The following is a 192,321-nucleotide window of genomic DNA, read 5'->3' as shown; positions in this document are numbered from 1 at the left end:
TACCTTGTACAGATACCGGGTGTCCGTTCTTTATCCAGTTGGCAATATCGATATTGTGAACGTGCTGCTCTACAATATGATCGCCACAAAGCCAGTTAAAATAATACCAGTTTCTCATTTGGTATTCCATCTCTGTTTGGTTTGGCTTACGCGGGCGAACCCAAACGCCACCGCTGTTCCAATATACCTGGCCCGACATAATATCGCCAATTGCACCATCGTTAATCCGTTTCATCGATTCGCGGTAATTGGTTTGATAGCGGCGTTGTAAACCAACCACAACATTTAATTTTTTCTTCTTAGCTTCTTCAGCCGCTGCAAGTACCCTTCTTATTCCAGGTGCATCAACAGCAACAGGTTTTTCCATAAAAATCTGTTTGTTCTGCTTTACCGCTTCTTCAAAATGAATAGGACGGAAACCCGGAGGAGTGGTTAACAGCACCACATCGGCCAAAGGAATTGCTTTTAGATAAGCATCAAAACCTACAAACTGGCGTTCTTTTGGAACATCTATTTTAGCTGCAAATTTCGAACTTAAAGATTGATAGCTGCTATCTAACCGATCCTGAAAAGCATCGGCCATGGCTACCAGTTTAATATTAAATTTAGTGCTTAAAGCCTGGAAAGCCGCTCCTGTGCCACGATCGCCACAGCCAATTAAGGCAATTTTAATGGTGTCTGAGCCCGAAGCATATGCGCCCGCTAATGGTATGCTGCTTATCATTGCCCCGCCTGCAAGCATGGCAGTTGCCTTTAAAAAATCGCGGCGATCTTGTTGGTTTATTGGTTTTTTCATGTGTAAAGGTTTTTATTTTGGTTAGGTTTTATTTTTTAAAAATCTTTTATAGGTTGTTTATTGTAATAAGCATCTATATCTGCCTTTGATGGCGTTTTAACAGGGCGTACCAATCGCATACCCACAAATGGCGCCTCAGGAAACCACCAATTGCTTTTAGGAATCTGAGGATCCAGTTGTTTCCATGATGGATCGGAAGCTAACCTGGCCGTAGAAGTTAAATTGCCAGGGGTTTCATCATACGAGCCACCCCGCACAACATTTGGGTAAAGTTTTTCTGGTACGGCAACTGGGTTTTCAACTGTTTTATCTTTGCTCTGTCCGTAGAAATCGGCAATGTACTGGTCGTAGGTCCATTCGCTAACATTCCCGTACATATCAAACAAACCCCATTGATTTGGTTTTTTCAACCCTACCTGGTGCGTTTTATTGTCGCTGTTATCTTTGTACCAGGCATAATCGCCGAGTTTAGTGGCATCATCACCAAAAGAATAACCGGTTTCAGTTCCGGCTTTGCAGGCATATTCCCATTCTGCTTCGGTTGGCAAACGGTAAAAAATGCCTGTTCGTACATAAAGCCATTTGCAAAACTGAATGGCATTATACTGGGTCATGGCTACTGCAGGCTGGTGTTCTTTGCCCATGCCAAAAGTCATGTCGAGATAAGGTTTTGTAGGTCTGGTTACGGCATCAACTTCGGGAGGAACGGCACCTTCACTGGCTTTTTTTTCGTAATCGCGGTATAAGAAAGGCTCGAAAATATCCCAGGTTACCTCATGTTTACCGATCCAGAAAGCATCGAGTTTAACCTCATGCACAGGCTGCTCATCGGCTTTTCCGGTTTTGCTTCCCATTTTAAATTTTCCGGCAGGGATGGCCTGCATATCGAATTTTAGTTTTGTTCCGTTGATGGATTGGGTATAGGAACTGTTAGGGCCTTGCGCAAAAAGCTGTACGCAGGGATTGATTATTAATGCAGCGGCAATTAATTTTTTGAACATAGTTTTCGGTTAGAAACACTAATCATCTGTGTTTATCTGGTTACTTACTGAATTACTAATGTAAATAACCACATTTTAAACAAAGAAAATTAATGTAACAATAAAGGTAAGTAATACAATATTAAAAGTCAAGTTGACAATTAAAACTCTCTTTATTTTGAGGGTTAAGATGACAGGATATGTTTATCGTTATTTCCAACTTGTAGTTAAGCGTATTACAGGTGGATGTTTTTGCCGCATAAGGATGATCACTTTATTTCGATAGAATAGCTAAGGATTTACCTGTAAGAACAGCTTTAGTTAATGCTATTTACCTTCTATCTGTAACCTTATTACTTAGGTTGGTATAGCCAATTAATGTATCCCAGCGGGCACCAGGACGGCGATAATAAACAAAAATCTGGTAGCTATTTTCAGTTTGGAAGAAAGCACCTTCAAAAGCCCTGGTTTCCATTACATTGGTATCCTTATTAAACCAGGCAAACTCATAATCGTATAAGCCTTGTTTAAGCATAATGTTGCCATAAAACTGTTTTCTATTGGCATCATACAGCAATTTATTTTCATTGCTCATGGTGTAATTGTTAAAGCGGCCAACCACGTAAGCATCACCATTTGCGCTTGGGGCAGAGGCATTCAGTGTAAATAAAACCCCCATGTATTCTGATTCTGTTCTGTCGTCACGGCCATCTGTATTTCGGATAAAAAAGTTGCCGTTTTCATCGTATTGATTGGCAAAAGCACCAACTGTACGGGGAGCATCCTGAAAGAGCATTACATTTACCGATTCATTATCGCGATAAATATCCTTAACATTATCCGCTTTGTACCGCAAACTCCTGGTATCGAATTTTCTAAATTCATTGTCGCCCCAAAAATCATTGGTATTAAGGTCGTTATAAACCAGTTGATTTGGCCTTACAAATGAAGGCTTGGTGTTAATTTGGACGGTATTCGGGTTAAAATTCTGCATCACCACGGCTTTTACATCCTGATAAGGGTTTGTAATTGGAAAAGTGTGGTTAATTGTGAAGTTGATCTTTTGTTTGTAGTTCCGGTTCTCTACCTGTAGTGAGTTGGTTACCTCTGCCACTACAGCCACCTGACTATCCAGAACATAAAAACGCTGCGAAATAACAGGTTTATTTTTGTCGCCATCTAAATACACTTTTAACACATAATTGCCGCCAATTTTAGGCTGAATTTGGGTGTTGGGCAGGCTGATTTCGTAATGGGTATATTTACGTGTGGTATTAGATGAATAACGGTAATTGATGATGCGGTCGTCGTTAAAACTTCCTAAATAATCGATGCTCGAAATCTGAGAAGGTTGCCATTCTGCTGTGCAATGCTCAATGGTGTACCAATAGTTTTTAGTGCCTGCTAACAGATCATCGAATGAAAAATTAATGGTTTCTGAAGAGTTGAGCATAATTACTGGCAAACTTTGTTCTTTATTGCTATTGTAGCAAAGTACAGTTTTAATATTCGGTAGATAAATTTTGTTCTCGTTGGTAAACTTTTTATCGTTTTGTGCAAAAGCCAAACTAGAGATGAAACATAAAACCGTAATTAATATTTTCTGCATGGTTAAAAGTAAAGTTTTATTGGGAAGTGGCCAAACACAAGGTTGAAATTAGCTGCGGATTACACGGAATACTCTTTTATATGATGCCACGGAGACACGGAGGATTATTTGAGGTTCAATTGATTTATTAAGAGTTGTGAACTTGAATGGCAAGGTGGGGAGAAAGTTGACAACTCTCCGGTTTTAAATCATTTTAACAGGGAATTTTTAGCGCGCTTGCGGCAACCCTAAACGTGCTTCGTGCTTCAGCATCACAATAAAGATTACCTTCCGTGTTTCTGTGCTTCAGTGGCGAAACAAACAAAAAAGCCGTCCTGATGTGAATCAGAACGGCTCTATAGCTATTGATGGTTAAAACTAACCCTCCAGCTCCATAATTTCAGCAGCTAAAGTTTCCCATTTAGTCTGGCTGTTATCTAAATCCTGTTTGACCGCCAAATAACGTTTGTTGGCTTCAGCTAATTTATCGGCTTTACCATAAACATTTTCATCTGCCAGTTCTGCTTCAATATTTTTAACGTTTTGCTCTAAATCAGCAATCAGTTTTTCTATTTTTTGCAGCTCATCGTTCAGCTTTTTTAATTGATTAGCAGTATTCGGCGAAACTGGTTTTGGTGCTTCCTTTTGTTTTTCAGGCATTTTAACCGGAATCGGCTTTGCTACCGGAATCACCCTTTTACTGTTCCATTCTTCATATTCGGCATAAGTGCCGGGGTATTGTTTAATCTTTTCGCCTTCGATAAACCAGATTTTGTTAGCCACATTATCTAAGAAATACCTATCATGGGATACTGCGATAAAAGTACCTTCAAACTGCTCTAAGGCCTGGATTAGAATATTTACCGATTGAATATCCAAGTGGTTGGTAGGCTCATCTAGAATAAGGAAATTCGAATCAGTTGTTAATGATTTAGCCAATGCCACGCGTGATTTTTCACCTCCTGAAAGTACTTTAATCTTTTTGAAAACATCATCGCCCGTAAATAGGAAACAACCTAAAATACTACGCAACTCAGTATCGCTGTGTTTTGGTGCAAAGGCTTGCAGCTCTTCTAAAATAGAATTATCAAGGTGCAGTGATTCTAACTGGTGCTGAGCAAAAAAAGTAGTGGTTACATTATGACCGGTTTCACAAAAACCTTCAAATTTTTCTGTTCCGGCAATCATTCTCAATAAAGTAGATTTACCCTTACCGTTGGCACCAATCAGGGCAATTTTATCCCCTTTTTCAATCACACCTTCGGCATCGTCCAAAATATGCACATTTGGATAGCTTTTGTTGGCGTGTTCTATGCGTACCACATGCCTGCCCGATGGTTTAGTAAATTTGAAAGCAAAATTTACCGTCGGGTTATCATCATCCACATCATCAATACGCTCCATTTTATCTAAAGCTTTCATGCGTGATTGTGCCATCTTGGCTTTACTTGCTTTGGCTTTAAAGCGCTCAATTAAACGCTCTTCCTGTTTAATTTTGGCCTGTTGATTTTTAAACTCGCCTTTTTGAATCTCACCACGTAAAGCCTTTTCTTCTACATAGAAACTGTAATTGCCGGCATATACCGTTAATTTCCCTTTACGTGATTCGACCGTGCGGTTTACAATTTTATCCAGGAAATACCTATCGTGAGAAACAATTACAATTGCTCCTTCGAAGCCCATTAAATAGTTTTCCAACCATTTAATAGAGGGTAAATCCATGTGGTTGGTAGGCTCATCCAGTAACAGGATATCGGGAGTTTGCAACAGTATTTTAGCAAGCATTACACGCATACGCCAACCTCCTGAAAAGGTATTTAGCGGGCGGAGTTGATCTGCAGTACTAAAACCCAAACCAGCTAAAATTTCGTTTGCCCTATATTCGATATTGTATCCGTCTAAAGCTTCAAATTCTTGCTGTTTATCGCTAAGTTTAAATAAAACCTCCTCGCTGTAATCCGTTTCGATTTTCTTTAGAAGTTCTTCAATCTCATCATGCAACTGGTTTTGGCGTTCAAAGGCCTCCATGGCTACATGTAAAATACTATGGTGCGAATCGTAAGAAAGTAAATCCTGGTTTAGGTAACCAATTTTCAAATCTTTCGACATGGAAACTGTACCTGAACTAGGTGCATATTCGCCTACAATTATTTTTAGCAGTGTTGATTTTCCTGTTCCGTTGGCGCCAATTAAACCAGCCCTGTCGCCAGGTTTAATATGCCAGTTTGCGTCATCGTACAAGGCCCTCGAGCCAATCAGGAATGTTAAATTATTTATTGAAATCATTTCGGCTGCAAAAGTACAAAATTTAAAGGCTTTTTTCAGTTTGAAAGTCAAATAGGAGTAACCAGCAATTTTAAGTTGTATTTAGTTTTTCAGAAAACCCACTAAAAAAACAGTTTTAACGAAACAAAAACTTTTTTCATTCTGTTTATTAGGAAGTGCCGTTTAATTGATGCTCGATATTTCGCTTTTTCTGCGCTTTATAACTTCAAAAATTTATTGTAGAACGGTTAGGTCATTTGTCAGGATAGGGTTAAATGATGTTAATTTTTTAAAACGGGTAAAAATTATCATAACTTTGTTCTGTAATAAAAATAATTACAGTATGAACAGCAGTCACTTTTCTATTTCGCTTCACATTCTTACCCTCCTTGATCAGGTAAAAGGACAGCTATTGAACTCTGAATATATTGCGGGTAGTATCAATTGTAATCCTGTTTTAGTGAGAAAAGAATTAGCCAATTTGCATAAACACGGTTTTGTGCAAAGTAAAGAAGGGAAGGGTGGAGGTTCTACATTAGCTAAAAATCCTGAAGACATTAACCTGGGCGATGTTTATAAAGCAGTAAAGCAGAAAAGTTTATTGGGCGAAAGTAAAAATGAACCAAATCCTGATTGTCCGGTAGGTAAACAGATTACCAAGCATTTAAATAATTTATATGCTGAGGCAGAAAACGCTTTGGTTAAGAATTTGGCAGCAAAATCATTAAAAGAGTTTAGTGCCGGTTTTAAATAAAAAATTTTAACTATAACTGTAATAAATAATATTACAATTTAACATTTAATACTAATTTAAAATTAAAAGAGCATGAAAGTAGCACTAATTGGAGCCTCAGGATTTGTAGGCAAAGCCATTTTAAATGAGCTGGTAAACCGTGGTAATGAAGTAATCGCCATTGCACGCGATACCACTAAAATTGAAAACACGGATGATAAAGTTCAAAAGGTAACAGTTGATGTTTTGGATACCGAGCAATTAACGGAAGCATTAAAAGGGGCTGATGCCGTGGTAAGTGCTTTTAATGCAGGGTGGACCAATCCAAATTTATATAATGATACCGTAGAAGGCGCAAAAGCTATACAGGCTGCTGTAAAAGCATCGGGCGTTAAACGTTATATTTTTATCGGTGGTGCAGGTACCTTGCAGATTGAAGGCCACCAGATTGTAGACGGACCAGACTTTCCGGCAGACTATAAACCAGGAGCAACCGCTGTAAGAGATTATTTTAATATCCTGAAAGAAGAAAAAGAATTGGATTGGTTGTTTTTTAGTCCGGCTATTGAAATGCACCAGGGAATTACCACAGGTAGAACTGGTAAATACCGTTTGGGTAAAACAAGTCCGGTTTTTAATGAGGAAGGTCGTTCTATTTTATCAGTAGAAGATTTAGCCATTGTTATTGCTGATGAATTGGAGAACAATGCACATCACCAGGAGCAGTTTACCGCAGCTTATTAGTCATTGGTAAATGGGCCATTGCCTAAAGTTGATGGTTTATAGTCTAATAGTTATTGGCCAGGTTGCTTATCTGGCATGGTTATGAAACTATTGACCATCAACTTTGAACCAAGGTTGTACTCAGGATTGGATTTGGCCGTATAGACTAATGAAAGAAAGAGCCAATTAACCTTTTTTCCATTTTTTATATTAAGTTCTTATCTTCGTGGCATGTATCGCTTAATTAAACCACTATTCTTCAAATTTGACCCTGAGAACGTACATTATTTTGTAGTTAAGCGGTTAAAATGGTTTAATGATAAATTTCCTTTAGGTAAAACCATTATCCGTAGTAGTTTCGATGTTCATATTAAAGGTTTGGAACGCGAAGTTTTTGGGATAAAATTCAGAAACCCTGTTGGTTTGGCTGCTGGATTTGATAAAAATGGCGAATATGTAGAATCGCTTAGTAATTTAGGTTTCGGATTTATAGAGGTAGGTACGGTTACGCCAATGCCTCAGCCCGGAAACGATAAACCACGGATGTTCCGCTTACCTAATGATGAAGCGTTAATTAACCGGATGGGTTTTAATAATAAAGGGGTAGATGTAATGGCTGAGCGTTTACGCTTGCTAAAAGATAAACATCCTGATATTGTTGTTGGCGGAAACATTGGCAAAAACAAAGCCACACCAAATGAAGATGCAGTAAGCGACTATATAAAATGTTTCGATCGTTTGTTCGATGTGGTAGATTATTTTGTTGTGAATGTAAGTTCACCTAATACACCTGGTTTACGCGAACTCCAGGAAAAAGAACCCTTAAAAAAGATTTTAAATACCTTACAGCAGCGCAACCGTAAAAATGATATCTCACGTCCGATTTTATTAAAAATTGCACCCGATTTAACCAACGCCCAATTGGATGATATTATCGAAATTGTTGCTGAAACCAAAATTGCAGGCATTATTGCTACCAATACAACCATAAGCCGAGAAAACCTGGCCACTGAAAAGGATTTAACAGCCGAAACAGGTGGCTTAAGTGGTAAACCGGTTAAAGAAAGGTCTACAGAGGTTATCCGTTATCTTGCAGAAAAATCAAATAAAGCATTTCCGATTATTGGTGTTGGTGGAATTCATTCGGCAGATGATGCAAAAGAAAAATTAGCGGCTGGTGCTTGTCTTGTTCAGCTGTATACCGGCTTCATTTACGAGGGGCCAGGGTTGATCAAAAATATTTGTAAGGCACTGGTTTAGTGTAATTGGTAAAAGCTATTTTTCTAATTAGCTGAGATCTAAATTGGTTTATTTTAGGTAACCATAAAAAGTTCTAGTAATTCTTTTTGTTAGGCTTTAATATTTTGCTTTTTATCTTTTGTTAGGAAAAATAATGGCACAAAAAAAGCATCCTTTGATCAGAAGGATGCTTTAAATTTTTTAAGAAGAATTCCTAAAAACTATTTTGCTAAACCAGCTAAAACAGCATTGTTTTTAGCCAATTGATCGTTTTTAGGTTGAGTAGAGCGGCTTCCTAACTCAATGTTAGTTGCTCTTTTTAAAAATGCTACCTCTTGGTGAGCTGTATTTTTATTCCTTCTGTCTTTTCTTTTTAATCTGGTAACTGCCATGGTAATAACCTTTTAATTATTTTATTTGTACAAATGGAGGTCGAGAGCGGATTCGAACCGCTGTAGAAGGTTTTGCAGACCTCTGCCTAGCCACTCGGCCACTCGACCTTTTAAATTCAAGGCTGCAAAAATAGCAATTATTAGTTAGCCCGCAAATAATATCTCAATAAAAATCGTTTTAATTTCGAACTCTCACTAACTCAGCGCAAAAGATTGCAGCACTTACAGCCACATTTAACGATTCTGCTTCTCCAATTCTCGGAATGGTTACCGGCTTATTTATTTTTTTGATTACCTCTGACGATATTCCTTTCCCTTCGTTACCCAAAATTACCAATCCTTCTTTTCCCCATTGGGTTTTGTAAATCGATTCGCCATCTAACAAAGCCCCGAAAACAGGTATCGAGTTTTTAGCCAACAGCACCGGTAAATCTGCTTCATAAATATTTACCCTTGCCAATGAGCCCATAGTGGCCTGTACTGTTTTTGGATTAAATACTTCAACACAATCTAAAGAGCAGATTATATTTTTAAAACCAAACCAATCTGCAGTTCTGATAATGGTACCCATGTTGCCTGGATCCTGAACACCATCCAAAACTAAAGTAAACTGATTTTTTAATACATTGAGGTCTATTTCCTCGTTTTTAGGGATGTGAACCAATGCTAAAAAACCTTGCGGGGTTTGTAACGCACTAATCTTGTCTAATTCAGCGTTCTTTACTTCAAATAAGTTTATATTTGCAGGCAATTTGGGTAACAAATTGTATTGTTCGCTGTTGTAAAATAGCGTATGGATCTGGAAGCTTGACTGAATAAATTCTTTTATGGATTTAATACCTTCAACTATAAATAACCCATGTTCTTTACGGTGTTTTTTTTGATGTAACGACTTTATAAAACTAATCTGTGATTTTGAAAGCATACCAAAACTCAATAAATATTAAACTGAAAAGCACTGCAATATTACTATTTATTATTGTTTTAATTCAGGCCTGTTCATCAACTAAATACATTGCCGACTATCAATCGATCGTGAAAAAGGTTACTATTGATAGCATAGATGCGAAATTTGAGGAGCAAGCTTATAATTACGTACAGAAAGATCTCCGGCCAGCCTCCAAGCTAAGTATTCAGGTACCGTTATATAACCTTTTCAATACGAAAGATGGCAGGTATAAAACCAACGATATTAAGCCTTTTGGTACGCCACCCGCTATTCTGGATAGTACTTTGGTAGAAATTTCGAGAACCCAGATCCAGAAATTTTTAAAAAGTAAAGGTTACCGGCAGGCAGAAGTAGCTGCAGCCATAAAAGTAGCAGATAAAAAAGCAGAAGTTATATTCAGTGCTAAACCAGGGCCTGCTTATTTTATAGATAAGCTTACAGATTCGATCCCAAATGCGAATATTAAAAATCTCTACGAATCGAATAAGGCGTTGGTGAGCCATTTACACAAAGGCATGCAATACGATGAGGATTCATTAACTTATGAAAGGGAACAGATTTACCGTATTATGAAAGAAAACGGCTATTTCTATTTTTTAAGGCCTTATGTAAATTTTGATGTTTATGGTGCCGAACCCAGCTCTAAAACCAATAAAATTGATTTAAACTTAAATGTTACCGATCCCGCAGATGGACCGCATAAACAGTTCAATATCGGTTATACACATATGATTATTGCACCAAATCCGGATGGTTTTCCGGATTCTGTTCGTTATAAATTGAGCAAGGATACGTTAAACGGAATAGTATTCACCGATTTCTCTAAGCGATATAGAAGAAATCCGATTGTGAGATACGATTTTTTAAAGCAAGGTGAACTTTACGACATTCGCAATGAGAACTTAACATACGATCGCTTATATGAGCTAAATATTTTCAAAAATGTTAAAATCGATTATTTTAGAAGAGATAGCACCTCGAATAAGGTAAATGCCGTAATTCAGCTTATCCCTCAAAAAGTGATGAGCAACCGGGTAGAAGGTGAGGTGCCTTTTAATGGCGGTACGGTGGGGTTTAACATTAGTAATACTTACACAAATAACAACCTGTTTAGAGGGGCCGAAAGGTTTGAATTACAACTTAAAGGTGGGTTGCAATCCAGAATTGGGAACGGAGCAAAGGTTTTCAGCGATATTTATCAGCGCGATTTTTCGATCAGCGCCAGCATTACCGTGCCCAGGTTGATGATTCCTTTCTATAATCCTACGCTTGGGGGTAACGGAATGCCACATACCACATTTTCAAGTAGTTATATTTATGCTTTGCAAAAAGATGTTTCGGTAAGAAGGATTTTTATCAATTCCATTACTTACGATTGGGTGGAAACTAAATCTAAATTACACTCTTTTACCCCTTTAAATTTCGAATACCGCTTTGGAAACTTAGATCCTAATGTAGATGCGCAAACTGTTTTAAATAACCTTTATTATTCTACTTTGCTTGGCCGTAAGGATTTAACATTGGGGATGAAGTATACCTATACTTTAAATGCTAATAAGTTGAACGAATTCAGGTCTTTCGTTTATTTAAGGGCAGGAATGGATATTGCAGGTAATATGCTGCAAGGTATTTCCAAGCTTACCGGAGCCAAAAATGATCCTGCCAATAACGATCCGGCTAAAATTTTGGGTTTGCCATTTAACCAGTATATGCGCCCTGAAGTTGATATCAGGTGGTATAAACACTTAGGTGGCGAACGGCAGTTTATTGCCCGCTTAAATGCAGGTGTTGCCTATGCTTATGGCAATTCAGTGCAAACAGGTATTCCTTTTGAGAAACAGTTTTTTGCAGGAGGATCAAGTGGGATCAGGGCATGGCAGGCGAGAACCATAGGGCCGGGAAACTATGATAGAGGACTTTTAAGAAGTGATACTTTAAGGAGAGCTTTTTATGGCCTTGATCAGTTAGGTACCATGCGGATTGAAACAAACTTTGAGTACCGGTTTACTGTAGCCAAGAATTTTTTTGGCGCCACCTTAAAAGGTGCTGCATTTGTAGATGCTGGTAATGTATGGAATCTCCGTAAAGGCGAATCAATTTTGGTTGGAACCCCAACACTTGATGAGCAGACAGTGTTTAAATTTAACAAATTTGTACAGCAATTGGCTATTGGTACAGGTTTGGGGTTGAGGTATGACGTGCAGTATTTTGTATTCAGGTTTGATGTGGGCTTAAAGCTGAAAGATCCGCAATTTGTTGGATCAGATCAATGGGTGATCAGTAAATTCTTATCCGGAGCGAGAGATTTTAAAGACAATTATAACTCAACACATGGTCCTGATACTTATCGTTTTTTACAATATAACTTCGGGATCGGGATGCCGTTTTAATTAATCAAACAGGCTTAGTGGTCTGGCTTTTAAATCCGGATTTTTCAACGCAAATTCTTTAAAAGGTTGCCATCTTTTGTCTTGATGTTTGTAAACTGAAAATGATGAAACCTGAAATTCACGCTTGAATTTTCTGTCTTTAAATTCGGCTAAAAGCTGTTGAAAAACGGGTAGTTTTACATCCCTGAAAGCCAAAGTTACATGCGGATTAAACTTTTCCTTATTCTCTATCAGTTTTAGAGGTTGTAATTCTTTAGTAATCTGTTTTTCCAGCTTCATTAAACCCTCATTTTGTTCTACATCAAGGTAAAATGTTTTTTCGTGGAATGAACTAAAGTTTCGCAGTACCTGCGCAAAAGGAATGCTAAAAGCGGCATCTTCAAGTGCTTTAAAAAATCTTTTCTCGGCTTCTAGTGATGATAATTTAACAGGAGGATATAAAGTTATGTGTGCAGGGCGTTTTAACGATTCGTATACTTTGAATTTCTCCGAAATATAAATCCTCATTTCGTCTATATCCTCCACTATTGAAGCTGGTGGTATTAAACAAACTAAATATAGGTTTTCCATAACTCAAATTTACTAAAAAAATTAGTAAATCGAAATTAATTATCGTTTGCTCTAACAACATTTCTTTTGTGGGAAGCAGTTACAAAAGCTTTTATTTAACAGCAAGTTTAAAAGACCTAATAAGTGCTACAATTGAGGATAAAATCATCTTATTGCAGTGGGTTCAAGTTTCCACGAACCACTTATTGATCTGCTAATGATTTTACGCTGTTCAATAAACCCGACCGACAGCGTTATCCTGATGTTTAAATGAATTTTAATAATAATAGATTAGTTTTATCGGGATTAAGCAAAGGGCGGGACGGGTATATCCGAAGCACCACAAGCATTGCTTTTCTAAAAAATGATTAAGATTACTGTCTGTCGGTGTGAGAATTAACGAAAATTCCGTTTAATATTGCCCTTTTCCTCGTTTTGTGTGACGTATCGTTATAAACGAGCTTGAACGTAACTGAGCCTGAGCTTTCGGATTCATCTAAAGTTGTCAAGTTTCTATTTATTAGAAGTTTGACAACTCTTTCTCAGACGAGGTTCTTTAAGCCATCAAAAATACTTTCAAAAAACGTAGAAAGGTTTAATCCGTTGCTGTGGTTAAAATATACAAATACCAAAAACACAATCACCACAAATATGATGAGTTTACGGAAAGCAAAAGCAATGATAATAAGTGCAATCGGAATGATAAAAAGCCATAAGCTATTGATGGCGTAAGGAGTTAAATCTGTATCTTTCTTATATACATAAACCAGTTTGCTGTGTGTTCCTGTATCGTTCTGGTGTTTAATGTAAACAAAAGTAGATTTATCAATAGGTAACGGAAGCACGGCGATACCATCGTTAAACTTCAATATCTGCGTAAATCCACTCACACTAAAGGTGTAAGTGCCATTTATATTTTCGTTTGGATTGTTCAGTGAATCTGCTGCTATAATGGCCAGTTTATTGTTTTTAAGCAAATTCTCTTTTATCAGAAAATTATTAATGGCTGCGGTTTGCGCTGATCCCAGGAAACCGATTAAACACAGTGTACATAAAAGTAAGATTCGTTTCATTCGATAGAACGTTTATTGTAAATTAAATAACCGATATGCAATAATACACCATTTCTTTTAACAGCGTCATTATATAAATTATAACTTAAACTAACAGGGCCGAGCGGTGAATGGTAAACCAAGCCTGCAGTGCCTGCATAACGTATTTTTGTGATGGCCCTGGCATAATCTACATCCTGGAAATTATTCAGTTCAAATTCCTTGTGAGGCAAAAATAAATAACCTTCCAATCTAAAATCAAGATTTTTTTTAACATTATAAATGTTTTTTATTCCACCGGCAGCATAAGTAGTGGCCCTAAATTTATCAAGGAAGAGGGATCTGCTATCTTGTAACGGATAAAACGCCGGAGCGGTAAGAAGTGTTGCGTAATAATTGCTGAACAAAGGCTGATTGGAAATTACCCCTTCTACAATATAACCCAAAGTGTATTTTTTAAGGTGCAGAAAATAATTTTCCTGTGTGAGTTTAATACTTCCCCATTGGCGCAAATGACTGCTGCCCGGTATTTTTACAAAACCTGGTGTAGAACGGAAAATATTGCCCGGGTTATAGTTTTCGCGACCTGTGGTGTAATTTAAGCTTAACGAAAAGCTTTGGCCTCTTGTGGCATATTGTTTCCTGTTAAGGGAATTTTTTTCGAGATTAAAGGAACCTCTAAAGCCATTAAAGACTGTTTCATCCAATACATCGCCAACACCGAATGTACTGTTTGGACTATAATTATCGCTATTGTTAATAAATGTAGAATGGAGTACAATTTTGGTATTATAATTTAAAGGCATCCCTACCATGAGATCAATTTTTCGATCGGATTGCTCGATGTAGATGGGGTGGGGGTTCTCTATAAAAATCTGACTGGTGTTGTAAAAATTCCAGTGGTTATAGGTTAATTCGGCTGCTAAAAACAAGGGCAATTTCGTTGGATAATCTATGCGCCCGTTCAATTGTACTGATTCGTAGAAACGGCCCGAATAAAAACTGGTTCCGAAGGTGTATGATTTTCTATCGAGGTAATTGTACTGGGCACCCAGAAATACATTGCTGATCGGCCGGGTTGAAATATTTCCGCCAAGATCCAATTTAAAGCTTTTTTTAGGCTGTGCCACCACCTCAAAGGTATAACTATCGGTTGCGGCCTGGTAGGATATTTTGGGGTAAACAGTTTCAAAGGTTTGATCGGCAACCAGTTTATAATAACCCCGCCTGATATCCTTTAGGTCGAATGTGCTTTTATCGCTTTTAAAAAGCCGCTCTACATACTTTTTTTGCTGTGCATTAACACCCGATACGGTAACATTACTGAACTTAAGTTCTGGTTTTCTGGCATTAAACATTTCCCTTCTTTTGGCCAGTTCTTCATCGCTAACCCTTTTGCTAGTTAAAGCCTTAATTCTGGGCATGTCGGCCATTGTAGCATCGTAACCTTTTTTAATTAATTCTTCTACAGGAGCAAAATTGGTAACGCTGTACGCTGCAAGATTTGGCTGAATATAAACGCCGTTTTTCCCGATCATGGTAGAATCTGATTTGGAAAGAAACATGTACACCAAAAAGCGGTTCATTAGTCGATCATCAATGTTTTTTGGGTATTCGTTGTATGTTTTGGAAGAAACATTGGCACCGATCACATAATCGGGTTTAAAATCTCTTTCCATTACATCAGCAGGAAAATTATTGTATAAACCGCCGTCGAACACGTATTTGCCATCCAGTTTAATCGGGCGGTAAATAATCGGAACCGTCATGGTTGCCCTTACAGCTTCGGCTAAACTGCCTTTGCTTACCGTAATACTTTTTTGCGAAAGTACATCAGCCACCATGCAGCGGTAAGGCACAAAAAGGTTATCGAAATTATCTTTAGAAACCGCAGATGCCTGCGAGAAAAGTTCCAAAAAGGCGAAATTTAAAGGGATGTCGTTGATGAGGTTGGAGCGGAAACTAAAATGAAAACCGGTATCTATAGCCACTTTTGCCGTCAGCATTGAAGCGTTTGGAGCATTTTTTTGGAAATAATAGGTGTAATCGCTCGTATAACGGCCATTTATCCAATTCTGAAAATCGCTGCTCAAAGCTATTTTTTCTATCTGTGCCGGACTGTAACCTGCAGCATACATGGCACCAACAATACCACCCATTGATGTTCCGGTGATATAATCAATCGGGATGTGATTTTCTTCGAGGGCTTTTAAGGTACCGATGTGCGATAAACCTTTGGCGCCACCTCCACTAAATACAAGGCCTACTTTTTGCGCTTGTAATTGGTTACAGCACAGAACGAAAAGTATCAGCAAAAATCTTTTAAAAGTTACCACTCCCTAAAAATAGGTGTTTTCTTTCTAAAATCAGTTCAAAATGAAAATGTTATAATTTAAAATAGTGGCAAAACTTACCCATAGTAAATATGGAATAAAAATCAGCCCTGCCCATTTATCTATTTTAAAGAAAACCAATCCGTTAATCACAATCATAATCAACAATAGCATAATTTCGGCTAAGGCAAATCCTACCTCGTGCAGGTAGAAGAAAATAAATGACCAGGCTAAATTTAAAATTAACTGGATAAAATAGATCGCAACGGTACGGGGAAAATGAACAATTTTATCGCGTTTTATCCAAACCAGGTAAGCAGCTATACCGATAAGAATATATAATGTTGTCCAAACTGGCCCAAAAAGCTTGTCTGGCGGATTAAAAGAAGGTTTATTTAACGTCGGGTACCATGTTTTAACAGATTGAAAAGTTGCCCATCCGCCTAAAGCGCCAATGCTCAAAGTAATGGCGATATTAACAATAAAAGCCAGTGGTTTAAATTTCATGCCGTAAATTTGAGTTTAAACAATGGTAAAACCTAAAAGTTTTATTATCTGCCAATCCCAGGTACTACAGGCAGGCTTTCATTATCTTCATTTCCAACGCTTTGTACGGCAAATAAATAATTGTCTTTACTATAAGGTAATTTCATTTCTGTAGCGGCGGTAAAAAATTTCTTTTCCCATATTGCACTGCTGGTTTCGCGCATTAATACATAATAACCTTTAACATTGCCATTAACAGGTGCTTTCCAATATAAAAAGGTAGAATTACTCAGGTTTTTAACATCCACTTTTACTTCGGTGGGTGCGGTGGTGCTTTTGCCAGATTGGCCAGTACTGCAATATTTACCCGTGTTTTTACGGAGGTATTCGAAATCCATAAATTCCTGTAAATCGCCGTATTTTACACCTTTTTCTGTTCGCAGATCCTGGTGCTGGTGATCAAAATTTTCGTTCATTTCAGTAATGCGTACGGCGGTAAATCCATTTTCTATAAAGGGTGTATGATCGCCTCCACGTAAAAACCTATCGTTTCTATAAATTAACTTAACTTCTAACTGATCAACGTAGCGTTCGCCAATTTCTTTAACATATCGGGCTAACTGACGGCTTTTCCCATCATTTTCTAAACCGAACTGACGGATGCTTTTCGCGTTTTTATCCAATTCGTAGCTGGGTAAACCTTCACTAAATACGCGCAGTTTAGTATTGTCGATAATTTGGGTTTCGCTGCTGTTGTTACTGCCAATCATATCATTGTTCAGCATGGCATCAATATTCCAGTTTTCTTTTTTTGCTTTTGCAGCCATAAATCCTGAACCCAATAGCGATTGTTCTTCTCCGCTTACGGCAACAAAAATTATGGTTGCAGCAAATTTGTACTGGCTCATAATCCGTGCGGCCTCAATTACGCCTGCTACGCCACTGCCATCATCGTTGGCACCGGGTGCATTGCTGGTTCTGTTCATTACATCGGTAACACGGCTATCGAGGTGCCCGCTTACTACATACACGCGTTTATCATTTTTATCGGTGCCTTTTAATACGGCAACTGCATTGCCGAGTAACGTTGGCTGATCTACTCTTTTGCCATCTGGCTTAAAGGTTGTGGTATCTAAATAAGCGGTAAGCCGTCCATCGCTTTGTTTGGCAAACTGGTTAAACTTGCTTACAACCCAGTTTCTAGATGCACCAATTCCATTCGATTTACTTTTAATGTCGCTCAGCGTATTTCTTGTTCCAAAAGCAACCATTTTGCTGATATATGATTTTAAGGAATCCTGATTTACAGATTTTACCATTTTATCAATATCTGTATTGCGGTTTACCACGGTTTGTGCTGATGCAGATAGACTTGTAAAGGCAATTAATAGGAAAGTATGGCGTTTTTTCATCAAAATAATATTCAGAAGGCTAATATATTGAATGATACAGCAAAAAAATCGCGATATATGAGGTTTTTTGTAACATTTTGGGCATAAAAAAGCCCTTTGAGACTAATCAAAGGGCTAATAGACGACATTATAATACTATTTTGAAATAGCCGAAGCTACAATTTCTGATTTGTTCCAGTTGCCAAAAGCTTTTTTAGCAGATGATTTTGCTGTGCTTAATTCTACATCACCAGCAATTGTTAGAAAAGTTTTTTCTGGAGTAATTTGTTTATAAAAATCCTGAACATCAGCAAGTGTTAATGCGTTGATAGATTTTTCGTTTACAGTTTGATCGTAATCATAATCCTGCAATTTTAAGCTGGCAATCAATTTTGCTTTTGCAGTATTGAAAGTACTTCTATCTATAGTCGCGTTTTCAATTAAATTTGCCATTGCGGTTAAATCTTTTTCAAGATCTGCATTTGAGGTAGCCAATTTACCGCTATTATCTTTAAAACTGATGTTTGAGTTTTTATTTACATTTTCGTTTAATACCGCATTTAACAACTCAACAACTCCGTCTTTTTTATCAGTGAAAGCTTTATTATCAAGTGTGAAGCTCGAATACGCTTTTGGTGAACGGTCATTTTCCGAAATAATGATGTTCATGCCATTTTTAAGTTTATAGCCAACAGGTTCTTTAAAAGATTGTGCTTTAGCAGTATAAATAGACAGGATGCTTAGTGATGCAATGGCGATAGTTTTAATTTTGTTCATTTTATTCTTTCGATTTTTGTGTATAATGGTTTTTTTGTGTGTTAATTGAAATCAAGCTTTAATTCATTTTTTGGGCTATATCTGAGGGTTTGACAAGCAAATTTCCTAGATGAACGGGCGTATATACGTGCTGAAAATGCGAATGGTTTTCTGCAAATATAGATTTTATTCATTTTGTTCATTAGATTTTAGGCAAAATATTCCTGCTGGTTTTATTTTGTCATTTTTGTGATATTAATCTGGTAATTGTACTGTGTATCACAAACTTGACTTCTCAAATTTTATATCGAGGATGCAATGATTTGAATGCTTGATTTTTAATATTAATTGAGCAGATTAATATAATTTGATAGAAAAAATGAAGCATTACTATAATAAGAGATAAAGCTGGCAGGAGTTTTTAATTCTCCCTCAACTTTAACCTAGAAGAATCAGGCTTAAGAAGTGCAGCTTATGAATAGAAAATAGGAAAGTTGATCTAGCAGCTTAAATTAAATTGATGGTTGGGGTAAAGAAAATATAACGATCCAGTAACAGTTGTTAATCATTTGGAACATGCTAAAGCGTTACCGCAAATATTGCAGGTCTTTTACCCTTTTGATATTTAATATGATTGTTAAGAGGCGTATAGGTGATCGGATGCTGATTTTAAGCTAATTTCTTCGATAAAATCTTTAATTTCTTTGATTGTTTCCTCAGGTTCACTGATGTGAGGAAAATGACCGGTAGCTTTCATTACCACCAAAAAATTATCTGGCGTATTTTTATGGATAAACTCTCCTGCAGAAAGGGGAGCAATTATATCGTTTGAACTTTGTAGCGTTAGGCTTGGTATTTCAAGGTTTTTTAGCTTATCTCTATAATCGGCTTTAAAAGTGGCCATTGCAAAAGCAAGTGCAACGCTTGGGTCAGTTGCTTCGAAACATTCCTGTAAAAAGTCTGATAGCTCCGGTTTCGATGGATTATCCATTACCACTGGCGCAAGTTGTTTACTCCAGCCAACATAATCTTCGGCAATGTGTTCAAATATGGTTTCAATATCGCTGGTATTAAAACCACCAATATAATCTCCATCGTTCAGGTACCTTGGTGATGGACCGATGAAAATTAGTTTTTTAAAGGCTTCAGGGATCTGTAAAGCGGCAATCATTCCAATCATACTGCTTACTGAGTGCCCAACAAAAATAATATCCGTTAGGTTTAGTGCTTCAATAATGTCGATTACGTCGCATGCGTAACCTTCTAAAGTTGCATACTTTTGCTTGTCGTATTGGCTCATGTCTGAATCTCCAGAACCCACATAATCAAATAAAATTACTTTATAATCTGCAAGAAAAGCATCCGTAATAAATTTCCATGAGCTTTGGGCACAGCCGAAGCCGTGTGCAAACAACATTACCTGGGTGCCTTCACCCAAAATTTTTACATTATTTCTTTCAAGTATGTGATTCAATTTGCTCAGCTTTAAATTAATATCAAGATAAGGAATGTTATCAACTATTTTAAAAAAAAGAAATAATGAACAAGAAGCACTGATTTTTAATGAACAATAGATATTTTGCTCATAATCATTATCTTTCCCTTCATCCGCTAACCAATAAAAACCTTATTTTCCCTATGAAAGTTGCTGTTTTCTCCTTTTTAATGTTTTTTTTCTGCGTAATAAATGCACAAAGTCAGGTTAATTTAAAATCTTTTAAACAAAATGGAACCCTGGTTTGCTCGAATAAAAAAGAACTCATGCTTACCTGGCCAGTGGGTAACGGTAACTTTGGAAAGATGATTTTAGATCTCGACCCTTCAAAACCATTATTTAAACGTTTGCTGCTGGGTAAAAAGAATGCTTTTAAAGAAATTGCTGCTAATCTCGATCCTGCCTTTATTTTACGTGTAGGTAAACGTACATTAAGTTCTTCGAGCGGTGGATGGGATGTGTTTTTCGATCGTGTGCCAACCAGGCCGTATACCACAAATGCTGTTGAGTTTAATAAAGGACTTACCAGTGTGGCTACCCATGGTGCGCAAACTGTGGTAAAAATAGCCGGTATTTATAGTGAGCCATTTAAGGGCGATTTAGAAATTACTTTTTACAACGGAAGTCCTTTATTTAATGTTGCTGCGGTGGTATCTACCGAAAAGGATTCAACAGCTATTTTATATGATGCAGGTTTAACGAGTAAAAAGGAAGTATGGGCAAATGTAGCCTGGAGTGATGTGAAGGGGAACCTTCAACATGAAAAAGGAATTAAAACCGATCAAAGTAAAAACCTGGAGGTAAAATACCGTACGGTAATTGGCGAAAATAATGGCGGTAGTTTGGCCTTGTTCCTGGCGCCACATCAATATTTTTATCCCTTGGATGAGGCTTTTAACTTAAAATTTACCTGGAAAGGCAGTAATTATTTAAATTTAATAGCTGATTATGGGATAGGAATCCGTCAAGATCCGTTGGGCGATAAACGTTATGTGCCATGGTTTAACGCACCGCCAAATACGAAACAGCGACTTAATTTTTTCTGTTTATTAAGCACAGGCAAGGCAGCTGAAACTTTAGCTGAGGTTAAAAAATTTACCCATAATGATACTTACGCACCTTTAGCAGGCTATAAAACAATGGCGAGCCACTTTCATAATGAATTTATTTCGGATGTGGTGCTAAGTGGGAAACCCATTCCTGAAAAACCCGAATTTGTTGAGGTACTTAAGAAAACAGGTTTAAATATTGTAAAGCTGGCTGAATTTCATGGCCCTGGTCATCCAAAAGGACCAGATTCTATAAGGTTAAAAGAATTGGATGCGTTGTTTAAGGAAACGAAAAGGTTATCTGATCCTAATTTTTTATTGCTGCCTGGCGAAGAAGCAAATAATTTTTATGGTGGCCATTGGCTGGCATTTTTTCCTAAACCGATTTACTGGATTATGTCGAGGAAAACTGATCAGCCTTTCGAAAGTAACGATCCAAAATATGGTAAAGTTTACCGCATTAATGATAAAGCAGAAATGCTTAAATTATTGGAGCAGGAACATGGTTTAGCCTGGACTGCCCACGCGCGAACCAAAGCATCTACCGGTTATCCGGACAAATACAAAGAAGAAGATTTTTTTAAATCAGAAACTTTTCTGGGTGCTGCATGGAAGGCTATTCCCGGCGATTTGTCGTTACCCACTTTAAGTAAAAGGGTATTGAACCTGATGGATGATATGGCCAATTGGGGTTTAAAAAAACATGTAATCTCTGAGGCGGATATCTTTACCATTACCGGGCAAAATGAAATGTACGCGCACTTAAATGTAAATTATTTACAGTTGGATAAAGTGCCTAATTATACCGACGGATGGCAGCCAGTTTTAGATGTAATGCAAAAGGGAAAGTTTTTTGTATCAACTGGCGAAGTATTGATTCCGAGCTTTAATATTAACGGAAAAGGTGCTGGAGAAACTTTGAAGATTGATAATAGCAGTAAAGCAACAATAAACATGCAACTCAACTGGACATTTCCTTTAAGTTTTGTAGAAATTGTTTCGGGTGATGGGGTAAAGGTATACCGCGATCGCATTAATTTGAACAATACCCAGGCTTTTGGTAAAAAGGACTTTAGTTGGTCGGTAAATTTGAAAGGCCGTAAATGGGCTAGGGTAGAGGCTTGGGATATTGCAACCAATGGTGCGTTTACACAAATGGTTTGGTTGGAATAATGGTTTTTATTTGATAACATAGTTTAATGATCTCTTTACTTCGCAATGCTCTGGTAGAGAGGATGATTTTTCTATTGAATTATAGTAACCTGAAATCGTAATAAGCTTTAAGATTCCCGCCTGTACGGGAATGATGAATGAAGTGAGCAGATTTTTTAATAATCTCCTTTTATTTTAAATGAACTTTTGAACAAAATTCGTATTAATAATTTCCAAATGCTGCTTTATTTGAGAGGATTATGAACATTTAAAATTAAATTTTTAAATGTTCCGCGCACTTAGGGTTTAAATGGGAATTGTTTTTATATATTCGTTAATAAATGTCTGATAGACGTTTATTTAACCAAATTTATAAGAAAGCAATCGGGATTATCTCATTCCAAAACAGATTGAATAAAAACAAACCATATGAGCATTCAAAAGTTTATTAAACCATTTATTTTTCTTGGTTTAATGGCCAATTTAGTACAGGCACAGCAAAAAACAGGTTATAAATTTGATTTCGGACCTGGAAAGGTTGCCAAGGGATATACGCAAGTTTTACCTACCGATGCTTACACCAAAGAAAAAGGCTATGGTTTTGATTTTGACTCGAAAGTGGAGGGGATTGACCGCGGGGGAAAGAATTCTTTAACATCGGATTTGGTAAAAAGTAATCAGCCATTTTATTTCTCGGTAGCAGTTCCCGAAGGCAATTATAAAATCACGGTTACTTTTGGCGATCCAAAAACAGGTGCATTAAGCACGGTAAAGGCCGAATCAAGAAGATTAATGCTAGAGGATGTAACAACCGCTGCTGGCCAATCGGTAACAAAAACTTTTATTGTAAACGTTAAAGATAAACACATTAACGACGGGCAAGTGGTTTCGCTAAAACCTCGTGAACTTAGTAAACTCGACTGGGATGATAAACTTACACTGGAATTTGATCATCAAACTGCATTACAAGCACTCGATATTACAAAAGTTGAAGATCAGGTTACTGTTTTTCTGGCCGGAAATTCGACTGTGGTAAACCAGGATGATGAACCCTGGGCATCGTGGGGGCAAATGATTCCACGTTTTTTTAAACCTGGAGTTGCCATCGCCAACCATGCCGAATCGGGCTTAACACTCGGTTCGTTTTTGGGGAGCAAACGCTTAGCAAAGATTTTAAGTGTAATGAAGCCTGGAGATTACCTTTTTATAGAATTCGGGCATAACGATCAAAAGGATAAAGGTCCAAATGATGGTGCTTACAAATCGTATACAGAAAGGTTAAAAACCTATATTTCAGAAGTGAAGAAAAAGGGTGGAATCCCGGTTGTGGTTACTTCAACAAGCAGAAGATCGTTCGGTGCTGACGGGAAAATTGGAAATTCTTTAGGGGATTTTCCTGAGGCAGCGCGCAAGGTAGCCGCTGAAGAGAAAGTTGCGCTTATTGATCTGAACGCCATGACATCGACACTTTTTAATGCTTTAGGCGAAGAACCATCAAAAAAAGCATTTGTTCACTATCCAGCCAACAGTTATCCAGGCCAGGATAAGGCATTGGCCGACAATACGCATTTTAATCCTTACGGTGCCTATGAAATCGCTCAATGCATCATTTTAGGCATTAAGGAGCAAAAGTTGGGCATTGCAAAATATTTGGTAGATGATCTGCCGAAATTTGATCCTGCAAAACCTGATAACCCTTCCAACTGGCATTGGCCGGAGAGCCCTAAAAGTAGTGTAGTAAAACCTGATGGGAATTAGCATAAGCATAATGCTAAACTTACCTGGTAATACTAGGTTTTATGGAGGATTTCCAATTTCAAATTTAGTATACAAAACTTCGGCTTTGCTGTTAAATAATGATTGAATGGTGGTTTAGTTGCAACTAAAGTTAATAACTTAACTTTAACCAATAAAATCTGATTAAATACTTAAGGTAAAAGTTAATAATGGAAGAAACCAAAATTATTATATATCAAACAGAAGACGGAACAACAAAAATAGAAACCCGATTAGAAGATGAAACGGTTTGGTTAACTATTGAGGCAGATGTCTACATTATTTCAAAAGTCGCGCTCTACCATAAATGAGCATATATTAAATATCTATAATGAGAATGAGCTAAAAATCGACGAATCTATGAGAAAAATCGGAATTTCCGATTTTTCTACGAATTAATAGAATGGTTACGGCCTATTTAAAGCTTGCAGAATTACAGGCATTGAATCGAAGACCTATGTATATGAATGACTGGATTGAGCGCTTAGATGACTTTATTAGAATGACAGGAAACGATGTTTTAAAAAATAAAGGGACAGTAAGTCACCAGCAAGCTCTAAAAAAAGCAAATGATGAATATGAGAAATACAAAGAAAAAACAAGCTTTAGGTGGTAGAAAAGGATTTTCTAAAGCAGATAGAAGTAACGGCAAAAAAACTTAGTCATAAAAAATCTAACAAGTAGTTTATGGCTAACTATCCTGTTTACCAGAAATAACACATTTAGCATTCAAAAAACATAAATTCTATAGTACCCGTTTTTATTGCCAATTAAATTAGATGAAAAAAATAATTACTGCTGTCGTATTTATCGCTTTTTACTCAACGGCCTTTGCACAAAACAGCCTGCAACCATTTAATTTAACAGAGATAAGGCTGCTCGATGGGCCATTTAAGCAGGCTCAGGAAACGGATAAAAAATACATACTTACTTTAAATCCGGATCGGCTTTTAGCTCCTTATTTAAGAGAAGCAGGGCTTCAGCCGAAAGCCACATCTTATGGCAATTGGGAAAATACCGGGTTGGATGGACACATTGGCGGGCACTATTTATCGGCTTTGGCTTTAATGTATGCTTCAACTGGCGATGCCAGGGTGAAGGAACGGTTAGCGTATATGATAGCTGAACTGGATAAGTGTCAACTAAAAAATGGCGATGGTTATTTAGCGGGCATTCCAGGTGGGAAAGAAATGTGGAAGGAGATCAAAGCTGGAAATATAAAATCATCAAGTTTCTCTTTAAATGGAAAATGGGTTCCTTTGTACAACATCCATAAAATTTACGCTGGCCTTTACGATGCTTATGCGGTTGCGGGCAATGCAAAGGCAAAGCAGATGCTCATTAAATTAACAGATTGGTGTTTAGATCTGGTTTCAAACTTATCTGATAAGCAAGTACAGGAATTATTAAAAAGCGAGCATGGAGGCTTAAATGAAACTTTTGCACATGTTTATGCGATAACGGGTGATCAAAAATATCTTAAACTAGCAAAACAGTTTTCGGATCAATCTATCCTAAATCCGTTGCTAAAAAATACTGATGCCTTAAATGGCTTGCATGCAAATACACAAATTCCTAAGGTAATTGGTTTTGAGGAAATTGCTTTGCAAAGTAAAAATACCGACTGGGCGGACGCTGCAGCTTTCTTTTGGAAAACCGTAGTAGAGCACCGTACAGTTGCCATTGGTGGAAACAGTGTGAGGGAACATTTTCACCCGGCCAATAACTTTTCTTCGATGATTGAATCGCGTGAGGGCCCGGAGACCTGCAATTCTTACAATATGCTGAAGCTAACCAAACAGTTGTTTTTGGCTGATCCTTCTAACGCCTATCTCGATTATTACGAACGTACACTTTATAATCATATCCTTTCATCGCAAAGGCCTGAAGGTGGTTTTGTATATTTTACGCCCATGCGTCCGGGGCATTACCGAACCTATTCAAGTCCGCAGGAAAGTTTTTGGTGTTGTGTTGGCTCGGGATTGGAAAATCATGGCAAATATGGAGAATTGATTTACGCACACAATAAAAACGATTTATATATAAACCTTTTTATCCCTTCAACCTTAAATTGGACAGAAAAAAGCATCAAACTTACACAGCAAACACTTTTTCCAGATGCTGAGAATAGTACGGTTAAACTTCAGTTGAAAAAAAAGCAGCGTTTTGCGCTGCATATCCGCCAGCCTGGCTGGCTAGCGCAAGGAAAAATGACATTTTTGGTGAACGGTAAAAAAGTAAAAGCTAAATGTGAAGCAAATGGATATGCTAGTATCGACCGTGTTTGGGCTACAGGCGATGTGGTAAATATTTCGCTACCGATGCATACCACTACCGAGTTTATGCCCGATGGCTCTGATTGGGTGGCCTTTCTCCACGGACCGATTGTACTTGCGGCTTCTATAGATACTTTAAATCAGCCCAATTTAACAGCCGACGGCAGTAGAATGGGGCATATTGCTTCTGGTGCTTTATACCCAATCAGCGATGCGCCACTGGTTACCGGAACTAAAAATGCCTTGGCAAGCGAAATAACCCTAACCGATAAAAAGAGTTTAACTTTCAACGCTCAAAATGCGATTTATCAACCAAAATACAAATCTTTAAAGTTAGTTCCTTTTTACACTTTGTATGATAAGCGCTATGTGGTTTATTTTCCGTATAGCAGCGTTGAAGCATTGTCAGAGCGCGCAAATGCGATTAAAATTGCTGAAGAAAAACAATTAAAGATTGAACAACAAACAGTAGATATGGTTAACCCAGGCGAGCAGCAACCTGAATCTGATCATAATTTTAAGGGCGAACAAACCGATAACGGAACCTACCGGGAGAGGTATTTTAGAAATGGTAAAGCATGGTTTAGTTATGGACTTAAAAATAATGATTTATCTGCAAATAAGCTAAGTATAACTTATTACGGAAAGGAAAAGAATAGGAGTTTTTCTATTTTGATCAACGGTACTATAATAGGGAATGTAAAATTAGATGGAAGTAAGGGAGATGATTTTTACACTCAAGAATATCAAATTTCAAAAGAATTTTTAACTACTGATTTGGAAGTGAAATTTATAGCCGATCAGGGATCGGCAATTGCAAACATATACGAGGTGAGGTTGGTGAGATAAGCTAATTGTGTGGGTGAATAAAGTATTGTTATTGGTGCTAAGGATGCTGAAACGATTTCAGCAAGAAGTGTTTAAGTTATTTGCATGGTGGTCTGTGAGGACACAGACCACGGGATTGCATTAACGTATATTCGTCCTCCTGAACTTGTTTCAGGATCTATTTGATAAGGTATTGTTATTGGTACTGAAGATGCTGAAACAAGTTCAGCAAGAGGTGTTTAGGTTATTTGTTTGGTGGTCTGTGAGGACACAGACCACGGAGTTATATATGTTTTTCCGTCCTCCTGAACTTGTTTCAGGATCTATTTGATAAGGTATTGTTATTGGTACTGAAGATGCTGAAACAAGTTCAGCAAGACGTACGACTGAGATTAGTGGTCTGTGAGGACACAGACCACGGATATAATAAATAGCATATTACTTTGCTTTTTTAACCCCTTCAGACGTCATTACTACACGTTTCATCGTTCCATCTGCATTGTAATTTAAGTAATCGATGCAAACTGAACGCCTATAACTTCCACCATCGTTGTTAATTGCGCCATTGTGGTAAATAAAATACGATTTACCTTTAAAATCAATAATCGATTGGTGGTTGGTATTTGAATTTCCGGCAATTTCATTCAAAATACCTTTATATTCCCAAGGGCCGTTAATATTTTTGCTCATGGCATATACAATCTTCTCTGGAAATTGCGAGGCATAGGATAGATAATACCAACCTTTCCGTTTATGTATCCAGGGAGCTTCTGTAAATTCAGGTAGATTCACCTTTTGAATCGGACCATCCAGTTCGATCATGTTTTTTTTCAACCTGGCATAATAACATTGTTGATTTCCCCAAAATAAATAAGCCTGTCCATCATCATCGATAATAACCGTCGGGTCAATGTCATCCCAGGTTATCTTCACATCTGTAGTCATATTATTGGTAATCAAAGCTTTTCCTAGAGCATCTTTAAATGGTCCCCTTGGGTTATCTGCTACCGCCACACCAATAGATTTGCCATGGATACTTCCATGCGTAATGGCCACATACCAATAAAATTTACCATCCCTTTCAATCACCTGCGAAGCCCATGCATCATCTTTTGCCCAGCTAAAATCTTTTGCATTCAGTGGCGATTTATGTTCTTTCCAGGTAATCATATCTGCTGAAGCGTAACACAGCCACTCGTGCATTTCGTAGTTATTTTTTGGTGCCGGTGCCACATCGTGTCCGGTATATAAATAAACCGAATCGCCATAAACGTAGGCGGCAGGATCAGCCGTGTATTTATCGGTAATAATGGGATTGCCTTTTGAAACAATTATTTTCTCTTGTGCTTTTGCCACAAGCTGGGCAACAGAAAGCACTAAAACCGATCCGTATAATTTGAAATTTTTGAACATATTATTGACTTAGCAAGGTTTTAAGTTCTTTTTCTTTAATTTTTAAAATGGTACCGTGTCTTAAACCTTTGGGTAATGAGATTTTATCAGAAACATCACTCCAGCTTTTTAAATCTGAAGATTCTATCGCACCATATTTATGGTCTCGGTATTTATCAAAATATACCAACCAAATGTTACCTACTTTTAATGTGGTTGGTCCTTCGGCCCAGTAATTTCCGGTAATTGGGTTCCCTGCTTTGCTATATGGACCAATTAACTGATCGGCATAGGCCATTTTTATGTTCTTTTGTGCTGGCTCGCGGGTTTCATCTTTTAAAAACATGATAAACTGTTTACCCTCTTTTACAATCGTGGCATCAATTACATTAAAGCCCGGATCGTAAAGTAATTTTGTTTCCGAAAAGGTTTTAAAATCTTTTGTGGTAACATAATACATCCGGTGATTGTATCCACTTTCTTCAGTTGAAGCCGTTTCATTAAATTTATCTTTAATGGTTGTGGCCCAATAAATCATATAGGTTTTACTACTGTTATCGTAGGTAATTTCAGGAGCCCAGGTATTTCTGGCACCATCTTCTTTCGCCATCACAGGTAAAAACTGCTGTTCGCTCCAATGGATTAAATCCGTTGAGCTGGCGTAACCGATCCCTTTATCTTTCCAGCTAACCGTCCACACCATGTGAAACAAGCCATCGGCCCCGCGGATAATACATGGATCTCGCATCAGTTTATCATTGCTTACGGTAGGGGTAAGAAAGGATTGATCATTTTTAAGGGCTGCCCATTTATAGGCATCGGTACTATAGGCAAGGTGCAAACCATCTTCTCCATTACCTTTAAAATAGGCAAAAAGATAAATTTCTTTTTTTGATTGTGCCTGCGTATTTAAGATTACTGACAGTAATAATAAGGACAGGTATATTAGTTTTTTCATATTATTTATTGTTCTACAACAATTACAAAGCCGCCAAAAGCTTTTATATTAAACGCCTGATTTTTACTGCTGATTTCTTTTTGACTGAATGAAAAATCTGCTTCCCCATCAGTGATCATTTTAGCTTTTTTACCGTTAAATTTAGATAAATCAATCTGAACCGTTTTGCCACTACCTTCACCATTTATCCCTGCTATATACCATTTAGAGCCTGCCTTGCGCGCCATTACAACAAATTTACCTGGGTATCCGTCAATAAGTTGGGTATCGTCCCAGCTGGAAGGAAAGTTTTGCAAATAGGATTTTACATACCCAGGTACAGTAGCCATTCCATCAGGAGATTCGGCCAAATGCTGGACACCTGACTGAAAAATTACTGGCAGTGCCAATTCGAATGCATGGGTTGTTTTCCGTTTAATTTTTGGGATTACAGATAAATTCATTGGTGTGAAATCCATCGGATCGAAGATATTCCTCGTAAATGGAATGGTTGTAGCATGTAATGGCTCCTCATTGGCATTATTCTGATCGAAAGTGATAAATTCCATGCCTTTTATTGATTCCATCGTAACCAAATTTGGGTAGGTACGTTGCCATCCGCGGGGCAAGGTTGCACCATGACAGTTTACACTTAAACCAAATTTTGCCGCATCTTCGAAAATCTCAAGGTAATAACGGATCATCGATTGTCCATCACCTCCAAAAAAATCGACTTTGATCCCTTTAATGCCCATTTTTTGCAATAAAGCAAATTCTGTTAAGCGGTTTTCGCGGGTGGTTAATTTATTCTTTGGCGTGTATTTTACAGTATTCCAATCTCCGGCCGAGTTGTACCAAAGCAATAAACCTACATTTTTTGATTTTGCATAGTCGGCCAGTTGCTGCATCTTTTCGTATCCGATTTTGGTGTCCCAATCCACATCAATCAAGCAGTACTCCCATTTCATGTCTGCTGCAAAGTCGATGTATTTCTTCTGGATATCGTAAGTTATTGAATTGTCTTTTAACATAATCCAGCTCCACGAAGCTTTACCCAATTGATAAAGATCTGGATTGATATCTGCTTTTGCAGGAGCAGCTAAATCAGTACCTAAAGTAGATTCGGTTACTTTTTTAAGACTACCTACTGCAATTACACGCCAAGGCGTATACCATGGTAAGGCCGATTGTGGATTTACATTTTGATTGGTAAAAGCTTCTCTGGCATCTGGAAAACCGACCTGATAATTTCCTCCTGCTGAATTTTGCTGTATTCGGGTTGCACAGTAACTGCCATCTAAACCCACTTCGGTAAGCAATAGCCAGGTATTTTTATAGTTAAATAATGCCGGATAAACCCATCCTGCTGCTGTTGGTGCAGGTCTGCCCACGCTGATTTCTTTTTGATAATATTCTTCATAAGATGGGTTGGTACTTTCCCAGCCGGTTTTAGCTACAGACATGGGTTGCATCCACGCTTTGGTACTTGGAAAAAAATGGAAGGCTGTTTTTTCTTCCGTAATTTTTTTGAGCTGCGTATCTGTTTCGGGGAAATAGTAACGAAAAGCAATACCATCATTTGAGACTTGAAAAATCACATCCATTTTTTTTGAGTTTGCATTTTTCAGGTGAAAAACCCTTTTATTGGCCAAGTATTCATTTTTAAGCCTCTTGCCATTTTTTAAGGTATAGTTATCTGTTATTACCTCGTTTTTTGAAACAGATACTACAGATAAATTGTTAGCAAAATCTGCATCCTCACGTATTAAACCTATTGCAGAATTTGCCAAAACAGGTTCATTTTTTCTATTTATGGTGTAAAAAACCTGTTTATCTTTTAAAAAGACAGAAACACTCAATTCTTTATCCGGACTTTGAATGTCGTATTTTGTTTGCCCTTTTAATACCTGGGTAGCTGAAAGTAAAAAAAGGATAACACTGGTGATTTTGTATTTCATGAGGCTATTTTAATTCGAGAACAACAACAGATTGAGCGGGTAATTCTACTCTTAGTGCATTACCTGATTTTTTTGCACCGTTAAATTTTGCATTGTGTACTTTGTTCAAATCGTTGAATGTGTTTACATCAGTAAGTTTAGCTGAAGTTAAAATCTGTCCGGTAACCGAAGTCCATTTTAAGCCCTCTAAAACGGTGCTTAAGGCAATTTTTTTGTTAGGATCCAGATTTACCAATGAAATGTGAATTGCACCCGTAGCATCCTGTGAAGCGGATACATTTAAGGCCGGGATTTTTTGATCGCCCACCACATAATCAGGACTGGTGAAAGTTATCGGTAAATATTTGGCATCCTGGTGCACTTTATACAGGTCGAAAACATGATAAGTAGGGGTAAGGATCATTTTATCTTTTTCGGTCAAGATTAATGCCTGCAAAACATTAACGGTTTGTGCCAAATTGGCCATTTTAACACGATCGGAGTGGTTGTTGAAAATATTCAAGGTGGTACCTGCAATTAAAGCATCGCGCAAACTGTTTTGCTGGTATAAAAAACCCGGGTTTGTGCCTGGTTCCACATCCGTCCAGATTCCCCATTCATCAACCACTAAAGCCACCTTCTTTTTAGGGTCGTATTTATCCATAATTGCGGCGTGTTTGCTAACCAGTTCTTCCATTTTTAAACAGTTTTTCATGGTCGAAAAGTATTGTGCTTCATCAAATTTCGTTGCAGATCCCTTTGAACCCCAATTTCCGGTAGGGATAGTATAATAGTGAAGCGTTAATCCCCACATCTGGTTACCAATGTTTTTCATACAGGTTTCCGTCCAGTTGTAATCGAAAGAGTTTGCGCCACTGGCAATCCTTTTTAACGGTGCACCAGGGTAGTTTCGGGCATATGTGGCATATCTACGGTACAAATCAGAATAATAAGCAGGTGTCATATTTCCTCCGCAACCCCAACTTTCATTACCAACACCCCAGAAAGACACTTTCCATGGTTTTTCTCTTCCATTTTGGCTGCGGATAGCCGTCATGGGGCTTACCCCATCAAAATTCAGGTATTCTACCCATTTAGCCATTTCTTCAACAGTTCCGCTGCCCACATTGCCCGCTATATAAGGCTCACAATCAAGCATCTGGCATAAATCCAAAAATTCGTGTGTACCAAAGCTATTGTCTTCCGTTACGCCGCCCCAATTGGTATTTACCATTTTCGGCCGTTGGTTTCTCGGCCCTATGCCATCCCGCCAATGGTATTCATCGGCAAAGCAACCTCCCGGCCAGCGGAGGTTCGGCACTTTAATTTTTTTTAAAGCTTCTACAATATCCAACCTTATTCTTCCTTTATTGGGGATAGTCGAATTTTCGCCCACCCAAAAACCATCATAAATACAACGGCCCAAATGCTCAGAAAAGTGACCATAAATGTGTTTGCTCACAATTTGATCGCCCGCAGGTTTAATGGTTAATTGCGTTTCGTTTTGTGCGTGCACTAAAATAGAACTGCAGAACAAAGCGGCAGATAATAGCAGTTTTTTCATCATGATTTCGTTAAATCTATTGGTTAAATGGAATTTTGATAACGTTAAAGGAATAAGGCTTTAAAGCAATGCTCAGTTTTTTGCCTTTTAGGTTAATGGAGCTTTTTCTGCGGGCTTACTGCTTCAGGATTTTCGAAAGAATTAAGCTGGTTAAGGTTATTGCTGGCAATTTCCTCCGTTATGGCTTTACTTTTTAGTTTTATTTTCCCTTCAAGATCAAAATCTATGTTTTGCACCTGATCGGCATTATTGGCAATTTTAATAATGAGTTCTTTTTTGTGCTGATCAGTTACTGCAGAAGCATAAAGTCCATTTTGGCCGATAATATTTTTTTCATCAAGTGTAATTGGTACCACATCGGTTCCTTTATTTGTAGAAAATTGTTTCTGTACATAATAATCCGGTGTGCCATACGATTTCAGGTTATCAACCCAAATCATATCCGGTGCCCATTGCCAGGCATCAATATGGGCAAAAAGAGGGGCGTATGAGGCCATTTGTACTACATCGGCATTGCGCTCCAAGCCTGTCATTAATGAGGCCGAAGCCAGGGCACTTTGCCAGTTGTTCCTATTGCTGCCAACAAAATTTTTATCTGCATGTACGGCATATTCACCAACAAAAATCTTGGTTCCATTTCTTGGATAGTTATCGTAGCGGCCGGCATTTTTTAAAAACCAATCAGCTGGGCGGTAATAATGCTCATCAATAAAATCGGCGTTGTTATTTCTCAAAGTGGTGTTTAATAAATTAAAACGATCACCTTCAGGATCGGTACCTGAACTGTTGATGAGTTTAAAATTGGGATATTTGGCCTTTATTGCTTTAGTAAAAATGGCTACTCTTTCCAGGTATTGTGGCCCCCAGTTTTCGTTGCCAACACCCATCATTTTTAAATTAAAGGGTTTGGGATGGCCTAAATCTGCACGCATTTTTCCCCATTTCGTTGTTATATCGCCATTGGCAAATTCAATCAGATCTAAAGCATCCTGTACGTATGGATCAAGTTCATCAAGCGAGGCTACTTCAGCCGAATTAAACTGGCAGGCCATACCGCAATTTAATATCGGTAAAGCATCCGAACCAATATCTTCTGCAAGTTGAAAGTATTCAAAAAAGCCCAAACCGAAACTCTGGTAATAATCTGGCGCAGGGCGGTGCGCAAATTCGGTATTCCAGCGGTTCATAATCAACTGCCTGTTTTCAATTGGGCCAATGGTTTTTTTCCATTGGTAGCGGTTGGCCAAATCGGTTCCTTCTACAATACAGCCGCCAGGGAAACGGATAAAACCAGGTTTCATGTCGGCCAGTAACTGCACCATATCGGCCCTTAATCCTTGCGGACGATTTTTCCAGGTATCGCCAGGAAAAAGTGAAATCATATCCAGATCGATGTTTCCATTGCCTTGAAATAATATGGAGAATTTCGCTTTTGGATCGGTTTCAGTTGCTGTAAAACTGGCTGATTGCTTTTTCCAGTCGCTACCCGTTTGGTCGGGTGTTAAATTTCCTTTTCCGATGATTTTATTATTGCCATCCTTTAACAACAGCACAAATTTCACTCCGGGCTGAGATTGGCGGTACATAATCGAAAAATCGTAGCGCAAACCTTTTTTTACGCCTATGCCTTTAAAGCCTTCGTTGATGAGTTCGAAGTCGTCAGTTTGTTTTTTTACCTGTAAATATCTGGGGTTGGCAGTATTTACCTCTTTACGGTTTACCACCAATACTTCGCCTTCCTGTGGTTTTTTACGTTGAATTGTCCAGCCCATTAAAGGTTTCGCAAATTCGAATGATCGGTTTTTGATTAATTCAGCATAAATACCGCCATCTGCACCAAAGTTAATGTCTTCAAAAAAAACACCCCACATGTTGGGTTGTACTTTGGCAATAACCTGGTCTGTTTTAACTTTAATCACCTTTGTGGCCTGGGCCTGCACTTCAGATGTATATCCGATACCAGCTAAAAAACATGTTGCACAGGCATAGAACACACTTTTTACAGGGTAATTTAATTTCATACGGTTTAATATTTGGAAGATTCTATTGGTAAAAGTAAAATATTTAAAATAATAAACGTCATGTAAACATTTATTTTTTTTATCAATCTTTTAGTTTGTTGGTAAATTCTACAATCTTAGCATGGCAGGAAATGGTATAAATGGGCTTAAGTTTTACTTAGGTAGTAAAAGGGTTTAGTAAAGTAACTTTTTAGTTGCTGTTTAAAATTAATTTTTACTAAACCTTTAAAATCTTTCTTGTAACATATTGTCATCATAAAAAAGCAGGATACTACAGGATGCCCATTAAAAATATACTCTTTACATTCGACATGAATCAATTAATTATTGCTATCTGGCCAATAATTGAGATTTGCTAACCAATTACACATAATGAGCCTCTTTTACGCCAACCTGGTATTGACTATGTTTTTTGTAGATCATTTGTGGGCAAAATTTCTGTTTACATGATTGATAAAAACATATGAACCTAAAAAAATATACTTTGCTGGGTATTTTAAGTGCAATAACATTTTGCAGTTTGGCTCAGCAAAAAGCGGAACCGGTTAGTGGCAGTCAGAAATCAATTAAGCTTTTTTTTGAAAAGTCGTACCTGCAGGTAGATCGCGGCTATTACAGTACCGGTGAGGATATTTGGTTCAGTGCGTACCTTGTAAACGGAAAAAGCAGCAGTTTAACAGCTACCAGCAATAATTTATATGTGGAGTTGCTTTCTCCAAAATCAGAAATTATAGATCGAAAAATGATCCGTTTAAATGGCGGGCTTGGCAAGGGCGATTTTAAATTAGAAGATTCAATTCCATCGGGCTGGTATGCCATTCGGGCTTATACCAACTGGATGCGGAATTTTGGAGGTGATTTTGTGTTTCAAAAACGGATCCACATCAGCAACAACATCATCGAAAATGCTTCGTACTTTACCCGTAATCCTGCAAATAAAACTGATGGCAATGCGCTTAAAAAGTCGATTGCTTTTTTTCCTGAGGGAGGCTCTTTAGTTGAAGGTTTATCCAGTATTGTTGCCTTTAAAACAAATGATGATGCCGGTAATGGTGTAAAAGCCATGGGGAGTATCATTTCATCAAAAGGAGATACGGTAACCACTTTTCAGAGTACTGAAGCAGGTATGGGCATTTTTGCTTTTACCCCTAAGGCTGGCGAAAAATATCGGGTTGAAGGCACTTATGGCAAAGAAAAATTCTCTTCAAATATGCCTTTAATTCTTCAAAAAGGACTATCGCTTCATGTAACGTCAGATTCTCTGACCATTAAAGCTACAATTGCAGCGAATGAACCAAGTTTTAACGAATTGAAAGATAAAACCATTTCGGTGGTGATTAAACATGCGGGCGACAATATTTACTCTGGTGCTGTAAAGCTAAGTAAAGCTTTAGTATCGGTTTCTATACCCACAAAGGGCTTCCCGAGTGGTATTTCTATCATTACACTGCTGGATGAGGCTGGAAGGCCAAACTGCGAAAGATTGATTTTTATACAGGATGAAAACAAAGTAAATCTTCTGCTCATACCCGGTAAAGCAGTTTATAAACCACGCGAAAAAGTTGTAATCCAGGTAAAAGCAACAAATTTTTTAGGGCAACCAGCCAAAACATCATTTTCACTGGCTGCTGTAGATGGGCTTGTGCCTGATGACGGAAATGATATCATTTCCTACCTCATGTTGCAATCAGAAATAAAAGGAGAAATCAAAAATGCTGCACAGTATTTCGATCCTAAAAATCCATCGCGCTTAAAGCAGCTTGATCTGTTGTTACTTACCCAGGGCTGGAGAGATTACCTATGGAAAAAGCTGGCCGATTCAACAATAAAAATCAGTTATCTGCCAGAGCCGGGTATAACCATAAAAGGCTTGGTGCGTGAAAAATTAGGTAATAAACCGCTTCCGAAAATGAATATTACCCTATTTGGATCTAATTTTATGGGAAATAAACTCTATACCACAAAAACTGATCAGGAAGGCCACTATTTTTTAGATGGGTTAAGCTGGTATGGCAACCAGGCGGTAAAAATATCTTCTAAAGATGATAAAGGCAAAAAAGGGGGCTGGTTGCAGATTGATACCTTAATTAAACCCTTAAATATTAGTTTGCTAAAGGAGATTGACACCGGGATTCCCAATACGTTAAATGCTGAAATTGGTAAACGTATGGATTACAACCGTAAGTTTAAGTTTGGTGATTCAATTTCTTTAAATGATATTGAAATAAAGGCAAATGCAGGCAAAAAATTATTGTTATTTAACGAAACCTTATCAACTTTCGGCTATCCCGACCAGGTTTTTAACATTACAGCTGCAGATTATTCTTACAAAGGGTTGGAACATTTTTTATTAACAAAAGCCAACGGAGCGCAAACTATAGATGATTTGGACAGTACAGGTGGTGAAGGGGTTGCTTTTTTATCGAACGGTAAAAAAGTAAGACCGCGCATTTTGATCAATAACAGGGAAGACCTTTTTGAGCGACTTGATTATTACAGTTTAACTATGGATCAAATCAACCAGGTTACTGTAAGGCATTTGGTTAACAGCGAAGCGAAAGATGTTTATGTGATCAGCCTAAACTTAAAAGATGAAGCACTCCGCGGATCAAATTTAGATTTGCTTAACATTAATTTAAATGGTTACTACACGGCCAGAACTTTTTATGCGCCTAATTACAATAGTCCGGCTACACAGAATAAAGATTTGCGTACCACGGTTTTTTGGTCGCCATCGGTTAAAACCAACGAGAATGGCATGGCAACCATCACCTATTTTAATGGCGACAATAAAACCAATATTTTAATAAAAGCTGATGGAATTACCGATAAAGGAGTGGCTGTATCGGCCAAAGCTGCATATAAAGTACAATAATCACCCGAATGATAAATCACAATATTACTTAATTAAGAGGCGATATAAGTTATGAAAACCAAAACCATCGTCATTTTATGTTTTATCGTAAGCCTGTTTGTGTCGGCTCCACTTTTTGCCCAACGGCAAATGGAAAAGTTGGGCAGGGGCCTGGTTGCCATACGGCAAAATACCGATTCTGTTTATATAGGATGGCGTATGCTGGGTACCGATCCTGATGATATTGCCTTTAACCTGTACCGCAAAACCGGAAATGGAGCTGCGGTTAAACTCAATCGCGAGCCGATTTCGGAAAGCACCAATTTTATAGATAGAGGGGTTAAATTTGATCTTCAGAACAGTTATTTTGTAAAACCAATTTTAAACGGCCACGAATTAGAAGCCAGTAATAGCTTTACATTGGCTGCCAAATCGCCAATTGAGCAATATTTAACCATTCCTTTAAAAACTCCTACAGGTTATACCCCTAATGATGCTTCTGTGGGTGATTTGGATGGCGATGGTGAATATGAGATTGTATTGCACCAAACCGGGCGCGGGAGAGATAACTCCTCAAACGGATTAACCGACCCCCCGATTTTTCAGGCCTATAAACTGGACGGAACTTTTTTATGGGAAATTAATTTAGGCAAAAACATTCGCGAAGGGGCACATTATACCCAGTTTATGGTGTACGATCTGGATGGCGATGGCATAGCCGAAATGGTTTGCAAAACCGCTGATGGAACTGTAGATGGTAAGGGGAAAGTAATTGGTGATTCGACTAAAGACTGGCGCAACCAGAACGGTAAAGTATTAGATGGCCCTGAATTTTTAACCGTATTCAGCGGTAAAACCGGTGAGGCTTTGGCTACTGCCGATTATATTCCGGCCCGTGGCGATATTGGGGCATGGGGTGGCAAAGGTGGTAATGGTAAAAACGACAATACAGGTAACCGGGTTGATCGATTTAATGCCTGTGTAGCTTATTTAGATGGTGTACACCCAAGTGTGGTGATGTGCAGGGGTTATTATGGCAGAACGGTTTTAGCGGCCTGGGATTGGCGGAAGGGTAAATTAACTTCGCGTTGGGTATTTGATAGTAAAGATGGTAAAAACCCATTTTCTGGTCAGGGAAATCATAACCTCACCGTTGCAGATGTAGATGAGGATGGTAAGGATGAAATTATTTACGGATCGATGTGTGTAGATGATAATGGAAAGGGGTTGTATACCACAGGCTTACGCCATGGCGATGCCATTCATGTTTCCGATCTCGACCCTGAACACCCTGGTTTGGAGGTTTTTGGTGTACATGAAATAGAAGAAGGAACTAAAGGCCCAGGTGCAGCTGTTTACGATGCCAGAACAGGAGAAATATTATGGAAAGGATCGCAGGATGAAGATGTTGGCAGGGGAGTGGCCGATAACATTGATAATACCCGCTTTGGCGCACAAATGTGGTGGTCGGGATCGAACGGATTATATGATATTAAAGGGAACAGGATCGGCAATCAACCACGATCGACTAATTTCTTAATCTACTGGGATGGCGATTTATCAAGAGAACTTTTAGATGGCAACCATATTGACAAGTATAATGGCGGACGGCTATTTACAGCAGATGGTGCAGTTTCTAACAATGGAACCAAATCTACGCCGGCCTTAAGTGCTGATATTTTTGGCGATTGGCGCGAAGAGTTGATTTTAAGATCGTATGATAACCAAAACTTGAGGATTTATACCACAACCATCCCCACAACGCACCGCAATTATACCTTAATGCACGATCCGCAGTACCGTTTAAGCATTGCCTGGCAAAATGATGGCTATAACCAACCGCCACATACTGGCTTTTATTTCGGTTTTGGGATGAAAAAGGCCCCTAAACCACACATTATATTGGTAGAGCCTAAAAAATAAATGATTCTATAGCACATTATGAAAATATACCGGTTTTATATCCTTTCTTTTATCATATTACTCAACGTTATTGTTGTATTTGCACAAACAGTAAAAGAACAGGCAAGAATAATTAAGCCTTTCGATCAGGATTGGGCTTTTAATCTTGGAGATGCCCAGGGTGCAGAAAAGTCTGACTTCGATCAGTCAAAATGGAGAAAATTGAATGTTCCACACGATTGGAGCATAGAAGGTGCTTACGATAAAGCAAATTTAACGGCACGTGGTGGAGGCTATTTACCTTCGGGAATTGGTTGGTACCGTAAAAGTTTCAATCTTGATGAAAGTTTTGCCAAAAAGAAAGTAACGATAGAATTTGATGGCGTAATGGCCAATAGCGAAGTATGGATTAATGGTTTTTATTTGGGCAAACGGCCTTACGGTTATATCAGTTTCAGCTATGATTTGAGCAAGCATTTAAATTTTGGTAAAGGTAAAACAAATGTAATTGCGGTTAAGGCTGATAATACGGTACAACCAGCATCGCGTTATTATACTGGCGCAGGAATTTACAGGCATGTGCGTTTAGTGGCAACAGATGCCGTTCATATTGCAGATTGGGGAGTTTACATTACCACGCCAGATGCTACTGCTCAAAAAGCTACAGTTAAGGTAAAAACAAATGTGCTGAATGAATCTGGTCAAAGTGCGCAGGTTATGGTAGAAACATCTGTTTTGGATGCCACAGGGAAGGTTGTTAAAACGGCTCAAAGCAAACAAACAATAGCTGCTGGAAAAAATGCCAGTGTAGAAGAAAGTATTGTAGTTACAAACCCAAAACTTTGGAACCTCGAAACGCCAGATCTGTATCAAACTTTAACGAAAGTAACCCTTAACGGAAAAGTTGTAGATGATCAATTGAACAGTTTTGGCATCAGGGCTTTCAGGTTTGATGCGGCGACTGGTTTTTGGTTAAATGGCAAAAATTTTAAGTTAAAAGGTGCATGTTTACATCATGATGGTGGTGCTGTGGGCGCAGCAGTGCCTTTAAGTATATGGAAATTCCGCTTAGCACGTTTAAAGGAAGTTGGCGTTAATGCCATCAGAACGGCACATAATCCTGTTGCCCCTGAGTTTTTGGAGCTGTGCGACCAGATGGGCTTTTTAGTGATGGATGAAACCTTTGATACCTGGAATTCGTCAAAAAATAATGGAGAAAAAGGCTACAACAGATTTTTTACCGAATGGTGGGAACGCGATACCCGCGATATGGTAATGCGCGATCGTAACCACCCGTCTATTGTAATTTATAGTGTTGGAAACGAAATTCACGACGATTTAAACAGTGCCGAAGGGTTTAAAAAATATAAAGATCAGCAAGATCTGGTTCATCAGCTTCATCGAAGCCGTCCGGTTACAATGGCACTTTTCCGTCCGGCCAATTCGAAGGTTTATACCAATGGTTTTGCCGAAATAATGGATGTTGTCGGCCAAAATTATCGCGAAAATGAGTTGGTGGCCCTGCACAATCAAAAACCGAATTTAAAAGTAATCGGTACAGAAAATACACATGTAATACAACAATATTTGGCATTGCGCGATAATCCTTTTATGGCAGGCCAGTTCCTGGTGGACGGGTTTTGATTACCTTGGAGAAGCCGATTGGCCTCAAATTACTAATGGACAGGGATTATTTGACAGGATTGGCAGTTGGAAACAGCAAAGTTTGCAACGCCAAAGCTGGTGGTCAGATCAACCTGTGGTACACATTGTGCGCAAAGAAGATAATGCAGGTGCTGGTGACTGGATTAACAACTGGACACCTACCGATTTTGATACATATGATGATGCAAAAGTTGCCGTTTATAGCAATTGCGAAGAGGTAGAACTCTTTTTAAACGGAAAATCGTTAGGGAGTAAACCAAAGCCAGCTGATGATTCGCCACGTTTGTGGGATGTAACTTTCGAAAAAGGCAGTATAAAAGCAGTTGGTAAAAATAAAGGTAAGGTAGTTACAACAGATGAACTTAAAACTGCTGGTGCACCAGCCAAAATTGTACTCTCAGTTGATAAAAACAAAATCGGTAATAACTGGGATGACGTGGCTTTTGTAACTGCAAAAATTTACGATGCAAATGGCAATATCTGCCCAAATGCCGATCAATTGATCAAATTCACGATCACAGGTAGTGGAGTTATTGATGCTGTTGATAATGGAAATATTAACAGTCATGAAATGTATAAAGCTACACAACGCCATGCTTATAAAGGCGTTTGTATGGCTTTTATTAAGGGCAATGCGCCTGGCAACATCGAGGTTAAGGCTTTGGCAGATGGACTTGATGGTGCTGCGGTAAAATTAGAAGTGATCAGTAAATAACGTTGATCGTCACCCTGAATTTATTTTAGGGTCTATCTTGCAAAGATGCTGAACTAAATTCAGCATGACGATAGGTCGCTTCAAGATCGAATAAATTAAAGCTGTTAAATCAGAAAATAATATTCAGAAATAATTAACATTAATAATAATGAAATTAACACCCATAAAACTACTTGCAGCGTTTACCATAATATTTTTGGCTTCTGCATTTATTAAAACCGATAAACCCGCCCTGCACACCATTGGCGATTCTACCGTTCGCAATTCCAATAAAGAAACCTGGGGCTGGGGAACGCCGATCGCTTCACTGTTCGATACCACAAAAATCCATGTAGAAAATAATGCCATGGCCGGAAGAAGCACGCGGACTTTCCTATCAGAGGGCAGATGGGATAAAGTATTGGAAACCTTAAAACCGGGCGATTTTGTTACCATGCAATTCGGGCACAATGATGGTAGTGTTCCTGATACTACAAAAGCGGGCAGAAGGGGTGTATTGAAAGGCACTGGTGAAGAAACCAAAGTATTAACCTGGCCAGATGGAAAAGTAGAAACTGTACACACCTATGGCTGGTATATCCGCAAATTTGTGCGCGAAACCAAAGCAAAAGGAGCTACGCCGATTGTACTGTCGATGATTCCGAGAAATATTTTTAAAGATGGTAAAGTGGAACGTGCCGATAAAGATTTTGGTAAATGGGCCGCTGAAGTTGCCAAACAAGAAGATACATTTTTTATAGACCTGAATAAAATAACAGCCGATAAATACGATGCCCTGGGCCCTGAAAAGGTTAAACTTTATTTCCCTAGCGACCATACCCACACCAATTTAGAAGGTGCAAAAGTTAATGCGACCTCTGTAGTACAAGGAATTAAAGAACTGAAAAACTGTAATTTAAAAAAATATCTAAAAGACTAGAAGTCGGAGGTCAGAATTCCGATGTCAGGAGAAACTTCGTAGGTTTTAAAAACCTGCGAGGTTTGAATAAACTAAAATATGTGTAACCACTTAATAACATGAAATCAACTCAATCATACCTACACCTAATTCTCTTAACCACATTCATTATTTTTTCTTCCTGCATCATTTTAAAACAGCAGGCGAAACCTACCTTATTCCTAATCGGCGATTCGACCGTTAAAAATGGAAAGGGCAAAGGCGATGGTGCTTTATGGGGCTGGGGGAGTTTTATCGGAGACTTATTTAATAACGAAAAAATCAATATTGAAAATGATGCACTCGGTGGTACCAGCAGTCGTACCTTTCAAACCAATGGCTTATGGGATGCTGTTTTAGCAAAGGTAAAAAAAGGCGATTTTGTGATGATGCAATTTGGGCATAACGATAGCAGTCCGCTTGATGATACTTCCCGTGCCCGTGGTACGATAAAAGGTATTGGTACAGAGAGCAAAGAAACTTATAACCCGATTAAGAAACAGAAGGAGGTGGTTTATACCTATGGCTGGTACCTGCGTAAATTTATTAACGATATTAAAGCCAAAGGTGCAACAGCGATTGTATGTTCGTCTATTCCACGAAATCCGGTTAAAGATAATGCGGTTGTTTTAGCTACAGATAGTTATGCTGCATGGGCAGCTGAAGTTGCAAAAGCAGAAAAAGTAGATTTTATTCCATTAAACCAGATTATTAAAGATAAATATGCCACTTTAAGTGCAACTGAGGTAAAAACATTTTTTACTGAAAAAGACCATACCCATACCAACGAAGCAGGCGCAAAGTTAAATGCTGCTGCTGTTGTAGAAGGCCTTAAAAAATTAAAAAACAATAAGCTGAATAACTATTTAAAATAAAGCGGAGCAGGATGCTACAGGATGCTTTCGTGCCAATATTTTTTTATTTTAACAGCCTAACCAAATACCAACGGTATTAAACCGTAAAATTTTATGCAGATACAGGTTAACCAAATTTTTAAAGTGCTGATAGGCATTGCTTTTATATTTTTGAGCATCATACAAACACATGCCCAAAGCATTTCACTTGCAGGCAAATGGCGATTTAAAATTGATGCTAAAGATGAAGGCATAAAAGGAAAATGGTATTCAACTATTCTTCCCGAATCTGTGAATCTGCCAGGCTCAATGGCCGAAAATTTAAAAGGCGATGATATTACCCTTAAAACAAAATGGACCGGAAGCATTTACGATAGTTCGTACTTTTTTCATCCCCGGTTAGAAAAATACCGTAAGCCAGGTAACCTGAAAATACCTTTCTGGCTTACACCTGCCAAACATTACACTGGTGCGGCATGGTACCAAAAAGATATTCAAATTCCGGCAAACTGGAATGGTAAAAGGCTGGTATTATCTTTAGAATATCCCCATTCAGAAACAAAAGTTTGGATAGATGATGTCGAAATCGGAACCCAATATACCTTTGTGGTTGCGCAAAATTTTGAACTTCCGGCAAATTTAAAAGCCGGTAAACATACCATAACTTTGCTAATCGATAACCGCATTAAAGCGATAAATGTTGGGCAGGATTCGCATAGTTTAACGGATCATACACAAGGAAACTGGAATGGTGTGGTGGGTAAAATGGAACTGTTGGCAGGTTCGCCGGTGTATTTTGAAGATCTTCAGGTTTATCCGGATTTAAAACACAAAACTGCAAAGGTTAAAATCCATTTAAAGGCAAATGCCAATCAATCTTCTGCAGGGAAAATTATACTTTCGGCAGCAAGTTTTAACACGAAAAATATTTTGCAGGTTAAGCCCGTAACAGCCGCTTATCAACTTACAAATGGCGAAGGAAATTTAGAAATTAATTTGCCCATGGGTGATAAAATAGCCACCTGGGATGAATTCGATCCGGCATTGTACCGTTTAACAGCTACTTTACTATCAAAAGATGGCAAAAAAGATCAAAAAAAGGTGCAATTCGGGATGCGTGAGTTTAAAGCTGTAGGCAGAACTTTTGAAATTAATGGTCGGCCGGTTTTTTTACGCGGTACGGTTAACAATTGTGAATTTCCGTTAACAGGTTATCCATCAATGGATGTTGCAGCATGGGTACGCATTTTTAAAATTTCGAAAGCCCATGGATTAAACCACATGCGTTTCCATTCTTTTTGCCCACCAGAAGCTGCTTTTATTGCGGCAGATCAGGTAGGTTTTTATCTTCAGCCAGAAGGCCCTAGTTGGGCCAACCACGGTACATCTATCGGGGATGGTAAACCGATCGACCAGTTTATCTACGATGAAACCAACCGCATGACTAAGAGCTATGGTAACTATGCATCTTTTTGTATGATGGCCTACGGAAATGAACCACGTGGCAAACAGGTAGAATACCTCACCAAATTTAACAATTATTGGAAAGCTAAAGATTCGAGGCGATTGTATACTGGGGCATCGGTTGGTGGCAGCTGGCCGGTAATTCCGAACAACGAATATATGGTACGTGCAGGGGCACGAGGTTTAGATTGGGGCAGGAAACCAGAAAGTATTTCTACTTATGCCAAACAGATTGAACAGTTTACAGTCCCTTTTGTAGCGCATGAGATGGGACAGTATTGTGCTTTCCCGAATTTTGATGAAATAAAAAAATACACAGGTGTGTATCGTGCTAAAAACTTTGAGATGTTTCAGGAAGATCTTAAAGACCACGATATGGCCGATCAGGGCCACGATTTTTTAATGGCTTCGGGTAAATTGCAGGCACTTTGTTACAAAAATGAAATCGAAAAAGCATTGCGCACACCAAATTATAACGGTTACCAGTTATTGTCGTTAAATGATTATCCAGGTCAGGGAACGGCACTTGTAGGTGTTTTGGATGCCTTTTGGGATGAAAAAGGTTATATTACGGCCAAAGAATTCAAGCGTTTTTCTAACAGCACTGTGCCTCTGTTAAAAGTTTCGAAATTTGTTTTTACCAATAACGAAACCTTGGAAGCTGCGGTAGAGGTATCACATTTTGGTAAAGCACCGATTGAAAATGCAACACTATCCTGGACATTGAAAGATGCGAACGGAACCAATGTAGCTAAAGGTAATTTCCCTGCAATTAGGTTAGCCATCACCAATTGCATTGCCATCGGCAGCATTAAAGTGCCTTTAAATAACATTACAAAAGCAACTAAACTGAAACTGGAGGTTGCCATTGATGGAACTGAGTTTGCTAACGATTGGAACTTTTGGGTTTACCCCGTACAACTGCCTGAGGTTAAAAGCAATGTATATTATTGCACCAGTTTAGATGAAAAAGCCCAGGCGGTTTTGGCCGATGGAGGAAATGTTTTTCTTAATGCAGCTGGCAAAGTAGTAAAAGGAAAAGAAGTGGTGCAAACTTTTTTGCCTGTTTTTTGGAATACCTCGTGGTTTAAAATGCGCCCGCCACATACTTTAGGCATTTTATGCGATCCAAAACATGCAGCATTTAACAACTTCCCGACTGATTTCCATAGCGATATGCAGTGGTGGGAAATTGTAAACAAATCGCAGGTAATGAACCTCGAAGATTTTCCTTCAGGATTTAAGCCCATTATTCAGCCAATAGATACCTGGTTTTTAAACCGCCGTTTGGCAATGGTTTTCGAAGCAAAAGTGGGCAAGGGGAAGTTGGTGGTTTCGAGTACCAACCTCTCTCCTGAACTAAAAGATGCTCCTGCGGCTCAACAACTTTACTTTAGTTTGCTGCAATACATGAATTCTGCCCAATTTAACCCAAAATACGAGGTAGCCTTTAATACCATCAAAGATATCTTAGAAAGTCCGTCGAAAATTCAGTTCGATACCTTTACAAAAGATAGTCCGGATGAGTTAAAACCTAAATCCAATTAATTAATAAGCGAAATACCATGAAGAAATTTATATTCAGCTCCGCGATAATTTTCAGTATATCTGTTCAGTTGCTTTTTGCGCAGAAAATTCCAAATAAAAAGGAGGTTTTAAAAGTGCTAAAACTTACGAATGCTTATTTCATGAACAAATGGCCTGATGCCGGGAAATCAATTATTACCAATAGAGAACGGCCAAGCAACATCTGGACGAGGGCTGTGTATTACGAAGGGTTGATGAATCTTTATAAAATCCATCCCGAAAAAGAATATTACGATTATGCCGTTCAATGGGGCCAAAAACATAATTGGGGCTTAAGGAATGGCATTGCCACCAAAAATGCCGACGACCAGGCCTGTGGACAAACTTACATCGACCTATACCTGATTGATAAACAACCAGAACGCATTAAAGACATTAAAGCTTCGATCGATTTGGTAATAAAATCGGGCCGGGTAAACGATTGGACCTGGATTGATGCCATCCAAATGGGTATGCCTGTTTTTGCTAAACTTGGTAAATTATACAACGATACTGCCTATTACAATTACATGTACAAAATGTATATGCATTCTAAAAATACCGAAGGTGGTGGTTTGTATAATGCGAAAGATGGCCTTTGGTGGCGCGATAAAGATTTTGTGCCTCCTTATAAAGAACCAAATGGCGAAGATTGTTATTGGGCCAGGGGCAATGGATGGGTTGTGGCCGCATTGGTACGTGTGCTCGAAAGTATCCCTGAAAATGAGGCCCACCGGAGTGAATATTTAAAAACCTACAATGAAATGATTAAAGCCTTAGTGCCCATACAACGCGCTGATGGTTTTTGGAACGTAAGTTTACACGATTCTACTCATTTTGGTGGTAAAGAAACATCAGGCACAGCGTTATTTGTATATGGCATGGCCTGGGGCGTAAATCAGGGAATTTTAGATAAAGCCACATACCTGCCGATTATTACCAAAGCATGGAATGCCATGACGAAAGATGCCGTTCAAAAAAATGGTTTTATAGGTTTTATGCAAGGAACAGGTAAAGAACCGAAAGATGGGCAGCCGGTAAGTTACACCAGCGTACCCGATTTTGAAGATTATGGTTTGGGTTGTTTTCTATTGGCCGGAACTGAAGTTTATAAGCTTAAGAAATAATGATAATGAATTTCAGAAATTTAGCTGGCCGATCGGTATTGATGTTGTTGTTTTTGCTGCCCAAACTAAATATGGCGCAAAATGCAGGCATTGCAGTTTCTGAAATTAACAAAGTTTCCTCTTTCCCGATTGTGGAAGGAGGAAAAGCAGCTCCAATTTATATCGATAATAGTGATGCTGAAGTTGTAGGTATTGCTGCCGAAGCCTTTAAAGATGATATTCATTTGTTATCTGGTTCAACCAGCCAGATCGTTAAAAATAATGCTGTTTTAAGTGCTTATCCCATCATTATTGGTACTGTGGGTCAATCGCGCTATATCAATCAATTGCTTAAATCAGCAAAAATCAATCGCGCTACATTATCCGGCAAATGGGAAACATTTTCTATTTCAGTGATCGAAAATCCTTTAAAGGGAGTAAAAAGGGCTTTGGTTATTGCTGGCAGCGATAGGCGTGGCACTGCTTACGGCGTTTTTCAACTGTCGAGGATGCTTGGCGTATCGCCGTTATGTTGGTGGGCTGATGTGAAACCTGCAACAAAAAAATCGTTATATATTCAGGCAGGTCGGCCTTTGGTAGAGTCGCCATCGGTTAAATACCGGGGTATTTTTATTAATGATGAAGATTGGGGTATCCAACCCTGGGCAGCCAAAATGATGGATACTGACGTTAAAGATATTGGTCCGAAAACGTACACTAAAATCTTCGAACTGCTGCTCAGGTTAAAAGCAAATTACATCTGGCCGGGCATGCACCCTTCAACCAAAGCATTTTATTATTATGCCAATAACCCGGTAATGGCCGATAAATATGCAATTGTTTTAGGATCAAGCCATTGCGAACCGATGCTACGAAATAATGTTTTTGAATGGGCAGAAAATTTTGAACACGAATACGGCAAAAAACCGGGCGAATGGCGTTACGATCTGAATAAAAACGAAATTGCAAATTACTGGACGGACCGCGTAAAACAAGCCAAAAATTACGAATCGGTTTATACTGTGGGCATGCGTGGCATTCATGATGGCAGTATGCCCGGCCCGAAAGATAAAAATGAAAAAGTTAAATTATTGGGAGAGGTAATTGCCGATCAACGAACGATTTTGAGCAAAAATATAACTAAACCCATCAATTCCATCCCACAAATTTTTTGTCCGTACAAAGAAGTGCTTTCATTGTATCAGGCCGGTTTAAAACTGCCTGATGATGTAACCATTGTTTGGGCTGATGATAATCACGGTTACATCCGTCAGCTTTCCAACCCCGAGGAGCAAAAACGATCGGGGGGAAGTGGGGTATATTACCATATTTCTTATTGGGGTGCGCCGCAAGATTACCTCTGGCTTTCATCTATTTCTCCATCATTAATTTCGTATGAGTTAAGCAAAGCTTACCAGTATAAGGCAGATCGGCTTTGGGTGATAAATGTTGGCGATATAAAACCTGCAGAAATGGAAACGCAATTTGCGATGGATCTGGCCTGGAATGTTAACCAGTGGAAACCCGAAAAGGCAGATCAATATGCCGATAGCTGGGCTGCTGAAACTTTCGGTAATGAATTCGCAAAACCCATCGCCGAAATTAAGGAAGTATATTACCGTTTGGCACAAGCTGCTAAGCCCGAACATATGGCCAATGTAAATTTTACGGAAGAACAGGCTGAAGAACGTTTAGCCGCTTACCAAAGAATTTATGATCAGGCTAAGAGCCTAAATGGTAAAATGCCATCCCGATTAAAAGATGCTTTTTTCGAATTGGTTTTGTATCCTGTCGAAGGTGCGATGCTGATGAACCAAAAGATTTTATACGCAAAGAAAAGTTTGGTTTTAGCGGCAAATGGCAATCAATCTGCTTTAACTTATTCGAAAAAATCAAAAGCAGCTTTTGATCAGATTCAGTTGATTACTAAAAAATACAATGAAGAAATTGCCGGTGGCAAATGGAACGGAATAATGAGCTGGAAACCCCGTGATTTAGCCGTTTTTAAAATGCCAAAAGTTGCCGATTCCATAGCTTTGAAACCGTTAGATCATAACACGGAACCTGAAAATAAAATCATTATTCGGGCTGCTTCATTCACAGAAAAATCAGTTCCAAAGGGATTAACCCTGCAAACTTTAAAAGGCCTTGGTTTAGGGGGTAATGGCATTTCGCTTTATCCTTTTACTTTTGCACCTATTAGTGAAACCGCACTACCAAATGCCGCATTCGTTGTTTATAATGTTGATTTTAAAACAAAAGGTTTACACCAAATTGAAGTGAAATGTTTACCCACACAAGGCGTAAATAATGGCATAAAAGTGCGTTATGCTATTTCTGTAGACAATGATAAGCCGCAGATCATCAACATTTCTCCGGTTTCAGAAAACAACATCTGGAAACAGAATGTATTGCAAGGTTATGCTTCGGGTATAACCAAACACGAAATTAATAAAACAGGTAAATCGACTGTGAAAATTTATATGCTTGATCCGGGCTTAGTAATTAACCAGTTGGAAATACAATAAATATGATGAAGAAACTTTTAGCTTTTGCCCTTTCCTTAATTTTTATGTTTGCCATTGCCAGGGCACAAAGCATCGGCGATTATAAATCTGGTTTTAAGAAAACAGGTAATACCATTTCATTTTTAACCACAAAAGGAGAGGTGAAATTGGAGTTCTGTACGGCAGAAATATTTAGGGTTAGAAGCAGTTGGAACGGTAAATTCGAAGCCAATGAAAACCTGATGGTGATAAATTACAACTGGGCCAATGTAGCTGTTAAAATTTCGGATAAAAAAGATCATTTCTTACTTGCCACGTCAAAATTGGTGCTTAAATTATATAAAAATCCGTTCAGGATTGATGTTTTTGATGCAAAAGGAAAATTATTGAGCAGCGAAATTAATGGGGCCTTAGCCAAAGAAAATACAAAAGTAGGGGTAACCAAAAAACTGGAGGCCGATGAGCATTTCTTTGGTTTTGGGGAGCGTATGGATTTTATGGACCGCCGATTTAAAAAACTAACCTTAAATGTTGGTCGTGGTAAAGGTTTGCCTCATGCCGTTGGTGCTTATAATATATTAGAGGCCAATTATTGCCCGGTTCCGTTTTTTATGAGCACAAAAGGTTACGGCATTTTCTTCCACAATTCTTTTGCCACCGAATGGGATATGGGGGCTACTAAAAGGATCAGTACAGTTTTAAAGCTGTAGATGGCGAGTTGGATTACTATTTTATGTACGGGCCAACTTTTCCGGCTATTTTAGATCATTATACCAACATTACAGGCAAATCGCCAATGTTGCCACAGTTTGCCTTAGGGTTACATGCCGGCACATACAGTGGAGGTACCTGGGGTTATGAGGCACAAACATCCGATCATTATGTGGTTGAGCTGGCAAAAAAATATCGGTCATTAGGCATTCCTGTTGATCTGCTTTGGTTAGATTCTACCTGGCGACTTTTTGGTGAAATTGGCGGCAAAGGAGCAACTTCTTTCGAATGGAGAGAAACTTTTAAAGATCCAAAGTCGATGTTCGACAGCATTTATGCCATGAACTATAAAATGGTTGGCTTGCACCTTCGTCCACGTTTTGATAATGCCAAAAAGTTAAACCTGTTAGATCAGGCCCGGGAAAAGGGGTATACCTATCCTGAAAATGGCAAACCAGGCGAATTTGTAAACTTTTTTGATGAGAAAGCCACACAATGGTGGTGGGATAATGGCGTAATGCGTGTGGCAAAATTAGGTGCCAAATTTTTAAAAACTGATGAAGGAAGTGCTTTTGGATCTCTGGCCAACGAAAGTGAAAAAGTTGGTCCTACCGGAAAAGATGCAGAACGTTTACACAATCTTTTTCCAATTGCATATGCCAAAGCCCCGTTTTTGGAATTCGAAAAGTTTAATGGTTTTAGGGGGTTAAATCAAACCAGAGAAGGTTACTCAGGCATTCAACGTTATCCATATATTTTTGCAGGCGATTGGCCAAGCGAGTGGCAATATTTTGCCCCGGTAATTAAAGCCGGATTAAATGTTGGTCTTTCAGGTGTAGGCTCATGGGCGCATTGTATGGGTGGTTTCGAGCATCAGGCCGATCCCGAATTGTATATCCGCTGGGTACAGTTTGGAATGCTTAGCCCGATTGCACTTGTTTTTGGAATGGACCACCCAGGTTATAAAGAGCCCTGGAAATATGGTGAAGATGCCTTGCGGAATTTCAAAAAATACGATTTATTGCGCTACCGTTTATTCCCTTATATGTACACCAGCATGCACCAGCAATACGAAACAGGTTTGCCAATAATGCGGGCTTTGGTGCTCAACCATCAAAACGATGAAAATGTGTACGAAATAGGCGATCAGTACATGTTTGGCGATAATTTAATGGTAGCTCCGGTAACCATTAAAGGAGCCATTACCCGCTCGGTTTATCTGCCTGAAGGTACTTGGTTTAACTATTGGACGAGCCAAAAATATGAAGGTAAAAGTTATCACCATGTGGTAGCACCTTTAGATACCATTCCCTTATTTGTTAAGGCGGGCAGCATTATTCCGATGCAACCAGAAATGGCCTATAGTGGAGAAAAACCTGTTGACGTAATTACCCTGGATGTTTTTCCTTATGGAACATCAGAATACAATATGTACGAAGATGATAATTTAAGTGCTGCTTATAAAACAGGAAACTTTGCTTTAACGAAAATCACTTCTGCTTTAACAACATCAGGTTTAACGTTAAAAGTGGCAAAACCAACAGGTGTTTTCAAGCCAACTAAGCATAAATATTTAACTAAAATACATTGGACAGGCAAAGCAGATCCAAATGGGGTTTCAGAAAATGGCACTAACTTGAAAAATTTGAAAACACCAGATCGTCTGGATAAAACCGAAGGTTGGTTTTATGATGCAAAAAATAAAATTCTTTGGATCAAATCAGCTGGAGATAACAGTGCTGATTTAAGTTTTGTAGTGAATTAAAGTGGGTGGGCCATGGTGATACGGATTATGGCGATGCGTTAGTCAAACTCCTCGGTCTGTGTCCTCACAGCCTGAAACTGAAGGGTAAATAATAAATTGTCTGTGGGGACACAGACCATGGTGGTTAATCATGGCGGGTGAGTAATAAGGTTAAATAAAAATAGTTTGTGAGGACACGGACCATAGCAATACCTTAGTCGGTTTCGACATTCCCAACTTGATTGGGAATCGTAATGCTTTGGCACGGTTTATAGGTTGCATTAAGATTCCCTCCTGCGCGGGAATGACGGTAACTTAAATGGTTGAGGGCCTTATAAAAAGTTCCTCGGTCTGTGTCCTCACAGACCGAAACAAATGATTTAATAAAAAAAATGTCCGTGCGGTCATGGATCATGGCACACACTAACTAATAAAATTGAAAAAATGAAAATTGCATTTAAGATGAAACTTAAACCCGGTTTTGAAACAGAATACAAAAAGCGTCATGATGAGATCTGGCCAGAACTATCCACCTTGTTAAAGCAGAATGGAATCAGCGATTATTCTATCTTTTTAGATGAAGAAACCAATACACTTTTTGCTGTGCAACAACAAAACGGAAGCTCTTCACAAGATTTAGGCAGTACCCAGATTGTACAAAAATGGTGGGCATACATGGCCGATATTATGGAAACCAATGCCGATAATTCTCCAAAAACATTCCCTTTAGAAATGGTATTCCATTTAGATTAAAACTATGCAATTACAACGATTCTGCTCTATTTTGCTGCTAAGTATATTAACTTTTAGTTTGGTTAAAGCACAAAAGCCTGTTAAAAGTACAAGTAGCTGGCCTGTTATCGAAAAGCAAATGAAGCCCTGGACCCGCTGGTGGTGGATGGGAAATGCGGTAGACGAGCAGAATTTGAACCTGGTTTTAAAGAAATATGCAGATGCAGGTCTCGGTGGAGTAGAAATTACACCCATTTACGGTGCAAAGGGTTACGAAAAGCAATATTTACAGTTTTTATCACCAGAATGGATAAATATTTTACATGCTACAGTAAACAAAGCCAATACCCTGGGGTTTAGGGGTTGATATGAATACAGGTACAGGCTGGCCGTTTGGCGGTCCGCAGATTAAGCCCGATCAAGCTGCCACAAAACTCATCACGCAACAATACTCACTAAAAGCTGGCGAAAAGTTAACTGAAGCCATTAAAGTTAAGGAGGCTAAACAGGATTTTGCGCAGTTACAAGCTTTAACTGCTTATGGAAACAATGGCGAGGTAATCGACCTGCTTGGTAAAGTTCAGTCTGACGGATTTCTAAATTGGTCGCCAGCGAGCGGTAATTGGGATATTTATGCTGCTTTTGCAGGTAAAACCAGGCAAATGGTTAAGCGCGCAGCACCTGGCGGAGAAGGTTTTACTTTAGATCACCTTGATAAAAATGCGGTAAACATTTACCTGAAAAGATTTTCGGATGCTTTTGGTGGCAAACCACAAGGTATCCGCTCGTTTTTTAACGACAGTTATGAAGTGTATGGCGCAACCTGGACGCCAACTTTCTTTCAGGAATTTAAGAAAAACAGGGGCTACGATCTGGCCGCTCACCTTAAAGATTTAAACGGTAAAGATTCTACAGATACAAATATAGCCCGCCTAAAATCTGATTACCGCGAAACCATGGATGAACTCTTACTCCATAATTTTACGCAAAACTGGACCAATTGGGCACATCAGCTAAAATCGGTTACCAAAAACCAGTCGCATGGTTCACCAGGCAACCTGCTTGATCTTTATGGCGCAGTCGATATTCCTGAAACGGAAACATTTGGTTCGAGTTATTTTCCAATCAAAGGCATCAGACGCGATGCAGGAGATGTCCGTAATGTGGATCCAGATCCCATAATGAGTAAATTTGCCTCTTCTGCGGCACATACGGGCGGTAAAAAACTAACTTCTTCCGAAACCTTTACCTGGTTAACCGAGCATTTTAAAACATCCTTTTCACAATGTAAGCCAGAGGCCGAGCAATTGTTCCTCTCAGGCATTAACCATATTTTTTATCATGGCACTACCAACTCGCCCGCAAATGTACCCTGGCCCGGATGGCTGTTTTATGCTTCGGTAGAAATGAACCCGAACAACAGTTTGTGGCCGCAAGCGCAGGGCTTAAACAATTATATCGCCCGTTGTCAATCCATTCTGCAATCAGGAAAACCAGATAATGAAATTTTAATCTACTGGCCGGTTTACGATGTTTGGAATAAGGCTAATGGTTTGGATATGGCCCTAAAAGTACACGATGTTGATGAGTGGTTACATCCAACGGCATTTTATAAATTATCGAAAGCGTTATCCAAATCAGGTTATTCATTTGATTTTGCATCCGATAGGTTGTTAAAACAATCAACGGTTAGCCAGGCTTTGATCAGTACCAATGCCGCTGCAGCACCCTATCAGGTGTTAATTGTTCCGCAGTGCGAAATGATCAATTTAGAAACACTTAATCAAATTATAAAACTCGCCAATAATGGTGCAAAAGTAATTTTTCAGGCATTACCTAAAGATGTTCCCGGTTTAAATAATCTCGAAGCACGTAGAGCACAGTTTAAAGCCGTTTTGGCTAAATTAATTTTTACAGCAGGAGCTGATGGTATTAAACAGTTTAAAGTTGGTAAAGGAGTGGTTTTATTGGCTGATGATGTGCAAAAGGCATTAAATAGCGTTTCCATTAAAAGAGAAACTTTAACCGATACCGGGCTTGAGTTTATCAGACGAAAAACAACAACAGGCAAGTATTATTACCTGGTAAACCACACAGCGCAAGATATTGATACCGAACTTGCTTTAAATGAGCGTGGACAGGTTTTAATTATGGATCCGCAAAGTTCGAATGTTGGTTTGGCAGCTGCAAGGGATAAAAAAGTTCGGGTACAGCTTAAATCTGGCGAGAGTCTGTTTTTAAAGGTTGATAAAAATCCTACAACAAATACGCCTTGGGTTTATTTAAATAAAGCTGCAAATACGATTAACCTTAATCAAGCCTGGAAATTACATTTTACTGAAGGCGGACCGGAACTTCCTGCAGATCAGAATTTAAGTAAGCTGGTAAGCTGGACAACCCTGACCGATCCAAAATTACAGGCTTTTTCTGGTACTGGGGTTTACACTTCGAGTTTTAACCTGAGTTCAAAAGCTGCTAAAGAATATGTTTTAAACCTGAATGAGGTAGATGAAAGCGCGCGTGTATGGATTAATGGCAAGGAGGTTGGCATTTTATGGAGCATCCCTTTTCAGGCCCGTGTTGGCAAATATTTAAAAGCAGGCCAAAATACCATCAAAATTGAAGTGGTTAATTTAATGGCAAACCGGATCCGTGATATGGATATTAAAAAAATCCAATGGCGTAATTACCACGAAATTAACTTTGTAAATATTAACTATAAAGATTTTGATGCCTCAAAATGGGAGGTAATGCCTTCTGGTTTAATCGGGCCGGTAACCATTACAGCTTTTAATTGAGCTTTCCTGAACCATCATTCCATTATTGATATTAAAGCTTTTGCTTATTCTTCCCTGTGAAAAAACATAATATTATGGTATATATTGCTATTTTGAATAGTTTATACCGCCATTGGGATAGGATTTATGATGATAATATTCGCTAATTAAAAGCTAAAATCATTTAATTATTACTCCTTTTTCGTAAAATTAAGTATGATTAAATCTACTAATAATGAAGTCAAATTATAATTTTAGGAGACATTAATCGATTTAGGATGTACTTGAACGCTTGTACGTTATTTATGGCAATATTTTATAAGAAAAAGACAGGATAGTACAGGATGGAAATTTTCTGGCACCTATTTATATTTAAGAAATAATTCTAACCAGATAACCTTTTAACCAAACTTAATTAACGAACGTTAATACAATTCTATGCAATAAAACTCTACGCATTCTTTCCGATCAATTTTTCTCCCTAAACTTCTAATTGATTTAGATTCATAGCCTTTTATTGCCCGTATTTTTTGACTCTCGTTATCCAATAAATTTGCTATGAGTAAAATTTTACCCAAATTTTTAATCGTCGTTTTGACAGTTGTTTTTTTCCTGAGCAGTTGCCGGAAAAAAGAATTCGATGACTTTTATGGCCGTCCAGAAAACCTGGGTGAACCCATCTACCAGCAACTTCAGGCAAAAGGTAATTTTTCCAAATTCCTGGATTGTATCGATAAGGCAGGTTACAAAGAAACCCTAAGTTCAGCTGGTTCCTGGACGATTTTTGCACCAACTGATGAAGCCTTCGCTGCTTATTTAAAAGAGAATAACTTAACAGAAGTTAACATAGATCTTGCTTCAAAAATTGTTCGTTACTCAATGGTTTACGATGGCGAAAAGTTGGAGCGTTTAAGCGATTTTTTCTCCGTTAAAGGTTTTGTGAAAAATACCGCTTTTAGGAGAAGAACGGTTTATTACGATTTTGTTTACGATGGTAAAGACAATAATGGAAATGCCATTAAAGTAATTGCGGCCAACCGTAACGGCTCTTATCTGGCAACCGATTTTAACAATAAAAATATCAGTTATTTCTTATCACCATACATGGCCTTTAATGGTTTATCTGCGGCTGATTATAACTTTTTTTACCCAAATACTGCTTACAATGGCAACAATATAGGGCCGGCAAGGTTAATTGATGGGCAGCAGAATATTGTTGCCGAAAATGGCGTAATCCATGTAATCGATAACGTGTTAAGTCCGCCTCAAAGTATCGATCAATATATTAATGAAAAGCCTGATTACAGTGTTTTTAAAGGCCTTTTGGATAAGTTTGTTACTTATTCGTTAAATACCGACATTTCTCACCGCTACGAGGTATTAAGTGGTAAAACAGCCAATGTTTATGCCAAAACTTACAGTACTTTACTGGCTTTTTCGCCAAACAACGAAAATTATTTAAAAGTTGATGCAAATGATGCTCAACAAGGTTCTTATAGCATTTTTGCACCCACAAATGCTGCTGTTAATGCCTATGCACAAACTGTATTATTAAAATACTGGAAGAAAAAAGGCGTAAACAACCTTAACGATTTATATGTATCCGCACCTGATGTTATTAAGGATTTTGTAAACTCACACCTGTTTACCACAACGGTTTGGCCAAGCAAATTTGCCACAACACCAAACGCCTTAAACGATTTTACAACCCGTGTAGCAGCTGATGTGGTAGATAAGCAAGCGCTGAGCAATGGCTTTTTATACGGTATTAACAAAGCACAAAATGCAAATGTATTTTCGACAGTTTATGGCAATGTAAACCTGGATCCTGATTACAATGTAATGAAGCAGGCGCTGATTTATTTTGGACTTACTGCTCCTCTAAAAACACCAACATTGCGATATCTGGTGGTAATGATTCCTGATGTAACGCTAAGGAAAATGGGTTTCAATTACGATCCGTTTTTTGCATCTGCCCCGATCAGAGGCGATTTAGTAGCCCTTAAACGAATTCTGCAAACACATATTATTGCCCTTGGCGATAGGGCAGTGCCTAATTTTGCTACAGGCTCTGGAATTTTGGAAGCTTCTAACGGCGAGTACGTAAAATATGCTAGCGGTAAACTGATTTCATCAGGTACACAGGATAGCGTATCGGTTGCCAAACAAAGTATCCCGATCGATTCCATTAGTACCACACCAGTGAACGGAGCAGCGGTTTATGGAAAAGAAGCACTTACGTATACTGTGCTTAATATTGGTAAACACATCGAAAAATATGGAACCCTAACCACTGATCCCTATTATTACTTTTTTCAACTGTTAAACAACAACATTATATATACCAAGGCAACCGGGGTTATACAAGGTACGGTAGAAGGTGTAAATTATACTGTTTTCATTCCTACCAATGCGGCCATAATGCAGGCGGTGAAAGATGGTGTTTTACCAGGAAATGTAACTACGGGCATACCCACCACTGCGCCTACAGATGGTTCGGATGTTACCAGAGTGAGTAAATTCTTACTATATCATATCATCAATAAAAACACCGTTGTAAGCGATGGACAAAAGATCGGGCAGTTTGAAACCCTGATGAAAAACGATGGTGGCGATGCGGCAAAAATTACCATAGCATTAAATACAACCACTACACTAATGCTTAGGGATGTAATCGGCAGAACAGCCAATGTGCTTTTGGGGCCAACAGATAGAAGTAATGTTTTATCAAACCGCACAGTAATCCATCAGATCAATAATTACTTAAAATATCAATTCTAACCGATATGACTAAAAAATATACTTTACGTTTATTAGCCTTGCTGTGCTTTTTATTTGCGTCTGCAATTGCCAGTGCGCAGCAAATTAACTACGTGCGGGGAAAGATTATTGATAAAAAAGATAAACAGCCCATTATCGGTGCTTCGGTTGTAATTGTTGATAAAGACCGCAGGGTTATAAAAGGCGTATCATCAGATATTGATGGTAACTATACTTTGCCCGTAGCAGATAAAACCTATAGAATTTCAGTTTCTTACATTGGCTATAAATCAACCGCACCAATTGCCATTGATAAGGCAACAATTAACTTTCAGCTGGAGTCGGCTGATAACCAGATGGATGAGGTTCAGATTGTTTCGAAAGCCAAAGCCGATAACGGTAGCGGAATGAACATTGATAAGCGTGATCAAACTTCTGCTATTGGTACCATTAACGCCAAAGAGCTTGAAGATATGCAGGCCGCCTCTATCGATCAGGCTTTGCAGGGCCGTTTGGCAGGTTTGGATATTGCAGCAAGCAGTGGCGATCCAGGTGCACCCATGCAGATCCGCATCCGTGGTACATCTTCTATAAATGGTGCTGTAGATCCTTTAATCGTGGTAGATGGTATGCCTTACGACATTACTATTCCATCTGATTTTAACTTTGCAACTTCTGATGAAACCAATTACGGCCAGTTATTAAACATTGCGCCATCAGATATTAAAGATATTAGTGTGTTAAAAGATGCTGCGGCAACAGCCATCTGGGGTTCGAGGGCAGCAAATGGTGTTTTGGTTATCAATACCAAAAGAGGAACTATGGGGCCGCCAACTATTTCTTATAATTTTAAAGGTTCATACTCTAAACAGCCAAGTCCGGTACCCATGTTAAATGGTAACCAATATTCTACCCTAGTGCTGGAAGAATTTTACAACGCCGGCCGTCAGTTTTCTACTTCTGAGTTTGCCAAAGAGTTTCAATACGATCCGAACGACCCTTATAACTATTTTAATTACAGCAACAACACCGATTGGTTAAAAGCCATCACCAGGATTGGGTATCTTCAGGATCATAACCTTTCTATTTCCGGTGGGGGCGAAAAGGCCAAATACCGTGCATCATTAAATTATTTTAACCAGGAAGGTACAACCAGGGGTACAAGTTTGGGCCGTTTAAGTGCCCGTGTAAATTTAGATTACCAGGTATCTACAAAAATTAGGTTCAGTGCAGATATCGTGTACACACATATCGATAACGAAAATCTTTACAGCACCAAAGTCAGGGATATTGCTTATCAAAAAATGCCCAACCAATCTGTTTACGAGTACGATGAATATGGCAACCTTACTTCAAATTATTTTAGTCCGCTGGCTACCGCCCAGGGCACTTACCCAGGTACATATAATCCATTGGCTATGGCAAATGCAGCCAGTAACCATCAGCTTGGCGAAAGGGTAATTCCGAAGTTTTCATTACAGTACCAAATAGTACCCGACCGTTTAAGGTTAAATGCAAACTTTCAGGTAGATATTAACAATTCAAAAACCAAAACCTTTTTGCCTCAAATTGCAACGGGTAAGCTGTTTACCGATGCTGTGGTAAACTCTACAGGTGATGTTGACGGTGATGGATTTACAATGGCATCCAACATTACTTTGGCTTATACGCCAGAGTTAGGTAAAAAACATGATCTGATTGCCTTTGCAAGATTTGATAGCAACGATAGCCGCAGAACAGGGCAGGGGATGTTTGCAACCAATACCGCATCATCTTACCTTGCCGATCCATCTATCGATGGACGAACAAATGCCGTTGGCTCTGTATATTCATCATATGCCCAAAGTCGTTCGGTGGGTTTGCTGTTAAATGCGCAGTACAAATTTTTAGACCGTTATATTTTTAATGCAGGGATAAGGGGCGACGGTAACTCTAAGTTCGGGCCAAACAACCGTTATGGTGTTTTCCCATCAGCATCGTTAAGGTGGAGGGTATCTGGCGAACCTTTTATGAAAAGAACTGAAAAGTTTATCGACGATTTTAGTTTCAGGGCAAGTTATGGTATTGTAGGTAATGCACCACGTGGAGATTATACCTATTTAAACACTTATCAAAATTACGGTTTCAGTTACCTGGGCATGTCTGGCGTGTATTCAAGCAATCTCGAATTATCAGATTTAAGATGGGAAAAAGTAGCCCAATCCAACCTTGGCCTTACCCTTAACATGTTCAAAAATGCCATTAATATGGATTTTGATGTTTACCGTAAACGAACTACCGATTTATTTTATCCTGGCATTGCCATACCAACCTATAATGGTTATTCGGGTGTAGATCTTAACGTGGGTACGATGGATAACCAGGGCTGGGAATTTAACCTGAATGCTACACTGATCAGAAAGAAAAATTTTAGATGGGATTTTAGTTTCAATATCTCGCACAATGAGAATATCATCCGCGAAATTGATCCGCTTTACCCTCGAGAAAATAAAGGAAAAATTACTTCCAATAATGTATTTAAGGTTTACATCCAGGAAAACAACCCGTTTGGCTCTTTTTACGGGTTCAAGTTTAAAGGAGTTTACAAAGATTTAAATTCAACCATTGCCCTTGATGATAGCGGCAACCAGATTGTTGGTCCAAACGGACAAAAAGTGTACATGCGTTTCGCTTATCCATCTGTTGATTACGTTTTTCAGCCCGGCGATGCGATGTATGAAGACATTAACCATGATGGAAATATCGACTATAAGGATATTGTGTATTTAGGTAACAGTAATCCAAACTTAACAGGTGGTTTTGGTACCGGAATTACCATTAATGGCAACATCCGTTTTGGTGCCAACTTTAGCTACCGTACAGGTTACCAGATTATTAACGGAACAAAAATTACCACCACCAATATGAATGGTTTTAGCAACCAAAGTACTGCGGTACTAAGGCGGTGGAGAGCCGAAGGCGACGTTACCGATATGCCAAGAGCAGTATATGCCACCGGATATAACTTTTTAGGCTCTGATAGGTATGTAGAAGATGGCTCTTACCTGCGTTTGCGCAGTGTAACCCTGAAATACGATTTCAGTAAAAACTTTATGAAAAGACTGGGTATGAAAAGTTTAAGCGCAAATTTAATGGTAGAGAATATTTTAACCTTTACCAAATATACAGGCCAGGATCCGGAAGTGCCGGTAAAGCTCACGGCATTTTCTACCGTGGTTGATAACTCCACCACCCCGCCAATAAAAACAGTTACTCTTGGTTTAACAGCAAATTTTTAATCAGCAACAGGATGAAAAAGATTATATATAGTACAGGCATAATCATGATGCTGATCATGAGCAGCTCATGCAAAAAATGGTTGGATTTACAGCCCAGGGATGGCATTACACGTCAGGGCTTTTGGAAAACCAAAGAAGATATACAAGCTGCGGTTGCAGGTTGTTATGCTTCCTTACTGGCACCTCCTCCAGGGATTAATGATAAGGCTTTAACCGAGTATATGTTTATATATGGCGAAATACGTGCCGATATGATTGATGCCGGGCCGAGTGGAACAACAGAGGAGAAAGATATTTTTGATAACAACATTGTGCAAAGCAATACCTTAACCAGTTGGGCTGCTTTTTACCGCACCATTAACTTTTGCAATACCGTATTGGATTTTGCGCCCGCCGTAAAAGAAAACGACCCTACTTTAACCGATGCACAATTAAATGCCTACCTGAGTGAAGCTTTGGCTTTAAGGAGCATGATGTATTTCTACCTGGTTAAAACGTTTAGAGATGTGCCATTAAAATTAACTTCCTCATCAAAAGATACCGATTTGCAGGAGCTTGTTAAAACACCAGGTGCAGATGTTTTAAATCAGGTTGTGGCCGATTTAAAAAAGGCCGAAGCAGGCGCGGTAAGCACCTACGGAAATACCGTATCAGACAAAGGCAGAATTACAAAGTTTACAGTAAATGCTTTGCTGGCCGATGTGTATTTATGGATGGATAATTTTGCAGCCTGCATTACCGAATGCAACAAAATTATGGATTCGCAGAAATTTGCCGTTCAGGGTGCAGGTTCGGGTTGGTACAACAATGTGTTTTTTAATGGCAGTTCAACAGAAACCATTTTCGAATTTTCAAATAAAAATTCGGTAAACAACGTATTCTATAACTTACTGATACAATCTAAAAAACGCTTTATAGCTTCAGGTATTTTAACCTCCGATATATTTACGCCTGATGATGTAGACCCAGACCGGATTTACGATATCCGCGCCGCTAATTTTTACAGCGGAGACAACAGCATAATAAAATTTGGTAGCGAAAACCCTTCATATGTAAATTGGCAGGCTTACCGCTTATCCGATATCTGGATGCTAAAGGCCGAGGCTTTGGCCTATACCGGTGGTGGAGCAGATGCCATTACCCTCATTAAAGATTTAAGGTTAAAAAGAAATGCGGTTAAAACAACAGAAGAAACTCCCGATGAAAATGATAAGGATGCCATATGCGATTATATTTTGGCTGAACGATCGCGGGAATTTGCTTTTGAAGGCAAACGCTGGTATGATTTATTGCGCATAGCAAAACATGAAAATTATCGCCGTTTAAACGTACTGCTCGAAATGGTCGCCCGAACGGTATCACCAGCTGTACAGCAATCGGCAATAGCCAAGTTCAGGGATGTAAACAGCCATTATTTACCGATTAACGAGAACGAGCTTTTTGCCGATTCAAAACTTGTCCAAAATCCATTTTACACCAAATAAATTTTAGCATGATGAAAAATAATCAAAATGTACGCAGCCTAGCCAAATTGGCGATGATCTGTGTTATTGCTTTTATATTTATAAATGCATGTAAAAGAGAATCGTACACTTTAGCCACTACAGATGATGTAAACATTACCGGCTATTTAGATAAATACCCAGACAGGTTCTCTTTAATGAGGCAGATAGTAGAGCGTTCGGGCACGGCTGGCTATTTAGGTGCTTATGGCAGGTACACCTTATTTACACCGACCAACGATGCCGTAACCGCCTGGCTTAAAGGTATTGGCAAAGCGAACGTAGCCGATTTAAGTGTAGAGCAATCGAAAGATATGGTTAAATTCCATTTATTGCCCGATACTGTTGCAACCAACCGCTTTACAGATGGAAAATTGCCACAAATAACTTTATATGGCCAGTACCTGCAAACAGGTGGCGTAAACGAAGGCGGGGTAAGCAGCATTATTGTAAACAAACAGGCAAAAATAAGCCAGTCGAATGTAAGGTTGGGTAATGGCATTATCCATGTAATCGATCATGTATTAATCCCTGCAACATTAACAACTGCACAAACCATCGAGGCCAGCGGGCGTTACAAGTATTTTACCCAGGCCTTAAAAGAAACTGGTTTTTTCGATTCCTTAAATGTAGCTTCATCAACCGTTACAGATACCACCAGAAGATTGCAAACGGCTATTATCGAATCAGATTCTGCATTGGTAAAAGCCGGCTACAGCAGTTATGAAGCCTTTAAAGCCAAATTTTCAAAAACAGGCAATCCTAAAAGCCATACCGATAGTTTATGGTTATATGTAGCCTATCACATTTCGGCAGGTGCAGCTTATACGCCCGATATCATCTCATCAACTACCATTAATACCCTTGCACCAAAAGAGGTAGTAACCACCAAATATGTTAACCAGCGGATTTTATTAAATGATGATGAATTTAACGGTGTATTGGAGCCTGGAGTGGAATTAAACAGAACCTTCAGCAATATCACCACTGCAAATGGCGTAATTCATGAGTCTAAAAACCTTTACTCCATTAAGGTGCGTTATCCAACAGGCGTATTTTTTGATGTTTGCGACCAACCAGAACTAAAAGCAAATCCCATCTGGCGTGGCAGAAATGGTGCAACCAGCGGTACAATCCCATTGTTTGCAAATGGAGCCTCTATTTTGTCAGGAATGAGAGTAAATAATGCTGCAAAGGCAACCCTTCCTCAGAATTACGATTATTTCGTCTCTATTTTCGGTGCTACAAGAAGAATTGCTTACGACGATAAATTGAACCTTTCAATGGGTTTAACAAATGCAAATCGCGCAATTTGGGTAGAGTTAAAAACGCCAATGTTGGTTAAGGGTAAATACAAGGTTTGGATCTGTTATAGCCAGTTTGGCAGCGGTCCACTTTGCCAGATAGGTATGGATATTGGCACGCCTGATGCTCAGATTTTACCAAATCTTGTTGATTTCAGGCAATCGCTCACTTCATCGGGTATGACTGATGCAGGAGCTGCTTTACCAAGTTCAGACCCTTTGATGTTGGCACAGGGCTTTAAACGCTATCTGGCTACTACAAACGATAAAGATAAAAATGGCAATGCTGGCCTGATTCAGCCTGCTGTTAAAAATAACTGGCCAACTGCAACCGGCAGATTAGCGGGAACAGTAAACATTACGACTACTGATAGGCACTGGATTAGGTTAACCATGGTTGGCGGTGCAGAAACAAGCAGCAATACCTGGTTGGATATGATTCAATTTATACCGGAAAACGATGACCAGAATTATCCAAGGTTTTCACCAGGTAAAGACGGTCTGATTTTTCAAAAACCCTAAACCATTAATAATCAGGTTGCACCATTAAATTGGTGGTGCAACCTCATTTAGAAATAAAATAAACGCTTGTAATAGGGAGATAACCGAAATAACTAATGAGAAAAAATATACTACATACCATATTGTTACTGGGCATTGTGCTTTGGCTGGGGGGATGCAAAAATGCAATGGAGGAGCATACAGCGATTGTAAATGTGGATAATACCACCGATCTTTTACAAAAAATTGCCGGCCAGCCCAACCTGAGTAAGTTTACTGAATATGTGAGGAGCACAGGTTATGATAAACTGTTAAGCTCATCGCAAACATATACGGTTTGGGCACCCACCAATGATGCATTGGCAACGCTTGATGCAGCAATTGTGAGTGATCCTTTAAAATTGAAAGATTTTGTGGCCAATCATATTGGCTTAACTGCCACCACTGCACCAAAAGGCATTGCCGATACTGTAAGAGTGTTGCTGCAAAACAAAAAATATGCTACCATGATTGGTGCTACATTCGAAGAAGCCGCTGTTGTAGGCACTCCTGCCTTTGTTAAAAACGGTGCTTTATATGTAATTGATAAGGCGGTGCCAACCAAGTTAAATGTTTGGGATTTTATGCTCAGCAGTACCGATGCACCCACCCAAACCAATTACATCGCCAACTTATCTACCCAGGTAATTGATACCGCTAATGCCACAATTATTGGTTACAATGCATTAGGCAACCCGATATTTGCGCCAAACCCGCCAATGGTATCAAGAAATACCTATTGGAACAGTGTTGCCGATTTACGTACGGAAAACCAGCAATACACTTTTTTCATGTTGCAGGATGCAACTTTTACTACAGAACGTAACCGTTTAGAACCTTTTTACCCAAATGGAGGCGCATTTATATTGGTGCGCGATCTGGTGGCAAAAGGATTGTATACCCTTGATAAATTACCAGATACGCTGATTTCTACCAGAGGGGTTAAAATTCCAATTAAAAAATCGGCTATTGTAAAATCATACCGCGCCAGTAACGGAATTGTATATGTAATGAATGCCATGCCTTTCAGAACCAAAGATAAAGTGCCAACCTTTAAAATTGAGGGCGAACTGCCTTCTGGTTTTAGATCAGACAGATCGGGTAATACGCTTTACCGGCTTAAACTGGATGATAAGGGCTTGCCATATAAGGATATTGAAGTGTACAACCATGGTATTGCCGAATATTATGTTCAATACCTATCAACCGTTGCAAATGTGAAATACAAAGTTTACGCAAGAGCCATTTCAGGTGGCCCTGGTGATGCACAGGTGGCCAACTTTACCCAGCGCTATTTTATATTTAACCCAACAACCCTGGTTTACGATGTGTTTGCCACGCAAACAGTAACGCCTTTAAATTATACAGAAGTTTACCTAGGCGATTATACACCACAACAATATGGGCTGTTGCAACTGCGCTTAATATCGGCAAACGTAACTTCGGTTAACCAAAATACGCTCATTCTAGATTACCTGAGATTTGAACCTATTCTTCCTTAATTAAGTAATCTGACTCAATAAAAGACTATGCATAATTTTACCATCATACGAAAAGGAATTTTAATTGCGCTGTTTGCCCTCGTGTGCCCCGCCTTGGCTTTTGCACAGCAAACCGATACCGGCAAAACAGATTCGAGCCAGTACAGTACCGATACCACAACGGTAAAAGTGAAGCAAAAACGGTTGGTTGGCCAAAGAATAACAGGCGTTGTGGTAGATGGTTATACCAATAAGCCCGTAACCGGAGCCAAACTTACCGTAACCGATTTTTCGGGTGCTTTAACCGATAACAATGGAAAGTTCAGCATTGTAGTACCCGATTATAATGCCACAATTTTAATCAGCTTTACCAATTACCACACCAAATTATTACCTGTACATAAAGGTAAACTGGCTACCATTAAAATTTATCCCAACAGCTACAACTCTTTGTTTACTGAGGTAACATTGCCTGCAGGTACACAAAACCTGGCCAGATCAGAGTCTGCCATAAGCTACCTGAGTCCTCAGGGCGGGTGGACAGTTAATTCTGAAACCCCAGATAGTTATTTGCAAGGCCGTATGGCGGGTGTAAATGCAATCAGGAGATCGGGTACACCGGGTATTGGTGCCGATGTGTTTGTACGGGGTTTTACTTCATTGTATGCCACAAACCAACCGTTGTATGTAGTAGATGGTATGGTTTACGATGCAAATTCTTACGGTACATCGTTAACAACAGGCCATAAAAATAATCCATTGCAATTTATTGATGTTCGTGATATCGAAAACATCAGCCTCATTAAAGATGCTTCTGCCGCTGCTGTTTACGGCAGTAAGGCTGCAAATGGGGTAATGATCATTACTACAAACCACGCCAAAGATTTGGCCACAACGATCGATTTTTCTGCCTATACAGGGATCAACCTAAAACCTAAAAGCATTAAGGTAATGGGGGTAGATGATTACCGGAGTTATTTGTCTGATGTTTTAAAAAGCCAGGGTTTAAGTGCCACTGCTATTGCCGCCAAACCTTATATGAACGATGATCCGAACCCGGCAACCAATCCAACTTACTCCATGTACCATCAAAATACCGATTGGCAGAACGAGGTTTTCAAAAACAGTATCGATCAAAGCTATTTTTTAAAAGTAAGCGGGGGCGATAACATTGCAAAATATGCACTATCTGCAGGTTATTCATCCGATAAGGGCGTAATTGATTCTACCAGCAACAATAAATACTCCATGCGTTTTAACAGTGATCTAAACCTCACCAAAAAACTTACCGGAAACACCAATTTATCTTTTACTTATACCGAACAGCGGTTAAAAGATCAGGGCTTGTCTGCCCGTACGAATCCTATTTTTCTATCGCTTGTAAAAGCACCGTTTTTAGCGGTAAATGAAATCAGTGCATCAGGAGCAGTTTCGCCAAACCTGGCCGAATATGATACCCTGGGGGTAAGTAACCCTAGGGCACTGATTGAAAAGGGACTGAACCAGAAGAAAGCTTACCGCTTTTTTGGTAACATTAATTTTGATTACGCATTCAGCAAAACATTTAAACTTTCTAACCTAACTGGTTTAACCTATGATAAAACGCAGGAAACTTTGTTTATTCCACGTAAAGGCGTAACCAACGAAATTTTACCAACCACCATTGGCGATAGTAAGCTGGGTACCCAGGTAATCCGTTACTTTAGTGTTTTTGATGATTTACATTTAAGTTTCGACCGGAGGTTTGGCAAGGGCCATACCCTGCATGCCGCATTGGGTACGCGTTTTACCTCGAGCCAGAGCGAACAGGATTTTGCCATTGGTTACAACTCCGCAACTGATGTTTTAATCAGCATTGGCAACAGTAATGCCGCATTACGCTCTTTTGGTGGCGATATTGGCAAATGGAGTAACCTGAACAGTTATTTTACTGCCAACTACAATTATAAGGATAAGTATTATTTAAGTTTAAATGCCGCTGTTGATCAATCATCAAGGTTTGGCCGTAAAGATATTTCTTCATCGGTACGTTATATCGGCGGTTATGGTTTGGATATCCTGGGCAATAAATCGGCTATTTTACCGGCTTTAAGTGGGGCATGGTTAATCTCTTCTGAAGATTTTATGCACAATTATAAATACATCGATTTGTTGAAACTGAGATTAAGCTATGGCCTGGTTGGTAACGATGATATTGGCAATTATAACAACAGGCAGTATTATGTATCGCAAAACCTGTTGGGTTTACAAGGCCTTGTGCGTGGCAACATTGCCAACCCTGGCATCCAATGGGAGCAGGTAGCCAAATTCAACACCGGTATAGATGCTTCATTTTTTAATGAACGTTTAAGTCTGAGCCTCGATTATTATATCCATACCACCAGCAAAATGCTGGCTTATGTTCCTGTAGCATCAGTAGGAGGGATCAATTCTTATATCGATAATCAGGGCGGTATGCGTACCTCAGGATTGGATTTTGGTTTAAACAGCCGCATTTTAAATAAAACATTCAAATGGGATTTAGGCATCACCCTGGGTACCTATAAAAATAAAATAAACAGCCTGCCCGGCAGTACCGATATTTTAACCAGCTATGCCAATGGTACCTATTTAACAAGAGTTGGCCAAACAGCTAATTTATTTTACGGTCAGCGCACCAATGGAGTATATGCCACCACAGCCGAAGCTAGTGCCGCTGGTTTATCGATTAGAAACAGTGCAGGTGCGTTGGTGCCATTTACCGGTGGAGATACCAGGTTTATTGATACCAATGGTGATAAAATTATCAATGATGCCGACCGTGTGGTAATCGGCGATCCTAACCCTGATGTTTATGGAAGTATTAACAATACCTTCAGCTATAAAAACTGGAGTTTGGATGTGTTGTTCTCATTTGTGGCCGGTAACGATATTTACAACTATACCCGTTCGGTACTCGAATCTGGAAACAGCTATTACAACCAAACTGATCTAGTGCGCAACCGTTGGCGTGGAGAAGGCCAGGTTACCAATGTGCCGAAAGCGAGTTATGGCGACCCGATGGGCAATGCACAATTTTCTGACAGGTGGATAGAAGACGGATCTTATTTCCGCCTGCGCACCTTGAATTTAACCTATAATGTGCCGCTAAAAGCAAAAGCAATTAAGTATGCAAAGCTTTATGCAACGGCTAATAATGTATTCACTTTAACCAATTACCTGGGGTTACGACCCTGAGTTTAGTGCCTCTGGGAGCATATTTACGCAGGGTGTAGATACCACACTAGAACCCCAGTTCAGGTCGTTCCAACTTGGTGTTAGAATTGGTTTATAATTGATAATGTATAAAAAGATGAAGATGGATTTTAATAAAAAAGTTATTGCCCTTTTAGCAGTAGCCCTGCTTGCAACAGGTTCATGGTCGTGCAAAAAACTTACAGATGAAGTACCTGAAGATAAATTGGATATTACCAATGCCTACCGGAACGTAGGTGATGCCGATGCAGCTGTAATTGGTGCTTACGGACAGTTTTTGGGCCTTGAAAAGTTATACATTTTACAAAACGAACTTCGTGGCGATCTGGTAGATGTTACCGGAAATGCCGATGTATATTTAAAGCAGCTATCCAACCACACCACGAGTAAAGATAATCCTTATATCGATCCAAGGCCATATTACAACGTGATTTTGAACATTAACGATGCGCTTAAAAACTTCAATTTAATGCTTGCCGATCACCGGATGAGTGTTGATGATTATAATAAACATTACTCCGATCTGGGTGCTTTGCGCAGTTTTATCTATTTACAATTGGGTGCGCAGTATGGTAGCATTCCATACATCACCGATCCTGTTGAAAAGGTAGAGGATGTTAAAAATTTAAGCCTTTATCCGCGCATATCTTTCGATGAGCTTTTAACCCGACTGATTGATTTTACTGAAAAGCTGCCTTACAAGGAAGTTTACTCGTACCCAACAGGCAATGCATTAAATGTGGCCATTGATGGGCAGAACACGCAAAAAATATTCATCTGTAAACCCTTTATATTGGGCGATTTATATTTATGGAAGGGCAATTATTTAAAGGCAGCAGAAAATTATGCCAAGGTGATGAATGTTGAGAATTCCAATACCAACATCAATATTCAGTTTGATGCCTATAAAGTTGTTTATGCTCTCGGTGGCGCATATAACGACCTAATAGTACGTTACACAAGGGCACAGGATGAGGGTGCTTTGGTAACTGATGGTGGTTGGCGCAATATGTTTATACAGCCTACCAATAATATTACCTGGAATTCGGAGTTTTCTTGGGGCATTCCCTATAACCCAAGTTATAAACCGGGCAATCCAATGGTTGATGTTTGTTCATCTCTGTATGGCAAGTACCTGATCAAACCATCGAAAGTTGCAATTGATAACTGGAATGCGCAAAGGCAATACAGCGGTATACCTTATGATGCAAGGGGTAGATTATCTTACGAAACTTCTGCGGCTGGTCCGGTAATTACCAAGTTAACGGATAATAATACTGTATTGAGCAGTTTTAATAAAGGTGGTAAATGGGGAATTTATAGAGCGGGCTTGTTACACTTGCGTTTCGCTGAAGCGGCAAACCGTGATGGGCAGAGCAAACTAGGCTGGGCGTTTTTGAATATTGGTATTCAGGATACCTACTACACCGGTACTTATTTAAGTGGAGCAAAATCTCCGGTTTCTACTGCCGAGATCAATACCATGCAAACACCATATCCTACCACTTCGCCTTATTATTTTGATGCCAGAAGCAATTCAGATTATAAATCGCCATGGTACAGAAATACAGGCATCAGAAATAGGGCAAATGTGCGTGCAATTGATGTAAGCTTTCAAACCGATATGTTAGGCTTGGAAGGTAAATTGATTGATGAGGATGCACTCGAACTGGCATTTGAGGGCAACCGCTGGCCAGATTTAGTTCGTGTTGCCCGCAGGCAGAACAATCCAGCTTTTTTAGCAGAAAAGGTTTATCAAAAACTGTTAAAGGCTGGTGATCCCAATGCTACTGCAACCCGTGCAAAGTTGATGGATCCAGCCAATTGGTATTTGCCGTTTGATTGGAAATAGAGCTGCATGAAACACCGTGCCGAATCGTAATGCCCTAATAGTTTTCATAGGTTGCATTAAGGTTCCCGCCTGCGCGGGAATGACGGCAATAGCGAAACACCGTGCCGAATCGTATGACGTCCCTGATTTCTACGCTCATTTATTTATATTTACCCATGTTCATGATCAAAAAACTAATATTCGTCACTTTTCTTGCCATAATCAGCTTAAATTCTATAGCCCAGGAATACGTAATAACCAAGTTTGGGGTAAGTAGCGATAGTACAAAACTGAATACCAAAGCGATTCAAAGTGTAATCGATAAGGCTTTTAAAAAAGGAGGTGGTACAATTGTAATTCCTAAAGGTACGTACCTAACCGGGGCATTATTTTTTAAGCCCAAAACCAATTTACTGTTGCAAGAAGGAGCGGTACTTAAAGGATCAGATAACATTAAGGATTATCCATTTATCCCCTCAAGAATGGAAGGCAGAAGTTTAAAATATTTTGCAGCCCTGATTAATGCCACCAAAGTAGCCGGTTTTAATATTTCTGGTCCCGGTACTATCGATGGCAACGGACTAAAATACTGGAAAACGTTTTGGTTTTACCGCGATTCGGTGAAGAAAACAGGTAGAGATGCTACAAATCTCGAAGTAAGCCGGCCACGTTTATTGTTTATCTGGGGCTGTAATAATGTGAATATTAAAGGTGTAAAATTGCGTAATTCCGGTTTCTGGACTACCCATTTGTATCAGTGCAACAATGTATTAATCGAGGATTGTGATATCCTCTCACCATTCAGACCTGTAAAAGCACCCAGCACCGATGGTATCGACATCGACGTTTGCAAAAAAGTAACCATTAGAAATTGTTACATTTCTGTTAATGATGATGCCATTTGCATTAAAGGTGGTAAAGGGGTTGATGCTCAAAACCTACCCGAAAATGGAATTGTGGAGGATATATTGATCGAAAACTGCACCATCGGCGAATCGCATGCCACCCTAACCATGGGCAGCGAATGCATCCACGCCCGCAACATCACCATGCGCAATTGTAAAGTAAATAATAACTGCCCGATATTGAGAATGAAAATGAGGGGAGATACCTTTCAGCTTTATGAAAATATTACTGTAGAAAACATTACTGGAACTTGTGGATCGATTATCGACTTAAACCCATGGAAACAATTTTTTGATCTGCAAGGCAGTACAGCAAAACCTTTTGGTACAATTAGAAACATCAAATTATCGAACATTAAAGTTGAAGCCACTAAATTTGGTGAAATGGATGGGAATCCAGATGATAAAGTATCGAACTTTCTTTTTAAGGATTTGGAGGTAACTACTAAAACGCCTTTCTTGAAGAATAAATATCAGGATGTTAAAATTGATAATGTTGTGGTAAATGGAGCACCTTGGTGGTGAAACCTTAGTTGTATAATTTCGGATTTTACTTATTGTTTTAAGAAACTAAAAGGGTACATTGTAACGTCATTTCGACCGTAGTGGAGAAATCTTTGGATTTGCCATCATAACATCCGTCATTCTCGCGCATGCGGGAATCGTAATGCTTTCGCTATGTTTTTACATACATATTTGCCCGTAGGTCTAAGACGATCGTCATGCTGAATTTATTTCAGCACCTTTTTTACTGTTAAAACCTTGAAGGCAACATACATCCGTCATTCTCGTGCATGCGGGAATCGTAATGCTTTCGCTCCGCTCGGGCTTGCCTCGGTTAGCCACCGAAGGGCTCTTACTTTTGGCTTGGCCCAAAAGTAACAAAAGTCCAAGGCTTGGAACTGATGTCGGATAAATTCGTTAAAGCTTTTTGGTCGTCAGCACAAGTTCCGCCGAAGGGGGCGGAAAGTGTGTGCTGCCTCAATGCAACGATGGAAGGAAAGGTAATGATTAAGCTTTAACGTTTTCTCCTTCCATCATTTCCTATGCCGGATAGCATGGAGCATATATTGAGGTGCATATAGCGAGGTTCAGATTAAGACCGTCGTCATTCTCGCGTAGGCGGGAATCGTATGCGATCGCTATGCTTTTACAATCTTAATCTTATTCTTTTTAAGAAACTGGAGGGGTACATAGTAACGTCATTTCGACCGTAGTGGAGAAATCTTTGAATTTGCCATCGTAATACATCCGTCATTCTCGCGCATGCGGGAATCGTAATGCGATAGCTATGCTTTTACATACATGTTTGCCCGTAGGTCTAAGACGATCGTCATGCTGAATTTATTTCAGCACCTTTCTTGCTGTTAAAGCCTTGAAGGCAACATACATCCGTCATTCTCGCGCATGCGGGAATCGTAATGCTTTCGCTCCGCTCGGGCTTGCCTCGGTTACCGATATGAAATCGGTACAGGTCAGCCACCGAAGGGCTCTTACTTTTGGCTTGGCCCAAAAGTAACAAAAGTCCAAGGCTTGGAACTGATGTCGGATAAATTCGTTAAAGCTTTTTGGTCGTCAGCACAAGTTCCGCCGAAGGGGGCGGAAAGTGCGTGCTGCCTCAAATTCAACGATGGAAGGAAAGGTAATGATAAAGCTTTAACGTTTTCTCCTTCCATCATTTCCTATGCCGGATAGCATGGAGCATATATCGAGGTGCAGATAGCTTATCTCTTTTAAGAAACTGAAGGGGTACATAGTATCGTCATTTCGACCGTAGTGGAGAAATCTTTGGATTTGCCATCATAACATCCGTCATTCTCGCGCATGCGGGAATCGTAATGCTTTCGCTATGTTTTTACATACATATTTGCCCGTAGGTCTAAGACGATCGTCATGCTGAATTTATTTCAGCACCTTTTTTACTGTTAAAACCTTGAAGGCAACATACATCCGTCATTCTCGTGCATGCGGGAATCGTAACGCTCTTCGCTCCGCTCGGGCTTGCCTCGGTTAGCCACCGAAGGGCTCTTACTTTTGGCTTGGCCCAAAAGTAACAAACCTGAGCGCAGCGAAAGCATGACTACCTATAAAAACAACAAAGAATAAGGCATAACTGAAAGGCTTGGAACTGATGTCGGATAAATTCGTTAAAGCTTTTTGGTCGTCAGCACAAGTTCCGCCGAAGGGGGCGGAAAGTGTGTGCTGCCTCAATGCAACGATGGAAGGAAAGGTAATGATTAAGCTTTAACGTTTTCTCCTTCCATCATTTCCTATGCCGGATAGCATGGAGCATATATTGAGGTGCATATAGCGAGGTTCAGATTAAGACCGTCGTCATTCTCGCGTAGGCGTGGAATCGTAATGCGATCGCTATGCTTTTAAAATCTTAATCTCTAGCTTATCTCTTTTAAGAAACTGAAAGGGTACATAGTATCGTCATTTCGACCGTAGTGGAGAAATCTTTGGATTTGCCATCGTAATAAATCCGTCATTCCCACGCAGGCGGGAATTGTAATGCAATCGCTATACTTTTACATACATGTTTGCCCGTAGGTCTAAGACGATCGTCATGCTGAATTTATTTCAGCACCTTTCTTGCTGTTAAAACCTTGAAGGCAACATACATCCGTCATTCCCGAGCATGCGGGAATCGTAATGCGATCGCTATGTTTTTTCAAACATGTTTGCCCGTAGGTCTAAGACGATCGTCATGCTGAATTTATTTCAGCACCTTTCTTGCTGTTAAAGCCTTGAAGGCAACATACATCCGTCCTCCTCGCGCATGCGGGAATCGTAATGCGATCGCTATTTTCTATAATCTTAATCTCTAGCTTATTACTTTTAAAAAAACTGAACTTTACTAATATCTTCATTGCCTAGGCCAGGTCTGCACCAGCCGAAGCAATCTTATCAAATAAGCAGTTCTTTTTAAACAGCTGCTTATTTACAATGATTTTTAGCAGCGCATGGCAGCGAGCTTATGATACTCATAATTTGCCGCTGCCGTAAGCAGGAAGGTTTCATGATACTCATGATTTGTCGCTGCCGTGAGCAGGAAGCTTTCATGATACTCATGATTTGCCGCTGCCATGAGCAGGAAGGTTTCCTTGTAAAACTGATAATTTATGTCATGCAATGAATAGATTATGATTTTCGTTACAAACAATAATCTATTTAACACTCGTTCTGAAACGCGCTTTAGCTTAAACAGTTTGCAAAATCCGCTTTACCAATCCAATTTTAAAAGTGCCACACCCTGCCTGGCCAATTCAATTTTAAAAGCACCGTTGTCAGTATTAAATTTCTTTGGTTTACCGATCATTTTAAGCTGACCTGCTTTTTCTAAAATTGCAACCTGTTTTGCATCTGGCTTCTGTGGCGAACCCATTTTTTTCCATACCGAATAGGAGTTGCTATTTTCAGTATCTATAAGATACTCGGTTAGGGTTACCGTTTTAACGGGTAGTTTATTTAACAAAATTGAAACCGTTTCTTTAGCATCTGTTTTATCTTCGTCATGATAATTCCACAGCATTACGGAAGCCGATTTCTCGGCTTTTGTGGCTAAAACACCGATATCGGTTTGTGCTTTTCTAATGCTCGAATCGAGGATGGTGTTTAAGTTGTACATGCGGTTGCTTTTGGCTTCAACACGGTTTCCTTTCATCAAGCCAAACATCCTGAAAACATTTAATACAGGTTTATCAACACCATTGGTAGCCAAATCGCGAAAGCCAGCAAACCAGGGCTGGTTTTCAAACTCGAACGACCATGTAACTGCACCTAATAAATTGATGTTATATTGATCGGTGAGCGCATAAAGCCTGGCGAAAGATGCTGCGGTATAACTCGAATACATGGTGCCGTTACGGTAGGCATTTTCCGGGTTGGTACTCATGCCACAAGCAGCACAACCTTCAGGATCGGATTCGCCAATAATAACAGGAATGTTTTTAAGCTGGGGATATTTACTGATTACCTTATAATTGCCATCGATATTGCGCAGCTGGTTTCTAACATTCATTACCACTGTTCCATCAAACACCCTTGGCGAGCCTTTAGCATGGAAAAGCACTGCATCCAGCGGCGAGCCGATTTTGCCCGTTACATAATTGGTATCGTTTAAGCAGTGCCTGATGAAGGCATCTAAATATTTAGAGCCACCACCTGTAACGTTGGCCCCACCAATTTTCGCCGTAGGTAAAGCACGCTTCAATCCATCTGCGGCATAATCGTAAAGCTTAAAGAACTCTTTCTGTGTTCCTTTCCAATACGCACCATCGGGTTCATTCCATACTTCCCAATACCAGCTTTCTACCTCAGCTTTGCCGTAACGGGCTACGCTATGTTTCACCCACTCATAAACGAGGTTGCCCCATTTCTTATAATCTTTAGGAGGATAAGCCCAGCCGGTTAAAATTTCATCATATTTGGCACCAGGTTTCCATTTGTGCTGGTAGGGTTGAGGTTTGGTAGAAAGTGCCTCGGGCATAAAGCCAATCTGGGCTAAAGGTTTCATGCCCCGCTTTACATAGGTATCAAAGATCTGATCAACAATTTTCCAGTTGTAAACAGGATTGCCCTGTGCATCTTCGGTATAGGCATTGGTTGAGCCCCATTTTAAAGCAGGGGTACCATCGCCAGAGGTAAGTAAATTATGCGCCCGTACGTATACCGGAACCGGACTTAACTTTGAAATCTCTGTAAGCAGTTTCTGCCCGTCTTTCATATACGTATAATTTGGCTCGTCGTAACCAAACCAGGCCCAAATGGGCTTCATAGGCGCAATATTTTTATCGAAATTAACTTCAATGCTGGCTTTTTCTTGCGCCTTTACTGTAGGGATAAAAACGGTTAAGCTAAAGAATAGGAGGTAAATTTTGCTTGGTCTTTTCATCGCTTTTGTTTTTATAATTTGTCAATATGAGGGTTTAATTTATTGTATAAAAATCAAATAAATAACAGCAGCACTTAAAAGATTAATCTCCTCAGGTTATCGTCATTGCGAAGAGGCTTTTTCAGCCGACGAAGCAATCTTTACGGCAAAGGATCACTGAAATGAAAGATTGCTTCGTCGTTCCTCCTCGCAATGACGACTTTTTTTAATAGTTGTTTTTATAATATGTCAATATGAGGGTCAATTAATTGTATAAATATCAAAATAAGTAACAGGAGCACTTAAAAGATTAATTTCCTCAGGTTATCGTCATTGCGAGAAGGCTTTTTCAGCCGACGTAGCAATCTTTATAGCAAAGGATCATTGGCATGAAAGATTGCTTCGTCGTTCCTCCTCGCAATGACGACCTTTTAACAGATCGCCTAAGGTTGCTCGTAAATTTCGGCCTCAATAATACTTAAACCTCCTTTTAACTTTGTTTCTGCACGTTCTACACCATCATCGAGCTTTTTACCGTTTACCTCTACACCAATATTCGAATTTTCTTTCTCTTTTCCTGCTTCAACCAGTTGTATGGTAACTGTTTTACCTTTTGTTGCTTTACACTTTGCGGTAAAATAACCCAAACTCGGTTTGCTATTGCCCTCAAAAACCACTTTACCGTCAACCAGAATTTTTAATGGATAAATTTTGGTTCTAAAACCGTTCAGTTTTAAAGATACTGCTGTTACAATGCTTTCTTTTGCCAGGGTATATTTTATCCACGCGGTATTAAGCTTCCCGTCGTTTACCCAATCGCTCAGTTCGTTATCGTCGAAACTTAAACTGGCTTTATCGCTATTGGCACCAGCTTCGGCTGCTATAATTTTGATCGATTTTCGCGAAACGGTGTAAGATGGATCAAGGGGCGTTGGCCCTTTGCTTAAGTTTGGTTTCAAACCATTGCTTGGTAACTGGGCAGATATGCCGTTAACAATTTTAACCGCTGTAGTTTCGAAAGAAAGGTTTGCTGGTTTTAAGCCTTCAGCTGTTGCCGTTAAATTAATTTTTCCGGCGGTGGTTGCCGATCGGATGAGTACCCTGTTTATACCATTTTCTAACGGCAGGTTTTTAGCCAGAATATAATTATCCGGTCCTTGCGCTAAACCACCACGCCATTCGGCAGGACCATCTAAATTAAAGCTGACCATATTTGAGGCTGTAGGACAACGGTTTCCATTTTCATCAATAACTTCAACCTGCACCAATATTACATCGGCACCATCGGCTTTAAAACCACTCGGATTTTTTATTGCAGTAAGTTTTAAAGCAAGGGCCTTACCTGCTGTTATTAATTGGGTTTCTGCCAGTTTTTTGCCTGCTGAAGAATATGAAACGGCTTTGATTGTGCCAGGCTGGTAGTTAATGTTTTTAAAGGTGAAAAGAAAGCCGTTACTTTTTTCGCCAAAACCAAGCGATTTGTTGTTTACAAATAGTGCTGTTTTATCGCCACTGGCCACTACATATATATTCTTTTTTACGCCGCTTTTATAATTCCAATGCCCAATTATATGAATGCCGGTTTTTTGGGCATCAACCCAGCCATCCCACATCACTTTGTGCGCAAAAAAGGCATCTTTTGGAATTCGCATGGCATCTACCTCGCCACTTCTGCGGTAATTTTCTTCACCCCGGTGGTGGGTATTCGAATCTGAAAATATGATGTTTACCCCACCAGCGCTTACCCTGGTGCCCGTTCCGGGGCGTTCTTCGTAATATTCGTTCCAGCGGATTACATCTTCAATGGCAAAAGAATCCTGGTTGCGGTTATAATCGCTGGCATCGGCATCTTTATATTTAGGGCCGGCACCATTTACGTGGAAAGGTGGCGAATATTCATCCCAGTACTTTCTTAAAGCCTCATCTCTAGAGTATTCCATAGACCATACGGGCTTGGTTGCGCTTTTATTGATGTACAACATTTCGCCACCGTATTCGGCTTCCGGGATGTCTAGCATTTCTCTGGATCCGATGGCTCTGCCGCCGTTTGGATCGTAAAGGTTTCTGATGTCTTTCATTTCCTGCATATGTGCCGCACTGATTGATTCGTTTCCACACTCATAAAAAACGATGCTTGGGTTGTTGCGGTTATAAATAATGGCATCCGTCATTACCGCTTTGCGTTGGTCCCAGCGGGTTCCTGTTACATCTTTTTCCGAATCGCCGGCAGGCATGGCCTGAATTAAACCCACCCTGTCGCACGATTCTATATCCTGTTTCCATGGGGTGATGTGCATCCAACGCACTAAATTGGCATTGCTTTCTACCATAAGTTGGTTGCTGTAATCGCTTAGCCAGGGCGGCACCGATAAACCAATTGCAGGCCACTCGTTACTGCTGCGCTGGGCATAACCCTTCATCATCAATACACGATCATTTAGGTAAACCATTCCGTTTTTAAATTCAGTTTTCCTGAAACCAGTTTTGGTGCTGAGTTCATCAATAATTTTATCTGCTGATTTTAATCTCGAAGTAACCGTATATAAATAACCGTAACCCCAGCTCCAAAACTTCAAGTCATTTACCAATGCCTCGGCTTTTAAAGTTATGGTATCGCCAGCTTTAATAGTGGTTTCGGCTGATTTAAAAGTTTTAACAACTTGCCCGTCAAGATCTTTTAGCTCCACTTCGTAAATGAGTTTCCGATCGGTAGTACTTTCGTTTTTTACCTGAGATTCAGAAACAATTACCGCTGATTTGCCTTTAATATTAAAGTCTTTAGCGTAACAATAGTTGCCCGTTGTTTTTAAGGTAGAATATAGTGGAAGTGTTTGGTAAATATTGCCTGTTACATGCAAGCGAACGTTTTTGGATATTCCGCCATAATTGGCGTTAAAATTTTTATCATTCCATTGGTAGCCAGAATTGGTGGCTTTTTCTTTATAGTTCCAGGCGTTATCGATTTTAACGGCGATTACATTTTCTTTGTTTGGAATAATTAGGCTGCTAATGTCGAAACCAAAAGCCATTACCCCGTTTTCATGTCTGCCGATAAACTTTCCGTTCAGGTAAAATTCTCCCGCCTGCCTAATGCCTTCAAACTCGAGGAATACTTTACTGTTTTGATCGGTAGCTGGAATGGTAAAATGTTTCCGGTACCATGAAATTCCTGTAGAAAGGTTTTCTATCGACTTTTTAAAGGCTTCATCTTCATTCCATGCATGGGGCAGGGTGATTGATTTCCACGTTTTATCATCAAAATCAGTGCTTTCTGCATTAGGTAAATCTCCTACATACAGTTTCCAGTCTGGATTAAAATTATAGGTTTTCCGTGGATTTGATGATTGTTGTGCTGATGCAATAAAGGGCAGGAGTACAGCCATTAAAAAAAGGTAAATATGCTTCATTATAAGTGGTTAGTGGGTTAATTTAATGGATAATGGTTTATCGCGGTTGCAAATAATTTCGCCATTCTGGTATTCTAATTCTGCCAGTTGGATTACGCTCCTTCGTGTTGTTTCATTGTCGATACCTTTGTTTTCGGGTGTTCGACCAGGATGGGTAAAATAATAGATATAGGCTTTATCTCCGTTTACCACAACATCGGCATGACCCCCCATTACACCATCGTCGGTTCCCTTTCCGGGTTCCTGCAAAATATTTTTAGGCTGCCGTTTCCAGTTCAGCAGGTCGTTAGAAGAATATATTCCTAAGCCGTTCCAATTATCCACCACCATCCAGTAGGTGTTTTTCCAAAAGAAAACTTTCGGACCTTCGCAGCCTTTATCGCCGATCAGTTTTTTGCCGCTATCTTCCCAATGGTATAAATCTTTACTATCGGCATAATAGATCGATTTGCCTGCCATCTCGTTGTTGTAATACATTCGCCAGCCTTTGTTATCGGGCAATTTAAACACACATGCATCAATACAGCGTTCGGAAGCAAGGTTTAATTTTGATTCGAATTTCCAATTTATAAGGTTTTTGCTAGTGAGGTGCACAATGTAGCGCGGGTGACGCCAATCTTTAAAAACGCCAGGCACATAGGTTAAGTACATGTGGTAAATCCCTTTATTTTCGATTACTTCTGGTGCCCAATGTGTATAATCAGTTAACCGGTATTGGATATCACAGGTATCGCGGTATTTCCATTTCACACCATCTTTGGATTCGGCAATGCCGATTCTTGTACCATGAACCCAGCTTACGCCATCAAGATTTTTAGCCTTAGCCCTTCGGTTGGTGTAAAACATAAACCACTTTTTTTCGCCTTTATTCCAAATCACCACCGGGTCGGCAGCTCCATCGTAAACAGGGTCGCTATACAATGGCTTAGGAACGGGTTGTATCTTCTTGCTGTTTTGGGCAAAAGTATAGGTGCAAAATAGCATTAAAATGGCCAGTAGGATTTTATTCATCTCAAATTGGGTCAATATAGGAGTGTTTCAGTTTTCAATGGATTGAAAAACTCATTATAATAGGAAATATTTGGTTAAATGGTTAAACGAGTTTAACGTTTAAAATTTAGAGGGCCATCCTGCTCTATCCTGTAGAACTCGTGCTTTAGTTGCGATGATTGACTTTAAAGACTTTTCAAACGATTGAAATGCCAACTTAAAATTGGTTTATAGAAGTAACAATTGCAATACGTAAAAATTATCTGCAGGATGGAATTGCAATATAGCTTAGTGGGAGGTTGATGTTGATTAAGCGGCTTATTTATTTGTATATGTTAACGTACCTTTGATTATACATTAACCATAATATGAAAGTAGTAACAATTTCTTCACTCAGAACCAACATGAAAAGCTATTTCGATGAAATAAGTGCTACAGAAGACATTTTGATTGTGCCAAGAAATAACAATGAAGAGGATGCTGTTGTAGTAATTTCTATTAAAGGATACAATGCACTTACCGAAACGGCACATCTCATGTCAACAGGAGCAAATCGTAAAAGGCTGGAAAATTCGATTGAGAGTTTGAAAGCCCTTTCATGATTTAGGAAAACCTGAAGCTTTAAGCATAATTTAAAGGGATTTTGGTCGAGGCGGATTACAGGAGAGCACCGCTTGGTTTATCAAATATCAGGCACCAAAGGTAAAGATCAGCAGTGTGCGATTATTCAATGTCGTTTTCATTATGATAAATAAAAAGTCATTAACAAAAAGAGCGGTTACCAAAAGGTAAACCGCTCTTCTTGTTAATGGTTAAATCCGGTTACCAACCAGGATTTTGCATGGCTTGTTTTTGTGCAGGTGTTAAAGGTTCGCCACTAATTTTAAGTACATCAAGGAAATTTTGAGGAATTGGCCTTAAGTAATGTTTGTTTTCTAATGGTTTGGCTTCAACATTAAAAGCTGCTGTGCGGGTAACAAGTGTTTTAGTACGGGCCAAATCTTCCCAACGCATTAACTCACCCATCAATTCTCTCGAGCGCTCATCTAAAATGAAAGCTTTAAATTTATCTTCATTCGAGGTGGCACCTACTTTATCGTAAAAATCTCTACTCGAGTTAAAAATATCGGCTTCGCTATTTAAGTGCATCGGTGTTAATGTACTTGCAGTAGTAACCGGAAGATTGTTAGATTCGAAATAAGTATTTTTATCCGAGTAGGATACAAATCCTGAACTGTTAACAGCTGCATTGGTTTTGTAAGCAATACCACCATCAACATAAGCAGAGCGGTCTTCGCCATCTTTATAAGCGGCACGATCTCTTACCTTGTTTAAATATGGTATGGCCTGTGCATATTGCCCTAATCTTCCGTAAGCCTCTGCAGCAATTAGGTAGGTTTCGGCTAAGCGGGCTAAAATACCATCACGCTGGCCGAATTGTGAAGCAATTAAATTCCTCGAACCATCCATAAATTTAGAAAGGGCAGGGTATTGGCTTACACCATAATTTCCATGTGCATTTAAATAACTTTGCGGCTGCCCTGCAAAATACCTCACATACATACTTGGTGCCCTTAATGTAATGTTTGTGCTCGTATAACGCGTATCGTTGGCATCGTTTATTATGTAAAGAATCGATTCCTGTCCGCCGGTAAATTTAACCTGGTTAACAAGCGCAGGTGTAGGTGCTGTAGCTGCTGTCCATTTTGGTGCACCGGCAGGGTTATTGCATAAGTAACGTGTTTTAAAACTTTTCCAGAATCTCGAATCGTTTACCCGATCAAAAACATCGATAGCATAATCGGTTGATCTCATCCTTTGAAACTCACGGTCGCCCGGGATATCGCGTTGCATGCCAGGAAGATTTTGATAAACAGATGGATAATATAAATGTACCTGGTTTCCGTAGCGGCCTTGCGTTGCAGTGTTGTTAGAAAACTGTGCTGCCAGAATTACTTCTTTATTGGCTTCATTCGGACCATCTACAGCTGTAAAATTCCATAAATCGCTAAAGTTTGTAGCCAAAGTATGCTGGCCGCTGTTAATTACCAAATCAGCATATTTAACGGCATTCTGTAAATCGGCAGTTTTGGTATCAGCATTCCAGTCGTTATTCATTTCACTTGCACGGAATAAATATGCTTTGGCCAAAAAGTGTGCTGCGGCCCATTTGGTTAGTCTTCCGGTTTCGCCTGGAGTAGCAGGAAGCAGGTTATAGGCTTGAATAAAATCCTGAATAACCTGCTCATATACTTCTTTGGCAGTGTTTCTGGTAAATTCTTCTTTAATGACTTCTAATGATTCGAGTTGTAAAGGTACACCGCCAAATTGTTTCACCAGTTTAAAATAATCGAAAGCACGCATAAAGTAACCTTCACCTAAACGGGTATTTTTATTGGCTCCGGTATAATATACAGGTACATTTTTTATTACAATGTTGGCCGAATTGATGTTGGTATACATGTTGTCGAAAACGGCCTGTACATCAGAGTTAAATGAATTTAAGTTGCCATCATAAGAATTCCACATCTGCTCGGTTCTGTCGCCGCCCACTGTAAATTCATCAACGCCATAATTGGTACTGGTATAAGCCCAGGTGTAATTGAAATGGAATTTTAAGCTTTGGTACATCCCGATCACCAACCCGTCCAAACCTTCTGTTTTTTGAAAATCAGCTGTGTTACGGGCATTGATCACTTCTTCATCCAAAAAGCTCTTTTTGCATGAGGTTGGTAAAATAATTGCCACACCAAGCAAGGCAACTGCCGTTATTAAATTTTTAATCTTTTTCATAATCAAATTCTTATGCTTTATTAAAAGCTTGCGTTAATTCCAAATACTACACCTCTGTTAAAAGTAGAACCACCCAAATCCGGATCGATCCATTTAACGTTTGAGTAAATTAGGCCAGGGTTAATGGCTTGCGCATAAACCCTTAAGCGCGATAAAGTGAGTTTCTTCGCCAGGTCTGAAGCGAAATTATAACCCAGGGATAAAGTTCTGATTTTGATAAAAGAACCATCCTGGTAGTTCATTGAGCTTTTGTACTGATCGCCTGCGGCACTGGCATAATTTGGTGCAGGGTAACTATTTGTTGGGTTTGTAGGCGTCCAGTAATCGAGTACACGTTGTGCAAAACGACCTTGTAAGGATTCTGCACCGGTTTCGATCAGGAAGTTATAGCGGGCAACAATAAATACGGTTAAATCGAAACCTTTGTAACCAAAAGTATTGGTTAAACCACCTGTCCAGCTTGGGTTGTAATGGCCTAATATCTGGCGATCGTTATTGGCATCAATTTTATAATCGCCATTTAAATCTTTAACCTTGATGTTTCCAGGACTGAAAGTAAAGCCGTTTGTTTTGTATTTAGCAATTTCAGCCAGATCTTCTGGTGTGTTCTGCCAAATGCCTTCTTTAACAAAATCGTAAGCTACGCCATTGCGCTGACCGATAAAAAAGCGATCAAGAACCATGTTTCCGCCATTTAGCTTTACTATTTCATCTTTGCTTGTAGAGAAACTTAAGGTAGATTCCCAGCTAAAATCGCTTGTTTTAACGTTAACTGTATTTAAAGTCAAATCCAATCCTTTATTTTTAGTCGAACCGATGTTATCAAATGAATTAGGATAGCCATTAATGATTGGGATATTTTTAAGCAGGATTAAATCTGTTGTTTTCGATTTGTAAAGATCCAGTGATCCGCTGATTCTTCCTTTTAATATGTCGAAATCCAAACCGAGGTTATACTGTAAGGTTTTTTCCCAACTTAACAATTTGTTAGGAAAAGTGATCGGGTTGGACGATGAAGCATCAGATGCCACATAACCTATCTGCGCTGAACTGCCAAAGGTATAAGTGAGCGGTTGTAAAAGGCCGAGTGTGCTGCCAATCTCTACCGATGAGTTGCCTGTGCTACCCACGCCGATTCTAAGCTTTAACTGATCAACCCATTTGATGTTTTTCATGAAATCTTCCTGTTCCAATCGCCAGGCCAAAGCTGCCGAAGGGAAAAAATCCCATTTGTTGCCGGCGGCAAGCTGCGAGGCACCGTCCCAACGGGTTGATGCCGTTAACAGGTATTTGCTGTTAAAGCTATAATTTACCCTTGCCATATACGAGGCCAGTGTCGATTTTCTTAAATCAGTATCAAAGCCATCTAATGCGGTAATGCTTGCAGCCCTCAATCCGTACCAAAGTGGTGCAATCAGGTTTATTTTACTGCCTGTTAATGATGATGATTCATCTTTAAAGGCCGATGAACTTTGCAATAAGGTTACCCCAAAATTATGCTTGCCGAGCGTTTTATCATAATACAATAAATGATCAAGGGTATAGGCAAATTTATTGCTTTGGTTTAACTGCGCATAGTTGTTTACCGAGCCAGGGATACCTGCATCGCGGTTAACTGATTTCGCATCCTGGTACCTGCCGTTGTAATAATTAGAAAAATCTGGTCCGAAATTAATACGGTATTTTAGCCCTTTCAAAATATTAACCTCTGCATATACAGATCCTAAGGTTCTTAAGGTTTTACGCAGATTGATGTTATAATCTGCTTCCAAAACCGGGTTTTGAATATTGATATCACCACCCGGCAGGTTAATTCTATTGCCGCTTGCATCAAAAGGAACAGCTAAAGGAAGCATTCCACGCGCTGCAGCATAAATATTACCTGCACCTGAAGCACTTGCAGCAACGAAGCCGTAATTCTGCAAGCCATAAGTAGCGGTTAAGTTAAGGCCCATTTTAAACCACTTAACGGGTGTAAGTTCTACACTTAATTTGCCGCTATATCGCTCAAAATCCTGGCCCAACTGTGTACCTGTTTGGTTTAAGTACCCAAACGATCCATATGCTTTTATCTTATCTGTACCACCACTTACACTCAATACATGATCTTGCGTAATACCGGTTCGGGTAACAAGGTCGCCCCAATCTGTGGTAGGAACCAAACTGCCATCATAAACACCATTTTGCCAGCCCTGTGCAATGTTTGCAGTTACATAACTATCGTTAGGGAAAATACGGTTATCATCTGCCAGGGTAGGTACTGCCGGATAAGTGGAATTGGCATTGGCTAAAGGATTTAAATAGCCGACACGGCGATAGGCATCACGACGGAATTCGATGTACTGCGCCGAATTCATCATTTCCATTCTATCATTCAAAGTTTCGATGGTTGCTGTACCTACATAATCCATCGTTATTCTGCCGATTTTACCTTTTTTAGTGGTAACCAGAACAACACCATTTGCACCGCGCGAACCGTAGATGGCTGTTGCAGATGCATCTTTTAATATATCAATGGTTTCAATATCATTTGGGTTAATCGCATCTATACCACCAGCTTGCAATGGGATTCCATCTACCACATAAAGCGGAGAATTGCTGGCTTTTAAAGATCTTACCCCTCTAATTAAGATGCTTCCCAACTGCCCGGGGCGCTCGTTAGAAGTAATATCGACCCCGGCAGCCTTACCTTGTATGGCCTGTAATGCGTTTTGCACCGGTCTTGATCTAATCTCTTCTGCACCCACACTTACAACTGCTCCCGTTAAATCACTTTTTTTAACGGTGTTATAACCCACTACCACAACTTCATCCAAATCATTGCTTGCGCTTTTTAACTGGATACTAATGGTTGTTTTGCCACTAACTGGAACTTCCTGACTTGTGTAACCAATGTACGATACCTCCAAAACCGGGTTGCTCACCGTTGATGGAATGGTAATTGAAAATGCGCCATTCGCGTCAGTAGAAGTTACAATGGTAGTGCCCTTTACTTTAATGCTAACGCCAACCAGTGTTTCGCCTTTTTCGTCAACAATTTTTCCTTTTAAGGTAACATCCCGTTTGCTCATTGGGTTGTTTGCTTCTACCGTTAAAAGTGCTGTTTTTCGAATGCTAGCATCAGCATTTGCGGTGTTTGCGACGCATAATATGCACAATGCAGACATGCCTGTGATCAGGATTCTTTTGTAAGAAGAGCCCTTCCGTCGCTTTAAGTTTTCTGGATAAAAATTAAGATCCATAGTGTTATTGGTTTTATAAATATTTGGTTATTTGGCCAAATAGCGTATTAGATGTGATATGCTATTTGTTTTTGAGGGCATATAATGATGTAATTTCCTCCACTTTTTGATGGATGGATTACAATGTTTAATGATGAAGAATGAGTTAGTTTATTGTTGTTATGGCTTGCTTAGCCTTTGCTTAATTGCTGTAGTGTAATGCTTTAAAGGTTAAATCGGATGGCCTTTACTGCAAACGGTTGCATGATGGTAGTTTTGTTTTTGTTGCCCATAATTGAAATGTTTTATTAAGAAACCTCTGTTTGATTTATACTTGGTTATACGAGATTAAAACATTTATTCGGGTAATCCGTCCTGCTCCATCCTGTAGCGCGATATTACCAGGGTTTGATGGGCTTAGAATTTGGCTTAATTTAAAGAGCTGTTTTAGGGTGTTAAACAGAAAAAGGCAAACCATACGGGTACTGCCTGTGCATGATTAAATAAAATTACTATGGATTTATAACTCTGGATTACATTGTTTACCGTTCGACCCCGCTACCATTGACATACGCTAATAAAAAGCGTCGTCATCTCGACTGGAAACGCAGTGGATTGGGGGAGATTAGATCTATCTGGTTAGATTTTCTCGACTACGTTTACTCCGCCCGAAATGACGCCCCTCAGAGGAAATCTACTTACCTGAAATTCTTCTGTCTATTATAAATAAATTAACCCTCATGATAACGCACAATTTGAACTCCCAAATAGAATTATAACTGAAAACTGATTGTTTGCCCTTCAACTACATTTAGGGTAACAAATGATTTGAATTCCTAATTAGAACTAAAGATGAAAAACTAGTTATTGTGTACGCTCAATACTAAATGCACGGTCTTCTTTGTTAAAGCCCACCTTAGGGTAATACTCAAAGGCGGTAGGTACCGATAGCAGCAAGAGGCATGACATTTCGGGCCGATTTTTTCGCGGGTAATGGCAATCATTTCTTTACCAATTCCTGAACTTTTATATCCTGTAAATACTGCAATATCTGCCAGGTAAGCACACCAGGCCCAATCTGTAATGGTTCTGCAAATGCCAACAAGCTTATCCTCCTGCCAGGCCGTAACCAGTAAATCAGCATTTTTTAACATTAAAGCAATTCTTTCAGGTTCGGTTGGTCTTTTAAGTCCAGCTTGAATGAATAATTCAATCACTTCTTCAGGACTTGGAATTACGTCTAATTTATAGGTAATGATCATACACGCTAAAATAAAGAATGAGTAGTTCAACTAAGAATAAAAAGCTACTAATTAAAATAAGTTAATATGATGTGCTCACGAGTAGTAGGGTAAAAAGCCGAAAATTAAGTAATCTTTTGATTGCTGAAACTGGTTTTTCAAAAGCACAGATCAATGAACTTATTAGCCGTAATTTCTAGCCAATCCTTAAATATTTCTCAATTACATTTAATCTCTTAATCTTTTATTGTTCAAAAGTAGAATGATGATATTAATTATGTCTTTATAAAAGGATTATTAGTTTAATAAATCATTAATATAATATTATGTACCATAATTCAGGCACATTTAAATCATCCATATATAGCAATATGATAATTTAATTATCTGATAATTAATTATTTATCTGTCCATTATTTTGTAAAAACTTTGATTGGCAAATTCGTGCTATTCCCTTTTTACTGCACATAACTTTATCCAAAGCAAACAGAAATTATATGCTTTGATTATGGCCGAGCAAATACAGAGATAATATCCCTATGAAAATACATTGTTAAATAAATGAAAGTTATGCCAGTTAAAATCCGGTTATAATCAGTTAATAATAAGCTATTTAGATGTTTAGTATAACTTAACTTTGTTTACTTTATTTCCTTTTCTAACAACCAAATAACCAAACCAATTAAAACTTTAATTATGATGAAATTTTACATTTCCAATCTTCCATTTACAGCTGAGCGATTAACTGATTTAAGTATCAGACAACATTTGTTGATGATGAACATAAAATTTTGTTAAGGGTGATCTTAATCAAGAATTGTGGATTATGAAATTATGAGCTCAGGCAATAATTTTTAATCTTAATCACACACCTCTAAATTTTTAAAACTAAATTTTTTATAAAATGGTCAAAATTTCCACAAGCGTGATGAATGTCTTGTTTGTATCTGTTTTTGGTATTTCCATGGCTTTTGCAGGTCCGGCTAAAATGCCTGTAATGGGTAAAAGCCAACTGTATCAACCTCAGGATACCACGAAGAAGACCCATAAAACCGATACCATCGGGGAGATGATGAAATCGCTTCTCAAATTTAATAGATTAAGGGACACAATTGATGTACTTAGATCAAGAAATGTTCCCAATATCTCACTTCAACAGATTGTTAAGGGCAATTTGGCTGGTGTTTACGTTCAGGAAACATCAGGCGAGCCAGGCACAGAACAAAGCATGATTGTGCAAGGGCCATCTGCGCTTTTATTTAGTAAAAAAGACATGTATGCCTTGCAGCCGGCTGTATATTTAAATGGTGTGCCACTTGCCCAAGACCATCCTTTTGCTTACGACGTGCAAAAATATGATTACACCCGTATAGGCCCGGCAAATAATCTGTTATCGCAAATTAATATAGACAATATCAGTTCAATCGTAGTAATTAAAGATCCATATGAATTGGCGAAATTAGGTCCAAACGCGGCTAATGGTGCAATTTATATTACTACGAAACGTGCCAGAAGCGGAACGAGAGAAATTAGCTTCAATTCTTATTACGGATATGCCATGCAAGCGGGCGTTGCACCCACCAATGGTGTATATGATAATATTTTCAGAAAACCTTTTTATCAAAAATATGCCAATACTGCAAATTACAATAATTATGCGGGCTATCTGAGCGACTCTACAAACCCCGATTACTTTGGCCCCTCTAACTGGGACCAGCAATATTACCAAACCATACCAAATTACAATGCCAACTTAGGGATAACTGGTGGCTCTGAACGTGCAAACTTTCGGTTTTATGGTTCTGCTACCCAGGATGCGGGTGGCTTCGACCAAACTAAACTTGGCAGATACAACCTTGGGGTTGGGATAAACATGGCACCGTTTAAATGGTTAACAATATCAAGTGCATTAAATGCAACGAGATTAGACCGCCATCGCAATCGCAGTTTGCGTGATCGTTTTGCCGAAACCCAGTACATTCCTGATACTGCCAACCCCTTATCTCCAAATACCAATAGTTATGGTTCATATTTGGATATTGTAAATGGAGCTACAGATTTAAATAGAACTACAGGGGTAAATGGCAACCTTGTTTTAAATGCAAAATTAAATCGTTTAACCCTAACCACTTCATTAATGGGCGATTACAATGAAGGCATTAGAGATGTATTTTTACCCTCAACATTATTGGCAGGAATCAGTTACGTATCTAATTATTTTGGTTATAACCAGCGCTTAATTATTGATAACCATGCCTCTTATGAATTCGATTTAAGTAATGCCAATCATCAGGTTAAAATTGATGTTGGACAAACATTTCAATCTGATACTTATAAATATAATTACACCCGTGGTTACAATGGCCCTAACGATTTTATAAAAATTATTCAGGTTAATGGTGACGCTAATGCTGGAGATTATTTAAATGCCTACGGAGATTTTTATGTATTTAGGTTTTTAGATAAAGAACGGAGTAGTTTATTTTCGGTTTATGCAAGTGGCGAATATAAATATAAGAACATAATTAGCTTTGATGCAATTTTACGTCGTGATGGTTCATCAAACGGCCAGCCAGATAGCCGATGGTCTTTTGCTCCGTCATTTAGTGCCACCTGGAGTCTTAAAAATCAATTTTTAGCAAAAAATAATTTCATAAATGCACTCGATTTAAACGCTGCATGGGGCCGCACTTTACGCCCGTTTGTAGATGATAGGTTTGCTGCAGGCCCTCAATACACAACAGTAAACGGCTGGGCAGATGAACCAACTTTACCCGGTTATGGAACCTTTATTGGAGTAGCTCGTCCGTATGCTACCGGATATGTAGGCTATAATATTCCTTTACCTGTTTCTGATCGTACCAACATCACTCTTTCTGCTACGATGTTAAGAGGCCGTTTAAGTGCTGCTGTTAGCGTATATAACCGTGATGATAAGCGACAAGTGATTAACTTACCTGTACCACAAGAGTTGGGTTATTTTACTGAATATAAATCAGGTTTGAGCATCAATAATAGAGGCGCAGAAATTTTAATCAGTGGTACACCCATTCAAAGTAAAAATGGTTTCAACTGGTCAACAGGCTTCAATATTAATTATAACAAAAACAAAATAGGTGCATTGCCCAATGGTTTGGATGAGCTGATTTATCAGAACAATAAACTAAAAGTTGGTGAATCATCCAGTGCATATTGGTTATACACCAATAGTGGCATCTATAATACAGATGCTGAGATACCAACCAATCCAACAACTGGTCAGAAAATGACTTTTAACGGCATTCCGCTAAAGGCAGGTGATCCGAAATGGGTTGATTATAACCAAGATTACCGTATTGATATAAATGATAAAGTTATAACAGGCGATAGGTTGCCAAAGGTAATTGGTGGCTGGAACAATACATTCAGTTATAAAAATATCGATATTAATTTCAATGTGTATTTTTCTCTTGGTCAAAAAGCGATTAACCAGTATGATGCTGCTCGTTATGATTTTATCAACCGGGAATCTGCCAATAATATTAATTCGGTGAGGGAAATCACATCTTGGCAGGTTTTTGATAATGCCAAAACTTATCCTATATATAATCCTTTCAGTTCTGTAGTTCCTTATCGCGAAGATCAGGATCTTTTTCTCGAAAACGCTTCGTATGCGAAACTCAGATCAGTAACTATAGGCTATAATTTTAGCAATGTAATTGGTAAAAAATCCACTGTAAAAAGGGCTTATCTATATGCTACCGGAACAAACCTGCTTACCCTTACCAAGTTTTCGGGAGTTGATCCTGAACTGGTAAATTTTAATGGGATGTATGATGGGGCCAATATTACTATTCCTAAAACATTTGTATTGGGCGTTAAACTTGATTTACAATTCATATAAAGAAATCATGACATTTAATTTAAAACAGAATAGAACATACCTTAAAAGTGTTATTGCTTTAGCATTGATGTTGGTATTGCTTGGCGGTTCTTGCAAAAAGATAGATGAAACCCAATCTACCAGGTTGCAAAAAGAAACAGATTCATGGAAAACCATTGATGATGCCAAAGCCAATTTAATTGGTATGTATGCATTGATGAGGAATGCACTGGCCTCTGATAACGGGCACTGGTTAATGGGTGATTTGAGAAATGGTGATTTCCTGTCGACCAACCGGGCAGATTTGCAAGCCATTATAGATGGGAGGTTAAATGCTTCTTATCCGGTAATTAACAGCATTACCAATTGGAGAAGGTTTTATGCTGTAGTAAATGCTACAACAATATTTATAGCACGATCGCCGCAAATTGTTAAAGCCGATAATAGGTATACCTCTGCCAACAACACTGTAGATATTGCTCAGGCCAGAGCATTACGTGCATTTGCATATTTTTATATGGTTCGGATTTGGGGTGATGTGCCTTTGCTTACTTCAACCCACGATGGAGATTTTATCAAAGCGCCAAGAACCTCTAAAGAGAAAGTTTTGTCGTTCTGTAAAACCGAATTGCTGGCCGCAGCGCAGGTGGTGCCTTTTAGGTATGGAGGTACCGATCAGATTTTACCTGGAGCATATTATGGCTTAACAGTAAGTACAGATCCTAACTGGGATGGTACCCTCTTTACCAGAATATCTGTTTATTGCTTGTTGGCGCATGTTGCAGCCTGGCAACAAAATTACTTGGAAACGGATATCTACACGAAGTTTGTGCTTGATAACTATACCCAGCTAAAAGAACCAGGATCAACTTCTTTAATCAGGTATCTGGATATTAATGAACTTACATTAAACGTAAAAACTAATGCTACTCAAGATGTAAATCCGTTCGCTTATAAAAGGGTTACTCAATTGGTTGGCTTTGCATTCGAATATGGTTATGGTTACTCTTCGGCAAATGGGCACATTGAACAGTTAACCCTTGCCACACCTTTTGTGCCTAAAGCCCAGCCTGAAATTTATGTTCCCAAAGATAGTATTAGAAAAATTTTTACCGATCCAAACGATTTAAGGTTTAGCATTGATCCGCAAACAGGTTTATACCGCGAAAATTACTTTACACAATATGGCACCCAACGGCCGATGTTCAGTAAGATAAAAATTATTGAAGCTGTAGCACCTACGAGTGATTTTGCGGTGTTTTCTTCTGCTGTATTATTTACCAGGCTTGAAGAAATTACCTTATTAAGGGCTGAGGCACTGGCTGTAATGGGCCAGCGCGACAACGCTATAGTAGCCTTAAATAAGGCCGCAGCCTTAAGGGGTTACATTCCTTATCCTGATGGATCTACTAAAGATTTAATTAACGAAATCTTTGCAGAAAGAAGAAGGGAATTAATGGGCGAGGGTTGGAGATGGTACGATTTAATCCGCTACAACAGAATAAAGCGAACAAATGCAACTTTCATTACCAAAAACGGGCAACCTTTAACTTTTATACAGGCAGAAAGTGCCGGAGCAATTTATTGGCCGGTTTCTCAGGATGTAATCAACGCCAATCCAAACATTACACAAAATAATTTCTGGCAATAAATAAGCATAACTATGAAATTAAATATAAAATACTTGTTAATAGTGTCGCTTACCTGCATGGTTTTGTCTTCATGTAAAAAAGATTCTCCCTACCGAGACTATCAGAATGAGGTTCAGGAATTTAATGGGAATGTTGTTCAATACCTCGAAACGCAACCAGCTACTTTTAGCTCATTGTTAACGGTATTAAACAGAACTACAGACTTGAAAAATGCGCTTACTGAAAGTAAGGTTACGCTTTTTGCACCCACTAACGAAAATTTTGCCTCGGCACTTTATGAACTCAACCAGATTAGAGTGGCACAAAATAAACCTCTGGTAAGTTTAGAAAATGCAGATCTTACTGAGCTTGAAATCATGATGGATAAGTATATCATAAGCGGTATGCACCCGACAGATTTTTATAAGCCTTTCCTTGATGGATCTTATGCAAGTTCAATTAAGCTCAAATATCAAATGCATATACAATACCAAAAGCAAAATGCATCTGGTTATGAAGGTGGTGGCCCCATAAGTATTGTTTTTTCAGATCCTAAAAACCTAACAGTTAAAACCAATTGGCAAAGAAGTATAACAAATGCGGTTAACATCAAAACCAGTAACGGTATTATTAATATTCTAAGCCCTACACACATTTTCGGCTTTGGCAACTTTACCACCAAATTAAACAAATAAGACAATGAAATTAGTTATACATACATCCAAGTTTTATTTTCTCTTATCGTGCTTGCTGTTATTAATGGCTGGCTGCAAGAAAAACCTGCCTGATGATTCGTTATCACTAAGTAAGGATACCCAGTTTACCCAAACGCTGTATCAACCGGTTTTAGGGCGTAACAACTTGTTCAGTGGAAACTTTAATCCAGGTACCTCATCTCTCCCGCTCGATTTCAAAATAGTAAATATGAGAAGGTTTAATGGAGAATCTGCTCCAGAATTAAACGATTATTTTCCGGTTAAAATCTGGAAAATGGCTTATGATGGAACCGAGAAATCACTTGAGGAGATAGAAGCCAAAAGAGCTATTGAAAATCATAAGCTTTTTGAAATCAGAGCACATTCCGGTCAATTTTTAATGTGGGATGCTGCAAAGTCGGATTTTGTGAAAACACAACCAGATTCAGGCTATGTATTTGATGTCGAAATGTCGAATTCTGGAGGTAAACGTTATTTTCAGAAAATGAGACTTAGGCCTTTCCGTGAGCGACCTTACGAACCCTCTAATTTCGATGCCGTTACCGGGCAGGAAGTACGAACATCAGTAAGCCCATCAATCATAAATAATATCCGTGGTGAACGTACAAACCGTTTTTTAGGTACTTCTGATATCCAGGTTTTATTTAATAAAGTAAGCGGTGGGCCAGGCAATACCATCTCATTTAAGTTTGTGGATACGCTTTTTAGAACAATTGATCCAAACAAATTTGCCACCACACAGTGGGACAATGTAGTGCATGGTTTTAATATGGTAAAAACAGCTGAAAAGGTAACATATAAGGTTGCCTATCCTATACCACTTAATGATTACCCCACTAAATACACTACAACTTCAGGTACACAGGCAAGCTCCTTGTTCAGGTTCGAACGTATTGCTTTTGGCAATGTGCTACAAAAATCTGTAATCGGGTTAAACTATAATATTTACGAGAAGGGCGATTGGGAAATTATCTTTTGGTTTAAAACCGAGAGACCAAGATTTGCGAACGACTAATGGAGACAGGATTAAAAACTAAGCAAAATATATTCATGATTAAATATTTTTATGCGATAGCGGTATTGCTGCTAATCGGGTTATTTAACCAGGCTCAGGCCCAAGAAAAAATTGCAGTTACAGGAAAGGTGATCGATGCCAGTTCTGTAAAAAAAGAAACTATACCAGGTGTAACCATCATACTGCTTTCAACAAACCAGGTAATTGGTCAAACAGACAATGATGGCAATTTTCGGCTAACAGTGGCCAATAATGCAGAGCTTAAATTTAGCTATGTAGGTATGGCGCCGATAACCATAAAAGTAAACAACAGGCGTAATTTCAATATCACACTAGAACCACTAAACAGCACTTTAAAAACAGTAGAAGTTGTTTCAGCTGGCTATGTTACTAAAACCAGAACCCTTTCAACCGGTTCGATAATGAAAATTTCTGGTAGCGAAATTCAAGGGCAGCCTGCTGGCGATGTAATCTCACTTTTACAAGGTAAGGTGGCGGGTTTAAATATTCAAAATAGTACGGGTGCCCCAGGTTTTAGAGGTTCAGTTCAGGTACGTGGTTTATCAAACATTAATGTAAGCGGGTCCGGAAACAATGCTTACCTTACACCAACTTCGCCTTTATATGTAATAGACGGTGTGCCTGTTGATGACAATTCTACATTTTCTTATGGCTTTCAGCAAGCAGGGCCAGGTACTTCTCCAGCTTCGCAAATTCCGGCAGAAGATATTGAAGAGATACAGGTTTTAAAAGATGCTGCCGCAACTGCATTGTATGGCTCGCGTGGTGCCTATGGCGTAATTTTAATCACCACAAAAAGAGGAAATTCCAAAGTGCCGGTGGTTCGTTACCAAGGCTCTGCATTTTTGAGTACCGTACCACAACTAAGGTCGGTAATTGGTGGGGTAGAAGAACGCAACCTGCGTTTAAAGCAAATAATGGATTATGATTCTACCTATTATCATGCTTTAGGAACGATCAATGCAGTAGATTTTCTTTCTGATAGCTTAAATGCCTATTACAATAATTCAACCAATTGGCAGTCTTACTTTTACAGGCCTACCTATAATCAAAACCACAATTTATCAATTTCTGGAGGAGATGTTGCTTTTAACTACAAGGTAGCTTTGGGCCTCTATGATGAAGATGGGGTACAGCAAAATACAGGCTATTCGAGATATATTTTAAATACCACCATGACTTACAATCCGAGCCGTAAGTTTAAAATTCTTGGTCAGTTGAACAATTCAGTTCAGCGACAGCAAACAGGAAGCGGAAATGGTATATTTAATACGGGAGTAGCAACCGGCGGAAGTTCATCTTCCCTATTGCCACCTCCATCACTCTATTCGTCTGTAAACCAAGTGCAGGGTGCAACCGAAAGCGATAACGATAATAAAACACTCAATACTTTTGCGGTAGTACAGTTGGATTACGAAATACTGAAAAATTTTAAGGCCAGTACAGTAATTAATTATACAAATATAACCGGCACCAGAGATAACTTCGTACCAGCCTCACTAAATGGTGGCTTTGCAAGCTATTATTCTTATAACGATCGTTCTACCAAATTGTATAATAGAAGCAGCTTAAGTTATGTTTATACCATTAACGATAAAAGCAATGAGCCAGCACACAATTTTAGTGTTTTTGCGTTCACTGAAATCAACAGCTCCAACTTTAAAGCTGATGCAATCCTTAACGATCGTACTGTAAACGGTTTCATTCGCGGGCCTGTTACCCATAATTCTGCTTACGATCAAACTTTAGGCGGAACGCTAAATAACTTCACCGATTTTCGATCAGTTGGTTTTGCAGGCCAGTTTTCTTATAACTACAAACAAAAATATGTAATCGATTTTAATTACCGTGTTGATGGAACTTCAACCAATGGGCCATTGGCAGGTTATGTGAAAAATCCATCTGTATCTGTTAAATGGAATTTTGACAAAGAAAACTTTTTAGCAGGAAATCATTGGCTTGATTACGGTGATATCAGGCTGAGTTATGGAAGTAACATTCAGCCCAATGGAAGCATTTATGATGTTTATGGGAGATATTTTGGCGGCGGGGCTTATAACAATAACCAATCGGTTGTTATAGATCTTAACCGCTTACCTAATCTCAGTTTGCAACCTACGAAAAACACCACCTTAAATGCTGGTATTGATTTTAGCATTTTTAAAAATAAACTTAACTTCAGCTTCGATACCTATTATAAACAAGTTGATAATATCTTTCGTGATAAGGGCATTGCTAACATCAACTCTTTCACTAACGTAACCACAGTAGAAACCAGTAATGTTAACTATGGATGGGAATTTCAGGTTAACTCAAGGCCTTTAAACCCCAACAGTCCTTTTAAACTTAATGTTTATGCCAACCTGGCCATTAACAAAGAGGTTTTAGCCGCCTTGCCAGATGGTGCAAGACAGTTGATCGCATTGGATCCTGAATTTGCACAAGATATTTATTATAGACTTGGAATAAATTCATTATCAAACTTTTTGTACAATACCAAAGGCGTTTACAGCACCACAGCAGATGTGCCAATCGACCCGATGACAGGTAAGCGATATAGTACCGGAGGAACAGGTGTACGTAACTATTTCAGGGCCGGCGACCCAATCTACACAGATTTAAATGGTGATTACATTTTGGATGCTAACGACAGGGTAGTAGCAGGTAATTCTCAACCTCAAATTACTGGCGGTATAGGTGCGCTATTAAATTACAAAAACTGGAGTGTAGAAGTAAATGGTTCTTTTACGTTGGTAAGAGACATATTGAACAATGCATTAGCAGCACAATTCAGAAATTTTAACAATCCTACTAAGCTTGGAAATTTAGTGCCATTATCACAATATAGCTACTGGACAGGAGCTGGGAACAATGGTACTTACCCAAACCCGCTTGATTACACAAGGGCTTCAATTGTAGATCCATTCCGTTATGGGCAAACGCTTTTTCAGGAAGATGGAACTTACTTTAAACTTAACTCAATTAAACTTTACTATACCCTTAACAAGGCATTTTCAAGCAAGTTTGGAATCAACCGTGCTAACGTTTACATAACTGCACAAAACCTTGGCTTTTTAACCAACTATTCTGGCCCTAATCCAGAAGCGGTAACAGCACTTGGGCGCGATAGCTCAGGCGGTTACCCACTGAGTAAACAATATGTTTTAGGTATGAACCTGGAGTTTTAACCGGATAATAGATATGAAAAAAATTACTTATATAATTTTGTTGGCCATTATCAGTGCAGGTGTGCTGGGCTGCAAAAAGTTCTTAAATGTAACCCCGATTGATAATTTATCAGGCAACAATTATTGGCAAAATCAAGCTGATGTAGAAAAATTTGTAAACGGTATATACATAAAATTAAGGAGCAGAATACTAAATAATGGAAGTACATTTTACACCTTTGCCGATCTTAGGTGCGCTCCTGTAGTTAATTCTGCAAATATTGCAGGTTTCACTAATTTAATTAATAACGATTTAAAAGGCGCAATAGCATCAGCAAATGGCGACTATTACTTTTACAATTTCAAAGCGGCAACCGAATGGCAATCTTACTACAATGTTATAGGTAGTGCAAACATCCTTGTAAAGGAAGTGGCTGATATGCCAAGTACAGCAATTACGGAAGAAACCCGTAAACGATATATTGCTGAAGGTATTTTCTTAAGAAATCTTTGCTACTTCCTCCTGGTTAGAATGTATGGCGACGTACCTTATTATACAAATGCCTACAATGATCAGCCCCTCGGCAGAACAGACCAAGTTGCGGTTATGAAAAAGTGTATTGCTGACATGGAAGCCGTAAAAGATGATTTACCAATCACTTATATAGATGCCAGCCAGGTTGGAACAAGAGCAATGCGTGGGGCTGCCTTGATTTTGATGATGCACATGAATATGTGGGCCGCCGGATTTGATAATGGCGACAAGACAGCCTATTACCAACAAGTGGTTAAATATGGCCAGGAACTGATTTCCTATGCAGATTATGGTCTTCTAGACTATACAAACGATAACAACAAAAAAATTTTTAAAGGAAATACCAAAGAAAGTCTGTTCGAAATCGTATCCAATGCAAATTATGGCGAAGTAATTTCTCAATACGATAACCCATCTATATTTTTTTCAAAATATCCTTTTCGCGGTACAACTACTACTACAACCTCACAAATGTATTACACCGTAAAATTTATGCAAAAAATATTCCCGCAGGAACCGGAGATCTGCGTAGAACATTGTGGTTTGAGAATGCTGATTTGGGCAACAACACTTTCCAGTTGAAGAAGTTTGCCAACACCTATCCAAGTGGAACCAATAATGCCATCTCTCATGATGATAGCCGGATTATTTTCCGTTTGCCAGATGCTTTGCTCTTAACAGCAGAGGCAGCAGCAAACTTAGAAGATAATGCCACAGCGCAAACCTTTGTAAATAAGGTTAGGGCAAGAGCCCAGGCTACTCCTTTTAGTTCAACCGGAGATCAGCTAAAAGACGATATCTATTACGAGCGTGTGCGCGAGTTATTTTGTGAGGGGCAGTATTTCTATGATCTGGTGCGAACCAAAAGGATTCTAAATTCAGAATATTCTGATCACCCGATCGGAGTTGCAGATTTTAACGCAGGAGCCTGGACATGGCCAATCAGTGTATCTGCTTTGGTAAATAACCCAAATATGACATTAAATAACTTTTGGAGATAAACAATTAAAGTGATGAAAAATAAAATTATGCCATTTATTTGGCTGGCTATTGTGCTTTTAATGGCCTCAGCTTGCAACAAAGAGTATTATTTCGATTCTGGTGTATTAAAGCCAAACTATAATGGTACAGTACTTCAATACCTAAAATCCAAACCTGCAATGTTCGATTCAACAGTAAGAGTAATCACACTCGCAGGCATGGAGGATGTGCTTGATAAGGAGAATGTTACATTTTTCGCCCCAACTAGTTCTTCCATATATAAATCAGTTAAAGCATTGAATGCTTTCCTGATACAAAATGGTAGAGACACCGTAAAAGAACTATCTCAAATCAAAAAAGAAGTGTGGCGTAAAACCTTATCGCAATATATTTTTAAAGGTACAAACCTGCTTAAAGATTATCCTCAATTAGATACCCTCGCTTATACCGCATTTCCAGGGCAATCTTATGCCTCTTACGGAGAAAATGGCAGGATCATGAGCATAGGCGTAATATTTAATGATGCAGCTAGCGGTACCACAAGCATTAAGTATGCAGGTTACAGACAGCTTTATCTCTCCTATATTAAAGATTTTACCAAACCACAGCAGAGTTTGGTGAATATTCCTGTGGCTACATCAGATATCATGCCCACAAACGGGGTAATACATGTTTTGCGGCAAGCAACGCTATTAGGAAGTACCCTGGTGAACAAGCATAATTTCGGTTTTGTGAATAATATTTTTATTAACGATGTATTAGCCAGCGGCATAACGCCACCTACGCCATAATTTTTTTAATGATTAGCAATATAAAAGATGATATCTCTTTATACTAAATATACCACAACGGTCTTACTAACCGCATGTCTGATGATAACAATTCTATCTGGCTGTAAGAAAAAAGAAGTAGAACTGAAAGATCCTTACGCAAATGGTAAGGAAAGCCTTGGTATTCAATTCAAATCGAAGGTGCCCAGTCCGGCAATAGCTTCATCAGGAGATGAGGTTGATGTCAATATAAGAGGGCTTTTAAAATATACCGGCAAGTTTAAATTATACGTAAACGAAATAGAAGCAGATGTATTAAAATTTACAGATAGCACCCTAAAGTTTCGGGTGCCTTTAAATGCGAGTACAGGAGGCATCTGGGTAACAGTTAATGACCCTACGCTTGATAATCAGACATTTTTCGGGCCAACCATGCAAATTTCAGGTAAAGTAAGCTTTGATACTGGTTTTCAAGTGGTAAATGGTTCTAATTATCCGATTTATGATATTTTGCGACTCCCGGCTGGTGGTTATTTCTTAGCGGGGGCGTTTACCGATTATGAAAACAGGGCAACTAAAAATTTACCGATAGGTAATGTTGCACAAATAAATGCTGCTGGCGCGGTTGATGCGACATTAAAGTTTGGTATTGGAGCCAATTATCTGGTAAATGCTGTTACTCGGATTACCAGTGGTACCCAAAATGGCAAGTTTTTAATTGCAGGCAATTTCTCTTCTTTCAATACCAAGCGGTTAAATAGGGCAAATATCAGTAACATTACCAGATTAAATGTAGATGGTTCATTAGATTCCACAATAGTTGATGTGGTAAATGCTACACCCAACGATCCATCAAAAAATCGTGATACCGTGCCAGGTTTTAATGGAGGCGTTCAGGGAAGCATCAAGAAAATTTTCACTTTTAACGATCAGATTTACGCAATTGGAAATTTTGATTATTACCTGAGGGTTTTTTATGAAAGGTCTACATACGATTCTAAAGTATACGATCGTGTATTGATGAGGCAGATGGTACGGATGAATATGGATGGCTCTATGGATCAGTCATTTCATTACAACCCTGGAACGAAACAAAGCCCAAATGCAGGTAATGGTAGCATTAATGATGCAATTCAAATGCCTGACGGCAAATTGATAATAGTTGGCAATTTTACCACTTTCAACGGAATAAACAGTAACCGTGTAGTAAGAATCAACTTGGATGGATCTGTAGATAATACTTTCTCCATCGGCACCGGTGCAGATGATGAAATTTCGTCGGTTACCTATAATGCAAATACCAATAAATTATTAGTAGCCGGAACGTTTAAAAATTTTAACGGCCAGCCTCGTACTGGTGTAGCCATGTTAAACAGCGATGGCACGCTAACAGAAAATTTTACTTTTCCGGCCTTGAGTGGTGGGATAGTGAATTTTGCTGCACAGTTAAATAACGGTAAAGTTGTGGTTACAGGAAGTTTCAGCTTATACAGAAATGTGCTTAGGCAGGGCTTTATGATTTTAAATGCAGATGGCACACTGGCAAATGGCTATAACAATACGGGTGTTTTTCAGGGTTCTGTAGAAAAAATGATCGAAACTACTTCAACAGCCGGTAACCCTGCAATTATCCTTGTAGGAAATATCTTTCGTTTCGATAATATACCTGCAAAAAATATTTTAAGGGTAGAACTGCTCAACTAATTAAATATCCATCATTATTATGATACATAAACAACCAGCATTATCAAATCTTTACACTTTTTGTGTTTCGGTTTGTTTAATAACACTAGTACTACTAGGTAGTGCTTGTAACAAAAATTTCGACAATGCACTGCAGAGTGTAAGCAGAAACGACACTGCTGGAGTTAGTTCTGGCAAACCAAAAGTATTATACATCATTCTTGATGGGGTAAAAGGAACCGCCGTAGCGGCAATTAAACCACCTAAGCTTACAGAAATCAATAAGAATTCAATTTATTCTTTTGTTGGTTTAACAGATAGTACATTTTTACCTGTAACAAATGCAGGTGCCTGGGCAAGTTTAACAACTGGTGTTGATCCCAAATTTCACAAAGTTACAAACGATAACTTTGCTGGTAACAATTTAACAGCCTTTCCTTCATTATTTACCCGCATTAAACAGGAGAAGCCAAAATTTTCAACAGTGTGTTATGCTGCCAGTAGTTCTTTTGCCCAAAACTTAGCCGGCGATGCTACTGAAAAACAAGTTTTTGCTACCGATGCTGATGTGAAAACAGCAACAGTTGCGAAGATAAAGGATACTACTCCCGATTTAATTGTTGCACAATTTCATGAAGCAGAAACCATTGGTTCCGCAAATGGATATAACGAAAATAGTGCAGCTTACCGCGCCGTAATTTTATCACTAGATTCTTATATAGGTGAGATGGTTGCCGCTTTAAAAGAACGACCGACTTTTCGTGATGAAAATTGGCTCGTAGTAATCGCATCAAATAAAGGTGGTGCAACAACTAATCCCCGTACAGATTTAAGCCTCTTTGGCGATGATACTAGGAACACTTACGTGGCTTTGTATAATCCTAAATTTGCCTCAAAATTCTTAGGTAAACCAAATACATCTGACATACCTTATGCAGGGAGTGCTCCAAGGTTTCAATCAAATGATGCCAGCAAAGTAACCGCTTCATTGTCAACAACTACAGTTGGAAATTTTGGTACTACCGCTGATTATGTTTTAATGTTTAAAATCCGTAACGATGCAGGAACAAATACCACATGGCCGCCATTTTTTGGCAAAAGGTCAAGTTTTGCTGGCGTTGGAGCAAATGGTTATTTATTCGCATTTTCTAATACATCCTTTCAGTTCGATTTTGCCGACTCAGCGCGTCCTGATGTTAGTACAGTAAGAGATGGGGTATGGCATACTATAGCAATCCGCCTATCAATGGAAGGGGGAAAAAGGTTTTTAAGGCTATACACTGATGGTGTAAGAAGCACCAACTCCACATATCCACTTGATGTAACAGGCAAAATCACTGATAATACCTCCGCCTTAAGAATAGGGGCAGAAGCCACTGTTGGCAAACCCACCAACTTCCTGTTGAGAGATCTGGCCATTTTTAAAGCTACAATGACCGATGCAGAAGTAGTTACTTTTATGAAAAGAGAAGTAACAGTCAATCACCCATATTTTGCCAGTTTGGAAGGCTGGTGGCCTTGTAAAGAAGGAAACGGCTATCTGTTGAAAGACCGTTCGGGTAAAAAAAATGACTTCATTTTATCCAGTAATGCTACCTGGGCAACATTCAACGATTTGTCTGCTAACATCAATCCTGAACTTGAAGGTGTTGCTTATAGAACAGTGCCAAACAATGTAGATCTGCCTTTTCAGATTTATAATTGGTTGGGTATTCTGCCTAGAGTAGAATGGAATTTATCGGGCAAGGCTTGGCCTCCGACATTTACAGATGTGGTATCGAATTAATTTTTGCATTAAATGAAATTTCAAATGAAGATAATATTCAAACTAACGATATTAATAAGCGTGGTGGCCCTATCATCATGTAAAAAATACGGTTACGAGGTAGAAGACGGTTATGATGACAACTCCGGAAACGTAAAAAGTATTACGGTAGATACCAACAGATTATTTGTTGATCGTTCTGCCTTCGCCAAAGCCAGGGTTTTCCCGGGTTTGGTTGGCGATGGCGAAGCAAGGGTAACAGATGCAAAGTTTACATTAAATTTAAACTTTAGCGCACAAACAGCCGATATTTTAAGAATTTCAGTTGCACCGCAACCTCAATTTGGAACAGGTTATTACGCCCCGCCAGGCGAATTGATTAAAATCGTAGTGCCCGCTGGTGCTGATGGATTAAGCGTACAGGTTGGTGGGCACACCGATAATTTAACAGGTGTAAGTCCTTTATTGAGAGACCCGATTATTGTAGTTAAAAAACAATTGTTTGCCGGGGTTAATTATGTGCGTAATCTTTATGGCGGTTATCTCTACATCAACGCCACTTTTTCGTACCCTAGCCCTATCGAATTCACCATTTCCGGAGCATGTGTAACACCCGATTTCGAACTTGGTAAATCCAACGATGCAGCTTGGATTGCACAGGTAAAAGCATCGCAGGTACCCTGGTTAGAACTTCGCTGTAGAAGTGTGGTTTATTTGGTACCAAGAGACTTAATTGTAGAAAAATTCACCTCTGCAAGAGATCCGTTAACCAATCCTACCGCTTTAATGACTAAATGGAATGAAATTTTCGATCAACACTACAATGCATGGATGGGCTTATCGCCGAATGCATCCGATGTTCGCGATAGGAGTCCGCAAGGGCCTTGGCGAGGCACTGTTGATATCCAAATTAGTGGTTTTCCAACAGCAGCAGGCCACTCAGGTTTTCCTTTTATGGGTTTATTAAACTACAATGGTAGTGAATGGTTTCAAACTTGGGTAAGTTTAAATCAGTTAACCACAAATCAACCACAGCCAAACTGGGGAACATACCACGAATTTGGGCACAATTGCCAGCAAAATACCACATGGAACTGGGCTGCACTGGGCGAATCAACAAATAATCTTTTCTCCTACAAAGTGGCAAAAGCTTACGGCCAGGATTTTAGAATTTTGCATGCACCAAACGAGTGGAACGATGTTGCACTTGCTTACGCAGCTTCACCTGCTACAGCTTCAAAAAATTTCGATATTGACCTAAATGGGGGAAGGGAAAATGGTTCTTTCGCACGTACCGTTCCATTTGTACAGCTTTTAGAAAAATTTGATTATGGCTTGCTGACCTATTTATACACCGAGGCAAGGCATGCTTCCCGCTTATCAAATAACGATCAGGACAAAAAAGACTTTTTTTATGAACGTGTTTGCGAATACACCAAAACCGATTTATTGCCATTCTTTAATGCATGGGGTATATCAGTTAGTAATATTTCGCAAGCCAAAATTAAAGCAGCAAATTATCCGTTACTTACAAAAGCCATTTGGACTTATAATATTATGACTAAAACCGGGGGAGATGGACCTGTACCAATTACTGCCACACCTATTCCTACCACAGTTATATCTGCAAGTTCACCAGCACAAGAAGGTTCACTTGCCAATTTAGTCGATAATAATACTTCAACCATTTATCACTCTAAATATTCATCTCCAACGGCAGCAGAAAGTTTTCCATTTACCATTATCGAAAGTACCGGATCCAGTGCAGCTTCGGTAAAAGGTATCAGTTTTGTGCAAAGAATTGGGGAGGCTAACGGCTATGTAAGAAACGTAGAAATTTACACCAGTCCAGATAATGTTACGTATACCCTAGTAGGAACAACAACAGTCTCACAAAATGAAACCCAGTATAACTATGCATTTCCGGAGGAGGCAATTACTACCAGGTTTGTAAAAGTAATTGTAAGAACAGGGGCAAGCACGGTATTTATGTCTTTGTCAGAACTTGGTTTATTTAAATAAGTGCTTAAATATATGAACATGATTTATTCAATAAATAAAAAGCAGGTGCTACTAGCACTTTCATTAGCCATTACTGTGCTTGCCGGTTGCAAAAAATATCCCAATCCTCCAGTATTTAATGAAGTACTCGATAATTCTGTCACCGCATCAAGAAAAGTTATTGTAATTAGTATTGATGGTGTAACAGGTTCAGAATTAAGAACAATTGCCCCACCAACTATTACAGCAATGCTGCCAACCAGTAAATATTCCTTTGCTACCTTTAAATCTGCTGTGGCTACAGATGCTGCCACATGGACATCGATGGTTACTGGAGTACCGTATACAAAACACTTGGTATCAACAGATGATTTTCAGCCAACTACTGATCCAAATTCTGGAGAACATGACGCGGTGCCGTTAAGAAGAAATGTTCTTGATTACATTATGAGTGCAACAGGTACTAAAACAGCTTTTATCAGCCCTTGGCCCAACTTAAGAAATTATGTGAAAGTGGCCGACTATCGGCCAATTGTAAATACCGACCAGGCGGCCAAAGATTCGACCATTGCGTTGTTGAGTAAATATGAAGGAATTGCTGCTACAGTTGTAAATTTTAGAGAAGTTGAAGTTGCCGGTAAAAACGGGGGTTATAAAGCTGCCAATAGTGCCTACAAAGATGCCATAAATAAAGCAGATGGATATGTAGATGAGATTATTAAAGCCGTTAAAGCCCGTAAAACCTATGCTAACGAAGAGTGGTTGTTTATTATCACTACTAACCATGGTGGCAGTAGTGAAAATCCCGAAAGCGGCTTTATCGTGGTCAATCAACCCCTTTTAAAATCACAGGAACTAAAAAAAGTTGGTTTTAATTTAATTAAATACAATAATAATGGCATTGGAGCAAAAATTACAACTGATAACGGACTTTATGATAGTGGTACCATAGGTAACTTTACAGTTCAAATGCAAACAAAATTCAATAATACAACCACATACTATCCCATTTTCCTTTCTAAAAGTACGGTTATTGCTGGGGCAGTCCAAACGGGTTGGGCATGGTTTCAACAAGATAACAGTAGATGGGCAGTTTCCATTGGAGGTTCCGCAAATGGATCTGGTGTTGGTAGACAACAGATTATTGGTGGGTCTATCGCAGACGGAAAATGGCACACCCTTACAATGACTGTAAAATATGTTAATTCAACTACAAGAACAGTAAGTACTTATACCGATGGGGAGTTAAATAATACAGGCAATATCATAACACATAAAAGTCTGTCTACGATCGAGCCATTTTCTATAGGTTATAAAACCTTTGCAGGTGGAAGTCTGGATTTTTACGGGGCAAACCTTCAATATTTTGATATTGCATTGGATCAGTCAGTTATTCAAAACAGCCTTAATTTAAAAGATATAACCAAACATCCCAATTATACCGCTTTAAAAGGTTTCTGGGCAATGGATGAAGGTGCCGAAGGAACACTTCAAAATACAGCCCCGATAGGTTATAATATGAATCTTAACGGTGCTTATGTTTGGACTCCCTTAGGAGCCGATGCACCATCACAATCTACCTTTGCAGGTACTACAGGATATTCATTAGTTCCTGCTGTTGCAGATATTGGAGCGTTGATGATGTATTGGACAAAAACTAAAATAGACCCGGTATTCGATATCAGTGGAAACCCATTTTTAAAGGATTTTGAGGTGGAGTTTTTAAAGAAAGCTGCAAAATAAGTTTTTTATTTTATAAACCCCATTCAAATTTATCGGTAACATATTCAAACATTTACCTGCTAAAATCCTGTTACTATCAGTTAATTATTAGCTGTTTTACCGTGTAGTATAAATTAACTTTGGTATATCTTATTGTTATTCTGGTTTTTATACATTAATCGATATTAAATTTAATTAATAGTTCATCCCAATAAAGTGAATGTTTGAATTGGCATTTTGGGTAAAACAATGAAATAAGAGTATCCGCATTGTTTTTTTAATTTGTTAGTTTGATTAACTAAGAGGCATTGTCAGTAAAATGGCATGCCTCTTTTTTATTCTTATTACAAAAAAATCATTTAAAAATGGACGATTTTTACGCTCTTCCTCCTTAATATAGTTAATTCTATAACTCAAACCTTATCTTTCTTATAAGCTTTAAAGCCGTTGTTTATTTACTCAACATCGGTATTTATAAGGTTTAACAGATAATGCGTTTTCCATCCATCTTTAAAAATGTTTGATATTAACAATAAAGTAATATAAAAAAGTCTTTGAAATTCATATGTTTGTAAAACAAAAGTTTAGTATTTGTTAACTTTTTTAAGGGCGTTTTAGCCCGTTTTACATTAACTTTCTCCTTTTACTAGAAAAACTGCCGAATGGAAACTAGTGCTTTACATACAAATCATCAGCGCTCAGTTGTAGCAATGGATATTTGTTGCCAACGGCTAATAGAAAAAATGGGCGGCAGGGCAATTGAAGAGTGGCGGGCATGTGATTACAATAGCCTGAGCAGTCAGCTTGGAAAACAAACTAAAGTTTATTTAAGTATCAATACATTAAAAAGACTGTTTGGCCAGTTGAAAACGCCACAACGATATTTCCCGCAAAAAGCTACAAGAGATGCATTGGCCCAATTTATCGGCTACCGCGATTGGCAGGAGTTTGAACTTGTGCATATGGCTACAGAATTGGCTGCGGTACAAGCTCAAGCCAGTGTTGAAGCTGAAGATAATATCCAAACTTTACCAGAAAATAAAATAAAACCCAAAAAACCACTTTACATTGCTTTAAGTGCTGTTCCATTGTTGATTTTACTCAGCGTTTTGTTTTTTTCCAGCTATATGCAACATCCTGCAGATGTTAAATTAGTATGCGAAAATCCGTATGGCTATGTACCCCATACAGCAGTTTTTAAGCTAAAATCCAGTAGGCCGATAAATGATAATGAAGCGTACAAGATTGATTTTATGGATGAGGCCTTGCAATCAACTATCAGTGGCAAAAAAGAAGTGGCAAAGTTTTTTAGAAATCCAGGTGTGGTTTACGCAACACTTTTATACCACGATAAACCTATTGATACAGTGGCTGTATACATGCGTACAAAGGGTTGGGTAGCCAATTCGGGTAACGATACCTCACGGGCTTATCCTATAGCGGGCTTAAAACCATTAAATCCGAATAATATTTATGTATCAAAAAAACAGCTCGATTCTGCTGGTTTATCTACAAGTAAGCCATTTTTGGTAGGTTTTAGTAACATTAAGCCTTCAAATATTAGCGGCGATAATTTTTCTTTTACTTGTAAGGTATTTTCTGAACAAAGCAGGCCGGGTACTCAGTGCGTAGAAACAACTTTTATTATTCTTGGAGAAAAACACCGCCATTTGCTTACCCTCAATCGCGGCAGCTGTGTTGCGTTTTCGCAATATAAATTTTCAGAAAAAAGAGTGATAGGCTCTGACCAGTTTTTAGGCGGCCTTGCCTTTGATCCCCTAAATGGCGGTGTTGTAGAAATCAGAGTTGAAAACAAAAAAGTTTCGATAATGCTTAATGGAAAAAAAGCATTGTCTACCAGCTATAAACAATCGATAGGAAAGGTGATGGGTGTTAAAGTTTTATTCAGCGGAATAGGGAAGGTAATTTCACCTAAGTTGCAGGATTTATCTACAAAAGAAATTTTCTGATTATAAGTTGGTAGGACAAATCTCGCTGGCTGTAGCTTCTCCAATTTTGAAACATAGATGTTTGTCCATTCTTTAAAAGTTTACTAAATAATCATTTGTATATCAATACGTTATATATCCATGATTTTGTCTGTTTTTTGTACGTTTAACTATATCCTAAAAATTTACATCGAGGTTAACTTAGGGTTACATATAATTTCACCATAGCATCTACAATTAAAACTGCCCATTGGCAGAGGCTTTCTCTAAAATATTTTAATCAAAATCAACAATTAAGATTTATAAAAATTTTACTCAAAATCGCCTGATATGAAAAAAACTGTAACCCTATTTACATTATTTTGTACCATTATCCTGTTTGCATCATCTTGCAAAAAGGCAGAACTTGCCACCGAAGGCAGTATTGATGACGGAAATACAAAAAAACCAACTAAACTGGCTACCACAAATAGCATTATTACTCAAACCAGAAATCTGGCCATTGTTTACTTTATTCCTTCTGATTTAGATACCCTCCCAAATTGGAAAAAACGTTTGAGTGATGTAATGATTTATGCCCAGGGTTGGTACAGTAATGCAATGAACAATGCCGGATACGGGGCCAAAACATTTGGTTTAAAACAAGATGGAGCCACGGGCAATGCAGAAATTGTACTCATTAGGGCTGCAAACCCAAAAGCCAGTTACGGAACAAATGGCTCGGCCTACACTACTGAGATTAACGCATATTTTGCAGCACACCCCACACTTAAAACCAGTAACCACGTATTGATATTGGTACCCGCATTCGGTTATGATAACAATACCACCGAGGGCCCCCAACCTTTGGAAGGTGTACAGCCTTTTTATGGATATGGAAGATATTGTTTTGCAAACGATAACCCTTATATGGATATGGCCTTAAAAGGGGTGTTCAACCCTGGCCGAAACAATTTTGCCAAATGGGTTGGAGGAATGATGCATGAGCTTGGCCATGCCTTTAACGCCCCACACGATAGGCAATGGGCATCGCAAAATATTTATGCAAATGGCACAAATACCAATTATAAAGAACCAATAATGGCACTTAGCAATTATTACCTGGAAGTAAGGCCAACTTTTGTAACCGATGCAGAAGCAGCTATTTTTAACGCCTGCGAAGTATTTAATAACGATACTAAAACCTATTATGGAGCGGTAACTTCCAAAATAAATAAGATTTACGCCAACTACGATTCCGGCCTGGGTGCAATTGTGGTATCGGGTAAATTTACCAGTACCGGTACAGTAAACAAAGTACTGTATTATAACGATCCTAATGTAAATAACGAGGGAACAGGTACAAATAAAGATTACAATGCCATTACCTGGGCTTCCAGTGTGATTGGTACAGATAGTTTTAGGGTGGTAATGCCAATTGCAGAGTTGGCCGTTAAAACCAATGGTATACCCTACGAACTTAAGGTTAAATTGGTACACAACAATGGCGTTATAAACGAAACGATATACCCTTATACTTTTAATAACGGAATTCCTGTACTCGATTTTTCAACCAGACCGGAGTTGTCGAAAACTGGGTGGACTATTGCTGGTTTTAGCTCACAGGAAACCGCTGCTGCGGGTAAAGCTGTTGATGCAATTGATGGCTTACCCTCAACCTTCTGGCACTCGAGATGGTCATCTAATGCAGCTACTTATCCGCACTTTATTACTGTTGATTTAGGTTCTGTTAAAACAGTAAATGGCGGATTATCACTCACTCAAAGAGAAGGTGCTAGCAGAGCAATCAAAGATTTTGAATTACTGATCAGTAATGATGGAACAACATTTACCAGTGTTTTCAGTAAGCAGGCCGCTAATGGAGATGGTGTTCAGTATTTTGGCTTTAGTTCGCCAAAAACCTTTCGTTATTTCAAAATTATTGCCAGCAACTCATGGGATGGAACCCAAAATGCAGCATTGGCTGAACTAGGCTTATATTAATTTTATCAAGGATAAATTGCATTCAACGTTGAAATTTTATCATCTGATTAATTTCTGCTAAAACGAATGTAATAAAGCACAAATAATACCACCAAACCTTAACGCTTAGGTTTGGTGGTTATAAAAGCCAGTATGGTTTACTGTATAAAACAGAATTAAATTGCCTGTACCTTTAAAACTACGCTTGTTCTGTAACTGTTTGCCTCTGGATTAAAGCCCACTTTCATTAAAAAGTCGCCAGAGTAAACCTTGGTAGCATCAATTGGAGATTTTGTGCCTGGGTACAAATTAATTTCTTCTATTTTGTATTTTTTAGCAGGATCCAATCCTTTTAGTTTGATCGGCAATATTACACCATTGGTAAAAAGTGTGGCCACATAATAATTAAAAACAATGGCTTGATCCTTCGCATCGTTTACATAGGCAATTGAAGCAATTTTATTTTCGTAAGGATCCTGCAAAGCGGTACTGTTGGCCGTGCCAAACAATATCTTTAAAGTTGTTATAGGTTTTAACAGCGTTCTTACTAAATAGCAAATCATTACTGCTCAGCTCATTTACGCGTACATCATAACCCAGTTTGCCCATCATGGCTACATCTGTTTTAAATTTAATCGGTTGTTTACCCATGTCGGTAATGTGGTTATCAACAGCAATCGAAGGGAAATAATAAGAATATTCCCACTGGATAAAAATGCGGTCGTAGGGATTTGTATTATCACTTGGCCAAAATTCAGTAAAGTATTTAAGTGCTGCATAATCCACTCTCGAACCTCCGCCTGCACAAAGCATCATCGGTGTTTTAGGGTATTTTTTTTCTAATCCTTTCCAGTACATTGTTTAAACCCCTGATGTATTCAATATAGAAATGATCCTGATTTTTTAAAGTAGGGGAGTTGGCATTATAAATCAGCGAATTGCAATCCCATTTAATAAAAGCAAGTTCGGGCACTTCCTTAAAAATATCATTAACGGTATTGAAAATAAAATCCTGCACTTTCGGGTTGGTTAAATCAAGCACCAATTGATTGCGCATGTAATATTCCTTCCTTTCTGGCTGTCTGATAATCCAATCCGGATGATTTTCATAAAGTTCGCTTTTTGGATTCACCATTTCCGGTTCTATCCAGATGCCAAATTTTACACCACTTGCGGTGGCCTCTTTACCCAAAGTACTGATGCCATTTTTAAGCTTTTGCCGGTTATATTGCCAATCGCCAAGACCTGAAGTTGCGCCATTCCGCGGATATTTGTTTCCAAACCAACCATCATCCAATAAGAACACATCTACACCTAATTTTTTGGTATCCTTAGTAAGTTCGTTTAATTTTTCATCGTTAAAATCGAAATAAGTGGTTTCCCAGTTGTTTAAAATGGTAGATCTTTCCCCTTTTCCATCTAATATCTGGTAGTTCCTTGCCCAATTTTGCAGGTTTCTACTAGCCAAACCTTTTCCTTCTGATGAATAGGTATAGATAAAACGTGGGGTTACAAAATTTTCGCCTGCTTTAAGGGTATAGTTAGATGAAAAATTATTGATTCCGGCAGTAATCCTTAAATAATATTCATCAAAAGTTTCAAAATCCAGCTTAAAATTTCCTGTCCAGGCCAATGAACCCGCTATCACTTCGCCGAGGTCTTCGGTTGCCGGCTGATCAATCGAAACCATAAATGAAGAAGAATGAAGCAGGTTTGTTCTGGTGCCAAGTTTCGAATCGATGGTTTTAATTCCATGCAATAGCTGTTGTTCTTCTGATCTCATTTCTCTTGTGGCACCACTGTATTGGTTTTTTAGAAAGAATTTTCGGCCATTCAAAGTAAGGTTTGCAGATGCATATTTATTTAATACAATGTTCTTTTTCTCATGGTGTTCAATCTCTGCCCATTGCTCAATTACATCTTCGTTAAAATAAGCCAGGTATTTTAAAGTCACCTTAAAATTGTATTTCAAATCTTTTAATACAATGCTGGTGAGTTTTCTGTTCTGATCGATCTGTTCCGTTTTAACCTCCGAAAAGCTTAACACCGTAGATTTATTGCCGTCGTTATGCGTAACGCTAAGTGCTGGTTCCATCAAATTCAGTGAGCCAGAAGCAATGTATGCTTCACTCTTATTTAAAAGATCATCCGATCCCGGTTTGTATTTATCAAGGGCTTGTATATTAGGGTATTCTTCAGTGCTTTGGAGCCTTTTGCCAATGTATGTTGATAATAATGCATTATCCTTATCGGTTTCCAGTATTAATACATTGTTTTTCGTGGCAATTTCAACAGTTTTTTGTGCAAAACTGGTTATTGTACTTGCAATTAATAAAAAAAATAGGGTAAAATGGGTTTTGGTCATTATAGCAATTGGATTTCAGGTTTTTTGATCATTATTTTGTAGTAAATGGATGTATAAGTATAAATCCCTCTCATTACTGCGCTTTAAATGCTAAAATTAAGGATTTGATTTTAAAGAAAACAAGTATGGCAATATCAAATGCACTTCAAACTTTTGGATGGCTAAGTTGCTTATTAATAAGCATATATTTTGTTTTATTTAGTAATTTGGACAATCTAAAAGTTATGAGATGATGTGTTACTGTAAATAACAGTTAATATCAAAAGCATTAATTATAGGTAAATTCGATTTCTATACATCAATAACAGTTTTGTTACTTTAATGTTTAGTATTGTTAAACTTTTGTTTAGTAATTATGCGGAATAGAATAATCTTTATTACCATTGCTGAATTTTAAGCTTAATGGGTTTAGCTATCGCAAAAGTTATAATGGATTATTTATAATTTTTTATTGCAGCATTTAATACGAACCTTAGTTAATTATGAAAAAAGTTTTTTTACAAATGATGGTGCTTTCCCTACTGTCATTATCGGCCCTGGCCCAGCGTAAAGCACATGTTTTAATTTTAGGCCTTGATGGCTTTAGTGCAGAAGGGTATAAAACTGCTAAACACCCCAACCTGGATAAGCTATTTGCTGATGGCGTGCTATCATTAACCACCCGCCCGGTAATGCCATCGGTTACGCTTCCAAACTGGACGAGCCATATGACGGGTTCCGGGCCGGAGGAACATGGTATAACTGCCAACGACTGGACATTGGAAAAACATACCCTGCAACCATTAGAAACAGATCAGGATGGTTATTATCCGTCTATATTTAAAGTGTTAAAGGATGCGATTCCTGCGGTTAAAACTGCTTACTATTATAACTGGAAAGAGTTGATTAATCCCATCAATAAAAAATACCTTGATGAGGTATCTTTTGAAGAAAAAGATCAATACAAAGACAACTACCAGAAGGCTTACGATTTTATGGTAAAAAACAAGCAAAATCCTACGTTAACTTTCCTGTATAGTGTACACACCGACCACGCAGGGCATGGATTTGGCTGGATGAAACCGGAATATATTGCGGCTATTGAGCAGGCAGACAGTGCTATAGGAGTACTGATCGGAAAATTAAAGGCAGATGGGATTTATAAAGACACCCACATTTTATTAATTACCGATCATGGCGGAATCAACACCGGCCACGGAGGTATTTCGATGGCAGAAATGCAGGTGCCTTGGGCCATAACCGGTCCGCAGATTAAAAAAGGCGGTTCAATCACTTCATTTAACAGCAATAAAAATACAAGTTTAGTACTGGCGAAAATTTTTGGGGTAAGTAAACTGCCCGAATCCTGGACAGGAACAGTACCTAAAAATATATTTAAGTAATCATTTGATATAAATGTTATATAAAATTAAGCATACAATCAGCCCAACGTTTGCATTTTTGCTTTTTGTTTTGCCTTTAATTGGAAATGCCCAAAAAAAGGAAACTGCAAAAAAGGTGTTTATTCCTAAAAATGTAAACAAAGTTCCTGAAAACAATAATTTTGAGGATAATAATAGTGTTTTTAGCAATAAACGACGGGTTGAATCAGCTAATGTGGTTATTTTTTGGTCGAAAGAACTTGGAGATGATCCAATGCAGAATACAGATACTGCAAAACGTTTTGATGTGAAAAGATCGCTATTGGAAACCGAACGTTTTTACAATTATTATATCGATAAATTAAAGGTATTAAAAAAAGGCCACTCTGTTTCTGACAGATATAAAGCACTCGTTTTTATTTATGGCGGAAACGAGGGTACGGCTTATGGAGGTGGACAAGATAGCGTAGCGATTTTATGGACACCTGCGGTTCGTGTACACCAATTCCCTTATGGTGTTTTGGCACATGAGCTTGGACACACCTTTCAATATATGGCAAATAAAGATCGGGGTACTTCTTTTCATGGAGCTGTAGATGAAATGGGAAGTCAATATCTATTATGGCAGGTTTATCCTAACTGGGTAGATTTTGAAAATTTCCATTTAATGGCATTTTTAAAACAGACCAACCTTGCTTTTCTTCACCCTGATAACCAATACCATTCGCCATTTTTACTGGAGTATTGGTCAGAAAAACATGGACTAGATTTTTACGGAAAGTTGCTAAATGGTTTAAATCCGGGCGAAGATCCGGTGATGACTTATAAACGCCTCAACAATATTGACCAGGAAAAGTTTAACGACGAGATTTTTGATGCCTCACGTAAGTTTATCACCTGGGATTTAAAACGTGTGAAGGAGGTAGCCAGTAAATATGCCAATAAGCATAAAACAATATTTAATCCCTTGGTAAATGACTGGTATACAATTAGTAAAAAAGACTGTCTGCAAAGTTATGGTTATAACGGCATTCGACTTAAGTTACCAGCTAGCAACACCATTAAGCTTAATTTTAAAGAATTGACAGATGTAGAAGGTTACCAGATAATTAACCCTGAAAATGCTGGCTGGAGATATGGTTTTTTGGCTGTTAAAGAAAATGGCGATCGTGTGTATGGCAAAATGTATTCTTCGAATGATGGAACTTGTACTTTTAAAGTGCCTAGCAAAACAGCTTATTTATGGTTGGTGGTAAGTGCTGCGCCAAAAGTACATACTAAATTGCCTAGAAAGCCCGATTTAATTGGTCAGTGGCCTTATCAGATTAAATTATCCGGAACTGATTTATATTAACAGCTTAATTAGCGCTTAAAAAAAAGATTTATAATTATTTGAAAAGAAACTGCCCTTTTTTTTAGGGCAGTTTCTTTTTTATCATCTAATCGCGTTAAAAAATATATCCGCTTATTCTATTATTTAAGGAGTAGGCAAAACCTGTCCACTTATCTGGAAGTCATTTAAGCCAACAATCGTTGTTCCGCTTGTTGCAGTTGCGCCGTAAGCATAAAGTCTGAATGTAATAGCAGTATTAATGCTGCTTAATGATGATGCATTAAATGAGATCGGCGTTGGGGTAGTTGTACCGCTAATTGTTACCGGAGCAGAAATATTTGCAGCAAAATTATCCACGCTTGATCGGAGCACAAAAGTATTGGGATGCGTTGTACCACCCCTTAACACGGTAAATTTAAGGTCGCTAAAATTAAAATAATAACCAGTTTTAGGTTCCATATTAAATTCATAATACGCTGTAGGATCAAATACTGAAGGTGTTCCTGCTGATACCGCATTTACCCATCCGCCAACTAAATACCGTGCAGCAGGGCCGGGTGTACCGCTTGATAAGCCTGCGGCAGTTAATGTAGCGCGTGAGAAATCAGATCGAGGGGTACCGATCACATTATCTGCCGGGTTTGGTGCAGGGTTGGTGCTGTTCACATATACAATGTTTTGCGCGGCCTGGTATTTTATGTTCGGGTGGATATAAATGTGGCTGGTATTGTTATATGCGGTAGGATTGGTGATATTGGAAGTTAATGTATACGGACCATCCAAATAGGCCGGGTTGGCATCAGGAATACTGTTGCCCCAAATTAAGCCTGTTGTGGTAGGGGCTTGGTTAAGGTTAATAATGCGGATATCATCATGGTAAACAATGCGCGTGCTGTTTGGCGGTACCACATATAACCCCCATTTAATGTAACCAATATTCCCAGCATTAACATCGCCTGTAAAGGTTGCATAGTTTGTTTTTTCGTCTACCAAAACAAAATCATTCTGTCCGGGTAATTTCATGTAGGTTCTCATGTATCCGGTTGTGGTGGTGGTCCATAGTACATCAATTCTAAATTTAATCCATTGATTTACATAGGGTTGCAGGTTGCTAACGATGTCCTTTGTCGAAACATCCTGATACCTGATTCTAACCGCATTTCTTTGCGCCCGGATCATCAATGGAACATTTTCTCCGCCTGATACTTTTAACTGAAAAAGATTACTTTCATTAGTTGGGTCGCCCTGGTTCCAAACCGGCCAGTCTTTTAATAAAACGCTAAACTCGTAACGCCGCTCATCGCCGGGGAAATAACGTGCTGCAATAACCTGTTGGGCATCACTCTCACTTCTCCAGTTGCCGTCAGAGTTATAGCCCGAATCGCCATACACAACCTTGTGTGCTATTGCATAATTTGGTGTTGTAGCGCCCAGCGATACCAGGTAAGCAGCATCTGTGGCGGTGGCATTGGTTGGGTTAATGGCCGCAATTCCCGAATTTAGTGTGCCATTTTCGTAAGTAACATTTAAAATGGTATCGCCGTAATTTAGGTTTGCCTGTGGCCCTGAAGCCATTTTCGGAACAGTAAATTTTTGATCTTCAGTTTGGCTGGTTACACCATTTTGAATTTTACTGCAAGCACTTGCCAAAAATAATAAGGCTATTGCCAAATACTTTTGTAGGTAAACTGACTTTTTTTTCATGTTGTTTTTTGGTTAGTTGGTGGTTGTTTTGCTATTTCATGTTGGTTATGTTTTTGTTAACAATCATTTACTCATTCATTTATTTGTGCGTGTCTCCAAGCTGCGCAAGGGGGCGGGCTATCCGCTACAAGTCCTCGCTTCGTCATGCTTCCTCGCTGTGGGCTTTACGCTACTATCCCTCACGCCAGCGATTGCCATAAAGCTAAGCAGGCTAATGCCGCGCAAATTATTTTCTTAAATTGCAGCACAACAGGTTTTGATCTCTCTTGCAAAAGATCAAAACCTGTAGGGAAACTAAATTGGTTTTTATGCTATTTAATTAAAGATGTTTTTACAACACGCTTTATGCCATCGATAGTGAGGGTAAGGTTAATTTCGCCTTTTTCTAAACTGTTGCCTGTATTTTCTGTAATGGCAATTTCTGGTGCTTTACTACCCTCAAAAGGATAAACTATCGATATAAAATTTTGCGTTTTGTTGTCGCGCTTAGGTTTTTCAAATACAAAAGCCGGTCGTGGCATTTCCTGGTTGTAGATATAAGAAACTTTGCCTTCTTCTTCGTTCAGGGTAATTTTATCCGCATTCAGCGATTGAATCAATAAGTTATTTCCGTCGCTATAGGTACTGTAAACCTTGTTTTTAGCCTTATCAAAAACAGGTTTGCTGTCTTCCTTCAATTGGAAGTGAACGCCCAGGTTACCGGTAGCTTTCCCAATAGCCTGATCAATGATGAGAAAATATTTCTGATCAATAAATAATACGCTGCGCTGATGATTTAAATCCTGGTAACTTGGATTGGTATAGGTTAAAATATCCATTTTCCCTGCGCCTTCTCCATTATTTGAGGGTTGGTTTAAAGCGGTAAACCATTTATTTTGCTGTGCTTTTGTAATCACCATATTTTGGTTATCAAGGGTAAGTGTACTGTGCACGCGGCTTTGGCGGTACCAATTCCTTTTTTGGTTACTTCTGCATCACCGCTATATAAATAACAGCCGGCATCAGGTGTAAAATTTCTGCCTTTTACCCAAAGCTCAAAAGTGCCATTATCGGGTTGGGCATGAAACTCTCCAGGCTGACTTGCTTTTAAAATCATTACAGTTGATTTATCGTTCCAACCGTTTCTAAAAGTGTAAAAACCAGAAGAGGTTAATCCATGCGATAAATAATTCGGCAAAGCACCCGCTGCGCCATCCGTTGCAAAGTATTTAATCTCTTCATTTTGTGGGAAAGTTTTGGCCCATGCAGCAAATGCCTTAATTCTTGATGATTTTTCAACCGGCCACGAATCGCCGAACATTGGGTTGTTATAATCAGGAAAAGAGATATTTGCTGTCGCTATTACCATGTTTTCTACTGTTTTAATATAACTCTCCGGAAATTCTTTCTGTGCCGGCCAGTTTAGCAGCGTTGTAAGCTTTAAGAAAAATATCGATGGTGGCAACATGATAAGTTGGCGAAAGTTCCCACTGCATACCATCCGGATAAACCTGCTTTTTAATTTCGCGGTTAAGCACTTCAATACCACTTTTACGCCATACCGCAGCCTGTTTAAGTTCCGGAAAAATACTGCCCGATCCTAAAACCCTTTGTGCCTCAAACAACAAATGATTGCCCTCGGTACTGTAGTTTTTAGGGATGTAATCAGTTTGTTGGTTAAACAGATTTAAAAATTCCAATAAAAATGAAGGGGTAAAGTTGGGCGAGCTTACAAATAAATTAAAGGTACCGGGTAAGCTTTGTATCCTTTCCGAAACTTCTAGAGGGCGCCAGGCAAAACTGTCGTTATCTTTTGATTTACCCAATGGGTTTTTCTTTGCCCAATCTCTGAACTGAAAAATCCATTCTTTGGCATATTTTTCATCAGCACTGCTGCGGTAGGCCATACCCATTGGTTGCCACCAGGTAACACGGTGCAACTGCCAGCGTACCTCATTGTCTTTCACAGGCCAAAAATCCCAGTTTATATTCTTGCCGTAATCGTAATACCCATAGCCTTTTTGTGGCTGAAATTTATGTTCCAACGCGTTATCTGCTTTTACCTGGTTGGCTTTACCAATATCCTTTCCTCTAAAACGTGCTTCATCACCTACATTAAAATCAGGGTGCTTAATATTTTTCCGGTTACGGTAATACGTTAAAAGAGCATTGGCCGCATCGTTATATTCGCCGGCGTTAAAGAGTTTGTTTACTTTTTCCAAACCCGGGTAAGCCAAATTAATTGCGTCAAAACTTGCTTTTGTAATCGGTATATCTTGTGCTGTGGCAAATAATGTACTGCACATCAACATGTAAAGCAATATATTTTTTTTAAAGCTCATTTATTGTGTTTTAAATTAGTTTAATTTCTTTTGTGTAAATATGTTATGGTAAGCTTCAGATTTAACTCCGCAAGATTAAAAAATTAAGATTTAGCTAAATCTTTTAAATCTATTTTTTTAATGGCTACATAACGTTTTAAGGCTTCCAGGTAATAATAGTCGGCATAATCTAGCGGCGTATCAATCTCCGAATTGTATAAAAATGCACCTACACTGTGTTTCAGTAGAAAATATTTATTTTCGCCCTGTTTGGCTAAATACGCTTCAGAAGAAAGTGATTTAAGTATTTCTTCCGCATAATCAACATATTTTTTACCGTCTTTAACCTGTGTGCTTAAATCCAGCAGGGCCGATGCAATTACCGCTGCTGCAGAGGCATCTCTTGGCGCGCGTTCTGCGGTATCCATTGCATTATGTACGTCAAAATCCCACACCGGAATTTTATCTTTTGGCATGCGTGGGTGGTTCATAATAAATTTGGCAATATTTTCTGCCTGGGTTAAAAATGCGGTGTTTTTAGTATTGGCATAACACATGGTATAGCCATACAATCCCCAGCCCTGGCCACGGGCCCAGGCCGATTCGTCTGTAACCCCCTGATGGGTTCTTTTGGCCAGTACCTTACCAGTGTTAGGGTCGTAATCAACCACATGGTACGAGCTAAAATCAGGCCTGAAATGATTTTTCATCGTTGTGCTGGCATGCGTACTCGCCGCAATAATATAATCTGGCTTTTTAAATTCTTTACCCGCCCAATACAAATATTCGAGGTTCATCATATTATCAATAATTACCGGGTAATGCCACCACGAAAAATCCCACGATTTTATTACCCCAACCTTTGGGTTAAATCGGTTGTATAAATGTTGTGCACCATCGGCCAACGCTGGCAAATAGTTTTTATCTGCGGTTATTCTAAAGGCATTGCCATACGAACAGTAGAGCATAAAACCTAAATCATGCGAGCTGGTAATGTTACGCACGGTATCAAGCGCAAGGGTAAATTTCCTGGCTTGTTGGGCAAGGTTTTTATCGCCCGTAAGCTCATATCCATACCATAAACTGCCCGGAAAAAACCCGGTTGTCCAATCGGTTACACCCGCTGTCCTTACTGTGCCGTTTGGATTAATAGAACGTGGGTTTTGTCCGGGTTTATAAGTAATGGCAGCCTTATTTAGCTGAAATGCAATTACATCCGTTGCATTTTTGAGCCATTGCGGGGCTGGGTTTTGTGGTATCGGCCAGGCATAACAGTTTAGTATCATCGCGGCCGTGAGCCAAACTAAGCAAAAAGCTTTTTTCATCATGTGTTCGTTAGGTTCTTTTGATAATTGTTTTGTGGAGTGAAGTTAGTGGGGGAGAAACAGAAACACTTTTGATTATTATCAGAAATATTTTGAATTTGGTTAATGGATTGTTTTAGAGCTGGTATTTCAGATTTATAACAAGTGGATCAATCAAGTGTACGCCTTATGTGATGGTTGTAATTTGGGCGTGCCCCAAGCTGCGCAAGGGTCGGGCTATTCGCTGCAAGTCCTCTCCCGATGAAGGGATCGGGATGCGGGCTTTCCGCTGCTATCCCTCACGCAAACTTATCTCCAATGAGAAAGTTTATTACATGTTTGAGTGCTTTGACATAAAGATTGCTTCGTCGGCTGAAAAAGCCTTCTCGCAATGACGATAGCCATAGGATATCCCTTAAAATCATGTCACTCATATTGATTTTTATACAATAAATTATCCCTTAGGACGATAAACTTATATCTGAAACTTAAATAACCACAATCTTAAATAGTCCTCGTTTGTAACGAGGATTTTAGAGGTACGCATTTGCAATGCGAAAATAATTCCTTTAAGAGCGATAAAATCGCATTACTCGTACATCCTCGTTACAAACGAGGACGATGTAGTCGATGTAGCTCTCCGTGCTTTCCGTGTTTCCGTGGCAAACTTAGCTGTAAATCTGTTGTTAAAAACTAATAAGATGTCATTATTCTGCTTTGATTTTAATTATTAATCAATATTTAAAGGTTTTAGGCTGAAATCTAAGGCTTAGACGCATCAGAGGTACTATTTTTAGCTTATATTTAGATGCTAGATTCATACAAAACAAACACATCCTTTTAAAGCAATGCAAAAAACATTTAAAATAGGTTCGGTATATGGTTAATTTAAATAATTTCAACGTGGAACAATCATATGCAATCGGAATTGATGTTGGTGGCTCTTCACTAAAATGTGGAGTGGTAAACCAAAATGGCGAAATTTTATATTCCATTATTGTATCGCTAAAAAATGCGAAAACACAGGGTGCAATCATTGCGCTTATTGTAGAAGCAATTAATACCTGTGCTAAAAAGTTTAAAAACCCTATTCTAGGTGTAGGCATCGGTTTCCCCGGAATTATCTACAACAATAAAATTATTGCCGGAGCAGATAATTTACCTGGCTTTAAACAATTGGCTTTAGGCGAAATTTTGCAGGAAGTAACACGGTATAATATTGTAATGGATAACGATGCCAATTTAATGGGACTTGGCGAAATGACCTATGGTGCCGCGAAAGATTGTAGCGATGTTGTTTTTCTTACCGTAGGTACAGGAATTGGCGGTGCGGTAATGATTGATAATAAACTTTATGGCGGATTTAGAAACAGAGGAACAGAGCTTGGCCATATAGTGGTAGAGCATAAAGGCGTAGCTTGTGCCTGTGGTGGCCGCGGCTGTTTAGAAGCTTATGCCTCGGTTACGGCCTTACTTAACCATTATAAATCCATTCACCCCAACCCACCAGAAGAAATTGATGGTAAGTACATGGTAGAAAAATATCACGCCAGGGAAGAACATGCTGTAGAAGCAATGGAATCCCATTTCGATTACCTTGCAACAGGAATTATCAGTTTTGTGAATATTTTTAGTCCGCAAAAAATTGTAATTGGTGGCGGTATAAGCGAATCAGGTGCTTTTTATGTAAGGGAAATCGAAAGAAGGATTAAAACCCTGGCTGTACCCATATCATTGGCGAGTGGTTTGGTGGTTGCAGCTAACCTGGGTAACAAAGCAGGTTTGTTGGGCTGCGCTGCTAATGTTTTTCAAAAATTTAAGGCATTTGATTATGTCGCAAAATAATTTTTTGGTTAAGCAATTATTATAAAGCAAGAAATCTTTTACATACTCAAAGGTTGTTCATTTAAATGAGCAACCTTTTTTTTGTGGTGTATCTTAAATTTTAAAACTGTATTATTTCCGGGTAAGTAATAATAATATATCAGTCTGAGGCTGTTAATCACTCATAAATTATCCTACCAAATATCATTAATATTAAAATTGTATTATTTATCATGCTATATTTTTGGACTAATCATAAAGTGATAAAAATTCTTTTTGTTAGTTAAAATATGGCCGATTAACTATAAAATCGATGTTTTACTCAAATTTGATAGTATTTTAAACAAATTTAAAACTCTTTTTATTTGGCTTACGCTAAATTCGTTTCCGTTAAATGATGTGGAACAAACATGGTAGAGATAGTTTTCCTCTCCATACTTATACAATCATCACACACAAGGCAAAACCTGAAAAGCTTTTTGCAGATATAACCAAATAATACCGATCGATTAAGGGTAATAACCAAACCCGGCTTCGATATTTTGCAGATAACCGAAATAATAAATCAACTAACAAAATGACTAAAAGTAATTCTGAAGCGAATGCTGAAAAAGATTCTTTTTCGGCAAGCATGCGGCGAAGGCAGTTTTTACAGTTTACAGGGGCATCAGCAATTGCAGTTGGATTAATTGGCTGTAAAAAAGATAAGCCTGCCGAATTTGAAGCAGCTTATGTAAATACCGATAATACAATCGATTTTAAGGATGATGCAGGTTTGCTAAATTACATTTATGCACTCGAACAGTTAGAAGCTGCATTTTATGTTAAAGCCGCCGAAAGTTTGCCAACTTCCTTTACTGCCACACAGATTTTATTCTTCAATGATATTAAACTGCACGAAATTGCACATCGTGAGTTCTTCAAAAGAATTTTGGGCACAACTGCAATAGGAAATTTAACCGTAGATTTTTCGAGTATTAATTTTGCCGATGCTACAGCTGTACTCAACACAGCAAAAACGTTCGAAGATTTAGGCGTTGCAGCCTATAATGATGCCATTAGCAGATGTAAAAATGATTACAACCTCATTATTTTAAGCCAGATTGCTACAGTAGAAGCACGCCATGCGGCTTATGTACGCAGCCAGATTGATGCATTGAGTTTTGCTGATTTAAATGAACTGGCCCCGCTTGGTGCAGATGCAGGCAGTGCCCTTGATGTTAGTTTAGCACCAGGCAAAGTTTTAGAGCAGGCATTAAAATACATTAAAACAAAATTGACCATCATCAATCTTTAAATCACAATCAACATGAATGTTTTAAATATCCTTAACGAGATAGAAAAAGTAGAAAGTGAGCTTTATGAAAGATTGAGCCCAAGGCGTAATGCATTGCAGCACTTTTTTAATATCGGAAAAAAAGTATCCTTAGCAGTACTACCTTTAACATTAGGTACCGCATTTCAGAAAGCATATAGCCAAACCACCTTAAATACTGCTACGGTTGATTCGCTCAACCTGGTTTTAGCGCTGGCCTACATGCAATTTCAGTTTTACAACAATGCACTCACTACTACGCCAACTTTAATTCCCGCAGCCGATAAACCGATCATTACCACCCTGCGCGATCAGGAACAGGCACACATTAATGTTTTAACTAAAGCGGTTACTGATTTGGGTGGCACGCCAAGAGCGCTAATGCCTTATGCCAATTTTGATTATACGAAAATCAATGTAAACGTAACTACAAATTATAGCACATTTTTACGCACAGCTGTTGCAATGGAAGATTTGGGCGAACGTGCTTACAAAGGCCAATTGATTATCTTGATGGGCACTGCCTCATTTGGCTACTGCAGCCCGGATACAAACGGTAGAGGCCCGTCATGCTGCACAACTGCGCATAATGGTGAATAAATTGCAGATTGCTACACTTAAATACCTGCGCCCATGGGTAAGTATCAGGAGAAACGATGCCGACGGAACAGATATACTGCCTATAACAGGCAACGACTCGATGATAGCCGCACTAAACCCAATATATGATATTGATACCGGGTTGGTAAACAGGGAAACCAAAACCATACAAGCAGGGATTGAACTTATTGGTATTGGCGGAAATACCAGTTTAACAGCAGGTGCCGCATCAGAGGCTTTTGACGAATATCTTTTAACTGCAACCGTAAAAACAGCTGCCAACATATTTATCAAAACAGCATTTCAACTAAAATAATATAGGTAGCAACCCTTTAAATAAAGAATTATGAAACGAACCATACTCATATTTTTATTGTTTCTCACTGTCAAAATGCTTTATGCACAAGAAGTAATCACAGTAAACGGTGTAGTACGCGATGGCGGGAACCAGCCCATGCCAGGTACAACCATTACTGAAAAAGGAACAGCCAATAAAGTAGTATCAGCAAACAACGGTAGCTACCAGATTAAAGTAAAATCGAACGCAACACTCGTGTTTTCTTACCTCGGTTCTAAATCTGTAGAACAATTGGTAAAAAACCGTACCACCATTGATATTAAACTCGTTGATGATGAGAATAACCTTAACGAAGTTGTAGTGGTGGGTTATGGTACACAAAAAAGGTCAGACCTTACCGGTGCCATCTCATCTGTTAAAGGTGCAGAACTTGCAAAAAGCCCTGTGCAAAACGTAGCTTCGGCACTGGTTGGCCGTGTTGCCGGTTTACAGGTTGCTGCTGATGATGGCTCGCCAGGTGGGAGTCCATCAATTACCTTACGGGGCGGGGGCTCTATTACGCAAAGTAACGAGCCGCTTTATGTGATAGATGGGGTGCCGCAAACTGATGGAATAAACTTTTTAGATCCAGGTGATGTAGAAAGCATTGATGTATTAAAAGATGCCTCTGCAACCGCAATTTATGGAGCAAGAGGGGCAAATGGCGTAATTTTAGTTACCACCAAACAATTAAAGCCAGGCAAGTTAACCATTGGGTACGATATGTATTACGGTGCAAAAAAGGCCAATAAATTTATCCCTGTACTTAATCCCTACGATTTTAATATCCTCGTGTACGAGCGGTTTCTCAATAACCCAGCACTTTTAACCGGGGTAGAAAACACATTTGGTAAATTTTCTGATTACCACTCAAATTACGATAACCGAGCAGGTAATAACTGGCAGAAAATTATATTTGGCGATTGGGTAAATACACAATACCATAAAATTAGTATTGCCGGCGGACAGGGCGAAACCCGGTTTAATTTATTTTATTCCAATAACAACGATCAGGGCATTGTACAACCAGGCGGTTCTACAAAAAATGTTGCCAAGTTGAGTCTTTTACACAATATCAATAAAAAAATAAAACTAAGTGCCATTGTGAATTACAGCGACCAAAAAACAACTGGTTTTGGTACACGCGATGGTAGCGACCGTTTTAATACCCTGATCAGCTTTTTTCAGTACAGGCCAACAGGTGGCATTGGTTTAAGCGACGAAGATTTCGCAACGCTTGATAACGACCCCACGGTTGATGTTAGTGCCATTCCGCTGCAAAACCCAAAAACAAGTGCAGAATCAACACAAAAGGAATCTTTTAACCGTACTTTAAACCTCAATACAACAATCGATTACAACTTTGCTGATCATTTTACGTACCGTGGCCTAGTATCAGGCCGTATTTCAGGAACTAAAGATAAATTGTTCAGCGATGCACGTTCGGTACTTGCCAAAAGAAGCGGGGGAGCCTTCGGTTCATTAACGCAAACCGATATTAACGGCTGGAACTATAGCAACACAGTTACTTATGACAATATCTTTAATAAAAACCATAAAATTTCCGTATTGGTTGGTCAGGAGCAATTGTATACAAGCAGAGAAGCATTTAGTGCCAGCAACAGCCGGTTTCCGGTTGTAAATTTGGGCTTGGATAATATTTCTTTGGGCACAACGTCCGGTATTCCAACTTCTATATCTGAAGCAGAAAGCATGCTTTCCTTCTTTTCGCGTGTAAGTTATGCCTACAAAGATAAATACCTTTTTAATGCTACCGTAAGGGCAGATGGTTCTTCAAAATTTGGTGATAACAACAAGTGGGGATATTTTCCTTCTGCGGCATTTGCCTGGAGAGTCATTAATGAACCTTTTTTAAAGGATATTAAATTTCTTTCGGATGCAAAGGTTCGCCTTAGTTATGGTACATCGGGTAACAACCGCATCCCCAATTATTTAATGCTTAGTCAGCTTGCTACAGGTAACTATCCCCTAAATAACCTCAACAACATTACCGTTTATCCAAACAATATCGAAAACGAAGATTTAAAGTGGGAAACAACCAAATCTTTTAATATTGGTTTAGATCTGGGTTTCTTTAAACAAAGAATCGCCCTAACCATCGAAGCTTATGATAACCGTACCAAAGATTTATTGTTAAATACTCAAATACCTTACACCAGTGGTTTTGCCAGTCAGTTTTTAAACATAGGAGCTACATCCAATAAAGGTTTAGAACTTACATTAAATACTGTAAATGTAAGAACCACTAATTTTTTATGGAATAGTACCCTTTCCATGTCGGTAAATAAAAACAAGGTTTTGGCCTTAAGCAATGGCGAAGATTTTAGGTTAAGCAACAGCTGGACAGCCCAAAACGATTACCTGGTACAGGTAGGGGGTGCATTGGGCCAAATGTATGGTTACAGATCTAACGGCGTTTACCAGGTAAGTGATTTTAATTACAATCCCACCACCAATATTTATTCCCTTAAACCAGGCAATCCTGCTGATGTAAATTATGCTGCTCAGCCAGGCTTTTTAAAGCTTGTTGATTTAAACGGAGATGGTATAATTAACCCACTGGATAGAACCGTACTTGGAAATGGAATTCCTAATTTTATCGGCGGTTTTAACAACACCTTCTCTTACAAAGGTTTCGACCTCAGCATTTTTATCAACTGGGCTACAGGCGGAGATGTATACAATGCCAACAGGTTGCACATGAGCACCAACGTAAGTGCCAATGTAAATACCCTTGCTTATTTTAAAGATCGCTGGACAACAATTGATGCCAACGGCAACGCGCTCACTACCCCGCTTGTACTCGCCGAAGCAAATAAAGGAAGAACAATTCCAAGGTATGATGGTTACGGCACAACGCCCCGCCTTATCGACCAGATGATTGAAGATGCATCTTTTATAAGAATCAATAATGTAAGCCTGGGCTACACTTTGCCAAAAACATGGATATCGAAACTGAAGCTGAGCAACGTACGGATTTACTTAACCGGTTATAACCTGCAAGTATTCGATACCTATTCAGGCTACGATCCGGAGGTGAGCACAAACAAAAACGGTGGCTTAACACCAGGTGTAGATTTTGGTGGCTATCCGCGCAGCAGGTACTTTGTGGCTGGTTTAAATGTTTCATTATAAAAGAATACCCGATTATGAAAACGAAATTAAAATACCATATCGCAGGCTTATTTAAATGTTTAGCTGTAGCAATTGTGCTCACTAATTTAACCGCTTGCAAAAAAACACTTACCGAAGAGCCTAAATCTGTTTTCAATGCAGATCAATTTTTTAACACTACTGATGAAGCCAACCTGGCAACACTTGGTGCTTACGAAAGCATGAGCAATGGCAATACCCTAGGTTTTTATGCTTCAATTTTGTATGAAAATGATAACGATATTGCACAGATTAGGGATGTATTAACAACCGATTTCAGGGGCATTGCACATTATGTAATTACAGCCGAAGCTGTATACATGCAATCTACCTGGCAAACCTATTATGAAGGTGTAAACAGGGCAAACCTGGTAATTGAGCGAATTCCGCAGATGGCTATCTATATTGATGGATCGCAGCGTAAAACTTTAAACAGGTATTTGGGCGAAGCAAAGTTTCTGCGTGGGTTTTATTATGCAGAATTAACCAGGTTATTCGGTGCGGTACCCCTTAAACTTACGCCAACACATGCCGATGATGAATTGCGCATTGCTAAAAACACCACTGCAGAAGTATATACGCAGGTAATTAAAGATATGACCGAGGCTATTGAGTTGTTGCCTGATGGTAAAACCAGCGATGAACGCATCAGTAAATTGGGCGTAAAGGGAATGCTTGCCCGCGTAGCTTTGTTTGCGGGTGGCTATACGCTGCAACAAAATGGCCAGATGGAAAGACCCGCGAATTATAAAGATTATTATGCCATTGCGCAAAAGCAGACCAAAGAGATAATGGATGCCAATTTATATTCGTTAAATCCAAGTTATGAGCAGTTTTTCCGTAACCAGTGCCAGTTAAAAATCGACCCTTTCGAAAGCATGTTCGAAGTTGCCTTTTATAACATAACAGGTGGTTTAGGAAATTCGAGTGTTATCGGGCAGTGGAATGCACCCTTATCAGCAGCAGTCAGCACTTACGGCCGTACCAATTCATATGTAAAAACAACGCCGTTATTTAGAAATATGTACACCTCTGGCGATTTGCGTAGAGATGTTTCCATAGCAACTTACCAGATCAATGCTGCGGGCCAATTTCTGGAGTATGCAGCCGCTGCAGACAATAACTTTGCGCCAGGTAAATGGCGTAGAGAATATCAGGCTTTGCCACCAAAAGATTTAAACAATACCGATATCAATTACGTGGTATTGCGTTATGCCGATGTGTTGTTAATGCGTGCAGAAGCCGAAAACGAATTAAACGAAGGCCCAAATGCCGCCGCTTACGATGCCATTAACCAGGTAAGAAAGAGGGCGTTTACTGCCGACGTTTTTGGTAAGAAAATTATAAACGTTAAAATGGCTGTACAAGGCAGTGGTTACACCAGCACACCTACAGTTACCATTACAGGTGGTGGGGGTACAGGTGCTACCGCTACAGCAATTACCAGTGCAACCACTAACCCAACTACCGGTGCCGTTACCGCAGGTGCCGTGGTAGGCATTAAAGTAACCAACTTTGGTGCAAACTATACTTCTGCGCCAACAATAACCATTACAGGCGGCGGTGGCACAGGTGCTACGGCAACAGCAGAAATTACAGATACACAAATCCCCACGGGATTAAATAAAGCTGATTTTTTTACCGCAGTTAAAAATGAAAGGGCACTTGAACTTTGTTTTGAAGGATTAAGAAAATATGATTTGATGCGCTGGAACATATTGGGTTCGAGTTTGCGCGCCACAGAAGCTGCACTTAAAGCTTACAGAGCCAATTACCCGTATATTGCCGGAACAAATTTTAAAGATGGTAAAAATGAATTGTATCCGATTCCGCAAAGGGAGAGGGATTACAATTCAAAATTGGTGCAAAACCCTGGGTATTAATGTAAATGCTGAATAAATGAAAAAAATACATTTCTTTCTGTGTTTTCTTATGCTAAATGTCATCGCTTTCCAAGTGATGGCACAAAATGCAGACAAGCCCAATATTTTAATCATTATGACCGATCAGCAAACGGCTGAAGCAATGGGGAATGCCGGTAATCAATACCTGCATACCCCAGCTATGGATAAGCTTGCAAAAAACGGTGTGAGGTTTACCAAAGCATATTGTGCACAGCCTTTATGCACCCCCTCGCGCACGGCCATTTTTAGCGGAAAAATGCCTTTCGAAACTGGTTTTACAGGTAATGCTCCGGAAAAAGACGGACAATGGCCGGATAGTTTACTCATGATGGGCAAAATTTTTCAGAATGGAGGTTATCAAACAGGTTATGTTGGTAAATGGCACCTTCCAGTGCCCACTACAAAAGTAAATCAGCATGGTTTTGAATACATCCAGAATACCAATTTCTTAGATTATAATGATGCAGGTACGCCAGCCTATTGTGCTAGTTTTATAAAAGAAAATAAAGACAAACCTTTTTTATTGGTGGCCTCTTTTTTAAACCCCCACGATATTTGTGAGTGGGCCAGGGGCGAAACTTTAAAGATGGATATTTTAGCTGATGCACCGCCAGCAGATCAATGTCCGCCATTACCTGCCAATTGGAAAATTCCTGCAAATGAACCAAAAATTGTGCGTGAGCAGCAAAAGGTAAGTCTGCGCACTTATCCAAGTGTAAACTGGAATGCTGATCAATGGCGGCAATACCGTTGGGCCTACAACCGTTTGGTAGAAAAAGTAGACCACTACATCGAAATGGTGATGGCCTCACTGAAAAAATATGGTATAGAAAAAAATACAATTATCATTTTTACTGCCGATCATGGCGATGGTTATGCAGGGCACAGTTGGAACCAGAAACAGATTTTGTACGAAGAGGCCGCTAAAGTTCCTTTTATCATTTCAAAAATTGGCGAATGGAAAGGCCGTACAGATGATATGCTCGTATGTAACGGAACAGATATTATCCCAACCATTTGTGGCTTAACAGGTGTGCAAAAACCGAATTACCTTAAAGGGATTGATATTAGTAAAAGATTAACCCAGCCTGGTAAAAACCTGCGCGATACCCTGGTTATTGAAACAGATTTTGCCGATAATGAAACGCTCTTGGGTATCGGCGGTAGGGCAGTTATAACCAAAAATTTTAAATATATAGTTTATAATAAAGGCGATATTAAAGAGCAATTGTTCGATCTAATTAAAGACCCTGGTGAAATGAATAACCTTGCCGTAAATACCACTTATAAAAAAAAATTAATTGCCATGCGCCAATATTTAAAACTTTGGTGTAAAGCAAATGGCGATAAGTTTACTGCTGGTTTGTAGGAAAATCCCGTATCGCGTCATTTCCAGCGTACCTGTAGCTATCGGGTGTAACTTAGTTGAGAAATCTAATAGAAAGAATGAAAAAAGGTCGTCAAACCCGCTCACCAAAACAAAATCAAAGAAAACAGATATACGCAGCACATAACTGATGAAGAAAATATTCACCCTAACCTTATCATTACTCTCACTCCACATCTTTGCCCAGCAGCAACCAGGCGTGATTAAGCTAACTGCAGAAAAACTGCATTCGAGGGTGCGCGAATGGCCTTACCCGGCCCACGGCATTATTGTGCCTACAAATGCCCCAGCTTTGCTTTGGCCGGGCACCAATGGTAAAAATATGGTAAAGCCAATGGAAAGTGGAAGTGAGGTGCCCGAAGATCCGAATATTGGCAATGTGCGCTACAAAGTTTTATTGGCCAGTGATAAGGATTTTAAAAATAATTTAACAGAAAGTGCCGAGCAACGTTGGGCAGTATACCCGCTACATAAAGCTTTAAAACCTGGTAAATGGTATTGGAAATATGGTTATGCATTAAAAAATACCGGCAAATGGGCCTGGTCGCCAGTGTACAATTTCGTGGTTGATGCAAAATATGCCAACCAAAAAGTATCTCCGGCGGTAAATGAGGTTTTAAAACGCAATCAGGGTTCACACCCATTATTATGGGATATGAACCGGAACGGCGAAGCTTTTTATCGCAATAACCTACAAAATCCTGAGGCAAAAAAGTTTATAGCCTTTGCAGAAAAATTAATGAAAGAGCCTTTACCTATTGAGAAACCGCAAAGGATAATTGATACTACGGGCAAAAATGATAGAGAAAAGAAAATCATTATTGAGCGGATGTACCATGGCTTTGGCGATGCAGTGGGTACTCCTGTGCGTAACCTTTGCATTGCTTATCAACTGACTAAAGATAAACGCTTTATTCTTGATGCTAAACGAAGGGCATTAAATATTGCGAAAATGAATCCCAACGGACTGGCAACCGGAGATGATTTTACCAGCGGAGCAGTATTGGAAGCCCTGGGATGGTTTTACGACGCAGGTTATACCGTTTTAAATGCGGAAGAAAAAGAATTGTTTAAAAACATCATTACAATAAGGGCCAGAAGGGTGTATGATCATTTACCAAATCGTTTCGAACTGCATGTGAGTGATAATCATGTTTGGCAAATCACCTTGCGTAACCTCGCCATTGCCACAGTATCGGTAATTAATGAAGTACCCGAAGCCAAAGAATGGCTTACCTACATGTATGAAGTATGGTCGGCACGTTTCCCGGTTTTAGGCACAACAGATGGCGGCTGGCATGAGGGCAACGGCTATTTCAGGGTAAATTTTAAATCGATCATTTACCTTTCACAAATGTTCGGCGATTTTAGCGGCGTTGATTATTTTAAATTGCCATGGATGCAAAACCTGCCCTATTATATGCTTTATACACATCCAAATGGTTCGGCATCTACAGCAATCGGCGATATGTGGGAGAATATTCCAACCGTAGTTAAGGGCGAAGCCTGGTTTGCCGATGCGCTTACTTTTACGATGAATAACCAATACCTCAACTGGTATGTAAGTAAAATTAAAACCGATAACCCTGATTATTTCCATGGAACAGACGATTATTTATTGTTCCGCCTGCTCAATTACAAACCAAATCAGCAACTTAGCACATTATCGCCTGCTAAACTGCCTAAAAGCCGGAATTTTGCCGATGTTGGGGTAGTGGCCATGCACGAAGATTTGGCAAATGGAAATAAAAGCTTAAGCAGTTATTTATTCAGCAGTCCGTTTGGCTCATCAGGTCATGGACATGCCTCCCAAAATGCATTTACCATTAATTATAAAGGAAAAGTTTTATTTGGCGGAAGTGGTTATTACAGCAACTTTAGCGATAAACATAATTTATTGTATTACCGTACATCAAAAGCTTATAACACCATCCTGGCCGACAGTTTAAATCAAAAAATCGGAGAAGAAGGTTACGGTTGGATTGCAAGGGCCATTACTGGCAATCACATTCAATACGCCCTTGGTGATGCAAGCAATGCTTATGGCGAAATTAAAAGCGATTTCTGGCTGGATAGATTTAAGCAAATTAACGTTGTACCAAATAAAGCCAATGGCTATGGCGAAAGCGGCGTAACCCTTTACCGCAGGCATATGCTGCAATTGGCCGGTGGCTACATTGTGCTTTATGATGAACTTGAGGCCAATAAACCCGTAAAATGGACTACCCAGTTCCATGCCTCCTTATTACACTATCGAAGCCTTGCAGCACAATAATAGCAACCAACAATGCTTTGCCTTAAAAACCGATTTGGGCAATGTTAACGCAACTGTATTTGCAAACAGTGCTTTACAGTTAAACGTGCACAACAAGTTTTACGAGGCTGCGGTAAACTGGAACAAGGTAACCAACGATGAGGGAAAAATTAAAGATTTTGTAGATCAATGGCATGCTGGTATTACTTCTATACGAGCACAAAAATTCAGGTTTTTAACACTCATCCAGGTTAAAGATGGCAAAACAGAAGTAATTAAAACAATTTCATCAGCAAATGGACTTTACCATATGCAGGTAGGGGATTGGGATATCCAGGCTCAGTTAGATGGCAATAAAAAAGCTTCATTGCAAATTTTGGATAAAAAGGTTGGATCCTTATTTAATTACGGCGATTTACCAATCACTTTTAATGGCAAAACTTTTAAACCGGCTCTTTCTGGCAGTTCAACCTTATTGGAGCTAAATGGTAATAAACTCAATAAACAGGAAGTTGTGGATAAATTGCCAGATGTAGCAGTTTATGATAGGGAATAAATATGTGGTATCGCCATGATTAACCCGATTAGAATCGCAATGCTTTGGTTAAGCTTGTAAGTGGCACTAAGATACCCGCTTAAACAAGGACGATGCTTAATAATAATATGCGTCACCCTGAATTTATTTCAGGGTCTGTTTAGCAAGAAATATTTTAGTTCTCGTTTGCAACGAAGATTGTTGAGTCCCACATTTATAATGTGGTATAAACAATATGTGCTGGTTTAAAAGCGATAAAATCGCTGATTTCGTGCATCCTCGTTACAAACGAGGACGATGGTTATTTAATAATATGCGTCACCCTGAATTTATTTCAGGGTCTGTTTAGCAAGAAATACTTTAGTTCTCGTTTGCAACAAAGATATTGAGGCACACATTTATAATTTGGTTAAACAATAAGTGCTGGTTTAAAAGCGATAAAATCGCTGATTTTCGTGCATCCTCGTTAAAAACGAGGACGATGGTTATTTAATAATATGCGTCACCCTGAATTTATTTCAGGGTCTGTTGTAGCAAGAAATACTTTAGTTCTCGTTTGCAACGAAGATTGTTGAGGCCCACATTTCTAATGTGGTATAAACAATAAGTGTTGGTTTAAAAGCGATAAAATCGCTGATTTCGTGCATTCTCTTTACAAATGAGTACGATGGTTACTTAAGATATGCGTCACCCTGAATTTATTTCAGGGTCTGTTTAGCAAGAAATACTTTAGTTCTCGTTTGCAACGAGGATGATTGAGGCCCACATTTCTAATGTGGCATAAACAATAAGTGCTGGTTTAAAAGCGATAAAATCGCTGATTTCGTGCATCCCCGTTACAAATGGGGATAATGGCCAAGCGTTTCAGTTAGAATGATTAAATTTGAAAAACATGTTTCAAAAAACAGTCTTTAAAATATCGGATATAATAATCGGTGCTTACCGCTGCCTAACTGCGCTTGTAATCAGTATCGGCTTGCTATTTACATTTAGCAACGCAAATGCACAATCTCAGGATCGGTATTTCCGCAATATTTCGGTTGATAAAGGACTATCTCAAAGCACTGTTTTTGCCATAAAGCAAGATAGTCTTGGTTTTATCTGGATGGCCACCCAAGATGGGTTAAACCGTTACGATAGCAAAGGTTTCAGGGTATACCGGCCGGTTGAGGGCAATAAAAACGGACTCAATTCTCACTACATACGCAGCCTTTTTATCGATCATAAAGGCACCATGTGGGTGGGAGGCAATCAGGGCATCAGCAGTTATAATTACGCTTCTGATGGGTTTGTTAATTATAAACTTCCGCGCAGTTTGGGCGAATGGTATGTATCGTCCATCACCGAAGATGCGCAGCATAACATTTGGGCCACTACCATTTCGGGTGGTGTGTTTAAGTTAAGTGCGGGTACAAGCCAGTTTAAGCAGGTAAATTTTAACGCGCTTGAGCATGGTATTAAAAAGATTTCGTACATCAATACTGCAAATCAGGATATGCTCATTGGTACCGAAGTTGGGTTATTTAAACTTAACATTCAAAATCATCGTTTAACCAAGCTAAACCTGGGTGTAGATAAACCAGCGGTAAATGATGTATACATTGATGGCGACAGTTATTGGGTAGCTACAGAAGGTTATGGATTGATCAAATACGAAACAGCGGGCGCAAAAGTTACATTTTTTAACCATCAGGCAGGTAAAAACAGCATTGCCGATAATAATGTAAGGTGTATCGGTAAAGATGTAGAAGGTAATATGTGGCTGGGTACATTTAAGGGCCTCTCTATCCTCAATTTAACCGAGCTTAGTTTTAATAATTATTTCCATCAAATTTCTCAGCCCTATACCATCAGTCAGAATTCTGTACGTTGCATTTATCAGGATAAGCAAAAGGCAATGTGGCTCGGTACATATTATGGAGGCGTAAATTATTATCATAAAAACGACATTAAATTTAATTTGCTTAGTCAGAATACAGGTAAAACCTCGTTAAACGATGAGGTAATCGGGGTGATTAAACAAGATGATAAAGGGAATTTCTGGATTGGTACCAATGATAAAGGGATAAACTATTGGAACAGGAATACCAATACCATCAGTTACTTTTCTAACCAGGAAAATAATGGAAACAGCTTAAGTTCGAATAACGTAAAAGCTATTGAATTTGATGGTAGGGGCAATGTGCTGATCGGTACACATAACGGCGGCCTAAATGTGCTTAATCCTGGTACAGGTGCCGTTAAACGATACCTCCACAATGAGAATAACCCCAATAGCATTGCTGGCGATTTGGTGTACAGTATCCTGAAAGATTATAAAGGCCGGATTTGGATTGGTACACGCTCAGGTTTAGATCAGTTCCATCCCGAAACGCAAACTTTTACCCATATCCACCTTGATAAAGCAGGTAAACGCCTTACTTCTGATGATATAACCTTCCTTTTTGAAGATAGTATGCACCGCATATGGATTGGCACCACCAACGGAGTAACGCTTTTTTACCCTGATAATATGCTTTTTGGCACCCCTGTAAACGGTAAAGAAAGCGAAGACATTGTAAACTGCATCACCGAAGATAAAAAACACAACATTTGGATGGGTACCCGCGAAGGATTGAGTTTATACAACGAAGCGCAGCAAAGCTTCATCAGTTTTAAAGCCCGGAAAGATTTTGTTAAGGGAACCATTTATGGCATACAGCCTGATGATAATGGTAATTTATGGATCTCGACCAACAGCGGATTGGTAAAATTTAACTCAGATCAAAGCCTGGTACAAACTTTTGATGAGAGCGACGGCCTGCAGAATAACCAGTTTAACGAATATTCTTTTTACAAAGCTAAAGATGGTATGCTCCTCTTTGGGGGCATAAAAGGGATCTCTTATTTCTACCCATCAATGGTAAACCAGCAGCCCCTAAGTTTAAAACTCACCTTTACCGGTTTGGAGGTATTTAATAAAACGGTTGCCTCTGGCGATGGAACAGATATTCTTCAAGGGCACATCGATCAGGCAGGCAAACTTGAACTCGGACCAGAGTTTAAACAGTTCAGCATCCTGTTTAATACCTTTAATTACATTTCGGCAAACCGTACCCAATACTATTATAAGCTTGAGGGGATAGATAACATCTGGCAGAAAACCAGCGATATTAAGGTAAGTTACAATAACCTTCCTCCGGGTAACTATACATTTATTATTAAAGCAGTAGGACCAAATGGCGAGGTTAGCCCGGTTCGGGAATTAAAAATTTTGATGTTGCCACCCTGGTACCGAACGTTGTGGTTTTATATGCTGCTTTTTGTTGTGCTGGCTGCGTCATCATACCTGGGTTACAAAATTATAGCCGAACGCATTAAGGCCCTACAACAGTTAAAGCTAGAGCGGATTGAAAAAGAACGGGTTAGGGATATCAATCAGGTGAAAATGGATTTTTTTACCAATGTATCACACGAACTTCGAACACCTTTAACCTTGATACTGGCACCACTCGAAGAGCTTTTGAGGTTGCCACAGGTTGATAAAATTGTGAAAAAGAAATACGACCTGATGCTGATCAATGCAAAAAGGCTTTACAATCTGGTAGATCAGCTTTTCGAATTCAGGAAAACAGAAATGGGAACCCGGCAGCTTAAGGTAGATAAAAGCGATATTGTAAGTTTTGTGCACGAAGTTTATGAATCTTTCAAGCCCCTTTCTGATAAAAACAATATCAGTTATACCTTTCACTCTACCGAAGCCAAATTCTCTTTTTATTTTGATAAAGATGCCATGGAGAAGATTTTGTTCAACCTATTATCAAACGCTTTTAAATATACAGAAGCAAGCCATAAAGTAAGCATTGAATTGATTAAGGAGCATGATACCGTGCTAATCAAAGTAGCAGATACAGGTGTAGGTATCGGCGCACAGGATTTATCAAAAGTATTCGATCGCTTTTACCAGGTAAATAACCGCGAAATGAACCTCGGCTCAGGCGTAGGTTTAGCCTTTACCAAGAGATTGGTAGAGTTGCACCATGGCAATATTACTGCGCAAAGTGCAAAAGGGCAGGGCAGTGTGTTTACCGTTACCATACCCACTTCGGATGAAATTTACCGCAACCATTTAGGCAATGCGCATAAAATGTACGAGTTATCAATTGTTCCAGACAATACAGCTCTAATAGAAAATCAACCAGATCATACAACCTGGGTAGATCAGGAGCCATTATCGGATGAACCGGACGGAAATACATTGGCTACTAAACTTTTGATCGTGGATGATAACGAAGAAATCTTATCCTACCTTCAGGAATATTTTAGCAAAACCTACCAGGTGGCGGTAGCTGTTAACGGGCAAATGGCCTTAGATATGCTTGAGCTACAACAATATGATCTCATTATCAGTGATGTGATGATGCCCGAACTGGACGGACTGCATTTTTGTAAACGTGTAAAACAGAATATCAATACCTCACATATCCCGGTGATGCTGCTTACGGCCAGAAACGAAACCAGTCAGCAAATAAAAGGTCTCGAAATGGGGGCTGATGACTATGTAACCAAACCTTTTTCTACCAGTTTACTGGCCGCTAAAGTGGCAAATCTGCTGCGCTCGCGTAAACGTTTGAAAGAATACTATTCGGCCGGTAAAGAAATGGTGCCCGAAAATATTGCTTTTAATACGCTCGATGAAGAGTTTTTAAAGCATGCTATTGCCATTGTAGAAGAATATCTGGCCGATTCTGAATTCTCAGTAGATAAATTTAGCAGAGAAATTGGCATGAGCCGATCAAACCTTTATCTCAAATTTAAAGCGATAACAGGCGAATCGGCAACAGATTTTATTAAAAGAATCCGGTTTACCAAAGCTGTAGAACTGATGCAGAAGCAAGCGGTATACCATTGCACAGATTACCTATATGTGCGGATTTAATTCTCCTTCTTATTTTTCTACCGCATTTAAGCAATATTATGGCTGTATGCCAAGCGAATATTTAAGCAGAACAGATGAAATGAAGTAGGAAACCGTTAGAACAGCCTCTGCATTAACGTTTCTTTACGTTGTGGCGAAACCTCAACTTCTGCACCATCGCTAAGCTCCAGTGTGCCGCCATCTCCTTTGCGGTATTTTACCACATAGCTCAGGTTAACAATTACCGAGCGGTTAATCCGCATAAAAAAATCATCGTTCAACTGCGCCTCATATTCTTTTAAGGTTTTGGAAACGATGATTTTTTTATGATCACTGAGCAGGAAAACACTATAATTGCTCATGGCCTCCACCCTGATAATGGTGGTTTTATCAATAATATAAACCCCTTCGGCAGTGGGTAAAGCCAATCGTGCGTTTAAAACTTCTGATTTCTGGCTCCGCTGTTTCACTTTGCCTGCTACCCGTTTGCGTAAGCGCGTAATCGCAGTTTTTAAGTCATCTTCATCAACAGGTTTCATCAGGTAATCTACCGCACTTAAGCGGAGTGCCTCAAGCGTATAACTATCGTAAGCTGTAGTAAAAATTACTTCAAAGCTAAAACTACCCAAACGTTCAAGAAATTGAAAGCCATTTATTCCCGGCATTTCCACATCAAGAAACAGCACATCAGGATCAAGCGCAATAATTGCACTCAATGCCTTGGCTGGCTCGTTAAAAATGCCCACAACCTGAAGTTCATCTTCGAAAGATTGAAGTTTTTGCGAAAGTAATTTACTTCCTCGGGTTTCATCGTCTAATATAACTGCCTTTAACATAGGTAAATGTGGTTAATGATAAAATTCGGTTTTTAAATCCGCTTAGCCAAACTTATGGAGCGTTTTTCTACGTCCATAAGCGGAGTGGTATATTGATGTTTTGAGCAGGTATAAAATTGCTTTGTAAATTGTATTTACACATTTAGACGGTCGCAGTCCTGAATTGTATTTCCCGATTATGATTATCCATCATAAGGTATGGCGTTTATTTGTGCTTAATTAACCTGAGTTCGCCTATATGGTCTGAAATTTTTAAGGTATAGATACATTTCCGTTCCAAAATCGCTCTCTGTACAGATAATGGTCTGTTTTAAAACTTCATTATCTTTTCCAAATACGGTTTTCCAGGTGTTTTTGCCACTTTTGCTTGTAGCCGTACTGTTAGCGGTTAAATCTATTGCACCTGCTTTATTAAAACGGATTTCTACCATAAAATATTTAATTAGACCATTTTTTTTACGGTCTAAAAACAACAATCCACTTCGATAGCTTACCGGAAATTTTGCCGAGGTTTGCCAGTTACTGGGTCCTTTTTCCCAGCCGCCATCATCATGCAAGGTGGCGGGCTGGGGAAAGGGGATCTTAATTTTTTCACTATCGCTTTGGCTGGTTGCAATTTGTATTTTAATAGGTACCTGCGATTGTATTTGTGCTTTGCCGCCCAGGCATATTAAACCTAGAAAGGCAACGATGATGATTTTTTTCATGGCTAAATATTAAAAAGTGTATTTCACCCCGATACCACCATTTTCTGCACTAAAACCACCACCACTGTTAAAAGTAAATACAGGTTGCCAATCGGCACTTATGGCTATAGGGAGGCCTTTAAATTTGTATTCGAGTCCTAAAACACCTAAGGCTCCGATCGTGGTGGTAGGATCAACCAGATCGTTATCAAAAGAAAAATATTCGAAATGGCCGCCGCCACCAACATACCATTTTAAGTTTTGCACGCCGTTAATAGGCAAATGGTATTCGTAAGCTACGCTCAAACCAATTTGGGTGCCAAGGCCATTAAAACCCCTGTAGGTAAAGATGCCTTCTAAAGCATGTTTTTCTTTTAAAAAATGTTTTGCAGTAAGCGATATGCCGTATAAAAACTTTATACCAATTGCGGTATTGTAATTTTCAGCAGTACTGTAACTGCTCGCTTTGGTACTTGGTTTGGTTACCGGGGCTGGTTTTAAAGGAGGTTTAGTAACCGTTTTTGTTGCGGGTTTTTTTGCAGGTGTTTTTTTTGTTTGTGCGCTCATGTTTATGGCAACAGCACATAGTATAATGGTTAAAATCTTTTTCATATTGATGTAGGGTTAGGGTTGGTAGAATATTATTTTGTTCTGGTTATAGTGCGAAGCAAGAATTCCATAGCCTGTTGGCGTTTTCACAAAGGCTAATCCGTAAATATCGCCAGTGCCTGTTAGTGTTTTAGTACAGCCGGTATAATTGCTTTCAGTAGTTTGGATCTGGTTGCTATTTAACAAAGTAATCCGCTTATTACCGGGCGAGGCAACCGCAACAATGTTTCCGTAAGCAGCAACATCAACCAGTTTTGGTAAACTTACAATTACCCCCTTGCCAAGGCCACCAGTTGCTGTTAAGCTATATTTGTAAAGGCGATCGGTGCTGTAACCTGTTATGTACAAGGTATCGTTAGCGATAGCCAATCCTTTTGGACTCCCAAATACAGCCGCCACCACACTTAAATTACTGTTGTTTAAAGGATCATCAAAACGGAGCAACCTATCTTTACCATCATCAGCAAGGTACAGGCGGTTTTTACTGTCGAAAGCAATTCCCCGTGGGTTTATAAATCCTTCCTGGATGATCCTCCAATATTGATAGCTGCTTATCCCATTAACCGTTTTCATTCTATAAATTACAATCCGGGCGTTTTGTTCGGTTTCAGTAATGTACAGGTTTTCTTCATTGTCGAAAGCTATGGCTTCAGCACCCACACTTTGAAGCGTTTGTACAGGTGCTTTTTTTGCAAGTAAATCACTGTAACTGTTCCAGATTTTTGTAGTTCCTATAGCGCCGTAAGGTTGCTTATACTCTGTTACAGCAACTTTACCACTTTTTGATACGGCAAGGCCGCATGGGTTTGATACATCAACAACGGTTGTGGATTGAAATTCTGGTATGCCGCAACTGTCAGTTGGTTCAGTATTATCCTTTTTTTTGCAGGAAATAATTGCTCCTGTTGCCAACAACAGGAACAAAAGCGGAGCTAATTTTTTTATGGTTTTCATCATCTATTGAATTATATTTTTTTCAATATACCTGTGTAGCTTCCTTTTAAAGGGCCTTTGGAGGTGGTAAGGTTAAAGGTTATGGTGTGGCTGTCGCCATCTTTGCTAATCACTACCGTGCCGCCATTAACCTCATCAGTTACATTGTTTATGGTTACCGAGCCCCCTGCAAAATTTGTTGCACTATTGTATGGTGCACCATTTTTATAGGTGAATGAGCCGGTTGGAATTACATAATTACCGAGGCTTTTAAAACGGATCTGTACGCCATTAAATTCTGGTGTGAGGAAATACAGCCATGCACCGTCGCCATTTCCTGCCCTGTAATCTCCGGAGTTAATGTTGTTGCTGTTATTTTGGTACTCGAACTTGCCGGATACCGAATCTGTTCCTGCCGCTTCTTCCTTGTCTTTTTTGCACGATGCAAGGATTAAGAAAACGCTCAATACGATAAGCGTTTTCACGATGTTTTTAAAGTTTTTCATTTCTTTATGTCTTTTAAGATTGATGAATTATTGTTTACTGGCCTGATAGATGCTGTTATTGCGTTCTATCACCAGAGTAGAGGTGTTTGTATTTTTCCAACTTGGAACCACGGCACCAATAAAATCATTGTTGGCCTTAAAACTTCCGTTTGTTAATGAATAATAAGGTATTGATACCTCTGGAGCTACAGCCGTTATCGGTAAAGTTTGGTTAATTGGAGGTGGATAATATTTGGTGCCAATCTGGCGCTCTTTAATATCCCAGTCAATTGTTTTATTACCTGTGAACCTAAATAGTAGGCTTCCGGATTTAAAATCAGCGTTTTCGAAATTCTGTGAAGTCGAGGTATTTGCCAAAACAGCATATTCAAATCCTTGAGCTGCATTACCTTTATCGGTGTATTGATAGGATTTCAGCGTTACCTGACCTGAGGCATTTTTTTCCAGAACAAAGCTGTAAACAAAAGTTCCGGTGCCGTCTACGTCGAAAGTAAGCGTATTGTTAATTACATCAACAGTTGCACTCCTTAAATAGCCCTGACGGTGGAGATTCCCTTTTACACCATCACCATCCTGAGTAAAAGTCATAATGGCCAGTTTCTGATCTCCGGTTTTACGTTCTGCAACGATGTAATAAGGCAAAAGATCTGTTTTGCTTACCTTTTGTGCATTTTCAGGGTTATTCGGATCGTTCGGATCATTCTTGTCTTTTTTACAGGCGGTGAAAATCGCCATTAGCATCAAGACACTTAGCATAAGTTTTAATGTTTTCATGGTTTGTAAATTTTAGGATTGATTAATTGGTTTTTTAAGCGTGGTTTACTATTAATTTTTGGGCAAGGAAGTACCTGAAATAAAATACTCCTTAATATCCACAGCAGCTTTATTTCATCTTTTGTGATCTTTTCTTTTTACAGTCACTAAAAAATCTAAATAAGACTGCGGCTATATGGTAAATTTGGTTTTTGATAACGGGTGATTTGATTGTTGCATGAATGCTATAATGTATCACTGAATTGATCAGCTCATATTAATTCAACCAAACGGTCAATTTATTGTACATTTTATCCGTCCAGTCGCCACCACAATGTGTGCTGCAACCATTATCGGTTATGCCTTCACTTTTTGCTTTAATCGGTGAATTAGCAGGGATCTGATCGTAAAGGCTTTTCCCATAATATTCTCCTTCATTATTGCCGCTGCAATTGATGGCGAAAATTGGAATCTTAAAATTTTGTGCATTCCAGGCACCGCTTCCGCCACAGGCAGCCAGTACGCCTTTACAATAACTAAGCGTATTGTTTACAGAAATATCGCTGAACAGCATGTACGAAGCGAATGAATAGCCACCAACCACAGCTTTTGTTTTGGCAATATTATACTTGCCGGCTATGGCTATAATACATTTATCGTAATCTTCGCCAATCATTTTTGCGCTGGTATTCCATGCATCAGCATTTGCGTTGCCGGGTGTTTTACGATATTTAACAATGGCTGCGGCATAACCGTTTGTAGCTGCTTTTTCACAGATTGCTGTTTCTGCGGCGCCATCCAAACTGCCTTCGGTAGGGTTGTTTTCATCATTACCACTGCCCATAACCAAAATGCCTTTAAAAGTAGTGGCATCTTTTCTGTGAAAATTTTATAGGTAATTCCGTTTACAGTTTCAATCGTTTCTTTCAGGTCGCCTTTAATTACTTCCTGAGTTTCATCATTGTTTTTTTTGCAGGCGATGGCGAGTAAAATGCAACAGGCAATCGCGATGGTTAATTTTTTCATACTTGTATTTTTAGGTCGATGTATTTTTTATTTCCTTTTGCTGATACAAGTTTAGCGCTGCTGGAGATGCTATTTTTTCATAATGATTGAAGGAGCGGGATAGATGAGTGAAGAGGTGGGTAGGGTGAGTGAAGGGGGAAGCCAAAAAAGTAGCAGAAATCAGATAAATCTGTAGAAAACATCAATAGAAAAGACCTAAAAAGGATAATGCAATCCACCAAACTGTTGTTTCAATGAGTGGATGCCTGGTTTCATTTAGGGAATAGCGATAACTATCCAATTAATTTTCTGTTAATTTGGGTAATTGCTTCGTTAACAGTTTAATAATTAAAAAAATGAAAGTTGTTTTCCGCTTTTTATGGATCATTGTGCTTATCCTGATTGTGATTAGCAAAGGTGGAACAATGGTTTATGCACAGCAAACTAAAGTGGATTCCCTCGAAAAAGCCGTACGCGCTAATCCTTCCAATAATGATCAAAAAGCAAGAGACTTATTTTTTCTTGCCGTAAGTTTCATCAGCTCCAATCCCCAAAAAAGTTTAGTTTACATTGATCAGGCACTTTCTATTGAGAATAACATCAAGGGAAAAGGTATTGTAGCAAGTAGCTATAGGGTAAAAGGTGCTATACTGAATATTCTTGCCCGTTTCCCTGAGGCGATAAATGCTTTAAACAAGGCATTGTTTATTGATAAGGCCATGGGAAATTCCTATGGAATAGCTGGTGATCTTTCTAACTTGGCTACCATCTATATCTACCAATCCAATTTTCCGCAGGCATTGAATTATTATCAACAGGCTACTAAAATTCTTGAACAGATTCCTGAAAGCGACCCTATCAGTTATAAAGATAGAAAACGCGACGAGGCCGCTATTTATGGTAACATCGGGTTGGTTTATATCGAAATCGGAGATTATGCGAAGGCAATCGAACATTTCGAGAAAGCAATTTCCTTACATGAAAAATTGAAAAACAATATGGGGATTATACCCTCTCTCGGTAATATAGGAAATGTATATAACCGCCAAAAAAACTATCAAAAAGCAATTTTCTATGCTGCAAAATCTGCAAAATTAGCCGATTCATTAGGTGATAAAGTAAGTTTTGCCCGTGAAACAGGAAATATGGCATCTTATTACAGTCAAATGGGGCAGTATGATCTGAGTTTAAACTACAGTCTTAAAGCAATTGCCTTAAATAAGGTGTTGGGCAATACCAAAAGCATGGGTTATAACATGCAGAATGCAGCCGCAGGGTACGAAAAAAAAGGCGACCTGGCACAGGCAAAACTGTACGGATTGGGGGCATTGAAGATAGGGCAAGACTTAAAAATCCCCGAGATACAACGAGATGCAAGTGAAGGTTTAAGTAAATTATACGAGAAACTTAAATTACCCGATAGTGCGCTTTTTTACTATAAAAACTATGCAATGTTTAAAGATAGCGTTGATAACAGTAAAAAGAGAGATGAAATAGCCAGGCTCGGGATACAGTACGAGTTTGATAAAAAAGAAGCTACTTATCAGCAACAGCAATCACTTGCTGATGAGCAGATGAAACAGCAACGGTTGCAGCTGGCTTTAAATGCGGAGCAACTTAATGCGAGTTTGCGTTTAAGGAGCTTGCAGCAGGTACAACTACAAAATGAAAAATTGCAAAAGGAAGAGAAGCAAAAACTATTGCTGATTTCTATAAATAGCGGAAAACTGCAATCTGTTAAGGTAAAACAACTCTCTCAACAACAGAAACTGGATAAACTCGAACTTAAACAACTTTGGCTTTATGCAATATTAATTGTATTGGTATTAAGCTCTGTTTTACTCTTTCTATACAACAAATACCGGATCAGGCAGCTTCGGTTTAAAAATACTTTGGAACAGCAGCAAGCCGCTCAGCTCAATAGTGAATTAAGCTATCAAAATCAATTGTCTGAAAGCGAATTAAAAGCCATAAGATCTCAAATGAACCCACATTTTATCTTCAATGTATTAAATTCTATAGAATCGTACATTATGGATAACGATAAAAAAGTGGCCTCACGATTGATTCAAAAGTTTGCGGCTTTAAGTCGATTAATACTGGAAAACTCAACCAAAAGTATGGTTACTGCAGATCGGGAATGGAAAGCCATTAAACTTTATACCGAGTTAGAGGCCATGCGTTACGACAACGCCTTTAGTTATACTTTTAAGGTAGACGATACTTTGGAGCTTAAAGAATTTCTATTGCCGCCCATGCTGATACAACCATTAATAGAAAACGCAATCTTACACGGTTTAATCGAATCACCACAAACTGATGCACATTTAGCTGTTGCGTTAGATATTAAGGCAGACCATATTTGCATCAGCGTTGAAGATAATGGAGTGGGTTATCAAAAAAATACCAAACCGCTGCTTCCGAAAGGCATTAAAGAGAAATCAATCGGACTTAAATCTATTTTGGAAAGGGTAGAGATGATTAACAAACAAAACAATGGTTTTAAGGCGAGTTTTAATATCCGCGTGGGAGAAAACGATCGCGGTACAATCGCCATCATTTGTTTGCCGATTATCAAGGTAGAATAAACGCAACTCCCTTGCTTTGGTTATACCATCAAATTGTGTTTGTAGTAAATCAGCTTAAGTTATTCTTCATTAGGAGGGGAAAAATTATTTAAATTCGTTTAATGGAACCTCTTCATCTTACCAAGTTACAAGCCCGGAAAATTATCCTTAATGCTGCTGGTCTAGCCCGCTATGCCCAGTTTGGTTTCGGGATTGAAGCCGTTTATAAATTTATCAATCACCTCGGTTTGTGCAGGTGGATACCATATTAACCATTGAGTTGTTGATTTGTAAAAAAGTAAAAGTTAGGAATATTATTTCCTATTTCATGATTCTAAAAATAAAGTGAGATAGAGAAGCGGAATCTATTAAAATTAGATCTGCAAGCTTGATAGCATTATTGGATAATTAAATTTTTGATATACCAATGAATCCAATAATCAAATATACCCCCTTTTTTTGATTGATTTGTACCCTATTCGCTAAATGGTTACTGATTAAATTTGCCCTACAGCGATGTGACATTTAGATGGAAATTTAGTTTGTTTTTAACAGATTATACTTCAAGGCTGTGGATAGCCTTAACTTTTCATTTAATCATTGCACACTCACCTATTAAGTCTTAGATTAAGATGAAAACTAAATTAACTAAAACACCTTTAGCATTTTTATTAGCAGACCAGAGCAGCATGATCAGGAGAGGCCTCAAAAGTCTGATTAATCAATATTGGCCGGATTTCAGCATCTTTGAAACTGCAACTTTTCCAGATGAATTTTTTGATAATAAACAACAATCATTCATTGTTATCATAAATGCCAAAATGCTTGGGGATTGTATTCAAGAAGCAATCAATAAAATAAAAGATGGTCAAAAGGATATGAAGATAATTGTAATTTCATCTATGAATGAGAATTTATATGCCATCCAGTATCTTAAATCAGGAGCATCGGGTTATGTTCAGAAAAACGCAAGTGAACAGGATATAGTGATAGCCATAACAACTGTATTATCCGGAAAACAATATTTAAGTGAAAAATTAAAAGAGAATATATTAAATGTTACAATTGAAAATAAGACTAATGATCCTTTTACTCAACTTTCTGCCCGAGAACTTGAAGTAGCCCAACTTTTGGCCGAGGGAATAGGCGTTCCAAATATTTCGCATAAAATTAACCTTCGAATGGGAACAGTAAGTATTTATAAATCCAGACTTTTTAGGAAATTGGGCGTAAAAAATATTATTCAACTTACTGAAAGGTTGAATATATATAGAAATGATCAAAGGTTTTAAATTATGATTATCCTCGGATTAGCATAAATATACTAATTAAGCTTAGTTTCAATTATTTTCCCGCAGATGATGCCGAGAGGGAAACAACTTGAAAAGAAGGTATATAATCAAAGGAAATAGCTATCCTTATTCGATAAAAAGGAGGATAATATTAACAACCTAAATGTAAAGTTTAACGAATACCTTTGTTGTCCAAAAAGCCAATTTCGAGACTGAAATAGACTAAGAAGTGAAATAATCGCTGCAATTTTCCCCAAAACTATAAGATGAGAAAGATTATTGAACATCTAGATTGAACAAAGTGGTTGAGTTAATATTTTCGATTAGCAGTAGAACACGTAAAAAAACGAGACAAACCGCTTAAAAACTGATTTGTCTCGTGAGGTGCTCCCGACGAGATTCGAACTCATATCGATGGTACCGGAAACCATAATTCTATCCATTGAACTACGGGAGCAAGGCTGCAAATATAGAAAAATCAAAATCATTTCATTAAAAAATCACTGCTATTTTTAGTCTGTTAATTCATTTCTATATCAACTGTCAACTGTGTAAGTATCTTTTATATTAAAAAATGGTTAAATCATAAAGTAACGCAACAAATTGGAGCAGTTATTGCCTTTTATTTCCAATTTAAAAGCTTTTTAGCCGAATTTTAAAGCGGGCACAGTTGGCTTTTAAGAAATAAAAATGCACTTTTGCGAACCGTTAATTGAGGTTTAGGCATGTAATAAATTAAATAGTTGTTTATGGAAGAATTGGTTGTGGAAGAGATTCAGGAACTGCTTGAAAAAGAAAATGATAAAGCTTTAAAGCAATATCTCGATCAACTGAATATTTCGGATGTTGAAGAACTGATTGATGAGCTTCCACAGCATGCAGCTAGATTTATCGAAACCTTATCCCTAAACAGGGCCGTAAATGTTTTTCGTATTCTTGATTTTCCAACTCAGGAGCGCATCATTAAAAAACTTTCTGGCAACAAACTCAATCAGATCATTAAAGATTTGCCACCAGATGATCGTACAGCACTTTTTAGTGAGTTGAAAGGGGATGTGGTAAAAAAAATGATCACCCTCTTACCCCCTGAAGAACGCAAAGAGTCACTCGCACTTTTAGGATATAAAGAAGATAGTATCGGCCGGTTAATGACCCCCGATTACATTGCTGTAAAACCCGAATGGTCTATAACAAGGGTTTTGGCACACATCAGGCGTTACGGAAAAAATTCTGAAACCATCGATGTAGTTTATGTGATTGATAAAGAAGGGGTATTGTTGGATGATATCAGGATCCGTGAGGTTTTATTGGCAGATCCTGAAGCCATTATCGGCGAATTAACTGATAAACGATTTATTGCATTAAAGGCAAATGATCCACAGGAGGATGCCATTAATATATTCAGGATGAATAACCGTGTTGCTTTACCGGTGGTAGATGAAAGCAACATTTTGTTGGGTATTGTAACCGTTGATGATATTCTTTGGATTGCAAATGAAGAATATACCGAAGATATGCACAAAATAGGGGGTACAGAGGCATTGGATGAACCTTACCTCGATATCCCGATTTTAAAGCTTGTTAAAAAGCGTGCAGGCTGGTTAATTGTGCTTTTCCTCGGTGAAATGTTAACTGCAACCGCCATGCAACATTTCGAAATAGAACTTGAAAAAGCTGTGGTGCTATCACTTTTTATTCCTCTAATTATGAGTAGTGGGGGCAACAGTGGCTCACAGGCTTCAACCTTAATAATTCAGGCCATGGCATTGGGCGAGGTAACCATAGCAGAATGGTGGCGTGTAATGCGTCGCGAGCTTGTTTCAGGAGCCTTATTGGGCATTATTTTGGGTACAATTGGTTTTATACGAATTGTAACCTGGCAGGAATTGCATCTTTATAATTATGGTCCACACTTTTTTCTAATTGCGGTTACCATATTTTTTACACTCGTAGGTATCGTATTGTGGGGCAGTTTAATAGGCTCTATGATGCCCATCATTTTGAAAAAATTAAAACTAGATCCAGCCACCTCATCCGCACCTTTTGTAGCAACAATGGTGGATGTAACCGGAATTGTGATTTACTTTAGTGTTGCCGTATTAATTTTGAAAGGCGTTTTACTTTAATTTAAACCATGCAAAAGAAAATTACCACACTTTTTACCGATATAGGCGGTGTATTGTTAACAAACGGTTGGGACAGGCACGCCAGGGGCGAGGCTTCTGTGCTTTTTAATCTCGATTCTGTAGATCTTGAAGAGCGTCATCACCTTACGTTTGATACCTATGAAGTGGGTAAATTAACGCTCGATGAATACCTTGAGCGAATTGTTTTCTTTGAAGAACGGAGTTTTAGTTACGATGATTTTAAGGAGTTTATGTTTAGAAAATCACTTCCTTATCCAGAAATGATTCAATTAATCTGCGACTTAAAAAAGAAATACAATTTAAAAGTAGCCGTAATCAGCAACGAAGGAAGGGAGCTAAATCAATACCGCATCAACACATTTAAACTGAACGAATTTGTCGATTTCTTTGTATCATCAAGTTTTGTACATTTTCGTAAACCCGATGCTGATATTTTTAAGGTAGCCATTGATATTTCACAAAGTGATGTAGCAACCAGTTTATATATAGATGATAGAATGCTTTTTGTGCAAGTTGCGGAGGGTTTAGGGTTAAAAGGCATCCACCACAGCACTTATGAAGATACGAAAGCACAATTAGCTGCTTATGGCCTAGAGATTTAATTTGGATCTTTATGGACTATAGATTGAATTTTGAGGTTTTTCCCGCAGCTTTAGCTGATTTACGTAAACATTTTACAATGTGAAGGCTATTAGCAGATGTTTCTTCATTTCTCAGCTTTCCGTTTGCGTTTTTGTGCTTTTCCGGTCTTACGTCTTCCTGAATTTATTTCAGGATCTTTAATGAAAAGCACTTATCTGTGTTAATTCGTGTTCATCTGTGGTTTATTATGCGCTTCAGCTCCGATTCAGCGTTACAGTGAAGTATATCTCCGTTCCTTTCTGTGTCTCCGTGGCAAAAAAAAACTCTTCAAATAAAAAAAGCCACTCTTTCAAGTGGCTTTTTTTATATAACAGAATATTCCTTTAAACATTAAACCTAAAGTGCATAATGTCACCATCTTCCACAACGTAAGTTTTTCCTTCTACACCTAGTTTACCAGCGTCTTTACAGGCATTTTCAGAACCCAATGTTACAAAATCATTATACTTGATCACTTCTGCACGGATAAAACCTTTTTCGAAATCGGTATGAATTACACCTGCAGCCTGTGGTGCTGTGAAACCTTTAGTGATGGTCCAGGCACGAACTTCTTGTACACCCGCAGTAAAGTAAGTGTAAAGGTTTAATAATTTGTATGCTGCGCGGATCAATTTATTTACGCCAGATTCAGTTAAACCTAAATCGGCTAAAAATTCCTGACGCTCCTCATAACTATCCAGTTCGGCAATTTCTGATTCAATTTTAGCAGAGATCACCAAAACCTCAGCTTTTTCATCAGCAACATTTGCTTTAACCAAATCAACATATTTATTGCCGTTAATAACTGATGCTTCATCAACATTACATACATACATCACCGGTTTTTGCGTAAGTAATCCTAAATCTTCGATAAAATCAAAATCATCTTGTGCCAATGCAGCAGTACGGATGGATTTGCCGGCTTCTAAATGCGCTTTAACTACCGTTAAAATTTCGTAGGTACGTTTAGCATCTTTATCGCCACCCGTTTTAGCCATTTTTTCTACCTTTTGAATACGTTTATCAACAGTATCCAAATCTTTAAGCTGTAATTCTGTATCAATAATTTCCCTATCGCGGATTGGATCAACAGAACCATCAACATGGATTACATTTCCATCATCAAAGCAGCGTAAAACGTGAATAATTGCATTTGTAGCGCGGATATTTCCCAAAAACTGATTTCCCAACCCTTCACCTTTCGATGCACCTTTTACCAATCCTGCAATGTCTACAATCTCAATAGTATTTGGTTGAACCTTGTTCGGTTTAACCAATTCTGCAAGTTTTGTCAATCGATCATCAGGTACAGTAATTACGCCAACATTCGGCTCAATAGTACAAAAAGGAAAGTTTGCAGCTTGCGCTTTTGCATTTGATAAACAGTTAAAAAGAGTCGATTTCCCTACGTTTGGTAAACCAACTATACCACATTGTAATGCCATTTATATTATAGTCTTTAGTTCTTATTTTTAGGGTTATTGGTCCATAGTCTTACGGCCAATAGCCTGGTGTTTCATTCTTAAGCTTGATCTATCAATCAGTCCCATCTCGCTTTCCGCTTTCGTCTTTCCGCTTTCGGCTTTTGTCTTTCCGCTTTCCGCTTTCCGCTTTCCGCTTTCCGCTTTCCGCTTTCCGCTTTCCGCTTTCCGCTTTCCGCTTCAAATTCCGCGCAAAGATAAGCTTTTAAAACCTTTATTTAAACCCTTGCTATTGTATCAAATCTATATTTTATCTAAGTTTAGCCCAAAATAGATAGAAATAAATGGAAGATTTTGAACAAGAAGTACCGCAGGAAGTAAAATTAATCGTTACAGAAGAAATGCGGAGTTACTTTTATGATATGAGTAAGTGGGCCAGATTTTTATCAGTTGTTGGTTTTGTGATCGCTGCATTTTTAACATTAGGCTCATTTGGTATAGGTGCTGCCGTAAACGCTAATCCTAATATGCTCAAACAATTAGGGCCACTGGCTAGTATAGGGGCTACAGGCGTAACTATATTTTATCTGCTATTGGCTTTGTTCTTTTTCTACCCAAGCTTATTGCTTTTTCGTTTTTCTGCAAAAGGTAAACAAGGTATTCTATTTGGCGATCAGGAAAATTTAAATGATGCCATATCAAATTTGAAATCGCTGTTTAAATTTTGGGGTATAATTACCATTGTGCTGGTAGCCAGTTATTTTCTATTGCTATTGGCAGTAGTTGCTGGCGGAGGCGTAAAATAAAATATAAGGCAGACAAAAAAGCCTCCTGATTTTAAATTGGGAGGCTTTTTTTATTTGAAATTATCTACTTAAAAAGTAAAATCGTCGCTTGCTTTAGTGCTATGTTCTCCGTTTTCAGAATATTCGTAACGTTTTTCAACCACATCCTGGTGAGTTTTGATGTAATCAACAGTTTCGTTTAATCCTTCTGCAAATTTCTCGAAATCTTCTTTATATAAAAAGATTTTATGTTTTACGAATACACCGTCTTCTAATCTTTTCTTGCTCTCGGTAACTGTTAAATAATAATCACCCGATCTAGTAGCCTTCACGTCGAAGAAATAAGTTCTCTTACCTCGCTCTTACTTTCTTAGAAAAAACTTCTTCTCTTTCCTTGTTGTCGAATTCTCCCATGGTTGGTATTGATGTGGTTTTTGGTTTCGGTAAATATAAAGCAAATATTTAAAGTTCAAAATACAATTTTAATACAATTTAAATCGTACGCGTTTCCTCCTCCAAAAGTTGATTGTTGTAAAGCTCGGTATAGCTTCCATTTTTACTAAGTAATTCATTGTGTGTGCCTTGTTCAATGATTTTGCCATTATCCAACACTAAAATCTTATCTGCATTTTTAATTGTAGAAATTCGGTGGGCAATTAAAATACTCGTTTTTCCGGCCATGATTTTGCCCAGATTTTGTAAAATTTCTTCCTCCGTTTTAGTGTCAACAGCCGAAAGACAATCATCAAATATTAAAATCTTAGGCGATTTAATCAATGCACGGGCAATAGAAACCCGCTGTTTTTGTCCGCCAGAAAGTGTTATTCCCCTTTCGCCGAGCATGGTTTCGAACTTTTCTTCAAAATCGATAATATTGGTGTAAACCGAAGCATTTTTCGCAGCATTATGCACTTCATCATCAGTAACCTGGTCTAAACCAAAAGCTATATTGTTCTTAATCGTATCAGAAAACAAGAAAACCTCCTGTGGCACAAAACCAATCTGTGTACGGTAATCTTTAAGGTTCAATGCTTTAATATTCCTTCCATCAATATCAATAACACCGTTTTCAACATCGTACATGCGCATAATTAAATTGGCTAATGTCGATTTTCCTGAACCTGTTTTACCAATTATGGCTACAAACTCACCACTATTGATTTCAAAACTTACATCTTTCAAAGCCTCAATTCCGGTATCCGGATAAGTAAAACTAACGTGATCGAACTTGATATTGCCCGCCAATACCTGCTCACCGGTTTCTTTTGATTGGATATCAGATGGAATATCCAAAAATTCGTTAATCCTTTTTTGTGATGCTGCTGCTCTTTGTATTAACGAAGTTACCCATCCCAACATCGTTACCGGAAAAGTTAACTGGTTAATGTAAATAATAAATTCGGCAATATTGCCAGCGGTTATACTGCCGTTCATTACCTGTATGCCACCTATATATATGGTAAGTATCGTGCTCAAACCAATTAATAAAAGCATGGTTGGGTAAAAAAGTGCCGAAACCTTAACCAAACTCATAGAATCTTTTTTGTAATCGTTGCTCTGGATTTCGAACATATTCCGCGTATAATCTTCGCGTACATACGATTTAATAATTCTGATGCCCGAAAAACGTTCCTGCACAAAACTCGACAGATCTGATAAACGCTCCTGGATTTTTCCACTCTTTTTAAATATCAATGTATTTACATAATAAATAATTACCACTAAAAACGGAAGGGGCAATAAACAGTAAATGGCCAGCTTGGAGTTTACATCAAACATCGACCAGATAATCAATACTGATAAAACGAAGGTGTTTATGGTGTACATAATCGCCGGACCCACGTACATTCTTACACGGTTAACATCTTCTGTGGCCCGGTTCATTAAATCTCCGGTATTGTTTCTGCGGTAAAAACCAAGACTAAGTTCCTGGTAATGTTGATAGATATCATTCTTCATGTCGAATTCGATATGCCGCGACATTAAGATTATCGTTTGACGCATAAAGAACAGGAAAAGCCCTCGCAACAGGTAAAGTGCAATAACAAGCAAGCCAAAATATAAAAGGTTGCTGCTAAAAATATCGTAAATAATTTCCTGACGGTCAAAACCATGGAAAAGGTTAAAAATCTGGATGTTTTCAGTAATTAAATCAACTGCATAACCAATTACCTGGGCAGGTACAACGCCAAAAATGTTAGAAATTACCACAAAAATACTTCCAGGGATAATCCACCATTTATATTTAAGGAAGTATTTGTTTAATCGGCTTAAATGTTTCATGCTACACAAACTTAGCTAATTTTGTTATTTCATCAGGCATATTTGTTTATTCGAGGCTAAGCTTTAAAAAATGATGACACTTCATCAAGGCTCGTATTTCTATATGATGTTTTCATTTTAAAAATTAAACAATTTATTATTCACGGCTTAATTATTAATCGTAAACTGATGAATATAAACTAGTAACTATAAACTAGTAATTGTAAACTGCTAACTGTAAACTGGTAATTGTAAACTAATCTGGGCGTTCCCCATCCCGATGAAAAATCGGGGATAGGGCGGGCTTTGCAGGGCTGCGCTGCGCTCCGGTACCGATGAAAAATCGGCACTGAACCCTTACAATCCCTAACGCGGACTTAACACAAGCATTTCCCGCCATGGTTAATATCCTTCCGTGCCATGGTTCGTGTCCACACGAACCATTTGTTGTAAATTAATCCTCTAAAATCGCAACCTAATCATTTTTGTAAATTAAGCCTTAAACGCTTCGCAAATCTGCCAGGCTTAGCTTAAAAAGCACCTCCATCGAATTAATTTTGTTATAGTTTAGTTAAATACGTGTAATAATGGTTTTTTATTTTAATTTTGCAGCAGGTTAGCCGAACGTTCAATATGCCAGCAAATTCTTCGTCAGATTCATCGATTTTAGATCAATTAAGTGCTTACGGGCATAAAAAATTGGTTTTTTGCAATGATCCCGATACAGGTTTAAAAGCTATTATCGCCATTCATGATACCACATTAGGGCCGGCTTTAGGCGGAACACGGATGTGGAGCTACGCTACAGAAGGCGAAGCATTAGAAGATGCGCTACGTTTATCAAGAGGCATGACATACAAAGCAGCCATTACAGGTTTAAACCTTGGCGGTGGTAAAGGCGTAATCATTGGTGATTCCAGAAAAGACAAAACTGAAACTTTAATGCGCAGCTATGGCAGGTTTATCAAAAACCTCAATGGCGAATTTATTACAGCCGAAGAAATGGGTACCAATACACGCGATATGGAATATATCCGTATGGAAACCAACTATGTAACCGGTGTGCCCGAATCTATAGGAGGTGCTGGTAATCCCGCTCCATTTACTGCTCAAGGTGTTTATTTAGGTATTAAAGCAAGTGTAAAAGAAGTTTTTGGTACAGATATGCTAGCCGGTAGAACCATTGTGGTACAAGGTATCGGAAACGTTGGTGAACACCTGGTAGCCTTATTGAGAAAAGAAAATGCCGAAGTTCTGATCAGTGATATTAACCAGGAACAATTAACATACGTAGCCCGGAAATATAAAGCAAAACCGATCGACGCGGATAAAATTTTCACAACTGATGCCGATGTATATGCCCCATGTGCAATGGGCGCAACGGTAAACAACAGAACTATCGAAAAAATGAAATTTGCAATTATTGCAGGTTCAGCAAACAATCAGTTAAAAGATGAGGTTTTAGATAGCGAGCTACTTTTGAAAAAAGGGATTTTATTCGCACCAGATTATTTAATCAATGCAGGTGGATTAATTTCCTGCTATTCAGAATTAACTGGTTTTGGTAAAAAACGCACAGTACAGCTTACAGAGAATATTTATGATGCTACCCGTAGTGTAATTAAATTGAGCAAAGCTGAAAACATATCAACAAATATTGCTGCAAACCGGATTGCCGAAAAAAGGATTGCAGATGTTAAAAAAATTAAATCGTCATATTAAATAATAATTATTAAAAACAGGTTTTAAAAAACCGCACTCGTTCTTACATTCATGTTAAACAGAAGGCACTTAAGAATCAAAGCTTTGCAAAATATTTTTGCTTGGCACATGGCAGACAAAAAAGACATTAAAGGTGATTTAAAAACCTTAATGCAAAGCATCGATAGCGTATACGAAATGTATATCTGGATGTTATCTTTAATGGTAGAAGTTACCGAATTTACTGCTAACGACGCTGCAGAGCGCGCAAATAAGTTTATCAAAACTGCAGAGGATATCAATCCCAATATGAAATTGCTACACAATAAGTTTAGCGTTTTACTACAACAGAATCCCGAATATGTTTCTGCAGTAAAAAAATACAAAGTAGACTGGGGTTTTGATCCAGAAATCCGTAAAACAGTTTACAATTCTTTAAAAGCATCAAAAGAATATGCTGATTATCTTGCAGATTCTAACGAAAGTTTAGAATCATCAAAAGACATTATTAAATACATTTTCAGAAAAATCATCTTAAAAAATCAGGCCATTATTCAGGTTTTTGAAGAGAAATTTATCAACTGGCAGGTAGATCATGAAGTAATGAAAGGAATGGTGGCCAAAACACTCAAAAACTTTACTTTCGAAGATCCTTTTAAAAACAAGTTGACAGAAATTAGTGCGGATTGGGTGGAAGACAGTAAATTTGTACAGGATTTATTTGTACATACCTTACAAAACGATGCCAAATACCAAGAAATGATTGCCGATAGAACAAAAAACTGGGAATCAGAACGTATTGCACTAATGGATACCATTTTGATGAAAATGGCGATCTGCGAATTGTTAAATTTCCCATCTATTCCGGTTAAAGTAACCATTAATGAATACCTGGAGTTATCAAAAGATTACAGTACACCGAAGAGTAATTCATTTATTAACGGTATTTTAGACAAAATTTTAGGCGATCTTAAGAAAAACAACACCATTAAAAAGATTGGCCGTGGATTAATCGAAGATTAACATGAAAAAAATATTTATACTCGTTGTAGCCGCAATTTCATTTGCTGCATGCCGCAATGCAAATAATCAAACATCAGAAACAACATCAACTGTATCTGTAGGAAATGATACTTCAAAAACAGCTAAAGTTGCACCCGCAGATGCTCCGGTAATTGTTTTTGAACGCGATATTTTTGATTTTGGTAAAATAGAACAGGGCGAAAAAGTAAAACACGATTTTAAACTTAAAAATACAGGTAAAAGTCCGCTTATTGTTTCAAATGCCACAGCAACTTGCGGCTGTACTGTGCCTCAGGTGCCAGGCGAACCTATTTTGCCAGGTAAAGAAGGTATTATTAGCGTAGTTTTTAATAGCGAAGGCAAAATGGGCATGCAAGATAAAGTGGTAACCGTTACCTCCAACGCAAACCCAACAGTTACTACAGTACATTTGGTAGGTGAGGTACTTGCAAAAAAATAAATTGATTGATGGTTTACTGCAATTGCGCACAGATCATCAACTATTCATAAAAACAAATAAATAAGAAATGACATCAACAGTAATTTTACAGGCAGCAGCAGGCGGTGGTAATATGCTTACTACAATTGTACCAATGGTATTGATCATGGTAGTTTTCTACTTTTTTATGATCCGTCCGCAGGTTAAAAAAGCCAAAGATCATAAAAAGTTAGTAGCAGAATTAGGTAAAGGCGATAAAGTAATTACCACTGCAGGTATTCACGGAAAAATTATTGATTTAAACGAAACAACTTTCTTAATTGAAGTAGAAAGCGGAGCTAAAATCCGTTTCGATAAATCAGCAGTTTCTTTAGATGCTACCAAAGCAGTTGTAGCAGCAAAAGCTTAATATTTAACATAAATTTAATAAAAATGCCACCTCATGGGTGGCATTTTTATTTATTGTGCGGCAAGGTTTATATCTATATTGTATTTTACCTTAACAGGCATACCATGTTGTTTGCCCGGGCTTCATTTAGGGCAATCATTTAAAACACGTAATGCTTCTTCCTTTGTGCCATAACCAAGATCATTTTTTAAAGATAAATCCGTTAACGATCCATCTTTTTCTACAACAAATGTAACGTATAACTTCCCGCTAATCCGGTTTTTCACAGCTTCAGTAGGGTATTTATAGTTTCTACCCAAATACCTATAAAATTCTGCTATTCCCCCTTTAAATACAGGCTGTACCTCCATTTTATCATAAGTAATCTGTTTACCATCGGGCAATGTGGTAATGCCTGATTTAAATATCCCATTGTTATAAATTTCTTCGTAACTGCCATTGTTGCTAATTCCTTTCCAAATACCGTCTTTATAACCGTTAAGGTAATTTCCTTCTTCAACCTCATTTTTATTTGAAGCCTTTTTAAATGTTCCATTGCCATCCTTTATAAATTGGTTACCCAAAGAATCCATTCCTGTTGTCCATCTCCTTCGGGGCTTTTCCGGAATTTTAGCATTTTCATCCTGTTCATCGTACTGGAATACGCTTTCGAGCTTACCATCATCATAATAATAGGTGCATACCCCAAATAAATTACCATTTTTGAAATTTACTTTTGTGGTGAGTATTCCTTTTTTGTTATAACTTTCTTTAATTCCTTCATAAACTATCTTAGGCTGAAATTTTGAAATCGTAGCCACTGTTTTCTCTTTATTATCCGGATAAAATTCAAATAGCCTGTATAATGATGGAGTATCGGTTTCTTGAATAACCCTACGGTAATCGTAATCGTTTTTGTTTTCGGTAAGCATATCTTTTTTAAAATAAGATACCATGGTTCTCTTTTGAGCAAAGGCATTAATAAATATGGCTAATGTAAAGAGCGTTAAAATGTATTTTTTCATGTTAAAATAATTATCTACTACGAATATAGTTATCATATGTATAGTCTTGCTATTTATAAGATTAATTTATCATTAAACACATAAGTTTTTGAGCGGCTGTTTAGTTTTGCTACATTTGACGCAACTGTTGTAATTGGAGAAAAAGCCTTACGCACTATATTTACATAATGTTATGCCCTTTATTAGATTAACTAAAATTGAAAAAAGACGTGTGTTTAGCCTACTGGCCTGCTTAATGCTGGCCATTGCTGCATGGCTTTTTATGGCACTAAACAACAAATACATTTACACCGCCAAAACAGTGCTGGTATTTAAAAATACGCCAACCAAAAGGGCATTTTATCCATTACAGTCTGATACCATAGATTTGCAGGTAGAAGGAACCGGCTGGCAGTTATTGTTTGCCCGATTACGGATTAGTCCGCCTTCAGTTTCGGTTAATTTAAGTCAGCTTAATACCAAAGATTTTATCGTTTTTTCCGATCAGTTATTTAACATTAACAGGCAGCTAGAAAGCACCCAGAAAGTAATATCAGTTAAGCCTGATACCTTGTATTTCGATTTTACAAAGCGCGTAGTTAAAAAAGTTCCTGTAAAACTGATTGATAAGCTCAGTTTTGAAAAGCAATATGGCATTTCGAGCGAGATCATCCTCAACCCAAAATACATTAAGGTTGCCGGCCCGACGGAAGAATTGGCAAAAATAAAATTCTGGCCAACCGATACACTCAAACAGGATAAAATACAGAACAGTAGCACCACGCGCATTGCTTTACAACATAGTATTCATAAAAATGTAAGTATTTATCCCTCGTCGGTAGAAGTTAAATTGCCAGTAGATGAGTTTACCGAGAAAACCATCGAAGTGCCTTTAAAGGTTTTAAATAACCGCAATTACAATAGCATTAAACTTTATCCAAAAAAGGTAAAGGTTTCGTTTTTAGTGGCATTAAGCAATTACGATCAGGTTGATGAGAGTTTTATCACCGCTACAATTGATGTAGATGAGTGGCAAAATTTACATCACCGGCAGTTCACAGTGAAAATAACCGAATTTCCTGATTATTGTAAGCTGGTAAAAGTAGTTCCTTCCAAAATAGATTTCATTGTAGAAAAATAATGTACAAAGTAGGTATAACAGGTGGCATAGGAAGCGGTAAAACAACTGCTTGTAAGGTTTTTGAAGTATTGGGAATCCCTGTATTTTATGCAGATACTGTTGCCAAGGAAATTATGTGTAAAGATGCTTTATTGGTAGAAGGTGTGAAAACTGCCTTTGGCAAAGAAAGTTATTTTGAAGATGGAAAATTAAATAACAAGCATATTGCAGGCATTGTTTTTAACAATGAAACAGCTTTGGCTCAGCTCAATGCACTGGTTCATCCTGCGGTTTTTAGGGCTTTTGATGCCTGGGAAGATACTATTCTGGTCACTACACCTTATACCTTAAAGGAGGCAGCCCTATTGTTTGAAAGTGGCTCGTATAAAATGTGTGATACCACAATTCTGGTTACTGCCCCATACGAAGTTAAAATAAACCGCGTAATGCAGCGCGACGGTGTTACCGCTGAACAAGTGAAGGCCCGGATGGATAAACAATTGAGCGATGAAGAAAAGGCAAAATTAGCCAATCATTTTATCGTAAATGACGAACAACAATCCATTATTGAGCAAGTTTTGGCTTTACATCAGCAATTTCTTCTTGCAGCCAGACAAGCTAACGGAATCCATGCCTAATCTACTTAAATCATTCTTTTTAAATTCTTTCATCCAATCATGATTTTAGCAGATTTTATTACCATTACCCCAACAGGTTTATATTGTGTTTATGGCGATTTTTATCTCGATCCGCAACAACCTGTTAAAGAAGCAGTGGTTTCGCATGCACATGGCGACCATGCCATCGGCGGAAGCCAGAATGTGTATTGTACAGCTGCCACAGCAACTTTTATGAAACACCGTTACCGTAAATTTGCAGCCGTTGATTTTTTTACAAAAACATACCACGAAACCTTCAAAATAAAAGATGTTAGCCTAACTTTTTTTGCTGCCGGGCATATTTTGGGCTCTGCACAGATTTTAATGGAGTATAAAGGAGTAAGGTATTTATACACAGGTGATTATAAAATTGAGCCGGATGCTACCTGTGAGCCTTTCGAATTTGTTGAAGCAGATGTGCTGATCACTGAGAGTACATTCGCAAATCCTGATACAAAACATCCTTCTCCAATTGATGAGATTAAAAAACTGAATGAAACCAACTCAAATATCATGTTAGGAGCTTATGCGTTGGGTAAAAGTCAGCGTATTATTCAGCTATTAAATGATTATTGTGCTGGTAAGAACATTATGGTTCACCATAGCATTATGCCTTTCGTTAAAATTTATGAAGATTATGGTATAAAATTAGTTAACTATAAAATGTACGATAGAAAGGTTATGAAAAATAACCATGAGCATCAGGTTTACATTGTGCCACCAATGGTTTTTCACAGTTACCATAAGGCGATTAATGTGGTACGTGCTTTTGCCTCAGGATGGAAAAACCTGCAGCAGCAAAATGGAATTTCACTTTACATTTCAGATCATGCCGATTGGGATGCAATTTTAGAAACCATTGAGCAAGTAAAACCAAAACAAGTGTGGACATTGCATGGCGACGGTAAACAGCTTAAAGATTATTTTGCAGATAAACTTGAAGTTAAAATACTCAATTAGCAATATAAATCGTTTGAGTGTTTCAAGATAAGCTATCCGTTATTATGAATTTGTATCAGGACCTTGAAGTATATATATGAAAGAAGGCGAAGATTTTTATTTAAATGAAGATGGATTAATGGTTTTTACCGAAACCTACCATTTAAAACGAGGCTATTGTTGCAAAAATAAATGCAAGCATTGTCCGTGGGGATACGGGAAAAAGAAAGAGAAAAATAAGTAACTGGCTGATATTCCCCCTGCAAATCCAATGAAGACAAGTTATTCGGCGGGTTCAGAAAAAAACTTGACTTTTTTAATTATTAAGCTTGACTACTTTTCCGTAAAACGGACATATTCATAAATATCGGTTAAACACATGGTAAATCCCATCGAAACAAGTGTTAATGTATCAGAAATTTTCCCGTATCGATTCAAAAGCCATTTTTTCTCCTGATCAATATGATAAGCATCCACTAATACCGATTCCGAATCGATCATAATGTATTCTTTTAATGAAGGAATATCTTTATAGAGGTTAAATTTTTTGCCTTTGTCGTAGCTTTTGGTTGAGGGAGATAGTATTTCGATAATTACTGTGGGTAAAATTGAGGTATCTTTATCAATTTCGCTGTGTTTTAATCCATTACAATAAATCGATATGTCAGGATAGGTAAATAAAGTATTTTGAGGGATGTTCATTCGTTTGTCGCTTCCATATGCCCTGCAAGTTTTCCCTTTGAGTTTGTAAACTATTTCTCCAAAAACGTTGCTGAAAATCTCGTTATGATCATCTCCTGCGCCAGACATTTCAAAAATCTCTCCTTGAAAATATTCGTGTTTAAAATTTGATTCTTTTTCCATTTCGAGGTATTCTTCAACGGAATAGTGCCTTTTATGATAAGCTACAAGTGGTTCATTTACAATCTCATCCATATCCAAACTTACAGTATATTTCTATAAAGGCTTAAACTATAAGAGATTAAACGTTTAAAACGGCTATCCAATTAATGATGCGGATTATGGGCTATTTAAATAGATTAACTGAATATACCCCCAACTGTAAACTGAACTTTTTTGGTTAAAAAAAACTGTAACTGCTAACTGAACTTGCTTGGTTAACTGAAAACTGCGAACTGACCTAGTGTCCGGCGAAGAAACCGATGAGTGCTACCCCAATTCCAAGTAATACAGCTATCATTTTGCGGGTATTGATTTTATGATCAGCGCTCGATTCAAATAGGATAGTAGTAGAAATGTGTAAGAAGATACCGATTACAATGCCCATAATTTTATTAAAATAAGCATCTAAACCTCCAATAGTGCCGTTACTTAAGCCAACGCTAACATAAAAGCCCAGTGGTGCCATAATAGCGAAAATAAGAAGATAAAATACAATGCTGCTTTTTTTAAAATGATTTTGCATTAATATGCTGGCAAGCGCAAAGGCCGCTGGAATATGGTGTAAAGAAATTCCGAAAATTAATTCGTTGTGTTGTTCTTTTGCTAAAGGCATTCCTTCTAAAAAGGCATGCAGGCATAAACTGATCATAATTCCGAAAGGGAAAACATGCCCATCGTGGTGTTTATGGATGTGGCCGTGCTCTACACCTTCAGAAAATTGTTCCAGAAAAATCTGCAAAAGGAAGCCAATCAATATAAAAATGCCAATTTCCGATTTGTCTGTACCGCTGTAAGCATCAGGAATTAAATGTAAAACGGTAATGGCAAACAGATAAGCACCGCTGAATGATAAAATCAATTTCAGCAGTTTCGATTTATCACTTTTTACCAAAAAGATAGCTGCTCCACCTAAAAAGGCACAGAAAAAGAGCACGCAAAGTTTCCAGATTTCCATAGTTAAAAATCAGGTTGTAATTTTTTAAATATTCTTGAACAGATAATTCCAATTGTGATGCCCAGCAAAGCACCCGTAGTTACATCAACAGGATAATGAACCCCAACATATATTTGCGCAAAACTGATGATGAATGCCCAAAATAAGCCAATAGGCAAAATGGGTTTCCACCTGCTGTAAAAAATACAGATTAGAAAAACGGCTATGGCAAAGTGGTTGGTAGCGTGGGCAGAAGGAAAACTTAAACCACTGCCGCAAGGTACACGATGAATAATGTAGTTGGAGAGGTTTAAATCATTACAAGGCCTAACGCGCGATACCCATGGTTTTACTACCCTTGAAGCAATTAAATCGCCCATGGCAAAAGTAAAAAGTACCATGCCGATGATGTAATATCCCTGTTTTTTATATTGTTTGATGCAAAAAATAATGATAAAGAGATAAAGTGGCGACCAAAAAAAACGGTTGCGCATTAAAGGCATCAGCCAATCAAAAAAACTGTTCGAAAGCCCACGGTGGATTTTCAAAAACAAGTCTACATCAAATTGCTGTATGCTTTCTATCATGCTTTTTTACAGATTAAAATTAAGCGGTCCGAGTTGCACTCATCAAAATCATCCAAGCCATAGCTGCCAAATGTTTTTTCGATTACCATACCGGCCTTGGAAAGCATGCGCTTAAAGTCTTCAAAACTGAAAGCCTGAACGCGTTCTTCAAAATTATACACCTTTTGCTTGTCCTCGAAATTAATCTTTTTGATAATTTTACCATCAACCACATTTTTAGTAATGTGAAAGGTGATGCCATCAAGTGATTTTGTTTCGCAGGAATTTAGGTTGCGTACAATCTTTTCAGTATTAAAATAATCTAGCACTAAAATACCTTCAGCTGTTAAGCATTTTCTAAACGTTTTAAGTGCATTAACATGATCTTTTTCGGTATCAAAATAACCAAAACTGGTAAACAGGTTTAAGGCAATATCAAAGTAATTGATGTAAAAAAGCCTTCGCATATCGTGTACCAGGAAATGCAATTTACTGTTTTCGAACTGTTTGGCATATTTGATGCTTTGTTCCGATAAGTCTATTCCGGTAACATCGAAACCTTTTTTGTTGAGATAAATAGAATGGCGGCCTTTGCCACAGGCAATATCCAACATTTTGGCTTCTGCCTTTGGGTGAAGGAAATGGGTAAGTTTGTCGATAAAAAACTCGGCTTCGGCATCATTTCGTTGTTGATATAGAATATGATAATATGGCGAATTAAACCAATATTGAAACCACTTGCGCTGCATATAAAAGCCGTTTTTATCTTAAAAAGATGCAAATATAAGCTTTTACAATCGCTAGTAAAGTTAGAATATACTTTTATGCAATAAAGTTGCAAGAATATTATTATCTGGTTTTTGTCTCTAACCATCATAAAGCCCATGCGATAATATTTAAGTTGGAATTTTTTTAAAAAAAATCAAATCAACCCATTCAATTAAACACACGTTTGTTTTTGATGCTTTGCGCAATTCTATAAAATTGATCGTTTAAACAGATATAAAAACAATGTAAATTAAGTTGCGCAAGTCTGCCAAAATAGCGGCTGTCTTGTTTTTTTTCGTATTTTTGAGCCTCAAATAAATTATATAAAGTGACTTTAATAAAATCGATTTCAGGAATACGAGGAACCATTGGTGGAAGGGCTGGCGACGGCTTAACACCATTTGATATTGTGAAATTTACAGCTGCTTTTGGAAGCTGGGTAGTACAAAAAACAGGCAATAAAAGGATCGTATTAGGTCGCGATGCCCGTATTTCGGGAGAAATGGTAAACAATCTTGTTATAGGAACTTTGCAAGGATTGGGTATTGAAGTAATCGACCTCGGTTTATCAACCACACCAACGGTAGAAGTTGCAGTACCTGATGAAAATGCAGGTGGTGGGATCATTCTAACTGCCAGCCATAACCCTAAACAATGGAACGCCTTAAAGTTACTAAATGCAAGCGGCGAATTTATCAGTGATGCTGATGGTAAGGAAGTATTGGACCTTGCAGAAAGTGCAGATTTTGATTTTGCTGATGTAGATAAACTTGGAAAAGTAATTAAAAACGATACTTATCTTCAAAAACACATTGATAAAGTTTTAGCCTTACCATTGGTGGATGTTGAAGCGATAAAAAAAGCTGATTTTAAAGTTGTAATCGACTGTGTGAATTCAACCGGAGGTATTTTTATCCCGGCTTTGTTAAAAGCATTGGGCGTAAGCAGAGTAACAGAATTGTACTGTACCCCGGATGGGCATTTTCCGCATAACCCCGAACCGCTTCCAGAAAACCTGACTGAAATATCAAAAGAAGTGCAGAAACAAAATGCAGATTTAGGTATTGTTGTTGATCCTGACGTTGACCGTTTATGTTTCGTAAACGAAGATGGCAGTATGTTCGGTGAAGAATACACTTTGGTTGCCGTTGCTGATTATGTGTTGAAAAATACACCAGGCAATACTGTTTCAAACCTTTCATCAACCCGTGCTTTACGTGATGTAACTGAAAAAGCAGGTTCAGAATATAATGCATCAGCAGTAGGAGAGGTAAATGTAGTAAACAAAATGAAAGCTACAAATGCCATTATTGGTGGCGAAGGAAACGGAGGAATCATTTATCCAGAATCGCATTACGGTAGAGATGCCTTGGTTGGTATTGCCTTGTTTTTAACGCATTTAGCTAAATTTGGTAAATCGATCTCAGTATTAAGGGCCAGTTATCCTCAATACCACATTTCTAAAAATAAGATTACCCTTACCCCAGAAATGGATATTGATAACCTGTTGAAACAGGTAGAAGAAAAATATAAAAATCAGCCATACAGTACAATTGATGGTTTGAAGATAGAATTTGATAAAACTTGGGTACATTTGCGTCGTTCCAACACCGAACCGATCATCAGGATTTACAGTGAGGCAGAAAATGAAACCATTGCAGAAAGTTTAGCAAACAAGATTATTTCTGATATTAAAGAAATATTACACCTTTAATCTTCAAAAGGATTATTGGTTTTAGCATACCGGTCAGGGTTTAATAAAACGATTAAACCCTGATCATTTAACAACAGAGCTGGCTTTAGCAAGTCTGCATCTACAACACACTAACTTTTAAATATTCGTAGAAATGAAAAGGGTCTATTTAGATAACGCAGCCACCACACCTTTAGATGCGGCAGTAATCGCAGAAATGACAAACGTAATGGAAAACTATTTCGGTAATCCATCTGCCATTCATGCGCTTGGTCGCGAGGTTAGAACGCTTGTAGAAAAAGCCCGTAAAACCGTTTCTGGTTTATTAAATGCATCCCCATCTGAAGTGTTTTTTACTTCAGGCGGTACCGAAGCCGATAATACTGCAATCCGTTGCGGCATTGCTGCTTATGGCTTAAAGCATGCCATTACCTCTAAAATTGAACACCATGCTGTTGAGCATACCTTAAATACCATGCTTAAAAATGGCGAAATCGATAAATTGAGTTTTGTTAACATTGATGAAAAAGGAAATGTTGATTACAACCATTTAGAAGAATTGCTTCAAAATAATGAGCGGACTTTTGTTTCACTTATGCATGCCAACAATGAATTGGGTACACTAACAGATATGGTTAGAGTAGGCGATATCTGCGAAAAGTACAATGCCATTTACCATGCCGATACCGTGCAAACCATGGGCCATTACCCACATAATGTACGCGAACTTAAGGCACATTTTATTGTATGTGCAGCACGCAAGCTCCACGGACCTAAAGGTGTTGGCTTTTTATATGTAAACAGTAACATTAAAATTCCACCGATGATTTATGGCGGTGCACAAGAGCGCAACATGCGTGGAGGTACCGAAAATGTATATGGCATTGTGGGCTTGGCCAAGGCTTTAGAAATTGCTTATGCCGAAATGGACCAGCACCAGGCGCATATTCAGGGTTTGAAAGATTATTTGAAAGCACAACTGATTGCCGAAATTCCGGGCATTGCTTTTAATGGCGAAACCGATGCCGATAAAAGTTTGTATACCGTATTAAATGTATCGTTCCCGGAGATGGATATGGCCGATATGCTGTTGTTTAACCTTGATATCAATGGTATCTGTGCTTCTGGCGGTAGTGCCTGTTCTTCAGGTTCCAATATTGGTTCGCATGTGTTAAATGGCATTAAAGCTGATCCAAACCGTCCATCCGTGCGTTTTTCATTCAGTAAGTACACCACAAAAGAAGAGTTGGATTACGTTATTGAAAAAGTTAAAATGGTAGTAAAGCAAAATGCTTTGGTATAAAAATATCATTAACCAAATAGGAGAGTCTCAATTCATTGGGACTTTTTTTATGGGCAAATAATAGTGTTTTTTTGAAAAGCCAAGGCAGTATTTCATTTGAAGTGCTTGCCCTGCTTTCCGTTCCAAGTCCTCGCTGCGCTGTGGGCTTTACAGTTTAATCCGGTTTATTTACCCAGGCTGGTGCTGCTATTAACGTTAGTATAGCTTGATGCCTGATTTCTTAACTGCCTTAAAATCCTAAAAATATGGCAGGTTTGCAACAACCATTTAAACTAATAAATTCTCTTGCAGAACTCAGAAATAAAACTTATATTTAATTAAGATTAAGGCAGTCCGCGCCATTTTAATGTAATTCCAAAACGAAACCTTATCAATTTCCTCATGGTATAAGGTTAGGCAAATTTAAAAATAGCTTTCCAATATTATTAAAATTGTTAACCAGAAAACTATCCAAGTTTTCATTAATCTATATCGTAATGGAAAAGAGCAAAAACAATCAGCCCCTTGAAAACGCAAAACCAGAAGAAAAATTAAATGTTGAAAGAAAACACATTTATAAGTTTATCCTGAACCCGTTTTCTTTCGAATCTTCGAACCATTTTAATAAAATTCATAAAAGAAGATTTCATTCTTTCGGATGCATTCATGAATTGGGTAAACTGCCTGGAGCAATGATGTAAAATCTATTTTCGAGATATCGTCATTTAGAGGGTATTTATTACATAAAAGTCAATAGTAGTGACGTATGTAATCGATTCTTTTTTGCCCACAGCACGTCCTTGCCTCGGCTCGCCACGGGCAGGCATTTCACTGCGTTTCAGTAGAGATGACGACTTTTAATGTCTGTCATTCTGAATGCAATGAAGAATCCTTTAGTTTCTTGGATTATATATTAACAATTAGCGACCCAACTATTTCGTGCAGTTTGTTTACCATATTCAGATTCACTGTTAATCGAACAAGAAAGTCTCAGTTTTCCCTGGGACTTTCTTGCAAGCATTTGGTTTTTATTATATTGCATATTAAAAATAGTCATTAACGCGCTCAGTTATCCTTTTTTATGAAGCCAATAGCTTTTCTAGATACCGAAATCCATCCTGATACTTTAAAAATCTTTGATATTGGTTGTGTAAAGAACGATGGAACAAGTATTCATTCAAATTCAGCAGAATCCATTTCTTTATTTTTAAGCAATACCGAATTTATTTGTGGGCATAATATTATTTATCATGATATACCCCACCTTAAAAAATCATTAATCTTATTAGATGATTTACAGATTATTGATACGTTATATTTATCGCCATTGCTCTTTCCAAATAAACCTTACCACGCGTTATTAAAAGACGATAAACTACAAGTTGAGGAATTAAATAATCCCTTAAATGATGCTATAAAAGCAAGGGATCTTTTTTATGATGAGGTTGCCACTTTCGATCGATTGGATAATCAACAGAAACAGATATTTTATGCCTTGTTACTGGATAAAAAAGAATTTAGTGCCTTTTTTAAATTTATTAATTTTCAACCTGAATCTATCGAAATTGTTAGAGGTATAAATGAGGGATTTCAATCTAAGATCTGCCGGTATTCTGACCTTGAAAAAATTGTACAACAGAATCCAATAGAGCTTGCTTATTGTTTATCATTAATCAATTGCCAAAACAGGCATTCAATTACGCCACCTTGGGTATTAAAAAATTATCCAAAAACGGAGCGTATTATGTCTGAATTGACAAACAAGCCCTGTTTAACCGGTTGTGCATATTGTAATACTGCGCTGGATATCAATAAAGGCTTAAAAAAATATTTTGGTTTTGATTCATACAGGCGCTATGCGGATGAGCCGCTACAAGAAAAATCCGTACAGGCAGCCATTGATAATAAATCTATTTTAGCTGTATTTCCAACCGGTGGCGGTAAATCCATTACATTTCAGGTGCCTGCTCTAATGGCTGGCGCAAATACAAAAGGACTTACTGTGATTATTTCTCCACTACAGTCTTTAATGAAGGATCAGGTAGATAATCTGGAAAAAGTAGGTATAACAGAAGCAGTTACAATTAACGGCTTGCTTGATCCTATAGAAAGAGGAAAATCATTTGAGCGGGTGGAGGATGGTTCAGCATCAATGCTGTATATATCTCCAGAATCTTTACGTTCAAAATCCATTGAAAGGTTACTATTAGGACGAAAAATAGTCCGTTTTGTAATAGATGAGGCGCATTGTTTCTCATCATGGGGGCAAGATTTTAGGGTTGATTACTTGTACATAGGAGACTTTATAAAGCTATTGCAGGAAAAGAAGAATCTTGAAGAGCAAATTCCCGTTTCCTGTTTTACAGCCACTGCGAAGCAGAATGTTATAGAAGATATCAGAAATTATTTCAAAAATAAATTATCGCTTGATCTGGAGATTTTTAGTTCAAAGGCTTCGAGGACAAATCTTACTTATAATGTATTTGAAAAGAATGATGATGAAGAAAAATATAATGCACTAAGAGATCTAATAGATGAAAAACTGTGTCCAACCATTGTTTATGTATCCAGAAGAGGCAGGGCTGTTAAGTTGGCTAAGCGCTTATTACAGGATGGTTTTTCTGTAGCTTATTACCACGGGGGCATGGAATCGAGGGATAAGACTAAAAATCAGAATGAGTTTATAGCCGGACAGATTGATATTATGGTAGCTACCTCTGCATTTGGAATGGGAGTAGATAAAAAAGATGTAGGGATGGTGGTGCACTATGATATTTCTGACTCTTTAGAAAATTATGTTCAGGAAGCGGGCAGGGCAGGCCGAGATGAAAAGTTATCGGCAGTTTGTTATGTGTTGTTTAGTGAAGAAGATTTAAGCAAACATTTTATCTTGCTTAATCAAACCAAATTAAGCATAAAAGAAATCCAGCAGATTTGGAGGGCGGTAAAAGATATTACAAGGTTCCGGTTAAATGTTTCAAATTCTGCATTGGAAATTGCCAGGAAGGCAGGTTGGGATGATAGTGTAAATGAAATAGAAACAAGGGTTACTACCGCTATCGCAGCCTTAGAAGATGCCGGTTACCTAAAGCGCGGGCAGAATATGCCCAGAGTTTTTGCAAATAGCATTTTAGCCAAAACAGCCCAAGAGGCAATAGACAAAATTAACAACTCTTTTCGGTTTAATGAAAAACAGAAAGAAAAGGCTATCCGCATTATCAAGAAACTGCTGTCGAGTAAAAGTAGAAAAATAACTTCGGGTGATGAAGGTGAGGCACGTGTAGATTATATATCTGATCATTTGGGAATTGTAAAAGAAGACGTGATCCATATTATAAACCTGCTAAGAGGGGAGAAAATTCTTGCTGATACAAAAGATTTGACCGCTTTTATCAAAAAAAACGAAAACCGGAACCGTTCATTAAGTATTGTAGAAACCTTTAGAAAAATCGAGAAATTCTTGCTGCCGTTTTTTAAAGAACAGGAAAGAACAATCAATCTTAAAGAACTAAATGAAGAAGCTGAATCTTTGGGCTTTAATGATTTTACTCCCAACAAAATCAAAACCATCATCAATTTTTGGGCGATCAAGAACTGGATCAAGAGACAAAATCATTCACATTCCAAAAACCACATTACAGTAACTACCACAGCACTGTTGGGCTTATTAACCGATAAGCTGCATAAAAGACATGAGTTAGCCCGTTTTGTAGTTGAATATTTATACGATAAATCCAATAATATTAAAGAGAATATTGAAAAGGATGAAGTATTAGTCGAATTTTCTGTTCACGGATTAAAAGATGCTTTTCATAATAGGGGTAGTTTATTTCAACTTTCTGTTACGGTTGATGATGTAGAAGATACATTGTTTTATCTCTCCAGGATTGAAGCTATCAAAATTGAGGGAGGTTTTATGGTAATCTATAATCGTTTAACGATAGATAGACTGGAAAATGATAACAAAATAAGGTATAAGGCAGAAGATTATGAAAAATTAAGTCTGTTTTACGAAAACAGAATACAACAGATTCATATTGTGGGTGAGTATGCAAAGAAAATGATCGAAAATTATAATGTGGCCTTAGCGTTTGTTAATGATTACTTTCAGTTAAATTACTCGTCATTTTTGAATAAGTACTTTGATTCAAACCGTCAGAATGAAATAAAGCGAAATATTACCCCAACTAAATATCGTCAATTGTTTGGGAGTTTGTCTAAAAGTCAATCGCAGATAATTGGTGATAAAGAAAATAAATATATTGTTGTAGCTGCAGGTCCTGGAAGTGGGAAAACAAAGGTATTGGTACATAAACTGGCCTCTCTTTTACTAATGGAAGATGTAAAGCATGAGGCAGCTGTTAATGCTTACTTTTTCAAGGGCAGCAGCCACAGAGTTTAAAAAACGTTTGTTGACGCTAATCGGTAATGCAGCAGGCTTTGTAGAAATCAAAACTTTTCATTCTTTTTGCTTCGATCTGCTTGGAAAGGTGGGTAGTTTGGAAAAAGCAGATACAATCTTAAAAAGTACCATAGCCAAAATAAAAAGTAATGAAGTAGAAATCAGCAAAATTACTAAAGCCGTTTTGGTAATTGATGAAGCGCAGGATATGAATGAGGATGAATTTGAGCTGATCAGCTCATTGATGGAACAAAATGAAGAAATGAGGGTGATTGCCGTTGGCGATGATGACCAGAATATTTATGAGTTTAGAAATGCAGATTCGAAATACCTGGATGAATTTATTAAAAATAAGGATGCTGTTAAGTATGAATTGCTTGATAATTATCGGAGTAAACGGAATTTGGTTTCTTTCAGTAATCAATTCATCACAAAAGTAAGCCATCGTTTAAAAACAGCGCCAATTATTCCGAATCGCCATGATATTGGCAACCTAAAAATAACCTATCATAAAAACGGCAATTTAATTAATCCATTGGTTAATGATATATTGCAAACTGGATTAACAGGAACAACATGTGTATTAACAAAAACAAATGAAGAGGCAGCCATGGTTGTTGGGTGCTTGCTGAAACATAAAATGCCGGCGCAGTTAATCCAGACAAATGATCATTTTAATCTATATAATCTTGCTGAAATCCGGTTCTTCCTATTAAAATTGGCAACAAATGATGAAGTATACACCTATAGCGATGAGGTTTGGGCAAACGCATACCGGGAATTAATTTATAGATTTAAAAAAAGCTCCAAATTCAAAATCTGTGATAACCTCATCCGTGATTTTGAAGCTGTTAATCCAAAGATCAAGTATAAGTCTGATTTCGATGTTTTTATCAAAGAATCAAAGATCGAGGATTTTTCTAATGATAATGGCGAAATAATTATGGTTTCAACCATTCATAAGTCAAAAGGTAAAGAATATGATAACGTTTTTTTACTGTTAAAAGATTTTGATGTGAGTAAGGATAGTACTAAAAGGCAGTTATATGTTGGGATGACAAGGGCAAAAAATAACCTGTCAATCCATATAAATGGCAATTATCTGGATCATATCGATGTTGAAAATTTAGAAAGGGTTGAGGATGATCATATATATCCTGAATTGGACGAAATTGTTTATAACCTTACGCATACTGATATTTGGTTGGATTATTCAACCAATAAACAATCTTTATTATCACAATTAATTAGTGGGGATAGATTAATGGTTGATGGAGATGAGTGTAAAAATTTAAATGGCCAATCTATTCTTAAATTTTCAAGGAAATTCATCGCAGAAATAGAAATGCAAATGAAGAAAGGTTATGATCTGAAAGCAGCAAAAGTGAATTTTGTGCTTTACTGGCTAAAAGAAGGTGCAGAAGAAGAAGTTAAAATAATTTTACCGGAAGTTTTGTTTGTAAAGCAGAAAGTTAGTTAAACTCAAACTCCCTGATTAATGGATCTCCAACCATAAGATTTTTCTTTTGCCAAATCCCATTCTTAAAACAACTATTAAAAACAATCTTATTTCTCGCTTGTTCATTTAATAAATCAATTTACAATTACTATGGAAACGAATAAAGAAAAAGGTAAAGTTGTTGAGAACGATTTACTTGATAAAACAGCAGATGATATTAAAGAAGATAGAACACTTGATGAAAACAAATCATCCAAAGTAGGTACCAACTTATTTGATAAAGATAAAGACCGTAAAAATAATTCGTTTGGTCCGGGGCATGAGCCAGGTACCACACCAGGTTCGGGAATATAATTTTTGTTTATTCACGATCAAAATCATTAAATTTAAACCACGGCATTTGCCGTGGTTTTTTTTAGCTTAACCCCAAAATGGAAAGAAGAAATTTTATCAGGAATTCGGCATTGGCCATGGCCTTGCTTTCGATTTATAAAACAGATGTTTTTGCACAGCAAGAAATAATGCGTGCTTATAATTTTAAGCCCTTACGTAATAATGTGGGTATATTTATCGAGCAAGGTGGTACAATTGGCTGGTTAAATTCCAGTAATGGTTTTGTTGTGGTAGATGCCCAATTTCCAACCACGGCTCCGCATGTAATCGACGAATTAAAAAAACTTGGCGAAAAACCTTTCAAATATTTAATCAACACACACCATCATGGCGACCATACCGCAGGTAATATTGCGTTTAAAGGTTTGGCCGAAAAAGTTGTGGCGCATCAAAATTCTTTGGTAAATCAGAAAAGAGGTGCAGAAAAAGCCAATAATCTCGATAAACAATTATTGCCTGATACTACTTTTGGAACAAAATGGAATGCGAAAGTAGGCGATGAAAACATTAAAGCTTACTATTATGGCTCTGGTCATACCAACGGAGATGCCGTTTATCATTTCGAGCATGCAAATATTGCACATGTAGGCGATTTGGTTTTTAACCGCAAGTTTCCATACATCGATAGAGAAAATGGTGCGCATATCGGCAATTGGATTACAGCTTTGGATAAAATTTTGGCGCAGTTTGATAAAGATACCTTATTTATTTGGGGACATAGTTTAGATCCGGAAAAAGTTACCGGAAATAAGGAAGATATAAAGGCTTATCAAAACTACCTTCAAAACTTATTAACTTTCGTTGGCGGTGAAATTAAGGCCGGAAAAACCAAGGAAGATATTTTAAAAACAACCACAATACCCAATGCACCAGAATGGCAGGGCGAAGGTATTCAAAGAAGTTTAACTGCTGCTTATGATGAGCTGAAAGGGGTTTAGAAGATTTTCGTCATTGCGAGAAGGCTTTTTCAGCCGACGAAGCAATCTCATAAGCGGTGATTATTATCTTGTCCTAGTTTATTAGGAAAGGACTTTTTTGCTGTTAATTTTTGAACGCATTAATCCATGGCAATCCTTCGATTCTGCTCAGGATAACAAAGAGCGTATTTAGTATTTTCATGGCAAGAACATCCAAATCTTTTTTCAATTTATAAACGTTCTATATTTAAAATAATCCTTTCAACGTTACTGAATTACCGTAGGCTTTAGTGTTTAACAACTATATTTGTTACAATTCAAAATCTACAGCATATGGATGATTTTATAGCAGCCCGTTCCCAAATGGCCTTATCATTAGGCTTTCATATCATTTTTTCCTGTATCGGCATGGTTATGCCTTTCTTTATGGCTGTTTCGCATTATAAATGGCTTAAAACAAACGATGAGGTATATAAAAACCTCACCAAAGCCTGGAGTAAAGGTGTGGCTATTTTTTTCGCTACGGGCGCGGTATCGGGTACCATGTTATCTTTCGAACTGGGCTTGCTTTGGCCAAAATTTATGGATCATGCAGGTCCGATATTTGGTATGCCTTTCTCTTTGGAAGGAACAGCTTTTTTTATTGAAGCAATAGCACTGGGTTTCTTCCTGTATGGGTGGAACAAGCTGAATAAATGGTTTCATTGGTTTACAGGGATGGTAGTTGGGGTAAGTGGTTTAGCTTCCGGAATTTTGGTGGTAGCTGCAAATGCATGGATGAACAGTCCGGCAGGTTTTGATTTTGTAAATGGAAAGTACCTTAATATAGATCCTATCCAGGCCATGTTCAACAAAGCATGGTTTAGTCAGGCTTTGCACATGTGTTTAGCTGCATTTACCGCAACCGGTTTTGCTGTGGCAGGTGTACATGCTTTAATGATATTGAGAAATAGAAATGCAGCGTTTCATTTAAAAGCCTTTAAAATTGCAGCGATATTTGCCTGTATCGGGGCACTGTTACAACCTTTAAGTGGAGATATATCCGCAAAAGATGTAGCTAAAAGGCAGCCCGCTAAGCTTGCGGCTATGGAAGCATTATATAAAACTGAAAAGCCCGCACCGCTTTTGATCGGAGGCATCGTAAACGAAAAAGATAAAACGGTAAAAGGCGCAATCAAAATTCCTGGGGCATTAAGTTTTCTGGCCCATGGCGATTTTAAAGCTGAAGTTAAAGGATTGGATCAGATACCAGAAAATGAGCATCCACCAGTAGCCATAACACACTATGCTTTTCAGGTCATGGTTGGCATTGGTACGCTCTTGCTGTTTATATCCTTAATCTATTTCTTTATCCTTTTTAAAAAGAAACCTTTAACGGAGAAACGCTGGATATTAAAATTATTTGTTTTTGCAATTCCGCTTGGTTATCTCGCTTTAGAGGCCGGCTGGGTAGTTACCGAGGTTGGTAGGCAACCATGGATTATTTATGGCATTATGCGCACCAAAGATGCTGTTACGCCGATGCCAGGTATTGCCTATTCGTTTTATATTTTCTCGGCAATTTATGTTTCTTTAAGTATTATCGTAACGTTTTTGCTTTACCGCCAGATAAAAATGGTTCCAGTGCTCTATAACAAATCAGAAACAAAGTAAATTAATTAACCACAGATAAAAAGGATGAACACAGATGAAGGCTTGAAACTTATAGTCGAAATACCAAACTCTGTGTTTATCGGTAAAGCTGTGGCAAAAAAATAAATGATGGAACAAGTTGTAATTACATTTTTGTGCATGGCCATTTTGCTCTACTTTTTATTGGGTGGAGCAGATTTTGGTGCAGGTATTATAGAGCTTTTTACCTCGACAAAAAATCGGAGTAAAACCCGCAAAACGATGTACCAGGCCATTGGTCCGGTGTGGGAGGCCAACCACATGTGGTTAATTATTGCTATTGTAATTCTTTTTGTAGGCTTTCCGCATATCTATACCACCATGTCGGTTTATTTGCATATTCCGTTGGCGATTATGCTTATAGGAATTATTGCACGAGGCACAGCTTTTGTATTTCGCCATTATGATGCCGTTAAAGATGATATGCAATGGCTTTATAACCGCATTTTTCGCTATTCTAGTTTTATTACTGCTCTGTTTCTGGGCATTATTGCCGGAAGCCTGATTTCAGGGCATATTGATACGCAGGCCACAGATTTTTACTCTGCCTATATTGCTGGCTGGTTAAATTGGTTTTCGCTCGCTGTTGGGTTGTTCACCGTTGCACTTTGTGGCTTTCTGGCCGCCATTTATCTTATTGGTGAAACCACCGAAGCACATGATAAACGCCGGTTTATAAAAAAAGCCGAGTTTATGAATGTAGCAGCTGTTGTTTTTGGGGCAATGGTATTTATTGCTGCACAACGTGATAAAATTCCATTGATTGATTGGGTTTTTAAAAGTTCAGTTGGCGTATCTGCTATTATTTTGGCTAGTTTATCACTCGTATTGTTATGGTATTTGTTGATTAAAGGAAAAACGAAGATTTTACGCATTTTAGCGGGCTTCCAGGTCACGATGATCCTCTTGGCGATCAGTTATGCCCATTTTCCAAATTTTATCCGTTTAAAAAGCGGAGATGCGATTTCGTTATTGGAAACCGTAGGACCAGAAAAAACCATTTACAGTTTGGGTTTAGCGCTTTTATTGGGAAGTGTATTGATATTGCCTTTTTTGGGTTATCTGTTTTATAAGTTTCAGAAGAAAGAGGAGTAGATTTTTTTAAGATCGTCTTGCTGAATTTATTTCAGCATCTTTTCTGCCTGTAAATCTTTAAATAAATTTAGGTGTAACTACACTAAAAAAAACAAAATATTGCGTTAAGGGCGTCATCTCCACTGAAAGCGAAATGGAATAGAGCGATCCATATCAATAGATTTCTCGACTGCATTGCACTCGGCTCGAAATAACGAATCAAGGAAACAAAAAAGAGCATCTGTTTCCAAATGCTCTTTACCAAAACGTTTATAAATATTATCTACAATCCACCTTTTCTATTCGATTTTGATTGTACAGGCCAGGTTGATGGTTTTCCGGTACGTTCGTTTACAGGTAAATCGGTTGCTTTTTCGGTAGAAGTTTTTTCGGGATCTTCACAAGCCATATATACCATAATCGCAGCTAAAATTACATTGCTTCTAATTTCGTCGAAAACCAATTTATCGTAACTGTCGCGGTTAGTGTGCCAGGTATATGTACCGTAATCCCAGCTGGTAGAACTTAATGAATAACCCAATGCTCCAGCCGCAACAAAAGAAGCAAAATCTGATCCACCAGCACCTGGTGTTCCCGGAAAACTGGTTTTGATCTGGTTTTTAATGGTATCAGGTACTGCAGCCAACCAACGGGTAATGTAATCTTTCGATTTAGCGAAACCTTGTCCGCCAATGTTAACCACCCGACCTGTACCGTTATCCTGGTTAAATAAAGCCTGAAGATTATTTACAACCTCTGGATGATCTTCTACAAAAGCTCTTGAACCATTTAAACCCTGCTCTTCACTTCCCCAATGGCCAACCAATATGGTCCGTTTAGGATTAGGATAGATTTTTTTCAAAATCCGCATGGCTTCCATCATCAAAATAGTGCCTGAACCATTATCGGTAGCACCGCTTGCGCCATCCCACGAATCGAAGTGTGCCGATAACATCACATATTCATTGGGTTTTTGTTTGCCCTTAATTTCTGCGATGGTATTAAAAGTAGGTACAGCACCTAATTTCTTCGAATCGGCCTCGATTTTTAATTTAGGCTTATCACCATTAAGTGCCAGGCGGTAAACCAAGCCATAATCCTCAACGGATAAATCTAAAGTGGGTACTTTAAGTGGTATTTGCACCGAAAATTTTATCTACACCAAATCCCTGCGACCAGTTATTGATCACTACCGCTACAGCACCAGCATTTTCTAAGGCTACAGGTAAAGTTTTAGCAGATAAACCCGTTTTAGCTATACTTGCTGCCCAGGCTTTCGCTGCTTCGGTTTTTTCTTTTTTAAATTTTTCAAATAAGTCTTTTGTGGCAAACTCTTCCCAGTTTTTTTCAGGCCGGCCAGAGAGCTGGTTCATGGAAATTAAAACAATTTTGCCCTTTACATTAGGTAACCATTTTTGAAAAGATAACGAATCTGTGATTTCTGGAAGGATAATTGCCTCTGCGTTAATCGCTTTCCCGTTACTGGATGGACTCCAGGCCAGTTGTGTTCCTTCTAAAGTTCTAACCCGCGGACTTATCAAATCGATATGGGTAATACCTCTTTCCCAGCCAGCCCATTCGCCCCATTTTTCGTTTTTGGCAGAAATGCCCCAATCGCTATATTTTTTTACTGCCCAATCGTTAGCTTGTTTCATTTGTGGCGAACCTACTAAGCGCGGACCTACAACATCTAAAAGTTCGTGTGCAAGTTTCTCTAATTGCGAATTTTCATTCACTTCTTTAACAATATTGTCGATTACTTTTTTGTCTTGCGCAAAAACGCTTGTCGAAGCGCACAGCAGAAGTGCAGAAAATAGTACTTTTTTATTCATAATAAGTTAGGGTTATTTATTTGATGTGCTAATTTATGGAATTAGCGGTAGGGTTGGAGATGTTAATGGAAATGTTGCAGTTGAGTTGTGGTAACACCTGACTTCACCTATCAAATTTTTCCGTGCCATCTGTGTTTCCGTGGCTAATACCTAAAAACTACTTTTCTGTATCTTATCATGAAATGGCAGATATTCAGCCAATGCTGCCGATCCATACCAATTGTATAATTCTGGTTCGAGTAATTTAGCCGCGATTGCAGGGTCGCTTTCTAACAATTGTTTGGCTTCTTCGATTGATTTTGTATTTAAAATGAAAATACCGCGGTAATTTTTATCGTTTTTGCCTATCGGGCCGGCAACTACTAGCTTTTGCATTTCGACCATTTTGCCCATGTTTGCCATATGGCCTGCAAATAAACTATCAGTTTTGGCTTTTGTTTCGGTTGTATTCGTACCTGATTTCAGAATAACCAGAACATACATTTTCATTCCATAATTATCCGCGCCGAGTTTTTTGGCTAAGGTTTCATCATAAGGAACTTTAGCTTTTTTCTCCTGGGCATGCACAGAAATAATGGCCGTGATCAGGAAGGTGAGTAATAATAGCTTTTTCATCTGATTTTTAGTTTGGTTAGTTTAAAAATAAGAAAAATTGCTGTTAATATTTCCTCCCATTGAGGGCTGCCCAAAGGTGGGGTGGTTTAATACGCTAGCCAGGAAAACCTTTCAAAAGAACCACCAGCCTATGTTAATTAAACCTGATTGCCGCGGAAAGCCCGGAGTGTAGCGAGGACTTAAAGCAAAAAGCAGGACTGAACTAACCGAAGTTATTCAAGCCCTGCTTTTCTAAATATTATGTTGTTTTTGATACTTAGACCATTGAACTAATGGCTAATGAACTATTGGAACCAACTAGTTGTTCATCATCTTAATAAAAGCACCCAATTTAGCTTTCATTGCCCTTCTATCTACAATGAAATCAAGGAAACCGTGTTCTAAAACAAATTCTGCTGTTTGAAAACCTTTTGGTAAATCTTTTTTTATGGTTTCTTTAATTACCCGTGGTCCGGCAAAACCGATCAATGCACCAGGTTCGGCAATATTAATATCGCCAAGCATTGCATATGATGCTGTTACACCACCTGTAGTAGGATCGGTTAACAATGAGATATATGGAACTTTAGCCTGACCCAATAAAGCCAGTTTAGCCGATGTTTTAGCCATCTGCATCAATGAAAATGCTGCCTCCATCATACGAGCCCCACCTGATTTTGAAATCATCAGGAAAGGAACTTTATGTTTAATGCTGTAATCGATTGATCTTGCAATTTTTTCACCCACAACAGAACCCATAGAACCCCCAATAAATGCGAAATCCATACAGGCAATTACGAGATCCTGACCTTCAATTTTACCAACTCCGGCACGGATTGCATCTTTTAAACCTGTTTTAGCCTGGCTTTCCTTAATCCTGTCGGTATAAGGTTTATTATCGTTAAAGTTTAGCGGATCGCCCGATGTTAAGTTCGGAAAAAGTTCTTTAAACTCGTTATTATCAAATAAAACCTCGAAATATTCTTTTGAGCCTACTCTCAGGTGGTAGTTGCAGTAATGACAAACATATTTGTTTTCCTGAAGTTCTGCCTGATGTAGCGGTTTTTTACAATTTGGACATTTATTCCACAAGCCATCTGGTGCTTCTTTTTTCTCTTCAGTTGTGGTAATGATACCTTTATTCTCTCTCTTAAACCAAGCCATATAATTTTTTAAAGAATTGGATTGCAAAGAAACGAAAAATAAAATAAAGTCGAACCTTATTGGCTGTAAAAATAGTCAATGGTTAGTTGGTAGATAGCCAATTGGCAATAATGCCAGAGTTGGTAACGTAATTTAAAATTTGGCTTTTGTTGCCGCCAACTGCCAATTGTAAACTTAAGTGTGTCTTTTTTACACTAAGGATAATGTGTTTTTTACACTAAATAGGCCTTATTTTGCTGTAAGGCAAATAATTCTGTTGTTACAAAAGCTTGGAATGTTATTTTTTTTTATAACTTCGGACTTAATAAAATTAACAAGAAATGAGTTTAAAAGGCTACAAAGGCGTAATTTACGGAGATGCCGTTCAAGAATTGTTTGAGCAGGCTAAAAAACATCAGTTTGCTTTACCAGCAGTAAACGTAACCGGTACAAATACGGTTAACGCGGTATTGGAGACTGCTAAGGCAGTAAATTCGCCTGTTATGATTCAATTGTCTAATGGCGGTGCACAGTTTTATGCTGGTAAATCTTTAGATAATGAGAAATTGCAAGCATGTATTCTAGGTGCTGTATCGGCAGCTAAACATGTACATTTATTGGCAGAACATTATGGTGTTGCCGTGGTTTTACATACCGACCACGCCGCTAAAAAATTATTGCCTTGGATTGACGGACTTTTAGATCACGGTGAAAAATTCTTCGCTGAAACCGGAAAACCTTTGTTTTCATCACACATGTTGGATTTATCGGAAGAATCGATAGAAGAAAACATGGAAATATCTGCTAAATACTTAGCACGCATGGCTAAAATGAACATGACGATCGAAATCGAACTTGGTGTTACAGGTGGTGAGGAAGATGGTGTTGATAATAGCGATGTAGATAGCTCAAAATTATATACACAACCTAGCGAAGTGGCTTATGCTTACGAAGAATTAAGCAAAGTTTCTCCTCGCTTTACCGTTGCAGCGGCATTTGGTAACGTACACGGTGTTTACAAACCAGGTAACGTAAAATTGCAACCGGTAATTTTAAAAAACTCTCAGGATTTTATCAAAGAAAAATTCAGCTTAACCGAAGAGAAACCAATCAATTTTGTATTCCACGGTGGTTCTGGTTCAACTCAGGAAGAAATCAGAGAAGCAATTTCTTATGGTGCAATTAAAATGAATATTGATACCGATATGCAATGGGCATTTTGGGAAGGTATTTTAGAATATTATAAAAAGAACGAAGCTTATCTTCAAGGCCAGATTGGTAACCCTGATGGCGATGATAAACCAAATAAAAAATATTACGATCCACGCGTTTGGTTACGTAAAGGTGAAGAAACTTTTGTAAAGCGTTTAACAGCGGCTTTCGAAGATTTGAACTGTATCAACGTAAACGATAAATTGTAAATTTTGATTGATTTTGAAGATTTGATATCTGTTCAATCATTCAAAAAATCAATTATTTCCTGATAAATAAAGACGCCATAGGTTAAAAAACTTATGGCGTTTTTGTTTGTTTTATATTATATTTAAGCAAACAAATTGTAATGGCAAAATCTAAAACCGACACCAAGAAAAATAATTTTTTCGAAAAATTTGCCAATGCGGCAACGAAGTTTACCGGTAGTTCTGTTGCATTTATTTCAGCTACTGCTATTGTAATTATTTGGGCTGTTACTGGCCCTATATTTAATTACTCAGAAACCTGGCAATTGGTGATTAACACTGGTACCACAATCATTACCTTTTTAATGGTTTTTTTAATTCAGAAAGCGCAAAATAAAGATGGTAAGGCAATTCAGTTAAAGTTGAATGAATTAATTGCTGCACAGCAAGGTGCGAGTAACCGAATGGTTGATATAGAAGATTTGAGCGAAAAAGAATTAGATCAGTTACATAAATTTTACGTTGCGATTGCCACACTTGCCAAAAAAGAGGCCGATATTCATTGTTCACATTCGATAGATGTAGCCAAAGAGCTAAACGAATCGAAATTAAAATCGAATAAACACTTTAAACAACACGATAATGAGTCTACACGTTCAAAAAGTTAACCATCCCGAAGATTTAGATAAAGTATTTGCTATACGTAAAGTTGTGTTTGTAGACGAGCCAGAACTGCCCGCCGGAGTTAGAATGGGAGCATGAAGATGAATCGGTACATTTTTTGGCTACCAGTAATGGCCAGCCTTGTGGTGCTTGTAGATGGCGTAAAACAGATGCCGGATACAAACTGGAACGTTTCGCTGTATTGAAAGATTTTAGAGGTCAGGGCGTTGGCCGTGCATTAATCGCTGAAGCCCTATCTGATCTGCCGGAAGATGCACATTACATTTACCTCAACTCGCAGTTAGATGCCATGAGTTTGTACGCTAAATTTGGTTTCGTAGCCGAAGGGGAGCAATTTGAAGAAGCTGGTATACAGCATTTTAAAATGGTAAAGAAAGTTTAGGGATAGTTAGTCAGGAGGCACAGAAAGCACAGGGGTAGAATATGTTTTTCCGAATAATTTTGTGTTCTGCTCGCAAAAAAAATCTTTCTTAAGAATGACCAGTTGAAAAATAATTATAAATTAATTATCTTGGTTGTTGTTTTTAAGGTTTGGAAACTAAAAAAATAATGACGCCTCTCGAATGAAAAGACTCTCTCTTTCCTTATTATTACTTGGAATAGCTATCTCCTCAAAAGCCCAAAAAATAGATACTATTTACTTTAATGCTAGCTGTGAAAAGACCGATAATTCAGGCTATGCTTATTACAGAATTGCTGTAAAAGAAAAGAACCTTTTTTTTTGTTAAGGACTATTATAAAAGTAATAAGCTTCAAATGAAAGGTGTATTTAAATCATTAGACCCAGAGGTTAAACAGGGCGATTTTGTTTGGTATTTTCCTAACGGGAGAGTTAATCAGAAATCTTATTTTGAAAATAATATCATAAAAAGAACTAAAATTTGGAATACAAATGGGGAATTAATTAATTTGAATAGATCTGTTTTTACGGCTGATGCTTATATTACGGGGACTTTTAAAGAAATGGATAGAAAGCCCACTTTTCCATCTGGCGAAATTGAAATGAATAAGTTTATTCACAATAATTTAAAATATCCTGAAGAAATGTCTGGTCAAAAAATAACAGGTTCTGTAACGTTAAAATTCACAGTATCAATTAAAGGTGAAATAACAAATATTAAGGTTAAAAAGACATTACACCCAACTTTAGATAATGAGGCCATTAGGGTTTTGAAAATGATGCCAAGGTGGCAACCAGCTATGCATAACAACCATTTTGTTAAGATGCAAACGACTCAAACTTTTAATTTTAATCCTTAGTGAAATATCTTGCCTGATAAAGCCATTGCCTCATTCCATTTATCCATATCTAGGTTGAGGTTTTCTCCTCTAGTATTCAAAAAGGCAATTACATCTTCAGTAGCAATGTTGCCTGTAAGGTCATCAGCAGCCATTGGGCAGCCTCCAAAACCTTTTAGTGCTGAATCTATACGTTTTACTCCAGAATGGTAAGCAGCTTCTATCTTTTCAAAGCGTTCGGTAGGAGTGGAGTGTAAATGTATACCTATTTCGGTATTATTAAACCTGGAAATCAGCTTTGGCAATATGCTTTTGATCTTTTCTGGTGTCGAAACACCTACGGTATCAGCTAATGACAAGATCTCCACACCTTTACTCACCAATACATCAGCCCACTTTTCTACAATTTCATAATTCCATTCATCCCCATAAGGATTTCCAAAACCCATTGATAAATAAACAACTGCTTTTTTATTGTTTTTAATGCAAAGAGAAAGCATCTCTTCAACAGTATTTAAGGATTGTGCTATGCTCGAATTGGTATTGCGCTGTTGAAAGGTTTCTGAAATTGAAAAAGGAAAACCGAGGTAACTGATAGACTGATGCTTTACTGCATCTTCTACCCCCCTTAAATTAGCTACAATCGCAAGAAGTTTGGTAGAGGTATTACTTAAATCCAAATGCGATAAAACTGCAGCTGTATCGGCCATTTGTGGAATGGCTTTAGGTGAAACAAAACTTCCAAAATCAAGCGTATCAAAACCCACCTGTAACAACAAATTCAGGTATTCAATTTTGAGTGCCGTAGGAACAAAATCGTGCAATCCCTGCATGGCATCGCGCGGACACTCTACTAATTTGAAATTGTTTTGGCTCATATTTTTTGGTTTAGCCGCAAAATGCACAAAGTTTTTCGCAAAGAAAAAAAGAAATAAGAAACAATTGTCTACCGTTAAAGTTGCCTTAAAGACTAAAGACTAAAGACTAAAGACTAAAGACTAAAGACTAAAGACTAAAGACTAAAGACTAAAGACTAAAGACTAAAGACTAAAGACTAAGATACCTTAACTTCTTCCTTTACTGATGGTACCTCGTTTCTATAATCCACACTTCGATCTTTTGCAAAGGTTCTAATGATTAAACGGGTTCCCCGATCGTAGCTGAAGTAACTCCAAACCCAATTGACGAAAACTATAATCTTGTTTCTGAAGCCTACCAATGTCATCAAGTGAACAAACATCCAGGTGAACCATGCAAACACACCTTGAAAACGGATTTTACCGATATCAACAACTGCTTTATTTCTACCTACTGTGGCCATTGAGCCTTTGTCGAAATATTTAAATTTCTCCAAAGGTTTATTTTCTTTAATGTTGATCAGGTTTTTAGCGAGGTGATGGCCTTGTTGAATGGCCGCCGGAGTTACCCCAGGATGACCGTTTGGCGTTTCTTCATCTACAATTGCAGCCACATCACCAATGGCATAAATATTCTGATAACCTACAATTAAGTTTTGGGTATCTGTTTTTAATCTGCCCCCTCTTACCACTTCAGCTTTATCTAAACCATTTAAAACCTCACCCTTAACCCCAGCACTCCAGATCACTGTTGAACTTAAAATAGGTGCTTTATCTTGTAAGGTGAGTGTAAGTCCATCGTAACCAAGTACCCTAGTTTCATTCATGATCTGAACGCCCATATCGGTAAGGAAATCTTTTGCTTTCTTTTGTGCCTGTGGCGACATAACGCCCAACAATTCCGGCGAATTTTCGATCAGGTAAATGTTTACCCTGCTTAAATCCATTTCCGGATAATCGTTCGGAATTACATGTCTTTTAAGTTCAGCAATGGCACCAGAGGTTTCAACACCTGTTGGACCGCCGCCAACCACTACAAAGTTTAATAAGGCGTTCTTTTTATCTAAATCTTTTTCGATCAGCGATTTCTCAAAATTCTGTAAAATCAAACTTCTTAAATCAAGTGCTTCTGGAATTGACTTCATCGGCATCGAATTGGCTTCAATTTCTTTATTGCCAAAAAAGTTACTGGTAGAGCCTGTGGCAATTACCAAATAATCGTAAGTAATCCGCCCAATATCTGTTTGTAAACAGTTTTCTGCTGCATTAACTTCAGTTACTTTGGTTACCCGAAAAATGAGATTTTTTTGTCCTTTAAAAATTTTCCGTAGTGGGAAAGCGATAGAATCTGCTTCCAGTCCTCCTGTAGCTACCTGATAAAGCAGTGGTTGAAAAGTATGATAGTTATGCTTATCGAGCATAACCACTTGAAAAGGCTTGTTTTTTAAACGTTTAGCTAACTCAATCCCACCAAATCCACCACCAACAATAACTACTCTTGGGTATTCGCTTTTAGGAAGTTGTAAATCCATTTTTTATCGGTTTATCTGTTGCTAATGTAACAAAAAGATGGCCAAAAGGTTTAAAAATTGAGGTTTTGGCCACTATTTCAGCTGATTGATTAATATATAACGCTGGTATGACGAAGGTGTGTTTTTGCAGCTTGAAGCACTTACCCAGGTTAAATAAACCTGATGGCAGTGAGCATACCGATCCTTCATCGGAATAAAACGGACAGCGAGACTGTTGGAACCGAAGAACCCCAGGATTTGCTTTGCAAAATAAATGAAAAGCTTTGTGTCTTTTAACTTTAACCCTCGCAAGGTTTTAAACCTACTAGGTTTGGCACAAAAAAAGCGCCCCGATAAATCGAAGCGCTTGTATATATTAAGATTTTTGGATCTTACTTTTTCTCAGCTGAGCTTCCTAAATCAATTACGATAGGAGTAGAGATGCATAATGATGAGTAGGTACCGATGATACGACCAATCAACAATGCAAAGATAAATCCACGGATGCTATCACCACCGAAAATAAAGATTACCAATAACACGAAGAATACGGTTAATGAAGTTAAAATCGTACGACTTAATGTACTGTTCAACGCGAAGTTGATTAAGTTGTTACGTTCTTCACCATGTAAATCTTCTTTACCAGATTCTTTTAGTTTCTCACGGATACGGTCGAATACAACAACTGTTTCTGTCATGGTATAACCCATAACCGTTAAAATTGCTGCAATAAAATCCTGACCAATTTCTAATGAGAATGGCATAATACCATCTAAAATAGTGTAGAAAGACAATACCATTAGCACATCATGGAATAATGCGATTACCGCACCTAAACCATACTGCCATTTTTTGAATCGTACTACGATATAGATAAACATGAATAAACATGAGATCAATACCGCATAAAAAGCACCGTTTACAATGTCACTCGCAATGATAGGCGTAACTTTTTGTGAACTTACGATTTCATATTTAGAACC

140 protein-coding genes, 2 tRNA genes and 2 pseudogenes (1 of these 144 only partly in view) are annotated in these 192,321 nt (G+C 38.4%); 87 read left to right on the top strand and 57 right to left on the bottom strand.

The window, feature by feature from the left end:
• The 4 genes from AC0IWE_RS06370 to AC0IWE_RS06355 form a co-directional block, all read right to left on the bottom strand.
• The coding region (locus AC0IWE_RS06370) for a Gfo/Idh/MocA family oxidoreductase (RefSeq protein WP_471792400.1) at positions 1-796 on the bottom strand (796 nt) is incomplete at its 3' end.
• Positions 797-831: 35 nt separating this feature from the next.
• Positions 832-1,797 carry a formylglycine-generating enzyme family protein gene (locus AC0IWE_RS06365; protein ID WP_471792399.1) on the bottom strand — a complete coding sequence of 322 codons (966 nt, stop codon included), beginning with the start codon at positions 1,795-1,797 and terminating at the stop codon, positions 832-834.
• Positions 1,798-2,107: 310 nt separating this feature from the next.
• The gene (locus tag AC0IWE_RS06360) at positions 2,108-3,385 is read right to left on the bottom strand and encodes a type IX secretion system plug protein (protein WP_471792398.1); all 1,278 of its coding nucleotides are present in this window, start codon (positions 3,383-3,385) and stop codon (positions 2,108-2,110) included.
• A gap of 357 nt (positions 3,386-3,742) precedes the next feature.
• Positions 3,743-5,650 (bottom strand): ABC-F family ATP-binding cassette domain-containing protein, encoded by a 1,908-nt coding sequence (locus AC0IWE_RS06355; RefSeq protein ID WP_055906641.1) that lies wholly within the window; start codon positions 5,648-5,650, stop codon positions 3,743-3,745.
• Positions 5,651-5,972: 322 nt separating this feature from the next.
• On the opposite strand from AC0IWE_RS06355, the gene AC0IWE_RS06350 reads away from it, so the two are divergent.
• The 3 genes from AC0IWE_RS06350 to AC0IWE_RS06340 all read left to right on the top strand — a co-directional run bounded on the left by AC0IWE_RS06350 (position 5,973) and on the right by AC0IWE_RS06340 (position 8,345).
• Positions 5,973-6,383, top strand: a complete 411-nt coding sequence (locus AC0IWE_RS06350; RefSeq protein WP_471792397.1) for an Rrf2 family transcriptional regulator — start codon at positions 5,973-5,975, stop codon at positions 6,381-6,383.
• A gap of 72 nt (positions 6,384-6,455) precedes the next feature.
• Entirely contained in the window at positions 6,456-7,106 is a 651-nt protein-coding gene (locus AC0IWE_RS06345) for an NAD(P)-dependent oxidoreductase (protein WP_471792396.1), read from the top strand.
• A 210-nt stretch (positions 7,107-7,316) separates the two neighbouring features.
• Complete coding sequence (locus AC0IWE_RS06340; protein ID WP_471792395.1) at positions 7,317-8,345, top strand: quinone-dependent dihydroorotate dehydrogenase; 1,029 nt, start codon at positions 7,317-7,319, stop codon at positions 8,343-8,345.
• Positions 8,346-8,545: 200 nt separating this feature from the next.
• Here AC0IWE_RS06340 and AC0IWE_RS06335 read toward each other — a convergent pair whose 3' ends face one another.
• From AC0IWE_RS06335 to AC0IWE_RS06325, 3 genes are all read right to left on the bottom strand, one after another.
• Positions 8,546-8,716, bottom strand: a complete 171-nt coding sequence (locus tag AC0IWE_RS06335; protein WP_055906241.1) for a hypothetical protein — start codon at positions 8,714-8,716, stop codon at positions 8,546-8,548.
• Between the two features lie 34 nt (positions 8,717-8,750).
• A tRNA-Cys gene (locus AC0IWE_RS06330) sits at positions 8,751-8,824 on the bottom strand.
• 70 nt (positions 8,825-8,894) lie between these two features.
• Complete coding sequence (locus AC0IWE_RS06325) at positions 8,895-9,641, bottom strand: TrmH family RNA methyltransferase (RefSeq protein ID WP_471792394.1); 747 nt, start codon at positions 9,639-9,641, stop codon at positions 8,895-8,897.
• On the opposite strand from AC0IWE_RS06325, the gene tamL reads away from it, so the two are divergent.
• On the top strand, positions 9,632-12,055 hold the full coding sequence (gene tamL / locus AC0IWE_RS06320) for a translocation and assembly module lipoprotein TamL (protein ID WP_471792393.1): 2,424 nt from the start codon (positions 9,632-9,634) through the stop codon (positions 12,053-12,055). The two genes, AC0IWE_RS06325 and tamL, sit on opposite strands and share 10 nt — an antisense overlap.
• Here tamL and AC0IWE_RS06315 read toward each other — a convergent pair whose 3' ends face one another.
• From AC0IWE_RS06315 to AC0IWE_RS06285, 7 genes are all read right to left on the bottom strand, one after another.
• Complete coding sequence (locus AC0IWE_RS06315; protein WP_471792392.1) at positions 12,056-12,625, bottom strand: 2'-5' RNA ligase family protein; 570 nt, start codon at positions 12,623-12,625, stop codon at positions 12,056-12,058.
• A gap of 521 nt (positions 12,626-13,146) precedes the next feature.
• Positions 13,147-13,677 carry a hypothetical protein gene (locus AC0IWE_RS06310; RefSeq protein ID WP_055906229.1) on the bottom strand — a complete coding sequence of 177 codons (531 nt, stop codon included), beginning with the start codon at positions 13,675-13,677 and terminating at the stop codon, positions 13,147-13,149.
• Positions 13,674-15,971, bottom strand: coding sequence for a patatin-like phospholipase family protein (locus AC0IWE_RS06305; RefSeq protein WP_471792391.1), 2,298 nt, complete (start codon positions 15,969-15,971; stop codon positions 13,674-13,676). The genes AC0IWE_RS06310 and AC0IWE_RS06305 overlap by 4 nt, the downstream gene beginning before the upstream one ends.
• 51 nt (positions 15,972-16,022) lie before the next feature.
• Positions 16,023-16,496, bottom strand: a complete 474-nt coding sequence (locus AC0IWE_RS06300) for a TspO/MBR family protein (protein WP_471792390.1) — start codon at positions 16,494-16,496, stop codon at positions 16,023-16,025.
• Between the two features lie 44 nt (positions 16,497-16,540).
• Entirely contained in the window at positions 16,541-17,887 is a 1,347-nt protein-coding gene (locus AC0IWE_RS06295; protein ID WP_471792389.1) for a M28 family metallopeptidase, read from the bottom strand.
• A 135-nt stretch (positions 17,888-18,022) separates the two neighbouring features.
• Complete coding sequence (locus AC0IWE_RS06290; RefSeq protein WP_471792388.1) at positions 18,023-18,643, bottom strand: insulinase family protein; 621 nt, start codon at positions 18,641-18,643, stop codon at positions 18,023-18,025.
• Between the two features lie 616 nt (positions 18,644-19,259).
• Positions 19,260-20,096 (bottom strand): alpha/beta fold hydrolase, encoded by an 837-nt coding sequence (locus tag AC0IWE_RS06285; protein ID WP_055906217.1) that lies wholly within the window; start codon positions 20,094-20,096, stop codon positions 19,260-19,262.
• A 164-nt stretch (positions 20,097-20,260) separates the two neighbouring features.
• Here AC0IWE_RS06285 and AC0IWE_RS06280 point away from each other — a divergent pair, with 164 nt between their 5' ends.
• The 5 genes from AC0IWE_RS06280 (at position 20,261) to AC0IWE_RS06260 (ending at position 27,219) form a co-directional block, all read left to right on the top strand.
• Positions 20,261-22,339 carry a CehA/McbA family metallohydrolase domain-containing protein gene (locus AC0IWE_RS06280; protein WP_471792387.1) on the top strand — a complete coding sequence of 693 codons (2,079 nt, stop codon included), beginning with the start codon at positions 20,261-20,263 and terminating at the stop codon, positions 22,337-22,339.
• Positions 22,340-22,747: 408 nt separating this feature from the next.
• Positions 22,748-24,076 carry a rhamnogalacturonan acetylesterase gene (locus tag AC0IWE_RS06275; RefSeq protein WP_471792386.1) on the top strand — a complete coding sequence of 443 codons (1,329 nt, stop codon included), beginning with the start codon at positions 22,748-22,750 and terminating at the stop codon, positions 24,074-24,076.
• Positions 24,077-24,264: 188 nt separating this feature from the next.
• On the top strand, positions 24,265-24,405 hold the full coding sequence (locus AC0IWE_RS06270; protein ID WP_471792385.1) for a hypothetical protein: 141 nt from the start codon (positions 24,265-24,267) through the stop codon (positions 24,403-24,405).
• A 92-nt stretch (positions 24,406-24,497) separates the two neighbouring features.
• Positions 24,498-24,710: a RhuM family protein gene (rhuM, locus tag AC0IWE_RS06265; protein WP_471792384.1), complete on the top strand. Its 213-nt coding sequence runs from the start codon at positions 24,498-24,500 to the stop codon at positions 24,708-24,710.
• 163 nt (positions 24,711-24,873) lie between these two features.
• Positions 24,874-27,219, top strand: a complete 2,346-nt coding sequence (locus AC0IWE_RS06260; protein ID WP_471792383.1) for a beta-L-arabinofuranosidase domain-containing protein — start codon at positions 24,874-24,876, stop codon at positions 27,217-27,219.
• A 417-nt stretch (positions 27,220-27,636) separates the two neighbouring features.
• On the opposite strand, the gene AC0IWE_RS06255 is transcribed toward AC0IWE_RS06260, so the two are convergent.
• From AC0IWE_RS06255 to AC0IWE_RS06235, 5 genes are all read right to left on the bottom strand, one after another.
• Positions 27,637-28,611, bottom strand: coding sequence for a glycoside hydrolase family 43 protein (locus tag AC0IWE_RS06255; RefSeq protein ID WP_471792382.1), 975 nt, complete (start codon positions 28,609-28,611; stop codon positions 27,637-27,639).
• Position 28,612: 1 nt separating this feature from the next.
• Positions 28,613-29,548, bottom strand: coding sequence for a glycoside hydrolase family 43 protein (locus tag AC0IWE_RS06250; protein ID WP_471792381.1), 936 nt, complete (start codon positions 29,546-29,548; stop codon positions 28,613-28,615).
• Positions 29,549-29,553: 5 nt separating this feature from the next.
• Complete coding sequence (locus AC0IWE_RS06245; protein WP_471792380.1) at positions 29,554-31,485, bottom strand: glycoside hydrolase family 97 protein; 1,932 nt, start codon at positions 31,483-31,485, stop codon at positions 29,554-29,556.
• 4 nt (positions 31,486-31,489) lie between these two features.
• Positions 31,490-33,031: an alpha-N-arabinofuranosidase gene (locus AC0IWE_RS06240; protein ID WP_471792379.1), complete on the bottom strand. Its 1,542-nt coding sequence runs from the start codon at positions 33,029-33,031 to the stop codon at positions 31,490-31,492.
• Between the two features lie 89 nt (positions 33,032-33,120).
• The gene (locus AC0IWE_RS06235; RefSeq protein ID WP_471792378.1) at positions 33,121-35,049 is read right to left on the bottom strand and encodes an alpha-L-arabinofuranosidase C-terminal domain-containing protein; all 1,929 of its coding nucleotides are present in this window, start codon (positions 35,047-35,049) and stop codon (positions 33,121-33,123) included.
• Positions 35,050-35,512: 463 nt separating this feature from the next.
• On the opposite strand from AC0IWE_RS06235, the gene AC0IWE_RS06230 reads away from it, so the two are divergent.
• The 22 genes from AC0IWE_RS06230 (at position 35,513) to AC0IWE_RS06125 (ending at position 73,943) form a co-directional block, all read left to right on the top strand.
• A complete protein-coding gene (locus AC0IWE_RS06230; RefSeq protein WP_471792377.1) occupies positions 35,513-37,924 on the top strand; it encodes a hypothetical protein in 2,412 nt (803 codons plus the stop codon).
• Between the two features lie 51 nt (positions 37,925-37,975).
• Positions 37,976-39,826 carry a rhamnogalacturonan lyase gene (locus tag AC0IWE_RS06225; protein WP_471792376.1) on the top strand — a complete coding sequence of 617 codons (1,851 nt, stop codon included), beginning with the start codon at positions 37,976-37,978 and terminating at the stop codon, positions 39,824-39,826.
• A gap of 18 nt (positions 39,827-39,844) precedes the next feature.
• Complete coding sequence (locus tag AC0IWE_RS06220) at positions 39,845-41,449, top strand: glycoside hydrolase family 2 TIM barrel-domain containing protein (RefSeq protein ID WP_471792375.1); 1,605 nt, start codon at positions 39,845-39,847, stop codon at positions 41,447-41,449.
• Between the two features lie 82 nt (positions 41,450-41,531).
• Entirely contained in the window at positions 41,532-42,185 is a 654-nt protein-coding gene (locus AC0IWE_RS06215; protein WP_471792374.1) for a DUF4982 domain-containing protein, read from the top strand.
• Between the two features lie 148 nt (positions 42,186-42,333).
• Positions 42,334-43,104: a rhamnogalacturonan acetylesterase gene (locus AC0IWE_RS06210; RefSeq protein WP_471792373.1), complete on the top strand. Its 771-nt coding sequence runs from the start codon at positions 42,334-42,336 to the stop codon at positions 43,102-43,104.
• Between the two features lie 98 nt (positions 43,105-43,202).
• On the top strand, positions 43,203-43,997 hold the full coding sequence (locus AC0IWE_RS06205) for a rhamnogalacturonan acetylesterase (protein ID WP_471792372.1): 795 nt from the start codon (positions 43,203-43,205) through the stop codon (positions 43,995-43,997).
• A 93-nt stretch (positions 43,998-44,090) separates the two neighbouring features.
• On the top strand, positions 44,091-46,988 hold the full coding sequence (locus tag AC0IWE_RS06200) for an exo-beta-1,4-galactosidase (protein WP_471792371.1): 2,898 nt from the start codon (positions 44,091-44,093) through the stop codon (positions 46,986-46,988).
• A 17-nt stretch (positions 46,989-47,005) separates the two neighbouring features.
• Entirely contained in the window at positions 47,006-48,133 is a 1,128-nt protein-coding gene (locus AC0IWE_RS06195) for a glycoside hydrolase family 88/105 protein (protein ID WP_471792370.1), read from the top strand.
• A 5-nt stretch (positions 48,134-48,138) separates the two neighbouring features.
• Positions 48,139-50,640, top strand: a complete 2,502-nt coding sequence (locus AC0IWE_RS06190) for a glycosyl hydrolase 115 family protein (RefSeq protein ID WP_471792369.1) — start codon at positions 48,139-48,141, stop codon at positions 50,638-50,640.
• Between the two features lie 2 nt (positions 50,641-50,642).
• A complete protein-coding gene (locus AC0IWE_RS06185; RefSeq protein ID WP_471792368.1) occupies positions 50,643-51,329 on the top strand; it encodes a hypothetical protein in 687 nt (228 codons plus the stop codon).
• An 8-nt stretch (positions 51,330-51,337) separates the two neighbouring features.
• Positions 51,338-53,095 carry a glycoside hydrolase family 31 protein gene (locus AC0IWE_RS06180; protein ID WP_471792367.1) on the top strand — a complete coding sequence of 586 codons (1,758 nt, stop codon included), beginning with the start codon at positions 51,338-51,340 and terminating at the stop codon, positions 53,093-53,095.
• A gap of 423 nt (positions 53,096-53,518) precedes the next feature.
• The gene (rhaM, locus tag AC0IWE_RS06175) at positions 53,519-53,827 is read left to right on the top strand and encodes an L-rhamnose mutarotase (RefSeq protein WP_471792366.1); all 309 of its coding nucleotides are present in this window, start codon (positions 53,519-53,521) and stop codon (positions 53,825-53,827) included.
• A gap of 4 nt (positions 53,828-53,831) precedes the next feature.
• On the top strand, positions 53,832-54,173 hold the full coding sequence (locus tag AC0IWE_RS06170; RefSeq protein WP_471792365.1) for a hypothetical protein: 342 nt from the start codon (positions 53,832-53,834) through the stop codon (positions 54,171-54,173).
• Between the two features lies 1 nt (position 54,174).
• The gene (locus AC0IWE_RS06165; RefSeq protein ID WP_471792364.1) at positions 54,175-56,604 is read left to right on the top strand and encodes a glycosyl hydrolase; all 2,430 of its coding nucleotides are present in this window, start codon (positions 54,175-54,177) and stop codon (positions 56,602-56,604) included.
• A gap of 537 nt (positions 56,605-57,141) precedes the next feature.
• Positions 57,142-59,364, top strand: a complete 2,223-nt coding sequence (locus AC0IWE_RS06160) for a fasciclin domain-containing protein (protein WP_471792363.1) — start codon at positions 57,142-57,144, stop codon at positions 59,362-59,364.
• Positions 59,365-59,369: 5 nt separating this feature from the next.
• Positions 59,370-62,621 carry a SusC/RagA family TonB-linked outer membrane protein gene (locus AC0IWE_RS06155; RefSeq protein ID WP_471792362.1) on the top strand — a complete coding sequence of 1,084 codons (3,252 nt, stop codon included), beginning with the start codon at positions 59,370-59,372 and terminating at the stop codon, positions 62,619-62,621.
• Positions 62,622-62,632: 11 nt separating this feature from the next.
• Positions 62,633-64,105 (top strand): RagB/SusD family nutrient uptake outer membrane protein, encoded by a 1,473-nt coding sequence (locus tag AC0IWE_RS06150; RefSeq protein WP_055906166.1) that lies wholly within the window; start codon positions 62,633-62,635, stop codon positions 64,103-64,105.
• A gap of 8 nt (positions 64,106-64,113) precedes the next feature.
• Positions 64,114-65,949 carry a fasciclin domain-containing protein gene (locus tag AC0IWE_RS06145; protein ID WP_471792361.1) on the top strand — a complete coding sequence of 612 codons (1,836 nt, stop codon included), beginning with the start codon at positions 64,114-64,116 and terminating at the stop codon, positions 65,947-65,949.
• Between the two features lie 95 nt (positions 65,950-66,044).
• Positions 66,045-67,469: a fasciclin domain-containing protein gene (locus AC0IWE_RS06140; RefSeq protein ID WP_471792360.1), complete on the top strand. Its 1,425-nt coding sequence runs from the start codon at positions 66,045-66,047 to the stop codon at positions 67,467-67,469.
• Positions 67,470-67,496: 27 nt separating this feature from the next.
• Positions 67,497-70,664, top strand: a complete 3,168-nt coding sequence (locus AC0IWE_RS06135; RefSeq protein WP_471792359.1) for a SusC/RagA family TonB-linked outer membrane protein — start codon at positions 67,497-67,499, stop codon at positions 70,662-70,664.
• 121 nt (positions 70,665-70,785) lie between these two features.
• Positions 70,786-72,534, top strand: coding sequence for a RagB/SusD family nutrient uptake outer membrane protein (locus AC0IWE_RS06130; protein ID WP_471792358.1), 1,749 nt, complete (start codon positions 70,786-70,788; stop codon positions 72,532-72,534).
• A gap of 161 nt (positions 72,535-72,695) precedes the next feature.
• Positions 72,696-73,943 (top strand): glycoside hydrolase family 28 protein, encoded by a 1,248-nt coding sequence (locus AC0IWE_RS06125; RefSeq protein WP_471792357.1) that lies wholly within the window; start codon positions 72,696-72,698, stop codon positions 73,941-73,943.
• Positions 73,944-76,374: 2,431 nt separating this feature from the next.
• Here AC0IWE_RS06125 and AC0IWE_RS06120 read toward each other — a convergent pair.
• The 4 genes from AC0IWE_RS06120 to AC0IWE_RS06105 form a co-directional block, all read right to left on the bottom strand.
• Positions 76,375-76,509 (bottom strand): hypothetical protein, encoded by a 135-nt coding sequence (locus AC0IWE_RS06120; RefSeq protein WP_471792356.1) that lies wholly within the window; start codon positions 76,507-76,509, stop codon positions 76,375-76,377.
• Between the two features lie 135 nt (positions 76,510-76,644).
• Positions 76,645-78,315 carry a GH39 family glycosyl hydrolase gene (locus AC0IWE_RS06115; protein ID WP_471792355.1) on the bottom strand — a complete coding sequence of 557 codons (1,671 nt, stop codon included), beginning with the start codon at positions 78,313-78,315 and terminating at the stop codon, positions 76,645-76,647.
• A 422-nt stretch (positions 78,316-78,737) separates the two neighbouring features.
• Complete coding sequence (locus AC0IWE_RS06110) at positions 78,738-81,701, bottom strand: glycoside hydrolase family 2 protein (RefSeq protein WP_471792354.1); 2,964 nt, start codon at positions 81,699-81,701, stop codon at positions 78,738-78,740.
• A 9-nt stretch (positions 81,702-81,710) separates the two neighbouring features.
• Positions 81,711-82,712 carry a family 43 glycosylhydrolase gene (locus AC0IWE_RS06105; protein WP_471792353.1) on the bottom strand — a complete coding sequence of 334 codons (1,002 nt, stop codon included), beginning with the start codon at positions 82,710-82,712 and terminating at the stop codon, positions 81,711-81,713.
• A gap of 347 nt (positions 82,713-83,059) precedes the next feature.
• Here AC0IWE_RS06105 and AC0IWE_RS06100 point away from each other — a divergent pair, with 347 nt between their 5' ends.
• Positions 83,060-83,293, top strand: coding sequence for a type II toxin-antitoxin system Phd/YefM family antitoxin (locus AC0IWE_RS06100; protein ID WP_471792352.1), 234 nt, complete (start codon positions 83,060-83,062; stop codon positions 83,291-83,293).
• Positions 83,294-83,347: 54 nt separating this feature from the next.
• A complete protein-coding gene (locus AC0IWE_RS06095) occupies positions 83,348-83,446 on the top strand; it encodes a hypothetical protein (RefSeq protein ID WP_471792419.1) in 99 nt (32 codons plus the stop codon).
• A 67-nt stretch (positions 83,447-83,513) separates the two neighbouring features.
• Here the strand turns inward: AC0IWE_RS06095 and AC0IWE_RS06090 are convergent, their stop codons facing one another.
• The 3 genes from AC0IWE_RS06090 to AC0IWE_RS06080 form a co-directional block, all read right to left on the bottom strand.
• Entirely contained in the window at positions 83,514-85,484 is a 1,971-nt protein-coding gene (locus tag AC0IWE_RS06090; RefSeq protein WP_463496272.1) for a RagB/SusD family nutrient uptake outer membrane protein, read from the bottom strand.
• A 20-nt stretch (positions 85,485-85,504) separates the two neighbouring features.
• Positions 85,505-88,726 (bottom strand): SusC/RagA family TonB-linked outer membrane protein, encoded by a 3,222-nt coding sequence (locus AC0IWE_RS06085; protein WP_471792351.1) that lies wholly within the window; start codon positions 88,724-88,726, stop codon positions 85,505-85,507.
• An 839-nt stretch (positions 88,727-89,565) separates the two neighbouring features.
• Positions 89,566-89,967 carry a GNAT family N-acetyltransferase gene (locus tag AC0IWE_RS06080; RefSeq protein WP_471792350.1) on the bottom strand — a complete coding sequence of 134 codons (402 nt, stop codon included), beginning with the start codon at positions 89,965-89,967 and terminating at the stop codon, positions 89,566-89,568.
• Between the two features lie 883 nt (positions 89,968-90,850).
• On the opposite strand from AC0IWE_RS06080, the gene AC0IWE_RS06075 reads away from it, so the two are divergent.
• The 14 genes from AC0IWE_RS06075 to AC0IWE_RS06010 all read left to right on the top strand — a co-directional run bounded on the left by AC0IWE_RS06075 (position 90,851) and on the right by AC0IWE_RS06010 (position 113,747).
• Complete coding sequence (locus AC0IWE_RS06075) at positions 90,851-93,829, top strand: SusC/RagA family TonB-linked outer membrane protein (protein ID WP_471792349.1); 2,979 nt, start codon at positions 90,851-90,853, stop codon at positions 93,827-93,829.
• 7 nt (positions 93,830-93,836) lie between these two features.
• Positions 93,837-95,459 (top strand): RagB/SusD family nutrient uptake outer membrane protein, encoded by a 1,623-nt coding sequence (locus tag AC0IWE_RS06070; RefSeq protein WP_471792348.1) that lies wholly within the window; start codon positions 93,837-93,839, stop codon positions 95,457-95,459.
• Positions 95,460-95,471: 12 nt separating this feature from the next.
• Positions 95,472-96,134, top strand: a complete 663-nt coding sequence (locus tag AC0IWE_RS06065; RefSeq protein ID WP_471792347.1) for a hypothetical protein — start codon at positions 95,472-95,474, stop codon at positions 96,132-96,134.
• A gap of 4 nt (positions 96,135-96,138) precedes the next feature.
• Entirely contained in the window at positions 96,139-97,170 is a 1,032-nt protein-coding gene (locus tag AC0IWE_RS06060) for a DUF5007 domain-containing protein (protein WP_471792346.1), read from the top strand.
• A 35-nt stretch (positions 97,171-97,205) separates the two neighbouring features.
• Positions 97,206-100,379: a SusC/RagA family TonB-linked outer membrane protein gene (locus tag AC0IWE_RS06055; protein ID WP_471792345.1), complete on the top strand. Its 3,174-nt coding sequence runs from the start codon at positions 97,206-97,208 to the stop codon at positions 100,377-100,379.
• Positions 100,380-100,392: 13 nt separating this feature from the next.
• On the top strand, positions 100,393-101,475 hold the full coding sequence (locus AC0IWE_RS06050; protein ID WP_471792344.1) for a RagB/SusD family nutrient uptake outer membrane protein: 1,083 nt from the start codon (positions 100,393-100,395) through the stop codon (positions 101,473-101,475).
• On the top strand, positions 101,472-101,894 hold the full coding sequence (locus tag AC0IWE_RS06045; protein WP_471792343.1) for a RagB/SusD family nutrient uptake outer membrane protein: 423 nt from the start codon (positions 101,472-101,474) through the stop codon (positions 101,892-101,894). The genes AC0IWE_RS06050 and AC0IWE_RS06045 overlap by 4 nt, the downstream gene beginning before the upstream one ends.
• 12 nt (positions 101,895-101,906) lie before the next feature.
• Entirely contained in the window at positions 101,907-102,665 is a 759-nt protein-coding gene (locus AC0IWE_RS06040; RefSeq protein WP_471792342.1) for a fasciclin domain-containing protein, read from the top strand.
• 81 nt (positions 102,666-102,746) lie between these two features.
• Complete coding sequence (locus AC0IWE_RS06035) at positions 102,747-104,348, top strand: DUF5008 domain-containing protein (protein WP_471792341.1); 1,602 nt, start codon at positions 102,747-102,749, stop codon at positions 104,346-104,348.
• 19 nt (positions 104,349-104,367) lie between these two features.
• Positions 104,368-106,113 carry a LamG-like jellyroll fold domain-containing protein gene (locus AC0IWE_RS06030; protein WP_471792340.1) on the top strand — a complete coding sequence of 582 codons (1,746 nt, stop codon included), beginning with the start codon at positions 104,368-104,370 and terminating at the stop codon, positions 106,111-106,113.
• 24 nt (positions 106,114-106,137) lie between these two features.
• Complete coding sequence (locus tag AC0IWE_RS06025) at positions 106,138-108,114, top strand: M60 family metallopeptidase (RefSeq protein ID WP_471792339.1); 1,977 nt, start codon at positions 106,138-106,140, stop codon at positions 108,112-108,114.
• A gap of 18 nt (positions 108,115-108,132) precedes the next feature.
• Positions 108,133-109,836 (top strand): alkaline phosphatase family protein, encoded by a 1,704-nt coding sequence (locus AC0IWE_RS06020; protein ID WP_471792338.1) that lies wholly within the window; start codon positions 108,133-108,135, stop codon positions 109,834-109,836.
• Positions 109,837-110,477: 641 nt separating this feature from the next.
• Positions 110,478-111,785, top strand: a complete 1,308-nt coding sequence (locus tag AC0IWE_RS06015; protein ID WP_471792337.1) for a hypothetical protein — start codon at positions 110,478-110,480, stop codon at positions 111,783-111,785.
• A 309-nt stretch (positions 111,786-112,094) separates the two neighbouring features.
• A complete protein-coding gene (locus tag AC0IWE_RS06010) occupies positions 112,095-113,747 on the top strand; it encodes a discoidin domain-containing protein (protein ID WP_471792336.1) in 1,653 nt (550 codons plus the stop codon).
• Positions 113,748-113,902: 155 nt separating this feature from the next.
• Here AC0IWE_RS06010 and AC0IWE_RS06005 read toward each other — a convergent pair whose 3' ends face one another.
• From AC0IWE_RS06005 to AC0IWE_RS05995, 3 genes are read right to left on the bottom strand one after another with little or no spacing between them, the layout of a single operon-like run.
• Entirely contained in the window at positions 113,903-114,208 is a 306-nt protein-coding gene (locus tag AC0IWE_RS06005) for a GH36 C-terminal domain-containing protein (protein WP_471792335.1), read from the bottom strand.
• The gene (locus AC0IWE_RS06000) at positions 114,186-114,584 is read right to left on the bottom strand and encodes an alpha-galactosidase (RefSeq protein ID WP_471792334.1); all 399 of its coding nucleotides are present in this window, start codon (positions 114,582-114,584) and stop codon (positions 114,186-114,188) included. Before AC0IWE_RS06000 ends, AC0IWE_RS06005 begins: the two co-directional genes overlap by 23 nt.
• Positions 114,550-116,091, bottom strand: coding sequence for an alpha-galactosidase (locus tag AC0IWE_RS05995; protein WP_471792333.1), 1,542 nt, complete (start codon positions 116,089-116,091; stop codon positions 114,550-114,552). Before AC0IWE_RS05995 ends, AC0IWE_RS06000 begins: the two co-directional genes overlap by 35 nt.
• A 482-nt stretch (positions 116,092-116,573) precedes the next feature.
• On the opposite strand from AC0IWE_RS05995, the gene AC0IWE_RS05990 reads away from it, so the two are divergent.
• Both AC0IWE_RS05990 and AC0IWE_RS05985 read left to right on the top strand, forming a co-directional pair.
• Positions 116,574-117,473: an alkaline phosphatase family protein gene (locus AC0IWE_RS05990; protein WP_471792332.1), complete on the top strand. Its 900-nt coding sequence runs from the start codon at positions 116,574-116,576 to the stop codon at positions 117,471-117,473.
• A 13-nt stretch (positions 117,474-117,486) separates the two neighbouring features.
• Entirely contained in the window at positions 117,487-118,806 is a 1,320-nt protein-coding gene (locus tag AC0IWE_RS05985; RefSeq protein WP_471792331.1) for a DUF6055 domain-containing protein, read from the top strand.
• A 123-nt stretch (positions 118,807-118,929) separates the two neighbouring features.
• Here the strand turns inward: AC0IWE_RS05985 and AC0IWE_RS05980 are convergent, their stop codons facing one another.
• The 5 genes and pseudogenes from AC0IWE_RS05980 to AC0IWE_RS05960 all read right to left on the bottom strand — a co-directional run bounded on the left by AC0IWE_RS05980 (position 118,930) and on the right by AC0IWE_RS05960 (position 124,117).
• Complete coding sequence (locus AC0IWE_RS05980; protein WP_471792330.1) at positions 118,930-120,489, bottom strand: heparin lyase I family protein; 1,560 nt, start codon at positions 120,487-120,489, stop codon at positions 118,930-118,932.
• A 311-nt stretch (positions 120,490-120,800) separates the two neighbouring features.
• Positions 120,801-121,421 (bottom strand): heparinase II/III domain-containing protein, encoded by a 621-nt coding sequence (locus AC0IWE_RS05975; protein WP_471792329.1) that lies wholly within the window; start codon positions 121,419-121,421, stop codon positions 120,801-120,803.
• On the bottom strand, positions 121,382-121,666 hold the full coding sequence (locus AC0IWE_RS05970; protein WP_471792418.1) for a heparinase II/III domain-containing protein: 285 nt from the start codon (positions 121,664-121,666) through the stop codon (positions 121,382-121,384). The genes AC0IWE_RS05975 and AC0IWE_RS05970 overlap by 40 nt, the downstream gene beginning before the upstream one ends.
• An 87-nt stretch (positions 121,667-121,753) precedes the next feature.
• Positions 121,754-122,774 (bottom strand): annotated as a pseudogene (locus tag AC0IWE_RS05965) (heparinase II/III family protein); the annotation flags it as partial.
• Positions 122,775-122,893: 119 nt separating this feature from the next.
• Entirely contained in the window at positions 122,894-124,117 is a 1,224-nt protein-coding gene (locus tag AC0IWE_RS05960; protein ID WP_471792328.1) for a glycoside hydrolase family 88 protein, read from the bottom strand.
• A gap of 879 nt (positions 124,118-124,996) precedes the next feature.
• On the opposite strand from AC0IWE_RS05960, the gene AC0IWE_RS05955 reads away from it, so the two are divergent.
• The 11 genes from AC0IWE_RS05955 to AC0IWE_RS05905 all read left to right on the top strand — a co-directional run bounded on the left by AC0IWE_RS05955 (position 124,997) and on the right by AC0IWE_RS05905 (position 142,429).
• Complete coding sequence (locus AC0IWE_RS05955; protein ID WP_463496253.1) at positions 124,997-125,938, top strand: ROK family protein; 942 nt, start codon at positions 124,997-124,999, stop codon at positions 125,936-125,938.
• Between the two features lie 556 nt (positions 125,939-126,494).
• The gene (locus AC0IWE_RS05950; RefSeq protein WP_463496251.1) at positions 126,495-127,214 is read left to right on the top strand and encodes a ferritin-like domain-containing protein; all 720 of its coding nucleotides are present in this window, start codon (positions 126,495-126,497) and stop codon (positions 127,212-127,214) included.
• Between the two features lie 12 nt (positions 127,215-127,226).
• Positions 127,227-127,832: a ferritin-like domain-containing protein gene (locus tag AC0IWE_RS05945; RefSeq protein WP_471792327.1), complete on the top strand. Its 606-nt coding sequence runs from the start codon at positions 127,227-127,229 to the stop codon at positions 127,830-127,832.
• Positions 127,822-128,148 carry a hypothetical protein gene (locus AC0IWE_RS05940; protein ID WP_471792326.1) on the top strand — a complete coding sequence of 109 codons (327 nt, stop codon included), beginning with the start codon at positions 127,822-127,824 and terminating at the stop codon, positions 128,146-128,148. The genes AC0IWE_RS05945 and AC0IWE_RS05940 overlap by 11 nt, the downstream gene beginning before the upstream one ends.
• A 30-nt stretch (positions 128,149-128,178) precedes the next feature.
• On the top strand, positions 128,179-131,325 hold the full coding sequence (locus AC0IWE_RS05935; protein WP_471792325.1) for a SusC/RagA family TonB-linked outer membrane protein: 3,147 nt from the start codon (positions 128,179-128,181) through the stop codon (positions 131,323-131,325).
• Positions 131,326-131,339: 14 nt separating this feature from the next.
• The gene (locus tag AC0IWE_RS05930) at positions 131,340-133,226 is read left to right on the top strand and encodes a RagB/SusD family nutrient uptake outer membrane protein (protein ID WP_471792324.1); all 1,887 of its coding nucleotides are present in this window, start codon (positions 131,340-131,342) and stop codon (positions 133,224-133,226) included.
• A 76-nt stretch (positions 133,227-133,302) separates the two neighbouring features.
• Positions 133,303-134,616 (top strand): sulfatase family protein, encoded by a 1,314-nt coding sequence (locus AC0IWE_RS05925; RefSeq protein WP_471792323.1) that lies wholly within the window; start codon positions 133,303-133,305, stop codon positions 134,614-134,616.
• Between the two features lie 148 nt (positions 134,617-134,764).
• The gene (locus AC0IWE_RS05920; RefSeq protein WP_471792322.1) at positions 134,765-136,909 is read left to right on the top strand and encodes a DUF4962 domain-containing protein; all 2,145 of its coding nucleotides are present in this window, start codon (positions 134,765-134,767) and stop codon (positions 136,907-136,909) included.
• A complete protein-coding gene (locus AC0IWE_RS05915) occupies positions 136,869-137,444 on the top strand; it encodes a hypothetical protein (protein ID WP_471792321.1) in 576 nt (191 codons plus the stop codon). The genes AC0IWE_RS05920 and AC0IWE_RS05915 overlap by 41 nt, the downstream gene beginning before the upstream one ends.
• Before the next feature lie 871 nt (positions 137,445-138,315).
• A complete protein-coding gene (locus tag AC0IWE_RS05910) occupies positions 138,316-142,341 on the top strand; it encodes a hybrid sensor histidine kinase/response regulator transcription factor (RefSeq protein WP_471792320.1) in 4,026 nt (1,341 codons plus the stop codon).
• Positions 142,328-142,429: an AraC family transcriptional regulator gene (locus AC0IWE_RS05905; protein WP_471792319.1), complete on the top strand. Its 102-nt coding sequence runs from the start codon at positions 142,328-142,330 to the stop codon at positions 142,427-142,429. The genes AC0IWE_RS05910 and AC0IWE_RS05905 overlap by 14 nt, the downstream gene beginning before the upstream one ends.
• A gap of 7 nt (positions 142,430-142,436) precedes the next feature.
• Here AC0IWE_RS05905 and AC0IWE_RS05900 read toward each other — a convergent pair whose 3' ends face one another.
• The 7 genes from AC0IWE_RS05900 to AC0IWE_RS05870 all read right to left on the bottom strand — a co-directional run bounded on the left by AC0IWE_RS05900 (position 142,437) and on the right by AC0IWE_RS05870 (position 147,487).
• Positions 142,437-143,156, bottom strand: coding sequence for a LytR/AlgR family response regulator transcription factor (locus tag AC0IWE_RS05900; RefSeq protein WP_471792318.1), 720 nt, complete (start codon positions 143,154-143,156; stop codon positions 142,437-142,439).
• A gap of 215 nt (positions 143,157-143,371) precedes the next feature.
• Positions 143,372-143,863 (bottom strand): hypothetical protein, encoded by a 492-nt coding sequence (locus AC0IWE_RS05895; RefSeq protein ID WP_471792317.1) that lies wholly within the window; start codon positions 143,861-143,863, stop codon positions 143,372-143,374.
• A gap of 9 nt (positions 143,864-143,872) precedes the next feature.
• Complete coding sequence (locus AC0IWE_RS05890) at positions 143,873-144,454, bottom strand: hypothetical protein (RefSeq protein WP_157255363.1); 582 nt, start codon at positions 144,452-144,454, stop codon at positions 143,873-143,875.
• A 12-nt stretch (positions 144,455-144,466) separates the two neighbouring features.
• Positions 144,467-145,408, bottom strand: coding sequence for an NHL repeat-containing protein (locus AC0IWE_RS05885; protein ID WP_471792316.1), 942 nt, complete (start codon positions 145,406-145,408; stop codon positions 144,467-144,469).
• 8 nt (positions 145,409-145,416) lie between these two features.
• Positions 145,417-145,890: a hypothetical protein gene (locus AC0IWE_RS05880; protein WP_471792315.1), complete on the bottom strand. Its 474-nt coding sequence runs from the start codon at positions 145,888-145,890 to the stop codon at positions 145,417-145,419.
• A 27-nt stretch (positions 145,891-145,917) separates the two neighbouring features.
• The gene (locus AC0IWE_RS05875) at positions 145,918-146,664 is read right to left on the bottom strand and encodes a hypothetical protein (RefSeq protein WP_471792314.1); all 747 of its coding nucleotides are present in this window, start codon (positions 146,662-146,664) and stop codon (positions 145,918-145,920) included.
• Between the two features lie 256 nt (positions 146,665-146,920).
• Positions 146,921-147,487: a hypothetical protein gene (locus AC0IWE_RS05870; RefSeq protein ID WP_471792313.1), complete on the bottom strand. Its 567-nt coding sequence runs from the start codon at positions 147,485-147,487 to the stop codon at positions 146,921-146,923.
• Between the two features lie 517 nt (positions 147,488-148,004).
• On the opposite strand from AC0IWE_RS05870, the gene AC0IWE_RS05865 reads away from it, so the two are divergent.
• The 3 genes from AC0IWE_RS05865 (at position 148,005) to AC0IWE_RS05855 (ending at position 151,507) form a co-directional block, all read left to right on the top strand.
• On the top strand, positions 148,005-150,236 hold the full coding sequence (locus AC0IWE_RS05865) for a tetratricopeptide repeat-containing sensor histidine kinase (RefSeq protein ID WP_471792312.1): 2,232 nt from the start codon (positions 148,005-148,007) through the stop codon (positions 150,234-150,236).
• A 101-nt stretch (positions 150,237-150,337) separates the two neighbouring features.
• Positions 150,338-150,487 carry a hypothetical protein gene (locus tag AC0IWE_RS05860; protein ID WP_471792311.1) on the top strand — a complete coding sequence of 50 codons (150 nt, stop codon included), beginning with the start codon at positions 150,338-150,340 and terminating at the stop codon, positions 150,485-150,487.
• A gap of 360 nt (positions 150,488-150,847) precedes the next feature.
• A complete protein-coding gene (locus tag AC0IWE_RS05855) occupies positions 150,848-151,507 on the top strand; it encodes a LuxR C-terminal-related transcriptional regulator (protein WP_471792310.1) in 660 nt (219 codons plus the stop codon).
• Between the two features lie 385 nt (positions 151,508-151,892).
• Here AC0IWE_RS05855 and AC0IWE_RS05850 read toward each other — a convergent pair.
• A tRNA-Arg gene (locus tag AC0IWE_RS05850) sits at positions 151,893-151,964 on the bottom strand.
• 292 nt (positions 151,965-152,256) lie between these two features.
• On the opposite strand from AC0IWE_RS05850, the gene mgtE reads away from it, so the two are divergent.
• Positions 152,257-153,633 carry a magnesium transporter gene (mgtE, locus tag AC0IWE_RS05845; protein ID WP_055906054.1) on the top strand — a complete coding sequence of 459 codons (1,377 nt, stop codon included), beginning with the start codon at positions 152,257-152,259 and terminating at the stop codon, positions 153,631-153,633.
• Positions 153,634-153,641: 8 nt separating this feature from the next.
• Positions 153,642-154,256 carry an HAD hydrolase-like protein gene (locus tag AC0IWE_RS05840; protein WP_471792309.1) on the top strand — a complete coding sequence of 205 codons (615 nt, stop codon included), beginning with the start codon at positions 153,642-153,644 and terminating at the stop codon, positions 154,254-154,256.
• Positions 154,257-154,619: 363 nt separating this feature from the next.
• Here the strand turns inward: AC0IWE_RS05840 and ychF are convergent, their stop codons facing one another.
• Positions 154,620-155,720 carry a redox-regulated ATPase YchF gene (gene ychF, locus AC0IWE_RS05835; RefSeq protein WP_471792308.1) on the bottom strand — a complete coding sequence of 367 codons (1,101 nt, stop codon included), beginning with the start codon at positions 155,718-155,720 and terminating at the stop codon, positions 154,620-154,622.
• A gap of 320 nt (positions 155,721-156,040) precedes the next feature.
• Between ychF and AC0IWE_RS05830 the strand changes: the two genes are divergently transcribed.
• Complete coding sequence (locus tag AC0IWE_RS05830; RefSeq protein WP_471792307.1) at positions 156,041-156,502, top strand: hypothetical protein; 462 nt, start codon at positions 156,041-156,043, stop codon at positions 156,500-156,502.
• A 68-nt stretch (positions 156,503-156,570) separates the two neighbouring features.
• Here the strand turns inward: AC0IWE_RS05830 and AC0IWE_RS05825 are convergent.
• A pseudogene (locus tag AC0IWE_RS05825) lies at positions 156,571-156,895 on the bottom strand (DUF3276 family protein).
• 78 nt (positions 156,896-156,973) lie between these two features.
• On the bottom strand, positions 156,974-158,764 hold the full coding sequence (locus AC0IWE_RS05820; protein WP_471792306.1) for an ABC transporter ATP-binding protein: 1,791 nt from the start codon (positions 158,762-158,764) through the stop codon (positions 156,974-156,976).
• A gap of 612 nt (positions 158,765-159,376) precedes the next feature.
• On the opposite strand from AC0IWE_RS05820, the gene AC0IWE_RS05815 reads away from it, so the two are divergent.
• From AC0IWE_RS05815 to yajC, 4 genes are all read left to right on the top strand, one after another.
• Complete coding sequence (locus tag AC0IWE_RS05815; protein WP_055906037.1) at positions 159,377-160,465, top strand: Glu/Leu/Phe/Val family dehydrogenase; 1,089 nt, start codon at positions 159,377-159,379, stop codon at positions 160,463-160,465.
• 51 nt (positions 160,466-160,516) lie between these two features.
• Positions 160,517-161,467, top strand: a complete 951-nt coding sequence (nusB, locus tag AC0IWE_RS05810) for a transcription antitermination factor NusB (RefSeq protein ID WP_055906033.1) — start codon at positions 160,517-160,519, stop codon at positions 161,465-161,467.
• A gap of 1 nt (position 161,468) precedes the next feature.
• Positions 161,469-161,927 carry a DUF1573 domain-containing protein gene (locus AC0IWE_RS05805; RefSeq protein WP_471792305.1) on the top strand — a complete coding sequence of 153 codons (459 nt, stop codon included), beginning with the start codon at positions 161,469-161,471 and terminating at the stop codon, positions 161,925-161,927.
• A gap of 67 nt (positions 161,928-161,994) precedes the next feature.
• Positions 161,995-162,315: a preprotein translocase subunit YajC gene (gene yajC, locus AC0IWE_RS05800; RefSeq protein ID WP_463496215.1), complete on the top strand. Its 321-nt coding sequence runs from the start codon at positions 161,995-161,997 to the stop codon at positions 162,313-162,315.
• A gap of 122 nt (positions 162,316-162,437) precedes the next feature.
• Here the strand turns inward: yajC and AC0IWE_RS05795 are convergent, their stop codons facing one another.
• A complete protein-coding gene (locus tag AC0IWE_RS05795; protein ID WP_471792304.1) occupies positions 162,438-163,319 on the bottom strand; it encodes an energy transducer TonB in 882 nt (293 codons plus the stop codon).
• Positions 163,320-163,491: 172 nt separating this feature from the next.
• On the opposite strand from AC0IWE_RS05795, the gene AC0IWE_RS05790 reads away from it, so the two are divergent.
• The 4 genes from AC0IWE_RS05790 (at position 163,492) to AC0IWE_RS05775 (ending at position 166,260) form a co-directional block, all read left to right on the top strand.
• Positions 163,492-164,439, top strand: a complete 948-nt coding sequence (locus AC0IWE_RS05790; RefSeq protein ID WP_055906021.1) for a YbbR-like domain-containing protein — start codon at positions 163,492-163,494, stop codon at positions 164,437-164,439.
• Positions 164,439-165,056 carry a dephospho-CoA kinase gene (gene coaE / locus AC0IWE_RS05785; protein WP_471792303.1) on the top strand — a complete coding sequence of 206 codons (618 nt, stop codon included), beginning with the start codon at positions 164,439-164,441 and terminating at the stop codon, positions 165,054-165,056. Before AC0IWE_RS05790 ends, coaE begins: the two co-directional genes overlap by 1 nt.
• Before the next feature lie 39 nt (positions 165,057-165,095).
• On the top strand, positions 165,096-166,037 hold the full coding sequence (locus tag AC0IWE_RS05780) for an exonuclease (protein WP_471792302.1): 942 nt from the start codon (positions 165,096-165,098) through the stop codon (positions 166,035-166,037).
• Between the two features lie 76 nt (positions 166,038-166,113).
• Positions 166,114-166,260 (top strand): DUF5522 domain-containing protein, encoded by a 147-nt coding sequence (locus AC0IWE_RS05775; protein ID WP_471792301.1) that lies wholly within the window; start codon positions 166,114-166,116, stop codon positions 166,258-166,260.
• Between the two features lie 89 nt (positions 166,261-166,349).
• Here AC0IWE_RS05775 and AC0IWE_RS05770 read toward each other — a convergent pair whose 3' ends face one another.
• The 4 genes from AC0IWE_RS05770 to AC0IWE_RS05755 form a co-directional block, all read right to left on the bottom strand.
• On the bottom strand, positions 166,350-166,952 hold the full coding sequence (locus AC0IWE_RS05770; protein ID WP_471792300.1) for a Uma2 family endonuclease: 603 nt from the start codon (positions 166,950-166,952) through the stop codon (positions 166,350-166,352).
• Positions 166,953-167,157: 205 nt separating this feature from the next.
• Positions 167,158-167,874, bottom strand: a complete 717-nt coding sequence (locus AC0IWE_RS05765; RefSeq protein ID WP_055906010.1) for a ZIP family metal transporter — start codon at positions 167,872-167,874, stop codon at positions 167,158-167,160.
• Between the two features lie 2 nt (positions 167,875-167,876).
• On the bottom strand, positions 167,877-168,440 hold the full coding sequence (locus AC0IWE_RS05760; RefSeq protein WP_471792299.1) for a phosphatase PAP2 family protein: 564 nt from the start codon (positions 168,438-168,440) through the stop codon (positions 167,877-167,879).
• Complete coding sequence (locus AC0IWE_RS05755; RefSeq protein ID WP_471792298.1) at positions 168,437-169,168, bottom strand: class I SAM-dependent methyltransferase; 732 nt, start codon at positions 169,166-169,168, stop codon at positions 168,437-168,439. The genes AC0IWE_RS05760 and AC0IWE_RS05755 overlap by 4 nt, the downstream gene beginning before the upstream one ends.
• Positions 169,169-169,515: 347 nt before the next feature.
• Here AC0IWE_RS05755 and glmM point away from each other — a divergent pair, with 347 nt between their 5' ends.
• From glmM to AC0IWE_RS05710, 9 genes are all read left to right on the top strand, one after another.
• A complete protein-coding gene (glmM, locus tag AC0IWE_RS05750) occupies positions 169,516-170,901 on the top strand; it encodes a phosphoglucosamine mutase (RefSeq protein ID WP_055906001.1) in 1,386 nt (461 codons plus the stop codon).
• Between the two features lie 133 nt (positions 170,902-171,034).
• Positions 171,035-172,183 carry a cysteine desulfurase family protein gene (locus AC0IWE_RS05745; protein WP_471792297.1) on the top strand — a complete coding sequence of 383 codons (1,149 nt, stop codon included), beginning with the start codon at positions 171,035-171,037 and terminating at the stop codon, positions 172,181-172,183.
• Between the two features lie 476 nt (positions 172,184-172,659).
• Positions 172,660-172,863 (top strand): hypothetical protein, encoded by a 204-nt coding sequence (locus AC0IWE_RS05740; RefSeq protein ID WP_471792296.1) that lies wholly within the window; start codon positions 172,660-172,662, stop codon positions 172,861-172,863.
• Positions 172,864-173,243: 380 nt separating this feature from the next.
• Entirely contained in the window at positions 173,244-176,564 is a 3,321-nt protein-coding gene (locus AC0IWE_RS05735; RefSeq protein ID WP_471792295.1) for a RecQ family ATP-dependent DNA helicase, read from the top strand.
• Positions 176,512-178,044 carry a UvrD-helicase domain-containing protein gene (locus tag AC0IWE_RS05730; RefSeq protein ID WP_471792294.1) on the top strand — a complete coding sequence of 511 codons (1,533 nt, stop codon included), beginning with the start codon at positions 176,512-176,514 and terminating at the stop codon, positions 178,042-178,044. Before AC0IWE_RS05735 ends, AC0IWE_RS05730 begins: the two co-directional genes overlap by 53 nt.
• A gap of 129 nt (positions 178,045-178,173) precedes the next feature.
• A complete protein-coding gene (locus tag AC0IWE_RS05725) occupies positions 178,174-178,377 on the top strand; it encodes a hypothetical protein (protein WP_055905993.1) in 204 nt (67 codons plus the stop codon).
• Between the two features lie 77 nt (positions 178,378-178,454).
• A complete protein-coding gene (locus AC0IWE_RS05720) occupies positions 178,455-179,354 on the top strand; it encodes an MBL fold metallo-hydrolase (protein WP_471792293.1) in 900 nt (299 codons plus the stop codon).
• Between the two features lie 312 nt (positions 179,355-179,666).
• Positions 179,667-180,986 (top strand): cytochrome ubiquinol oxidase subunit I, encoded by a 1,320-nt coding sequence (locus tag AC0IWE_RS05715; RefSeq protein ID WP_471792292.1) that lies wholly within the window; start codon positions 179,667-179,669, stop codon positions 180,984-180,986.
• Positions 180,987-181,094: 108 nt separating this feature from the next.
• A complete protein-coding gene (locus AC0IWE_RS05710; protein WP_471792417.1) occupies positions 181,095-182,099 on the top strand; it encodes a cytochrome d ubiquinol oxidase subunit II in 1,005 nt (334 codons plus the stop codon).
• A 262-nt stretch (positions 182,100-182,361) separates the two neighbouring features.
• On the opposite strand, the gene AC0IWE_RS05705 is transcribed toward AC0IWE_RS05710, so the two are convergent.
• The 4 genes from AC0IWE_RS05705 to accD all read right to left on the bottom strand — a co-directional run bounded on the left by AC0IWE_RS05705 (position 182,362) and on the right by accD (position 185,668).
• Positions 182,362-183,222: a M20/M25/M40 family metallo-hydrolase gene (locus AC0IWE_RS05705; RefSeq protein WP_471792291.1), complete on the bottom strand. Its 861-nt coding sequence runs from the start codon at positions 183,220-183,222 to the stop codon at positions 182,362-182,364.
• On the bottom strand, positions 183,206-183,910 hold the full coding sequence (locus tag AC0IWE_RS05700) for a hypothetical protein (protein ID WP_471792290.1): 705 nt from the start codon (positions 183,908-183,910) through the stop codon (positions 183,206-183,208). The genes AC0IWE_RS05705 and AC0IWE_RS05700 overlap by 17 nt, the downstream gene beginning before the upstream one ends.
• A gap of 150 nt (positions 183,911-184,060) precedes the next feature.
• A complete protein-coding gene (locus AC0IWE_RS05695; RefSeq protein WP_471792289.1) occupies positions 184,061-184,525 on the bottom strand; it encodes a YciI family protein in 465 nt (154 codons plus the stop codon).
• 297 nt (positions 184,526-184,822) lie between these two features.
• On the bottom strand, positions 184,823-185,668 hold the full coding sequence (gene accD / locus AC0IWE_RS05690; protein WP_055905975.1) for an acetyl-CoA carboxylase, carboxyltransferase subunit beta: 846 nt from the start codon (positions 185,666-185,668) through the stop codon (positions 184,823-184,825).
• 320 nt (positions 185,669-185,988) lie between these two features.
• On the opposite strand from accD, the gene fbaA reads away from it, so the two are divergent.
• The 4 genes from fbaA (at position 185,989) to AC0IWE_RS05670 (ending at position 188,991) form a co-directional block, all read left to right on the top strand.
• The gene (gene fbaA / locus AC0IWE_RS05685; protein WP_055905972.1) at positions 185,989-187,068 is read left to right on the top strand and encodes a class II fructose-bisphosphate aldolase; all 1,080 of its coding nucleotides are present in this window, start codon (positions 185,989-185,991) and stop codon (positions 187,066-187,068) included.
• A gap of 140 nt (positions 187,069-187,208) precedes the next feature.
• Positions 187,209-187,715 carry a low affinity iron permease family protein gene (locus AC0IWE_RS05680; RefSeq protein WP_463496195.1) on the top strand — a complete coding sequence of 169 codons (507 nt, stop codon included), beginning with the start codon at positions 187,209-187,211 and terminating at the stop codon, positions 187,713-187,715.
• Between the two features lie 113 nt (positions 187,716-187,828).
• Positions 187,829-188,113 carry a GNAT family N-acetyltransferase gene (locus AC0IWE_RS05675; RefSeq protein ID WP_471792288.1) on the top strand — a complete coding sequence of 95 codons (285 nt, stop codon included), beginning with the start codon at positions 187,829-187,831 and terminating at the stop codon, positions 188,111-188,113.
• Positions 188,114-188,487: 374 nt separating this feature from the next.
• Positions 188,488-188,991, top strand: a complete 504-nt coding sequence (locus AC0IWE_RS05670; protein ID WP_471792287.1) for an energy transducer TonB — start codon at positions 188,488-188,490, stop codon at positions 188,989-188,991.
• Here AC0IWE_RS05670 and AC0IWE_RS05665 read toward each other — a convergent pair.
• The 3 genes from AC0IWE_RS05665 to secDF all read right to left on the bottom strand — a co-directional run.
• Positions 188,988-189,848, bottom strand: a complete 861-nt coding sequence (locus AC0IWE_RS05665; RefSeq protein WP_471792286.1) for a hydroxymethylglutaryl-CoA lyase — start codon at positions 189,846-189,848, stop codon at positions 188,988-188,990. The two genes, AC0IWE_RS05670 and AC0IWE_RS05665, sit on opposite strands and share 4 nt — an antisense overlap.
• A 176-nt stretch (positions 189,849-190,024) precedes the next feature.
• Positions 190,025-191,359: an NAD(P)/FAD-dependent oxidoreductase gene (locus tag AC0IWE_RS05660; RefSeq protein ID WP_471792285.1), complete on the bottom strand. Its 1,335-nt coding sequence runs from the start codon at positions 191,357-191,359 to the stop codon at positions 190,025-190,027.
• 371 nt (positions 191,360-191,730) lie between these two features.
• A protein-coding gene (gene secDF / locus AC0IWE_RS05655; RefSeq protein WP_471792284.1) for a protein translocase subunit SecDF crosses the window boundary here: on the bottom strand, positions 191,731-192,321 show its 3' portion. Its footprint extends 2,391 nt past the window's final position; 591 of the gene's 2,982 nt are visible here — the last part of the coding sequence; the start codon falls outside the window, past its right edge; its stop codon occupies positions 191,731-191,733.

The sequence above is a fragment of the Pedobacter sp. AC402 genome, from assembly GCF_979252805.1.
The sequence above is the reverse complement of the archived record's forward strand: the minus strand, read 5'-3'. Positions and strand labels throughout refer to the sequence as shown.

Bases quoted from the DNA above. Each gene is read 5' to 3' on its own strand.
- AC0IWE_RS06365 (WP_471792399.1), bottom strand. From the start codon at position 1,797: ATGTTCAAAAAATTAATTGCCGCTGCATTAATAATCAATCCCTGCGTA.
- AC0IWE_RS06360 (WP_471792398.1), bottom strand. From the start codon at position 3,385: ATGCAGAAAATATTAATTACGGTTTTATGTTTCATCTCTAGTTTGGCT.
- AC0IWE_RS06355 (WP_055906641.1), bottom strand. From the start codon at position 5,650: ATGATTTCAATAAATAATTTAACATTCCTGATTGGCTCGAGGGCCTTG.
- AC0IWE_RS06350 (WP_471792397.1), top strand. From the start codon at position 5,973: ATGAACAGCAGTCACTTTTCTATTTCGCTTCACATTCTTACCCTCCTT.
- AC0IWE_RS06345 (WP_471792396.1), top strand. From the start codon at position 6,456: ATGAAAGTAGCACTAATTGGAGCCTCAGGATTTGTAGGCAAAGCCATT.
- AC0IWE_RS06340 (WP_471792395.1), top strand. From the start codon at position 7,317: ATGTATCGCTTAATTAAACCACTATTCTTCAAATTTGACCCTGAGAAC.
- AC0IWE_RS06335 (WP_055906241.1), bottom strand. From the start codon at position 8,716: ATGGCAGTTACCAGATTAAAAAGAAAAGACAGAAGGAATAAAAATACA.
- AC0IWE_RS06325 (WP_471792394.1), bottom strand. From the start codon at position 9,641: ATGCTTTCAAAATCACAGATTAGTTTTATAAAGTCGTTACATCAAAAA.
- AC0IWE_RS06315 (WP_471792392.1), bottom strand. From the start codon at position 12,625: ATGGAAAACCTATATTTAGTTTGTTTAATACCACCAGCTTCAATAGTG.
- AC0IWE_RS06310 (WP_055906229.1), bottom strand. From the start codon at position 13,677: ATGAAACGAATCTTACTTTTATGTACACTGTGTTTAATCGGTTTCCTG.
- AC0IWE_RS06300 (WP_471792390.1), bottom strand. From the start codon at position 16,496: ATGAAATTTAAACCACTGGCTTTTATTGTTAATATCGCCATTACTTTG.
- AC0IWE_RS06295 (WP_471792389.1), bottom strand. From the start codon at position 17,887: ATGAAAAAACGCCATACTTTCCTATTAATTGCCTTTACAAGTCTATCT.
- AC0IWE_RS06290 (WP_471792388.1), bottom strand. From the start codon at position 18,643: ATGAACAAAATTAAAACTATCGCCATTGCATCACTAAGCATCCTGTCT.
- AC0IWE_RS06280 (WP_471792387.1), top strand. From the start codon at position 20,261: ATGAAAGTTGCTGTTTTCTCCTTTTTAATGTTTTTTTTCTGCGTAATA.
- AC0IWE_RS06275 (WP_471792386.1), top strand. From the start codon at position 22,748: ATGAGCATTCAAAAGTTTATTAAACCATTTATTTTTCTTGGTTTAATG.
- AC0IWE_RS06270 (WP_471792385.1), top strand. From the start codon at position 24,265: ATGGAAGAAACCAAAATTATTATATATCAAACAGAAGACGGAACAACA.
- rhuM (WP_471792384.1), top strand. From the start codon at position 24,498: ATGGTTACGGCCTATTTAAAGCTTGCAGAATTACAGGCATTGAATCGA.
- AC0IWE_RS06260 (WP_471792383.1), top strand. From the start codon at position 24,874: ATGAAAAAAATAATTACTGCTGTCGTATTTATCGCTTTTTACTCAACG.
- AC0IWE_RS06255 (WP_471792382.1), bottom strand. From the start codon at position 28,611: ATGTTCAAAAATTTCAAATTATACGGATCGGTTTTAGTGCTTTCTGTT.
- AC0IWE_RS06250 (WP_471792381.1), bottom strand. From the start codon at position 29,548: ATGAAAAAACTAATATACCTGTCCTTATTATTACTGTCAGTAATCTTA.
- AC0IWE_RS06245 (WP_471792380.1), bottom strand. From the start codon at position 31,485: ATGAAATACAAAATCACCAGTGTTATCCTTTTTTTACTTTCAGCTACC.
- AC0IWE_RS06240 (WP_471792379.1), bottom strand. From the start codon at position 33,031: ATGATGAAAAAACTGCTATTATCTGCCGCTTTGTTCTGCAGTTCTATT.
- AC0IWE_RS06235 (WP_471792378.1), bottom strand. From the start codon at position 35,049: ATGAAATTAAATTACCCTGTAAAAAGTGTGTTCTATGCCTGTGCAACA.
- AC0IWE_RS06230 (WP_471792377.1), top strand. From the start codon at position 35,513: ATGAACCTAAAAAAATATACTTTGCTGGGTATTTTAAGTGCAATAACA.
- AC0IWE_RS06225 (WP_471792376.1), top strand. From the start codon at position 37,976: ATGAAAACCAAAACCATCGTCATTTTATGTTTTATCGTAAGCCTGTTT.
- AC0IWE_RS06220 (WP_471792375.1), top strand. From the start codon at position 39,845: ATGAAAATATACCGGTTTTATATCCTTTCTTTTATCATATTACTCAAC.
- AC0IWE_RS06210 (WP_471792373.1), top strand. From the start codon at position 42,334: ATGAAATTAACACCCATAAAACTACTTGCAGCGTTTACCATAATATTT.
- AC0IWE_RS06205 (WP_471792372.1), top strand. From the start codon at position 43,203: ATGAAATCAACTCAATCATACCTACACCTAATTCTCTTAACCACATTC.
- AC0IWE_RS06200 (WP_471792371.1), top strand. From the start codon at position 44,091: ATGCAGATACAGGTTAACCAAATTTTTAAAGTGCTGATAGGCATTGCT.
- AC0IWE_RS06195 (WP_471792370.1), top strand. From the start codon at position 47,006: ATGAAGAAATTTATATTCAGCTCCGCGATAATTTTCAGTATATCTGTT.
- AC0IWE_RS06190 (WP_471792369.1), top strand. From the start codon at position 48,139: ATGAATTTCAGAAATTTAGCTGGCCGATCGGTATTGATGTTGTTGTTT.
- AC0IWE_RS06185 (WP_471792368.1), top strand. From the start codon at position 50,643: ATGATGAAGAAACTTTTAGCTTTTGCCCTTTCCTTAATTTTTATGTTT.
- rhaM (WP_471792366.1), top strand. From the start codon at position 53,519: ATGAAAATTGCATTTAAGATGAAACTTAAACCCGGTTTTGAAACAGAA.
- AC0IWE_RS06170 (WP_471792365.1), top strand. From the start codon at position 53,832: ATGCAATTACAACGATTCTGCTCTATTTTGCTGCTAAGTATATTAACT.
- AC0IWE_RS06165 (WP_471792364.1), top strand. From the start codon at position 54,175: ATGAATACAGGTACAGGCTGGCCGTTTGGCGGTCCGCAGATTAAGCCC.
- AC0IWE_RS06160 (WP_471792363.1), top strand. From the start codon at position 57,142: ATGAGTAAAATTTTACCCAAATTTTTAATCGTCGTTTTGACAGTTGTT.
- AC0IWE_RS06155 (WP_471792362.1), top strand. From the start codon at position 59,370: ATGACTAAAAAATATACTTTACGTTTATTAGCCTTGCTGTGCTTTTTA.
- AC0IWE_RS06150 (WP_055906166.1), top strand. From the start codon at position 62,633: ATGAAAAAGATTATATATAGTACAGGCATAATCATGATGCTGATCATG.
- AC0IWE_RS06145 (WP_471792361.1), top strand. From the start codon at position 64,114: ATGATGAAAAATAATCAAAATGTACGCAGCCTAGCCAAATTGGCGATG.
- AC0IWE_RS06140 (WP_471792360.1), top strand. From the start codon at position 66,045: ATGAGAAAAAATATACTACATACCATATTGTTACTGGGCATTGTGCTT.
- AC0IWE_RS06135 (WP_471792359.1), top strand. From the start codon at position 67,497: ATGCATAATTTTACCATCATACGAAAAGGAATTTTAATTGCGCTGTTT.
- AC0IWE_RS06130 (WP_471792358.1), top strand. From the start codon at position 70,786: ATGGATTTTAATAAAAAAGTTATTGCCCTTTTAGCAGTAGCCCTGCTT.
- AC0IWE_RS06125 (WP_471792357.1), top strand. From the start codon at position 72,696: ATGATCAAAAAACTAATATTCGTCACTTTTCTTGCCATAATCAGCTTA.
- AC0IWE_RS06120 (WP_471792356.1), bottom strand. From the start codon at position 76,509: ATGGCAGCGGCAAATCATGAGTATCATGAAAGCTTCCTGCTCACGGCA.
- AC0IWE_RS06115 (WP_471792355.1), bottom strand. From the start codon at position 78,315: ATGAAAAGACCAAGCAAAATTTACCTCCTATTCTTTAGCTTAACCGTT.
- AC0IWE_RS06110 (WP_471792354.1), bottom strand. From the start codon at position 81,701: ATGAAGCATATTTACCTTTTTTTAATGGCTGTACTCCTGCCCTTTATT.
- AC0IWE_RS06105 (WP_471792353.1), bottom strand. From the start codon at position 82,712: ATGAATAAAATCCTACTGGCCATTTTAATGCTATTTTGCACCTATACT.
- AC0IWE_RS06100 (WP_471792352.1), top strand. From the start codon at position 83,060: ATGAAAGTAGTAACAATTTCTTCACTCAGAACCAACATGAAAAGCTAT.
- AC0IWE_RS06090 (WP_463496272.1), bottom strand. From the start codon at position 85,484: ATGAAAAAGATTAAAAATTTAATAACGGCAGTTGCCTTGCTTGGTGTG.
- AC0IWE_RS06085 (WP_471792351.1), bottom strand. From the start codon at position 88,726: ATGGATCTTAATTTTTATCCAGAAAACTTAAAGCGACGGAAGGGCTCT.
- AC0IWE_RS06080 (WP_471792350.1), bottom strand. From the start codon at position 89,967: ATGATCATTACCTATAAATTAGACGTAATTCCAAGTCCTGAAGAAGTG.
- AC0IWE_RS06075 (WP_471792349.1), top strand. From the start codon at position 90,851: ATGGTCAAAATTTCCACAAGCGTGATGAATGTCTTGTTTGTATCTGTT.
- AC0IWE_RS06070 (WP_471792348.1), top strand. From the start codon at position 93,837: ATGACATTTAATTTAAAACAGAATAGAACATACCTTAAAAGTGTTATT.
- AC0IWE_RS06065 (WP_471792347.1), top strand. From the start codon at position 95,472: ATGAAATTAAATATAAAATACTTGTTAATAGTGTCGCTTACCTGCATG.
- AC0IWE_RS06060 (WP_471792346.1), top strand. From the start codon at position 96,139: ATGAAATTAGTTATACATACATCCAAGTTTTATTTTCTCTTATCGTGC.
- AC0IWE_RS06055 (WP_471792345.1), top strand. From the start codon at position 97,206: ATGATTAAATATTTTTATGCGATAGCGGTATTGCTGCTAATCGGGTTA.
- AC0IWE_RS06050 (WP_471792344.1), top strand. From the start codon at position 100,393: ATGAAAAAAATTACTTATATAATTTTGTTGGCCATTATCAGTGCAGGT.
- AC0IWE_RS06040 (WP_471792342.1), top strand. From the start codon at position 101,907: ATGAAAAATAAAATTATGCCATTTATTTGGCTGGCTATTGTGCTTTTA.
- AC0IWE_RS06035 (WP_471792341.1), top strand. From the start codon at position 102,747: ATGATAACAATTCTATCTGGCTGTAAGAAAAAAGAAGTAGAACTGAAA.
- AC0IWE_RS06030 (WP_471792340.1), top strand. From the start codon at position 104,368: ATGATACATAAACAACCAGCATTATCAAATCTTTACACTTTTTGTGTT.
- AC0IWE_RS06025 (WP_471792339.1), top strand. From the start codon at position 106,138: ATGAAGATAATATTCAAACTAACGATATTAATAAGCGTGGTGGCCCTA.
- AC0IWE_RS06020 (WP_471792338.1), top strand. From the start codon at position 108,133: ATGATTTATTCAATAAATAAAAAGCAGGTGCTACTAGCACTTTCATTA.
- AC0IWE_RS06015 (WP_471792337.1), top strand. From the start codon at position 110,478: ATGGAAACTAGTGCTTTACATACAAATCATCAGCGCTCAGTTGTAGCA.
- AC0IWE_RS06010 (WP_471792336.1), top strand. From the start codon at position 112,095: ATGAAAAAAACTGTAACCCTATTTACATTATTTTGTACCATTATCCTG.
- AC0IWE_RS06000 (WP_471792334.1), bottom strand. From the start codon at position 114,584: ATGTACTGGAAAGGATTAGAAAAAAAATACCCTAAAACACCGATGATG.
- AC0IWE_RS05995 (WP_471792333.1), bottom strand. From the start codon at position 116,091: ATGACCAAAACCCATTTTACCCTATTTTTTTTATTAATTGCAAGTACA.
- AC0IWE_RS05990 (WP_471792332.1), top strand. From the start codon at position 116,574: ATGAAAAAAGTTTTTTTACAAATGATGGTGCTTTCCCTACTGTCATTA.
- AC0IWE_RS05985 (WP_471792331.1), top strand. From the start codon at position 117,487: ATGTTATATAAAATTAAGCATACAATCAGCCCAACGTTTGCATTTTTG.
- AC0IWE_RS05980 (WP_471792330.1), bottom strand. From the start codon at position 120,489: ATGAAAAAAAAGTCAGTTTACCTACAAAAGTATTTGGCAATAGCCTTA.
- AC0IWE_RS05960 (WP_471792328.1), bottom strand. From the start codon at position 124,117: ATGATGAAAAAAGCTTTTTGCTTAGTTTGGCTCACGGCCGCGATGATA.
- AC0IWE_RS05950 (WP_463496251.1), top strand. From the start codon at position 126,495: ATGACTAAAAGTAATTCTGAAGCGAATGCTGAAAAAGATTCTTTTTCG.
- AC0IWE_RS05945 (WP_471792327.1), top strand. From the start codon at position 127,227: ATGAATGTTTTAAATATCCTTAACGAGATAGAAAAAGTAGAAAGTGAG.
- AC0IWE_RS05940 (WP_471792326.1), top strand. From the start codon at position 127,822: ATGGTGAATAAATTGCAGATTGCTACACTTAAATACCTGCGCCCATGG.
- AC0IWE_RS05935 (WP_471792325.1), top strand. From the start codon at position 128,179: ATGAAACGAACCATACTCATATTTTTATTGTTTCTCACTGTCAAAATG.
- AC0IWE_RS05930 (WP_471792324.1), top strand. From the start codon at position 131,340: ATGAAAACGAAATTAAAATACCATATCGCAGGCTTATTTAAATGTTTA.
- AC0IWE_RS05925 (WP_471792323.1), top strand. From the start codon at position 133,303: ATGGCACAAAATGCAGACAAGCCCAATATTTTAATCATTATGACCGAT.
- AC0IWE_RS05920 (WP_471792322.1), top strand. From the start codon at position 134,765: ATGAAGAAAATATTCACCCTAACCTTATCATTACTCTCACTCCACATC.
- AC0IWE_RS05915 (WP_471792321.1), top strand. From the start codon at position 136,869: ATGCCTCCTTATTACACTATCGAAGCCTTGCAGCACAATAATAGCAAC.
- AC0IWE_RS05910 (WP_471792320.1), top strand. From the start codon at position 138,316: ATGTTTCAAAAAACAGTCTTTAAAATATCGGATATAATAATCGGTGCT.
- AC0IWE_RS05905 (WP_471792319.1), top strand. From the start codon at position 142,328: ATGTGCGGATTTAATTCTCCTTCTTATTTTTCTACCGCATTTAAGCAA.
- AC0IWE_RS05900 (WP_471792318.1), bottom strand. From the start codon at position 143,156: ATGTTAAAGGCAGTTATATTAGACGATGAAACCCGAGGAAGTAAATTA.
- AC0IWE_RS05895 (WP_471792317.1), bottom strand. From the start codon at position 143,863: ATGAAAAAAATCATCATCGTTGCCTTTCTAGGTTTAATATGCCTGGGC.
- AC0IWE_RS05890 (WP_157255363.1), bottom strand. From the start codon at position 144,454: ATGAAAAAGATTTTAACCATTATACTATGTGCTGTTGCCATAAACATG.
- AC0IWE_RS05885 (WP_471792316.1), bottom strand. From the start codon at position 145,408: ATGATGAAAACCATAAAAAAATTAGCTCCGCTTTTGTTCCTGTTGTTG.
- AC0IWE_RS05880 (WP_471792315.1), bottom strand. From the start codon at position 145,890: ATGAAAAACTTTAAAAACATCGTGAAAACGCTTATCGTATTGAGCGTT.
- AC0IWE_RS05875 (WP_471792314.1), bottom strand. From the start codon at position 146,664: ATGAAAACATTAAAACTTATGCTAAGTGTCTTGATGCTAATGGCGATT.
- AC0IWE_RS05870 (WP_471792313.1), bottom strand. From the start codon at position 147,487: ATGGGCAGTGGTAATGATGAAAACAACCCTACCGAAGGCAGTTTGGAT.
- AC0IWE_RS05865 (WP_471792312.1), top strand. From the start codon at position 148,005: ATGAAAGTTGTTTTCCGCTTTTTATGGATCATTGTGCTTATCCTGATT.
- AC0IWE_RS05860 (WP_471792311.1), top strand. From the start codon at position 150,338: ATGGAACCTCTTCATCTTACCAAGTTACAAGCCCGGAAAATTATCCTT.
- AC0IWE_RS05855 (WP_471792310.1), top strand. From the start codon at position 150,848: ATGAAAACTAAATTAACTAAAACACCTTTAGCATTTTTATTAGCAGAC.
- mgtE (WP_055906054.1), top strand. From the start codon at position 152,257: ATGGAAGAATTGGTTGTGGAAGAGATTCAGGAACTGCTTGAAAAAGAA.
- AC0IWE_RS05840 (WP_471792309.1), top strand. From the start codon at position 153,642: ATGCAAAAGAAAATTACCACACTTTTTACCGATATAGGCGGTGTATTG.
- ychF (WP_471792308.1), bottom strand. From the start codon at position 155,720: ATGGCATTACAATGTGGTATAGTTGGTTTACCAAACGTAGGGAAATCG.
- AC0IWE_RS05830 (WP_471792307.1), top strand. From the start codon at position 156,041: ATGGAAGATTTTGAACAAGAAGTACCGCAGGAAGTAAAATTAATCGTT.
- AC0IWE_RS05820 (WP_471792306.1), bottom strand. From the start codon at position 158,764: ATGAAACATTTAAGCCGATTAAACAAATACTTCCTTAAATATAAATGG.
- AC0IWE_RS05815 (WP_055906037.1), top strand. From the start codon at position 159,377: ATGCCAGCAAATTCTTCGTCAGATTCATCGATTTTAGATCAATTAAGT.
- nusB (WP_055906033.1), top strand. From the start codon at position 160,517: ATGTTAAACAGAAGGCACTTAAGAATCAAAGCTTTGCAAAATATTTTT.
- AC0IWE_RS05805 (WP_471792305.1), top strand. From the start codon at position 161,469: ATGAAAAAAATATTTATACTCGTTGTAGCCGCAATTTCATTTGCTGCA.
- yajC (WP_463496215.1), top strand. From the start codon at position 161,995: ATGACATCAACAGTAATTTTACAGGCAGCAGCAGGCGGTGGTAATATG.
- AC0IWE_RS05795 (WP_471792304.1), bottom strand. From the start codon at position 163,319: ATGAAAAAATACATTTTAACGCTCTTTACATTAGCCATATTTATTAAT.
- AC0IWE_RS05790 (WP_055906021.1), top strand. From the start codon at position 163,492: ATGCCCTTTATTAGATTAACTAAAATTGAAAAAAGACGTGTGTTTAGC.
- coaE (WP_471792303.1), top strand. From the start codon at position 164,439: ATGTACAAAGTAGGTATAACAGGTGGCATAGGAAGCGGTAAAACAACT.
- AC0IWE_RS05780 (WP_471792302.1), top strand. From the start codon at position 165,096: ATGATTTTAGCAGATTTTATTACCATTACCCCAACAGGTTTATATTGT.
- AC0IWE_RS05775 (WP_471792301.1), top strand. From the start codon at position 166,114: ATGAAAGAAGGCGAAGATTTTTATTTAAATGAAGATGGATTAATGGTT.
- AC0IWE_RS05770 (WP_471792300.1), bottom strand. From the start codon at position 166,952: ATGGATGAGATTGTAAATGAACCACTTGTAGCTTATCATAAAAGGCAC.
- AC0IWE_RS05765 (WP_055906010.1), bottom strand. From the start codon at position 167,874: ATGGAAATCTGGAAACTTTGCGTGCTCTTTTTCTGTGCCTTTTTAGGT.
- AC0IWE_RS05760 (WP_471792299.1), bottom strand. From the start codon at position 168,440: ATGATAGAAAGCATACAGCAATTTGATGTAGACTTGTTTTTGAAAATC.
- AC0IWE_RS05755 (WP_471792298.1), bottom strand. From the start codon at position 169,168: ATGCAGCGCAAGTGGTTTCAATATTGGTTTAATTCGCCATATTATCAT.
- AC0IWE_RS05745 (WP_471792297.1), top strand. From the start codon at position 171,035: ATGAAAAGGGTCTATTTAGATAACGCAGCCACCACACCTTTAGATGCG.
- AC0IWE_RS05740 (WP_471792296.1), top strand. From the start codon at position 172,660: ATGGAAAAGAGCAAAAACAATCAGCCCCTTGAAAACGCAAAACCAGAA.
- AC0IWE_RS05735 (WP_471792295.1), top strand. From the start codon at position 173,244: ATGAAGCCAATAGCTTTTCTAGATACCGAAATCCATCCTGATACTTTA.
- AC0IWE_RS05730 (WP_471792294.1), top strand. From the start codon at position 176,512: ATGAGGCAGCTGTTAATGCTTACTTTTTCAAGGGCAGCAGCCACAGAG.
- AC0IWE_RS05725 (WP_055905993.1), top strand. From the start codon at position 178,174: ATGGAAACGAATAAAGAAAAAGGTAAAGTTGTTGAGAACGATTTACTT.
- AC0IWE_RS05720 (WP_471792293.1), top strand. From the start codon at position 178,455: ATGGAAAGAAGAAATTTTATCAGGAATTCGGCATTGGCCATGGCCTTG.
- AC0IWE_RS05715 (WP_471792292.1), top strand. From the start codon at position 179,667: ATGGATGATTTTATAGCAGCCCGTTCCCAAATGGCCTTATCATTAGGC.
- AC0IWE_RS05710 (WP_471792417.1), top strand. From the start codon at position 181,095: ATGGAACAAGTTGTAATTACATTTTTGTGCATGGCCATTTTGCTCTAC.
- AC0IWE_RS05700 (WP_471792290.1), bottom strand. From the start codon at position 183,910: ATGAATAAAAAAGTACTATTTTCTGCACTTCTGCTGTGCGCTTCGACA.
- AC0IWE_RS05695 (WP_471792289.1), bottom strand. From the start codon at position 184,525: ATGAAAAAGCTATTATTACTCACCTTCCTGATCACGGCCATTATTTCT.
- accD (WP_055905975.1), bottom strand. From the start codon at position 185,668: ATGGCTTGGTTTAAGAGAGAGAATAAAGGTATCATTACCACAACTGAA.
- fbaA (WP_055905972.1), top strand. From the start codon at position 185,989: ATGAGTTTAAAAGGCTACAAAGGCGTAATTTACGGAGATGCCGTTCAA.
- AC0IWE_RS05680 (WP_463496195.1), top strand. From the start codon at position 187,209: ATGGCAAAATCTAAAACCGACACCAAGAAAAATAATTTTTTCGAAAAA.
- AC0IWE_RS05670 (WP_471792287.1), top strand. From the start codon at position 188,488: ATGAAAGGTGTATTTAAATCATTAGACCCAGAGGTTAAACAGGGCGAT.
- AC0IWE_RS05665 (WP_471792286.1), bottom strand. From the start codon at position 189,848: ATGAGCCAAAACAATTTCAAATTAGTAGAGTGTCCGCGCGATGCCATG.
- AC0IWE_RS05660 (WP_471792285.1), bottom strand. From the start codon at position 191,359: ATGGATTTACAACTTCCTAAAAGCGAATACCCAAGAGTAGTTATTGTT.